Genomic DNA, 219,816 nt, shown 5'->3' with positions numbered 1-219,816 from the left:
TTACAGCTGCAGGATGCGCTGCGACTCGGCGAGGACTGCGGGGGAGGCCAGCGACTGCCAGCGCGGGATCTGCTCGGTGAGGAACGGCGCAAGCTTGACCGCACGCTTCGCATCGTTGTCGAGGACATCGAGCTCGTTGACGATCGTCAGGTCGACGAACTCGCGGAGGTCCGCGGAGCCGAGCTCTTCCGATGTGCCGGTGAAGCGATCGGTGACCGTGCGATGCTCGGCGAGGTCGCGCCACGTGGTCTCGCGGTCGCAGGCGCCGTACCAGTAGACGAGCTGCTCGGCTTCGGCGCCGATCACCGCCTCCAGGACCGGGCGTTCGGTCTGCCAGTCGAACAGGTGGGTGGGGAAACCGTCCGTTCCGTACGCCGCGTGCGCGAGGCCGGCCAGCACCAACGTGTCGGAGGCGCCGAGGGATCCGAGGCGCTTGGCGACCCGGTGCAGATGGACGTACAGGCTTCCGCCCGCGTGGTCGATCTCGTCGGCGCCGCGCACCAGCAGCAGCGAACCCAAGTCCTGAAAAGTGCTCATCTGACCTCTTCTCACCCCGGAGCGGCCAAATCGCTCGAACAGATCAGGGCCAACGGAGGCGACCCAGGTCACCCACGGTAAGGCCAACCGCCCACCCCCGCCCACAGCTCCGGCGTGCCGTTTCGGTCACACCCCGTTCATTTCCTGTTCCCCGAGGTGGCGGCCGAGACGTCGGCAGTCAGGACTTCACCGGACCGCACCCCGGACCGACCCCTGAAACCCGGGCTCACCCATTCCCACCGGCGATGCCGCTGCCCACCATGAATCCATGAGTAACGCCGCAGCCCGCTGGACCTTGATCGCCGCCATGGCCACGATGACCCTGCTCACCATCACGCTGACCAGCGCGCTGAGCTAGGTCGTTGCTATCGGCAAGGGATGCAGCGCGCGCCGGGTCTCCTCGAGGAGACGGTCCAGGAGCGGATTCGCGGCGTGTTTGGGCCAGATGAGGGCCAGCACGTTCGGCGTCGCGTCGATGAGCGGCAGCCAGGTGAGCTTGGGATGGGCGAAGTACGTGACGGTCGACGCCGGCGCGATCCAGCAGCCGTGGCCCGCCGCGACCAGGTGCAGACACTCCTCCGGAGTGCGCGCCTGCGGCCCGAAGACCGCGCGGCTGCCATCCGGCCGCGGGTCGATGAACCAGAAGTTCACCACCGCTTCCGGCATCCCGTCCCGCGGACCTACTACTGGCACGTCGGCGAGATCCTCGATGGACAACGACGTACGGGTTTCCAGCGGATGTCCTGGCGGTAGCGCGACCCAGCGCTCTTCCTCGAGCAGTGGGTGGACGGTGAAGCGCGGATCATCGCCGATCGGCAACCACAGGAACGCGGCGTCCGCCCGCCCCTCGACGAGCGCGGCGATCTCGTCCGGCAGTGTGTGCGACGCGATCGGCCGTACTTCGACCTCGGGCGCTCCGCGTCGTAGTGCGGCCTCGACCGCGGGCATGAAGTGCGCCGTACTCTGCGCCTTGAACGTGATCCGCAGCGGATCCGGCCGGCCTGCCGCCGTCACCCGCGCCTCGGTGACCATCGCCTGTGCGGAGGACAACAAAGCCGCGCCCTGCTTGAGGACGACCTCGCCGGCCGCGGTCAACTCGATGCCGGTCGGACGCCGCTCGACCAGTGGGGTCCCGATCACTCGCTCCAGTTGACGGATCTGTCCGCTCACTGCCTGCTGCGTCAGGTTCAGGACTCCGGCTGCGCGCGTCATGCTGCCCTCGGCCGCAACGGCTTCGAGCGCCTCCAGCAGCCGCAGGCTCAGATCCACGCCGTCCACGCCGTCCACGCTGTCCACGCTGTCCACGCCGTCCACGCAGTCATCGCATCCACGCAGTCATCGTGCCACAACGATTCTTTGTGGCCTCGCCAACAAGTCTCTGTTTCCACCGGGCCGCGCTCTGGCAGGACGATCGAACCTGGTCTCGTGAAGGGGGACAGAAGAGGATGACGCTGAAGGGAAAGACGGCGCTGGTCACCGGCTCGTCGAAAGGGCTGGGCAGGGCGATCCTGCTCCGCCTCGCCGCCGAGGGCGCGAACGTCGTGGTCAACTACTCCCGCGACGAGTCCGCCGCGAACGAGGTACTCGACGCGGCCAAGGCACTCGGCGTGCAGGCCATCTCGGTCGCCGCCGACGTGTCCCGGATCGACGGGATCCAGCGGCTGTACGACGCGACCGTGGACGAGTTCGGCCAGGTGGACATCGTGGTCGCGAACGCCGGCATGGAGAAGGTGAACGTCCCGGTCGCCGACGTCACCGAAGACGACTTCGATCTGCTGTTCCGCGTCAACACCAAGGGCCCGTACTTCGTCCTGCGCGAGGCGGCCCGCCGGATCGCGGACAACGGCCGGATCATCACGATCTCCTCGAACACCACGACCGTCCCGCAGTTGGGCGTCGGCCTGTACGGCACCAGCAAGGTCGCCACCGGGTACCTGGCCCGGGTGCTCGCGCTGGAACTGGGCCCGCGGGGGATCACCGTGAACACGATCGTGCCGGGGCCGATCGACGGCGCAGGGATCTTCACCGACCCGGCGAACGACGAGTACAAACAGAGCCTGGTCGCGATGGTGCCGATCGGGCGGCTGGGCACCACCGAGGACGTCGCCGGGATCGCGTCCTTCCTCGCCAGTGACGAGGCCGGGTTGATCACCGGCCAGCAGATCGTCGCCGACGGCGGAATGCACTGAGCTGAATCTGCCGGCCGGACCTACTGGCCGAACCCACTGCTACTGAGGAGAGAAATGACTGGAACGATGCGAGCTGCCCAGGTCCAGCAGGCCGGCGGCCCGTTCGTGGTGACCGATGTGCCGATCCCGGAGCCCAAGGCCGGCCAGGTCCGGGTGAAGGTTCATGCCTGCGGCATCTGCGGCGGTGACGCGATCCCGCGGAACGCGCTGTTCGGCACCGTGCTGCCGCGGATCCCCGGGCACGAGATCGGGGGTGTCGTGGACGCGGTCGGCGAGGGCGTCACGGTCTGGGAGGTCGGTCAGCGGGTCGGCGTCGGCTGGTCCGGTGGCGTCGACTTCACCTGCGAGTACTGCCGGCGCGGCGACTTCACGAACTGCGTGAACCGCACGATCGTCGGCACGTCGTACGACGGCGGGTACGCCGAGTTCATGGTGGCGCCGCAGGACGCGGTGGCGCGGATCCCGGACGATCTGTCCTTCGAGGACGCGGCACCGTTGATGTGCGGCGGGATCACGGCATTCAACGCCCTTCGGCATGCGCACGCGGGTCCGGGGGACACGATCGCGGTGCAGGGCGTCGGCGGTGTCGGTCACCTGGCGATCCAGTTCGCCGACAAGATGGGCTTCCGGACGGTCGCGATCAACCGCGGCCGCGACAAGGAGAAGCTCGCTCGTCAGCTCGGGGCGGACGAGTACATCGACAGCACCGAAGGCGATGCCGGCGAGGCGCTGCGGGCGCTCGGCGGTGCGGACGTCGTCCTCGCGACCGTCTCTCGCGCTGAGCTCCAGTCGGATCTCGTGAAGGGTCTGCGTCGGAACGGTCAGCTCATCGTGCTCGAAGGCAGCGACCCGATCCAGGTCACCGGCCATGCGCTGTCCGACGGCCGGCTGTCGGTGTCCGGCTGGTACTCCGGGGTTTCCGCGGACTCCGAGGACACGTTGAACTTCGCGGTGCTGAAGGGCATCCGGCCGATCATCGAGACGTTCCCGCTCGAGGAGGCCGAGGAGGCCTGGCAACACCAGCCCAAGGCGAACCTCCGCATCGTGCTCAAGACCCAGCCCGAGTAGATCCCCCAGAACCCGTCCGCAACCACCTCACACAATTGCGGACGGGTTCTGCATTTGCTGCCCGTGGTGATCAGGGAAGGCGACTACCACGGGGAGTCCTGCGTCGGGATCAGGCTGAACTCAATCCGGCCAGACTCAATCGGCCAGAGCTCAGTCCAGGTCGGCCAGGGCCTTCTTGGCGGCTTCCAGCTCGGCCTCGAGCGCGGCGACCTTGGCGGCCTGCTGGGAGCGGGCCTCCTCGATGACCTCGTCGATCGGGGTCGAGAGGTCCTCGTGCAGTTCCTTGGCCGCGCGGGACACCGCGGCCGCGGCAACGGCCAGGTCGCGCGCCAGGTACGTCGTGCCCTGCTTGAGCTCGGCGTGCCACTCGCCGTCCGCCGTCCCGGTGACGGTGAGGGTGAGCTCGATGGTCTTCGCCTTCTTGCCGGCAGCCTTCTTCGCCGGTGCCTTCCTGGCCTTGGGAGCCTCGACCGGAGCGGAGGCGGCTTCGGCCGTGGCGTCGGTCGAGGCCTCGGGCGTCGTTTCCGGCGTGGTCGCCGACGGGTTGATCGGGTCGGGAGTGTCGGCGAGGTCGGACGGCGTCTCTACTGCCAGAGTGTCTACAGTCATCGTTGCGGCGATCTCCTTCTGGGACTGGCGCTGTGTGACTATTAGAACACATGTTCGATTTGTAGGCCAACCAGCTTCACCAGGAAGCGGTCGATCTGGTCTGCCAGCGGCGGTAGGTCGGCCTCCGGCTCGTTGATCCGGATCGAGACCGCGCCATGCACCGCGGAGCGCAGGTCCAGGGCCACAGCGGCCGCGTCGTCCGCTGGCGCCAGGCCGGCGTCCATACAGGCCTGTACGGCGGCGGTCGCGCGCGTCGACAACTGTTCCTTGAAGACCAGATGCATCCGCCGGTTCAGCGTGCTCTCGTGCAGCACCTTGTAGAGACCGGAGTACTCGCGCACCCAGCCGGCGAGGAACAGGAGCCGCGCGCGGAGCCGGCGTACCGGGTCCTCCCCGGCGCTGTCCTCTGCCTGCTCGAGGTCGCGAAGCAGGTTGGTCGTGGACTGCTCGAGCGCCGCGAAGACGAGCTCGTCGCGGTCGGCGAAGTGGATGTAGACCGACGTCGCCGCGATCCCGACCTCGCGCGCGACCGCGCGGAGCGAGAGCGCCTCGTCGTCACCGAGCTCGTTCAGCATCCGCAGCGCGGCCTCGATGATCTCCTGCCGCAGCAGTTCCCCCTGCCCGCGACGGTTCCGGCTCCGCGACGTTCCAGCATCCATAAGCCGATTGTATTGCAACGCACGTTGCCTTACAGTCGTAGCACTACAGCTGTTCACTTAAGGATGACCATGAGCGAACGCAACAAACAAACCGTCCTCGACTTCTACGAGACCGGCTTGAACCAGAAGGACTTCCACGCTGCCGCCAAGCTGATCGGCGACACCTACACCCAGCACAACCCCCGGATCGCGGACGGAATCGCCGGCTTCGAGGAGTTCATTGCGACGATCCGCCAGGACTTCCCGGACCTGAAGGCCGACGTCAAGCGCCTCTTCGCGGACGGCGACTACGTGATCGCCCACGTCCACGGCATCCGCGTGCCGGGACAGGCCGGCACCGCGATCGTCGACATCTTCCGTCTCGACGAGGACGGCCGGATCGTCGAGCACTCGGACGTCATGCAGCCGATCCCGGACACAGCTGCCAACACGAACGGGATGTTCTGATGACAGCCACGCAAGCGCCTCCGGAGCTCGACGTGCGGCGGTGGTGGGCGCTGGGGGCGGTGGCGACGGCTCAGTTGATGGTCGGGGTTGATCTGACCATCGTGAATATCGCGTTGCCGTCGGTGCAGCGGGCGTTGGGGATGTCGGATCCGGCGCGGCAGTGGGTGATCACGCTGTTCGCGCTCGGGTACGGCGGTTTGCTGCTGCTCGGTGGACGCATGAGCGACCTGATCGGGCGGCGCCGTGCCCTGCTCGTCGGGCTGACCGGATTCGCGGCAGCGTCGGCGCTTGGTGGTGCGGCGACCGGTCCGGCGATGTTGCTGACCGGCCGTGCACTGCAAGGGGTCTTCGGCGCACTGCTGACCCCAGCGGTGCTGGCGACGCTGGCGGCGTCGTTCCCGTTGCCGGCTGAGCGCGGGAAGGCGTTCGGCATCTACGGGACGGCGATGGGCAGTGCGTCCGGTCTCGGTGTCCTGCTCGGCGGCGTGCTCACGCAGTACCTCGACTGGAGGTGGTGCATGTTCGTGAACCTCCCGATCGCCGCACTGGCAGCAGGAGGTGTCCTGTACGCCGTACGTCCGGTCCCGCGCGTCCCCGGAGTGCGAGTCGACCTAGTAGGTGCGTTGCTGGCGACAACAGGGCTGATGGCGGTGGTGTTCGGGTTCGCTCGGGCGGAGTCGGACGGCTGGAGCGCACCGGCGACGTACGCGTCACTGGCAGGAGGAGTGGTGTTGCTAGCCGGCTTCCTGGCCGTGCAGGCACGCGCGAAGTCGCCGCTGCTGCCTTTGAGGGTTGTGGCAAACAGGCGGCGGGGTGGTTCGTACCTGGCCGTGTTCAGCGTGGCGATCGGCATGTTCGCCGTACTGTTCTTCCTGACGTTCTACCTGCAGAACATCCAGCACTACTCACCTGTGAAGGCTGGTCTGGCGTTCCTGCCGTTGACAGTGGGGCTGATGGTCGGAGTGCGTGCGGTGAGCGCACTGCTGGCCAAAGCGTCAGTGCGTTCCCTCATCTGCCCTGGGCTGCTCACCATCGCCGCTGGACTCGCACTGCTCGGCTTGCTGAGGGCTGACAGCAGCTACTGGCTGCACGTCATGCCGGTGTTGTTCCTCGTCGCTCTAGGGACCGGATGGGTCCTGGTCACCGCCAACAGCACCGCGACCTTGAACGCCGGCCCCGACACTGCGGTGGCCGGCGCCATGGTGATGACCTCTCAGCAGATCGGCGCATCACTCGGGACTGCGCTGCTCAGCACAGTCGCCGGCACAGTCGCCGCCCACTCCGATGCTGTCCACGGGTTCAACGTGGCGAGCTTCGGAGCGGCCGGCTTCCTGTGCGTCGCGGCAGTAGTCGTCTACTGGGTGCTCTCGGAGCGGTCGCCCGACCACTCCAGGTGGAAGCTGCCCTCACGGTCGACGCGCTTGTAGGTGTGCGCACCGAACAGGTCGCGCAGACCCTGGATCAGCGCAGCCGGCAGTCGCTCGGCCCGCAGCCCGTCGTAGTACGACAGCGCCGCCGAGAACCCCGGAGCCGGCACGCCGACCGTAGCGGCGGCAGCCACCACCCGGCGCCAGGCCTCCTGCCCGTTGGCGACTGCTTCCTTGAAGTAGTCGTCGACGAGCAGCGAGGGCAGGTCCGGGTTCCGGTCGTAGGCTTCCTTGATGCGGTCCAGGAACCGCGCCCGGATGATGCACCCGCCGCGCCAGATCTTCGCCATCGCACCGAGGTCGATATCCCAGCCGTACTCGTCGCTGGCCGCCCGGATCGCGTCGAACCCCTGTGCGTAAGCGACCAGCTTCGACGAGTACAGCGCGTGCCGTACGTCGTCGATGAACGCCTGCCGGTCCACGTCGAGCTTCGCCTGCGCAGGGCCGGGCAGTACGCCGGCCGCCGCCTCCCGCCGTACGACGTCACCCGACAGCGACCGGGCGAAGACGGCCTCGGCCATGCCACTGACCGGGATGCCCAGGTCGAGCGCCGACTGTACGGTCCAGCGGCCGGTGCCCTTCTGCTCCGCCTGGTCGAGGATGATGTCGATGAACGGGCCGCCCGTGGTTGGGTCGGTCTGGCTGAGCACCTCGGCGGTGATCTCGATCAGGAACGACTCGAGGTCACCGGTGTTCCAGTCGCGGAACACGTCGGCCAGCTCGGCGGGGGACAGGTCGAGGACGTGCCGGAGCAGGTCGTACGCCTCGGCGATCAGCTGCATGTCGGCGTACTCGATGCCGTTGTGAAGCATCTTCACGAAGTGGCCGGCGCCGTCCGGACCGACGTGCACGCAGCACGGCTCGCCGTTCACGTGGGCGGAGATCTTGGTCAGCATCGGCTCCAGCGCCGCGTACGACTCCGGCGAACCACCCGGCATGATGCTCGGGCCGTTCAGCGCACCCTCCTCGCCGCCGGACACGCCGCTGCCGACGAAGTGCAGACCCTTCTCCTTCAGCGCGCTCTCCCGGCGCCGGGTGTCGAGGAAGTGCGCGTTGCCGGCGTCGACGACGATGTCGCCCTCGTCGAGCAGCGGCACCAGTTCGTCGATGACCGCGTCGGTCGGGGCGCCGGCCTTCACCAGGATGATGATCTTGCGCGGCTGCTCCAGCGACTCGACGAAGCCGGCCAGGTCCGTCGACGGGACGAAGTCGCCCTCGGAACCGAACTCCTCGACCAGCGCGTCCGTGCGGGCCTGGGTACGGTTGTGCAGAGCGACGCTGAACCCGTTGCGCGCGAGGTTCCGGGCCAGGTTGCGACCCATCACCGCGAGTCCGGTGACACCGATCTGGGCTTTCGCAGAACTCATCGAATCTCCCGCAGTCTCAAGTTGTGTGCGAGCACCAGTCTGCGTCCCCCGGCAACCGCGCCGTCCAGCGGGTGCCAGCTCGTGGACACCAGCTCGTTCCTGGACGACCTCTTTCACTTCGCCGGGGTGGACGGGCCGGCGCTTAGGCTCGGTTCGTGAATCCTCTTGAGTCCCGTCGTACTGCGCTCATCCTGATCGATCTGATGCCGCGGATCATCGCGCTGGATACCGCGCCTTTCAGCGGGCCGGCTGTGCTCGAGCGATCCGTTGCGCTGGCCGCGGCGACGCGGGCGGCGGGTGGGCTGGTGGTGAATGTGCGGGTCGAGCGGCCCGGCGTCGAGGTGCAGCCGGAGGGGAGCTCGTTCGCGGCCGAGGTTGTGCCGCAGCCGGGCGACCTGGAGATCGTGAAGCGCACGATCGGCGCGTTCGGCCGCTCACCGCTCGATGCCGAGCTCCAGTCGCGGGGGATCGCGAACGTGGCCCTCGCCGGAATCGCCACCAACTTCGGCGTGGAGTCGACCGGGCGGGCCGCGTCGGACCTCGGCTACGAGACGTTCTTCATCACGGACGCAATGACCGGGTTGGACGGAGCGGCACACGAGTTCGCTGTCGCGAACGTGTTCCCTCGCATCGGCGAGGTCTGCACGACCGCCGAGTACCTGAGCGGTTTGAAGTAGACCGCCGCAGTGCTAGCGGAAGAGTCCGGCGTTCTCCTGGACCCAGGTCTGCAGGGTGCGGGCCGGTCGGCCGGTGATTTCGGTGACGGTGTTGTTGACCGACGTCTCGTCGACGGTCCCGTCCCCGAAGAAGGACTCGATGGCCGCGGCGTACGGCGCGGGCATCGACGCGAACAGCGCGTCATGTGTCTCGGACCGACTCATCGGGTACGCCGTCAGCGCGCGTCCGATCCCCTCGCCCAAGATCGCCACCTGCTCCACCGGCGTCAGCGCGACCGGTCCGGTGAGCCGCAGTACCTCACCGTCCGACGAGCCCTGCAGAGCCTCCACCGCAACATCCGCGATATCCCGCGGATGGATCGTCGACACCGGCACCTCCGGGAACTGCACCCGCACCTCGTCGCCGGCCTTGAGCTGATCCAGCCAGCGCAAGGTGTTGGACATGAACGAGTTCGGACGCAGAAAGGTCCAATCCACTGTCGCCGCGCGGACTGCTTCCTCCGTTGCGTGGTGGTACGCCGCGACCGCGTTCGTCACCTCGCCGTCAAGTGAACTGCTCGACAGCACCACGACCTTCCGGACGCCTGCGGCCACTGCATTCGCGAGCAATTCCTCGAGGCGGTCGTAGCCGCTCAGCAGGAAGATTCCAGTGACGCCGGTGAGCGCGTCGACGAACGTGTTCGGCTTGTTCAGATCGCCGTACACCGGCTCGATGCCGCTCGGCAGAGTGGTTTCGGAGCGGATCAGCGCCCGCGCCGGGACGCCTTGTGCCGCGAGCGATTGCACGACCGCGCCACCCGCGTTGCCGGTCGCGCCCGTCACCAGGATCGTCATAGCTCGCAGCCTGCCACATCGAGGGCCGACCGCAGGCAGATTGCCGGATCGTCCTGGTGGTAGATCCGTTCGTCGGGCTCGATGTTGTCGAGGAAGCGCTGGTACATCAGCGCATACGTCAGCGGCCCCAGGACACTCATCGGCCGGAGCGCACGCAGCGGCTCACACCCAGGGAGCTCCCGGAGCCAGGCCGCCGACCAGACCTCGCGTGCGTGCTCGCGCTTCTCGGCCGGCAGGAAGTCGTGCAGGTGCCTGATGTCGGTCGCCGGATGACCGATGAACGTGTCGGCCCAGTCGACGATCACCCGCTGCGTGCCGTCCGACCGCCAGTTCCCCGGATGGAAGTCCCCGTGCACCAAGGAGATCGGCAGCCCCGCGGACTCGAGCTCACCGACAATCGCCGGCAGCCGATCGACCAGCTTCAGCAGACGGCTCACCTCGTCGTCGGACAAGGCAACCCGCGGAATCAGCGCCGCGACCTCATCCGCCAACTCGTCCGGCAACAGCCGAGGTGCGTCGAGCTCGTCCACCTCCTCGGCGAGAGCCACCTGGGCCGCGACCCAACGAGGCACGACGCTCTCGACCGACGGCCGGTCCGGCTCCCAGCAGTCCGTCCCCGGTGCGTGGGCGAGCAGCGACCAGCGGTCCTCGCGGGAGGTCGCCAGTACGGCGGGCGCGAGGGTCTCGTCGTACCGCCGGACATGCTCGATGATGTCCGCGTCGACGCTGCAGAACCGGCTGGTTGCCTTCGCCCATGCGCCCGGGAACCGCATCAGACACGAGAGGTTCCACGTCTTCACCTGCACGGCGTCATGTGGTCCGATGACGCTCTGGGCCCACGCGATGAGCCGCGACGGTCCGCCGACCTCGGCCCAGGTCGACCGGAGCGGTTGCGCCGCGATGATCGAATCCCAGTCAGGCAACGGCGTTCCATCGAGTACGCCGGGACGCGGCTCGCCCAGCGCCTCGACGTGGTACACCACCCGCCCGCCGCGTCCGATCAGAGCCTCGTCCGCGTGGACGAGCCGCAGTACCAGCGTCGGAACGCCCAGCAGTTCGTCGAGATGCCGGGTGATGGCCTCGACCTCGGACCACCACCCCGGCTCCACGTCGAACGTCGGCGCCCGGCCGACGTACCGGGCGCCAACGCTCACCAAGGCTTCTACCGTCTTGAATTCCACCGGCCTACTGTCGCGTGATCCGGTGCCAAGTGCGAGCGCCCGACTTCAGTACGACGTCCGCGTGGAGGTCGACAGACGCTGCCGGATCATCCGTCCGTACGCCGTTGATCGTCACCGCGCCCTGCCGCAGCAGGCGACGCAGCTCGGAGTTGCTGTCGTCAGGCCGAGCCGCACGCAACAAGTCGAACGCCGTCGCAACGTCACCGCGCACAACCACCGAGGGCATTTCGTCGGGCCGCCCGCGCTCAGAGAAGGTCTGCCGGAAGGCGGCCAGCTCTGCGCGCGCGACGCCCGCGCCGTGGTACCTCGTGACGACCGCCGCGGCCAGCCGGAGCTTGGCATCACGGGCCGCCGGACCACCCGAGCCGGCGCTGTCCGCGAGCGCGGCGACGGTCTCCAGTGGCAGCTCGGTGTAGACCCGCGCATACGGCTCGACCAGTTCGTCCGGGATGCTCATCAGCTTGCCGAACTTGTCCCGCGGGCTGTCGGTCAGCCCGATGTAGTTGTTCAGCGACTTGGATTGCTTGGCCCGGCCATCGATTCCCGGCGTGATCGTCGTCGTGATCACCACCTGCGGCGGCGCGCCCAACCGTTGCTGAAAGTGCCGTCCCAGCTGCTCGTTGAACAGCTGGTCCGACCCGACGATCGTCAGATCGCTCTCCATCGCAAAGCTGTCGTAGCCCTGCAACACCGGGTAGACCAATTCGTGGACGGCGATCTCCCGCCCAGCCGCGACCCGTTCGCGGAACATGTCCCGGCTCATCAGCTGCGCCTGCGTGACCTGGGCGAACAGGCCCAACAGCTCCGCCACGGGCATCGCGTCGTACCACTCGGAGTTGCGCCGTACTTCGAACACCTCGGGGTCGGTGCGCAGGACCAGCGAGACCTGCTCGAGGAACGAGGCGGCGTTCGCATCGATCTGCGACGGGGTGAGCACCGGGCGGGTCTCGGAGCGTCCGGTCGGGTCGCCGACGCGGGTGGTGAGGTCGCCGAGCAGGAACACGACCCGGTGCCCGAGGTCCTGCAGTTGCCGCATCATCCACAGGTTGACCGCGTGGCCGAGATGCAGGTCCGGTGCGGTGCAGTCGACGCCGTACTTGATCCGCAGCGGGCGTCCGGAGTCCAGTCGCTCACGCAGGTCGTCTGCGCCGATGATGGTGTCGGTCGTACGGCGTAATCGCTCGATCACGAAGTTCACGTCAGGGTTCCTCTCAGCGGCGAGGCACCGCCAGTGCCTCCGGCAACGGAAAGAGGCAGGAACCGGACGGTTCCTGCCTCGGAGGCTCTGGGTGGAGCGAGTGCGGGTACTACCGAAGACCGGCTCCTCCCAGAGCCGGTCGATATGCCACGCGTCGCTCGATCACCCGCTCAGATTAGCAGACAGCGCTTAAGCTCGACCGCGTGAGCGACGAGCGGGTAGTGCTGGTGGACGAGGGCGGGCGCGCGATCGGGACCGAGGCGAAGGGAACGGTCCATCACGCGGCGACCCCGCTGCATCTCGCGTTCTCCAGTTACGTGATCGACGCGGAGGGCAGGGTACTGCTCACGCAGCGCGCCTTCGAGAAGCCGACCTGGCCCGGCGTCTGGACCAATAGTTGCTGCGGGCACCCACTTCCGGACGAGCCGGTCGAGCACGCGGTACGGCGGCGGCTGGCCGATGAGCTCGGGATCGTCGTGGACTCGGTGGATCTCGTGCTGCCCGAGTTCCGGTACCGCGCCGAGATGCCGACCGGCATCGTCGAGAACGAGATCTGCCCGGTCTACCGGGTCAGGTGGACCGGCGACCCGAGGCCGAACCCGGCCGAGGTCGCGGCGTACCGCTGGGTCGCGTGGGACGAGCTGCGCGACATCCCCGACCTGTCGCCCTGGTGTCTCCTGCAACTGGACATCCTCAGTACGCCGCCCGCCGACTGGCCGATCGCCGATCCCACCCGGCTACCACCCGCCGCCCAGGTCTAGCTCCAGAAGATCGTTGTGTACGGCGACAGCCGCCGTGCTCGCATGACCCGCTGCCCCGATCGCGAGCAGCGCCGGCGCCGCCGTCGTACCGACCGCGTAGACACCGGGCACCGTCGTGCGCCCGCCCTCGTCCGCGACGACCGCGCCGTCGGCGACCTGGCAACCGAGCTTCTCGGCGAGATCGCTCTGCTGATGCTGACGCACAACGACGAACACCCGCCCCGGCGCGAGCACCTCTCCGCTCTCGAGCACTACCCGAGGCGCTGACACCTCCGCGACACGCTCGGTCCGGACCTTCACCCCGGCCAGCGACAGCCGATCGAGCTGCGCGTCGGTCAGCTCGTCCCCGTCCGTGCACAGGACGACGTCAGCGCTCCATCGGCTCAGCAACAACGCCCGCGCGACCGAGCGATCCGGCGTACCGCGCATCCCCAACTGCACCAGCGGCTGATCCCGCACCTCCCAGCCGTGGCAGTGCGGGCACGCTACGACCGACCGGCCCCATCCCTCAGCCACGCCGGGCACATCAGGCAGTTCGTCCCACAACCCGGTCGCCAGCACGACGGCCCGAACATGTATCCCGTCGACCACGAACCCGTCGTCGTCCACGGTCACGTCCTCGACCCGGGCGTCCCGCAGTTCAACGCCGTACGCCGCGACCTGCCGCCGTCCGGCGACGAGCAACTCACCCGGCGCCGGATCCTCCGCGCCCAGGTAGTTGTGCACATGCTCCGCCGCCCGGTTCCGCGGCTGCCCGTCGTCGAAGAGCACGACCCGCCGCCGCGCGCGTCCCAACGTCAACGCCGCCTGCAGCCCCGCCAGGCTCCTACCGATCACCGCTACGTCCATATGATCAATATACGAGAAGATTCGTCTCATACTCTAAAATTGGCGAGCGCTGAGATGATCGCGCGCTGCCTAATGGGCGAATGATCGAGATCCGGCCGGTGACGACGGACGCGGACTACGAGGCCTGGCGTCAGGTTCGTATCGCCGTCCTCCCGCACGAGCGGTGCCCGAGCGTGGCCGAGTTGCGGGAGTTGGAGACGCCGGAGCGGCTGCTGGTGCTTGCCGAACTGGACGGCTCGGTCGTCGCCAACGGGCTCGCCGACAGTTCCGACGAGGCCGGGCGCGGGTTCGTGTCACCACGGGTTCGGCCCGAGGCGCGCCGTCGCGGGGTCGGCACGCGGTTGCTCGAAGCGCTGGCGGATCACGCCGGTGCGTCGGGCTTCGAGGTCGTCGGATCCGGCGTCGAGGACGAGGGATCGTTCGCGTTCGCCCAACGGTTCGGCTTCGTCGAGACGGGGCGCCAGGTCGAGCAGGTACGCCGGATCGGCGCCGAGACCTGGCCCGCGCGACCGACGGAGTACGACATCGTGACCGTTGCGGAGCGCCCCGAGTTGTGGGCGACGGCGTACGAGCAGGTTGCGCTGCCGACGTTCCCCGACATGGACACTTCGACGCCGCTCGACGTGTCGGCGGAGGAGTGGGCGGCCGAGTGGATCAACGAACCGTCGGCGATGTTCCTGGCTGTCGTCGGGGACGACGTGATCGGGGTAGCCGGGCTGATGCTCGATACCGACAAGCCGGAGCGTGCCGAGGTCGCCTACACCGCCGTACGCCGGGATTGGCGTGGGAAGGCGGTCGCGTCGACCCTCAAGCGGACGAGCATGGCGTGGGCGGCCGAGCACGGCATCAGTGAGGTCTACACCTGGACCCAGCAGGGCAACGCGAACATGCGGCGGCTCAACGAGCACCTCGGCTTCAGCTACGGCGCCGTGAGCATCAACGTCCGCGCGAACCTACCGCTGCAGTTCCCGGAGCAGCTCGGCTCCTGACCAGGCCCGGCGGTCGGTCTCGGCGGCGCGGATCAGCTCGACCAGCCTCGCGTTGACCGGCGCGGATCGCCCGAGCGACTCCGCGAGCCGGACGACCTCACCGTTCAGGTAGTCGATCTCGGTCGGCCGTCCTGCCTCCAGGTCCTCCCACATCGAGGTTCGCGCCAGCGGGTCGATCGCGAGCATCTTGGACGCGAGCCGGCGGAACAGGAAGTCGGGCAGCCGCAGGATCGCGGGGAACCGGTGCATCGGAACCGCGAGCAACTGCGCCGGCTTGATCCCGGCAATCTCCAGAATCCCGAGCGTCTCGGCCTGCGCCGCAGCCAGACAGCGCCGGTAGGCGCGCTGCGACAGCTCGTCGCGCAAGGAAACGTTCGACAGGGCGTTGATCGGGTTGTTCAGGTTCAGCAGGAGCTTCGCCCACTGCACCGGCAGGATGTCGTCGTGCTGCGTCAGCGGCAGCCCGGCCCACTGGAACGCCTCGACGTACGGCGCCAACGCAGCATCCCGTTGTACGTCGAGCGCTCCCTCGGTGCCCTGATGAAACACGCCGGCGCCTCGGTTGAGCACGTTGAACGGAACCATCCCGGGCACCACGATCTGCTCGGTCAACCGCGACTGCAGCAGCTCCCCGTTGCGTACTCCGTTCTGAAAACTCACCACCACCGCACCGGGCTTCAACACCGGCGCCAACTCGGCAGCCGCGCCCTCGGTAGCCGCGGACTTCACCGTGACGAGCACCAGATCCGCCCCGGTCGCCGCATCAGGCGTCGTTTCGAAGTCCACGTCGGACACGCGAAGATCCGCACCCAGATAGTCGGTCAGGTGCAGCCCGTGGGCCGCCAGTTCGTCGGCCATCCGCTGCCGGCCGACGAACGTCACAGCAGTCCCGGATGCCGCGAGCCGTCCGCCCACATAGCAACCGATACCGCCGGCGCCGTACACAACGATCTTCACGCAGACAACGTACCGAACGTACCTAGGGACAGGAGGTGTTCGGGAGGTTCTGCCTGGCGCCCGCCCAAGACCGCCAGGTAGAACCCACACCTCCTGTCCTTCGGTGCCATCCCAGGGCGAAACCCGACCAAGGAACCCCGGGAGCTAATGCAGTCGAACGCGTGGATCGAGGACGGCGTACCCGATGTCCACCAGGATGTTCGCCACCACGACCGCCGCCGAGGCGAACAGCACGATCCCGATGATCACCGGCAGGTCCTGCTGGTTGATCGCGACCACGGCGGTCTGACCGAGCCCGGGCAGGCTGAACACGGTCTCGATGACCACCACGCCGCCGACCAGCTGACCGAGGTCGATGCCGAACTGCGTGACCACCGGCGTCAAGGCACTCCGCAGACCGTGGACGACGACCACCCGGCTCTCCCGGATGCCCTTCGACCGCGCGGTCCTGATGTAGTCCTCGCCGAGCACGTCCAGCATCGAACCGCGGGTCAGCCGGGTATACGTTGCCGCCAGCAACAACGCCAGCGCGACCCACGGCAGCACCAGGTGCTGGAACCACGGCCCGACACCGTCGACGATCGGTGCGTAGCCGCCGGCCGGGAACCAGTTGAACCCTGCGAGGGTGAGGCGGAAGTACAGGAAGTACAGCAGCAACAGCCCGAGCAGGAACGACGGGAACGAGTAGAAGAACAGCGCGAACAACGTCAGTCCGCGGTCGGCCAGCGTCCGTGGATGCGTCGCCGAGATCACGCCGTTGAACACGCCCAGCAGCAACCACAGGACGGCCGCGCCGAGCGCCAGCGACACCGTGATCGGCAGCGCCTGCGCGATGATCTTGGTCACCGGCACCTGGTGGTAGTAGTCGTACCCCAGATTGCCCTTGAGCGCGTTGCCGAGGAAGTGCAGGTACTGCTTCCAGACCGGCAGATCGAGCCCGAGGCGGTGCTTGATCAGCGCGATAGTCTCCGGCGTCGCCTGCCGGCCGGCCAGCGTTTGCGCGACGTTGCTCGGAGCAACGAAGAACAGGCCGAACACCGCGATGCTGATCAGCCACAGGACCAGGAGCCCGTGACCGATCCGGCGAATCAGGAACATGGCCATGGTCAGCTCCGATCTGAGCGGGGATCGAAGGCGTCCCGGACGCCGTCACCGAACAGGTTGAAGGCGAGCGTGGTGATCAGCAGCGCCAGGCCGGGGAACATGATGAACCACCACGCGGTCGTGTAGTAGTTCTGCGACGCGCTGATCATCCCGCCCCAGTCCGCCGTCGGCGGCGGCAGACCGAGTCCGAGGAACGACAACGTCGCCTGGGTGACGATCACCACCGGGATCAGCAGCGTCGTGTAGACGATCACCGGCGCGATCACGTTCGGCAGTATGTCGACGAACATGATCCGGGTGTTGCCCGCCCCCAGCGAGCGCGCCGCTTCGACGAACTCACGCTCGCGTAGCGACAACACCTGACCACGCACGATCCTGGCCACCGAAGCCCAGCTGAAGAACCCGATCACCAGCACAGTGACAGTCAGACTGGGACCCGTCACGGACACCAGCGCGATCGCCACCAGCAGGAACGGAACCGACAGCACGACGTCGATCAGCCGGGCCAGGACGGTGTCGGTGATCCCCCCGAGGAACCCCGCCGCCAGTCCCAGCACGACTCCGATGACGACCGTGATCGCGGTCGCGGCCACGCCGACGAGCAGCGACACCCGGGCGCCGTACGCGATCCGGACCAGGATGTCCCGGCCGAGGTCGTCGGTGCCGAGCCAGAACGTCCCGTTCGGGCCGCGCGGCAGGCCGTCCGGCGTCAGCCCGATGTCGCGATACTGCTCGTTCGGCGGATGCCCGGTGATCGCCGTGAACACCGGCGCGAAGATCGCCATCAGCACGATCAGCAGGATCACGACGAGCGAGATCATCGCCACCTTGTCCTTGCGCAACCGGTGCACGGCGAGGACGAACGGACTACGACCCTCGATCGCCTTCGGCTCGTCGAGGACATCAACCATCTCGATGGCAGTACTCATCGTCGTCCTCGCTTCGCTCCGGGCGCCGATGAGGCACGAGGCGGACTGTGTTGTTTGATGACCTCGCTCCGCTCGGTCATGATGCCTTCAGATCAGGTACGGCGGTGGACAGGTCCTCGCCCACCGTCAACGGGTAGAAGCAAGCGGTGCGGTGCTGCCAGGAATCGTCGAGAACGGACTCGAGCGGCGGCTCCTCGGCCGCGCAATCCAACTTCGCCTTCGGGCAGCGCGTGTGGAACCTGCAGCCTTCCGGCGGGTTGGTCGCCGAGGGGATGTCGCCGCCGAGGATGATCTGCTCGCGGCTGTCCGCCGTGTCCGGGTCCGCCACCGGCAACGCCGACAGCAGCGCCCGCGTGTAGGGATGGCGGGTCTGCCCGAACAGTTCGTCGGTCGGTGCCAGTTCGACGATCTTGCCCAGGTACATCACCGCGATCCGGGTGCTCACGTGCCGGACCACGGACAGGTCGTGCGAGATGAACACGTACGTGAGGTCGAACTCCTTCTGCAGATCCGCGAGCAGGTTGATGATCTGGGCCTGGATCGACACGTCCAATGCCGACACCGGCTCGTCGCAGATCACCAGCTTGGGTCGCAGCGCGAGCGCCCGCGCCACTCCGATCCGTTGCCGTTGGCCACCGGAGAACTCGGCCGGGAACCTGTTGTAGTGCTCGGGGTTGAGTCCGACCAGCTCCATCAACTCCTGGACCTTCTTCTTCCGTTCTTTGCCGGTGGCAATGTTGTGGATCGCGAAGGGGTCGCCGATGATGGATCCGACCCGGCGGCGCGGGTTCAGCGAGCCGTACGGGTCCTGGAAGATGACCTGGACGTCGCGGCGCAGCGGACGCATCGCCTTGCGCGAGAGCTTGGTGATGTCCTTGCCCTCGAACGTCACCGAGCCAGACGTCACGTCGTACAGGTGGGCCATGCAGCGCGCCAGCGTCGACTTGCCGCAGCCGGTCTCGCCGACCAGGCCGAGCGTCTCGCCCTTGTGAACCTCGAGCGACACACCGGCGACTGCCTGGACCACTTCCTTGGACTGCGTGGGGAAGTCCTTACGGACGTCCTCCACCTTCAGCAGCACATCGTCGTTCATGAAGCGATCGCCTCGCTGTTCTCAGGCGGTAGCCAGCAAGCCGACTGGTGCCGGGGATCGCGGGCGACGTCGATGAGCGGCGGCGCCTCGGTGCGGCACTTGTCGAACACGTGGGGGCAGCGGGCCGCGAACGGGCAGCCCTTGGGCAGACTGATCAAACTCGGCGGTGTCCCCGGGATCGGGGTCAGCCGGTCACCACTGCGGGCCGGCAGCGACGCCAGCAGGCCCTGGGTGTACGGATGATGGTTGCGGTAGAAGATGTCCCGGCGCGGCGCTCGTTCCATCACCGCACCGGCGTACATCACCACGACCTCGTCGGCCATCTCGGCCACCACGCCGAGGTCGTGGGTGATCAGGATGATCGCCGTACCGAACTGCTCCTGCAGCCGGCGCATCACGTTCAGCACCTGGGCCTGCACGGTCACGTCGAGCGCGGTGGTCGGCTCGTCCGCGATCAGCAGGGCCGGGTCGAGCGCCATCGCCATCGCGATCATCACCCGCTGCCGCATCCCGCCGGAGAACTGGTGCGGATAGTCGTCGATCCGCTCCGCGGCCCGGGGGATGCCGACCAGGGTCAGCAGCTCGGCGGCCCGTTTCCGGGCGTCCTGCTTGCTGATCTCGTGGTCGTGCGCCCGGATCATTTCCACGATCTGCCAGCCGATCCGGTACTGCGGATGCAGGCTGGACAACGGATCCTGGAAGATCATGCCGATCTGGGCGCCACGCAGCCGGCGCAACGTCGATTGGTCCGCGGTGATCAGGTCGGTGCCGTCGAAGAACGCCGTACCGGACACCGTCGCGCCGCGGGTGAGGCCGGTGATGGTCTGGGTGGACACGCTTTTACCGGAGCCCGACTCGCCCACCACCGCGAGCGTCTGGCCGGCTTCAACGTCGTACGACAACCCCCGGACGGCGCGGACGGTGCCGTCCGGGGTGTCGAAGGAGACCTGGAGGTCCCTTACTTCAAGCAGAGCCATGAGGTTCAGCCGCCCTGCTTGTCCTTGTCGAGCCAGACGTTCGTGGGATCGAAGCCCTGCAAGGCCGGCACGTAGACGGCGTTCTGCACTTGCGGGGCGTGGTAGTTCGCGTTCTTCGGGTTCGTCAGCGGGTAGAACGGCGCGTCGGCCATCACCTGGGCGTCGGCCTTGGCCCACAGATCCGCCGTCTGCTCGTCGCTGGTCGCCCGCGCGGCCTGCTGGATCATGGTGTTGGTCTTCGGGTTGTTGTACAGCCCGAAGTTGCTGCCGATCGGCGGGAACGACGGCTCGCCGGAGAACAGCGGGTTGAAGAACGACAGGGCCGCGTTGCCGTACCAGTCGGCGCCCCAGCCGGCCAGTGACAGATCCCAGACGCCGCGTTGCGCGACGGTCGGCACCTGCAGGTACTTCACGTAGAAGTCAGCGTTCGGCGATGGTACGCCGGTCACTGTGATTCCCGCCTTGGACAGGTCCTGCTGGACGGTCTGGAAGGTCTTGCTGCTGCCCTCGGAGGCATTGCGGTACAGGAACTTCAGCGTCAGATGCGGGAAGCCCGCTTCCTGCAGCAACTGCTTGGCCTTGTCCACGTTGTACGGGTACGGGTCGTTCTGCTTCGAGCCGAGGATGTTGTCCGGCAGCACATGTGTCAGCGGCGGGTTGATCTTCGGGCCGCCGATGACCTGGAGGATGTGGTCACGGTTGATCGCGTAGCTGATCGCCTGCCGCACCTTCACGTTCGCCAGCGCCTTGTTGTTGTTCGGCGACGCGGTGTTGTAGACGACGTACGGGTTGCTGGACGCGGTGAGTCCCAGGTTCAGGCCCGGGTCCTTCTTGGCGATCAGAGCCGGCAGCTGCGACGGTGGCGGGGCGAGGTCGAACTCGAGGTCGGCGGTCGGCGTCCCGGTCTGCAGTTGCTGCTGGGCGGAGTCCTGGGTGACCGTCTCGTTGACGAGGATCTTGTCGACGTAGGCCTTGCGTACCGGGTCTGACGCGGGGTCCCAGGCCGGGTTGCGCGAGTACGAGATCGACTTGGTCGGCACCCACTTGTCGACCTTGTACGGTCCGTCGGACGGGTAGTGGTTACCGAGCTCCGTGCTGATCGGCAGGTAGTTCAGCGATTCCACCGGCGCCGGCGAGAACGCCGTCAGCGTCAGCATGCCGACGAAAAACGTGGCCGGATGGACGAGGTGGAACTCGACCGTGCTCGCGTCCTTGGCGACCACGCCCGGCAGCGGAGTCTTGTCGATGTAGTCCTTGATGCCGGCAATCGTCTTCGGCGCCTTGGCGAACCCGTCGAGGAACGCCTGGTACCCGACGAGCAGGCTGGCGTAGTCCGGGATGCCGCCGAACGGCTGGATCGGGTTCGCGGTTCGCTTCACGCCGCGCACCATGTCCTCGGCGGTCACCGCCCGGGCCGGCGTGGTGTTCCACTTCGCGCCGGGCCGGATCTTGATCGTGTACGTCTTGCCGTCGGCGCTGATCCCGCCGTTCGACGTGGTCGGGATGTCCGTGGCGAGGTCGGCCACCGGGGTGGTGTTGTCCTTGCCCGGATCCGCCGGGTAGGTGAACAACTGGCGGCTCCACATCCGGAGGTTCATGTACCCGACGGAGTAGTAGCTGATGTTCGGATCCATATAGTCGACGTCGCCCGCGCCGAGGATGTTCAGGGTGCCACCGGTGACCGGAGTACCGGCATTGGTAGTTCCGGTTCCGGACGGCGTATTGCCGCCACTGCTGCAAGCCGCGAGCGTGATGCTCACGACGGCGGCAAGGGATAGTGCCGCCAGCCGTTTTCTGGCCATTGGTCCTCCTCCGGGACTCGATAGCGCCGAAGTTAGGACTTCTGGGCGCAGCCGGAACCCCCGGTCACCCAACCGTCAAACAGATGTCAACCGGCGCCCGCCCGAACATGACGGATTCATGACACCCGTAACCATCTCCCGGCCCCGAGGGTCTGCCTCCCAGGCCCTCGGTGAGCGACACTGGTCCCGTGGCACACAGCTTGCTGCTGGTCGACGACGAGCCGCGGATCCGGCGGGTACTGCGGCTTGCCCTGGAGGACGAGGGGTACCAGGTCGCAGAAGCCGCCAACGGGTACGACGCTCTGGCCGCTCTGCGCCGGGAGCCACCGGACGTGGTGCTGCTGGACCTGATGCTGCCCGACCGGGACGGGTTCACCGTCTGCCGGGAGATCCGCCGGTCCAGCGACGTACCCGTGATCATGGTGACCGCGCGGACCGACAGCCACGACGTGGTCGCCGGGCTGGAGGCCGGCGCGGACGACTACGTGACCAAACCGTTGGTCGCGAAGGAGCTGACGGCCCGGATCCGGGCACTGCTGCGGCGGGTCGAGCCGTCGAACTCGCGTCAGGCGGCGCTGGTCGAGGTCGGTGACCTGCGCATCGACATACCGGGCGCCGAGGTGACACGGGACGGCGAGGCACTGCCGCTGACCCGGACCGAGTTCAAGCTGCTCGCCGAGCTGGCCGGCGCCGAGGGCAAGGTGCTCAGCCGCGAGCAGTTGCTGTCGAAGGTCTGGGGCTACGGGTACTTCGGTGACAGCCGGATCGTCGACGTCCATGTCCGGCGGCTCCGGCTGAAGATCGAGCGCGATCCGGCCAGCCCGGAGCATCTCGTCACTGCCCGCGGCCTGGGCTACCGACTGGTGAGCTGACCTTGCTGGGACGGGTCAGCCTGCAAGGTCGCGTCATGCTCGCGTACGGGCTGCTGGCGCTCGGATTGTCGACCGTCCTGGCGATCGTGACGTGGAGCGTGGTCTCGGACTACCTGACCGAGCAGCGGATCTCGTCCGCGGTCGTGGTGACGTCGGACAACGCGGCGGCGCTGCGGTACGGGCTGTTCGGCGCGCCGGAGCCGTGCCGGCCGGCCCGGGAGCGAGCCGAGTGCGGCAGCCCGACGCTCCAGACCGGCGTACCGGTGATGGACGTGCTGAACAGCCTGCCGTCCACCGACGCAGCGGCGTCGATGCTGTACATCGAGGACCAGTGGTACGCGTTGACCGGGAAGCCGTCGGACCTGCCGCCGGATCTGATCCAGACTGCGCTTGCCGGGTCCGTCGTGCAGCGGCGGATCCAGGTCGGCGGCCAGCCGGTACTCGCGGTCGGTGTGCCGATGGGGCGTCAGGGGGAGGCGTTCTTCGAGTGGCACCTCTTGACCAACCTGGACAACACGCTGCTGAAGCTGAAGCTCACACTGATCGCGGCGGCGATCGCGACCGCGCTGGTCGGGCTCGCGGTCGGCCGGCTGGCGAGTACCTTGGCGCTACGGCCGCTCGCCGAGCTGACCCGGGTCGCGGACGCGGTCGCCCGCGGGAAGCTGGACGCACGGCTGGAAGCGGAGAGCGACCCGCATCTGGGCGGGTTGGCGCGGTCGTTCAACCAGACCGCGGGTGACCTGGAGCGGCGGGTGGCGGCGGACGCACGGTTCGCGGGCGACGTGAGCCACGAGTTGCGTACGCCGTTGATGACCATGCTCAACTCGATGGAGCTGATCCAGAAGCACCGCGCCGAGCTGCCGGTCGCCGTACGGGAGCCGGTCGAGCTGCTCGGCGACGACCTGGATCGCTTCCGCCGGTTGGTGATCGACCTGCTGGAGATCTCCCGCGACGACGGTGGTGACCGCGGGAGCCGGGAGATCGTCCGGATCGCCGACCTGGTGCGAGCCGCTGCCGATGCGACCGCCGGGCGGGAGCTGACCACGGTCGAGCCGGAGGCTGAAGGGCTCACGTTGCAGGCCGACAAGCGTCGTCTCGAACGCGTGATCGCCAACCTGGTCGAGAACGCCGAGGACCACGCCGGCGGCTGCAAAGGCGTCGGGGTCGAAGCCGGCGGTCTGGGTGTCATCATCACCGTCGACGACGCCGGCCCCGGTATCGCCGCGGAGGACCGCACCCGCATCTTCGAACGCTTCGGCCGCGGCGAGAACTCCGGCCGGGGCCGCGGTGTCGGCCTGGGCCTGGCCATCGTCGCCCGCCACGTCGGATGGCACCACGGCACGATCCAGGTAACCGACCGCCCCGGCGGGGGCGCACGCTTCATCGTCAACCTCCCCGCAAAAAGCAGCTGACGGCTCCGGCGCCCCCGGCTATCCTCGGGTCATGGCTACTTGCCTCTGTGTCTAGCTGGCGCACTCCATCTGACAGGTGAAGTGCGTCTACTAGTATTCACGGAGAGTAACCATCATGATCACCGCTCGCGGTGTTGATATTCGTGTCGGCGCTCAGCTGCTGCTGGCCGACCTTTCGTTCACAGTCGGCGCGGGGGACCGCGTCGGGCTCGTCGGCCGTAACGGCGCCGGCAAGACCACCCTGCTCACCACGCTGGCCGGCGAACGGCGCCCGGCGGCGGGTGATATCGCCGTGACCGGCTCCGTCGGTTACCTGCCACAGGATCCGCGGGCGGCCGATCCCGCGATCAGCGTCACCGACCGGATCCTGTCCGCGCTCGGCCTCGACACCGCCGTACGCGATCTCCGCGCGGCCGAGACTGCGATGAGCACCGCGACCGGCCAGGCGCAGGAGAAGGCGATGGCGGCGTACGCCCGCGCCGAAGCAGCCTTCCAGGCCGGCGGAGGATACGCGGCCGAGGCGGAGGCGGCGCGGCTCGCGGCGGGTGTCGGCCTGCCCAACCGTGCGCTCGAGCAGCCGGTCGGTCACCTGTCCGGCGGTCAGCGCCGCCGGGTCGAGCTGGCCCGGATCCTGTTCGCGCAGCACGACATGCTGCTGCTCGACGAGCCGACCAACCACCTCGACGCCGATTCCGTGCTCTGGCTGCGGCAGTTCCTGCTGTCGTACGCCGGCGGCCTGATCGTGATCAGCCACGACACCGAGTTGCTCAAGGCAACGGTCAACCGGGTCTTCCACCTGGATCCGCAGCGGCTCACGATCGACATCCACAACACCGGCTGGAAGAAATACCGCGAACAGCTGGACGTGGACGAGCGGCGCCGGCAGCGCGAGCGTGCGGTCGCCGAGCGCAAGGCGGCGGTCCTGCACGCCCAGGCGGCGAAGATGCAGGCCGGGGCGAGCACCGCGATGGCGGCCAAGAACATGGCCCGTCGCGCGGACAAGCTGCTGTCCGACCTCGAGCCGGTACGCCGGTCCGCGCGCGTCGCCAAGATCCGCCTGCCGGCACCGGCGCCCTCGGGCAAGACCCCGCTGTCCGCCGTCGGCCTGAAGAAGGCGTACGGCGGACTGCAGGTGCTGAACGGCGTCGACCTGGCCGTCGACCGGGGCAGCCGGGTCGTCATCCTCGGGCTGAACGGCGCCGGCAAGACCACCCTGCTCCGGCTGCTCGCCGGCCGCGAACAGCCGGACGCCGGTCGCGTCGTACCCGGTCACGGCCTGCGGCTCGGGTACTTCGCCCAGGAGCACGACACGCTCGACCTGGCCGGCACCGTCCGGCAGAACCTGGCCGCGGTCGCGCCCGGTCTGACCGACGGCGAGGTCCGGAACGTGCTCGGTTCGTTCCTGTTCAGCGGGGACGATGTCGACAAGCCGGCCGGCGTACTGTCCGGTGGCGAGAAGACGCGGCTCGCGCTCGCCGGGTTGGTCCACTCGAGTGCGAACGTGCTGCTCCTGGACGAGCCGACCAACAACCTCGACCCGGTGTCGCGGGACGAGGTGCTGGGCGCGGTCGGCAGCTATCCGGGCGCGATCGTGATGGTCACGCACGACGAGGGCGCGATCGAGGCGCTCCGTCCGGATCGAGTGCTGATCCTGCCGGACGCCACCGAGGATCTGTGGTCCGACGACTACCTGGAGCTGGTCTCGCTGGCTTAGGCCGCGTCAACCCTGGGGTTGAGGCTCGGGATCCACCCGGGTCTCACCTCCGGGCTGACGTTCGGGCGGCCGATTCCGAGGAGGGTTGTCATCAACAACAACTCCTCGGAAGGAACACAAAAATGTCGGCCGTGATCGGTATCTTGGTGGGTCTGCTGGTGCTGGTGCGCGTGATCGGCCGGCAGGTGACCGGTTCGCTCGTCACCCAGAAGTCGCTGTTCCTGATGCCCGTGATCCTCCTGGGCGTCGGTCTCTTCTCGGTCTCGTCCGCCGTCCACGGTGCGACGTCCGGCCAGCTCGCGTTCGTCGTCCTCGACTGCGTCGTACTGACCGGTCTCGGTATCGCCCGCGGTGCCAGCGTCCGGCTCTCGCCGACCGACCAGGGCCTGTTCCAGAAGGGCACCGCCGCGACGCTGGTGCTCTGGCTGCTGACGATCGCGCTCCGGGTCGGTACGTCGTTCGCCTCCGCCGCGCTCTGGCCGCACAACTCCTTCGGTACGTCGACCCTGGCGCTGACGATCGGCGTCACGCTCGCCGCCCAGAGCGCGATGATCTACCGCCGCTCGCTGGCGATGAACATCCCCTTCGCCGCCGAGCGGGTCTGATCCGGGCATGATGAGGACATGAGCTCCAGGCTGGCCGACCAGGTGCGGAATTCCTCCGTGCCTGGTCTGCTGCTGCGCGCGGTCCCGAGCGCCGTGACGATCCTCTCGGTCGTGCTGGCCGCCGGTGACCACAACGAACACCGGCTGCCGTATCCGGTGATCGTCGCGCTCGGCGTGATCGTTGTCATCAGCAACTTCTCGCTGTACTTGCAGCGGTTCGGCGAACCGCTCGGCCGGGCCGGTTACGGCCTGCTCGTGTTCGGGGTCGCCGGCTCGATGCTGTGGTACGCACTGCCGGCGAGCCCGATGATCATCGCCCCGTTCTGGGTCACGCGGTCCGCGGTCAGGTTCTACCGGCCGACGCCGCTCGCGTGGGTGATCGTCGCGGTCGGCATCCTCGGCGCGAGCGTGCCGGTCTACGTCACGACGCGGTCCGGACCGGCTGCCCTCGGCGTCGCGTTCGGGGTGGTGGCGCTGACCCTGGCCTCGATCAACCGGCGGAGTCGGGAGCAGCAGCTGGAGGACCTCGAGGTGTCGCTGGCTCGTAAGCAGGCCGCGATCGAGGAGCACGAGCGGGCTGCCGCGCTGGCCGAGCGGGCGCGGATCGCGCGCGACGTGCACGACGTACTCGCTCACTCGCTGGCCGGGTTGTCGCTGAGTCTGCAGGGCGCGCGGCTGATGCTCGTGCGGGACGGCGCGTCGGCTGAGGCGGTCGAGCAGGTGACGCGGGCGCAGGGGCTGGCGGCCGAGGGGTTGGCCGAAGCGCGGCGGGCGGTCGCGGCGCTGCGGGAGGACGCGGTCCCCGACGTACGGGCGCTCGGCGATCTCGTCACGGCGTACCGGCTGGAGAGTGGGGCGACGGCGGAGTTCGACGTGGAAGGTACGCCGCGGGAGCTGCCGGCCGACGTGATGAGCACGCTGTACCGGACTGTGCAGGAGGCGCTGGCGAACACCCGCAAGCACGCGCCCGGCGCACCGGTGCACGTCAGGCTGTCGTACGGCGACCTGGTCGGCCTGACTGTGGAGGACAGGCCGGGGAAACGACCGGATCGCGCGGCGCCAGGCGGTTATGGTCTGGTCGGGATGCGTGAACGCGCCGACCTGGTCGGCGGATCATTGGAGGCCGGGCCGACATCCACCGGCTGGCGGGTCGAGCTCAAGGTGAAGGCATGACTGTGCGGGTAGTGGTCGCGGACGACCAGACGGTGGTGCGGGACGGGCTGGTCACGCTGCTCAAACTGCTGCCCGGGATCGATGTGGTCGCGGCGGCGTCGAACGGCCAGGAAGCGGTCCAGTTGGTTGCCGAGCACGCCCCGGACGTGCTGCTCGTCGATCTCCGGATGCCGACGATGGACGGCGTGGAGGCGACCCGCCTGGTGCGGACAGATCATCCACTGACCGAGGTCGTCGTCCTCACGACGTACAGCGACGACGACTCGGTGCTGTCCGCGCTCCGGGCCGGTGCCCGCGGGTTCCTCACCAAGGACGCCGACGCCGAGTCGATCGGCCGCGCGCTGGAGGCCGCCGCCAACGGCCAGTCGATCGTCGACGCCGAGGTCCAGCGCCGCCTGATCGAAGGCGCCACCGCCAAACCGCCCGAGCCCACCGACACGGGCCTCACGCCCCGCGAGATCGAGGTGCTCCGCCTGATCGCCGAGGGCCTGTCCAACACCGAGATCGCGAGACATCTCGTCGTCAGCGAAGCGACCGTCAAGACCCACATCAACCACCTCTTCGCCAAGGCCAACCTCCGCGACCGGGCCCAGGCCGTCGCCTACGCCTACCGCCTCGGTCTCGCCTGAGATGCGACTAGGTTGCATCTAGAGGTGGACCGGCGTTTACTGACAGATCGTGAGGCGGATGGATGTCAGTAGGCGCGAGTGGGGCGCGATCGGTGGGATGGCGGCGTTCGTGCTGCTGTTGCATCTGGCCGGTTGGGGCGTGCTGGCGCTGATCGTGGCGCCGCGGCATTACCTGCTCGGATCGGCCGGCGTGTTCGGGGTCGGGCTCGGCGTGACGGCGTACACGCTCGGGATGCGGCACGCGTTCGACGCCGACCATATCGCCGCGATCGACAGCACGACCCGGAAGCTGATGGCGGACGGGCGGCGGCCGTTGTCGGTCGGGTTCTGGTTCTCGCTCGGGCACTCGACCGTGGTGTTCGTGCTGTGCTTCCTGCTCGGGATCGGCGTCCGTACGCTCGCCGGACAGGTCGCCGACGACTCGTCCCGCCTGCAGCAGGTCACCGGCGTCGTCGGTACGGCGGTCTCGGGCGTCTTCCTGTACCTGATCGCCGCGCTCAACCTCGCCGTGCTGGTCGCCGTCGTGAAGGTGTTCCGCCGGATGCGCACCGGCGAGTACGACGAGGCGTCGCTCGAGCAGCACCTCGACAAGCGCGGCCTGATGAACCGCATCCTGGCCGGGGTCACCAAGGCCGTGACCCGTCCGTGGCAGATGTACCCGATCGGTTTCCTCTTCGGCCTCGGCTTCGACACGGCGACCGAGGTCAGCCTGCTCGTGCTGGCCGGCGGCGCGGCCGCGTTCAGCCTGCCGTGGTACGCCGTCCTGACGCTGCCGATCCTGTTCGCGGCCGGGATGAGCCTGCTCGACACCATCGACGGCTGCCTGATGAACTTCGCCTACGGCTGGGCCTTCGCGAAACCGGTCCGCAAGGTCTACTACAACATCACGATCACCGGCCTGTCGGTCGCGGTCGCGCTGGTGATCGGCAGCATCGAACTGCTCTCGATCCTGACCGACAAACTGCATATCGAGCACGGCCCGCTGGCCGCGATCGCCGGCGTCGACCTGAACTACGTCGGCTACGCGATCGTCGGCCTGTTCGTCCTCACTTGGATCATCGCCCAGGCGATCTGGAAGTACGCCCGGATCGAGGAGAAGTGGTCAGCCGCCCGCTGACCGTCCGCTGACCCCTTGCTGGCCGCCTGCTGACCGTCGGTCGACCGTCGCTGCTCCGAACCGTTGACAGCCGGCCTCGGTTCGGTGTCTGATCTGCGAAAGCGCTTTCGCCTACTCGTGTAGATCGGAATGAGGCCGCCCATGCCCGGTTCGCTTCGGAAGCTCGTCGCAGTGCTCGCAGTTGGGTTGCTCGCGGCCGCCCAACTCGCCGTACCGGCTCAAGCCGCGGGAGATCCCGGGCTCGTGTTCAGCAACCCGGTCGCGGCCGACGGCATCACCGCGTGGCCCGGCGACGCGGACAAGACTCCGGACCACGCCGCGTCGACCCGGCTCGGAGTGCCGTGCTGGCAGACCAGCAACGACCCCAAGGACCAGTACATCTACCTGAACATCGACGCGGCCCGGATCCCGGCCGGCGCCACCGACGCGGTGCTCACGGTCAACTACTTCGACACCCCGGGCCAGCAGCTGACAGCGCAGTACGACAGCGTCAGCGCCGCCTTCACCCCGCTGCCGTGGTTCACCTTTCCGGGCAGTGGTGCGTGGGCGAGCACGCAGTTCCGGATGTCCAACGTCAACTTCCAGAACCGCGCGAACGGCGCCGACATCCGGCTGATGGCAAATGCACCTGGTGGTGTCATCAGCTCGGTCTGCATCAGTTCGGTGAGCATCTCGTTCGCGGACACCACGGGTATCACGGTCACCAACCAGAGCCTGGTCTTCCAGCAGGGAACCGGCAGCGTCACGCTCACCTCGACCGCGTCGTCAGTTGCCTGGAGCATCACCGACGACCAGTACCTGCCCGTTGCCTCAGGCAACACAACGAATGGCTCGATCGCCGTGGCGAACCTCGGGCCGGGTTTCTACAACCTCCGCCTCACCGCGGGCGACACGGTCGTCGGTACGACGCTGGCCGTCATCCCACCGCTTCCGGCCGGAACCCAATCCCCACAGGGCAAGTGGGGCGTCAACACCCACATGAACCACTACTACAACCTCAGCAGCGCCCTGATCCGCACCCTCGCTCTCACCGGCTTCTCGCACATCCGGGAAAGCCTCGAGTGGCCCCGGATCGAGTCCGGCTCACCGGGCAACTACGCGGTCGATCCGCAGGAGGACGCGGTGATCGCGGACGCCAAGTCGAACGGTCTGACCCCGCTGCTCGGCACCGGCTACCGCAATCCGCTCTACGACGGCGGTCACACGCCGAGCACTCCGGAAGGCCTCGCGGCGTACGGCCGCTACCAGAGCTGGTGGCTGAAGCATTTCGCAGGCACGACCAACGACATCGGGACGTACAACGAGTACTACCAGCCGGGCTTCAACGACAGCGCCTGCGGTATCACGGGTGCGTGCTTCGTCCAGCTGATGAAGGCGGCGTACGAGCAGACCCATGCCGACAACCCGAACGCGAACGTCCTCGCGGACATCGGCCCGAACAAGGGCGACACGTCGTTCCGTGACCAGATCCTGTCGCTGGGCGGGCTGGCCTACGTGGACTCGATCGACGCGCACATCTACACGTTCGCCGGCCCCGAAGGCGATCTGGACACCCAGATCCAGAGCCTGCGTACCCAGGCCGACGCGCACGGGGGTGCCGGCAAGCCGATCTGGATCAGCGAGGAGGGCTACCCGACCGCGCCGAGCTTCGGCGGCTCGATGCTCGACCAGGCCCGCAAGTCGATCCGCAACGACGCGATCATGATCGCGAACAACGTCAGCCAGTTCTACTGGTACGACGCTCTCAACGACGGCACGAACCTGGACGACAAGGAGAGCACGTTCGGCCTCCTGCAGGCTCCGGCCGGACCGATCGCCGGTATGGCGCCGAAGCCGGGCCTGGTCGCGAAGGCGACCACGATCCGCGCCCTCACCGGCCTCGCCTACAGCGGCCGCGACACGTTGGCAGCGCCGCTGTACTCGTACCGCTTCGGCTCCGGTACGTCGACCACCCGCGTGCTGTGGTCAACCGGAACCGGCACGTCCTCGGTACAGCTCAACACCACCGTCCCGCTCGAGGTCACCGATATGTACGGCCACAAGACAACGCTGACGCCGACGGCGGGTGTGGTCACGATGACCGTCGACCAGGACCCGGTCTTCGTGAAGGGTGCGGCCACGAGTGTCGCCGTCACCGCGGCGCCCCAGGCAACGGTCGCCGCGGCCGACCCGTCGAACTCCCAGGAGCCGACGGCGGTCACGGTGACCATCAAGGGCTCCGTGCACAACGCAGGTCCGGCAGCCGTGACGATTGCCGGTCAGACCAAGCAGGCGCTGGTTGTGCCTGGGCAGAACACCACCGTCACGATCGCGGTCCCGGCGAGTGACACGCTCGGCCTGCGACACGTCGTCGCTACCGTCTCCCGGCTCGGCAAGACGACCGCTCGCCTGGTCGCCTGGACCAGCGTCGAACCGGCGACGAAGATCCGGGTCGTCCCGCAGCTCACTGCGGCCGCGCCGACCGGTCTCGGCGTCGAGCTGACCAATACGCGAGCCAGCTCGTCGGCGACGATCCAGGACCTGAGCTGGACGATCGCCGGCCAGCACGGTACGGCTGGTGCAGGGCAGTCGATCGCACCGGGGCAGAAGGCAACGATCAGCATCCCGGTGACCGGCCTGGCGCCGTGGAAGGCGTACGCGTACACCGTCGACCTGACCACGTCCGACGGCAACAAGGTCTCCGCCAAGGGCACCACCGCGTTCGACCCGATCGTGCCCTCGGCAACGACTCCGGCAAGCTCGATCAACCTCGCCACCGACGCCAGTTGGATCGCCTTCACCCGCCCCTGGGGCGGTGCGGCCGACCTGTCCGGTTCGGCCAACTTCCAGTACGACGCAACTGGTCTGACCATCAACGCAGCTGTCACGGACGACGTCTTCTCGCAGACCGAAACCGCTCCGAATCTGTGGCGCGGCGACAGCCTGCAGTTCGCAATCAGCAAGGGCCTTCCCGGCGAAGTCGCGACCGCGACAGAGCTCGGCGCCGCGCTACTGCCGACCGGTCCTGCTGTCTATACGTTCGGTACGTCGGACGGCAGCCCGACCGGGACCACGCCCGGCGCGACTGCCGCGATCACGCGTGCCGACGGCGTCACGTCGTACCAGGTGAAGGTGCCGTGGACGGCGCTCGGGTTCGCGAGTCAACCGGCCGGGCCGGTCGCGATCTCACTTGCACTCAACGAGAACGACGGCGCGGGGCGGGCCGGAGCGCTGCAATGGGCGAGCGGCATCGTCACCGGGAAGACCACGACCCTGTTCCTCCCGGGCACTTTCACGAGTTAGTTGCGATCGGTGGTGGCGATCGCCTACCGTTGACATATGAACAGATCTGCAGATGTGCAGGCCATTGACGCTTGCAACATCAAGCTGGTCGACCCGGAGCGGGTCGCGAGCGTCAACGCCAGGATGCCCGGCGAGGACGACATCGTCGACACCGCCGACGTTTTCGGGCTGCTCGGCGACCCGCGGCGGCTCAAGCTGCTGGTCGCCCTGCTCGACGGGGAGCTGTGCGTCTGCGATCTGGCCGCGATCACCGGGCTCAGCGAGTCCGCGACGTCGCATGCCCTGCGCCTGCTCCGGGCGCACCGAGTGGTCTCGGTACGGCGCGACGGCCGGAACGCGTTCTACCGCCTCGACGACGCGCACGTCCGGATGCTCGTCGACCTGGCCGTCACACACACCGAGCACACCGACGCCATCCACCCGGAGCGGTCCGAATCATGAGCACCGGGCACGGTCCGGGTCAGGGTCACGGGCATGCTCAGGGGCATGGTCACGGGCATGGCCACGCGGTGAGCGCTGCTGCGGACAAGAAGCTGCTCGGCGGAGCGCTCGCGCTGATCGTCGGCTTCATGATCGCCGAGGTGATCGTCGGGTTGGCGGCCGGTTCGCTGGCACTCGTCACCGACGCGGCCCACATGCTGACCGACGCGATCGCCCTCGCGCTCGCGCTGCTCGCGATCCGGCTGGCCGCGAAGCCGCCGGCGGGCGGCTTCACGTACGGCTTCAAGCGGGTCGAGATCCTCTCCGCGCAGGCCAACGGCATCACGCTGCTGCTGCTGGCGGCGTACTTCGTCTACGAGGCCGTCAGCCGGATGATCCATCCGCCCGAGGTCAAGGGTGCGCTGGTGCTGATCACCGGCGTGGTCGGCATCGCCGTGAACCTGATCGCCACCTGGCTGATCAGCAAGGCGAACCGGTCCAGCCTGAATGTGGAGGGCGCGTTCCAGCACATCCTCAACGACCTGTTCGCGTTCATCGCGACCGCGATCGCCGGTCTCGTCGTGCTCCTCACCGGGTTCGCCCGGGCGGACGCGATCGCCGCGCTCGTGGTCGCCGTACTGATGCTGAAGGCCGGCATCGGACTGGTTCGCGACTCAGGCCGGATCTTCCTCGAGGCCGCGCCGAACGCGATCGACCCGCAGGCGCTCGGCGCCGAGCTGTGCGCGATCGAGGGCGTCGTCGAGGTCCACGACCTGCACGTCTGGGAGATCACGTCGGGCGAACCGGCCGCGTCCGCGCACATCATGGTTGCCGAGGGCCTCGACTGTCACCAGATCAGGATCCAGATCGAGCAGGTGCTGGCCGAGCGCCACCACCTGACGCACTCCACGCTGCAGGTCGATCACGCCACCGCCGACGACCGCTCCGCACACTGCAGCGACTCGCACGGCGCCGTCCATCGGTCGATCACAACCGCTGGGCAAGCACCTGACCCGGCCAGTCCGGCTCATTGACCCGCGGTACGGCGAACGCCACGTCGCGGGTGAAGCCCTGCGACTCGTAGTACCGGACGAGCGCGCCGTCGCCGCCCGCGAAGCAGTCGACCCGCAGTACGCTCACGCCGGCCTCCCGGGCCAGCTCGCGGGCGTGGTCGAGCAGTAGCCCGCCGATGTTCTGCCCGGCGGACGCGCGCTCGGTGACCAGGAGCCGGACGTACAGCTCTGGCTCAGTCGCCGGCGGCACGTACTCCATCGCCGCACCGACCGCGAGCGCGCCGACGACGCGGCCCGCCTCCACGCCGACCCACAGCCCGCCGTCCTCCGCGAACCCAGTGATCTGCCCGACCCGGCGCGGGCTGGTCGAGTGCGGCGCCGTGCCCCACTGCTCGGTCTGTCCGCGAGCGACCAGCCACTCGGTGGCCCCGTCGAGCAGAGCCAGCACCGCCGGTACGTCGTCCCGCCCGGCCCGGCGGATGATCATCTGCACCGTCCCAGAATAAGTTGGCCCTGGCTGTCGAAAGCCTGTCCGCAGTCTCTACCTAGGGGTGTAGAGAGGAGCTCACCATGAGCAACAAGACCGGAAAGCTGGACAAGACCTTCACCGCGCCGCTGCTGAAGAGCGACGCCAAGGGCGGCTGGACCTACGTGCAGATGCCCGATTCGGCCGAGTACTTCGGCACCCGCGGCCTGGTCAAGGTCCGCGGAACCATGGACGGACACCCGTTCGAAAGCTCCTTCATGGCCCTCGGCGACGGCACCCACAAACTCCCCGTCAAGGCCGACCTACGCACCCAACTCGGCAAGCAGCCCGGCGACGAGATCACCGTCCACCTGGAAGAACGCCTCGGCTGACAGTGACTTCCATTTGATCTGAGATCACCGTCACAGCCGGTCATGTTCTGAGTAAGGACTCTGTGAAGAATCAGTCCTGACCGGCTGCTCGGGTGGGGATCATCGCGGGCCTGACCGTAAGTTCGATTCTGGGTGGTCCATCGAAGTCAGGAGTGAACGAAGTGCTACGGGGCTCACGGGGTGTGCCGTCGGCATGCCCACAACCAGCAGATCCGGTCTGACCGTGATCACGCTGAACAAGATTCTCGGCGCGGCCGGGGTGGTGCTGCTGCTCGTCGGCGGCCTGCTCGGGTTCCGTTCGGTCTCGGCCGGCGGCGCCCGCTGCGGTTCGGCGTTCCAGCCTGCAGGCGGGATCACACCGATGGCCTGCGACAACGCGCTGAACGGTGCGAGCACGCTGGTCACGATCGTGATCAGCGCCGGTGTGCTGTGCGTGATCGCCGCCGTGGCGGTCAAGGTGGTCCGGGATCGGGCTCACGCCAAGGTCGTCGCCTGAGGCAGTCCGCTCCGCTGTGACTCCGCTGTGGCAAGGTTCCGGGGTGACGATCGAACCGTTCCGGCTGGATGTGCCGGAGAGCGAGCTGGACGACCTTCGCCGGCGCCTCGACCTGGTGCGCTGGCCCGCTGAGCTGCCCGGCGCGGAGTGGTCCCGCGGTGTCCCTTTGGCCTACCTCCAAGACCTGGTCGCCCATTGGCGGGACGGGTACGACTGGCGCGCTGCCGAGGCGCGGTTGAACGAGTGGCCGCAGTACACGACGGTGATCGAAGGTGCCCAGGTCCATTTCGCGCATGTTCCGTCGTCGGATCCGTCGGCGGTTCCGCTCGTTCTCACCCACGGTTGGCCAGGGTCGGTCGTCGAGTTCACCGAGGTCGCGAAGCTGCTGACCGACTTCCACCTGGTGATCCCGACCATCCCGGGATTCACGCTGTCCGGCCCGGTGCAGGAGCCCGGCTGGGAGTTCAAGCGCGTCGCCCGCGCGTGGACAGAGCTGATGACACGTCTCGGTTACCCGCGGTACGGCGTACAGGGCGGCGACTGGGGTGCGGCGATCTCCCGCGAGGTCGGGCGGATCGACCCCGAGCGCGTGATCGGCGTACACCTCAATCTGATCCCTGGCGCGGGCGCGACGTCCGAGCCGACTCCCGAGGAGCTTGCGCCGCTCGATCCGGCCGAGCAGGAACGCACGTGGGCCTCGTGGCGCCGGCAGCAGGCATTCGCTTCCGAGCAACAGGGGTACGCCGATCTGCAGTCGACCCGACCGCAGACGGTGGCTTATGCGTTGACCGATTCGCCCGTGGGGCAGCTCGCGTGGATCGCCGAGAAGTTCGCGACCTGGTCGGATCCGGCGTCGCCGATCGACCGCGACGTGCTGCTGACGAACGTGATGCTCTACTGGCTCACCCGGACCGCCGGATCGGCCGGCGCGATCTACTACGAGCGCGCGCATGCGTCGTACTGGGGTCAACCGGCCGAGCCGTCGTCGACGCCGACGGCGTTGCTCGATCTGGCGCACGAGAACTTCATCCCGCTGCGGCACAAGGTCGCTCGTACCGACAACGTCGTCCGCTGGACCAGTCATCCGCACGGCGGTCATTTCGCCGCTCTTGAACAGCCCGCCGTGCTGGCCGCCGATATCCGGGCATTCTTCAGGGCTTGAGGATCAGCTTGCCGGTGGTCCGACGGGCCAGGAGATCCTCGTGGGATCGACGGGCCTCTTCGAGCGGGTACTCCGCACCAACGAGCGGGCTGAGCTTCTTCGCGGCGGTGAGTGCGAGGAGCTCGATCAGCGGTTCGGCGTACCCGCCGGGGAGCTCCATCGCCGGCACGAGCCAGAAGCCCGCGACCGAAAGGTTGCGTTGGGCAAGCGCGCTCGGGTCGACGGACGGTCGACCTTCGCGGCCGGCGTTGCCGTAGTTCACCAGTCGGCCGAATCCGTTCAGGCATTGGAGTCCGGCCAACATCGTTGCCCCGCCGGTCGAATCCAGTACGACGTCGACGCCGTCGGTTGCCTTGAGCACCCTCTCGGTGTAGCCGTGAGGGTTGTTGTCGACGGCAACGTCCGCGCCGAGCTCCAGGGCGAGCTCCCGCTTGGCATCCGTCGACGCTGTCGCGATGACCCGCCCGGCCCCGAAGTGCTTCGCGAGCTGGACGGCCAGCGATCCGACCCCACCCGCGGCAGCGTTGACCAGGACGGTTTCGCCGGGGCTCAGCCGCGCGCTGTTCTTCAGCACGTGCCACGCGGTGAGTCCTTGGATGAGTAGCGCGAGCGCCTGCCCGTCGCTGACCTCATCCGGTACGTCGACCGCGCTGTTGATCGGCGCGACGGCGTACTCGGCGTACCCGCCTCCGGTCTCGAAGATGGGGGAGAGGATGCGACGACCCCCGTCGGTGCGTCCGACGATCTCGACGCCGGGGACGAACGGGAGCTTGACGCCGCCGCGGTAGGAGCCGTCCGTGCGATGGGTGTCGGCGAAGTTCACCCCGGCGGCGGTGACCTCGACCAGGAGCTGGTCCGGTCCGGCGACCGGTGGGTCCAGCTCGGCCGGGACGAGGACCTCGGGACCGCCGAACTGGGTGACCTGGATCGCGCGCATAGGGGTGTCTGTCCGTTCTGTCGGGCGAACTATCGTTGCCGCATGAGTTTTACCGGGTTTCCGGCTGCGGCGCTGGATTTCTACGACGATCTCGAAATGGACAACACCAAGTCGTTCTGGACGGCGCACAAGCGGGTGTACGAGGACTCGGTCCGCGCACCGATGGCCGCGCTGCTCGCGGAGCTCGAGGAGGAGTTCGGTACGGCGAAGCTGTTCCGCCCGTACCGCGACGTCCGCTTCGCGAAGGACAAGACGCCGTACAAGACCCACCAGGGCGCGTTCATCGACCTGGCTCCCTCGATGGGCTGGTACGTCCAGGTCTCGGCCCCCGGCGTACGGGTAGCCGCCGGCTTCTACGACGCAACCTCCGAACGCCTCGCGCGGGTCCGCACCGCCATCGACGACGACCGCCGAGGCAAACAACTGGAGAAACTCCTCGCCAAGCTCACCAGAGCCGGCTGGACCGTAGGCGGCGACAAACTGAAGACCAGCCCCCGAGGCTACGACCCGGACCACCCGCGCATCGACCTACTCCGCCACAAGTCCCTCACGGTCTCCAAGTCCTACGGCTTCGAGCCCATCATCCACACCCCCCAACTAGCCACCCAGATCCGCACCGACTGGCAAGCCACCAAACCCCTCCTAACCTGGCTCACCGACAACAGCTGACGGACTGTGAAGGCGCTTGTACCGTGCGAATCCGACCAGCGATAATGGCGGCGATCTCGAATCCATGAGGTCGGAAACGCGAGGTTGTGGAAAATGCCGAGGCCAGCTGGTCCGCCGACCGTTCGGCTGCGTCGGCTCGCGGCTGAGCTGAAGAACCTCCGCGCCGAGGCGCAACTGACCCGCGAGCAGGTCCAGGAACAGAGCGGCGTCAATCAAGGCACCCTCTGGCGCATCGAAAAGGGCCAGGCCAAACCCCACACCGGCACCCTCGAAACCCTCTTCGACCTCTACGACGTCCCACAACCCCGCCGCGCCGAACTCCTCGAAATGATCCGGGGAGCGAGGCAGCCCGGCTGGCTGCGCCAGTTCAAGGACGTGATTCCTCAGGACTACGCCGCCTACATCAACTTCGAGTCAGAGGCGAAGCTCGTCCACAACTACGAATCGTCGTACATCCCGGGACTCCTGCAGACCGAGGAGTACGCCAGGGCGACAGTGGCTGATTTCCTGCCGCTGGAGCCTGAGGTGATCGAGCGGAACGTGCAGGCGCGGATGGAGCGTCAAATCGCCCTGACCGGAAAGCGGCAGGGACGAGCGCCGCTCGAGTTCTGGGCAGTCATCGACGAGGCCGCGCTCCGCCGGGAAGTCGGCAGCCGGGCTGTCATGCGGGCCCAACTCGGCCGCCTGCTGGAGATGAGCGAGCGCTCGAACGTCACGCTCCAAGTGATCCCCTTCGACCGGGGAGCTCATCCCGGAATGACCGGTGCGTTCGTCCGTCTCGCCTTCGGGTCCGTCGCACCTGACCTCGTGTACGTCGAGAGCCTTGCCGGCGACATCTTCCTGGAAGCCGAGGCGGAGATCGACCGCTACGGCCTGGTGTTCGACCACCTCCGGGCGATCGCGCTCAGCCCACGCGACTCGACGGCCATGATCGCTGATCTGACCACGCAGTAGTTATCCACAACCTCGCGTTTCGGCCGCGTTCCGGTACGAAGTCGTCCTCGAAAGGCGCAGAACCGGCTCCGATGACGCCTGAGTGAGCCGTTCGGGCCGCCTGGATTCGTATGGTGCCGGTGCTCGTCCGGTCCGTACGGTCGTTGCATGGCGATCGCGGAGATGAGTCTGGGGTTCTGGCCCGGCAGTTCACCGGGTCCGGGCTCGGGCTCTCAACGCATCCTGTACTGCTACGCCCACGAGCGCCTCGCTCGGCGGCTGCGTGATCTCGTCGAGGTCCAGAAAGCTGCGCTGCATGCCGCCGAGCAGCGCGGATATCGCCTCGGGCCGCTCTTCGTCGAACAAGACGACTCCGGCCAAGCCATGCAGGCGCTGATCGACGCTGCCATGGCACACGTGGGCAGGGCGGCAGTCGCGGTGCCTCATCGCGGACACCTGATCCCGCTCGGCGCACCGCGCGAGTGGCAGCAGTTCCTGGAGGAACTGGTCGATCATCCACTGATCTTCACCGCCCACACCTCATGACCAGCGGGGCGGGCATGCCGGATCCCTGTCGCCCGTGCCCGTCCCGCTTTCCACACCGTGCAGCTTGGAAGGATCGACCATGCCCAACCCGCCGACCGGACGTGCGCAAGCGATTGTCGATCAGCCCCAGTGAATCTGGGACTGGCGCGTGTCAGCGTTCGAAGTCTTTGCGGATGTCGGTGAGGATGTCGCGGGTTTTGTTCGGGGGTGGCGCTGCGACGCAGAGGGCTTCCATGGTGGCTGTGTACTGGTCGAGGTCTTCCAGCTTGTCCAGGTAGAGGGCGCTGGTGAGGTGCTCGATGTAGACCATGTCGGGCAGGTCCTGCTCCGGGAAACGGAGGATGCTGTAGGCGCCGCCGGTGGCTGCGTGGCCGCCGACGCTGAACGGCATCACCTGGAGGGTGACGTTCGGCAGCTGGGAAGCGTCGATCAGGTGGTTGAGCTGCTCGATCATGCTCTTGACGCCGCCGATCGGCCGCCGGAGCACTGCCTCGTCGACGACGGCCCACAGGCGGACCGGCTCCGGGCGGGTCAGTACGCCCTGGCGGTTGGTCCGCAGCGTCACGCGGCGCTCGACCTCGTCGGCCGGGATCATGCCGCGACCCAGCTGGACCACCGCACGGATGTATTCGGGCGTCTGCAGCAGGCCCGGAATGAACTGCAGTTCATAGACACGGATCAGCTGCGCCGCGGCCTCGAGGTCCAGATACGAGTGGAACCAGCTCGGCAGCACGTCGCCGTACCGGTGCCACCAGCCCGGGTTGTTCGCCTCGCGCGCGAGACGAAGGAGCCGCTCGCGCTCTTCCTCGTCGTCGAGTCCGTAGAGACTGAGCAGGTCGCCGACGTCGCGTTCCTTCAGGCCGACGCGGCCCAGCTCCATCCGGCTGATCTTGGACTCCGACGAGCGGATCTCCCAGCCGGCATCGGAGCGGCTGATACCGGCGGCCACCCGCATGCGGCGAAGGTGCGCTCCGAGAATGACGCGAAGCGCGGTCGGTCCGCTTTGCGCGCCCGACTCCGTCACCCCAACCTCCCAGCGGCCCCAGCGGTCTCCATCAACAGCAACCTCACCCGCAAGTGCACATCATCGCACGGCGGCGCACTGATCTGCCGAAGTTCTTACAAAAGAGCGTCGAATCCGCAGCAGCGATCACGGAGCGTAAGAGTAGTCGATCCGCTCCACCCTCGATTTGTCAGTACATACTACCCGAGCAACGCGCCGTCGAACGCCGTTCGGCGGCGGTCGATCCAGCCTGATTCAGGCGGGAAGAGGTCCGTTGTGGTCTCGAATTGGAAAACGTGCGGATGCACGTGCATCGGGCGCTTGCATTCGTCGCGTGCCGACGCCATGATTGCTTCATGCACAGAAGGTGAGCTGGATCTCGCGAAAAGTGACATCGCGTGATCTGGCAGGCCGGTCCTTACAGAGCGCCAACGGCCCCCGTTGGCTTGACTGGTTGGGGAACCCGAGTCGATGAACGACAACGACAGTGAAGTTGTGGAGCGGACCGCCGGCATCGTCGACGGCCGCGCGCCCGAGGAGCTGACGGAGCGGGAGATCCAGGATCTGGTTGCGCGTTGCCCCGAGCAACAGCGCTGGGCCTTCGAGGGCTGGTTGCGTGGCGTTCGTCAACTCGACGGCGACCCCATCGTGAGCGTGGCTCCATGACCACCGACAGAGCAGTAGGAGGACGGAAGATGGTGCGGATCTGGCTGGGCGACCACCTGATCGCCGAGTACGTCGCCGAGCCGGACCGCGCGTCGCGGTACCAGCGGGTGATGACGCCGAAGTTCACCGGATTGCGAATCACCGTTGACAATGCGGCCACCGGGAAAGCATCCGAGCTGCCGAGCGAACAGCTCTGGCCGCTCACCGTCCAGTAGTTCCGTACCCGCCCCTCAGACACGCCAGGGCTGACTCTCGCCGGAGAGTCGGCCCTGGCGTTTCCATGTGCCGGGCGGATCGTCCGGGCAGGAGCCGAACGTCCTGCCGGCCATCGCGCGACGTCGTTGTGCCGGCCGCCATTCTCCGCTACTGAGCCGCCCTCCGGACAAACGAAAGGGCCCCTTCGTCACTCGCCTGGCGAAGGGGCCCTTGCTTCGGTGTTGCCGCTGTGTGTTGTTCAGGCGAGATAGTCGAACTCGCCGTCCTGAACGCCGCCGAGGAACGCCTCAATCTCGGCCTTCGTGAACACCAGGGCCGGGCCTTGGGTGAAGCGCGAGTTGCGCATCGCCACACCACCGTCCGGCAGCTTCGCTACCTCGACGCAGTTGCCTTGGGGGCCGCTTCGCTGGCTCTTCTTCCAGATCAGCTCACTGTTCGAGTCGCCGGGCATGCCGTTGTAGATCGCAGTCATCAGCTGCACCTTCCATACGTCCTTGGCATATGCACGTGCATTTGGCCTTGCATCTGCATCGTACACACTTTTGGGTCACGTGTCCGCTTCCTTACTTCCTGTGACGGTGTCGCGGTCAAACGCTCGTTGGACGGCGTGTCCGGTCGCGATCAGTGACGGTTTCGGACTTTGTGCATGAAAGCCTGGAGGTGGGGTACGTTTCTCTTGCAGGCATGACCGTGGTTCAGCGAAGTGCCACGCCGTGACGAGACAGTCGCGAGGTCATACCAAATGGTTACGAGCACCATGGAGCGGGTTTCCACCCGCTGCGCCACTCCGGCCGATCGGGCCGCACGTGAAGCAGCTACCCGGGAGCTGATGGAACGCCGGGCTGCCAGCACCGATGAAGGCGAACGGCAGGAACTTCTCGAACAGGTCGTCGAGCTCAACCTGGAAATGGCACAAGGCATTGCGCGCCGTTTCCGCGGGCGAGGCGCCGAGGCGGACGACCTGGAGCAGGTCGCGTACCTAGGGCTGGTGAAAGCAGCCCATCACTACCGGCTCGAGGCGGACACCCCGTTCATCGGGTTTGCCATCCCGACCATCCGCGGCGAGGTCAAGCGGTACTTCCGCGACTGCGCCTGGACGGTCCGGATCCCGCGCCGGCTGCAGGAGATGCAAGGCACGATCGCCACCAAGCTGCCGGAGCTGGAGCAGCAGCTGAATCGCGAGCCGACGCCGGCGGAGATCGCGGAGTACCTCGAGGTCGAGGTGGTCGAGGTCGAGCAGGCGCTCGCGGCGAAGGGCTGTTTCAACGTGTTGTCGCTCGACCGTCCCGCCGAGGCCGACGCCGAACTGACGCTGGCCGACGTGGTCGCGGACGACGACGACGCGAGTATCGACCAGCTGGAGACGGTCGAGATGCTGGAACCGGTGCTCGCCGATCTCGGTGAGCGCGATCGCCGGATCCTTCAACTGCGCTTCATCGAAGGCTGGACGCAGTCGGAGATCGGCAACGACATCGGCGTCAGCCAGATGCAGGTATCCCGGGTCCTGCGCCGGATCCTGGACGACCTGCGGGACAAACTCGCCCCGGCCCAGGCCGCGGCGTAAGAGTTGCCCGCAGCAACCGTGCCCTGCCGGTCGTAAAGGCGCCAGGTGCCGCCGGTCCGTCGCCACAAAGAGCTGCGACGGACCGGCACACCGCCTGTACGAGGGGACTCGTAGGTCCCATGGCCGAGGCGGCTTTCCCCTCGACGCCCCGAAGCACTTCCAGACTCGCGGGTCGGGAGTCTCACCGTCTGTGCCGAGTGGCGGCACAATGGGGGAGGACGAGGGGATACGCAGTTGCTGTTGGCCTTGCGCATGTTCAAGACCGTGCCCGCGGACGCGGTCTCGGTACTGCGCGCGTACCCGCCGATGGTCGTGTGCTTCGCGGCGGCGCTGACCGGCACCGCGGTCGTCTTCGACATCTTCTATCTCGTCGCAAGTCCCGGCCTCACGCTCGCGCTTGTCTATACAGTGCCGGTGCTGGCCGGTCTGATCGCGGGACTCGTGGCCGCGGCCGACGATGTCGGGCTCGAGCGGCGAGTGCTTCTTTGTACGGTCGGTCTCGCGATCGCCCTGGGCATCACCAACGCCATCGTCGTGGCGATGATCGCCGCGATGTCCCGCACCGACCCGTCGAACTGGACGTCCGGCGGCCAGTCCGTTCTCTTCGCCGCCTGCACAGTGATTGCGGTCGCGGTCTCGATCGTTGCCTGCAGCAAACTGATCGATGCGCTCGGCATCGAACTGCGCACCCGGCTGCCGCACCGCCGCCGCCCTGTCCCGGCTCCGACCGTTTCGCTCGTGACACCGCGTCCGCGGGTGAGCAAGGAGTCGGCCGCTCGAGCCCATCCCGCCCCGCCGCCTCCTCCGCCGGTGGTCCCGGAGGACGAGGAAGAGACGATCCCGGTCTTCGTCCCGCCACCCCTCAAGGTGGTCGACCCGGACGAGGCCCGCCCCGTGATCGCGTCCGGCCAGCTCACCCCTCGCACCCCGCGCACGCGCCGCACCTCCCGCGGCAGCAACAAGCCCGGCCGCCGCCCCGGCACCTAACCCTCCAGCGCCGCCACCTAACGCTCCAACTCTGGCGCTCAATGCTCCAGCCGCGGCACCTGAGGCTCCAGCTCTGGCACTGAACGCTCCAGCCCGGCACCTATGGCTCCAACTCTGGCGCTAGACGCTCCAACCCCGGCAACGCAACGCTCCGGCCCCGACGCCTAACCCTCTCGATCCGGGCGGTCCGTACGGGTTGCGTGCCGGACCCCGTGCTCGCATGGCGCGTGGGGAGTTGCGTGCCGGGCCCGTGGACTGGCGCTGGGGAGTTGGGTGCTGGGCCCGTGCTGGCGTGGCGTGTGGGGGTTGCCTGCTGGGCCCGTGCTCGCATGGCGCGTGGGGAGTTGCGTGCCGGGCCCGTGGCCTGGCGCTGGGGAGTTGGGTGCTGGGCCCGTGCTGGCGTGGCGCGTGGGGAGTTGGGTGCTGGACCATGCTGGCGTGGGGGTGGGTGTGGGACCCGTGCTGGAGTGGTGCGTCGGCGGGGCTGCGAGACTGGTGCTGTGTGGGATCTGGTGATTGTGGGGGCCGGCCCGGCGGGAGCCGCGGCTGCGCTGGGCGCGTTGGGGGCGGATCCGAGCCTCTCGGTGCTGTTGGTCGACCGGCACGACTTTCCGCGGGACAAGGCCTGTGGTGACGGGGTCGCGCCGCACGTACTTGACCTGCTCGCCGGCGTCGGCGTCAAGGGGATCCTCGACGACTGGACCCCGGTACGGCGGTTTGTCCTCAACCGCGGAAGCGCCGGCGTGGATCGGGAGATGTCGCGTCCGACCTGGGTGGTGCCCCGGATGGTGTTCGACCAGCGGCTCGTCGAGGCGGCGCAATCGGCTGGGGCTCAGTTGATCCGGCGGCGGGTTCGCAGCCTCGCGATCCAGCGGCAGTCCATCACGGTCGATGGCGACCTGCACGGCCGTTTCGTGGTCGGTGCGGACGGCGCCCATTCCGTCGTACGGCAGGAGCTCGGGACGAAGCCCGGTCCGGTCGCGCTCGCGATCCGCGGTTATGCGCCGACGCCGGCGGCGCGGGCGGCGAGCCAGGTGATCGCGTACGGTCCCGGCCGGCAACCGTCGTACGCCTGGTCCTTCGATCGCGGCGACGGCTGGTCGAACGTCGGGTACGGCGAACTCCTCGCCGGCACCCGCCCCACGCGCGCCGACCTGCTCAAGAACCTCGAGACCCTCCTGCCGGGAGCGACCGACGGCGGCGAGTCATGGTGGGGCCATCACCTGCCGCTCGCCGGCTGGTCCTGGCGACCGCGGAGCGGACCGGTGCTGCTCGCCGGCGACGCGGCCGGGCTCATCAACCCGATGACTGGTGAGGGCATCTATTACGCAGTCGCGACCGGGCTGCTCGCGGGCCGCTCCATCGCGGACGCGCTGAGGGCCGGCAGCTCGGACGCAGGTACGCCGTACCGTCGCCGGACGTCCCGCCTGCTGTCGAGGCACCTGCGCCACACTGCACTCGTCGCGCAGCTCAGCCGCTCCGACCGAATCCTCGACGCAGGCATCCGTGCAGCCAACGCCGACCAGGGCATCTTCGACGACCTCGTCGAACTAGGCCTCGCCGACGGCCACCTCACCCGCCGCCTCCTCCGAAAACTCCTGCCTTAACGGCACACCCGACCGCATCCCCCACCCGCTCGAGCAAACACCCCGCGGCGCCGCCTGACGGCCGGGTCGCATGATGGGGACATGATGCAGGCGTGGGCAGTTGAGCGTCCGGGTCCGATCGACAGCGGTCCGCTCCGCAAGGTACGGCGTCCGGTGCCGGAGCCCGGGCCCGGTGAAGTCCTGGTCAAGGTCGAGGCCTGCGGGATCTGCCGCACCGACCTGCACCTCACTGAAGGCGATCTCGCACCGAAGCGCCCCGGCGTCGTACCAGGCCACCAGGCCGTCGGCACTGTGGTCGACCAAGGTGCGGCGGACCGCTTCGTGGTAGGTGATCGGGTTGGGATTGCTTGGTTGCGGGGGACTTGTGGGGTGTGTGAGTTCTGTGGTGGGGGTCGCGAGAATCTCTGTCCGCGGTCGACGTACACGGGCTGGGACGCTGATGGCGGATTTGCGGAGTACGCCGTGGTGCCGCAGGACTATGCGTATGCGCTGCCGGTCGACCGACCCGCCGAGGAGCTTGCGCCGTTTCTGTGTGCGGGGATTATCGGCTACCGGTCGCTGCTTCGGGCCAACCTGCCGCCTGGCGGACGGCTCGGGATCTACGGGTTCGGGTCCAGCGCGCATCTCACTGCACAGCTCGCGATCGCTCAGGGGGCCGAGCTGTTCGTGGTGACCCGTGGTGAGAAGAATCGCGCACTGGCCCGCGAGCTAGGGGCAGCCTATGTGGGGAACGATCCGCCGGTGCCGTTGGACTCGGCGATCGTGTTCGCTCCGGCCGGCGACGTGGTCCCGCACGCACTCGAAGCGCTCAAGCCGGGCGGCACCGTGGCGGTTGCCGGCATCTACCTGTCCGACGTACCGGCGCTGAACTACGAGCGGCATCTCTTCCACGAGCGGGACCTCCGCAGCGTCACGTCCAACACCCGCCGCAACGGCGAGGAGCTGTTCCGCCTCGTCGCCCGTCTGCCGGTCAGAGCGCACACGACCCCAGTCCCGTTCGACAAGGTCGACCAAGCTCTCGCAGACGTCGCCCACGGCCGTACGAGCGGCTCTCTGGTTGCTGTCCTCGACGGTTGAACCAGTCCGCCTCGTGGCACGTTTCAACCTGGTAGGGGAGCGTTAGAACTGGGTGAAGATTCCGCACGGCGACCGGGCGGAACTTCTGAGCTGGCTGCTAGCTGCGTTAGATTTGATCAAATCTCGCGGATGAGTCGACAGCTGTCAGGGAGCGTGAGCATGCACAGGTGGGATCCGGCCAGGCAACAGTGGTCGATCCCTGCTGCCGCCTCCCGAGAGGACGGCCGGTGCTGAGCAAGGTCCTCGGCGCGGTGGGTCTTCTCCTGCTGATCGTCGGGGCGGTGTTCGCTGTCCGGCCGGTGCACGCCGGTGGTGACGGCTGCGGCTCGGTCTTCCAGCCCAACAAGGGCATCACGCCGATGCAGTGCGACGCCCGGCTGAGCAGCCGCGCCGACCTGGTCACCGGCTTCGGCGCCGGCGGTGCCGCTCTCATCGTCACCGCCGTAGCAGTAGCCGCCATCCGCGACCGCCGCACCCGCGTCACCTCCTCCTGACCCTGACTTTGAGCACCCACCAACCGTTTCTGGGGTCGGCCGATGGTTGGACGGTGCTCAAAGACGGTCAGCGCACGATGGTCGCGAGGACGTCGTTGAAGGCCTCGGTCGAGGACGGGTGCGTGTAGATCGAGTCGCGCAGTTCGGCGGCCGTGATCCGGTGGCGCATCGCGAGCGTGACCACGTTGATCAGCTCCTGCGCGTCCACGCTCAGCAGCGCCGCGCCGAGGATCTCGTCGGTCTCGGCGTCGATCACGAACTTCATCACGCCGCGGGTCTCCTCGACGATGTACGCGCGCGGCATCGCGACGATGTCGGCGACGTTCTCCATCCCGATCCGGACCCGGTACCCCGCCTCGCGCGCGGCCTTCTCGGTCAACCCGACGGTCGCCAGCGGCGGCGACATGAACAGCGTCTGCGGTACGGCGACCCGATCGGCCGTCGATCGCTTCCCGCTGCCGAGCAATTGATCCAGCACGATCCGGCTGTCGTCCAGCGAGATGTACGTGAACTGCGGCCCGCCGTTCACATCGCCCAGCGCGAAGATGTGCGGCTGGCTGGTCCGCAACTGTGCATCGACCTCGATCGCCCCGGATGTCGTCGTACGGACGCCGGCGTTCTCGAGCCTCAACTCAGCGGTGACCGGCGTACGTCCGGTCGCAGCAAGGATCGCGTCGACCGTGAGCGTGTGCTCGCGCCCGCCCTTGCGGTAGACAACCGTGTCCTCGTCGCGGATCTCCAGTACTTCGGCGCCGGCGACGATCTCCACGCCCTCGCCGGTCAGGATGTCCGCCGCCACGGCTGCGACATCGTCGTCCTCGCGGCCGAGGATCCGGTCCGACGACTCGAGCACGGTGACCTGCGTCCCGAACCGGCGGTAGATCGAGGCGAACTCGATGCCCTGGTACCCGCCGCCGATCACGGCCAGCCGACCGGGCAGGTGCGCGGTGTGGATCAGGTCCACGTTCGTCACGGTCCGCGGGCTCTCGCGCAGACCGGGGATGTTCGGGATCACCGACTCCGAACCGGTGTTGATCAGGATGGTCTCGGCGGCGATCCGTACGTCGCCGACCGCGACGGTGTGCTCGTCGACGAAGGACGCCGTTCCGGTGAGCAGGGTGATGTTCTCGGCGTCGTTCAGCGCGTTGTAGTTCCCGGCCCGGAACGTCGAGGTCAAGGCCTTCACCTCGGCGATCGACCGCTCGAACCACTCTTCGGGCGAGTCGTCGGGCCGCCGCTTGCTGGAGTGATGGACCAGTTGTTTGGTCGGCACACAGCCGACGTTCGGGCAGGTCCCGCCGTACATCTGGTCGGAGCGTTCGATCAGGATCACCCGACGGCCGGCCCGGCCGAGTGCCGCGGCCGTCACCTTCCCGCCCTTGCCGAAACCGATCACGACGACATCTGCCGTCAGGTTGGAAGTCATACCTTTGAGTCTGCGACGTAGGCTTGAGACGGAACAGTCGATAAAAGTTCAATTTCCTGCTGAGGCGTCTCATGGATCTGATCAGCCATCTCGTCGGGCTCGCCCGCATCGGGGCGACGGTCGACAAGCGCTGCCTGTTCGCGGCCGACACCGAGATGAAGGTTCCCGCGTACGCCGACGACCAGGCCGCGTTCCACTTCATCCTCGACGGCGAGTGCACGCTGGAGTTGCCCGACCGCTCGATCCAGCTGACCGCAGGTGACGCGGTCCTGCTCGCCGACAGCCCAGCGCACATCATCCGTACGCCGGGCGCGGGCCGGCCGCGGGCATCCGTCGAGACACCGGGTACGGCGTTCGACACCGTCAACAGCCCGTCCGGAGAAGTGATCACCGACATCTTCTGCGGCCACTACACGGTCGGATCGGGTTCCGGCGTACTGCTTCTGCGCAGCCTGCCTGATCCGCTGGTCGTGTCGTTCGGGCCCGACGAATCGATCCGGACGCTCGCCGAGCTGCTACGCGCCGAGGCCCGCGAAGAAGGTCCTGGTACGTCGGCGATCCTGGACTCGCTGTGTGCCGCGCTGCTCGCGATGATGCTCCGCCGCGGCGGCCTGCCCGGCGCGGCGCCCTGGACCGCACTGGCCGACCCGCGCATCGCGGCCTCGGTCGAGGGGGTACTGCGGGATCCCGGCGCCGACTGGACCCTCGAGCGGCTGGCTGCGACCGCATCGATGTCCAGGGCAACCTTCGTCCGGCACTTCGCCCGGCTGACCCCGATCAGCGTCGCTGCTTTCGTGACGCAGCTGCGGATGATGGTGGCCGCCGATCTGCTGACCGACGCCGACCAGACGGTGGCAACGGTCGCCGCCCAGGTCGGGTACCGCTCGGAATCGGCGTTCAGCAAGGCGTTCCGGTCGACCACGGGCAGCACGCCCGGAAGGTACCGCCGTACTCTCGAGGCTTGACCTTGACACTGTGTCAAGCCGGAAGGTCGTGGCATGTTCACTATCGGAGACTTCGCCGCGTTCGGTCAGGTGTCGGCGCGGATGCTGCGGCACTACGACGCGCTCGGGCTGCTCCGCCCGGCCGTCGTCGACGAGGTGACCGGGTACCGGTTCTATTCGGCCGACCAGTTCAGCCGGCTGAACCGGATCGTCGCGCTGAAGGACCTCGGGTTCACCCTGCAGCAGGTCGGCGAGATCGTCGACGCCAAGCTGTCGGCCGAGGAACTGCGCGGCATGCTGCGGTTGCGGCAGGCCCAGCTCGAGGACGAGCTCGCCCGCAGTACCGCCCGGTTGACCAGCGTCGAGGCGAGGCTCCGACTCATCGAGAGGGAAGGTCACATGCCTACCGACGACGTCGTCCTCAAACGCATCGCCCCGACACGGGTCGCGGAGCTGTCCGCGATCTCACCGAGCTACGACGGTGAGGACATCGGTCCCGTGCTGCAACCCCTGTTCGGCCAGCTCTTCGAACGACTCGGGACGGCCGGGGTCAACCCGTGCGGCTCACCGGTCGCGTACTACGAGCAGGCCGACGGCGAGACGGTCCGCGTCCACGCCGCCGTACCCGTCGACGCCGGCACCGACGGAAGGACCGCTGCCGACGTCGACGTCCTCGAGCTGCCCGAGATCACGCAGGCGGCCACCATCGTCCACAAAGGCGACATGATGGAGGCCGACCGCAGCATGCAGACGCTCGCGCGATGGATCGAGGACAACGGCTATCGCAGTCAGGGATACGCGCGCGAGGTCACGCTCCAGTTCGACCCGGACAACCCGGCGAACTGGGTGCACGAGTTCCAGATCCCCGTGACGAAACCGGTCACAAAACCAAGCTGACCGTCGCAAAGGAATGCGGCGGCAGCGTCACCCGCAGGCCGCGGGGCTCCGGTTCGACGCTGAGCGGAGCCGGAGCCACCGCGCCCGGATCGCCGGCCGTGTTGAAGGATTGCGGGTTCGTTGCCGTCAGCAACCGTCCGGCCGGCTCCCGCACGTCGGCACCACGCAGATCCAGTACGACGTCCAGCGGCGCGGTCGGGTCGAGATTGCTGACCGAAACCAGCGCCCGTCCGTCCTTCACCGACGCGGACGCCGACACCAGCTCCATCGACTCGTACGTCGGCTGCTCGACCACATGCACCGGTACGGCGGTCGCGTCGTGATGCCCCTTGTTCATCTCGAACACGTGGTACGTCGGCGTCCGCACCAACCCGCCCTCGTCGTCGGTGAGCAGCATCGCCTGCAGAACATTCACGGTCTGCGCGATGTTCGCCATCACCAACCGCTCCGCGTGCTTGTGGAACACGTCGAAGTGCAGGCTCGCGACCAGCGCGTCGCGCATCGCGTTCTGCTGGTACAGGAAGCCGGGATTCGTGCCCGGCTCGACGTCCCACCAGGTGCCCCACTCGTCCAGCACGAGGCCGAGTTTGCGCTCCGGGTCGTAGGCATCCATCAGCGCGGAGTGCCCGCGGATGACCCGGTCGATGTCCTGCGCCTTGCGGATCGTCGCGTAGTACTCGTCGAGACCGAAGTCGGTCGCGCTGCCCTTGTGATCCCAGGTCCCCGCGACCGTGTAGTAGTGGAACGAGATCGCCTGGAAGAGGTTCTTCGGACCCCGCTCGCACCCGAGGCAGCTGACCGCCTTGAGCAATGCCTCGGTCCACGCGAGGTCGTCGTCGGACGCACCGGCCGCGATCCGGTAAAGCTTGTTGTCGCCGTGGTCCCTGAGGAACGTCGCGTACTGCCGGGCCAGATCGGCGTACGCGTCGGCCCGCATGTTGCCGCCGCAGCCCCAGGTCTCGTTGCCGATACCCCAGAACGGGATCTTCCACGGCTCGTCCCGGCCGTTCGCCTTGCGCTCGCGGACCATCGGGCTGTCGCCGTCGCGGGTCAGGTACTCGACCCACTCGCTCATTTCCCGCACGGTGCCGCTGCCGACATTCCCGTTCACGTACGGCGCTGCGCCGAGCAGCTCGCACAACGCCATGAACTCATGGGTGCCGAAGTGGTTGTTCTCCTCGACGTTGCCCCAATGCGTGTTCACCATCGACGGCCGGTCCGCCTTCGGCCCGATCCCGTCCTTCCAGTGGTACTCGTCCGCGAAACACCCGCCCGGCCAGCGCAGGTTCGGGATGTCCAGCGCCCGCAGCGCCTCGACCACGTCCAGCCTGATACCGCCCTCGTTCGGGATCGGGGAATCCTCGCCGACGTAGAAACCGCCGTAGATGCATCGCCCGAGATGCTCGGCGAAGTGCCCGTACAGATGCCGGCTGATGGTCGGTCCGGGTACGTCGAGATCGATCACGACCCGGGCAGTAGATGCTACGGACAAGGGATTACTCCTTGAGCTGGATAGGGTGGGCGACATGAAGAAGGGCACGACCGCGGTCACGATGGCTGACGTCGCGCGGTCCGCGGGGGTGTCCACGATGACCGTTTCGAACGTGATCAACGGGCGACCGCGCGTCGGCGCCGTGACGCGCGAACGGGTCCTGGCCGCGATCAGCGACCTCGGGTACCAGGTCAATCTGGCCGCCCGGCACCTGCGCGCCGGCCGGACCGGAGTAGTCGGCCTCGCCGTCCCGGAGCTCGAGCGCCCGTACTTCGCCCAGCTGGCCGGCCGGCTCGCGGACCGGTTCGAGGCACACGGGCTGCGCATCGTGATGGAGCGCACCGGAGCCAGCCGCGAGGGGGAGGCGGACGCGGTCGCGTTCTCCCGGCTGCGGATGTACGACGGGCTCGTCTTGAGCGTGGTCGACAGCGACCCGGCCGAGCTGACCCAGCTGGGCAGCGACGCGCCCGTGGTGATGATCGGGGAGCGGGCGCTGCCGTCGCGGTACGACCACGTGATGATGGACAACGTCGACGGCGCCCGGCAGGCGACCGCCCACCTGCTCGCCACCGGCGCACGGCGCATCGCGATGCTCGGCGGCAACCCCGACTGGATTGCCAACATGCCGTCTCTGCGCGCCGAGGGATACGGACTCGCGCACACCGACGCCGGCGTACCGATCGATCCGGAGCTGACGGTCCGCTGCCACTTCACGATGCAGCAGGGGTACGACGCGATCCGGTCGCTGATCGATCGTGGCATCACCTTCGACGCGGTATTCGCACTGACCGACGTGGTTGCCCTTGGTGCGCTCCGGGCGCTGGCCGATGCGAATCTGCGGGTGCCCGAGGACGTCCAGGTGATCGGCTTCGACGACATCGACGAGGCGGCGTACCTGGTCCCGGCGCTGTCCAGCATCAACCCCGGGCACGAGGAGATGGCGGACTCGATCGTCGCGCTGCTGATGGCCCAGATCAACGACGGCCCGGGCGCCGAACCACAGGAACTGATCGCGCCGGCGCGGCTGATCCAGCGCGGCACCACCAAACCTGTCGTCTGACACCACGGCTCACCTCGTCACGCAGCGCGGGAGTTGTTGCGCCGAAGTATATCGATACACCTTGATCAGGCGGCGTGGTGACGATCAGTCCCGCTATCCAGCGGCGACGATCAGTCCCGCCATCCAGCGGCGTTCGGCCGGGGGCTGGCACACCCTATGGGGCCTCGAGACAGGTTATTTCCTGTCCTGAGCCCCCATTTCCTGTCGTCCCCCGCCGGAATTCACGACTCGGCGGGACCGGGGCGGCGGCCTTCGCCATGACAAGACCTCGGCCCGGGGCCGCGCTGGGCGGTCACCGGGCCGAGGGTGGGGGTGGCTAGTTCTCGATGAGGGTGGCGATCTCGGCCAGTTGGTCACTTCCGAGCGGGCCGAACGCCATCGCGCCGGCGTTCTCCTCGGCTTGCGCGACGGTTCGGAAGCCGGGGATCGGCACGGTCTTCGGGCTCCGCGCCCACAGCCACGCGAGAGCGCCTTGGGCCAGCGTCCGGCCGTCGCTCTGCAGGAGCTCGCGGATCGCGGACACCTTGTCCCACCACTCGGGGGCCGGTACGCCGCCCTCCGCGAAGTACCGCAGCCAGGAGGGCGGCAGTGTCCGGATGTCGGCGCCGGTCGCCGGCCTGCTCGCGTCGCGGCGGCCGAGGATGCCCATCCCGAGCGGAGTCCGGTTGATGCTCATCAGATCCTCGCGCTCGCACAGCGCGAAGAAGTCCGGCGCGTCGTGCAGGACGCTCGCCTCGTGCTGTACGGCGGCGCAGTGCTTGCCCTGGGCAAAGAGTTCCGCGCTGTGCAGCGTGTCGGTGCTCCACGCGTAGCTGCGGATCAACCCTTCGCGCACGAGCTCCTCGCACGCCTCACGCAGCGGCAACGCGATCTCGTCGGTCGTGTCGAAATGCAGCTGGTAGAGGTCGAGATAGTCGGTCCCGAGCCGGTCGAGCGAAGCCCGCACGGCTTTGTGCACATATTCAGGTGTCGTGTCCTGGTGGTGCATGACCCTGGTGGACTCGTCGAACGTGTTGCCCCACTTCGTCGCGATAACCACCTGGTCGCGTATCCCGGCGAGAGCCTTGCCGAGCACGCGCTCGCTGTGGCCCGCGCCGTACACATCGGCGGTGTCGAAGAAGGTCACCCCGAGCTCGACCGCCCGCCGGATGGCCCGCACCGACTCGTCGTCGTCAACCTCGCCCCAGCCCAGCGGTTCGCCGGCCGGGTTACTGAACGGACCGCCGATCGCCCAGCACCCGAATCCGACCGGGCTGACCTCGATTCCTGTTCGTCCTGATCCGCGCATGTCCATGCCCTTGACTCAACCAGCCGACGATTCATCCGTCCAATGAATCTTCTGCCATCAGTTGATGCGCTCAGTGCATCGTCAGGGCAATCGTTCGGTCAGGAAGCAGTCGCGCGGGTGGCGATGGCGCGGTTCATGGCGTCGAACTGCGGCTTGATGGTGTTCGTCAGCATCGACCGGGTGAACGGGATCGCTGCGCCGGTGAACTTCTCCTCCTGGACCAGGCGCGTGCGGCCGCCCGGCAGCGCGGTCAACCGGAACGAGTGCTCGCCGTCGAACAGCGCGCCCGGCGGCACCTTGCCGATCCAGCGCAGCTCCTGGTCGGGCACAACCGCCAGCAGCGTCGGGGTGAACTTGGTTTCGCCGCCTTTGGTGTCGCGGAGCACGTTGGTGATCTTGTCGCCGACCTTCAGGTCGCCGGTCGAGGAGATGATGAACGGATTCCACTCCGGGTAGGTCTGCCGGTCCGTCAGCACCTTCCAGACCTGCGCGGGTGATGCGTCGATCTCGAGCTCGGTGTGCAGGGTGAACGGCCTGACGATCGTGTAGACCGTGTAGCCGGCCAGCAGGACGAGAACGCTGCCGAGGGCAACGAGGAACTTCTTCATGACTTCTCCGGTCCGAGAGTGCTGTGCACCAGCGCCCTCACGTAGGCGGGATCGATCGGCTCACCCGTGACGAGGAGCCGGTAGTACAGCGGTCCGACGAGCTGGTCGACGACGACGCCGGGATCGGCGTGCGCGAGCAGCAGCCCCTCGGACTGGGCCTGGGCGATGACTGCAGTGACGGCGGCGTGGCGCTCGGCCCAGAGTGCGCGGACGCTGTCTCCGACGCGCGGTTCGCGGGCGGCCGCGGCGGTGAGGTCGGCGACCAGCGTGGTCGGGATGACCTCGAGAGTGGCAGCGATGCCGGTAACGAGCTCGGTGAGATCACGTCGCGCGTCGCCGCTCGGCTCGAACGGTACGGCGCTGCGCAGGCCGGCGATCATCGCGACCACCAGCTCCGCCTTGCTCGGCCAACGCCGGTAGATCGTGGTCTTCGCGACCCCGGCCCGCTCGGCGACGCGGTCGATCGACATGCCGTCGTACCCACGGGCGCGCATCTCGGTCGTGGCGGCCTCGAGCACGCGTGCCTCGACGCCGGCGTCCCGGGGTCGTCCTCGTCCGACCATCGCGCATCCTCTTTTCGCTACTGCAGTGTCGAAAAGAACAGTAACGCGGGCTTGATGATTTACGCAACCGGAGTAGCGTAAAAGAAGACTGCCAGAGAGTGTCAGGTTTTACTGACACCGTTGAGCGCGTGACTTCGAGAACCCGCCTGCTGCTGCCCGCAGCGTTCATTACGTCCCTCGGCAACAACATCCAGCTCCTCGGCGCCGCGCTGCTGCTCGTCCGCGCGCAGGGCTCGATGCTCGACGTCGGCTGGCTGTTCATCGCCGTCGCAGTACCGCAGGCAATCCTCTCGCCGTACTTCGGGCGCCTGGCCGACCGCTTCGACCGGCGTCGCCTGTGGGTGACCTGCGACGTGATCAGCGCCGTCGCCGCTCTGGCGCTTCCCGTCGGCCTCGCCCTGGGGGTCTCGCAACAGCCCCTCGTCTACGCCACCAACTTCATCCTGGCGATCATCGCCGCCCAGTTCACCCCGGCCAGCGCCGCACTCATCCGCGAACGCGTTCCTGCCGCAGACCTCCGGCCCTTCAACGCCCACTACGAAATCGCTCTCCAGTCCGGCATGCTCCTTTCTGCGTCACTGGGCGGCGTAGCCCTCCAGTACTTCGGCCCCCAACCCCTCTTCACCTTCAACGCCCTGACCTTCGCCCTCTCAGCCGCTTTGGTCCTCGCGGTCGGCGCTAGACACGTCAACGCGTTGCCAGAAGCAACCAAGCACGACAGTCACCCGGCCGCGTCGCCCACCACCGCCGGGCCTGGCGGGCTGCCGCTTGCGCCTCTTGCTTTGTTGTTCGGGCAGGGGCTTGTGGTGGTGACCGTGTTCAACGCCTTGCTTCCGGTGTTGCTGATTGGGGAGTGGCATCGCGGGCCGGCCGTTCTTGGCGTGGTCGATGCAGTCGGCGGCGTCGGGTTCCTGCTTGCCGCCGCGGTTTACCGGCGGTCGGCTGCGCGACTTGGTGACCTGAGGCTCGCGACCGGTGGCTTCCTCGTGTGCAGCGGTCTGTTGGTGTTTCAGCCGTTGTTCGGCGTGCCCGCGCTGATGGCTCTCGTGCTGCTCGGTGCGTTCCTCTTCGGTCAGGCGCGGATCGCGACCCGGTCGTTGCTCATGACATCGGTCGACGAGTCCCGCGTCGGCCACGCGTTCGGGATCGCCAACGGATACGGCCTGGCAGCAACGATCGTCGTCATGCTGATCGCATCCCTCGTCACCGGCCACACCGACACCCGCTACGGCTTCGCGGTACTCGCCCTGCTCAGCATCCTCGCCGCCGCCTTCGCCGCCCTCCGGCTGTCAACCTTCTCCAAACGGACCGCATCGGAAGAGCCCGCACGACCAGATGTAACAGCACTTATATAAGTACTGTTATGATCACCGCATGGACGACCCCACCGAACAGAGTCAGTGGCGGCCGCTGCACGAGTTGCTGGGCCGGATGGATGCCGAGATCGGGCGGATCTACACCGATCGGGAGATCAAGGGCCTGAAGCCGAGCTACGTGCGCGAGCTGATCCAGCTGCACCTCAAGGGCCCGATGACGATCACCGAGCTGGCCGAGACGATCGGCCGGACCCACTCGGCACTCAGCCAGAAGGTCTCCGCGATGCGCACCGCAGGTCTGGTCCGGACTGTGCCGGGCGCGGACGCCCGCAGCAAGAAGGTAACGCTGACCGCCAAGTCCAAGAAGCTCGTCGAGCTTCTGACAGCCGAGTGGCAGGCGACCGAGGCAGCCATCGCCGAGCTCGAGGCCGAGTTGCCGTACCCGATGACCCAGGTGGTCCGCGACATCGAGCAGGCGCTGGCCCGCAAGAGCTTCCACGACCGCATCACCGAGAAGCTGCAGGAGTCCGACCGGTGAAGAACGCGCTCATCGACCTCGGTCCGCTGCGGGTCACGGCGTACCGACGCCTGTGGATCGGGCAGGTGCTGTCCGGCTTCGGCGGGCAGCTGACGTTCGTCGCGGTCATGTTCCAGGTCTGGGACCAGACGTCGAGCCCGGCCTGGACCGGCGCCGTCGGTCTGGCGCAGGCGCTGCCGTTGATCGTGCTCGGCCTGTTCGCAGGCACCCTCGTCGACCGGTTCGAACGCCGCCGGATCTACCTGATCACGACCTGCGGGCAGTTGCTCACAGCAACCATCATGGCAAGTCAGTTGCTGTTCGGCCGGGTGCCCGTCGGTGTGCTGCTCGCGCTCATCGCCGTCCAGGCAGCGTTCGGCGCGACCGCCGGCCCGGTCGCGCGGACCGTTCTGCCGCAGCTTCTGTCTCGCGACCAGCTCGCCGCCGGCATCGCGCTCAACCGGATCGGGTTCCAGGGCGCGATGCTGCTCGGCCCGGCGCTCGGCGGTGTGATCATCGGTGCCTGGGGTGTCGGTGTCTGCTACCTGATCGACGCACTCAGCTTCCTCGCGGCGCTCTACGGCGTACTCGGACTTCCCCGGATGCAGATCGAGGGGACCGCGAAACCGGGGCTGCGGGGCGTGTGGGACGGGTTGACGTTCGTGGCGTCGACGCCGGTGATCCGTGGGGCGTTGATCACGGATCTCGCGGCGACGGTGCTGTCGATGCCGATCAGTCTGTTCCCGGTGATCAACGCCGAGCGGTTCGGCAACAATCCGCGCACGCTCGGGTTGTTCCTGACGGCGATCGCTGTCGGTGGAGTCGCCGCCTCGCTGTTCTCGGGATCGTTCACACGCCTGCCGCGTCATGGTGTCGTGATGCTGTGCGGTTCGGCGGCCTGGGGGATCGCATTGCTGTTGTTCGCGTTCTCGCCGGTCCCGTGGTTGGCCTTGGTCTGTCTGGCGTTCGCCGGCGCGGCGGACACTGTCGCTGTCGTCTCGCGGAGCACGATCGTTCAGCTGCACACCCCGTCCGAGTTGCTCGGCCGGGTCAGCGCCGCTGAGCAGATCGTCGGCCAGGCCGGTCCCGATCTGGGCAACCTCCGCGGCGGCGTGGTCGCACAGCTCACCTCGCCGGTCGCGTCTCTCGCATCCGGTGCATTGCTGTGTGTCGCAGCGGTCGCCGCAGTTGCCGTGAGTACGCCGGGATTGCGGCGGCCGGCGGTCACTCAGGACGCGTAAGGCCGACCGTACGGAAGCCGGCGTTCCCCATCGAGGACTCGGGCGTATTGGAGGATCGCGCGGCGTTGCGGTAGCGGTTGCAGTAAGAGTCGTGGCACAAGTACGAGCCGCCGCGCATCACCCGGGCCGCGCCGAGCGATGGTCCGGTCGGGTTCTCGGCGGGGGAGAACTTGTAGTACCGCGGGCCGAACCAGTCCCCGCACCATTCCCACACGTTCCCGACCATCTGCCACATCCCGTAGCCGTTCGGCCGGAACGTACGGACCGGGGCCGTCGTGAGGAAGCCGTCCTCCTCGGTGTTCGTCCGCGGGAAGTCGCCCTGCCAGATGTTGCAGCGCCACTCGTCGTCGATCAGCCCGTCGCCCCACGGGTATCTCGCACTGTCGAGGCCGCCGCGGGCCGCGTACTCCCACTCGGCCTCCGTCGGCAGTCGCCGTCCCGCCCACTTGCAGTACGCGACGGCATCGTTCCAACTCACATGTACGACGGGATGCTCGTCGAGACCGTCCAGGTCGGAGCGCGAGCCGCCTGGATGCCGCCAGTCGGCGCCGCGGACGCCGGCCCACCACGGCGTACCGGAGGCAGGCCCCATCAGTTCCTCCGGCTCGGCGGCGAGGGCGAGGTGGAACACAGCGGAGTACCCGAAGATCTCGGCCTCGGTCCGGTACCCGGTCGCGTCGACGAACCGAGCGAAGTCAGCATTCGTCACGCTCGTCGCGTCGATGCTGTACGCCGATAGCTCGACCGTGTGCACCGGTGTCTCGCCGTCGCCGGCGTTCTCGTCACCGTTCGTGTTGCCCATCGCGAACGAACCGCCCTCGAGCACCACCTGCTCGATCCCGTGCTCGCCGCGCCCCACCGGAGCGGGAGGAGGCGACGACGCCTCATCACGGGAGGGCGCGCAGCAGGCCGGGTGGTCGTTCATACCACCAAGCTTCTCAACTCACGACGGAACGAGCCTCCTCAGGTCCTGATGATTCAGATAGACCACGATCTGCCACTCGCCGTCGACCTTGCGGAGCAGGTACGTCGACGTGAAGATCGTGCCCTCCGGGACGCTCGACGACTGGGTACGCTCAAGCCGCCAGGTCGACCGCACCAGCGTGTGCTGCTCGTCGACAGGCGATTCGTCGAGCGAGTCCAGGGTCATCCCGGTGATGCCCAGCCCGGCGAAGAACTCCTTGCGTCTGGGCAGGCTGGCAACCACTTGCTCGCGGGTCACCGGCGTCACCGACACCGGGTCCAGCGTAAGCAAGGTGGGATGGAACCCTGCTCCGTCGCTCGCAGTGGCGAACCGGTCGAAGAACTCGGCCACGTCATCGCGTACCTTCATCGAACCCCCTCGATCTACCGTGGGTAGCAGTCTAGACAGTAGCTGTCGTGACAGCAATACGGAAGGAGGCCGGACATGCCGGGTCCACGGCTCGTGCTGACCAGTTTGGTGACCCAGGTCGCCCGCGGGGTCCGGACGGCACTCGACCAGCGCTTCGGCGAGCTGGGTCTGACCTCGCAGCAGGCCGGGGTGCTCCTGCACGTCTCCGGCGGTACGACGAGTCCGCGCAAGCTTGCCGACCTTCTCGGGACCGATACCGCCGGCATGACCCGTCTGGTCGACCGCCTCGTCGAGAAGGGTTACCTCGACCGCCTGCCGGCCGCGGACGACAGGCGCACGATCACCGTTGGGCTGACGTCTGCCGGCCGCAAGATCCTTCCCGCGATCAAGCCGATCTTCGACGAGGTCGCGGACACGATCACCGCGGACGTCCCGGCGGAGGTGCTGCCCGACGTACTGAAGGCGCTCGAGGCGATGCGCGCTGCGGTGCGGATCAGCTGAGACTCGGCGGGCCTTGCTCGATCCGGCGCAGAACCGGTTCGAGGCGGTAGAAGTCCTTGCCGCGGATCAGTTGCCGCTCGTCCCACCAGGTCGCGCCCGCCTCGGCCAGCGGCTCGATGATCGCCCGAGCCTGGGCCGGGTCCGCGGGGCTGATCCCGCCGACGATCACGTCGTACGGCGTACTCCGGTCTTCGCGCTGCTCCTGGATGAAGGCGACCAGGTCGCGCAGTTCGTCGACCGGCGGAGCCTCGCCATGGTTTGCGCTCGCGAACAGCGGTACGGCGCCGTCCCAGCGGGCGGCGCGCCGCATCGGAGCCTTCTTCGGCCAGTAGCCCGCGATCCACACCGGCGGCCGCGGGCTCTGAACCGTTGCCGGCAGCATTTCCACATCATCGACCCGGTAGTGCTTGCCGGTGTGGTTGACCCGTTCGCCGGCCCAGTACGCCGCCAGCAGGTCGAGGCCCTCGTCCAGCCGCTCGGCGAGCACCTTCGGATCGGTCGTGTCGCCGAAGCTGCCGAACTCGTCCGCGATCGGGCCGCCGAGACCGGCGCCGAAGATCACCCGGCCGTTGCTCATCGAGTCCAGCGTGGCCACCTGCCGTGCGAGCTGCTCGGGCCTGCGCCGCGCGACCGGCGTGACGAGCGGACCGAGTGTGATCCGCGAGGTCGCCAGCGCGGCCGCCGTCATCAGCATCCACGGATCGCCGAACGGCTGCCCGCGCCGCTGCTCCTTGCTGTGGACGACGTGGTCCCACAGGAAGAGCCCGTCCCAGCCGGCCTCCTCCGCAGCGGCCGCGACGCGCGCGACCGTGTGCGCGTCGGCGAAGTCCCCGAAGTTCGGAATGTTGATCGAAAAGCGCATCGTCACTCGCCCAACCGTAGTTCGACAAAAGGAATCGTGTCGCCGGGCAGCAGGTACGTCTCCACTTCGACGAACCCGTGCGCCTTCGCAAACCGCAGACCGTCCTCGTTGCTCGCCAGGATGTGCGTCTCGAAGGTGTCGCCCAGTTGTTGCCCTCGTTGCAGGCAGTGCTGATAGATCGCGGCACCGAATCCACGCCGCCGGTACTCCGGGAGCACCCGCGCGATCACCGTCACCGCTGCGGTCTCCTCCGACGGCGGCCGGACGGTAGAGCATCCGACCAGCGCGTCATCGGCGTACGCGACCTCGAGGATGTTCCGTGTCAGCCGCTCGCGGATGTCGTCGACCGACAACGGCGCCGTCGGGATGATCTCGTTGTGCACCCGCTGCCAGTCCAGCAGCGTGGCGTCGTCCTCCACCGGCACGATCCTCATCCCGCCAGCCAACAGCCCACCGGCTGAACGGGTCAAACTGATTCCGGGGAGTAGTACCGTCCGTGTCGTGCGGATTCTCTTCGTGGGTAACAGCTTCACGTCGCGGAACAACCTGCCCGGATTGCTCAAGGGCCTGGCCGCGGCGCGGGGGATCGAGATCGAGCACAAGCTGATCTCGGCAGGCGGCGCCTCGCTGCGGCAACATCTCAACGCGGGCAAGGCTCTCGAGGCGATCGCTAGCGGCGGCTTCGACACCGTCGTACTGCAGGAGCAGAGCACACTTCCGATCAAGAGTCCCGCGCGCTTTCGCGAGAGCGCCCGCGACTTCGACGCTGCTATCACCGCGGCCGGCGCGCGCACGGCGCTGTACCTGACCTGGGCGCGCCGCAACGCCCCGGAGACCCAGAAGGCCCTCACCGACGCGTACGGCGGGGCTGCCGTGGAGCTCGGGGCCGCGTTGATCCCGGTCGGACTGGTCTGGGAACGCTTCCTAGCCACCCACGACGAGCCCGTCCTCCATGACGCGGACAACAGCCACCCAGCCCTCGCCGGCAGCTACCTCGCGGCCTGCGTTTTCCTGATCGCCCTCCTCCAGGAGGACCCGGTAGGCATCGACACCCCCGTCAAAGGCCTGACCCCCGACACCGCCGCTCTGCTCCGCCAGTCAGCTTGGGACATCTGCACGGAACTAACCACCTGACGCCGTACGCCGTGAGCACGAGCATCCGGGAGCGGCAGATGTGTGTTAAGGACAGGAGGTAGTGGACTTGTAGCTGCCGCTCGGCGACCGGTTCACGCTGGGAGGGTGAGGCCGAGGAGGACTACCTCCTGTCGTTAGCGGTCCTGTGCGTCGGTGGTCGGCTTTTCGACGTGGGCTGCAAGGGTGGTGGTGACTTGCGTGGGTGGTGTCGAATCATGGGCTAGGTGTTCGACGCAGGGGTGAATGGCTGCCCGTGGGGGTTGCCGAGAGCATTCAAGGGGAGAACAAGATGACCGCGAGCTATACCTTCGACGTCTTCGCCAGCCTCGACGGATTCGCGTCGTACGACAACGCCGACTGGGGACCGTACTGGGGCAAGCAGGGCCCGGAGTTCCTGGAGCGGCGGATCGCGCAGTACGACGAGCCGCAGCGGATGGTGTTCGGAGCGGACACGTTCCGGCTGATGATGCAGATGATCGGCTCGAGCAAGATCCCCTCCGAGGAGCTCGACCCGGTGAACGCGCGAATGCGCCCCATGCCGACCACGGTGGTGTCGTCAACCCTCGAGGGACCGTTCGACTGGCCCGACGCAACCGTCGTCACCGGCGACGCGGTCAAGACGATCGCCCGCCTCAAGGAAGAGTCCGACGTACCGCTCCGCTCCCACGGCAGCCTCTCCCTCAACCGAGCCCTGATGGCCGCCGGCCTCGTAGACCGCGTCCAGGTCACGGTCTTCCCGGTCATCGCCGGCCAAACCGGCGTAGAGCCCGTCTTCGGCGGCGCCGCCGACTTCGACCTGGAACTCCTAGAAGCCCACACCTTCGACAACCGCACCCAAGAACTCACCTACCACCCCACCCTCCACACCTGAACCCATCCGCGCGAGACTGAAGGTGCGGCTTTCGTCGTAGTGGTGCAGGAGGACCGCAGCTGATGACTCGGGACGGTACGGATTGCGGCGGACATCGCCCGAAGAAGGCGATTACGGGTTCGGTGCCGGCGGAGCTGATGCCGACGCCGCGTTCGATCGCGGCCGACACGTTGGCCGACTGGATCGAGAAGAGCGCGAACGTGAACGCCTGCGGTCTTGAGCTCCTGCGAGACCAGGACGCTGTGGTGGTGTATTGGAAGGGCACGCCGCCGGCCGAACTGCGGAGTCTGGCCGCAGCGCAGGCGGTGCCGGTGAGCTTTCATGCCAGCAGATACTCACTGGCCGATCTTGATCCGGTAGCCCGGCAGGTCCTGGCCGATCACAGCGACGTTGTGAGTTCAACTGGTCCGAATCGCGACTACTCCGGCATCAGCGTCACCTTGTGGTCAACGGCTCCCATGGAAGCCACGATGACGAAGCTGAACGCCGAGTCCGACGTGCCAGTGTTCTTCTGGAAGTTCGCCGACCCCGTGGACCTGACCGCCGACGCCTCCCACAGCTAGCCGCGGAGCGGTGTCCGATTTATTTGGCGTCGTGGAAGACCAGGCCGAGGGTGTGGCGTTGGCCCGATTTGATGGGGGAGACGCCGTGGCGGACGGGGGAGGCGGACCAGCCTCGGGTGGATTTGACGGGGCGGTCTCGGGTGGTGAAGAGGAGGCCGTGGCCTTGGGGGATGAGGGTTGCGGTGCCTCGGGACTGGGCTCGGGGGCGTTGTTCGACCAGGAGGAACTCGCCGCCGGTGTGGTCGACGCCCGGATCGTTCAGGTTGATGACGACCTGCAGCGGGAACACCTTGTCGCCGTACAGGTCCCGATGTAGCGCGTTCCAATCACCGGCGCCGTACCGCAGCAGGATCGGCGTCGGCCGTGTCTGCCCGGCCGAGTGGCAGATGTCGAGCCACTCGTCGAGCGTGTCGGGCCACTCAGCCGAGCGCCCCAGCTTTGCGTACCAATCACGCGCGATGGGCAGCAACCGTGGGTACAGCGCCTGCCGCAACGCCTCCACCTCCGCAGGGAACGGCCGGTCGAAGTACCGGTACTGACCTTCCCCGAACCGGTGCCGCGCCATGTCAACCGTCGCGCGAAAACGCGAAACATCCTCGTACAGCGCCGCGATCCGGGCAGCCTCGGTCGGCGTCAGCAACTGAGGGAGCAGCGCGCAGCCGAGATCGTTCACCTCGGCGGTCACGGCGTCCCAGTCGGCTCCGGCTACTCGTCGCTCGTACTTGTTCATACCGATGGAACGCCGGACCCCGCGACCATGTGAGGGCTACGCGAGTCGCTTCACACTTGCTCGAGGACCGTGATCGGCGTCAGCATGGTCGCGTCGTCCAGCGGCCGCTCACCGGTCTCGAGCATCCTCAGGAAAACCTGCAGACCAGGTACGACGTAGTCCGCGTCCAACTCCACGGCCTGGCTGGCCAAACCGGTCCGCCCGACGATCGCCGCATGGAACGGCACCCGCCCATCATCCGTCGGCTTGACGAACTGCAACGTCACCAGAACCCCGTTGCTGCGGTAGCGCGCCACCACAGTCGAGCCGACACGTTCGACCGAGACCGGACCCGGTTCGCCAGGAGCCAGCCGCTGGGCGAGGTCGGCGATGTGGATGCCGTAGAAGAAGATCCCGCTGTACTCACTGTCCGGATCGGCCGGTCCCGTCACGGTGACCGTTTGCACCTCGCCGACCTGGGCCTCCGCAAGCGCATCAGCGTCCGCGACCCACCGCACAGCGGAGTACGACGTCACGGGCGCGCCGCCCAGACGCGCCGCATCGAGGATCGCCCGCGCATCCGACGTACTGGCCGCGAGCGGTTTGTCCACCCAGACCGGGATGCCTGCCTCCAGGAACGGTACGGCGAGCTCGCGATGCACCGCACCGTCGCGGTTGGTGACGATCAACGCGTCGACCGAGCCGATCAGCTCGCCCGACGTGCCGACGACTTCGGCGATTCCGCCAAGAGCCGCGAGCTTGCGGGTCTTCTCGTCGTCGCCGACCAGCGCGACCACCCGGGCGTCCGAGATCTGATCCACGTTCAAGGCACGAACGATGTGGTCGGCGTGGCTGTTCTCCGTCCCGACCAGAGCGATGCGCATCAGTTCTCCTTCAGCTCAACGGGACGCCCGAGGCGAGCGGATTCGTAAACGGCGAGCACCGTCGCCAACGACCGACGCCCCGCCTCCAACGACACGGCCGGAGCGCGTCCGTCACGAACGGCAGCGATGAAGTTCCGGTACTGCGCAAGATGGGCGAGCTCCACCGGACCCCAATCGTCCGGTCCTTCCAGCACAGGCGCCTCAGGCTCACCCCCCTCGGCCGAGGCGAAGTACGCGAGCTGATCGTCGTCGAGCACCGCCGTACCTTGATCGCCGTGGATCGTCAGCCGCACCGGACGACCGGGGTACGCCGCAGTGCTGGCGAGCAGCAACCCGATCGCCCCGCTCTCGAACAGGATCGAAGCCCCGGCCAGATCCTCGACCTCGATCCCCGAGTGGGCGAGCATGCCGGTCTGCGCACTGACCTGGACCGGGCGTCCGAGCATCCACACCAGCAGATCGAGTGCGTGAATGCCCTGGTTCATGAGTGCCCCGCCGCCGTCGATCGCGAGGGTGCCGCGCCAGTCGTCGCCGTCGTAGTACGACTGCGGCCGGAAGAACGCCGACTCGGAGATGCCCGAGGTCACGCGGCCGAGCGCGCCGGTGTCGATCGCCGTACGGATCTGTGCGACCGGCGGCTGGAACCGGCGCTGGCTGATGACCGAGACGGTGAGACCCGTGGCTCGCTGCGCCTCGATCAGACGGTCGGCGGCCTCGAGCGAGATGTCCACGGGCTTCTCGACGATCACGTGCTTGCCGGCCTGCAGCGCCTCGATGGCATTCTCCGCGTGCAGCGCGCTCGGCAGACAGATCGAGACGGCGTCGGCCGACGAAGCGGCGTACGCCTCGGCCGGAGTGGCAAACGCCTGGCCGCCGTACTGCTCGACGAGTTTGCCGGCGCGGTCGAGGTCCTGGTCGACCACCGCGACCAGTTCGGCTTCGTTACCGAGGGCTTCGATGAGGCGAGCGTGCACAGTGCCGATCGCGCCGGCACCGATCAGGGCGAAACGCATGAGACCTCTCTTCGATCAGGGGGATCAGGGAGTCGTCCAAGGAAGCGGTACGCCGCCGGTCTCGGCGGACTGTTGTGCGAGCAGGGCCAAGCGGGTCACGAGCAGACCGCGTGCAGTGGTGATGTCCGGTTCGTTGCCTGCAGCAAACGCCTGCAGGGGAAGCTCAGCGGGGCGATGGCCGGCCGGCAGCGGTACGTCGTGTGGGGCGAGCTCGGTCGTGGTGACGACGAGACGGTTGCGTGCCCAGAGCAGCTCGGCGGTGCCTTCGGTGCCGACTAGCTTCATCCGATAGTCGCCGTGCATCGGGGAGCCGGCCGGATTCATCCAGTCCACACCGGCGGTGATCAGGGCACCGGGTCCGCTCAGCGTCGCCACGCCGTACGACGTGTCCACCACAAAGCCGCTCACGGTCCCACTGGTCAGGCCGGTGAAGAGCAGTCCGGCGTCGATGTCGTGGACGGCAAGATCGGTCAGCAAACCGCCGTACTGCGCCCGGTCGAAGAACCAGGCCGGTCGCGTCGGACGGTTGAGCTTGTGCGGGCCTGAGGCGGTCACACCGTGGATGGTGCCGAGCTGACCGGAGATCTCGAGCGCCGCGAGCGTGACGGGGTAGTAGCGCTTCTCCAGCAGGAGCGTGACGTGGCGGCCGGTGCGTCGCACGGCTTCGGTGATCGCGTCGAGGTCTGCGAGGGTCGTACAGAGCGGCTTGTCGGCGATGACGTGGCAACCGGCATTCAAAGCATCGACAACCGCCTGACCGCGGTCGCCGTAGATGCCGGCCACCATGACGATGTCGGGCTCGACCTCGCGCAGCATCGCCTGGTGGTCGGTGAACACCTTCGCGTCGTACGGCGCAGCCCATCGCTCGGCGAGCTCCCGGCTCGGATCCGCAACCGCGACCAGTTCGAACGAGTCGACAGCGTCGACCTCCGCGGTCGCATAGGCCACGTGCGGATGGGCAGCTCCGGCGATGGCGATCCGAGTCATCTCGTGATTCCAGCATGCAACCGGTTGCAGGTCAACGCATCGCCCCGTCCGTCACAGCGGCCGTCGTCGCTCTGATCACCAAGTGGGTCGCGATCGTGACGCACTCCGCGGTGGGGTCCTCCAGGAGCTGGATCAGGAGCTTCGCGGCCGCCGTACCAGCGGTGGCGGCGCCCGCCGAGACGCTGGTGAGCGCCGGCGTGGTGAGCGCGGCGAGGGTGTCGTCGCAGCCGATCAGGCTGAAGTCCGAAGGCACCGAGATGCCGCGCAGTTCGAGCCCGGCCAGCACGCCTTGTGAGACCACGTCGTCGAACGCGATCGCAGCGGTCGCGCCGGACCGCACGATCGCCGACACGGAGTCCCGTCCGGCAGCGTAGCTCGGCCGGCCGACCTCGATCACCTCGACGGCCAAGCCCGACGCGGCCGAAGTCAGAACCTCCCGGCGCTGCTGGTCGGACCATGAGTCACGCGGGCCGGCCAGGTACGCGATCCGCTGGTGACCGAGCTTCTTCAGCAGCATGACCGCCTCGGTCATCCCGCCGGAAGAGTCGATCAGCACGCGGGGAATGCCGTCGAGGTCGCGGTTCACCAGGACGACCGGGCGAGTGGCGGCCAGCTCGCGGATCAGCTCCTCGGACAACCGCGACGAGGCCAGCACGAACCCCTCGACCTGCGGCGCGAGCCGGGCGATCAGCTTGGCCTCCCGCTCCGCAGACTCGTCCGAGTCGCCGAGGAACACCGCCAGGTCGGCGGTTTCCGCGGCCGATTGCAGGCTACGAACCAGCGGCGGGAAGAACGGGTTCGCGATATCGGGTACGACGACCGCGATGTTCCCGAACCGCCCCGTCGACAGCGCCCGCGCCGCCTGGTTCCCGACGTACCCGAGCCGGGTCGCGACCGCGCGGACGTGGTCGACGGTCTCCGGACTGAGCAGCTGCGGCCGGGTGAACGCCCGCGACACCGTCGACCGCGAGACCCGGGCTGCGGCAGCGATATCGCCGATGGTGACCCCCGGCGCCCGCTGCAGACGTGGCGACATGTACCCACGATAGTGCAACCGGTTGCAGAACTGCCCGAGAACGTCGAAGCGGAAGGTCAGAACGCACGCGTCGCCCGGATCACCCGGTCGCTTGGCGCGACACGTCCCCTGTCTTACCGGTCACGGTGTCTTCATTGATGGCCACCGACGAGTGACACTGGGGGTGGAACGCTTGGTTGGACGACCGGGCGATGGGGCACTGGGATGAACATGGTGGACGTCGAGCTGCGGTATTCGCGCATCTGGCGGGCAGCCGTGGGTCTGCTGGCCACAATCGGAGTCGTCGCGTCGCTGGTGTTCGTCTCGCCGTCGACGAACCTGGTTGCATTCCTGGTCGCCGCCTTCACCGCGGGATCGGTCTGCCTGAGTATCGGCCTGGGCCGCGACCTACCGTCCGGCGACCTGGTCTACCTCGTCCCGCGGTGGGCGGTGCTCGGCGGACTGTTCGTGCTCGCGGTCTGCGGGTACGCCGCCGCGGTCGGAGCCCGGACGGTCGCGCTCATGCTGCTCGTCGTCGGTGTCTCCCCGCCCATCGTCAGCTGGCTGCGCTCCGGGACGGCCGACCGGCCGCCTCGTGAGGTACGGCGACGCCGGCCGATCAAGTTGCCCACGGCATCGTCCAACCTGCTGCAGGTCGTCCAGGCCGACGGCCGTCCGGCGGAGGACTGGCCGATGCCGAAGTACCTCACCGCCGTCGTCCGCAGCGTCGGGGAGCTGAGCGACGAGGAACTGTGTCTGGCCTGGCGACGGAGTTTCACCCAGCTCCAGCGGGCCCTCGGTGCGGACCGTCGACAGGCGATGGTCGACGTACGGCGTGCCTATCTGGACGAACTCGAGCGCCGGCATCCCGACTCGTTCGTCACCTGGCTCGCCTCGAACCCTCGGGCCGCCGGGAACCCCGCGCGCTTCTTCACCCACCGCGCCGAGCACTGACGTTGATCACCTGAGCCAATCACCGAGGAGAGTCTTGTCGTGAGCAGCCCGGAGACCGAACAAGCGCAACGCACGTTCTTCGGCCAACCGCCGGTCCTGGCCAACCTCTTCGGCGTCGAACTGTGGGAACGCTTCTCGTTCTACGGCATGCAGGGCATCCTGCTCATCTACCTGTACTACACCGCTGAGCGCGGTGGCCTCGGCATCGACGAAGGTACGGCGACCAGCATCGTCGGCGCGTACGGCGGACTCGTCTACCTGTCCACGATCCTCGGCGCCTGGCTGGCCGACCGTGCGCTCGGGCCCGAGCGCACGCTGTTCTACGCCGCGGTCGTGGTGATGGCTGGTCACATCGCCCTGGCGCTGATCCCCGGCCTGGCCGGGGTCGCGGTCGGGGTCGCGGTCGGACTGGTGCTGATCGCCGTCGGCAGTGGCGGAGTGAAGGCGAACGCGACCTCGCTGGTCGGGACGCTGTACAGCGAGGACGACGACCGCCGCGACGGCGGTTTCTCGCTGTTCTACCTCGGCATCAATCTGGGTGCCTTCGCCGGGCCTCTGCTGACCGGCCTGCTGCAGAAGAACGTCGGCTTCCACTACGGCTTCGGCCTCGCCGCGGCGGGGATGTTCCTCGGCCTGGTCCAGTACGGTGCCGGTCGTCGTCGCCTGCCCGACGAGGCCCGCCGGGTGCCGAACCCGCTGACCGCCGACGCGCTGCGCCGGGTCGTTATCGCCGCTGTGGTCGCGCTGGTGGTCGTCGTCGGGATCCTGATCTCCGGCATCGTGCCCGCCTCGCGGTACGCGCTCGCGGTCGCGGTCATCAGCGCACTCGCGGCGATCGCCTATTTCGTCGTCATCCTCGGCAGCGGCCGGTTGACAGAGGTCGAACACAGCCGGGTGCTCGCGTTCATCCCCTTGTTCATCGCCAGTGCGGCGTTCTGGTCGCTCTACCAGCAGCAGTTCACTGTGGTGACCGTCTACTCCGATCAGCGGCTGGACCGGAACATCTTCGGCTGGGAGATGCCGGTGTCGTTCGTGCAGTCGATCAACCCGGTGATGGTCATCATCCTGTCCGGCGTGTTCGCCGCGCTGTGGACGAAGCTCGGATCGCGGCAGCCGTCGACACCGATCAAGTTCAGCGCCGGGCTGGCGATCATGGGCGTCGCGTTCCTGCTGTTCCTGACCATGGCCGGTGGCGGTCCGAACAGCGCGCCGCTGCTCGGACTCACCGGCATCCTGCTGGTCTTCACGATCGCAGAGCTACTGCTCTCGCCGGTCGGTCTCTCCTTGTCGACAAAGCTCGCGCCCGAGGCGTTCCGCACCCAGATGGTCGCCCTGTTCTTCCTCTCCGTCGCGCTCGGCACGGCGATGTCCGGCGTACTGGCGAAGCTCTACAGCACCGATCACGAGGCGCCGTACTTCGGTGTGATCGGCGTGGTCGCGCTGGTACTGGGCGGGCTGCTCGCGCTCGCGTCGCCTGCGATCCGGCGACTCATGCGGGGAGTGCACTGAACGTCGAGCGGAGGTCGGCGCCGATCAGTTCGACCGCATGACGGCCGGCTGACAAGGCGGCGGGGAAGTTGAGAAACGCGTGCATGGTCTCGGCGTACTCGACAAGCCTGGTTGGTATACCGGCTTGATCGAGACGGTTGGCGTAGGCGACGGCGTCCGGTCGCAGTGAGTCCCGGCCGGCGGCGAGCATCAGCGTCGGCGGGAGGCCAGCGAGCGAGTCTGCGTGGAGCGGTATGCCGGTCGCGGGGATCTCGTCCGTGGCGAAGTACCACTCGTGCCACTCTGCGTCCGGGTGGAGGTCCAGAGTTGGGTAACAGAGGATCTGGCGATCGGGGAGTGGGGTGCCTTCGTCCCGCGCCAGCAGGCAGGCGCCGGCGGCGAGGGCCGCGCCCGCACTTTGACCGCCGATGACGATTCGGCCGTCACCGTGGAGCTCGGTTGTGTGCTCACGGATCCACTGCAGCGTCTCGTAGGTGTCGTGAAGGCCTGCTGGATAAGGGTTTTCGGGCGCCAGGCGATAGTTGAGCGAGACAACGGTGACGTTGCCGTTGGCAGCGATCCCGGAGGTCGCGTACTCGATGTCGCGCAGGTGACCGCCGATGAACCCGCCGCCGTGCAGCCAGAGGACGATCGGCCGGGGCCGTGTCGCGTACCGGTAGACCCGTGCTTCCAGCGTGCGTCCCGGCAGTTCGATCGTCAGGTCGTCCAACGAAACGCGGGGATCGGGCCGGCCGGCCAGTGTGGGATCCGGCAGGTCTTCCCGATCCAGCAGCAGTGCTTCGTAGGAACCGTCGATCGCCGGCGCGTCGGCCAGCACCTTCAGGAGCGCATCGGTCTCCGAACCGTACTCCGGGCTGTCGATGAGCTCGTGGTTCATGCGGCGACCGGCGAGAGGTGGCGGGCCGCGTGAGCGAACAGGAATCCGTCCGGCGTCGTGGATACGTACTCGGCGAGAGCCCCGATCCCGCCGTCGAATCCGGCGCCGGTCGACGGGTCGGCCCACGCCTGCTCGTCGTACTGCTCGATCTCGGCCAGGACCGCGGCGCCGACGCTGTGGAACCGGTGGAGAACCAGCTCGGACGGGATCCGCCGTCCCGCTTCGACGCCGCCCAGGTTGAGCGCTCGCCCGATCTCGGCGGTCTCCCAGCGGGGATCGAGGCTCCAATGCAGCCGGCCCGCTTTGGCATCCCGGAGTACGGCGAGGTTGATCTCGTCCCACATCAGCACATGGGCGACCAGGTCGTGCAACGAGTCGCAGAAGTCCCCGAGCGGGCCCGCGGTCACGTCGTACGGCGCCCGCAGTTCGTCCTCGCTCTTTCCCTCGACCCGGCTCAGCAGGAGTTCCTGGTCCCGGCGGATCATTCCGGCCGCCTGTGCCGGAGTAGTAGTCGGTGTACGCATGCCGACAATCAACCAGCCGGACTGCCCGCGCCCCGGTGGATTGCGCGAACTTCTCAATCCGCCGCGCGGTACGTCGCCATCTTCGCGCGGGCTCCGCAGGTGTTCATCGAGCACCATCGGCGTCGGCCGGGACGGCTCGCGTCGACGAACAGCAGGGAACAGTCGTCGGACGCGCAGACCCGGATCCGCTCGGCCAGTGGACCGGTGAGCAGGTCGACGGCGTCCCGGGCCAACCTGCTCAGCAGCTCGGGAACGTCTGTCAGGACGGTGGCTACGCGGCGGTCCGGGGTCAGGCGCGGGCCGGCGAGTGGGCGGCTGCTCCACTGGTTGACCACCTCGAGGTCGGCGGGGAGGGTCGTGCCGGTGAGGAGCCGGTAGAGCGCCTCCCGGAGCTGGATCGCCTGCCCGTACGCGCGGCGCGAGACCGGCACCTCGTCCCGGGTGAGGCCTGCCTCGCGGAACCAGCGAGCCAGATCTGCCGGCTCCGGCATGCGCTCGAACGGCACCTGCTCCCGCTTGCCGACGGTCGCGGTGAAATCGACCGACGGGCGGCCGCCGACCCAGGTGAAGCGCGTGTTCATGGTCGTAGCCTATCATCGTGTTACCAGTTAAACCGGTAACAAGGGAGCAGCTTGTGAGGATCGGGATCGTCGGCGCGGGCGGCGTCGGTGGGTACTTCGGTGCGCGGCTGGCCGCGGCGGGGCAGACCCGGGTCGCGATCGCCGCGTCGGTCGGGATGATGCCGCGGACCTTCGGATGTCGGGTTCGTGGCGCGGGGCAAGCACCTCGAGGCGTTGAGGTCGGACGGCTTGGTGGTGCAGAGCCCTGTCGGCGATCTCCAGTTGCCGGTGCAGGCGACGAATGAACCGGCCGAGCTCGGCGTGGTCGACTACGTTCTGGTCAGCGTGAAGACCTGGCAGCTGTCCGAGGCGATCGAGTCGATCCAGCCGCTCGTCGGTCCGGATACGGCGATCGTCACGGTGCAGAACGGCGTAGAGGCACCGGACCAGGTCGCCGAGTCGTTCGGGCGGGACGCCGTACTGCCCGGTGCGGCCGAGGTGATCGCGTATGTCGACGGGCCGGGGATCATCCGGCACCTCGGAAGCGGCAAGCTGACGTTCGCCGAGTGGGACAACCGGCAGTCCTCGCGGGCTGACTCGCTCCGGGAGGCATTCGTCGCCGCCGGACTGCAAGCCGTTGTCCCGGAGGACATCTGGGCCGCGCTGTGGGCCAAGTTCCTCTCGGTCGTTCCGAGCGGCGGCCTCGGCGCCGCGACGGGCGCCGGGTACGGCGTACTCCGCACGCACCCCGCCACCCGGAAACTCCTCACCGACGCCACCGCCGAGATCCGCGACGTCGCCGTTGCCCGAGGCATCCACCTCGCCGAGGATGTCGTAGCTCGCACCCTTGCCTGGATCGACGGACTCCCGGCTGACGGCACCACTTCGCTCCAGCGCGACCTCATTGCCGGCCGCCCCTCCGAGCTCGATGCGTGGACCGGCGCGGTAGTCCGCCTGGGCAACGAGGCAGGCGTCCCCACACCGGTCAACACGTTCCTCTACGACCTCGCCACCGCCAGAGCCCTTGCTGCGGGCAACTAGTCTCTGGTGCTCTGTTCAGCAGCTGCCAGCGGGCGAGTATCGTCAGCTCTCGATCCGAGCACTGATCCGGGGCTCGGTCGCCGAGCTGGGCTGCTGCGTGAGGACGGCCGCGAACAGTGCGCACAGCGTCAGCCCGTAGATCGCAACCCCGACCGGCAGCGCGCTGGTCGCGCTGACGCCGATCATCACGAGTGACCAGATGCCTGCCACCAGCGCGGCGTACCGCTGCCAGCCGGTCCACTCGGGCGAGCGCAGTACGGCGATGCCGGCCACGGTCAGGCCGATCCCGGTGAGCGCGACACCGAGCCCGAAGAACGCACCGACCAGTTGCGGACCGGTCTCGTCCAGTCGCTGATCGGCGATCGGGAGCGAGGCGAACTCGGCGAGGAACAGGATCACCGCGCCGGCCGTGGCGAGTGCGCCTCCGACGCGGCCGGCCCGTCGTGTCATCACCTGCAGGAACGCGATCGTCCCGAGGACGACGAGCAGATGGAGTACTGCGTTGGCGAGTGAGGCGGGGACCAGGCTGTGACTGGTCCATGGGTAGCTCCACATCTTGTCGGACACATCGGACGCCGGTTTCACAACGGCCTCGATGATGATGCCGGAGACCGTGGTCAGGGCAGCGCCGACCAGGCCTGCGATGGTCAGATTGCGGTTCATGGTTCCCACCTTTCGACGATTGTGCTTCGACGGTAGGAATCGACGGCTGCCGCGCACATCGGCGGCAGTACGACGTTCGCGTACGTGCCAGCACTGTTGGCGGGACGGTCCGGCGCTGCCACGATGGTGCCGTGCGAGGGCGTCGGCCGGTGCCGGCCGTGATGTTCGGGGTGTGCGTGGTCGCGGAGATCGCCGCGATCGGCTTGTCGTGGCGCCTCGAACCGGTCTACGACACGCTGCTGTACGGGCTGTTCGCGCTGGCCACGGTCGGCGCGGGTGCGGCGATCGTGCAGCGGCGGCCGGGGAACGCGATCGGCTGGTTGTTCTGCGGTTTCGGACTGCTGAACGCGTTCGCGTCGGACGTGGCGCAGGGATGGGGTCTCCGCGCGGCCGCGGAGGGGTGGCCGGGCGGCCCCATCGGCGAGGCGATCTCGGCGGTCAGCTGGCTGCCGAACGGGTACGGCTGGACGCTGACGTTCCTGCTGTTTCCGACCGGTCGGTTCCTGAGCGGCCGTTGGCGGGCGTTGGCGTGGACCGGCGGAGTCGGGCTGCTAATCAGCATGGCGGCGTGGTCGCTCAGCCCGGATCGCGGTCGCGACTTCGTCTCGGGGCGCAATCCCTGGGCGGTGTCCGCGCTACCGACCGGGCTGCTGCTCGGGATCGGTATGCCATTGTTCCTCGGCTCGATGCTCGGCGCGGTCGCCTCTCTCGCCGTACGGTTCCATCGGTCCACCGGGCTGGAACGCCAACAGCTGAAGTGGTTCGTGCTCGCCGCGGTGATCGCGGGGATCGCGTTGCCGACCAGCTTCGTGCTCTGGTACGTCAACCCGGCCGCCGGGATCATCGCCGCGCTCGCGCTGACCGGGTTGCCGTTGGCGGCGGGCGCGGCGATCCTGCGGTACCGCTTGTACGACATCGACTTCTTCATCAGCCGGACCGTTGCGTATGCGGGTCTGACACTTCTCCTGCTGGCGTCGTACGCCGTCCTGACCGTTGCCCTCGGCGCCTTTCTCGGCCGGGGGTCGGCGTGGACGACGGCGGTCGCGACCCTCGTCTGTGCGTTCCTGTTCCGTCCGTTGCGGGCCCGCATCCAGGACGCCGTCGACCGGCGTTTCAACCGATCCCGGTACGACGCATTGCACCGGATGACGGCGTTCCTCGACGACGTACGCGCCGGCCGACGTCCGCCGGAGGACGTGGAGGCGGTCCTCGGCGAGATCCTCGGCGACCCGACGCTGGAGTTGCTCGTCTTCCTCCCGGAGAGCCGCCGGTACGTCGATCTGTCCGGCGCGCCTCGTGAGGACATGGATGCGCGGCACCGGATCGCGATCGAGCGCGGTGACCAGCCGATCGGCGTGGTGCGGTACGACGGGGCGAGCGCGCTGGGCCCGGACCTGGTGCGCCGCGTCGTCGAGGACAGCGGGCTCGCCGTCGAGATCGCCCGCCTCCGCGCCGAGCTCAACGTCCAGCTGGTCGAGGTCAAAGCCTCCCGCACCCGCATCATCACCGCGACCCACGCCGAACGCCGCCGCATCGAACGAGACCTCCACGACGGTGCCCAGCAACGCCTGGTCTCCATAGGCCTTGCCCTCCGGCACGCCCAGCACCAACTAGCGACTGCAGCTACTGCAGACATCAGGACCACGTTGGACGGCGCGGTTGCGGAGGCGACTGTTGCTATCGGGGAGTTGCGGGAGCTTGCGCGGGGACTACCGCCGGCGCAGCTTGACTCGGGGCTTGCGCCTGCCTGTGAGGAGTTGGCTCGGCGGGCTCCGCTGCCGGTTTCGGTGCGGATGCCGGAGCGACGGTTCGACACCGGCGTCGAGGCCGCGGCGTACTTCATCTGTTGTGAGGGCCTCACCAACGCCGTGAAGCACGCCGACGCCACTCGCGTCGACCTGATCGCCGACCACGACCGCGGGCACCTCGTCGTCCGCGTGGTCGACGACGGCATCGGCGGTGCCACACCACGCCACGGCACCGGACTCACCGGTCTCGCGGATCGCGTCGCGGCTCTCGGTGGCACATTCCAGGTACAGAGCCGGCCAGGTGCTGGTACGACGCTTGTCGCGGAGTTGCCATGCGGATCGTGATCGCCGAGGACCAGGTGCTGTTGCGCGAAGGGCTCAGGATGCTCTTCGTCGACGGCGGACACGAGGTGGTCGCGACCCTCGGCGACGCGGACGGTCTGCTCGCGGCGGTCGCGACGTACCAGCCGGATCTTGTCGTCGCGGACATCCGGATGCCGCCGACGCATACCGACGAAGGCGCCCGCGCTGCGCAGGCCGTGAAGAGCACTTATCCGGAGCTCGGCGTACTGCTGCTGTCGCAGCACATCGAGACGCAGCACGTGGTGGATCTCGTGTCGCGCGGCGGATTCGGCTACCTGCTGAAGGATCGCGTGCTCGACGTGGCCGAGTTCCTCGCCGCCGCCGAGCGGGTCGCGGCCGGCGGTTCGGCGCTGGATCCGCAGGTGGTCGCGGGCCTGGTGGCGCGACACGATCCGCTCGGGACGCTGACCGAGCGCGAGCGCGGCGTACTCGAGCTGATGGCCGAAGGTCTGACCAACAACGGCATCGCCAAACGCCTCTACCTCAGCGAACGAACCGTCGAGGCGCATGTGCGTCACCTCTTCACCAAGCTGTCGCTGCCCGAGAGCGAGGACGGTCACCGCCGCGTGCTCGCCGTACTCGCACATCTCGGCGCGGCTGCTCCGGACCGAGGGCGGTGAGCACGCTCCTCCCCGGGGGCCGCCGTTTCAGTCTTCGGCGAGGCGGTGGAGGAGGTGGGCGAGGGTTTGTTGTTCGGCGTCGGTCAGGCGGGAGAGTTGGCTGACCATCACGTCGCGGCGCTTCTCGCGGAGCGTGTTGAGGATCTGGCGGCCGTCCGGGGTGAGATCGACGAGGGTGGCGCGCCGGTCATGGGGATCCGGTTGGCGTGCTACCAGACCGGCGGCCTCGAGGTCGTCGACGACGGAGGTGGCTGAGCGCGGGACGATGCCGAGCTGGGCAGCCAGTTCGCTCAGGCGGAGGGCTCGGTCCGCGCGGTCGAGCGTCCGCAGTACGCGGAACTGCCCGTGCGTGACGCTCTCCCCGAACCCCTCCCGCGAAGCCCGCCGCTGCCGCCGGACAATCCCGTCGAGCAACGCAGCGATCTGTTCCGCAGCATCATCCGGCCCGTGCATGAGCAGAGCCTAGTAGTGCGCGGCCCGTAGGGCCGTCGCGCACGCGAGGGAACAAAGGGGGATCTTGTGAGGTTGCCTCATAGTGAGTTAACCTCAGTATAACTGTTCCCTGCCGAAAGGGTCTGCATGTCACAGATTTCTGGACTTCCCGGCGGGGGAGGCGGAGGCGGGCGTGCGATGCGCTCGCTGATGAAAGACTCCTCCGTTCGTCACCACAAGCTTTCCGCCGGCACGCTCCGGCGGATTCTCGGGTTTGCCCGTCCGTACCGCGGCTACCTCGCCTTCTTCCTCGTGCTCGTCGCGTTCGACGCCGGAACCGGTGCGGTCACGCCGCTGCTGTTCCGCGCGATCATCGACAAGGGGATCGTGCCGGGGCATGCCCAGGTCGTCGTCTGGCTCGCCTTCGTCGTCGCCCTGCTGGCGATCGCGAACAGTGCGATCACCCTCGGCGAGCGCTGGTTCTCCGCGCGTATCGGTGAAGGTCTCGTCTATGACCTCCGTACCGCCGTCTTCGACCACGTGCAGCAGCTGCCGGTCGCTTTCTTCAGCCGGACGCAGACCGGCGCCCTGATCCAGCGGCTCAACGGCGACGTCCTCGGCGCCCAGCAGGCGTTCACCTCGACGCTCTCGAACGTCGTCAGCAACCTGCTCAGCGTCGCCCTCGTCCTCGGCGCGATGTTCGTGATGTCGTGGCAGATCACGCTGCTCGCGCTCGTCGTCATGCCGCTGTTCGTCATCCCGGCCCGGCTCCTCGCCGGGAAGTTGCGTGAGGCAACCGCCGAGACGTACAAGCTCAACGCCACGATGGCCCAGACCATGACCGAGCGCTTCAACGTCGCCGGCGCGGTTCTGGCCAAGGTCTTCGGCCGCATCCAGGACTCGTCGCGTGACTTCGCGGGCAAGGCTGCCCGCGTCCGCGACATCGGCGTCACCACCGCGATGTACGGCAGCATCTTCCGCGTCTCGCTCACCCTGGTCGCCGCGCTCGCGGTCGCCCTCGTGTACGGCGTCGGCGGCGTCTTCGCGGTCGAAGGTGCCCTTGGCATCGGTACGGTCGTTGCCCTGACGGCGTACCTGAACCGCCTGTACGGCCCGCTGACCGCACTGTCCAACATCCAGGTCGACGTGATGACCACCCTGGTCAGCTTCGAGCGGGTGCTCGAGGTCCTCGACCTCCCGCCGATGGTTGCCGACCGCAAGGATGCACGCGAGCTGCCGCCGACCGTGGAGCCGTCGATCGAGTTCGACCACGTCTCGTTCCACTACCCGTCGGCCGAGGAGGTGTCGCTCGCCTCGCTCGAGTCGGTCGCGACGCTGTCGGCCGAGACCGGTGAAGAGGTCCTCAAGGACGTCACGTTCACCGTCGAGCCCGGCCAGCTGGTCGCGGTCGTCGGCCCGTCCGGCGCCGGCAAGTCGACGCTGTCCTCGCTCGTCTCCCGCATGTACGACGCAACCGGCGGAGCCGTCCTCGTCGGCGGCCACGACGTCCGCGAAGTCACGCAGAGCTCGCTCCGCGCGGCGATCGGCGTCGTCACCCAGGACTCGCACATGTACCACGACACGATCCGCGCCAACCTGCTGCTGGCTCGCCCGGATGCCACCGATGACGAACTGCAGAAGGCGCTCGAAGGCGCGCAGATCGCGACGCTCGTCAAGAGCCTGCCCGACGGCCTCGACACCGTGGTCGGCGATCGCGGCTACCGGCTGTCCGGTGGTGAGCGCCAACGCCTCGCGATTGCCCGGCTCCTGCTCAAGTCCCCGTCGATCGTCATCCTCGACGAGGCGACCGCCCACCTCGACTCCGAATCGGAGGCCGCGGTCCAGGCCGCACTGGCCAACGCGCTGGTCGGCCGGACGTCGCTCGTCATCGCGCACCGCCTGTCGACGATCCGCAACGCCGACGTCATCCTCGTCCTCGACGAAGGCCGCATCCGCGAACGCGGCACCCACGACGAACTCCTCGCCGCAGGCGGCCTCTACGCCGACCTCTACGCAACCCAGTTCGCCAAGGCAGCTTAGGACGGGCCTGACCGCCAGCTGGACCCCCGGTCGCGGGTGAGACCGTGCTCGGGGGAGGATCTGCGCATGAGAGATCGGATGACTGTGGCGGCCACCGAACTGACGTGCGACGCTCCGGCGGCGAACTGGCTGGAGGCGCTGCCGCTCGGCAACGGCCGGATCGGCGCGATGGCGTTCGGCGGCCCGGGCCAGGACCGGATCGCGCTGAACGACGAGACCCTGTGGTCCGGCAGTCCCGAGACCACCCGCCGCCTGGCGACGCCGGTGGGCGAGGTCGGCGTCGCGGCGGTGGACCGGATCCGGGTTGCGCTGGCGGAGGGCGACGTACGGAAAGCCGAGGAACTCGCGCACGGGTTCCACAGCGGGCACTCGCAGGCGTATCTCCCGCTCGGCGATCTGCTGCTCGATTTCCGGCTCGACGGCGAGGTCACGAAGTACCGGCGCCGGCTCGACCTGGACACCGCGGTCGCGCGATCCGAGTACGAGGTCGCGGGAGTCGAGGTCTGGCAGGAGGTCTTCGTCAGCGCGCCGGCGCAGGCATTGATCCTACGTCTGGGCGCCTCGCAGCCACTCGACGTGGCGGTCAGCCTGACCTCGCAGCTCCGCGCGACCACGCACAAGGTCGACGACAACGGTCTCGCGCTGCTCGCCACCTGCCCGTCGTCCGTACCGCCGCCGCACGGCAGGGCCGGCCTGGAGATCGAGTACTCCGACGGCGAGGACCGCGGGATGAACGCGGCCGTCGTACTCCGCGCCCGTACCGACGGATCTGTCACGTCGACCGACGAGGCGCTGACCGTCAGCAACTCCACGGACCTCCTGCTCGTGCTCTCGACCGCCACCGGCTACGAGGGCCCGCATACCGCGCCGACCCGCACGGGCCTCGAATGCCGCGAGGCCGCCGACGCCGCCGTATTCGATGCGCTGGCTCGATCGGACGAGCTGCGGGATGAGCACGTCGCCGACTACCAGAGTCTCTTCCGGCGTTCGATCCTCACGCTGCCGTCGACCGCGGAGCTGACCACGGACCGCCGCCTGGCGGAAGCGTCCGACGATCCCGGCCTCGCCGCACTGATCTACAACTTCGGCCGCTACCTGATGATCTCCAGCTCCCGCCCCGGCGGTCTGCCGACCAACCTGCAAGGCATCTGGAACGAGCACCTCCAGCCGCCGTGGAGCAGCAACTACACGGTCAACATCAACACCGAGATGAACTACTGGCCGGCCGAGACCACCTCCCTGTCCGAGTGCCACGAGCCGCTGCTCACGTACGTCAAGAACCTGGCCGACGCCGGACGGCGTACCGCCGAGAGCCTGTACGGCGCCAAGGGCTGGGCCGCGCACCACAACGCCGACGCGTGGTGCTGGACGGCACCCGTCGACGGTAACCCGAAGTGGGCGAACTGGCCGATGGCCGGGGTCTGGATGTGCCGCCACCTCTGGGACCATTTCGCGTTCACCGGCGACCGCGACTACCTCCGCGAGGTCTGGCCCGTCCTGCGGGGCGCGGCCGATTTCTGCCTCGACTGGCTGATCGAACTCCCGGACGGCACCCTCGGCACCGCGCCGTCCACCTCACCGGAGAACGAGTACATCGCCCCGGACGGGAGCCCCGCCTCGGTCACGATCTCCTCGACGATGGACCTGTCGCTGATCTCCGACCTGTTCGACCGCTGCGTGCAAACGGCGAACGAGCTCGGTGTGGCTGACTCGCTCGTCGACGACCTGGCAACAGCCCGCAAGCGCATTCCCGACCCGCAAATTGGTGGCCGAGGGCAACTACAGGAGTGGCTCGACGACCTGCCGGAAGCCGAGCCGCAGCACCGGCACACCTCCCACCTGATCGGCCTGCACCCTGGCGACCAGATCACCCCGGACGGTACGCCGGAACTCGCGCGGGCCGCTGCCCGTACGCTCGAGCTCCGCGGCGACAAGAGCACCGGGTGGTCGCTGGCCTGGCGGATCTCGCTCTGGGCCAGACTGCGTGACAGCGCGGCCGCACACCGTCTCGTCCGCGAGCTGCTCACGCCTGCCGGCGACTCCGGCACGGACTATGTCGGCGACGGTTCCGGCCTGTACCCGAACCTGTTCTGCGCGCACCCGCCGTTCCAGATCGACGGGAACTTCGGCGCCACCGCCGGGATCGCCGAGATGCTCCTCCAGAGTCACACCGGCGAGCTCGAGATCTTTCCCGCGCTCCCGGCCGAATGGTCCGAAGGCGCGATCACCGGCCTGCGGGCCCGAGGCGGCGTCGGCGTCGACCTGGACTGGTCCCCGTCCGCGGCAACCGCCGTACTGACAGCGGATCGGGACACGACAGTGGTGATTCGGTATGGCGAACAGCGCCAGGAGGTGTCGCTCAGCGCAGGTGTCCCGCTGAGCTGTCAGATCAGGTCCTGAACGTGAAGGACGGCGCCGTTGTCGAGGTCGCGGCCGAGAAGCGACCAGATGATGCGAGCCACGTTCTCGGGTTTCGAGAGTTGACCGAGCGCCTCCATCTCGCGGAAGCGGGTCGACTCCGGGACCTCGTCCGGGCTGGCGGCCCGGAGTTCGGCCTGCATATCGGTGTCGACTGCGCCGGGTGACAAGGAGATCACCCGGCAGCCGGGACTTCGGCGCCGCTGCTCCAGCCCGACCGTACGCACCCACTGGTCGATACCGGCCTTGGCCGCGCAGTAGCTCGACTCACCTTCGTGCGGCTGCATCGCGGCGCCGGACGAGATCATGATCAGGTGCTGCTCGCACTGCCGGCCGGACACCGCGCGCAGGAACGACTGCCCGAGCACCTGAGCGGAAGCCGAGTTCAGCAGGACGTTCCGCGTGTACTGCGCGGTGTCGACGTGGTCGGCCGACCCGAGTGGCGTCAACGTCCCGGCGTTGTGGATGAAGATCACCAGCTCCGGATCGCGGGTCGCGATCCGCCGCTGGAAGTCGTCTTCCACCAACGGCCAAGAATCCGGGTCGGCCAGATCGACGGCGACGTGATGCGCCCCCGGCGTACCACCACGACGTGAAATGTCGATCAACTCCGCGTTCTCGAACGGAATCGTCGCCGCCAGCGCAGCCCCCAGCCCCGCGGAGGCTCCCGATATCCAGATCAGGATCCGCCGCAGCGAACTCACTTTCCCATCCCCGAGCCCAGGCAAAAATCCAGCATCGTGCAGTTCCCCCCTGCAGCTCCCCACATCCCCTTGGGGCAGTAAGCCTACGACGCAAATCCCTTTAAATGCACCCCTTTCGAGGTTACTGCCTACAAGCTGAGTGTTACCTGAGTGGCTGCCTACTGCACTCCGAAGAGCAGGCCGTAGGCGGTCGGGCGGGCTGCGCTACCGGCGGCCCGGAGCAAGCCCCAGAGCAATGCGGAGTTCGCGGTCACCACCGGAATCCGCAGATCCTCTTCCAGAGCGGCGATGATGCCGACTGCGCGGAAGCCGTTGCCTCCGACGAAGACCGCATTTGCGTCTGCGGGAGTGTGCCGGACGATCCAGGTGAAGAGCTCCGACGGGTTGATGCTGCGTTGGTTGCTCGGTAGTTCGCAGGAGGCGTGTACGACGACCTCCAGGCCCTGGGACCGGAAGTACTCCGCGCCGTAGCGGTCCAGTTCGGCATCGAACCACGGTGGGTTGAACAAGGCGATGCGATCGATGCCCAGTGCACCGAATCCGGCGACGGCAGCGGCACACGGAGCGACCACCGGCATGCCGGCACGTTCAGCCAAGCGATCGACGACCTTGCGTTCGCCGTCCGGGCCGCCGACGTACGACGAGCTGGTGAAGCCGATGCCGATGGCATTGATCGGCGCTGCGGCCAGTAGGGCCGTAGCCTCGTCGATCGCAGGCGGCTCGACGAAGGCCTGGACGGGTGCCAGTGGGATCGTCGGATCCATCGCGCCGCCGGCTGCCATTCCGCCGAACGGCACGCGCGCCGAGTGGATGCCCACGCCGTCCGGTGCCATGGCCTGTAGTTCTGACTCGGGTCCGACGTCGCCGTGCGGTATCAGTACTCCGAGCCGGGTGCGCACATCCCATCCGTCCGATGACCACATGAGCCCCTCCTTCCCCCACAAAGAGTGTGCGCCTCGTCCGCCGTGCTCGGTAGCCTCGCCCGGTGAACAACGACTGGGACTGGCAGTGGGATGCGAGTTTGTACGCCGGGAGCGCTCGGCATTACGCGGTGGGACGGATGGCTTACCCAGTGGCGTTGGGAGAGGCGATCCGGGACGAGCTTGACCTCGACGGTCGGGGGCGGTTGCTGGACGTCGGCTGTGGTCCCGGTTCGCTGACGTTGCTGCTGGCGCCGTACTTCGCGGAAGCGGTCGGGGTGGATGCGGACGGTGAGATGGTCGAGGTGGCGGCGTCACGGACCGCTGAGCAGAAGCTGAGCAATGTGAAATGGCAGCAAATGCGCGCGGAGGAACTGCCGGGGGAGCTCGGGTCCTTCCAGGTCGTGTCGTTCGCGCAGTCCTTCCATTGGATGGATCAGGCGCTGGTCGCGGACCGGGTGCGCGGAATGCTGGAGCCCGACGGTGCGTGGGTGCATGTCGGCGCGACGACCCATCGCGGGATCGACGGCGCGGACGATCTGCCCCATCCGCGGCCGCCGTGGAATGCGATCGAGGGACTGGTGGCGCGGTACCTCGGCCCGGTACGGCGTGCCGGCAAGAGCTTGCTGCCCGCTGGAACGCGCCCGGGCGAGGAGACGGTCATGCGCGCCGCCGGCTACCGCGGACCGACGCGGGTAGTCGTCGGTGGCAACGAAATCGAGGAGCGCACCGTGGACGATGTCGTCGCCGCGGTGTTCTCCCTCTCGAGCTCGACGCCGCATCAGCTCGGGGCGCAGCTGACCGCCTTCGAGGCCGACCTCCGGGAACTGTTGACGAAGGCCGCTGACAACGGCCTGTTCTCCGAACAGCGCCGCGAGATCGAAGCCGTCATCTGGCGCTGACCGGCCCGAGCGGGCTGTCGAGCGGCACGCCGTTTGAAGGGTGAACCTCCGGAACGGCCCGTTCGCCCCGCGGATACAGGGGCGAACGGGCGAGCCGAGAGGTTAACCGCTCACATGGTCCGGCGGCTCAGGACTCGTTGTCCGGGATGTCGTCGTTCTGCCCGTCGAGGTTGTCCAACTGGTCCTTGGCGGCGTCGGTGCCCTGGTCGATCTTGTCGCCGTACTTGCCGCCGGTCTTCTCGTCGGCGAAGTCGCCGGCCTTGTCCAGACCCTCGCCGACCTTGTCGCCGTGGTCGTCGACCAGGTCGCCGGCCTTGTCCTTCATGTTGTCGAACATGCCCATCGTGTTTCCCCGTTCTCTCGATGGTTGCCTTGCCCTACCAACGCCGTAGTACCCGATCCGCGGGATCGCACACAAGGCGTGGTCAACCGGCAAACGGATTCCGGTCCGCTTGCAGCGCCGGGAGTACCGCGCCCGCGAACACGCCATACAGATGCCGCTGGAACATCGGGCCGAAGCTGATCCGGGCCACGCCTCGCGCTGTGTAGTCGGCGATCGAGTGCGCGCCCTGCCCGTACGCGACATTCACCGGGCCGTCGATCTGCGTCGTCAGCGTGGCGATCAGGTCGAGTTCGCCGACGCCGATCGGGTACACGCAGTCGGCGCCCGCGGCGAGGTAGCGGTCCGCGCGATCGAGCGCGGTCTGTAACTGTTCCTCCGCCGATCCGGCCTTGCGGATGAAGGCGTCGATCCTGGCGTTGACGACGAGCGCATCCCCGGCCGCGGCCCGCACCGCGGCGAGGAAGTCCGCCTGCTCGGCCGGATCGACCATCTCCCCGGTCGCGGGATCGGAGTCCTCGAGGTTCAGGCCGACGGCGCCGGTGGCGAGGAAACGTTCGACCAACTCGGCCGGTGCCAACCGGTAGCCGCGTTCGAAGTCGACCGTGACCGGCACGGACACCGAGCGGGCGATGTGGGTCGCGGCGGCGAGTGCGTCGTCGACCGGGACGTTCTCGCCGTCGTCGTACCCGAGGATCGCCGCCGTGGCGTTGCTGCTGGTGGCGACCGCGCCGAAACCGGCCGCCTCGATAACCCGCGCCGACGCCGCATCCCAGGCGTTCGGTACGACGAGCGGAGTACCGGGAACATGGAGCTCCCGCAGAGTAGTTGCCAATGACATCGAAATCAGCTCCTGTGGATCAAAGGCAGCCCGAAGGCCGGGAACAAAGCAGGTTGGTGGAAGGCGAGCACCGACGAGATACCCGCGGAAGTCAGCGTCAGCACCTTGATCGAGTGCGCGTGGTACTGGTCGTCCTTACCGCGGATGTAGAGCGCGAAGGCCGGCTGACCGTTCGCCGACGTCTCGACCAGAGCCCGTCGATCCTGACCGGCCCGCAGCTTCGAGTCGAGCAGCCGCAGTACGTCGGAACGCCCACTGAACCAGGTCGGGATGGGCGGCATCTCCCATCGCGCGTCCTCGGTGAAAAGCCCTTCTAGTACGACGAGATCCTTGCTCTCCATCGCCGCCTGGAACTGGTCGAGCAGCGCCCGCCGCAACGGCTCGTGCGGTTCGCGCAGCTCGTCCTCGCGGGGCTTCAGCCGGGCCAGCTCGGCGCGCGCCCGCTGCAACGAACTGTTGACCGCCGCCGTCGTTGTGTCGAGCAACGAGGCGACGTCCGCGGCCGGCCAGGTGAGCACTTCGCGCAGGATCAGTACGGCCCGTTGCCGTGGTGGAAGATGTTGCATCGCTGCAACCATCGCCAGACGCAGGCTCTGCCGGTCGCCGACCACCGTGGCCGGATCCGCCCCGAGCAACTGATCCGGGAACGGTTCCAGCCACGGCACCTCGAGTGCTTGGGCGTGCAGGTCCTCCGGGTCGTTGCCCGGGGCACCCAGTGCCGACGGGACGACCCGGCGGCTGCTGTGCTGGAGGAGGTTCAGGCACACGTTGGTCGCGATCCGGTACAGCCAGGTGCGGATCGACGAACGGTGCTCGAAGTCCGCATGACCCCGCCAGGCGCGCAGGTAGGTCTCCTGCACCGCGTCCTCGGCGTCGTGCAGCGAGCCGAGCATCCGGTAGCAGTGCGCCACCAGCCCGCCCCGGTGCTGTGCGAACTCCTCCTCGAGGTCCATCAGACTCCTTCCACCACCAACTCGTCGACGTGGTCATCGGTTCCGGTACGACGGCGCCGCGCCGCGATCGCGAACCCCGAGAGTGCCCCGAGCAACGACAGTACGCCGCCACCCGCGAGCGCCCGCTCGAATCCGTCACCCGTGTAACCACCGGCCGCCGTGAAGACGGAGCCGAGGACGGCCACCCCCGCCGCGCCGCCGAGCTGACGGTTCATGCTGTAGATGCCGGACGCGATTCCGACGGCCTCCCGCGGCAGCGCGGACATCGCCGCGCTCTGGGCGGCGGGCATCGCCAACGAGATCCCGCAGCCGCAGATCACCAGCGGTGCGACGAGTTCGTAGTACTGATCGGCGCCTCGGCTCAGCCACAGCATGCCGATCGTCTGCAACGCCATACCGATGATGACGAGCGGTCGCTCACCGACGCGGTCGACCAGCCTGCCCGCGATCGGTCCGACGATGAACAACGTCGCCGTCCACGGCAGCAGTTGCAGACCGGCCTTGAACGGCGCCGATCCGAGCTCGGCCTGCATGTACTGCGAGAGGAAGAAGACTGCACTGATCAGCGCGGCGGTGAGGAAGAAGCCGGCCGAGTTCGCCGCCGTGAACGTCCGGTTGCGGAAGAACGCCAGCGGCACCATCGCGTGATCGGTCCGCCGTTCCCACAGCCCGAACGCCAGCAGCATCACGACCCCGATCGCGAACGCGGTGAGTACTTCGGCACTCGTCCACCCCGCCGACTCGCCACGCACCGTACCCCAGACCAGCCCGAGTACGGCGAGACTGATCAGCACCGCGCCGATCAGATCCAGCCGTCGCGCCGGCCCGGTGCTTTCCGGGATCTTCGCCAGCACCAACGCGATCACGACCGCCCCGATCGGCACGTTGATCCAGAAGATCCACTGCCACGACAACCCTTCGGTCACCGCGCCACCGATCAGCGGTCCACCGAGTACGGCGATACCGGTCACGCCGCTGAACACGCCAATTGCCTGCCCGCGTCGCTCCGGCGGGAACGCCGCGCCGAGCAGACCCATCGCCAACGGCATCACCATCGCCGCGCCGACGCCCTGCACAGCCCGGGCCGCGATCAGGAACGGCAGCGTCGTGGCCAGCGCACAGGCGACGGACGCGGCGGTGAACAGCGCCAGCCCGGCCGCATAGGTCCGTCGCCGGCCCAGACGGTCGCCGATCGCGGCGGCCGTCATCAGAAGCATCGCGAAACTCAATCCATAGGCGTTGACCGTCCATTCGAGCTGCTCGGCCGACGCACCGAGGTCGCTCCGGATCGTGGTCAGGGCAGCAGCGACCACGAGGGTGTCCAACGCGACCATGACCGACCCCAAGGAGGTCAGCCCTAGAACCCATCGTTGTTGACCTGTCATTCGTGCGGAAGATTGCTTCACACCAGTACAGACAGGCGGCAGGGTCCGAACTCATCGCTGCGATGAGAAGAAGTTTCCAGCGCTACGGGTTCAGGCTCCGGGGTCGGGCTCCGGGGTCAGGGCTCTGGGTTCAGGGCTCTGGGTTCAGCGCTCTGGGTTCAGGGCTCTGGGTTCAGGGCTCTGGGGTCAGCGCTCCGGGTCAGGGGTCCGGGGTCAGCGCTCTGGGTCAGGGGTCCGGGGTCAGCGCTCGGGCCGGGCCTCGACCTGGATCAGGGTCTGCTGACCGACGGCGACCAGCGTCCGCCGGGCTCCGGCGACCGCGAAGACCTCGAGCTTGCAGATCGTCAGCGTCCGACCCGGCTTGATCACGGTGCCCACGGCCTCCAGCCGCTCGCCCTCCGCCGGTGCCAGCAGGTTGATCTTGAACTCGACGGTAAGCACGGTCGTGCCCTCGTCGAAGAGCGTGAAGGCGGCATACCCACCCGCACTGTCCGCGATCGAGCTGGTCGCCCCCGCATGAAAGTACCCGTGCTGCTGAGTGACCTCGGGCCGGCTCGGCAGCTCAATGCACACCTCACCCACCCCGATGTACGAGATCCGAGCCCCCAGATGCTCCATCAACCCTTGCCGCGCAAAACTCTGCTGCACCCGAGCCCGCACACCCGCAGCCGCCTCCTCCATCCCGCGAGACTACTAGCGCACTAGGACCACCGCAGACCCGCCAGAAATGGCTGGCTTCAGCGGTCAGCCGGAGCTCTGGATAATCCGCAAGAAGATATCGAGTGGTCGCTGGCTTCAGCGGTCGACCGAGGTTTCTCCGCGTGCCGGTGTCGGGTCAGAACGCAGATCGACGCACCGTGACGTCCCCATGGGAGAACATCTGCCAGGCCGTACTCGCGCACTTCTATGGGATCGCCGACCGACGGTGTCGGGGATCTGCCGCTCGATGCTGTCGCTGCTCGAGCAGGTCATCTGCCTGCACGAACCCTTTTCCAGTTCTTGACGCGCGCCCGTCGGCGATGCCGGGTATGGCCAACGGGGGTCAGTCGTTCCCCAGGCGCGACCGATCAGCTGGAGCAGGTTAGCTGTTGGTCGTGGTGTTGGGCTGGCGGTGGGTCCCAGTGGGGTCGACGTGGAAGGTGAAGCCGTGGGGTGTGGTCCATTCCAGGGTTTTGGTGTTGACGCGGCGGACGGTCCAGCCGCGGGCGTGGGTCTTCACCCGGTGGGCGAAGCGGCTGAGCGGGGCGAGGTTGCGGGTGCTGGTCTGCCCGGCGGGCCCGGACGGATCGTAGGGCTCGATGTGATCGAGGTCGATGCTGGGATGCGTTTCGCGGGTGCCGTACGGGAACAACTCAACGGGATGGGTGAGTCGAACCCGTTCGCGGATGCGGGCCGGGATCTCGTAGGCGTCGACGCTGACGGCGTCGTTGAGGTCGATCACGGGCTTGACGGTGTACGGTGCGTGGCCGATGAGTTCGGTGAGTTGGTCGGCGAGCAGCGGGCCGATGCCCTCGGCGCGGAGAACTCCGTTGCCGGTGGCCAGGGTGAGGTCGGTGAGGTGCACGTAGACCTCGGTCTGTCCCGGGCGCACCTGTCCGCCGCTACTGGTGGGGTGGGTGTGGGCGTCGTGTTTGATCTGTGCGAGGCGTGCGTCGAGTGCCCGTTGAGCGGCACCGTCCATCGGCACGCTGTCGTCGGGTTCGGTCCGCGGCCCGGGAACGTAGCCCATCGGCCGAGTGTCGAACGGATCGCTCGGCGGATCGGGATCATAGGGCCCGACATCGTCGTCCGGCGGAGCTTCCCGCAGTTCGATGGGATCAGCTGGGTTGGCATCACCGGCATGCCCGCGTTCGGACGCCGGGCTTGCCGGGTCGGCCGTGGTGTCACTGTGGGTCGGGTTTGCTGACGTGCACGGTGTGTCGTTCGAGGGGTCGCGCGGGCCGCCGTACGGCGAGCTTGCCGGGAGCGCCGTCGAACCAGAACGCGCCGGGTCTACCGATGTGCACGGCGTGTCGTTCGAGCGGTCGCGTGGGCCGAGCGGGTTGCGACCCGGCGCCGTATCGCGGGGGGCGGACGCACTGGAGCCTGTCGCGGTATCGCGTGGGCCGGGCGCGTTGTGGCCGGTCGCGGTGTCGCGTGGGCTGGATGCGCTGTGGCCTGTCGCGGTGTCGCCTGGGTTGGGCGCGTTGTGGCCGGGCGCGTTGTGGCCGGTCGCGGTGTCGCGTGGGCTGGGCGTGCTTTGGCCTGTCGCGGGCGATCGGGTGCCGGCGGCTGATTGCGAGGCTGCATCCACTCGACGCGGGCCAGGGGCTGCTTCGGAGGTCGTCGTGTTCGCCGGTTGCCGGGCGGGGCTTGAAGCCGAGCCTGTGGTGTGGGCGGGGGAGGCGGCGGGGCTTGAAGCCGAGCTTGTGGTGTGGGCGGGGGAGGCGGCGGTGGTTGTGGACGTGGCTTTGGACGTCGTTGTGGACGTCGTTGTGGACGGGTTTGCGGACGTGGTTGTGGGGGTGGGGTGGTTGCGGGCTTGGGTGAGGAGTTCTTGGGTGAAGCGGGGGTCGGCGATGATGCCGATGGCGTCGGCGCGGCGGTGCTGCACTTGGCGGGTGTCGCCGAAGGTCTTGAGGGCTTCGGCGATCGCGGCGATGGTGGCGTCGTGGCGGATGACGGCGGCGGCGGGGGCTTTGGCGTAGATGGTTTTGTTGCCGTGGTGGTCGCTGCGGCCGATGAAGACGCCGCGCTCGCCTGCGGCTTCGGTGGCTTCGTCGTGGGCGAGGTCGGGGTCGGCGTGGGTTTTGGCGGCGCGGATGATCTTGTCGAGGCGGTACGGGGTGATGGAGTCGATGAGGGGTGCGACCCGCTGGTCGACGGACCGGGCGGCTTGTTCGGGCAGTTTCAGGCACTGCGTGGCGAGTTGGCGGGCTTTCCAGGGGGTGGCGTCGCCGGCCAGTACGCGGGCCCAGGTGAAGGGGAAGCGGTGGCGTAAGGCGAGTGCTTCGCCGAGGAATTGGCGTGCCACCATGGGCGAGATGCCGAGCATGACGCCGAATTCGGCGATGGCGAACTCGGCGATCTCCGGGCAGCCGTCGCCGCCCAGCACCACGGCGCGCTCGCGTCCGTCGGCGGAGCGGCGGCCGGGCCGGATGCTGCAGACCGATGGGTGGAAGCGGTCGGCGTAGATCTGGGCGTGCTGGAGCAGCCGCGCGTCGGCCTGGTTGGCGATCGCGCGGTGCTCGGCGGCCGACTCCAGCAGGTCGGCCGTGGAGAGCTCACTCAGATCAGTCTCGAACATGTGTTCGATTCTAGCTGTTCAACGATCCGAGGCCAAATCGGATCAGCCGCGAAACCCCTTATTTACAAGCCGAACACGCGCGTCCCGGAGATCGCGGGCAGGTTCTGCGGGCGGGGTCAGCAGCCTTTGCGAGGACCGGTTGGTCGCGGCGGGGATCCCGTACTCGACATGGACACAGGCCAACGCCGCGCAGAGCGCCACGGAGAGCTTCCGGGAGTTACGCCCCTGATGAACCGGTGACAGCGCAGAAACTCAAGCCGGACCGCCGACCGATCAGAACCAACTGGATCATCAACGATCTGTGCGATACACGGTCCCGGGGTGCCTTCATGGCGCTTCCCAAAGCAGTCCCGATCGCCGTGCTGGTCGGATCCTGATCTCTCTTCTTTCCTGGTTTCTTTCAGGTTAGTGGGACCAAGGCTGCGGCCGGGAGGGTTGGGGTGCGGGAGCCGCCGTCGGGTTCGATGGTGAGGCCGAAGGTTGCCATGCCGGTGGTGGAGCCGTTGACGACCTGGGTGGTGTCGCCGGTGGAGAGGCCGATCGAGGTGGCCTTGTTGGTGGGGTCCATCATCCAGAGTTGCCAGGTGTGGTCCTTGGGTAGTTTCGGTAGGTCGCGGAGTACGACGACCGACTTGTCGGCTTTCGTGGACAGGACGACCGTGGCCTGGCCGCCGCCTTCGACTGTGCCGTGGACGGTGCGGGCGTCGGGCTGGGCCAGTACGGCTGCCATCTGCTGGTTGGCGCGCTCGGCAGCGGACCGGTCCTGGTACTGGTCGACCGCGACCCCGCCGGCAGCCGCGACCGCGAGCGCCGCCGCGGCCAGGGTGAGCACCGAGCGCCGAGTGAAGCGCTGGGCCTTCGGGGTCGAGCCAGCAGCGGGTACCTGCGGAGGGAGCTGGCGAACATCCTCGATCGCCGCCATCACGTTCGCCTTCAGTCCGGGTGGCGGTGGGGTCGAGACCTGAGTGGCGAGCTTGACCGCGGCTTGTCGCAGTTCGGTGACCTCGGTGGTGCAGAACGTGCATTCGGTCAGGTGCGCCTCGAAGCGGACTCGTTCGTCCTCGGGCAATGCGTCGAGAACGTACGGGCCGGTCAGGGTGTGTACGTCGGGATCCGTCATGACCTTTGCCCCTCCGTGGTGCCGAGGCAGTCGCGGAGGCGGATCAGGCCGTCGCGCATTCTCGCCTTGATGGTCGGAAGCTTGGCGCCGAGTTGCTGGGCGACCTCCGGGTACGTGTAACCGTTGTAGTACGCGAGCTCGATCGACTCCCGTTGGAGCTCGCTCAGCGACCCGAGACAGCGCCGTACCTGCTCGGCCTCGAGACGGGTGCTGACGGTGTCCGCGACCTGGTCGAAGTCGACCTCGACGGACCGGGCGCCGGCCAGGTCGGTCCGGTCCGCCGAGGCCTGCTCGGAACGCACCCGGTCGACCGCCCGGCGGTGCGCGATCGTGAGGATCCACGAATGCGCCGAGCCGCGGTTGGCGTCGTACCGGGTGGCTGTGCGCCAGACGTCGATCATGACCTCCTGCGTGACCTCTTCCGACTGGGCCGGATTGCGCAGGATCCGGCGTACCAGGCCGAACACCCAGGGAGCGACCCGGTCGTAGAGGGCGCTGAACGCGGCCGTGTCACCGGTCGCGGTGAGCGCGAGGAGGTCACCGTCGGATCGCATGGGCGATCCGACGGGCCAGGGAAGCGCGGTGGGTTCGTTCACGGGTCAGCTTGCCGGGGGCATCAGTACGGAGTCGATCAGGTACACCGTAGCGTTCGCGGTCCGTACGCCGCCGCAGATCACGTTCGCGCCGTTCACCTTCAGGCTGTCACCGGATCCGGTGACCGTGACGTCCTGCTTCTCGACGGTCGCGTGCGTGCCGACCACCGTGGACGGGTCGAGCTGACCGGCGACCACGTGGTACGTGAGGATCTTGGTCAGCAGCGCATCGTTGGTCTTGAGCGTGTTCACGGTCGCGGCCGGGATCTTCGCGAAGGCCGTGTCGACCGGCGCGAAGACGGTGAACTCGCCGCCGTTGAGCGTGGAGACCAGGTCGACCTTGGGGTTGAGCTTGCCGGAGACGGCCGCGACCAGGGTCGTCAGCAGCGGGTTGCCCGAGGCGGCGGTGGCCACTGGGGCGGCTGCCATACCGTCGATCGAGCCGGCGCCGCTCGGGTTGGCCTTCGCGTAGGCGGCGCAGCCCGGGCCGACCATGGCGGTCGCCGCTTCGCTCATCGACGGGGTCGTGCTCGCGGACGGCGTACTGGCGGAGCTGGCCGGCGCGCCGGCGGAGGCGCTGTTGTCGTCGGAACCACCACAGGCGGACGCGGTCACGGCGAGTGCCAGCGCGCTGAGGGCGAGACCGGCGCGGGTGAGGTGCTTGGACATGACGTCATCTCTTTCCTGACGAGGTTGGCTGACACCAGTACTTCGGAGCCACTCGCAGGCCGGATGGGTTCGAGATTCAGCCCATGCGGGTGAGCGCGTCTTCGGTGAGCTCGTACTCGAGCGGCTCGCCCGCTGCGAAGCGCTCGATCTCGCCGACGGTGATCTCGCCCATCTCGAGATAGCACTCGACGGTCGCCGCAGCCTGGTGCGGAGTCAGCAGGACGTTGGTGAGGCTCCGGTACGGGCTGTCGGCCGGCAGCGGCTCTTCGTCGAACACGTCCAGCGCCGCATCGATCCGACCCGTGCGAAGCTCCGCGAGCAGCGCGGCGGAGTCGATCAGCCACGAGCGGGCGGTGTTGACCAGGGACGAGCCGTCGGCCATGAGCGCGAGCTCGCGGGCGCCGATCAGGTTGTGGGTCTCGGGCAAGGTCGGTGCGTGCAGGGCGACGACCCTGCTGGTGCGGAGCAGCTCGTCCAGCGTGGTCCGGCGTACGCCGAGTTGGGCCGCGCGCCCGTCGGTCAGATACGGGTCGTAGACCACGACCTCTGCGCCGAGGGCGACCAGCATCCGGATGTACTCGACGCCGGTCCGCGATGCGCCGACCACGCCGATCCGCGACGACCTGAGCCCGTGCTGGGGCGGCGCGTCGTCCCGCCACGCACCGTCGTGCATCTGGTGATCGAAGCGCTGGATCCGGTGCAGCAGGATCAACGTGAACGCGAGCGACACCTCGGCCACCGGCTCCGCCATCGCCTGCCCCGCCTGGGTGATCCGCAGTCCACGCCGGAACACCTCGTCGGTGACGAAATGCTTCACCGACGAGGCACTGTGCGCGATCAACCGCAACCGATCCGCGTGATCCAGCACCTCCGCGGTCAACGGCGTCGCCCCCCACGACGTGATCAGTACGTCGGCCCCGGGCAACGCGGCCGTCAACGCCGTCGCGTCCCCGGGATCATCGAGTACGACGACGTCCCCGAGCGCCTCCAGCCGCGCGACGCTCGCCGCCCCGAACACCAAGTCGCGGAACGACGGCGTCGCCGCCAGCACTGTCCGTAGCTTTTCGGCCATGGCCGAATTCTAGTTCACCGAGACGTCGTCCAGCAGGAACGTCGTCGGCGCTCCTTCGTTCTCCGTGCTGGTCCAGGCCAGCGTGACGGCCTTCCCCCGGTACGGCGTGAGGTCGACGGACTGCGTCACGTACGACGACGTACTCCGACGGAAGGTCTTCACCGCGTGACCGTCGACGGTCAACTGGAGCACGTCATCGCCGCCCGAGACCCGCAAGGCGAACCGCAAAGCCGGATGCCCGAACGAGGGGACGCTCACCCGCTGGCTGAGCGAGTCGGTGTGCGTCGTGCCGGTCCCGCCGAGCCACGCGTACCCGAGCCCGTTGTGGCCGTACTGACCGTCGGCACGGATCACGTCCGGAGTCTGCGCCCAGCCGCCGGTGCCGGATTCGAAGTCCCCGTTGACCACGGCGTTCTTCCGGGTGCTCACTACCCAGCTGATGACGGTGTTGCCACGCGCCTTGGTGGAGTCGGTTCCTGTCACCGTCACCGAATAGGTCCCAGGCGTGGTCGGCCGTCCGTAGATGATCCCGCTCAGCGCGTCGATCCGGAGTCCGGCGGGCAGACCGGTTGCCGAGAACCTCACCAGGCCGCGGCCCGAGTCCGTCGCCCGCGCCCGCAGTACGACGACCTCGCCGGCCGCGGTGAACTGCTGGGTCGGTGCGGAGAGCGTGATGCGGTTGGCCTTGGTCGGCGAGGTCAGGGCGCGGGTGCCGATCGGCGTACCGAGGCCGGTCGGACCGTCCCAGCCGGGCTGCGCCGTGCACAGCGGGGCCGGCGTGCACTCGCCGTTGTTGCCTTCGACAACATCGTTGAGGTTGCCGGTGGCCCCGTACGGGTATCCGGCCGGACGGGAGTCCGGAGCGGGGTCACCGGCAAGTGCGTAGGTGGCGGCGATGACCGGCGCGGCCGCGCTGGTTCCGCCGTACACGGCCCAGCCGGAGCCTCCGGTGGTTTGGTACACCGCGACACCGTTGGCCGGGTCGGCGACCGCGGAGACGTCCGCGATCGCGCGCTTCGGGCAGGTCGTTGCCGGGATCACCGACTGCCAGCTCGGCTTGGCGATCGTGCTCGAGCAGCCCGATCCGGTGCCCTGGCCGGGTCCGTTGTTCCACACCGTCTCGCTCCAGCCGCGGGACGAGTCGTCCTTGGTCAGCGTCGTACCGCCGATCGCGGTCGTGGCTGAGGAGCTGGCGGGGTAGGAGACGCCGGCGTCGTAGTCGTAGTCACCGGTGGACGCCGTGTACACGACACCACGCGGGTTGAAGTACAGCTTGTCGAGCTCGGCCAGGTCGGACGACTCCGGTCCGCCCCAGCTCAGCGAGACGAACTTCGCGCCGAGCTCGTTCGCGGTCTTCACCGCCTTGAGCAGGTCGTCGCTGGGAGAGTCGGACTCGATCAGTGTGATGCCGCAGTTCGGGCAGATCGCCGACACCATGTCGAGGTCGAGCGAGATCTCGCCGGACCACGAACGCGACGGTGCGGGCAGCGGACTGGGCAGCCCGTCCTGGTTCAGCTTCTGGAAGCAGCCGTTCGCGGTGGTGCAGGCGGGCAGGCCGAACTGCTGGCGGTAGACCGCGAGGTCGGCCTCGGCGGTGGGGTCGTCGTACGCGTCGACGATGTAGACCCGTTGCCCTTGGCCCGCCGTTGCTGAGGGCACCTTGTACGCCGACTGCAGGTCGGACGGACCGTACCCGGCCGGCGCACCGCCCAGCGCCTTGGCGCGGAAGCCCAGGTCGGCCCGCCGCTGCGCGAAGCAGGTGTACTCACCCGGCTTCACGTTCTGGTCACAGCTCGCGACAATCTTCGGTGGTTCCTGGGTGTCCGCGGCCGCCGCCGTCGTCGAACCGGTGACGAGGAGCAGGGCGAGCGGGACCGCCAACCGGCGCAATGAGATCACTGTTCTTCTCCTGAAGGGATCGGCGTCACGCCGGGACGAGAGTGGTCTGCTGCCAGCTCGCGCCGGCGTCATGGCTCACCCAGAGCTGCGTGTTCTGGGTGTACGCCGCATCGCGCTCGACGATCCACGCCGTCGTACCGTTCTGCTGGACCAGGTCGTGGATGTGCTCGCTGTTCTCGAGCCATTCCTGGTCGATGCGCCACGACTTCGACAGCGTCGGCCGGTTGTAGACGAGGCTCGCGGTGAGCGTGGAGAGCATGACCGCGCCGTCCGGTCCGACCGACAGCTGGCCGGCCAGACCGAGCCCGCCGGGGATGGCGTCGTACCGGAAGGTCTTCCCGCCGTCGCCGGAGACGAGCAGGGTCTTGTCGGAGTGGCCGCGGCCGAAGTTCGCCATGCAGAGGACGAAGACGCGACCGGGGCCGTTGGTGGCGAGATCGGTCATCGTGGCGTCCTCGGCGTCGGCGCAGGTGACCGTGCTGGTCGGCCGGACCGAGCCGTTGCGGATCGTGGACAGTCGGCCGGGGCCCACGAACGGCGCGGCCAGGAAGTAGACCGTGGACCCTTCGGCGTCCATGGCGACGTGATCGTCGGCGGCGACCTGGACGTCGAGCTGCTTCCACCCGGTGGACTTGCCGACGGGTGCGCGCCAGACCTTCAGCGGGCGATCGTCGCAGATGCCGGTGCCGATCTCACAGCCTGATGTGATGACGTACGTGCCGTCGGGGGCGGCGAGCAGGTTGAGGACCTTGGCGTCACCGCCGGGCAGCGGGACCTGCGTCCAGGTCTTGCCGCCGTCCTTGGTGACCTCGAGGTACGGGTCGTACGCCCAACCGAACTTCGCGTCGGCGAACTGCAGGCTGGTCAGGCCCGGCTCGCCGCTCTTCGCCAGCCCGTTGTGTGTGCGGCCGGCGGCGGTCCACGTCTTGCCGCCGTTGTGCGTGGCAAGCACCTCGGCCGGACAGGTCGCGGTACCGCAGGCGACGCCGCCGAGCACGTAGCCGTCGGTCTGGGTGGGCCAGACGATCGACTGCGGAGCGAAGGCGGGATCGGTCGGATCGGCGGTCGCGACGTCGGCCCCGGAGCCGATCAGAAGCGCGCTGACGACGGTGCCGATGGTGCCCACCAGCGCGATCGTCTTGCGGCCGGCATGCAGACGCACAGTTCACTCCTCGGACAGGCGACGTTTCCTGGGACACGCTAAGCCCAGACCTCGCGATTACGGCGCCCATTCCGGCCAAACGCCGATCCCGGCCAACTACCCTCGTCGGGTGGCTGATTGGGAAGCGGTTGGGCTGTCAGGAATCGACGCTCAGGTCTATCGGCAGCTCCTGCGTGATCCGGGTCTGCCGGTCGGCCAGCTCGGTGACCTTCTCGAGTTGCCGGACGAAGCGGTGACGCAGGCTGTTGACCGGCTCGTGGCGGCGGGGCTCGTGCGGAGCGGGTCGGAGGCCTCACCGGCGCCGGTCGATCCGCGGTCCGGGTTGGGCATGCTGGTCCGCGAACGGCGGGCCGCCCTCGACGGCGTTGCGGCTATGACCGATCAGCTGGCGCGCGAGTTCAGCGCCGGGCAGCTGCAGGCCGAGCCGAGCCGGCTGATCGAGATCGCGGTCGGCCGGGATGCGATCGAGGCGCGGATCGACGACATGCTGCGCGGCGCTACCGAGCAGGCGGTCGGGACCGACACACCGCCGTACGTCGCTGATGGGAGCGCTCAGGTGTCGGGCGCTGAGCTGGCCCTGCTTGATCGTGGGGTGCGGTTCCGGTCGATCTACGCGGCCGAGGTGCTGGACCATCCGGGGTGGGTGGACCGGTTGCGGTCGATGGCCGAACGCGGGGAGCAGTCGCGGGTGCTGCCGCAGGTGCCGGTCAAGCTGCTGATCGTCGACGGAACCACTGCGATCCTGCCGCTCGCAGGCGGGCCGTCGACACCAGGGCAACCGCGAGCGGTGGTCGTGTCCGACTCGGCACTCACGAGTGCGCTGCAGGTCCTGTTCGACCAGCTGTGGAGTCAGGCCACGCCGTTGCGGCTGTCCGAGAACGCGGATCCCAACACGACCCTCATCAACCTGCTGGCCAGCGGGATGAAGGACGAGGCGATCGCGCGTCAGCTCGGCGTGAGCGGCCGGACCTTGCGTCGACGGATCGCCCAGGTGCAGGAAGAGCTGGGCGCAACCAGCCGCTTCCAAGCCGGCCTCCAAGCCGCCCGCCGCGGCTGGCGGTAACCCCAGCCCACCGCTCTCAGGCCGTGGTGGCGCGGTGGGTTGCGCGGGTGACCAGGGCGTGGAGGGTGACGGTGATCGCGAGGATGATGCCGGCGACGCCGAGCAGGCCGTCCGGCGAGGCGCCGGCTGTGAGGGCGACACCGCCGAGGGCGCTGCCGAGGGCCGAGCCGAGCGAGATCGCGCTGCCGTTCAGAGCGATCACGATCGTCGCCGAGTCCGGCGCCATGGTGGCGAGCCGGGCCTGCTGGGGTACGGCGCCGCCGCCGTTGCCGACGCCCGCGGAGAAGAACCAGACCAGGCCCCAGACCGCGGCCACGACGGCCGGTGCGAACATCAGCGCGACCATGCCGACGATCGAGTTCAGCAGCAGGCCGATCAGGACCACCGTCAGCACGCGGATCGCGCTGAAGCGGTCGACCAGCCGGCCGGTGATCGCATTGCCCGCCATGCTCGAGACGCCGTACCCGAACATGATCAGGATGATCGCCCAGTGCGCATGGAAGTGCGGGCCGAGGATCAGTGTGGCGTAGGTGAAGCAGGTATAGCTGCTGCACAGGATGCCGGTGGTGACGAGCAGCCCGGCGAGCAGCCGCGGTTGCTTGAGCGGGCGCAGGCGGTCGACGAGCGATCCGCCGGGCAGATGCAACTGGGGGAGCCGGAGCAGGATGCCGACGAGTGCGATCGTTCCGACCACCGCGACCATGATCATCGGGAACCGCCAGCTCGACTGCCCGATCACCAGGCCGATCGGTACGCCGAGGGCGGTCGCGGTCATCCAGCCGCCGAGGACGAACGACAGCGCCTTACCGTGGTGTTCGGGCGGCGTCAGCGCGATCACGTACCCCGTGACCGCCGCGTTCAGCAGGCAACCGCCGAGCGCCGCGATCACCCGGCCGCCGAGGGCGATCGGGTAGTTCGTCGCGATCCCGACGACCAGGTTGCCGAGCACGAACACGGCCAGCGCGAGTGCGATCGTCGTCCGGCGTTCCCATCGTGACGTCAGCGTTCCGAGCACGGGACCGGCGAGCGCGGCGGTGAACGCGAACACCGACATCAGCTGCCCGGCGGCCGCGGCGGTGACGCTCAGGTCGCCGGCGATCTGCGGGAGCAGACCGGCCAGCACGTACCCGTCGATCCCCATCGAGAACGTCGCGACCGCGAGCCAGATGAACGGCCGGTACGAGAACCCCTGCCCGTCCACCGCGCCCGCGGCCCGCGTCTGCGTCATCTGGATATCTCACCCCGAACGGCATACTCCGAGCAAGAGAAATCTGATCAAATCTGCCAAGAATCCCGCATCTGTGATCACCGATGGTCAGGAACGGCGTCGTCTTGGCCGGTGAGACCGGGACCGGAATCTCTAGCCGGTCAGTAATCTTCCGGGTGTGACGATTGCGGATAGTTCGTACCGGACGCGCTACGGATCAGGTACGGCGTTCGCGCCACCGGCGGCGTGGAACGACGTACTGGCGCAGCAGCTCGCGCATCGATCGGTGCGGGCGTACCGGCCGGATCCGGTGCCGGACGACACATTGGCAGCGTTGATCGCGGCCGCCCAGTCGGCGCCGACGTCGGGGAACCTGCAGCTGTGGAGCGTGGTCGCGGTCCGCGACGAAGGACGTCGTACCCGGCTGGCGGAGTTGGCCGGTGAGCAGGACTTCATCGCGCAGGCACCGTTGTTCCTGGTCTGGCTGGCCGACCTGGCCAGGGCGCGACACATCACCACGGAGATCGGATCGGCGACCGCCGAGGCGGCGGACTTCGTCGAGGCGGCGCTGCTCGCGTTCGTCGATGTCGCCCTGGCCGCGCAGAACGCCGCGCTGGCAGCCGAGTCGCTCGGCCTCGGAACGGTATTCGTCGGCGCGATCCGGAACCGGCCGCTCGACGTCGCTGCAGAGCTGGGGCTGCCGCCGAACGTGTTCCCGGTCTTCGGCCTGACCGTCGGCCACCCGGACCGGCTCGATGAAGCGGCCGTCAAGCCGCGCCTGCCGCAGGAGGCGGTCCTCCACCACGAGCGGTACGAGCTCGAGCCGCAGGAAGCTCACGTACACGCCTACGAGGAGGCGTTGAACGCCTTCTACGCGAACGCCGGCCTGCCGGCCAGCTGGGTCGCCCGGGTGGCCGCCCGCTTCGGCACCGTCGCGGGCCTCAAAGGCCGCGAGCACCTCCGCGAAGCCCTTCAGATCAGGGGCTTTCAACTCCGCTGAAGGTCATCGTCGTGGTGCCGGCCGGTGTCAGCGAGCGCGCGGAGAACACCAGCCGAGTGACCTGCTCGCCCCAGACAGCTGTCAGCCGCGGGTCGGTGAGGGGGAGTGGCCCGACCGTGAGGGCCAGCTCGTCGTCGTACGCGATCGTCAGGTCGCCGACCCGAACGGTGCCCTCCTCGACAGCCACCGGGCCGTTGACGACCAGGTGCCAGACCAGCGAGCTCGGCGTGTCCTGCAGTTCCCAGGTGTCGGTGATTTCGACTGATCGGCTCATCATCAGGTCGCGGCGCCAGGAACGGATTCCCGCCTCCGCCGGGTAGGCGCCGGCGAGGTCGAGCCGGCCGCTGACGCGCGTCTCGCCGACGTCGGCCGACATACCCCTCGCGTGGAACTCACGGCCGGCCGGCTGCGACAGTCCGTTGATCTGCGGCAGGTTGTGGTAGTCGCTCTGCATCGTGAAGATCTGGTAGCGATCGGCCGAGAACGTCTGCCGGGTGTAGCTGCCGACGCCGAGATCGACAACCCGGGGTACGCCGTCGACAGCGATGATGAACGAGCCGACGTCGTTGTGATTGTGCGACTCGGCGTTGTGCCCGCCCTTGAGCGCCACCAGGAGACGATGCGACCGCGCGACGAGCACCTCGGTGTCCGGCAGCCAGGTGGTCCGGGGCTGCGTGCCTTCGGCATCGTCACGCAAGCCCGGCTCCAGCAACGTGCCGACCACTCGGCCCATCGACGGGATCCGCGGCACGAGCGGGTCGTCGCGGCGCTTGACCAACCGGGCGTGTCGAAGGGCGGACGGTTCGCCGGTATGTAGGCCGAGTCGGTACAACGGATACGCGACCGACGGGTCGTCCAGTTGCGCCGGGCAGTCGGCGAAGTTGACGTACCACCGGCCGTCGATGTGCATCGCCGGCAGGTACGCCGCGATCGGCCGCAGCTTGGGATGACGGAAGCCGTCCAGCTTCCCGCCGGAGGCGTCGTACAAGAGGGCAAGAGTGTCCGCGACGGCGCCGCCGGCGCGAGTCCAGTACGACGCGCCCTCGTCGCAGCCGCCGTCGTCGGGATAGGAGTCCAGGAAGACGTCCAGCCCGTCGATCACGAGCGACATGACCTTGGCGCGCCGAGAGGGATCGCGCTCGATGAGCAGTGCGCAGGCGGTCAGGTTGGAGTGGATCCACGGGTTCCAGTTGTTCGTGAACCTGATCAGCCACGGCCAGTCGCGGATCTCGAGGAACGGCGTCAGCACGCGGCGGTCGACCTCGGTGGCGATCCGCTGCCGGGTGCCGGCATCGAGTGCGAGGAGCGCGTCGACCCAGGCGAGCAGGCCGCCGGTTTCGGCGCAGAACAGGTCGAGATCGCGATCGCCCGGACGCGGGAGAGCCTCGCCGCGCGCGATCGCCGTACTCGCATGAGCCGGGATCGTCCAGGTCAGCTCGTCACACACCAGCCAGATGCCGTCGACGACATCCGCGACCCAGCGCTCCTCGCCGGTCAGCAGTGCGGCGAGCGCACTGGTCACGATCCGGCGTCGGCGCGCGAAGTACGGCGTCTCGTAGCGTTCGCGATCGCCCTCGCGATGGAAGCGGGCGTAGTCGCTCGCCGGCAGGACAGGCCACGCGGTGGCCAGCTGTGCCTCGGCGTCCGCGAGGAGCGCCGTACGGTCGCTCGCCGGAACGCCGGCCCAGGCCTCTGCGGTCGGCAGGTCGAGGCCGTCCAGCGATCGGGTCAGAAGAGCTTCGGGCAACAGGTCGCGCAGTGTCTGAGCCATCGGCCCGATTGTTTCATACGACCGTTTCGGCTGCTCTGTAAAGGGTTTGCGCGGCGCCGGCCCGGGCACCGGAGCGGCGCCACGGGGATCGCAAAAGCACGAAGGGAAGGAAGAATGGCATTCATCCTGTGGATCATCGCGGTGATCCTCGTCGTGTCCGGCATTGTCTCGTTGTTCCGCGGCCAGGTGATGTGGGGCGCAGCCCTGATCATCATCGGCCTGCTGGTCGGCCCGGGCGGCGTCAGTATCTTCACGTGACCCAGTGGCTGGGGGTCTCCGAACGACCCCCAGCCACCCCCACCGCACTGCTAGCCGACCGACGGCCCGAGGCCGAGGGACTGCGGCGTGCTGGAGTCGGGGCTCGGCTGGTGCAGCCCCTCGTCCAGTGCGCCGTACTCCGTCATCAGGGCGGGACTGCCGCCCCACGGCGTCTGCTCCTCCGCGATGAGGGTGTTGGTCGTCAACAGAAGACCGGCCACCGACGCGCCGTTCTGCAAGGCCGAACGCGCCACCCTGAGTGGGTCGATGATGCCCATCGCGAGCATGTTGCCGTACACGCCCTCCAGAGCGTCGAAGCCCTCGTCGACTCCCATCTGCGACGTCCGCTCGAGCACCTCGGCGCCGGAGTACCCCGCGTTCGCGGCGATCAGGTACGCCGGTTCGCGCAGCGCCCGCCGCACGATGTCGACGCCCGACTTGTAATCGCCCTTGACGTCCAGACCGTCGAGGGCTGACGCGGCATGCAGGAGGGCCATGCCGCCGCCCGCGACGATCCCTTCGGCCATCGCGGCCCGCGTCGCGGACAGCGCGTCCTCGACCCGGTGCTGGAGCTCCTTGAGCTCGGCCGGGGTCGGCGCGCCGACGCGGATCACCGCGACCTTGCCCGACAGCGAGCCGATCCGCTCGGTCAGGACATCCTCATCGACGCCGAACGTCGCCCGCTCGAGCTCCGACCTCAGCTGCGCGATCCGGAAGGCCACGTCCTTGTCGTGCCCGGTGCCCGCGACGATCGCCGTACGGTCGGCTGTCACCCGCACCTGATCCGCGCGGCCCAGCTGGTCGATCGTCATCGTCTCGAGGCTGAACCCGGAGTGCCGGCTGTAGACCGCGCCGCCAGTGATCGCCGCGATGTCCTCCAGCTTGTGCAGCCGCCGGTCGCCGAACCCGGGCGCCTTCACCGCCACGCACTGGAACAGCCCGTTGACGTGGTTGTGCACCAGCATGCTGAGCGCCGTACCTTCGAGGCTTTCGGCGATGATCACCAGCGGCCGCGGCTCGCGCATGATCTTGTCGAGCAGCGGCATGATCTCCTGGACCTTGGTGATCTTCTCGCTGCACAACAGGATGTACGGGTTGTCCAGGACGGCTTGCAAGCTGCCCGGATCGGTCACCATGTACGGCGACATGTACCCGTTGTCGAACTCGAACCCTTCGACGAAGTCCACGCCCATACCGTTGATCGACGACTCCTCGACGGTGACGATCCCGCCGTCGCCGACGGTGTGCAGCGCCTTCGCGATCACCGCGCCGACGATGTCGTCGTCGTTCGCCGAGATCGCCGCGACCCGCGCGTAGTCCTGCTCGGTCACGACCGGGTGCGCGACCTCGCGGAGCCGCTCGACCAGCTTGCCGACAGCCAGGTCGATACCCCGTTTCACCAGAACGGGGTTCCCTCCGGAGCCGATCGCGTGCATACCCTCGCGAATGATGGCCTGCGCGATCACGGTCGCCGTGGTGGTGCCGTCGCCGACGATGTCGTTGGTCTTGATCGCGGCTTCCTTGACCAGCTGGGCGCCCATGTTCTCGAACTGGTTCTTGAGGAAGATCTCGCGGGCGATCGTCACGCCGTCGTTGGTGACCACCGGCGAGCCGGTGATCTTCTCCAGGATCACGTTGCGGCCCTTAGGGCCTAATGTCGACTTGACCGCGTCCGCGAGCTGGTCGACGCCGGCGAGCAGCAGATCACGGGCCGACTCACCGAATCTTAGTTCCTTGGCCATTTCAATCCCTCCGGAAAATGGTCCTGTTACGGCACGAGAACCGCGCGGCCGCGGATCCGGCCGGCGTCGAGATCGGCGACCGCATCGGCGGCCGCGTCGAGCGGGTAGGTCCGGGTGTGCAGTGTGACCTTGCCGGCCTGTGCGAGCGCCATCAGCTCGGCCAGTTCGTTGAACGTGCCGACGATGTTGCCGACGATGTTCCGCTCGGTCGAGATGATGTCCAGGGTCGGGATCTGGATCTGGCCGCCGTACCCGATGACGAAGTACGAGCCGGCCGGCCTGGTCATCGCGAAGCCGTCCTGCTCCGCGCCCTGCTCGGCGACGAAGTCCAGCACGACGTGGGCGCCGGCCCCGCCGGTCAGCTCCAGCACCTTCTCCACCTGCTTGCCGTCAGCAACGACCGTCTGGTCGGCGCCGAGCTGCTCGGCGAGCTTGAGCGCGTCCGGGTTGCGGTCGACGACGATGATCCGCGCCGCCGTCAGCGCGGCCAGGCACTGTACGCCGATGTGCCCCAGACCGCCCGCGCCGATCACCACGGCCGTCGTACCGGGAGGCAACAGTGGCAGAGCCTTCCGGACCGCGTGGTAGGCCGTGATGCCGGCGTCGGCGAGCGCCGCGACATCCTGCGGTCGCGTGCTCGGGTCGAGTTTCACGCAGGCGCGGGCGGAGGTGAGGAGGTACTCCGCCATCCCCCCGTCGCTGTCCAGACCAGGGAACGAGCTGTTCTCGCAGTGCATGTCGTCCCCGGCGCGACAGGCATGACACAGTCCGCAGGTCGGCGTCGGGTGCAGGATGACGGTGTCGCCGACCTGCACGTTGGTGACGGCCGAGCCGACCTCGTGCACCCAGCCGGCGTTCTCGTGGCCGATCGTGTACGGGAGCGACGGATGCATCGCCGCGTCCCACTGACCCTCGATGATGTGCAGATCGGTACGGCACACGCCCGCGCCGCCGATCTTGACGATGACGTCCAGCGGGCCCTTGACGACCGGTTCCGGTACGTCCTCGACCACTGGCTGCTGGTGGTACCCGTGCAGTCGAACGGCCTTCATTCCTGCTCCTCCTCGCCCGCACCGGACTCGGTGTACCGGTGCCTCAGCATTCCCCTGCAGATACCGGTGTTGGCCTCGATCCCGGTCCGGGTCAGCCGGGCCAGCCCGAGGTGCCGCGCCGCCGCGGGCGCGGCGACGGCTTCGCCGGTCCCGACGTCGATGAGCAGGGGCGCGTCCGGGCCGGTCGACAGCCCGAGCTCGGCCCGGCGACGCAGCAACCGGTCGAGCTCGGCCGACGGCGGCACGTCGGCGATCGTCAGCCGCGCGACCTCTGCCGGATCGGTGCCAGAAGCAACAAAAGGCCGGCAGACCTGATCGGTCCCGGCCAGCACCGCCTTGGCGACGAACGTACGGCGCAACTCGTCGAGCTCCGCCGCCGCCTCGCCGTCGAACGAGGCGACGAACCCCGCCCGCGCCGCCACCCCCGCATTGATCTGGGCCGCGGCGAAATGGTCCTCCAGCGCGACGTCGACCGACCGCAGGCCGGGCAGCGCCGACACCACGTCGTACGCGTCGGCGACCATCAGGAACGCGAAGTTCGGCGCACAGAAGTAGGTCGGCAGCCGCAACCGCACGACCGCGTCACCGGCGGCCGACACGACGCAGGTCGAGACGAATCCCAGCGTCGTGATCGGCTCGTCCAGCTCCGGGTCCCGGACCGCACCCAGTGCGTCCAGGACCCGGTCCTTCTCCGTGAACACTGCCGTCATTACGACGCAACCAGCTTCGAGTCGTCCTGTGCGGCGGGTGTCTCCTCCTTCAGCTGCAGCTCGTCCGGCACCTTGATGTCGTAGAGCTTGGCCGCGTTCAGCCCGAGGATCTTCTTCTTCCCGTCCACCCCGAGCCGCGGGTAGTCCGCGAACTCCGGCTGGTCGGGGAACTCCCAGTCCACGAAGCCCTCGATCTGCCACTTCGGCTCCCAGATGCCGTAGTCGCTGCCGAACGTCATCTTGTCCTCGCCGACCCAGAACAGCAGCTCGCCCATCACCTTGGCGAAGAACTGCGGCCGCGCGTGCATCAGCCCGCCGATGACGACCGACAGACCGGCGTACACGTTGGGTTCCTGGGTGGCCATGAAGCAGAAGTCCTCGATCCGCGGCAGGCCGACGTGCTCGACGATGAAGTTGAGCTCGGGGAAGTCGGTCGCGGCGTGGTCGACATCGGAGACGTCGAACGCGTCCTTGTCCAGCGGCCAGATCGTGGGGCCCTTGTGGACGTGGATGTTCTTGATCCCGAGCTCCTGCGCCTTCGCGAGGTAGGTGTACGCCGCCGGGTCGGTCAGCTTGTAACCGCGGGATCCGGCGTTCCACTCGGCCGTGTAGAGCTTGACGCCCCGCGAGCCGTACCGCTCGACATTGCGCGCCAGCTCCTCCAGACCGACGTCACCGTCCCGCGGGTCGAACCGGGTGTTCAGGACGAACATCCCCGGATGCTTCTCGCCGAGGTTGGCGTTCTGCTCGGTGGTGTTGAAACCCTCCGTGTACCACTCCTTCAGGTACGTAGGCTGGAAAATCGCGACGTCCACGTAGCCGTCCTCGAAGACGTCCTTCATCAGATCGTCCTCGGTGTAGCTCATGAACTTCTCGATCGTCCAGTGGGTCTCTTTCGGGCCGAGGCTCTGGTACGCGTGGAAACACTCGATCCAGCCCTTCGCGTACTGCTCCGCCCCCTTCACCCAGTTGTCCGGGCCGGCCTTCCACATGTGCATGTGGCTGTCGACCACGAAGTACTTCTCACCATTCTTCTCGTACACGGAAGCGACCCCCTTGTCAGCTGGATGCGGTCAGGTCGAAGCCGATGTACTCGGCGGCGTCCTCGGGGTTGGCGAACATGATCGTCCGGTCGTCGAGGTGAACCATGCGCCCGTAGTGGGTCGACATGTTCTCCTCGAACTCGGCCTGGTCGAAGTACCCGGGCTCCTCGCCGAGCGCTTCGGAGATGTCGTCGTAGACGAAGTCCATCCGGTTGATCGCGTCGACCCGGATCATCGACGGCAGGTGCGTCACCGTGACGTTGTCCTGACCGGTCATCACCTCAGCGACAACCGCGCCGACCTGGTTGTTCATCAGCGTCACGCCGCACTTGTTGGACGCGGTGTTGTCCTGCTTGAACGGGCTTTCCGCGGTGGTGAACGTGCTGGTCACAGTGACAGCTCCTTCGGTTCCTCGAGGCCCAGCGAGGTGACGATGCCGCTGAACCGGCTCTTGACCCGGTCGAGGCCGTCCTCGAACCGTGGCGGTTTCGCGTCCGGCTGCGACCACAGCGGCTGCAGTGCACGGGCCGCGGCGAGCGACTGCGCGGTCCACTTCGCCGCCCAGTCCTGCAGGATCGACTTGTTGTGGTCCGCGAACTCCTTGTCGTTGGTGAGCAGCTCGAACATCGCCGTCGTGTAGCGCAGGTCGCGCTCGGCGAAGTCGTACTCCGCCGCGCCGACGACCGTCGGAGTGACGAAGTCGCCGTTCCGCGGGGACGCCTGCTGCACCAGCTGGCTGCGGAACAGTTCACCGACGAGCGGCTCGAACACGACGTTCGCGGCGAAGATCGCCTCGCACCAGTCGTCGATCGCGGTCAGCTGCTCGGCGACGTCGCGCACGCCTTGCCAGGCCGGGTCGTTGTTCCAGGTCTCCAGGTGCGCACTGCCGTCGAAGCCCTCGATCTCCTCGGACAGCGTGAGGTTGTACAGCGCGAGGTCCTGCGCGGCGCGGATCCGGTGCATGCTGTTCACCGAGATCGCGTTGTTGTGCATGTTCGTCGGTGCGCGCCGGTTCGCGTTCGCGTACAGGTACAGGCCGAGCCCGTGGTCGACGTGCATCCAGGCCCCGACGTGCTGCTCCACGAAGCGGACCCAGTTGGTGTTCCACTGCTCGAAGGCCTTCGACTGCTTGGCGGCCTCGACGTTCTGGGTGACCTGGCGGACGACGTTCGAGTTGTACCGGTAGAGCGTGAGCTCCCACTCCTCGTTCGGGTCGCGGAACTCGTGCCAGCCGGTGGCCGGCCATTCCTTCACGAACAGGCCGCCGGTGCCGGGTCCACGCTGCGGGCTGGGCTTGTCCGAGCCCCAGGCCTTCAGCACGGTCCAGTCCAGTGGATAGCCGCCGCGGCCGTCGGAGAAGCCGTACAACCAGCCCTGGCTCAGGTAGTGCCGCGGATCGGGCTGTACCTCGACCGTGACGTCCTCGTAGTGGGTCTGCTTGCGCTTCTGCGGGGTGTAGTAGTTGTAGCGTCGGGAATTCGAGTCCGGGAACTCCTGGGCGCCGGCCTCGGCGTCGGTGAAGACCGGCTTGGGCACGCTGCGTTCGGTCTTTGGTGAGTCCTGTGTGGTGGTCATCGGCTTCCTGCCTCCAGCACTTCCGAGTCACCGGCGTCGCCGGTCGTGGTGAACTTGTCGTAGTAGATGTGCTTGGTCGCGACCCCGAGCCGTTCGAGCAGCGGGATCGCCGCCTCGACCATCGGCGGCGGACCGCACACGTAGGCATCGGCTCCGGTCAGGCTCGGCTCCAGCCGGCGGACCACGTCGGTGATCAGGCCGCTCTCGCCGTCCCATTCCTCCTCCGACAGTGCCGGCACGTACCGGAACCGCGGCAGCCGTTGCTCGAGCTCGCGCAACTCCTCCTCGAAACACAGGTCCAGCTGCGTCCGGGATCCGTAGTAGAACGTCGTCGGCCGGTCGATCCCGCGCTCGGCCATCGACCGCAGCAGGGCCAGGATCGGTGCCATCCCGGCCCCGCCACCGAGGAAGACCAGCCGGGCGTCCGGGTTGTCCCGGAGGGTGAACACCCCGAACGGTCCGGTCAGGTCCAACCGGTCTCCGACCCGGAGGCGCTGGTCCAGGAACTCCGAGAACATCCCGCCCGGGTACACCTTGATGACGAACTCCAGCTGTCCGCTCTCGCGGCTCGACGTGTTCGCCATCGAGAACGAGCGGGTCGCTTCGGTGTCCGGTACCGAGATGTCGACGTACTGCCCGGGAAAGAACTTCAGCTCGCCGGGCTCGGACAGCTTCAGCACCAGGTGCCGGAGGTCGTGCGTCACCGGGGTGATCGCGACGACCTCCGCCGTCCGTTCCTGGATCGGCAGCCCCGAGCGGATCATGTCCTCGTCGTAGTTGAGCAGCTCGATCGTGAGGTCCTCGAAGGCGTGCGCCCGGCACAGCAGCGTGTAGCCCTCGTCCAGTTCGTACTCCGGCAGCGCGAAGGTGCTGTAGCGGTCCAGGTCGATGTCCTCACCGTCCAGGACGAACGACTTGCAGGACGCGCACTGGCCCTCCTTGCAGCCGTGCATCAGCATCACGCCCTGCTCGGCCGCCGCGCGCAGGATCGTCTGGTCCTCGTCGACCTCGATCTCGATGCCGACGGGTTCGAACCTCACGACGTGCTTGTCGCCCATGCGAATCAGGCGTCAGCAGGAGCGGGTCGTCCGGCCGGGCCGCCCTTGACGTAGCGCGCCGCGAACGCGGTCCGCTCGTCGTCGGACATCTCGTTCAGCAGCACGTTCGGGCTCGCCAGCGGCGGGCACTTGCGCAGGTGGTCGAGCGTCCACATCTTGCTCGGGTCCAGGTCGAGGTGTGGCTGCGCGACCATCGTCTTGCCGTCGTCGCGGACGAAGCCCATGTCGGAGACCACGTCGGCCCAGTTCCAGCCGTGGTACAGCGTCTCCCACTCGCGGTGGCCGATCAGCTTGCCCATGTTCGGCGTCTGCCGGCCCTGGTACGTCGGCCGGAACGCGGTCTCGTCGGTCCACTTGCACATCTCGTGGCAGTACGTCCGCCACTGGCCGTCGACCTTGGCCATCACCATGTCCTCACGGACCAGGCACGGCACCATGCACGTCCAGCAGCGGTGCGGGTACTCGTAGTCGACGTCCTCGAAGACGATCGGCTTGTGCCCGTTCGGCGTGGCCAGCCGGTTGTAGTTCTCCCACCACGCACCGTACTTGTCGTACCAGCCCGGGTACTTGTACTCGAACCACTCGAAGTCCTTGTCGGTCATCGGGTCGATCCGCCAGTAGTTGGCGAGCCAGCCGGTGGCGAAGAACTGCGCGACCTCGTGGACGTAACCCTTGTTCCAGATCTGGTTCCAGGACTCCTCGATCAGATCGTGCGGGATCTCGAGGCCGTACTTCTCCAGCGGCACCAGGTAGCTGCGGTAGTAGTCGTCGTAGATCCAGCGGCGCCACATCTCCGCGTAGGACTCGCGGTCCTTGCGGCGGTCCTTGGTGCCGTACTCGATGAAGGTGCCGATGGCCGCGTCGACGACGCGGTGGTTGTTCCACCAGGCGTACCGCAGGTCGCGGGCGAGCAACTGGTGGTTGTCCTCGTCAGCGAGCGCCATCAGGAGCGTCGCGTAGCCGTTGCTGATGTGCCGGGACTCGTCGGACTGGACCGAGTGGAACACCGTCGGCAGGAGGTAGTCGCCGTTCGCGGCGGCTTCGGCCGGCATCGCGACGAACAGCGTGTTGGTGAAGGCGGTCTCGGCCACGATCGTCAGGTAGATGCTGGCCGCGGTGATCGCGTCACCGGTGATGAAGCCCTCGGCGAACTGGCGGCCGATGGTGCCGCAGTAGTCGCTCTGGAAGTCGCGCAGACTCGAGTTGAAGCCCGCCGGGTCGATGTAGTTGTTCATGTACAAGCGCTTGAGGTTCTGCTGGATCGTCGAGTGCCTGACCTCGTCGATCATCTGGATGGCCTGCCCGTTGTGCAGCTCGGGGTTCGGCACGGTCCGGAACAGCAGCGGCATCGCCCGCGCGGCCGAGATCTCCGGCAGCGGGATGATGCTCAGGAACAGCTTCTGCCATTCCAGCCAGCGTTCCTGGACCTGGCGGAACATGTTGCCGCGGATCGCGCCGTCCGAGGCGCCGTACACCCGGTGGTCCTTCTCCTCCTGCATCGGGAAGTACGACCGCAGCACCTGCTTCAAGGGGTCTTTCTTCTGCGCCTTACGGAACGTGTAGTCCGTCCCGTACTGGGAGACCGGCTCGTGGTACGCCGGTTCCCATGACAACTCCTGGATCTTCTGGTGGGCCTTCGCCACGCTTTGGCGACTCATGGCTTTCCTCCCGCTCATGTGGCCGGCTGTGTGTTTGCAGTACATCGCCGCCCCGAGCGGGGTGAGGTCTCAAATTGAGAAGCGGGTCACGACTCGCCGAAGAAGGCCTCGCGGAGCTCGGCGAGTCGCTCCTCCTTCTGCTCCAGGAGCCGGCGGTCGCCCTGCGGATCAGGCTGGATGCCAAGGCAGCGCAGGAGTTCGGCGGCCGGTTCGCCCGGGTGCCCGGTGGCCCCTAGGACCGGGTGCAGACCCGCATCGGCGAGGTGCTGGAAGACCAGATGTACAACGGTCCACGGGTTGTAGGACTCCTGCTGCGGCGAGACATCGTTGTCCATAAGACCTCCAGTCGTCTGACCTCCATCGCATGCCAGCGCGAGCCGGCCGGGTGTCTCATTCTGAGACGCCACTTGTGTCCGGCTGGACTACGCTCGGAGGAAACGGGACGTGACCTGGTGGGAGGCCCCGTGGACGAACTCGCACCCTCGATGGAGGACAACCGGCGAGCCGCTACGGCCCGGCTGAACTTCCTCACCCTCGATCCGGTCAGGCCGCAGGATGTCCGGCCGCCGATCCTTGCCTCCTGGGTTCGGTCCCGGCGGTGGAAGCTGCCGGCCGACCGGATCACGCTGCCGTACGTCGCGGACCCGGACCTCGACATCCCGTTGACCCGCAGCGCCGCGCCCGTACTGCGGCAGCTGCACCAGAATCTCGACGGCCAGCCGATCAGCGTGATCCTCACCGACCGGACCGGCATGGTCCTGGAGCGGCTGACCGCCGACACCAACCTGGCCCGCTACCTGGACAAGGTTTTCCTGGCGCCCGGATTCAGCTATGCCGAGGAGTTCGCCGGCACGAACGGTATCGGGACCGCGCTCGAGGGCGGCGGGCCGATGCACGTGTTCGGGCACGAGCACTACGCCGAGGATCTCGAGGAACTCGCGTGCGCCGGCGTACCGATCAAGCATCCGGTGAACGGCAAGACGATCGGCGCGATCGATCTGACCTGCTGGCGCAAGGACGCCGGGTCACTGCTGATGGCGCTTGCCAAGACCACCGCCGAGAACATCCGCGCCGCGCTGCTCAAGGACAGTTCCGCGCGGGAGATCTCGCTGCTGCAGGCGTATCTGCAGAGTTCACGCCGGCTCGGTGACATGGTGATCGCAGTCGATGACGATCTGCTGCTGATGAACGCGAAGGCCGGCCAGTCGCTCGACGCGTCGGACCAGCGCGCCGTCCTCGGGTATGCGGCCGAAATGCTGGCCCGCGGTACGACCGAGGCGATCGTGGCCGAGCTGCCGACCGGTTCCTGGGTCCGGATCATGTGCCGCCCGGTCGCGTCCGGCGGCCGTGGTGGCGGCGGGATCATTCAGGTCAGCCCCCATTCGCCGGGTATCGGCGTGCGTACGCCGGCCACCGGGCATCGTCCGCCACCGCGTCCGGTTCTTCCCGGGCTCGTGGGTCGGAGTGCACCGTGGCTCGGAAGCAGTCGCGAGGTGGACAACGCGTGCCGGGCCGGCCAATGGGTCGTGCTGACCGGCGAGCGGGGGACCGGCAAGGTCACACTGGCGCGCGCTGCGCATCAACAGAACAACCCGGTCGGCTCGTTCCACGTCGTCGACGTTGCGCGGGTCGGCGACGGGTTCGCCGCCGAGTTGGAGTCCGAGCTGGCCGACGATTCACTGCAGGCCTTGGTGATCCGCCACGTCGAGCGCCTGGACGCGAGCGGTGTCGATGTGACGATCGCGGCGCTGTACGACGTACTCGAACGCCGACCGGCCGATCCGCCGTGGGTTGCGCTCACCCTCACGTCGGACGACGCGGACACGCCTGATCTCGATGAGTTGCTCTCGCTCTTCCCGCTGACCGTCGAGGTGCCGCCGCTGCGACACCACATCGAGGATGTCCGCGAGCTCGTCCCGTACTTCCTCAACCAGCTGAGCCACGGCGAGCTGACGTGCGGCCCCGACACCATGCAGCAGCTGATGCGCTCCGCTTGGCCCGGCAACACCGCCGAGCTGTGCCAGATGCTCAAACAGGTCGTCGTACGGCGTCGTCGTACGGGAGTCATCACGCCCGCGGACCTGCCGGCCCGCGCCCAGGCGATCAGCCGCCGCAGCCTCAGCCAGCTGGAGGCGCTCGAACGCGACGCCATTATTCGTAGTCTGATCGCCAACGACGGCCACAAGGGTCACGCCGCGAAGTCGCTCGGCATGTCCCGAGCCACCATCTACCGCAAGATTCACGACTACGGGATCCAGCCGCCGTAAGCCTCACACAGTGCGGGTGACGACCCAGCGGTGCGGGGAGATGGGTCGGGTGCGGGTGAAGCCGTGGTTCTCGAAGGCGGACATGGGCCCGGTGTGAAGGAACGAGCCGGACACTTTGCGGTCGTCGGTCTCCTCGGGATAGCCCTCGACGACGCCTCCGCCGTACTGCGCGATCTGCGCCAGCGCTCCGCCGAGGGCAGCATCCGCCACCCCACGGCCGCGGAATCCTTTGCCGGTGAAGAAGCAGGTGATCCGCCAGTCAGGCAGCGTCGTCAGGCCCTTCTCGTACAGCCGACGACTCTTCACTTCCGGCAACTCGTCAGGCGACCCGAACTGGCACCACCCCAAACATTTCTCCGCCTCGAACACCAGCGCCGCATGCGTGTCGCCGGTTTGAACCCGCGCCTCCTTCTCCTCGCGATTCTGCTGCGCAGTCCGCCCCTTCCCGAGCTTCACATGAAACCCCATGCACCAGCAGCCACCCCACACCCCGTTGTTCGCCTCAACCAACTCAGCAAACGCCGCCCAGCTATCGGTGTCCAACGCCCGCACAGAAAACCCCATCCCACCCACCTCCGTTGACACCGTACTGTCCTGGGATGGCCATTGACTGGAATGCCGAGGTCGTCGACCAGATCGACACACACTGGCGTGAGCGGCTCCGACCGCGCCTCTAGGGCCTGACCGACGACGAGTACTTCTGGCAGCCCGTCCCCAACTGCTGGACGCTCAGCCGCCGAGGTGAAAGCGCCGCACCGATCTCGTTCGGCGCCGGCGAGTTCACGATGGACTACGCCGAGCCGCCCCACGACCCGGAACCTGTCACCACCATCGCCTGGCGCCTCGCCCACCTCATCGGCGGTTACGCCTCCACCAACGGCAAACGCTTCGGCCGCACACCAACCACCGTGTCAACCTTCGAGTACGCCGGCACCGCCCGGGAAGCCCTCGACCAGCTCGACGACCAGTACAACCACTGGCTGACCGGCGTTCGCAACCTGGGCACTTCCGGCCTCACCGAACCCCAGGGCGAACCACCGGCCTTCGCTCACGCTCCCGTGGCCAAGCTGTTCCTCTACTCAAACGTAGAACTGATCCACCACGGCGCCGAAATCTCCCTCCTCCGCGACCTCTACCTCCACAAGGGACTTGATCAGCGGTAGCTCAGACGCGGCGGGAGTGTTTCTTCGAGCGGTGGAGTTGCCAGGTGGGGAGGAGGAGTAGCTCGTCCTGGTTCGAGACGTCGTCGGGGTTGCTGCGGAGGTAGCGGATGGTGCCGTCGGAGTTGACCCGGACGCGGGGGCCTCGGGTGCCGTCGGCGCGGCGGACGAAGGCGCGGCCGGCGCCCCGGTCGAGCCAGCGGACGAAGTCGGCGAGCGACGACTCCTCCGGGTCGAGGCTGCCGGGGTCCCACCGCACGGCAGCGATGTGCTTGAGGTCGGGTTCGCCATTCAGCCCGACCGCGGTCACGTACAGGGTCGTGTAACTCGCCAAGCTGGCCATCGAACTGTTCCTTCGGCGTACGCGGAGAAGTCAGGGTTTCTCCACCTCGGAGGCTAGCCGTCGGCCAACGCCTTGTGAAGTGAGTCTCAAAGGATGTCAATGTCCGTCATTGCGCCCAGGTGAGCCTTACCTAACAACACTGCGGGAGGTCGCTGGCGCCCCGCGATCCGCGTGGTGCTGCGAGCCGAAGTACCTCACCACGGCGTTCCCGTCGATGATGAGGTTGGAGAGGTTGTCGCGCTGCTCGCCGAGACCTGACATCGGAGGAAACATGCCGCTTGCAAGCTATGGGGTCCTCGCTGGACGGTTGGTGCGGTTTGCCCGAGAGGATCCGGACGACTTCGGGTCCTGGTACCACGGGAAGATGTACGTCGCGGCGCCCGCGGGCGAGTACGAGGGCGCGGTCGACGTGTCGACGCCCAGCGGCATACCGGTCGAGTATCGCGAAATGCGCTACCTCGACGCGGACCTGTTCGCCGCCACCGCCGCACTCCCTGACGGTTGGCACCTGCTCGACAGCACGCAGTCGTCCGGTGCTCTGGACTACCTCCGCTCACCGCTGCTGGCATCGTCGCAGTCCGGCTGGGTGGAGAGTACCGCGGACAACGCCCTGGACCTGCTCGAGCACCGACTGACCGGCTCGCGCCGCGTCTACGTCTACGGCGCCCCGTACGACGAGGGCCTCGGCGTACATGACATCCACTACAACCAAGGCGACCCACCCGGCGAGTTCCAACACCTCGACGCCATCTGGCAGGACGGCGGCACCATCATCGAACAACCCACCGGCGAACTCACCGCCTTCCTCACCAAGTTCAAACCCCAAGTCCTAACCACCGACGACAACGGCCTACCGCTCTAATCTGCTTTCAGGTCGAGGCCGATGCCGGACGGGGCCAGGAGGGTTAGCTTGTTGTGGTCGATGTCGTAGGTGACCGCGGTTCCGAGGGTGGCCAGGATTTCGGACTGGACCTCGGCTGTTTCGCCGGTGCAGGTGTGGTCGGTGATGGTGACACCGGTGAAGGTCAGTTGGGTGTTGTTCCGGGTGACGCTGGCCGTGAGTTCATTGCAACCGGTCCAGCCGGTCAGGTGCTCGCCGTCGATTCTGATCCACGCGGGCTCAGTGTTGGAGCGGTGGTGGCGCAGGTCGGCGTTGGTGATGGTTGTGCCGACCTTCCACCTGATCCCGTCCAGCGGGAGGTCGGGCTCGGCGATCTTCTTGTCGAGCAGCGTGATCGTCGTACCGCCTGAGGTGAGCGTGAGTTCGTCACCGTCCACCTGCCAACTCGGTCTGCTCATCAGGAACGTCTTCAGCCATTCCTCCTGCGTCCTCAGAGGCGGTTCACAGCCGACCTGGGTGCCGCCGAATCCCTTGATCCCCAAGGTCCCGTCAGTCAGCAATTCGCCGGCGGCGACGGCGGTGCCGATCCGGTTGCAACCGGCGTGCACCCGCAGGACGTCGTACACCCGCGGACCGTCTGGATTCTGGTTGGGCGTTCGCGCGAATTCCACCCGAATGCGCGTCTTCGGCACCAACTGCTTCGGCTCGCCGTTCTCCGTCACCGCGGTGGACAAGTAGCTGTGGCCCATCGGCGACGGCGCCGATCCGTCCAGTCCGTGGATCCTGGACCTGAACTCTCGCAAGCGTTCCAGGAGTACGTCGGCTCCACCGGCTACCTGGTCCTGGATACCCGATCGATGAACGGAGATCCGGCCGGACGGATCGACGCGGATCGTCGTGCTGGCTCCGTAGACGTCCGACGGCGTACGTCGGTCGTCGGCGTCGATGACGACGGTGCCGGGCGGGAACTGCTCACGAGCCTCGACCGCGGAGGCGGGCGCGGCCTCGCCGGTTCGGTTGGCGCTACTTCCGTACAGGAAGGGGAAGGTCAGCCACAACGACGCCAATGGACCCCAGGCTCCGTCGAAGAACCTGACCCAGCCGTCCTGGATGGCCGGTGACAGCCACTCGGGCATCGTCGGGTCCGACCGGATCGGCGCTAGCACGGACATGTGCTCGGCAAGAGCGAAGTCGACCGCGGCGAGTGCGTCGGTGCGGAGGTCGAGGTACCGGAACAGCTGATCGTGTGCGGCTTGCGAGTGGACCGACACCGCCACCGGCTGGTCGGCGGGGCGACCCTTCAGGAGGTTGATCGCGCGCGGGTCGCGGGCCACCACGCCGTACGTCATCGGACTGGGGTTGGTCACCACGACAGCCCCATCGCCTCGCAGCACCCTGATCGCGTGCAGCTGTGCGCGATCGAACTCAGGCAGATCCAGCTCCGACATTCCCCAAGTATCGGCGAATACCCGCGGTACGGGGCGGGGTGGAGAATGGGGTATGGCTGAAATTGTGTCGTGTCCGCACTGCGGGCAGAAGAACCGCGTGCAGGCGACCGGCGACGGGAAGCCGGTGTGTGGTCAGTGTGGCAAGCCGTTGCCGTGGATGGTGCATGCGGGTGACAAGGACTTTGCCGAGGTCGTCGAGATGTCGAACATGCCGGTGCTGGTCGACGTGTGGGCGCCGTGGTGTGGGCCGTGCCGGATGGTTAGCCCGGTGCTCGAGACGCTCGCCACCGAGAAGGCCGGGCAGATCAAGCTGGTGAAGATCAACGCCGACGAGGCGCCCGACATCTCGCGCCACTTCGACATCCGGTCGATCCCCACGCTGATGGTCTTCCGCCAGGGCAAACCAGTCGCCACCCACATCGGCGCGGCCCCGGCCGCCGTCCTCCGCCCCTGGCTGGACGATGCCCTCAGCAAGTAACTGATCACGGGGCCCTCGATGAGCGCTAGCGTTCGCCAGCTCTTGTCCGTGCTGATCGGCTGTATCGTCGGCGCGATCGTTGCGGTCAGCTGGAGTGTGCCGCTGGGTGTGCTGGCAGGGATCGCGGTAATCGGCGCGGCGTTCGTCCTCAGCGCCGTCGTCGTGTTGTGGCCGATGGACGCCGACGGCACTCGTCGGCACGTCGGCCGCGAGGACTTCCGGCCGGCCGTCGACGAGTTGATCGTGGTGGCGCTCGCGGTCGGCGCCGTCGCCGTCATCGCGCTGATCCTGATTCTCGGGCGTTCGCAGGACCGGAACGCCGCCGCGGCGATCGGCCTGGCCGGCGTTTTCATGAACTGGGCCGTGCTGCACATGATGTATGCCGCCCGCTACGCGCACCTCTACTACCTCGCGCCGGTCGGCGGGATCGACTTCAACAGCGACGAGCGCCCGGCGTACCGGGACTTCTTCTATTTCAGCTACAACCTCGGCATGACCTACCAGGTCTCCGACACGAGCGTCTCCAGCTCCGCCATCCGTTCCGTCGTACTGCGGCACTGTTTGCTCTCGTACGTCTTCGGAACGGTCATTCTCGCCGCGACGATCAACCTCGTCGCCGGCATCGTGACGAGCTGAACCTGGTCAGCGATCGAGTCTGTACTGCGCGATCAGCGCGTTCATGGCCTCGTCGATGGCGGGGTCGATGCGCTGACGAGTCGGGTCCTCGTCGTACCAGGCGATGATCTCGCGGGCTCCGACCTCGAACGGGATCGTGGCCACGAAGTCCGGCACGACCTGGCGGAGTTTGCTGTTGTCGAAGACGGCCGAATGGGTCTTGTCGCCGAGCAGTGCGGCGCCCCAACTGGGATGTACGGCGGCGATCGCGTCGGACGGGACGTGCACGATCTGCGCCGTCGTACCGGCCGCGGCGGCCAGCGTGTTCGCGATCTGGTCCCAGGTCAGGACGTCGTCGGAGGTGAGCTGGAAGGTGTCACCGAGCGTGCGCGGGTGGCCGAGCAGCGGGACGAATCCGCGCGCGAAGTCGCGGTGATGCGTCAGGGTCCACAGCGACGTACCGTCACCGTGGACGACGACGGGTTCGCCGCGGCGCATGCGGTCGACGATCGTCCAGCCGCCGTCGAACGGGACCAGCGTGCGGTCGTACGTGTGCGAGGGCCGCACGATCGTGACCGGGAAGTTCTCGTCGCGATAGAGCGTGGTCAGCAGGTCCTCGCAGGCGATCTTGTCCCGCGAGTACTGCCAGAACGGGTTCCGCAGCGGCGTCGACTCGGTGATCGGTAGACGGGCGGGCGGCGTCTGGTACGCCGAGGCGGAGCTGATGAACACGTACTGCCCGACGTGACCGCGCAAGGCATCGGTCCGAGCCCGCACCTGGTCCGGCGTGAACGCCAGCCAGTCGACCACGACATCGAAGTCCTGCCCGGCGACCTCGGCGAAGGCCGCGGCGTCCTCGATGTCAGCGTTGACCTGCCGGACCTCCGCCGGCAAGGGCCGACTCGAGGTCTTGCCCCGGTTCACGACCGTGAGGTCGAGCCCGACCTCGACAGCGCGCCGGGAGCACGCCGAGCTGATAATCCCAGTCCCACCCAGAAACAGAACCCGCAGTCCAGTCACCCACCAAGTCTCCCAGACCCACCCCACCACCGCACTACGCTGTCCACGCCCGCCCTGCCTAGACTCAGGTCCGATGAATGAAGAATCGGAAGTTGACGATGCGAATATCATTTGGATCGGTGGTCCGGCGGCGGCCGGAAAGACGACGGTCAGTCGACTGTTTGCGCAGAAGTATGGATTTATCTATTACAGCGTAGATGCGAAGGCATTCGCGCACGAGAAGCGCGCGGCCGCGGCCGGAATTCACGTTCTGGGCACCGGCCCCGGGAATTTCGATCGCCGCCCGATGATCATCGACGATGTCCGCGCTCTGGCGACGGAAACGATGGTGGTTGTCGAAGGTGCCTTCGTGACTCCCGCGATGGCCGGGGTCGGCGAGAATGCAGTCTGGCAGTCAGGGCGGTCGAGCAGGAATTCAGCACGATACTGGCACGCAGTTGAGTGGAGAAATGATGCAGGTGCTTACTGGGCGGGTTGTGCTTGGGGTTGCTGGGTTTTCGATGACGGTGCGGGATCGGGCGGCTGATCTTGCGACGATTCGGGCCGGTATCGCGGCCGGGGCGGGGATTCTTGATACCGCGCGGGCCTACGCACAGGTCGACGATTCGTTGTACGGCGAACAGTTGGCCGCCGAAGCCGCGGATGGGACGAGTGTGATCGTCGGAACGAAGGGCGGCCACTCGCGCATCAGCGCGGACACGTGGGACGCGGACATCAGCGCAGCCCGGATCCGGAGCGACGTCGAGTCGAGCTTGCGGGTGTTCGGACGCGAGCAACTCGACCTCTACTACCTGCACAGGGTCGACCTGGCCGAGCAACCCGTGGAGGAGGGCGTCGCCGCGCTGGCAGCTCTCCGCGACGAGGGGAAGCTGGCGCGGATCGGCCTGTCGAATGTCACGGTCGCCGAGCTCGATCGCGCGACAGCGATCGCGCCCGTCGACGCCGTACAGAATCGCCATACGGCCATGGGGCGCGAGGCGGACGACGTCGTCGCGTGGTGTGAAGCCAACCAGGTCCCGTTCTTCGCGTACTCACCGCTACGCTCCTCGACGCCAGCCCCACGCCTGGCAGCCATCGCCGCAGAGCGAGGAGTGTCCCTGCAACGCCTGCAACTTGCCGCTCTCCTGCACTCGTCTCCGGTCGTGTCCGTGATCTCCGGCGCCACCCGCCCGCAGACGGCGCTCGACTCCATCGCCGCCGAGCACGAGCCGTGGAACGCCGAGCTCCAGGCCGCGTACGAAGCAGACCTGGCTTAGAGCCGGTCCAGGAGTTCGTCGTCGGCCTGGATCGCGTCCGGGCCACGAGGCGCCGGGCGGCGGACGAGAGCCAGGAGCGCACGCAGGCGTCGGACCAGCTCCGCGTCATACGGATCTGGTCCAGATTGCCGGTACCTGCAACGTCGCATCAACCCAACTCCTCCCAAGGGGATATCGAGCCGGGTGGAGGTGTCGTTACAGGCACTCTGGCTCAGAAGGAAGTTCTGTCTCGACGGGGTAGGAGATAGAACGGTCGGTCTTGACAACGATGGCACCACGAGCTCGCGGGTGAAAGGTGAGCTTCAGCCCAGGACTCCGAGGAGTTCGTCGGAGATTGCGCGGGCCTCGGTGATCAGGAGCGGAACTGCTTCTTTGGCGAGTTCCTGTGTCATGCGGAAGGTGGGGCCGGAGACGGAGATCGCCATCGAGATCGGGACGTCCGGGATCGCGACGGCGTAGCAGATCACGCCTGGTTCCTGTTCGCCGTTGTCGGTCGCGTAGCCGTTACGGCGGATGCGGCCGAGTTCTTTGCGGAGCTTGGTCAGGTCCGTGATGCTGCGGTCGGTCGCGGCGGGCATACCGGCGCGGCCGACGATACGAGCCATCTGCTCGTCCGGCAGGTCGGCGAGGATCGCCTTCCCGACCCCGGTCAGGTGGGTGTAGGCGCGGTGCCCGACCTCGGTGAACATCCGCATCGCATGCCGCGACGGCGACTGGGCGATGTAGACGACCATGTGTCCTTCGAGTACGGCGAGATTGGCCGACTCGCCGATCTCGCGGGCGAGCGTGTCCAGGTGCGGCGCCACGATCGGGGCGAGCTGGGAATCGACCCGGCCGGCGAGCCGCGTCAGCTTGAGCCCGAGACCGTACTGGCGGTTCGGCAGCTGGCGCACATATCCGAGCGAGACCAGCGTCTTGAGGAACCGGTGCGTGGTCGGCGCCGGTACGTCGATCGCGGCCGAGAGCTCGGTCAGCGTCGAATCGCCGTTGTCGGCCAGTAGCTCGAGAAGGTGGAACGCCCGTTCGACCGATTGGACACTCCCGGACGTCTTGTTCTCCACCGCGCCAGCATAAGTGCGAGCCGCGGGCTGGCCAGGTCCGGCCATGGAGTTCCACATATCGAAAAAACACTTCCAGATAGTGTTGACAGTCTCGCCGCGGTGAGCGAAAACTGATGCAACACCCGACGACCGATAGCTCGTAGCTCTCTGCCGCCTCGTCGTACATCGGTGTAGAGATCTCTTGCCGCCCAGCCGGTCGAACCCGCTTGCCGAGGGAGACACTCATGACTTCCGGCTCGTTGCTCACCCGCCGCCGACTGCTCCGGTCCGGACTCGGTCTGGCCGCCGCCGGCGTCGCCGGGACCTCGCTGGCCGCGTGCGGCGGCTCCTCGTCCGGTTCGCCCGCGGGCTGGACCGAGGTGACCTTCAGTTCCGTGGGCGATCCGACCACCCAGAAGATGTTCAAGGACATGATCGCGGCTGCTCAGAAGGAGAGCCTCGACGAGCACAAGATCAAGATCGTCTGGAAACCCGCGCCGGGCGACGACTGGGCCAGCGTCATGCTCCAGTTCGCCTCGGGGACGGCGGCCGATCTGCAGCGCATCGACGACGACCGGGTCTACGACCTGGCCACGACCGGCAAGATCCTGCAGCTGGACAAGATGATGCAGGACAGCACCAACGGCTTCGACCTGACCAAGTACAGCCCGACGTTCACCACGAAGGTCGCGGTCGAGGGGTACCAGTTCTCGATCACGCCGGGCATGAGCGCCAACGCCCTGTATTACAACAAGAAACTCTTCGCCGACGCCGGCCTGACGGCGCCGACCTCCTGGGCCGACGCGTGGAGCTGGGACGAGTTCGACGACGCGGTCAAGAAGCTCACGAAGAAGAGCGGCAACAGGACCGACACCTACGGCCTGCAGTACGCCGTCAACACCATCCAGCCCACTGCGTACGGTGCTGGTGACACCGCGCTCTACAACAACCAGACCGAGTGCGGTTATGGCAAACCCGAGACGCTGGAAGCGATCGACAAGCAGATCTCGTACATCCGTGAGGGCTACGCGCCGACCGTCGACGTCGAGTACCTGCCGCTGTTCAACGCGGGCAAGCTCGCGATGACGTGGCAGGCGATGGACATCAGCGCGCAGATCAGCAAGAACGTCGACTGGGACGTGATGCCCTGGCCGAAGACGCCGCTGTTCGCGATGACGAAGAACTACGCCCGTACCTGGGTCATCCCGAAGACCGCGAAGGACCCGCAGGCCGCGTTCCTGGCGATGAAGGCCCTGTGCGGTAAGGCGGCTTCGGAGGTCATGGCCAAGGCGCAGTTCGCCGTACCGGCGCTGACCGAGGTCGCCAAGAGCGCTGCGTTCACCGACCACCCGCGACCGAAGACCGCGAACGTCTGGGCCGAGGCGCTCGGCAACGTCGCCGGCAAGCCCGTCGACGTACCGTTCCCGCGCGGACCGATCGGTACGGCGCTGGCCGACTCCTTCGTCGAGGGCACCAACGCGAACAACCTGGTCAGCGGCAAGCTGGCGACCGCCGACTACCTCAAGCGCGGCCGGGACGCCGTCAACGCCGAGATCAAGAAGCGCGGCTGGAACGGGAACAAGGGCAAGGAGTTGCTCGAGAAGGGAGGAGCGCTCACCGATCCCGACCTGAAGGTTGCGGCGAAGTGACGGCCGAACAGACGGTCACCGCGAGGCGGCGTAACCTCCGCGGCTGGATGTTCATCGGCCCGGTCGTGATCGGCACGCTGCTGTTCAACGTCCTCCCGGTGCTGCCGACATTGGTGACCAGCTTCACCGACTGGGACGGCCTGGCGGCGCCGAAGTTCACCGGCGTCGCCAACTACCAGGAGATGTTCTCGGGGCAGGATCCCCTGTTCGGCAAGAGCCTGATCAACACGGCCATCTATACGATCGGCTACGTCCCGGTCGGGATCATCATCGGGATCGCCCTGGCCCTGCTGGTGAACAACCGCCTGCGCGGGATGGCCGTGATCCGGGCGCTGATCTTCCTGCCGTACGTGACATCGCTGGTCGCGGTCGGCGTGATCAGCCGGTGGGTGTTCAGCGATCAGTACGGCGTCATCAACGCAGTGCTGGCGTCGTTCGGTATCACCGGACCGCACTGGCTCGGTGAACCCGCGTCGGCGATGGCCGCGGTGATCGTGACGGCGATCTGGGCGAACATGGGCTTCAACATGGTCATCGTCCTGGCCGGCCTGCAAGGGGTCCCGGAGACGTTGATCGAAGCGGCCACGCTGGACGGTGCCGGCCGGTTCTCCCGGTTCTTCCACGTGACGCTGCCGTTCCTCACCCCGACGATCTTCCTGCTGCTGATCCTGCAGACGATCGGTTCCTTCCAGGTCTTCGCGCTCATCCTGGTGATGACGGGCGGCGGACCGGGCGACGGCACCTACGTCTACATCTATCACCTCTGGTACGAGGCGTTCTCGCTGCGACGGATGGGTTATGCCTCGGCGCTGGCGATCGTGCTCTTCGCCGTGCTGCTCGCCGTCACCTGGATCCAGAACCGCCTGTCGAAGAGGTGGGTGTTCTATCAATGACGATCGAAGACACGCGCGAGAAGCTCGCCCCGCCGCGATCGCCGGCACCCGTGCACGACCACGGCGACGTACGGCGACGCCGGGTCGGCCGGGTCGTCGCGCCGACGGTGACGTACGTCGTCTGCGTCGTCGTGGCGTTGATTGCCATCGGCCCGTTCCTGTGGATGTTGTCCAGCTCGTTCAAGGAGCCGGGCGACGTGATCAGCCTGACGCCGCATCTGCTCCCGAACCCGTTCACGTTCGAGAACTACGAGTACCTGGTCAACAACGGCGTGCTGCCCTTCATCCGGTTCCTCGGGAACAGTGCCTACATCACCGTGCTGGTGATCATCGGCCGGCTGATGGTCTGCGCCCTCGGCGCCTACGGCTTCGCGCGGCTGCAGTTCCGCGGCCGGGACGCGGCCTTCGGCCTGCTGCTCGCGTCGCTGATGATCCCGGACATGCTGATGGTGCTGCCGCTGTACTCGGCGTACGTAAAGGCAGGCCTGATCGACACGCACTTCCCGTTGATCGTCCCGCCGATCGTCGCCAACACGTTCGGCACCTTCCTGCTGCGGCAGTTCTTCATGACCATCCCCAAGGAGTACGACGAGGCCGCGCTGGTCGACGGAGCGAGTCATTTCCGGATCTTCGTGAGCATCATCCTGCCTCTGTCGAAACCGGCCCTGGCCACGCTGGCGGTGCTGACCTTCGTCAATGTCTGGAACGACTTCTTCGGCCCGTTGGTCTACCTCAGCGATGTCAACAAGTTCACCGTCCCGGTCGGGCTGGCGTTCTTCCAGACGCAGGACAGCACGCAGTACGGCCCGCTGATGGCGGGCGCGACGCTGGCCATCATCCCGACCGTCCTGGTCTTCGTGTTCGCGCAGAAGTACTTCACCCGCGGGATCTCGATGACCGGAATCAAATGATGACTCTGTGAAGCTCGTGGACAAGGAGACTCTGTGACCAAGTACGTCGTGGCGACGGTCGACGAGATTGCCCCCGGCCAGCGGAAGGTGGTCGAGATCGCGAACAGGTCGATCGGCGTGTTCAATGTCAAAGGCAACTATTACGCGATCCGCAACCTGTGTCCGCACGGCGGCGGACCGATGTGCGAGGGCGTGACGTCCGGACTGGTCCGGTCGGACCGGCCCGGGAACTACGACTACATCATGCGCGGGGAGATCATCCGCTGTCCCTGGCACGGCTGGGAGTTCGAGATCGCCACCGGCCAGTCCTGGTTCGACCCCGCGAAGACCAAGGTGAAGGCCTATCCCGCCGGAGTGGAGTCCGGGGAGACGCTGGCCAAGAATCCGGAGCTGTCCGCGGCCGGTTTCCAGCCCGGCCCGTACTCCGGTGAGACGTACGAGGTCGAGGTCGATCGCGACTATGTCATTGTCAATATCTGACGCCGCCGCGATGGTGGGCGAGACCACCATCGCGCTGCGGGTGCAGTCCACGACACAGGTCTCGGTCGGGGTGACGGAGCTGGTGCTCGTCGCTGACGACGGCTCCGAGCTGCCGTCGTGGACGCCTGGGAGCCACATCGACTTGGAGATCCGCCCCGGACTGGTCCGGCAGTACTCGTTGTGCAGTGATCCCGAGGACCGCGACCGGTGGCGCATTGCCGTACTGCGGGAGCCCGAGAGCCGTGGTGGCTCGATCGTGTTGTGCGAGCGGGTCCGCGCCGGCGACGTACTGACGGCGTCCGGGCCGCGCAACCACTTCCCGCTGCACGAGTCGCCGCGGTATCTGTTCATTGCCGGCGGCATCGGAATCACGCCGATCATCCCGATGATCAAGGCCGCGCGCGTTGCCGGCGCCGACTGGCGGCTGGTGTACGGCGGTCGCAGCGAGGCCTCGATGGCCTACCGGGACGAGGTCGGCAGGATCGATCCGGCGCGCGTGCTCGAATGGCCGCAGGACCTTCGCGGCCTGATCGAACTGGATCGGCTGCTGGCCGAACCGCAATCCGGGACGTTGATCTACTGCTGCGGACCCGAACCGTTGATCGCGGCCGTCGAGGCGGGGAGTGCGCACTGGCCGCACAAAACCCTGCAGGTGGAGCGGTTCGCGCCGCGACCGCTGACCGGCGTACCGCCGAACACGTCGTTCGAGATCGAACTCGTCGACAGCGACGAGGTGCTCGTCGTACCGCCGGACAGATCCATCCTCGAGGTCGTGGAAGAGGCCGGGATCTTCGTCTTGTCGAACTGCGAGGAAGGCACCTGCGGAACCTGCCAGACCACTGTGCTGGAAGGCGTTCCGGACCATCGCGACTCCGTTCTCGACGAGGACGAGCGGGCCGCCAACGACACGATGATGATCTGCGTCTCCCGGGCGCTGTCGTCCCGACTGGTCCTCGACCTGTGAAAGGTGAGATCACAAGTGGCTGTACAACAACTTGAGAATTACGCCCGGCCCGAGCAATGGACCGGACTCGAGCTGGTCGACACCGACGTCCATATCAATCTCCCCGGCCTGAAGAACCTCTTCCCGTACCTCGAGGCACGGTGGCGCGACTACATCACCGAGTCCGGCATGGGCGGCCTGCCGTCGGACCTCTATCCGTCCAACGCGCCGAATCTGTTTCTCGACCGATCGCGGCCGGAGCAAGGGCCCGCCGGGTCAAGCCTCGAGCTCCTGCAGGGGCAGCTGCTCGACCCGTGGCAGTTGCAGTACGCGATCCTGAACTGCACCTACGCCATCGACTCGATCCACAACGACGACCTGGCGGCCGCGCTCGCTCGGGCGTTGAATCGCTGGCAGTTGCACGAGTGGCTGGAGCAGGACGACAGGCTGCGTGGATCCGCCGTACTCCCGCTGCAGAATCCGGCCTTCGCGGCCAAGGAGGCCGAGTGGGCCGCGGAGCACAGTCAGTTCGTCCAGGTGACGGTTCCGTCGCGCAGCCGTGAGCCGCTCGGGCGGCGCGGGTTCTGGCCGATCTACCAGGCCGCGCAGGCCGCCGGCTTCGTGGTCGGCGTCCAGGCCGGTGGTTCGAGTGGCAATCCGGTGACGCCGGTCGGCTGGCCGACGTACTTCGTCGAGGACTACGTGAACGTTCCCCTGGCGTTCCAGACGCAGCTGATGAGCTTCGTCACCGAAGGCGTCTTCGTCGAGTTCCCCGAGCTGAAGGTCGCGACGATCGAGGGCGGCTTCAGCTGGCTGCCGCCGCTGATGTGGCGGTTCGACAAGGACTGGAAGGGACTGCGTCGTGAGGTTCCGTGGGTGGAGCGTCCGCCGTCGGAGGTGATCCGCGACCACGTCCGGATGACGATCGCGCCGCTCGACCGGCCGGACACCCCGGAGTACCTGCTCGACGTCATCGACCAACTGCTCAGCGACGACATGTTGATGTTCTCCACCGACTATCCGCACGCGCACTTCGCGAACTCCGCCGACGCGCTGCCGGACGGGATCTCCGGGGAGCTGCGGACCAAGATCATGTCCGGGAACGCGCACGCGACGTACAGGAGGCTTTCATGACGCAGACACAGACGCAGCCGCGGGCCGCTCGCCGTACCGCAGCGCAACAGATGATCATCGACTGCGACATCCACAACGTGATGGCCCCCGGCGCTCTGGAGCCCTACCTCTCGAATCGCTGGCTCCGCCATCTGAGGACCTTCGGCTCCCGCCAGCACTCGGGGAACGTGTATCCGAAGGGATCGCCGGCCCGGTACGACGCTTTCCCGCCGTCAGGACTGCCCGCGGGCGCCGATCTCGGGTTCATGCAGAAACAGCATCTCGACGGGCTGAACGTCGAGTTCGGGATCCTCGGTCCGCTCAGCGGTTCGGGCAGCCAGCTCGATCCGGAGTTCTCCGCGGCGTTGTCGGCGGCAACCAACGACTGGCAGATCAAGGAGTGGCTGGAGCCGGAGCCGCGGCTGCGCTCGGGCATGATCGTGCCCGCGGAGCACAGCGAGCAGGCCGTCGCGGAGATCGAGCGGCTCGCCGGCCATCCGGGGTTCGTGCAGGTGCTCCTGGTCGCGCGCAGCTCGGCACCGCTCGGCGATCGCCGGTACTGGAAGATGTACGAGGCTGCCGCCCGGCACGACCTGCCGATCGGCATTCATTACGGCGGCGGCGTTCGCGGCGTACCGATCAGCAGCGCGGGCTGGCCGTCGTTCTATCTCGAGGATCACGCGGGAATGTCCGCGGCGTTCCAGGCGCATGTGGCGAGCCTGATCTTCGGCGGGATCTTCGACCGGCTGCCCACTGTGCGGATCGCGTTGATCGAAGGCGGGTTTGCCTGGCTGCCGTCGCTGGCCTGGCGGATGGACAGGCACTGGGAGCGGTTCCGCGACGAGGTTCCGCAGGTACGGCGGAGGCCGTCGGAGTACCTGCGCGACCATTTCTGGATGACGACGCAGCCGATCGAGGAACCGCATCGGCCGGCCGACCTGCAGAAGGTGTTCGAGCACCTCGGCGGCACCGACAAGGTGATGTTCTCCACGGACTATCCGCACTGGGACTTCGACCATCCCCGGCACGCCTTCAAGGTCCGGCTGTCCGCGGAGCAGCGGGACAACATCTACACGGAGAACGCCCGGGCGTTCTACAAGCTGCCGGCGCGGGTGGACTCGCTTTGACCAAGATCACCTCGATCGAGACGTTCGACGGCCACGGCTGCATCGTCCGCGTTCGGACCGATGACGGTCTCGAAGGCTACGGGCAGACCGCGCACTCCGAGGCCCGGATTACCGGGGAGGTGTTGCACACGCTGGTCGCGCGCAACTACCTCGGCCGCGACCCGTTCGATGTCATGACGCTGGCCGAGGAGTGCGCGCGTGCGGAGTACAAGTACTTCGGCAGCTTCCTGTTCCGAGCGCTGGCCGGTGTCGACACCGCACTGTGGGACCTCGTGGGGAAGGCGAGGTCCCAGCCGGTCTACCAGCTGCTCGGCGGAAAGTTCCGGCCGTCGGTGCCGGTCTACGGCTCGGGGATGCGTCGCGACACGACGCCCGAGCAGGAGGTCGACCGGATGGTCGCGGCCGTCGCCGAGCACGGGTTCCGCGCGGTGAAGATCAAGATCGGTGCGCGCAACGGTCGCGACGCCGAGTCGCGGACCGGCCGGACCTGGCGGCTGGTTCCACTCCTGCGCAAGGAGCTCGGCGACGACATCGAGCTCAGCGCGGATGCGAACGGCGCCTACTCACCCGGGCAGGCGGTGCGGATCGGGCGGCTGCTCGAGGAGTACGACTATCTGCACTTCGAGGAGCCGGTGCCGTTCTGGGAGTACGAGAACACCAGGAGCGTCGCGGCAACCCTTGACATCCCCGTCGGGCTGGGGGAGCAGGAGTTCTCCGTCGACACCCTGCGGCGGATCATCCAGGACGGCGCGGCAGACGTCATCCAGCCCGACGTCTGCTACGTCGGTGGCGTCACGCGCGCCCGGCAGGTTGCCGAGTTGGCGAACCTCGCCGGGCTCCCGTGCGTACCGCACTCGTCGGGCAGATCATTGACGGCGATCTTCACCGCGCATCTGGTGACAGCGATGCCGGCCTGCAACCTCTTCCACGAATGGACCATCGAAGACGCGTCGTCGATGCACGTCTACGAGCCGTTCCCGATCGCCCGCAACGGCGAGGTAGTTCTCTCCGACGCCCCAGGCTGGGGCGTCGAGATCGCCGACTCGGTGCTGCAGCGCATGGAGCGCCGGGTGTCGTCGCTCTAGACGGAGTGCGGGATGGTCTGCTGCTCGGGGGGGTGCGTTCGGGCCCTCGATCTGCGAGGGTGGTGGAAAGACCCGCTTCGGTGCCTGGGCCGGTGTGGCGACGGGTGTCGGCTGGGTTCGGGGTTGAGGTAGATGGATCAGGTGGATCGGACCACGCTGCTGGCGCGGTTGGCGCGAGAGATCGCTGAGTTCGGTCCGGATCAGCCGTTGGAGACTCGTCTGTGTCGCGCGTTTCTGGCGATCATGGGCGGGGACGGAGCGGCGATCACGTTGTCTTACACCGACCCGAGCCGGGTCACCTTGTGCGCGACCGACGACGTGGCGGCGCGGTTGGAAGATCTACAGGAGGTGCTGGGCGAGGGGCCGGGCCCTACTGCCTACGAGCTGCAGACCGCGATGACGATCGATCTGCGGGCGGACCGTGACCGGTGGCCGTTGTTCACCGAGGCCGCGCGCGAGATACCCGGGGTCCGGACGGTGTACGCCGTACCGATGCGTCCCGGACAGCACACGATCGGCGTACTGACGCTTCATCAGAACATCGGTGATCCGCCGGACGGCGACGAGGCACAGTTTCTGGCCGATGCGATCGGCGCCGCTCTGATGAAGGATCCGCCGCCGCCGATCGAGTCCGATCTCGACCCCGGGCCGTGGCCGATGCGGGCACGGATCCACCAGGCAACGGGGATGGTGCTGACGCAGTTGCGGATCAGCCCCGCCGACGCGATGGCCTTGATGCGGGCCCATGCCTTCTCCCACAGCATCACCTTGGCCGAGGTCGCCGAGCAGATCACCAGCCGGCGGCTGCGATTCTCCGATGACGCCGAGCAGGACGCCGAGCAGGACGCCGAGCAGGACGCCGAAAGCGAGAGTTCATGACTGCCAGCACTGCTTCCCAGGCGTTCGTCGATGCTGCAGCCGCGATCGTTCAGCAAGACGATATCGCCGATATCCTGGTTCGCCTTCTGAGCGACTGCGCCGGGCTGACCGGCGCGGCGGCGATCGGGTTGTTGGTGAAGGACGGGCATGGTCGGTTGGAGATTCTGAGCGCGACCTCCCATCAGGCCGTCGAGCTCGAGCTGTACGAGCTTCAGCACGACACCGGCCCGTGCGTCGACGCGGCGCGCGACGGAGTCCAGTTGTCGGTGCGCTCGGCCGCCGAGGTGGCCGCCCGCTGGGGACAGGTCGGCGAAGCGATCGTCGCTGCCGGGTTCCACGCTGTCCACGCGGTCCCGCTGCGCTGGCACGGCCGGCTCATCGGTGCGATGAACACCTTCCACGCCACGGGAGAGACAGCCGACGACGGGAGCCTGCGGCTGACGCAGGCGTTCGCCGACATCGCAACGGTCGTCATCGTGCAGCCGGTGGCCGTCACCAGCAGTGAGCTCGAAGAGCGCGTCCGCATCGTGCTGGAGGGACGGACCGTCGTCGAGCAGGCCAAAGGCGTCCTGGCCGAGAAACACGGCGTCGACGTGGCTGCCGCCTACCAGTTGCTGGTCGAGCGCGCTGCCCAGGACGGTTCTACCCTGACGGAGGCGGCGACGGCGATCATCGACGAGGCACAGCGCCGCACCTGAGCCCTGCGGTAGGAACGCGCAGTTGATCAGTCGGTGTCGAGTGGCCGGGTGGCGGGGCCGTCGAGGACGGAGCCGTCGGGGGAGAACCGGGAGCCGTGGCAACTGCAGTCCCAGGTCGTGTCGGCCTGGTTCCAGCTCAGGCTGCATCCCAGGTGCGTGCAGACCGGTTTGACAGTGTGCAGTTCGCCGTCCTGGTCGCAGTAGGCGCCGACGGTCCGGCCGTCGCGGTTGTACAGCCCGCCTTCTCCGACTTCGAGATGGTCGAGGCCGGTGGTCAGGATCCGCGCTGCGTGACCGGTCGCGAACTCCTTGCCCACCTCGAGGTTGGTCTTGATCATTGCGGCAACCGACCGCGCGTCGCCGATCCGGCCGGCGTCGTACAGGGCCGCGGCCGGATTGTCGCGGCCGAGAATCAGGTCACGGAGTACGCCGGCCGCGGCGGTGCCGTTGCTCAGGCCCCATTTGTGCATGCCGGTGGCAATCAGAATTCCTTCGTTGCCCGGCGCGCGTCCGACGTACGGCAGGAGGTCCGCGCTGGCGTAGTCGTGCGCCGACCAGCGGAACTCCGGCTGTGCATCGAAGTTCCAGGTCGACCCGACCCAATCCACCAACGCCTGGTACGCCGCTCTGGTGTCGTCGGCCCGGCCGACCTTGTGACCTGAGCCGACGACGATGAGGCCGGTCGGGCCTCCGCCGGGCCATGGCCGGGTGGAGCGGACCGGTGCGTCGACGGAGATGGCCATTCCGGTCGGCGCCTCCACCGGCAGGCGTACGGCGATGCCGTGCGACTGCTCGGGTGCAGTCCGGGCGAAGTAGCCGCCGATGGTTCCGATCGGCAGCAGCGTCGCGGTCACGGCGTGCCGAGCCCGTACAACGTTGCCGGACGCAACCTTCACCTCGACCCCGCCGTCGGTGTCGTCGATGGACATCGCGCGACTCTGCTCGTAGATACGACCGCCGGCGTCGACGAGGGCGCGTGCAAGCCCGGCCAGGTAGCGAACCGGATGCAGCTGGAGTTGGTCGTCGAACCGCACCGCGGCAACGGCCGGCACGCCGACCTCCTGACCGTCGACAAGCTGCGCGGGCAGCCCGAGTGAGGCCGCGGTTTGCGCTTCATCGCGCAGGCTGGTCGTTGGGTCGGTGGTGTAGACGTACGACGGCGTCCTGGACAACTGGCACTCGATGCCCAGCCGGTCGACGAGTGCTGCCACCTGCGTCACCGCGTTCTGGTTGGTGTCCGCGTACAGCCGGGGCACGTCATCGCCATGCCGGTCTCGCAGAGCCGCGTAGATCGCGCCGTGCTGGGAGGTGACCTTGCCCGTGGTGTTTCCGCTGGTGCGCCTAGCGATGCGTCCACCTTCGATCACCACCACGCCGGCGCCCTCCTGGGCAAGCAGCAAGGCCGTCGTCAACCCGATCCACCCACCACCGACCACGACGACATCGCAACTCACGTCAGCATCGAGTGCGTCGTACGACGGGATCTCGGCGGTTTCCGTCCAAACAGATGCCATGCCCTTCAGTACCCGCCCGCAATCCGCAGGCACTGCCTCGTCAGTGCTTTGACTGATTCTCCGCCATCAGTAGATCGGAGGCTGCTTCGTCGGCTGGTAGACGGCGGAGGCGTTCCTCCAGGAAGCGGACCAGCACTCGGTCCTCGACGGTTGGCTCGCCTTCCCCGATCTCGTGGATCAGCACCGCGGCGAGCTTGCCGACCGGTGCCTGGGTTTGCTCCGACCAGGTGCAGAGCAGTTCGTCACAGTCGGCGGCTTCGACGCCGAACCATGTGGTGAGGATCGATCGTGCTTCGTTGATGCCTGCGGCCCGCTTCATAACGCTCCTCTTTCACGAATGTGGCGGGCCGTTGACAGGCTGATGGTCCAACCAGATCGGCGTCGCCGTGCTGTCAACGCGACAGCACCATCCGGTGCCCGCATTCGCACCAAAACATGCTGCTCGCGGGCAACGCCGATCCAGATGGCTCTAGCGGCGAGCAGCGCGGATCGCCTGCTCCAATTCGGACTTGGTCATCGTCGAGCGGCCCTTCACGTCGAGTCGTCGGGCTTCGGCGTACAACTGCTCCTTGGTCTGTTCGCGTTCGCGGTGGACCGGTGGGCGGGCTCCACTGATGGGGCCGGCCATCCCGACGGTACGTGGATCGGTGTCCTCGGCCGTGAGCTTGTCGGCGACGCCCTTCAGTCCGCCCTTGAGGTTCTGCACCTGCTTCTCGAGCTTTTCGCCCAGGGATTCCTTGGCCATCGTTCACTCCTTCATCAGGTTTCGAGATCGTCGGGCAGGAAGACATTCAGCAGCCAGCTCACGACACTGACGATCAGCGAGCCGACCAGCGCGGTCCAGAAGCCGTCGACATGGAACGCGAGGCCGAGCCCGCCACTGATCCAGGAGGTGAGCAGCAGCATCAGCGCATTGATCACGAAGATCAGCAAACCCAGTGTCAGCACGATGAACGGCAACGAGAGCAGTTTGGCGAGCGGCCGCACGAACGAGTTGACCACCGCGAAGATCGCGGCGACGACCAGCAGCGTGATGACGCGCGCGGTCGTGCTCGATCCCTGCAGCGTGATCCCCGACAGCGCCCAGATCGCGACCCCGAGCGCGACCGCGTTGACCAGCAACCTCACGACCAGTCTCATGACGGCTCCTCAGTGCCCGGTCACCGACGACCAGAGCCGCCGGGACCCTTTGCCGACCTTCTTCTGGGTCCGGGGCGCTCGTTTGCCCACATCCTTTGTGGTGTGGTGGGCCCGTTTGCCCATGTCCTTCTTCGTCCGGTGGACTTGCTTGCCCAGGTCCTTGGCGGCCTTCTCGCCCGCCTGCCGGACGTCCTTCGGCCGGGGCAGGAACAGTTTCACGCCGCGCATGTACAGGCGGAGCCCGACGGCGAACAGCGGGATCCCGATCGGAAGCAGCAGGATGGTCACGCACAGGATCAGTGCGACCAGCATGAGCAGGGTGGCCAGGATCCAGAGCCCGGCGCCGCCCGCACCTCGTAGTACTCGCATGGCTTCACCTCATTGGTCGAGGAGGGAACCCAGTGGACCGAGGTCGAGGTTCAGGTCTGCTGGGGTCAGGTCGAAGCGGGACCGCAGGGTGGTCATCGCTTCCTCCAGGCGCATCAGGCCGAGGCCGAGTTCCTCGACCTGGTCGTCGGACAGGCCGCCGGCGTCCAATCGCCGCAGGGCCTGCCGTTCCATGAGTTGACGAACGAGCTCGACGATCGTCAGGACCAGCCGGACCAGGTCACGTTCGACATGGTCGGCATCGGTCTCGAGGCGCTGGGGGAGCTTGGTCATCGCATCGTCTCCAGTTCATCCGTGACCGTGCGGATCACCGCGGCGAGATGCACCTGGACCAGGTCGACCCCGGCCATTGAGATGACGACCTCGCCGGCCAGTACGACGCCGGTCCCGAGAAGCCGGTCGAGCAGGTCGACGACGCTGATCGGCTGGCTCTGCAGACGGGCATCGACCTCGTTCACGTCGACTCCAGTGTGGTGAACGAGTACGGCGGCCACGGGCCGTCCACCATCAGCCGTACGGCGGGCCGTTGCGCGACGAGCTGGTCGATGACGGCCCGGAAGGACCCGGCATCACGGTCGTCGACGAGGTAGCTTCCGTTCAGGATCATCGGGTCGGCGTAGCCGGTGAGGCGCCGATCCTGAGGCGGCAGCCGGCGGCACGCCTGCGCGGCGACAGCGACCTCGTGGTGGATCGCTTCGGCGATCGCGTCGGCGTCGACGGCCGCCTGCTGCCTCTGATCGAGCTCACGACGGCGTCGCAGCAGGTACGCCGTACCCGTCGATGCGGCCTCGTCGTCGTCCGTGTCTGCCGCGGCGTTCACAGGCTCCGCGGGCAGGAACGCCTTGACGCTCCACTCGCTGCGGCCCTCGACCCGGTCCAGCGCGCGTGTGAGTTCGTCGTACCTCGTCTCGAGGCGCTCACGGACGTTGTCGTCGGTGCGGCAGATGGTGGCGAGCCGGAACGGCGCGACGAGACCGCTCGCGAGCCAGACCGCGCGGATGACCTCGTCATGCCGGCGGGCCACCTGTTCGAGCCAATCGAGATCCTCGAAGTGATGCCGGAGCGCTTCCTCGCCGAACTCGTCGAGGTCGACCGTGCTGACCACCGCGGCCAGGTCGCGTTGGTGCAGGATCCGCAACGGGGCGTCGCGTAAGCCGGTGATGCCGTCGAGAGCGCCGGGCTCGATCCGGCGGCAGGCGGCGTAGATGTAGGCGCCGGTCTCAGCCATGGTCGGCCTCCAGCTGCTCCTTGTCCGCCTCGAGCTCGGCGACCCGCCGCCGCAGGTCCTCGAGCTCGTCGCTGTCCGAGCCGTCGACCTCGTCGGATCCGCGGGCCTTGCTGGAAAGCATCGGGTCCCTGGTCCACCAGTCGATGCCCATCTCCATCGCCTTGTCGACCGACACCACCAGCAGCCGGATCTTGATCGTCAGCAGCTCGATGTCGAGCAGGTCGATCTTGATGTCACCGGCGATGATGATGCCCTTGTCCAGGACCCGTTCGAGCAGGTCCGCCAGGCTGTCCGGCTGCGGCCGGCCGCCGGCGGCGTTGTACGGCTGCGACCGCATGGTCATGAGCCGTCCCGCTCGTCGAACTTGCCGCGCACATAACGGCCGGCGCGGCGGTACGACACCACCGATCCGTTGCTATCGGCAAGTACTTCGTAGATCGCGAGGATCGACGTGGTGTCCGGGATCCGCCGGGACTCGACCACCTCGACCTGGATCTTCCACTCGTCGCCGTCCAGGCGCTCGACGCCGACGACACTCTCCGGATCGCGTCCGATCAGCTCCTGCAGCTCGCCGGCCGCCCGCAGCACAACCTGCCGCATCGGCACGCGACCGTTGCGGGCCGGCCTGGATTCCTTCTCAGGCATCTTCTCGGCCGGTTGCTCAGCTGCCTCGGGGGCGGTCCGCTTCGCGGCCGTCCTGCGTGGCGCGGCCGCCTTCTTCCGGGGAGCAGCGTCGCTGCGGGGGGATACCTTCTCAGCGGTACCTGAGGTGGTGGTCTTCCGTGGTGTCGCCATCGGTTCAGCGCCCTCCTTCCATCAGCCCCCGGCCGGCCAGTAGACGTTCGAGCAGCTCGTCCTCGAGCGCCTCCGCATCCGCTTCGTCGATGAGGCCCTCCGACCGCAGCCGCTCGACATCTTCGAGCTGACGCTGGATCCGTCCCGGGTCGTAGTACTCGCGCATCGCTTGCTGCCGGATCTGCTCCGCGACCGCGACGGTGCCACGCAGCGGCGCCAGCGGCAGCGTGAGAAGACCCGACAGGAGACCCATGCTCAATCCTCAGGAACGAAGTCGTACGGCGCGGTCGGGCCCATCAGCTGCAGCCGGACACGCCCCGTCAGGGCGCGCGCGACGGACTCGGCGGCCCGGTCGAACTCGGACCGCTTGTCGTCCTCGACCAGGAACGCGACGTCGACCAGCTGGTCGACACCGCCGCGTCCCTCCCGCATGCTGTACGCCGCGGCATACGAGGCGATCGGTTCCAGCACGGCAGGCGTGTCCACCTCACGCTTGCGAGTCAGGGCGGACGACACCAGCTCGCCGAGCTGGATGCGCGCGTTCATGGTCGAGTCCTCGGGCCTGCCGCGGGTCTGCTCCCGCAGTTCGGCGACCCGGGGATCCTCGGCCACGATCTCGGTCAGCACGCGCTCCTCGTCGTACCGGGCGCGCAGCGTGAACTGCGACCGCCCGGCCAACTGTTCGAGGATCGCCTTGAACCGTTCCGCCTGGGCTCCCAGGAGATCGTCGGCCACGGCGGCACGGCCGGCGACCACCGTGCCGAAGCGGAGCGGGATGACCGCGGCCTGGGAGGCGAGGGCGTCGAGGACCCGGCAGTGCGCAAGGAGCTGCGCCTTCCGTCCGATCCGGTGGCCGCCGGCAACCTCACTGACCACGGCTGCCAGCACCCCGTCGCGCACCAGATCGATCGGCCGGTCGTCGAGTCCGTCGACGCCCTCGGGCAGTTTCACGTCGTCGTACGTGACGCCGTAGACGTAGTAGAGTTCGTCCGATTCGCTCATTCGCTGTCCGACCTCCGGCGGCGCGCCGCGGCCTTACTCGGGGGCCGGCGCCGCGGCCGCTCCGCACGCTCTAGTTCCTCGTCATCGTCCTCGTCGTCGTCGGAGCCGAGGATCGCTTCCTTCGCGCCGCTGAGGATGCCCTTGGTCCGACCGCGCCCGCCGCTCTCCTGCATCTGTCCGATCATCTCGGGCAGATCCTTGCCGCCGTGCTCGTACAGGTCGAGCCGGTTGGTCGCCTCGGCGAACCGCAGATAGGTGTCCACGCTCGCGATCACGATCCGGGCGTCGATGGTGAGCAGCTCGATGCCGACCAGCGAAACCCGGACGTAGGCGTCGATCACGAGGCCCTTGTCGAGGATGCTGTCGATGACATCGGCCAGACCGCTCGGGGCGGGGCGTTCCAGATAACCGCCACCTGAGCGGCGTTGTCCAACGGCCGAAACCGTCATGGGTACTACCTCCCGATCCTGTCGTCAGCTTGCCCGCCGGCGGGACGGCCGGTCGTCCTCTTCGTCCTCGTACTCTTCGTCGTCGTACGCGTCCTCGTCCTCGTACTCGTCGTCCGCGCCGTCGTCCGCGCCGCCGTCGGCCTCGTCCTCGGCCACGTCGTCCTCGTCCTCGGGCTCGTCGTACTCGTCCTCGTCGTCGTACGCCTCGTCGTCTTCCTCGGCGTCGTCGCCTTCAGCCTCGTCGGCCTCGTCGGCCTCGTCGGCCTCGTCGGCCTCGTCGGCCTCGTCGTCAACCTCGTCGTCGTACTCGTCGTCCGCGTACTCGTCCTCGGATTCGCCGTCGTCGGCCTCGTCCTCTTCGGCCTCGTCCTCGTCAGCCTCGTCGTCCGGCGCGTCCTCGTCGTCGTACTCGTCGGAGTCGTCGTACTCGTCCTCAGGTACGTCGTCCTCGTCGTCCTCAGGTACGTCGTCCTGCTCGTCCTGGTCGTCCTCGGCCTCGTCGCCGTAGTCCTCGCCGGTGTCCTCGCCGGTGTCCTCGTCGTACTCGTCCGACGTGTCCTCTTCGTCGGGCCCGCGGGTGACCTCCGAGTCGTGGATCTCCCCGCGCCAGCCCTCGAGCTCGTCCGGCTTGAGGATGGTCCGGGTCATCACGTGCCGGCGGAAGTGCTTCAGCTCCAGCCGGGCACGGCGGCCCTGGGCGCGCCAGATGTTCCCGGTCCGCTCGAACAGGCCCTGCGGGTAGTACTCGAGCACCACCAGGATCCGGGTCAGGTTCGGCGCCAGTTCGTGGAACGTGACGGCGCCGTCGACATGCCCCTTCTGACCCTTGGAGCGCCAGACGATCCGGTCGTTCGGGACCTGATCGAGGATGGTGGCCTCCCAGGTGCGGTGCGACCAGACGATCTTCGCCTTCCAGGTGACCTTCTCCTCGGACTGCTGCTCGACGTTCTCGACCTTCTTCATGAAGCTCGGGAAGTCCTGGAACTGCGTCCACTGGTCGTAGACGATATCGATCGGCACACCGACATCGACGGACTCGACGATGTTCGTGGCCTTGGTCGCCTTCCCCGGCTTGCTGCCGCCGCCACCGCCACCGCCACCGCCGGTGAGCGCGTCCTTCGCCTTGTCCATCACGCTGGAGAGCCCTCCCTTGAGCGCGCCGGCCAGCATCCCGCCCTTGAGGCCGCCACCGAGCAGGCTGCCGCCGTCCGCGACGTCGGTGAGCCTGGTGGTCAGGTCGGTGACCTTGTCACCGGCCGCGTCGATCGCGCGCTCGGCCACTGCGGTCAGGGCGTCCTGCACTTCGCTCTTCAGCCGGTCGAGCGGTAGTTCGTCGAGGATCGACGACAGGAAATCAGGCTGGGCCTTCTCGAGCGCCTTGTCCTTGGTCTGTTGGTCGGCCATCACCGTCACCCACGCTTCCGGGCGGAACCTGCGGTCTTCTTCGCCGCGGTTTTCTTGGCCGCGGTCTTCTTCGCGGCTGTCTTCTTCGCTGCTGCGGTCTTCTTCGCCGCCGTCTTGCGCGGGGCGGAGGTCTTCTTGGCTGCGGCCTTCTTCGCGGGCGCCTTCTTGGCCGGCGCCTTCTTGGCGGGCCGCGTGGCTGCGGAGGTTGTCTTCTTCGCCGCGCTCTTGGCCGCGGTCTTCTTCGCCGTGGCCTTACGCGCCGGACGCCCACCGCCGCTCGAGCTACTACTGGAGCTACTACCGCCCGAGCTGCCGCCCGAACCGCTGCCGCCGGAGCTACTGCGGCCGGAGCTGCCGCCCGAGCCGCCGCCTGAGCCGCCGCCCGAGCTACTGCCGCCGGAGCTGCTCTCGGCGGAGCTGCTGTCCGAGGAGCGGCTACCGCTACGGCGACCGGACGGCCGCCGGCTCGACGAGCCGCTGCCCGAGGATTCGCTGCTGGAAGACCTGCGTGACGATCCGCCGCTGGACGACCTGCTCGACGACCTGCGCGGGGATCCCTCGCTGGACGACCTGCGCGACGGTCCGCTGCTCGACGACCTGCGTGACGATGCACCGCCGGACGGCCTGCCGTCAGCCGATCCGCTGCTGGAGGTGCGGCGTCCTCGCCTCGGCCGGCGGCCGCGGCGGCGTCCGCCGTCCTCGTCGGCCGGAGAGCTCTCGTCCTCGGAGTCCTCCCGGGACCGATCCTGCCCGCGGTCCTCGCGGTCGCCCCCGGCCTCGTCGGCCTCGTCGGCCTCGTCGCCCTCGTCGTCCTCGTCGCCCTCGTCGTCCTCGTCCTCGTAGGCGTCGTCGTCCTCGTACTCGTCCTCGTACTCGTCCTCGTCCTCGTCGTCAGAACGCGAGGAGACAGCATCGCCCGGACCGGCCAACAGCTTGTCCGTACGTCCGCGAATGGAGTCGCTGACCTTGTTCAGTCGCTGGCTCGCAGCGGCGATCGCGGCGTCACGTCCGGCCTGCACGAGCTTGCCCCGTACCTGCCCGGACAACCGCGACAACTCGGGGTTCTGCTCGATCATGCCGTTCAGCTGGTGGACGATCCCGCGGGGATCGGTCGCGATGCGCTTGCCGGCCAGCAGGCCACCGACCGTGATGGCGAGCCGGAGTTTCTTCGTGCGGCCGAGCAGGTACCCACTCGCGACCGCTGCGGCCACTTTTGCGGTCGTGTTCATCGGTTACTCCCTAAATTAGTTTCTGAATTCGCCGCGAGCTATTGACAGATCATTCGGCCAGGGCTGCGAGACGCTGCAGCATGGGGATACTCGGGAAGACCTCTGAATCGATCTTCCGGACCAGAAGGGCCACATACATCGAGACCTCGTCCGGTCTCAGTAGGTCCTCGATCATGTCGAGCATCGTGGTGGACGGGAACGGATCGTCCGCAACCCTGCGGAGCAGCGACCGCAGCAGGATCGAGCGGGCATCATCGTGCTCGTGGTGCTCGTGCTGTGCCATCAGCCGACCGTCATTCCTGGATGTTGCGACGTTCCTGGACAGAAACGTGGCTGGTGTGTGCGCGCTGGTTCGCGAAAACCAGAGCAACCACCAGGCCGATCGCGCCGGCACCCATCAAGATGTAGCCGACTGCGGTCAGGTCGACGCCGGCAATACCGTCGTGGACGGCGAACGCCAGAATTCCGCCGAGTGCCAAAAAGAACACCGAAATCCCGATTCCCATGGACCCTCCTGCATAGGACGACCCCCGTAATGACTTCATTCGGGTACCCCGCGGTTTCGCCAGCAAACGACCTGGAACACGTCCGGTGTAACTTTCCTTCTACGCGCCCGTAACATCACCTAGCGCAGTGAAAGAATTGTTTGATTCATTCATTTGCTTTACCAGCGGGCGGCGGCCTCACGGCTTCTTGTGCGGGTGTGGCTTCGGGGTCTTGCGGTGGTCTTTGCCTGTCGGCTTCTGTGGCGGCTGCGGCTTCGTCGAGGGGCCGGCGGGGCCGCCGGGAGTGGTTCTGACCGGCGTCGGTGTGGACGCGCCGGACGTGGCCGGTCGGCTGGTGGTCTTCGCGACGGGAGTCTTCTGGACCGGCGTGGTCGATCGAGGTGAGCTCGGAACCGTCGAGCTGGTGCTTGCGGGCAGATCATCCGTTCGCGGCCGAGGTACGTCGGTCCGGTCGAGCAGAACGCCGACGGTCGCTGCCATGGCGACGGCGATGGTTGCCCCGGTCGCTGCAAAGACTTGCCGCCGGGAAACTCGTGGCCGCGTCGGGATGCTTTGTACGACGGTTTCCGCGGTCCGGTCCACGACAGGCGGCGGGGTAGCGCCGGCTGCGACTTGCTGCGCGGTCGGCCGGTTCGACGGATCCTTCTCGAGCATCCAGAACAGCAGAGCCTCGACGTTCGAGGGAATGGCCGGCAGTAGTCCTGTGGGCCGCGGCGCCTCCGCTTCGAGGTGCTGGTACATGACGGCAGCCGGGTCGTCCCCGGTGAACGGCGGACGGCCAGTCAGCAGTTGGTACAGGACACAGCCCAAGGCGTAGACGTCGGAGGCCGGGAGAGCGGGCCGCCCCGCGATGCGCTCCGGCGCCAGATAGTGGCTCGAGCCAACGATCTGGCCCGTCGCGGTGAGTGTCGTCGTACTGTCGTCGAGGAGCCGGACGATGCCGAAATCGGTGATCTTGAGCGTTCCGTCCGCCGACAGCAGCAGGTTTCCGGGCTTGATGTCGCGATGTACGACGCCGCAGCGGTGTGCCGCGGCGAGCCCGCGTGCTGCTTGCCGGACCAGGTCGACGGCTCGCGCTGGAGTGAAGGGCCCGTGCTCGCGCAGCGCCTCGCTGACGGTCGGACCCTCGACCAGCTCCATCGCGAGGTAATAGCCATTGCCGTACTCACCGAAGTCGTACGACGTCACGACATGCGGATCGGCGATCTTCGCGGCAGCTCGGGCCTCCCGGCGGAACCGCTCCTCAGCCGCGAGCGTGTCCGCCACCGGCAGCATCACTTTGATGGCGACGGAGCGGCCCAGGAGTTCGTCAGTCGCCCGGTAGACCTCGCCCATGCCGCCGCGGCCCAGCCGGACACCCAGCCGATATCGCCCGGCCACGACAGCGCTCTGCTCTCCGATCACGACAGAGGCTCAGGCATGCCGACGTCGGTGGCCGGGGCGACGGAGCTCCCCAGCTCGGTAACCGAGCCACAGCCGACCTGCACCGACCAGTGCGATCACGCCCAAGATCCAGGCTGACTTGTCCATTTCCCCACCCTCTTCCCGCGAGTCCGACGCTTCTCCAGCCACAGCCGGTACCCGGGTGCAATCGCTCACAAGCCCGCAGCCGCTCAGCCATCCGCCCGATGCCTCGGCCAGGGCGTAGCCGATGGCGGAGGCGGCCAGGAACCGGCGTCGGGTCAGTTAGCTTCGGGGGATTCGAGGTCTGTGGTGACGCCGAAGTGGTCGGAGCCGTGGACGCCTTCGGTCGGGGTGTCGAAGATGCGGTCGGCCGAGTGGATGCGGAGAGTGGGGCCTCGGTCGTCGCAGCGGACCATGATGTAGTCGATCCGTCTGGGCGGGATCCGCGACCAGTCCGCCTCCGCCACGATCGACGGGTTCTCCAAGGTGAAGGTATGGCCGTCCTCACCTGGGCGGGCGATCTCCCAGACGTCCTGATAGTTCACGCTGTAGTCGCCGAGTGACTGCCGCCCGGTGAGGAAACGGACGCCGGCTGTTTCGGGTCTGGCGTCGAAGTCGCCCGCCAGGACGACGTGGAGGTCGTCTCGGTCGGCGGCCAGTTGGTCGATCGACCGTGCGACGCCGAGGGCCTGCAATTCGCGCTCGCGTTCGTAGCCGACCTGCCAGTTCGGCTTGTGATTGACGAAGAGCACGGGCCCCAACGGCGTTTCGAATTCCGCAGCGGTCGACCGTCCGGGGAAGTCCTGCGGGTTCACTCGCTCGGTCACGCACAGATCGATCTCCTCGACGCGCACCGCCGGCCATCGGCTGACCAGGGAGCAACCAACACCTTCTGGCGTACGCCGGCCCTGGTGCAGTACGGCGTACTCATCACCGAAGATCTCGCGAACCTGGTCGCCGGCGTCGTCGACGACGGTCTCCTGCAGGGCAACGAGGTCCGGGCGCAGTTCCTTGAATCCCTCGCGGAGTACGTCGCGCCGGGCAGGCCAGTCGCCGTGCCGGCACCAGATGTTCAGCGTCGCCACGCGGATCCGTTCAGCCACGCGGACCTCCTCATCACCTGTTCTGGTGGACGTCCAGATGGGACCCACCTGTTCCCGGATCGGGCCGCAGCAAATCGTGTTTCGTGGCGAAGGGGCAGGGAACCGGGTCGCGAGCACAGACGGAAGGCAGGTAGGGGATATGAGCACAATCACGCAGTCGATCGATGTCGACGTGCCGGTGACGACGGCGTATAACCAGTGGACGCAGTTCGAGTCGTTCCCGCAGTTCATGGAAGGCGTCGAGGAGATTCGCCAGCTGGACGCGACGCACAACCACTGGGTGGTGAAGGTCGGCGGCGCGACGCGCGAGTTCGACGCCACGGTGACCGAGCAGCACCCGGACGAGCGGATCGCCTGGAAGTCCGACTCGGGGCCCAACCATGCCGGCGTCGTCACCTTCCACAAGCTGTCCGACAACACCAGCCGGGTGACCGCGCAGATGGACATCGACCCCGAAGGTTTCCTGGAGAAGGTCGGTGACAAGTTCGGTGTGGTGGAAGGTCGCGTGAAGGGCGATCTCCAGCGGTTCAAGGCGTTCATCGAGAGCCGCGGTTCCGAGACCGGCACCTGGCGCGGCGACGTCCCTCGGTAGTCCGGGCTACAGGAAGGTACGCAGCGCCCGGACGAGGTCCTGCGGGTTGCGTTCGGCGATGTGGTGGGTGCTCTTGATGCCGTAGCCGTCGACCTCACGGCACCAGGGGCGCCACACGTCGACGACATCGCCGTACAGCTGTTCCATGTCGTCGTCGGTTGACCACAGGGCAAGGGTGGGGCATTCGATGCGGCGTCCGGCGGCTCGATCGACTTCGTCGTTGTGGCGGTCGATGGTGAGGCCGGCCCGGTAGTCCTCGAGCATCGCGTGCACGGTTGCCGGGTTGCGGATTGCGGCGAGGAAGTCGGCGTGGTTGTCCGGTCCGAGGGCCTGCGGCGAGTTCTTCGTCCAGGCCTCGTACCAGGTGTCGGGATCGGCGCAGATCACCCGCTCGGCCGGCTTTTCCTGCTGGGCGAAGAACCACCAGTGCCACCACGCTGCGGCGAACTCCGCGCCGCAGCGTTCCAACGCCTCCACGGCCGGAACGCTGTCCATCACGACGAGCTTGCTGACGCGGTCGGGATGGTCGAGCGCGGTCCGGTAGGCGACGTACGAGCCGCGGTCGTGGCCGGTGACGGCGAACCGTTCGTGGCCGAGCGCGTCCATCAGGCCGACGATGTCGCGGGCCATCGCGCGCTTGGAGTACGGCGTGTGGCCGGCGTCGGTGACGGGTTTCCCGGATTGGCCGTAGCCGCGGAGGTCCGGGCATACGACTGTGAATCCGGCTGCTGCGAGCTCCGGCGCGACGGCGTACCAGGTCGTGTGCGTCCGCGGGTGGCCGTGGAGCAGTACGACGGCCGGCCCGCGGCCGCCGTACCGAACCCGGAGGCGCTGGCCGTCGACGTCGAACTGCTCCAGAGTGAAGTCCTCGAACATGGATCGCCGGTACCCATTCCCGAACCGGCACGGCCATCTGTCCGGACGCTGCGTTCTTCGCCGAACTGCTGTACGATGTCATCCAACCGATGACAGAATTCCCCGTCATCTGACAGATGACGGATTACCGCGAACGACGATCTCGCCCGCCGAACGACGCAAGGAGGTAGCCAGACATGACCGTTTCCGCCCCGACTGACGGCAAAGTCCGTACCATCGCGCCGCACGACCCATCGGCCGCCGGACCCGAAGGCTTCATCGAGACCTACTACCGCAACGGTGCATGGCACTCGCGCCGATACGACAGCGAGGTCCCGTTCTCCACCTCGCGCGACGAGCTCGACCAGATCGCGCTCGGCTCCCAGGTCGCCCGCTGGAACCGCCTACCGCACATCGTCCGCACAACCGCCGGCGAGATCGCCGAAATCCTGGACGCTTGCTAACGCGACCCGAGCGGAGTCGGTGCATCAGGGCTCGAGGAGGCCGGCGCGGATGGCGTAGCGGGTGAGGTCCAGGCGGTCGCGGAGGCCGAGTTTCTGCAGCATGTTCGAGCGGTGGCGCTCGACCGTCTTGATGCTGATCGTGAGGATTTCGGCGATCTCCTTCGAAGAGTTGCCCTCGGCAACCAGTTTGAGCACCTCCTCCTCGCGTGCCGTGAGGATCTGCTGCGGCAGGTCGACACCCTGACGGACACGGTCCAGGTAGGTGCGCACCAAGGCTGTCACGGCGCCGGCGTAGAGGAACGGCTCGCCCCGCATCGTCGCCCGGCAGGCCTCCACCAGGTCGCGGTCGAGGACCGATTTGAGGACGTACCCGGACGCGCCGGCCTTGAGCGCCTGGAAGAAATACTGCTCGTTGTCGTACATCGTCAGCATCAGCACCCGAAGGTCCGGGCGTACGACGGACAGCTCCCGCGCAGCCTGGAGCCCGGTCATTCGCGGCATCGCGATGTCCAGGATCGCGAGATCGACCGGCAGCCTGCCGGCCAGCGATACCGCCTCGCTACCGTCAGCTGCCTCCGCGATGACTTCCAGATCGGGCTCGCTGTCCAGGATCAGCCGGACGCCACGGCGTACCAGCGCGTGGTCGTCAGCGAGAAGGATTCTGGTGGGCTGCACGTTAGGCGTCGCTTCCGTGTACGGGCACTGTCAGGCTGACCTCTGCGCCGCCGGTCGGCGCGGTGGCGAGCTCGAGGGTCGCTCCGATCAGCAGGGCACGTTCGCGCATCCCACGAAGGCCGGCGCCCTCGTGCGCAAGGCCGATCCCGTGACCGTCGTCCTGGATCCGCAGTACTACGAAGCCTTCGCGGCCGGTCAGAAACAGATCGATGCGCTGTGCGTCGGCATGCCTGGCGACGTTCGTCAGGCTCTCCTGCGCGACCCGGTACAGGACCAACTCGGTCTGCTCGTCGAGCTTCGGAAGGCCGGCTTCGAAGTGCCGGCGTACGAGCAGACCGGTGTGATCCGACAGTTCGGTCGTCAGCGCGGTGAGCGCACTGACCAGACCCAGATCCTCCAGTACGCCGGGGCGCAGCCGGTGGGCGAGTCGGCGTACCTCGTCCAGGCTGGATCGGGTGGTCTCCTGAGCCTGTGCGAGTTCGACGCGCAGAGCAGGATCGTCCGAGCGGTCGGCTGCGCGCTTGAGATCCAGGAGCACAGCGGTCAGGCTCTGGCCGACCTCGTCATGGAGCTCCCTGGCGATCCGGCGACGTTCGGACTCCTGCGCCGACAAGGCTCGCGCCGCGCTGGTGGCTCGCTCGCTCTCCAGCCGGCCGATCATGTCGTTGAACGCGCGGAGCAGATCGGGCACTCCGCCGTGGCCGGTCACCGAGAGGCGCTGGCCGGGGCGGAGCAGATCGACGGTCGACATCTGGCGGGTCAGCCGCGCGAGCGGAGCGAGCCCGATCCGCAGCAGCGCGGCGTTCGCGACCAGCATGATCGCCAGGCCGCCGATCAGGACGGCAGCCTCGGTGAACAGCACGGGAACCGAGACCGTCACCGGTGCCCACAGCAGCAACGCGGTCGCCGCCCCGAGCACGACGGCGTTCAGCGCGAAGATCCGCCAGAACAACGACACCGCCGCGCTCCCTTCTCCTCGATCAACAGCCTCCACTATCTCGTGATCCGATCCGGGTCTGCTGCCACGCCGCCAGCATCCTCTCCTGCCGTAGCGGTGTCGATCGGTGCTGACACCCATCTGCGCATGGGTGGCGAAGATGGGTGCTGGTCCCGATGGGAAAGCCGTGCGGGAGCGGCCATGGTGTGGACATGAACACACCACGGATGGCCGCCGGCACCGGCGGTTCGGGCGGTCAGCCAGATCTGCGCCGCAGGCACGAGATCCTGCAACGGCTGCAGCATGAGCGGAACACCCGCCTCGCCCAGGTGACGGCGATGGAGTCGGACAAACCCAACGCGAACAAGGACCTCGTCACCGCACAGACCACGGCGATCCGGATGGTCCTGGCCGAGATCGATGCGGCTGTGGATCGCGTTCACGACGGCTCGTACGGCGTCTGTCACCGCTGCGAGGAGCGGATCCCGGTCGGACGGCTGGAGATCTTGCCCTACGTGCGCTACTGCGTGCGCTGTCAGCAAGTGGCCCTGTGATGTCCGCCAAAACCTCGAGGAGCCGAGCCAATGACGAGCCTCGGGTCGCGGCGGTTGAGTGACTGGACCGGCCGGACTGCTGTGGGGATCGCCGTCGATGTGGGGAGTGCTCGGACCAGGGCTTGGACTCCGGAGCACGGCCTGATCGTCGACGTACCGACGGCGCCCTCTGGTACGGCGAGGAAGGCGGTGCGCCGTGGGAAGATCATCGACCCGCGTGCGGTGTCCGGCGTGCTCGGTGATCTCGTGTGTTCTCGGGTGGGCGGACGCCGCCGACCCACTGTCGTGGCGACGATCCCGGTTGCCTGCGACGAAGTCAGCCGCGGCGAGCTCTTGTCGGTATTGGAAGTCCTCGACCCCGAGACCGTCCTGACGATCACCAGCGTCAAGGCGGCCGCGCTGGGCGCCCGTGCCGACCTGGCACAGCCGCTTCTGGTCGTCGACGTGGGCGCCGAGCTGACCGAGGTCGCGCTCCTGGCAGGTGGTTGTCTGAGTGGCGCCCGCAGTACGGCGTTGGGAGTCGTCGACCTAGGACGCAATCTGCCGGTCTCGCAGCTCGTCCGGGAAATCGCCGAGTCGACCGTCCAGCTCCTGCGTGGCGACTACGGTCCGCAAATCGTTGATGCGCTCGATCGAGGCGTACTCCTCACCGGCGGCGGCGCTCTCCGTCCGGAAATCACCTACAACCTCGCCAGACAGCTGGGTGCGTCCGTTCAACCGGCGCCGGCGCCGCATTTGGCCGCCCTTCGCGGCGCCGGAGTCATCCTTCAGTCTGCCCGCCGACACCCGGGTGCTGTGTGACCCGGAGAGCTGATCGTGACTGGTCGACGGAGCGGTGGTTCCACTTGCTGAGTAGGTGATGGGCGAAGAGGTTGTCGATCGTGAGTGAGCAACTGGCGCCGAAGAGTACGTCGTCGGTCGAATCGGGGTGTTGTCGCACGTAGTTGCCACACAGGTCGTAGGCGGCGATCTGTTCGTGGACGGCGTCGGCTTCCACATGCTCGGTGAAGTAGCGCGCCTGGTCCTCGGAGGCGCCCAGCCGGAAGGCTCCCGCGGCGTACTGGCGATTGGGCAGGGTCGAGGTCATCTCGAGTGCGGCCAGGTGGCCGACGAGCGCGCCGGTCCAGCGTCGATGGATCGCGAACAGCGACATCACGTTCGACACGGCGAGCGTCACGGCGGGTACGACGCCGACGTACGAGCCGTAGCTGTCGTCGAGGCCGAGCCAGCGCATCGTCGTACGGAACAGCTCGGAGTGCATGCGTTCGGGGCGGCCGCCGCCGTACTCGTCGGCCTCGATCTCGACCAGCGCCGCCTTGGCCGCGCCGTCGAGCCGCGGGATGCCGAAGCTGTGCGGGTCGGCCTCCTTCAGCTGGTACACGGACCGGTTGAGGACGAAGTCGCGGAACTGCTCCTCGGTGGCATGCCGACGCAGGTACGGCGCCAAGCGCGGACCGTCGTCGGAAGCAATCAAGGCCTTCAGCTGCACCGGGACGGGCTCCGTGGTCGGCATCACCCGGCAGTTCGCCTCGAGCCAGTCGCTCCAGGGCCGCTCCAGCCTCGACCGGAACGCGATCACGTCGGGATCCCACTGGCAGTCGGGGTCCACGCCGTCGAAACCGCGGTACTGAAGCTCGTAGGCGATCCACAGTGCGAGCTGCAGATCCTCGTCGTCGTACGGGCGATCGAGTGGTTCGATCTCAAAAGTGAGCGTTGCGTGGTCGCGTTGTGTCAGCCGGTTCGTCAACCAGGCGCTGAGCGGCCCACGCGGGGAAGGTAGTTGCATGCATCCCGGTACCCGCCCGGATTCGCCTGTGGGTACAGCGTTTTCATGAACGAGATTCGTGCTTACCCGGACGGCCCGCTGCTGGTCCGCGGTGACTTTCAGCTCGTGGACGAGGACGGGGAACCCATCCCGGCGTCCCGGCGTACCGTCGCGTTGTGCCGCTGCGGACGGACCGGCATCCCGCCGTTCTGCGACGGCACCCACACACTCCCGATCAAACGCCGCTGAACACCTCTGCCAGCCAGGGCACGACGCGGTCGGGGCCGAGCGCTCGAAGATGCTCGACCGGCGGGTTGTCCACCAGCGTCCGCGCGTCATCCAATCCGCCCGGAGCATAGGGTTCCGCGATATCGATCAGCGTCTGCAGACAGCCGCGGGTAGACCGTCGTACGCCGGTGTGCAGGTCGAGCAAGTCGCCGCGGACGCCGTCTCGTAGGGCGGACCAACGGTTCTCCGCAATCCTCCAGGTCGGCGCCGGCGGCGGCAGCTCACCGCGGCAATGCAGGTCGGCAAGACCGGCCCCGAGCGCATGCACGAACCGAACGAGTGCGCTGGTCCGATCCACAGTCGCCTGTACGTCGAGGACCCGCAGCTCGAGCGTGCCGTAGCGCATGTGCGGTCGCAGCTCCCACCACCACTCCGAAGCGTCCGCGAAGGCGCCCCCTCGGACCGCCCAGGCGAGATCGTCCGCGTACTGCTCCCACGAGCTGATGGCCGGCGGCACACCTTGGCGGGGCAACTGCGCAGCGATCACCGGCCGTACGGAGCACAAGCCGGTATCCCGTCCCGCAGCGAACGGCGCCGCACCGGCCAGCGCGGCCAACTCGGGTAGCAGGTTCCGGAGAGCGTGATAGACGCCCAGCGTGCAGGCGGCGTCGCCGAACGCGAGATGGACCTGCAACGAAGATACGAGCTGCCGGCCCACGACCTCGCGATAGCGGGCTCCGAGCCCGGCCGCCCGATCGGTCCGCGACAGCGCGACAGGACCGTCGACCAACGGATGAACCGGGGCCGCGATCGCCGCCAACTCAGGACCACAGGCGGCAGCAACCATCGCCCGGCACGCACGCAGCTCCTCGACGGCGTCCAGCGCGTTCTTGTGGACCGAGGTCGCGATCTCTAGCTGACAAGCCGGAAGCTCCGGCTTCACCCGCGGGTCCCCGATCTCGGCAACCACCGAGGCGACGTCCGCCGGGAGCCAATTCCCCCGGCGGACCAGCAACAGCTCTTCTTCCAGCCCCACCGTCCCAGCGACAGTGCCGGTAAACAGTCCGCTGAGCGTCACGACGTCCCGGTACCCGCTCTGACACAGGTCTGTCTGAACGGTCCCTGCGCTACTGGTCAGAACGCAGAGACCTGGGATCACCAGCCCCTCGAGTGGACCAATGCTCCTTACTGTGTGCGGTGCCCCGGCTCTCAACAGTTACACATCGCCGTCGTTTCGCACGAGATGCGGAGGGCACCGGGGCACTGTCCGTTGCCGACAGCCACCAGGAGGTGTGTCGATGCGTATCGGCTTCAAGCTGATCGCCGAGGCCTACTCGCCGACCGAGATCGTCGCGCAGGCGGTCAAGGCGGAGGAGGCCGGATTCGACTTCGTGGAGGTGAGCGATCATTTCCACCCATGGGTCAGTGAGCACGAGCATTCAGGTTTCGCCTTCTCGATGCTCGCCGCGATCGCCGCGCGGACCTCGCGGCTCGAGCTGGCGACCGGCGTGACGTGTCCGTTCATTCGCTATCACCCGGCCATCGTTGCGCAGGCCGCGGCCACGACAGCGCTGCTGTCGGACGGGCGGTTCACGCTCGGGGTCGGCGCCGGTGAGCGGCTGAACGAGCACATCGTCGGACAGGGCTGGCCCGCGGCGACGACCCGGCACGAGATGCTCCGCGAAGCGCTCGAGATCATCCGCTTGCTGTGGAGCGGCGGCTACCAGTCGTACGACGGCAAGCATCTTCGACTCGAGGACGCGAAAGTCTTCGATCTGCCGGACGAGCTGCCGCGGATCGCAATAGCCGCCGGTGGGACCGAGGCAGCCCGGTTAGCAGGCGAGCTGGGCGACGCGTTGTTCGTCACAGAGCCACGGCCGGACCTGATCGACGAGTTCGTGAAGGCTGGTGGCAGCGGCCCGCGGTACGCCGAGGTGCCGTTGGCCTGGGCGCCGTCGGTTGACGAGGCCGCAGAGTCGGCGCGTCGCTTGTTCCGGTTCGGGGTGACCGGCTGGCCTGTGCAGTCCGAGCTGCCCAATCCGGTGAACTTCGACGCGGCGACGGAACTCGTCACGGCCGAGCACATGCGCGACCAGTTCGGCTGCGGTCCCGACGTACGGCGGCACCTCGAGGTCGCAACGCAGTACGCCGATGCCGGCTATGACCACCTGGCGCTCATCAACGCGGGACCGGACATGGATGGCTTCTTCGACTTCTTCCGCTCCGACCTTGGCCCCGCACTGAGGTCGGCCGATGGACAGGGAAATTGAGATTCGATGAAAGCGCTGACGTGGCAAGGCAAGCGAAAGATCGAGTACGGCGAGGTGCCGGATCCGCGCATCCAGGACCCGACCGATGCGATCGTGCGGGTGACCTCCTCGGGGATCTGTGGCTCGGACCTGCATCTGTACGAGGTGATGGGCCCGTTCCTGGACGCCGGTGATGTGCTCGGCCACGAGGTGATCGGGGTGGTCGAGGAGACGGGGTCCGAGGTTCCCGGATTGAGTCCGGGCGACCGGGTCGTTATACCGTTCCAGATCGCCTGCGGGTCCTGCTTCATGTGCGACCAAGGTCTGCAGACGCAGTGCGAGACGACGCAGGTTCGCGAGCAGGGGATGGGCGCCGCGCTGTTCGGCTACACCAAGCTGTACGGGCAGGTCCCGGGCGGCCAGGCGGAGTACCTGCGCGTGCCGCAAGCGCAGTACGGACCGATCAAGGTGCCGGACGGCCCGCCGGACGACCGCTTCGTCTATCTCTCCGATGTGCTTCCGACGGCCTGGCAGGCGGTCGAGTACGCCGGGATCCCGGACGGTGGCACGGTCGTCGTCCTCGGTCTGGGCCCGATCGGTGACATGGCGAGCCGGATCGCGAAGCACCGCGGTCATCGCGTGATCGCCGTCGACCTCGTTCCGGAGCGGCTGGAACGCGCCCGGAACAACGGGGTCGAGACCGTCGAGTACGCCGCCGACGTCGCCGACACGATCCGCGACCGGACTGCCGGGCGCGGTCCGGACTCGGTGATCGACGCGGTGGGGATGGAGGCCCACGGCTCGCCCGTCGCGCGGATCACGCAGCAGGTCGCCGGTCTGCTGCCGGACACGGTCCAGCGAACGTTCATGCAGAAGGCCGGCGTTGATCGGCTCGCGGCGCTACTGCTCGCCGTGGACGTCGTTCGTCGCGGCGGCACGATCTCGCTGGTCGGTGTGTACGGCGGAGCCGCGGATCCGTTGCCGATGCTGACGATGTTCGACAAGCAGATCCAGTTCCGGATGGGGCAGGCGAACGTCCGCCGGTGGAGTGGCCAGATCCTTCCGCTCCTGACCGACGACGATCCGTTGGGAGTCGACAGTTTCGCGACCCACCACCTGCCGCTGTCGGACGGCGCCGCGGCGTACCAGATGTTCCAGCAGAAGGCCGACGGCGCGGTGAAGGTCCTGCTCCAGCCCTGAATCAAGGCGTAAACCCGGGGTACCGGCGCGGCATGGCTGATCGTGTTCAGGATGTTTGGGGGCCGCGGACGCCGCACGGCCGGGACACCGAGTGGCCCGTGCGGGTCGATCAGGAGCTCGCGGTGGCCGAGGACGAGGTGGACCGCTGGGTGCAGTCGGCGTGTGTGCTGTGCAGCAACGGCTGTGCCTGCGACATCGCGGTCAAGGACGGGCGAATGGTCGGCGTCCGCGGACGAGCAGGGGACCGTATCAACCACGGCCGGCTCGGCCCGAAGGGGTTGTACGCCTCGTGGCAGTGGAGCGATCAGGACCGTTTGACCCGTCCGCTGGTACGACAGAACGGCACGCTGGTCGAGGCGAGCTGGGACGCCGCGATGGACCGGATCGTTGCCGAGTCGAAGCGTCGTCAACCGCTGCAGCATGGCTTCTACACCAGCGGCCAGCTCTTTCTCGAGGAGTACTACACGCTCGCCGTGATCGGGAAAGCCGGTCTCGGTACGCCGCACATGGACGGCAACACCCGGCTCTGCACGGCGACGGCGGCCGCGTCACTGAAGGAGACGTTCGGCTCGGACGGTCAGCCGGGAAGCTACAACGACATCGAGGCCTGTGACGCGCTCTTCCTGTTCGGCCACAACATGGCTGCTACGCAGACCGTGCTCTGGTCCCGCGTCCTCGACCGGATCGAGGGCGCCGACACCCCTGCGGTTGTTGCCGTCGACCCGCGGATGACGGCGGTCGCCGAGACCGCGGTACGCACCGGTGGCGTACACCTGCGACCGCTCCCGGGGACGAACCAGGCCCTGATGAATGGCCTGATCCACGAGCTCATTGCTCACGACTGGATCGACCGCGCCTGGGTCGATGAACACACCCTCGGGTACGACGACCTCGCGCAAACCGTCGAGCCGTACACACCGGTGAAGGTCGCCGAGATCTGCGAGGTACCCGCGCCCGATCTGCGCCGCGCGGCCGAGATCTTCGGCACCAGCGAGCGGGTCCTGTCCACCGTGCTGCAGGGCTTCTACCAGTCGCATCAGGCGACCGCGGCCTCGTGCCAGGTCAACAATCTGCACCTGCTCCGCGGCATGATCGGCAAGCCGGGCTGCGGGGTCCTGCAGATGAACGGTCAGCCGACCGCCGAGAACACCCGGGAGTGCGGTGCGGACGGCGATTTGCCCGGTTTCCGGAACTGGGCGAACCCCGACCACATCGACGAGCTGGCTCAGCTGTGGAACGTCGACCGGCAGGTGATCCCGCACTGGGCGCCGCCGACGCATGCGATGCAGCTGTGGCGGTACGTCGAACAAGGCTCGATCGACTTCCTCTGGATCTCCGCCACCAACCCGGCCGTCTCGTTGCCCGCGCTCGGCCGGATCCGGGAGATCCTTGGCAAGCAGGAGCTGTTCCTCGTGGTCCAGGACGGCTTCTTCACCGAGACGGCGGCGTACGCCGATGTGGTCCTGCCGGCCGCGCTGTGGGGCGAGAAGCAGGGCACGTTCACGAACGCGAGCCGGACCGTCCATCTGTCCGAGCAGGCCGTTGCCCCGCCGGGAGAAGCGCGGAGCGACCTCGAGATCTTCCTCGATTACGCCGAGCGGATGGACTTCCGCGACCGGGACGGGCATCGTCTGATCGGCTGGAAGACACCGGAGGGCGCGTTCGACGCCTGGAAGGAATGCAGCCGCGGCAGGCCATGTGACTACAGCGGTCTGACGTACGACGCCCTTCGCGGCGAGAGCGGGATCCCATGGCCGTGCACGGCTGATCAGCCCGAGGGCACCGACCGGCTGTACGCGGATGCGGTGTTCCCGACCGATCCGGCGGTCTGCGAGGACTTCGGGCACGACCTCACCACCGGTGGCTCGACGACGCCCGAGAAGTACAAGGCACAGCAGCCGGGAGGCAAAGCCTTCCTCAAAGCGGCGGACTTCAGACCGCCGCCGGAGACGACCTCGGCCGAGTTCCCGCTGATCGGCACGACCGGGCGGTCGCCGTACCACTTCCACACGCGGACGAAGACCGGGCGATCGCCGCGGCTGCGCCGCGCCGAGCCGCGGATGTGGGTCGAGCTCTCCGAGCAAGACGCTGCCGAGCTGCAGGTGGCGGCGGGAGAGACGGTGGTGGTCGAGTCGGCCCGCGGCCGCGTCGAGGCCGAGTGCCGGGTCGGTACGCTGCGTCCTGGCGTCTTGTTCCTGCCGTTCCACTTCGGCTACTGGGACAACGCGGACGGACCGCCGACGGCCGCGAACGAAGTCACGATCACCGAGTGGGATCCGGTGTCGAAGCAGCCGCTTTTCAAAGTGGCCGCGGTCCGAGTACGGAAGGTGAAGCGCTGATGCATGTCTCGACGTACCTCGGACTGTTGCGGCACGCGGAAGGTGCCTTGGCCGACGCCTTCGACCAGATCGGGCAGGGACACGGCGACGAGCCGGACGTCGTGCAACTGTGCGAGCTGCTCGCCGGCAAGTCGCGTGCGCATGTGGAGCAATTGCAAGCAGCTGTCGACCGGTACGGCGAGGACGCGGACAACGAGCCGGAGCGTCTCAAGGCCGCGGAGTTCGGCGGCGCGCGCTCGGGCGGTGTCGGGCTGCTGCGCGATCTCCAGGACCTGTACGCACTCGGGTCGTTCGTCGACGTCACGTGGACCGTCATCGCCCAGGCCGCCCAGGGCCTTCGGGACCCTGATCTGCTCCAAACGGCGTCCGCCTGCCAGGCCGAGACGAGTCAGCAGCTCACCTGGCTCAACACCCGCATCAAACAGGCCGCGCCCCAGGCGCTGATCGTCGCTCCCTGAACGCGTTGGAGCCGGTGGCGTTGCTGCGGGTCCCCCTGCCGATCCTGGCATTATTGCCGCATGGACGAACCGTCTGGCGGCGCGCACCGCCGGCCTGACCAGCCGCGGGTCGAGCTCACCGCGGCCGAGCGAGCGGACCTGTTCGCGCAGCTCGCGGTGAGTCTGCACGACTCCGGCGGGGTCGAGGAGACCGTGCAGGCGGTGGTCGACTTCGCGCTGCAGGCCCTGCGCTGTTCCCACGCAGGCGTCGCCTTGTCCCGCGCAGGTAAGCCCGAGGTTCCGGCGGCCACGGACCCGGTGGTGGAAGAGATCTTCCTGTGGCTGATGGCGGGGCGGGAGGGTCCGTTGGTGGTGTCGATGCGCGAGCACACGACCGTCTTGGTCCGCGACACCGAGCTCGACGACCGCTGGCCCGACTGGGCCTCGAAGGTGCGCTCGCTGGGCGTGCGGAGTGTTCTCGACGTGCCGCTCACCACCGCGGCTGGAACCGTGGGGGTATTGGGTCTGTACAGCGTGAAACCGGATGCGTTCGATGCCGATGACCAGGCGATCGCCCAGATCTTGGCGAGGCACGCCTCGGTTGCGGTCGCCACCGCCCGCAAGGAGGAAACTCTGGCGCTGGCGATCGACGCCCGCAAACTGGTCGGACAGGCCATGGGCATCCTGATGGAGCGCTACCAGCTCGACGAAGCCCGCGCCTTCGAGGTGCTCAAACGCTATTCCCAAGACACCAATACCAAGCTGCGCGACGTGGCACAGCAACTGATCGAGACTCGCAAACTGCCGCACTGACCACGCCTCGACCCGGCCGTTGGGCCCCACCTACTCCTTGTGACGATCACTTTACGCTTTGGAGTGTCAGGGGTGTCGAGGGGGACTGTACCGCCATAGGCTGGTCTTCCCCGGAGGGCCCAGGCTCGGCGCAACCCCACACGCGCTGCTGGGCCCTTCGCCGCTCACCGGGCTCGGGCCCACGGGGATGACTTTGGGTACCTGCTGGGCATGAGATGGTCGGCCGGTTGCGTAGTACTAGGCACGATTGTGCTCGCGGTCAGCTCCTGTGGAGCGCGGTTGCCTGCTGCCTCGTCGAGCGTGGCGGAGCAGTTCTATCAGGCGATCCAGCGCAACGACGGAGCTGCCGCCTGCGACTTGCTGGCGCCGCAGACCGTGCATGAGGTCGAGCAGTCGTCGCAGGCGCGGTGCGCCTCGGCAATCCTCGATGAAGACATCCCCGCCGGTGGCACGGTGGTCGAGCTGCGGCAGTACGGCACGGAGGCCCAAGCGCGGACCGGTCGGGACACGGCTTTCCTCGCCGACTTCGATGACGGCTGGAAGATCGTGGCGGCCGCGTGTACTGCGCAGGGGCAGCTGCCGTACGACTGCAAGGTCAAGGGGTGATGGCTGGTGCGCTTGATCTTCATCGTCTATCTGGCCGTGATCGTCCTCGGTCTGGCCTACTTCTTCACCCTGGGGCTGATGCAGCGATGAGCCGGGTCCGGGGCTTCGTGCGCACCAACTCGCTCAGCCTTGTCTTCGGAGGGCTCTTCCTCGCGGCGCTGATCGGACAGGCTTTCGCCGGCCTGGCGGAGTACAACAATCAGCAGATCACCGACGGCCTGGCGACGGTCTCGTTCGGCCGTTATGTCACGTCGGCCGACTTCGCCGTGGACGTGACCGAGAACTGGCAGAGCGAGTACCTGCAGTTCCTGCTCTACATCGTCCTGACCGTCTGGTTGGTGCAACGCGGCTCACCGGAATCGAAGCCGCTGGACAACGCGGGGCGGGAGTCCGACGAGGAGCAGAAGGTCGGTGCCTACGCCGGCCCTGATTCGCCGCGGTGGGCGCGAGTCGGCGGCTGGCGGACCAAGCTGTTCTCCTCGTCGCTCGGTCTGGTGATGGGTTCGGTGTTCCTCGCCTGCTGGCTGGTGCAGTCGGTCGCGGGCTGGTCGACGTTCAACGAGGACCAGTTGAGGCAGCTTCAGGATCCGGTGTCGTGGCTGTCGTATGTCGGCTCGGCCGACTTCTGGAGCCGAAGTCTGCAGAACTGGCAGTCGGAGTTCCTCGCGGTCGGATCGATGGCCGTGCTGAGCATCTATCTGCGCGAGCGCGGATCCCCGGAGAGCAAGCCGGTCGGCACGTCACACGACGCGACCGGTGTCGAGGGCTGACCGGGCTCTCTCGAGCTGACCACTGCGCGCATGCGACGACTTTGACGCCCGAGGCAACAATTGCATGCTCCGGGGTACCGGCGAATCAAGGCAATTCGATTCGGGAGGACTCAATATGGCTGCGGATGTTGTCGACCTGATCATGCAGGACCACCGTGAGGTCGAGCGCTTGTTCGACGAGTTGAAGGACAACCCGGAGAAGCGACCGAACCTGTTGCCGGTGCTCACCACCCTGCTCACCGCTCACAGTCGGGCGGAGGAGGCGGAGGTCTATCCCGTTGCGGCCGAGGAAGCCGGTGAGAAGGACGAGGTCTCGCACAGCCAGCAGGAGCACATCGAGGCCGACCAGCTCCTGGCCAAGCTCGCCGAGACCGACCCGACCTCGGAGGCGTTCGACAAGGCTCTGCAGAACCTCATCGACGCTGTGTCCCACCACGTCGAGGAGGAGGAGACCAAGGTGCTGCCGGGGATGCGGTCGAACCTGTCCGACGAACGGCGCGCGCAGCTCGGCGAGGCGTTCGCCGCGAGCCGCAAGCAACACCTCGGTGAACAGCCGGGCGACATGACGCGCGAGCAACTCGTCCAGCAGGCGAAGAACGCGGACATTTCCGGTACGGCGGGGCTGTCCAAAGATCAGCTGAAGAAGAAGGTCGAGAGCGAAGCCGACCTCTGAGCCGGCAACCATCTCCTCACCCGACCGCGAGGCCGGGTGAGGAGACATGACTGGGGACATGACTGACGGGGACCGCGCCGGCATCGCCGGCGAGATCGCGGAGCGCATCGGTGGTACGGCGCTTGCGCACGGGCTGAGCGTTGCCGTTGCGGAATCGCTGACCAGCGGGGCGATCGCCGCACAGCTCGGCGCCGCTGCGGATTCGAGTGTCTGGTTCGCCGGTGGGGTCGTCGCGTATGCGGCCGAGACCAAGTTCCGCGTGCTGAACGTCGATCCCGGACCAGTGGTGAACGCGCGCTGCGCCGTACAGATGGCCAAAGGCTGCGCTGATCTGCTCGGCGCAGACGTTGTCGTCGCAGTCACCGGAGTGGGCGGACCGGATCCCGAGGAGGGTCACCGGCCCGGGACCGTCTATGTCGCGCTCAGCTCGTCCGACGGCGAGGTCGTGGATCAGCACAGGTTTGAGGGCGACCCGTCCGAGGTCGTCGAACACGCCACCCTGGCCGCCCTGGAAATGCTTCTCACTGCACTCGCCAAGCGCTGACAGCGAGGATCAGTGGGGCAATTTCCGGGTTTCGATCAGCTGCTGGGCGACGTCGCGCAGCTTGGTGTTGGTGTCCTGGGAATACCGGCGCAGTACTTCGAACGCCCTGTCGCCGTCGAGGTTGTAGCGCTCCATCAGGATGCCCATCGCCTGGCCGACGAGTTTGCGGGCGTCGACGGCCTGGGCGAGGTTGACTTCATGGCGTGCGCTGGCGACGGCGACTGAGGCGTGGCGGGCGAGGATGTGGGCGATGGCTTCTTCGTCGGCACCGAAGGCGTCCGGCCGCGTGCTGTAGAGACCGAGCACCCCGACGGTGCCGGCCGCGGTGGTGACCAGCGGGACGTCCAGGACGCTGCGTACGCCGAGCTCGAGGACCTTGCCGGCCCACTCCGGCCAGCGGTCGTCCGTGGTGGTGTCGCGGACCCGAACGATCGTGTGCTCTCGCATCGACACCGCCAGCGGACCTGTACCGCCGCCGATCTGCAATGCGTAGATCTCGGCGACCACCGGGTCGGTGGTCGCCGGAATCTCCAGCCTGCCACCGCCGACGATCAGCGCGACACCGGCATGCGAACAGGCCAGGGCCTGCAATGCGAAGTCGACGACTGCCTGCACGGTCTCGTCGACCCCGCCGGAGTCGTGCAGGTCGAGGGCGAGTTGGGCGAATTGCTCCGCCCCCGCACTGCCGGCCAGATCGATGATGCTCATACCAGGCTCCTCCGGGCGTGTGTCCGCGACCTCTCGGCGGGGGTTCCGGCCCGGGTCGTGCCGGGGGCTGCTCCAGGCCGGCTCCTGACCGAGCCGCGCGATTGCCGACCGAGCCGCACCTGCACGCGTAACTGCCGGCCGCGGTCCGGCCCGGCGGTCTCGCGAACGGTCACCAGGTAGTTCAGCTTCGTCAGCGCACACGGCTCGGAGACGACCGTGAAGGTGCGATCGTCGATCGAGAACGCGGTGCCGTGCCGCAGGTCGTCGACGGCGAGCAAGAACTGTCCTGGCCCTAGCCGTACGGCGGCGATCGGAGCAGCCGCGCTGTCCTGGTGCGGGTCGGATGAGGGGAGTTGGCCCATGGCGTCAAGGTAGCTTGACGTGGACGCTGACGTCAAGCTACCTTGACGTGATGGGTGATGACACGGCAGCAACTTCGGAGCCGGCCGATGTCAGGAGCCTGGAAGAGCTGCTCGAAGTGCTGCGAATCAGCGATCAGCGAGAGCTCTACGAACGCGGGATCGAGCAGCAGCGGGAAGCGGGCCATCCGGTGGCAGTTCTGGTGAAGGCGCTGGCCGACCTGCCCGGCGTGACCGGGCTGGAGGCCCTGCGGGCAAGCCGACGGGTGGTCGAGCTGCTCACCGGGGCGCGGTGGCACATGATGCGCCAAGCCCGCGAAGAAGGCTCCAGCTGGAGCGAGGTCGGCGCCGCCTTGGGCATGAGCAAGCAGGCCGCCTACGACTTCTACCGTCGCAAACTCGACCAGCAAGACAAATCGCCCGACCCGGAAACTGCCAGCTCTCCCCGCTCGCGAGCAGCACTGGGAAAACCCACCAGCTGACCACTCGGGTTGCGTCTCAGGACGGGGCCTGCTGGTGCGGCGGACTACCAGCGTGAGGGAGAGCCCGCGCCAGGACGAGCAGTCCGAACATGGAGGTGAGTGCTCCGGCGACCAGGATGACTGCCATCGGGACTGCTGTCGTGGCGCCGCCCAGGCCGGCGATCGGTGGGATGACTCCGGCGGCGATCCACTGCACGCAGCCGAGCAGCGCCGATCCGGTGCCGGGGTGATCGGGCACCTCGGCCGAGGCGAGAGCGCCGGCGTTCGGGATGATCAGGCCTTGTGCGGTCATCAGGACGAAGAACGAGCTGATCGCGAGCAGGCGTGTCGTGCCGAACGCGACAGCTCCGACAAGCATCGCGATCCCTGCGGCGAAGGCGGCGACCTGACCGGCCAGAATGACCTTCCGGGTCGAGACCCGCCCGGCCAGCCGGGCGGCGACCAGTGCTGCCAGTGTCATCCCGGCGGCGTTCGCGGCGAAGTCGATCGAGTAGGCGACCGGCGTCATACCGTTCATCGACTGGAGGACGAAGGCTGAGGCGGCGACGTACGCGAACAGGGCGCCCATCGCCGAGCCGGTGACGACCAGGTAGCCGACGTACCGGCGCTGGCCCAGGACCTGCCGCGCGGCGACGGCGAGAGCGTGGAGGCCGCCGCTGTGGCGTCGATCAGGCGGTAGAGATTCGGGAACAGCGAGGAGTACGGCGACCATCATCGCTGTGCCCAGGACCGCGACCGTCCAGAACGACACGCGCCAATGGGACAGCTGCAGGATCACGGCACCGAGGAGTGGGCCGACGATCGGGGCGATGCCGCCGACTGCGGCGATGGCGTTGAGCACGCGGACGAGCCGTGCCCCGGTGGCGAGGTCGACGATGATGGCGCGACCGATCACCATCGCCCAGCCGCCGCCGAAGCCCTGCAGCAGCCGGGCAATCGTCATCACCGCGATGGAAGGCGCGACAGCGCAGGCGACGGACGCTGCCGTCATCACGACGAGCGACAGCAGGAGCAGGCGACGCCTGCCCCGCTGGTCGGAGATCGGTCCGCCGATCAGTTGCCCGAGGCCCATACCGGCGAAGAACGTCGTCAGGGTCAGTTGGACCTGGGTCGCGCCGGTGGACAGATCGTGGGCGACCTGCGGGAACGCCGACACGTACATGTCGGTGGCCAGCGGGGCGATCGCGGTGATGAAGACCACCGTGGCCACGACACCCGTGCTGAGCGCTGCAGCGCGTACCGGCGCCCCCGTGTCGGTGCGGTCGAGGGACAGATCGGTCATGGGCGGAGGAGGACCTTGATGGCGCGGCGTTCGTCCATGGCGCGGTAGCCGTCAGCTGCCTGGTCGAGCGGCAGTTCGAGGTCGAAGACCTTGCCCGGGTCGATCTGACCGGTCCAGATCAGGTCGATCAGCTCCGGCAGGAAACGCCGTACCGGGGCAGGTCCGCCGTGGACGTGGACATGGGTCATGAAGATGTCGTCGCCCCGCAATACGACGTCATGCAGTACGCCGACAAACCCGACATGACCCCCGGGACGGGTCGCGTTGATTGCCTGCATCATCGATTCCTGCGTCCCTACCGCTTCGACGACCGAATGCGCGCCGAGTCCGTCGGTGAGCTCCTTGATCCGGGCCGCTCCGGCGTCGCCTCGTTCGGTGACAATGTCGGTTGCGCCGAAGTCGAGCGCGAGCTTCTGTCGCGACTCGTGGCGGCTCATCGCGATGATGCGCTCCGCGCCGAGTTGCTTGGCGGACAGTACGGCGAGGAGGCCGACCGCGCCGTCACCGACGACCGCGACGGTCTTGCCGGGAGCGGCTTCGGCTGCGACCGCACCGAACCAGCCTGTGCCAAGGACGTCGGAGGCGGCCAGGAGGCTGGGAACGAGATCATCGCTGGGTACGCCGGGTGTCGCGACCAAGGTTCCATCGGCCAGCGGGACCCGCATCCGCTGGGCTTGCGCGGCGCCGCTGGTACCGAGCATCTCGCGATGCACACAGGAGGATTGGTAGCCCGCCCGGCAGATCTCGCAGGTGTTGTCGGAGGCAAAGAACGAACCGATCACGAACTGCCCCGGTCGGATCGAGTCGACCTCCGACCCGACCTCCTCGACGATGCCGGCGTACTCGTGGCCCATATGCAGCGGCTCGGTGATCTCGTCGGCGCCCCGGTAGGGCCACAGGTCGGACCCGCAGATGCAGGTCGCCGACAATCGGATGATCGCGTCGGTCGGCTTCAGGATCCGCGGCTCGGCAACGTCCTCGACGCGAACATCGCCGGGGGCGTGCATGACAACTCCACGCATCAGACACTCCACAAGAAGAGTTGGACAGGTATGTATCCAGACAACCGCCGGAAGCGTCGCTGAGGGAGTCACTGCTGAGAGGTGTACCAGCAGTACATCCCTCAGCGCCGATGACCGCCGTACGGTGGATGTCATGGACAACCGCGTCGAGGTTCGAGAGTTCCTCACGACCCGACGGGCGAAGGTGACCCCGCGGGCCGCCGGCCTGCCCGAGGTCGGTCGCCGTCGGGTCCCCGGTCTGCGCCGTGCCGAGGTGGCAGCCCTGGCCGGCGTCAGCGTCGAGTACTACGCAAAGCTCGAGCGCGGATCCCTGGCCGGCGTCTCCGCCTCCGTGCTCGACGCCATCGCCCGTGCGCTTCAGTTGGACGATGCCGAGCGGATCCACCTGTTCCATCTCGCCCAGACAGCGAGTGGGACCGGCAGGCTGGCCCGACCGCGTCGGTCCTCGAAGCGCTGGACACCGCGCCCGAGCCTGCAGTGGGTCCTCGACACTATTACCGAGGGTCCCGCGATCGTCCGCAACGGTCGTATGGACCTGCTCGCCGCGAACCATCTCGGCCGGGCCATGCATTCGTCGCTGTACGAACGGGAGCCCAGCCGACAGCCGAACTTCGCCCGCTACACCTTCCTTGACGAAGACTCGCTCCGGTTCTACCCGGACTGGGACACCGCCGCCGACACCTGTGTCTCGATCCTGCGCACCGAGGCCGGCCGTGACCCCCATGACAAGGTGATGCACGACCTCGTGGGCGAGCTGTCTACGTGCTGTCCGGAGTTCCGGCAGCGCTGGGGCTCGCACAACGTCCGCCTGCACGGAGCGGGTACCAAGTCGTTCCACCACGAGGCCGTAGGCAATCTCGAGCTCGCCTACGAGAGCGTCGACATGATCTCCGATCCCGGACTGACGCTCACCATCTACGCCGCCGAGCCCTCATCACCCACCGCCGAGGCCTTGAAACTCCTCGGCTCCTGGGCGGCCGCATCCGCCCTGCAGCCTGCCGCCGCCGAGGACTGAGCCGCCGCTGCGCGTTTCACGGTACGACGCAGGCGTGGCTGCGAGGGGGGTTCTGTTGTTACCTGGAACAGCCGGGCCTGTTGCCACTCCTGCGGGTGCAGTTCGCTGGATGCCGTGACAATCTGCGAACCCGCGACAACCCGCGAGCCGGAAGCGGCCTCCGTCGGCGGACGGCCGTGTTTGGCGTTGTTGACTGCCCTGCTCGGGTTCTTCCTGGTGACAGTGGATGCGGTCATCGTGAACGTGGCGTTCCCGCGGATCCGGACCGAGCTGGGCGGAGGTATCCAGGGGCTGCAGTGGGTGGTCGACTCACAGCCGGGGTAACGGCGGGTCTACGCCGTACCGCACGACCTTCAGACTGACCCGACGATTGGAACGACCAATGGAACTGCTACCTGTTCGCAACACATCCAAGGCACCCGAACAAACCTTCACCGGCGACGTCTATGTCACCTCGATCAAGACCCCGACGGAGCCATCGAGACTCACCGCGGCTCTGGTCCGCTTCGCGCCCGGCGCCCGTACCAACTGGCACTCGCACGCCGTCGGCCAGACCCTCCACGTGACCGAAGGAGTCGGCCTCGTCGGCACCCGCGACGGCAAGGTCATCCGCATGCGCGCCGGCGACACGGTCTGGACCCCACCGGGCGAAGAGCACTGGCACGGCGGTACGACGGACACCTTCATGTGCCACATAGCCATGCTCGAAGCAGCCGACGGCGATCCCACCACCTGGCTCGAACCAGTCGACGACCAGACCTACCGGGCAGCCAACCCGGCGTGACCAGCGCCTGCGGGCACAATGGGCCGGGTGACGACGTGGTGGTCGGTGGTGGTGGGTGCAGCAGCAGGCGTCTTGCTGTTGTGGATGGCGCTGATTGTGGCGCTCTGGTTCGTCCGGCCTGACGAGCTGCGGATCCGGGACGCGCTTCGGCTCCTACCGGACCTTGTGCGGCTCCTGCGTCGATTGGCAGGTGACCGGACGCTGCCCCGCGGGGTGCGGATCCGGCTCTGGTTGCTGTTGGCCTACCTTGCCATGCCCTTTGACCTGGTGCCGGACTTCATCCCAGTGATCGGGTACGCCGATGACGCGGTGATCGTCGCGTTCGCGCTCCGGTCGGTCACGCACCGGGCCGGACCTGCTGCGCTCGATCGGCACTGGCCAGGATCGCCGGACGGGCTCGCGGCCGTTCGCCGCCTCGCTGGGCTCCCGGCGGCCTCCTGAGACATGCTGACCGATTTCTTGCCGACCTTGCTCATCGCCTCGGCGGCCGCGTTCGGACTCGCCGCGTTGTCAGCGGTCGCCGGATTCGGCGGCGGAGTCCTCTTGCTGCCGGTCTTCACGGCGCTGTTCGGCCTGCGGGTAGCGGTGCCGATGCTGACGCTGACCCAGCTGTCCAGCAACGGTTCCCGGGCGTGGCTCAATCGGCACGACCTCCGTTGGCCGCTGATCGGGTGGTTCTCCCTCGGCGCGGTGCCCTGCGCCGTCGCCGGCGGACTCCTGCTCGCCCACGCGCCCCTCGCGCCTCTGAAACGACTGCTCGGTGTGTTCTTGATCGGCGTGGTGCTTTGGCGGCATCTCAAGCCCCATCCGCGCAAACCCACGGATCCCGTCTTCGCCGCGGTCGGCGCAGCGTCCGGCCTCGGCTCGGCACTGCTCGGATCAGTCGGCCCGCTGACCGCACCGTTCTTCCTGGCATACGGCCTGACCCGCGCTGCCTACATCGGCACCGAAGCCGCCAGCGCGCTGACCATGCACCTGACCAAGATCGCGACGTACGGCGCCGGCGACCTGCTCACCCGCCAGGTCCTGCTGTACGGCGTTGCGCTCACCCCCGCGACCCTGCTCGGCGCCTGGACCGGCAAGAAGATCGTCGGCCGCATCAGCGACCGCCTCTTCGTCCTCCTCGTCGAACTCGGCCTCCTCGCCGCCGGCACCCTCTTCCTCATCGGCCTCTGACACGCCCGAACGCGGTCAAACATGTGTAACACCTGAGAGTCGGGGCACCGCACTCGGTAAGGACCATCGGTCGCTCGAGAGGCCGATGAATCCCAGGTCCCAGCGTTCCGACCAGCAGCGCAGGGACCGCCCGCACAAACGGTCACCGCCCCGCCAGACGACTTCACAGGCGCGGGCGGTGAGCTGTTTGGTTGTGTGTTTGGTGGCGGGTACCGGACGGCAAGTTTCGTTGGTGGTACGACAGAGTGCCATTTCGGTAAGTCCTTGTTGCGAGGCAGAGATGCTGCGCCCTTCGGCCTGAGCAGGCAACCTTCTCAGTTCTTCCCTGCCGTGCATTTCGTACGGCGGATCGCGCACGCCGGTCCCTCGCGACGTCAGTCAGTCAATGCTCCTGGAAGGAGCGTCACATGTCGCATACGACGAATCATCGGATGGATGCGGGGAGTCCGCCGGCAGAGGGTGTGGCCGAAGTGGCCCGGGGCGAGGCCGGGAACTTGAAGGAGACCTCGGCCGAGGCTGTCGGCCAGGTTGCGGGCACGGTCAAGGAGAAGGCGTCGGACATGACGTCGGAGATCCGCGAGCAGACCCGGCGGTTGGCTGGTCAGACCCGGGACGAGCTGGCCGGACAGTTCAATCAGCAGAAGGAGCGCGCGACCACCGGTCTTCGCTCGGTGAGCGATGAGCTGCGGGGGATGGCCGAACACGGTCAGTCGGGACTCGGGGCTCAGCTGGCACGTCACGGTGCGTCCTTCACGGATCAGGCCGCGGACTTCTTGCAGCAGCGCGAGCCGGGGGAGCTGCTGGACGAGGTCCGCGGGTTCGCGCGGCGTAAGCCGGGCACGTTCCTGCTGGTGGCCGTGGGAGCGGGTGTCGTCGCGGGCCGCCTCACGCGCGCGCTGGCAGCGGGCAGCAGTAACGGGTCGAGCAACACGTGGAGCGACGCCGGCACTCCGGCACGCACAGCGATGCCGACCCACACAGAGACGCCGATGAGCAATGGTTCGCCCAGCGGCGTCGGCCTGCCGGAGCGGCCGGTCGGTGGCGTGGCCGGCGACGAGTATCTCGTCCCGCCGCCGGGATCGGAGCACTGAGATGGCTGTAGGCGATGTACCGCCGGGCAGCGGTATGCACCGGCTGTCGGTGGACGAATCAGTCGGTGAGCTGGTTTCCCAGCTGACCAGCGATCTGGGCCAACTGACGCGTCAGGAGCTGGCGCTGGCCAAGGCTGAGCTCCAGGTCGAGGCGAAGAAGGCGGGCAAGGGAGCGGGCATGCTCGGCGGCGCCGCCTTCGCCGGCTGGATGACGGCTCTCTTCGTCTCCCTCACGGCGATGTGGGCCCTGGACAAGGCAATGGACCTCATCTGGGCTGCGCTGATCGTCGCGGTCGTCTGGGCGGTCGTGGCCGTCGTACTGGCGGCGAAGGGGCGCAAGGAGCTCCAGGAGGTCAACCCGAAACCCGACCAGACGGTCGAATCGCTCAAGGAGGACGCGAAATGGCTGAAGACCCGGAAGAGCTGAAACGCAACATCGAGCAGACCCGCCGCGAGGTGGGCCGTGACGTGGACGCCTTGACGGAGAAGGTCAGTCCCGGTCGCGTCGTCGGCCGGCGGGTCGAGCGGGCCCGCGCTGGGGTCCACCGGTTGAAGGAACACGTGATGGGGTCGGCGGACTCCGTCGGCGGATCCGTGACCGATACCGCCGGTTCGGCACTGTCCACGGTCCAGGACGCGGGGAGCAAGGTCGGTGGCGCCGTCGGGTCGGCGCCGGACGCAGCGCTGGCGCGGACACGCGGTACGCCGCTGGCCGCCGGCTTGATCGCCTTCGCGGCAGGGTGGGTCGTAGCTACTGCGATTCCCGCCTCGACGCGGGAACGCGATATGGCCCAGGCATCCAAGGACAAGGCGATGGAGGCTGCTGGTCCGGTGAAGGAAGAAGCCGCTCAGGTGGTTCAAGAGGTGAAGGACAACCTCCGAGAACCCGCGCAGGAGTCTGTCGACAGCGTCAATCAGTCCGCATCCGAGGCAGCGACCGATGTGGCCGCCGAGGGGCGTTCGGCCGCTCAGCAGGTCGCGGACGGTGCGAAGGATTCGGCAGACAACGTCCGGCAGGCGGGCTCCTCGAGTTGATCAGCCACAGCCGGAACGTTGCAGGGTCGGGTGGGCCGGAGTTCAGCCCACCCGACCCCGCGCCGGAGGTCACCTCGGTGCGAGTGGTGTGCCGGCGCGGTGATCGGGTACCGGCGGAATTGTGAACGAGGACCGATTGCTGGCCGTGGCGCAGCATCTGATGGAGACGCTGACGCCCGGCGACCTCGACCACACGCTCAGCCGGATCACGACTGCCGCGGTCGAGGCGCTGCCCGAGACGGACTACGCGAGTATCACGGTCCTGCACGCCGACGGCCGGCTCGAGACCGTCGCGCCGACGGACGACCTGTTGTGGGGCGTCGACGCAGCGCAGTACGAACTCCGGGAAGGTCCTTGCTACGAAGCGGCTGCGGACGCCGTTCATGTCGCATCGCCTGATCTGGCCCGGGACGACCGGTTTCCCCGGTACGCCGCCAGCGCGGTCGCCGCGGGCCTGCGAGCCCAGGCCGGCATCCGCCTCTTCGACGCTCCGAAGGCGCGCGGCGCTCTCAATCTGTACTCCGAGCACGTCGGCGCCTTCAGCGATCTGGGAGCCCTGGGCGAGCTGTTCCGGCATCAGGCCGCAACGGCGATCGACTACGCCCGCGAGATCGGGAATCTGCGTGAAGCGGTACGGACGCGGACCATGATCGGTACGGCGGTCGGCATCGTGATGGAGCGATACCAGCTGAGCGACGACCGCGCCTTCGCCTTCCTGACCAGATTGTCCCAGGACAGCAACGTGAAGCTCCGCGAGATCGCGAGACGCCTCATCTCACTCACGCAGGGATGAACCAAGGCCGGGTTGAACCGCACGACGCGTGCGCGTAGCCTGCAATTCACCGCGAGCACGAGGTCCAACACGTGGCTTTGCCTGGTTCGCGGATTCTTTGGTTGGAGCTCCTCGATGAGCACAACGCCCTACCGTCTCGACCACCTACGGCGTGACGGCCGATTCGTCGCCCGGTTCGCTCACCAGTTGACCGTCGCATCCGGCGTACCGGTCGGCTCACGCTGGTGTCCCGTGTCCGACGACCCCACGAAAATGTGGCAGATCGCCTGGTGGAACGGGCCTACGGTCGCATTGATGCGCTTCCTGGCCGCGGATCTGGCCGGCAGCGTCGTCGGCGTCGACGTCGAGAATCTGCAATGGAATCGAACCATCACCCCGGAAGCCTTCGCCCTCGCTCTCATCGCGAACGTCCGGGCCGGTCATCCGCCCCTGGGCACGCACGCCACTTGTGGACAGTTGATGGCAGCGCTCGAGCGAATCGATCATCCTCAGCGAGGCACGTCGCGTGACCTGGAACTCGCGCGCCGGCTCGTCCGGCTCGGGGATCACCTCGAGCACGGCATGTTGGCTTTCCTCCAGCAACACGGCCTCGCCGGGCTGGGGGAAGGACCTCTGCTGCCTCAGGTGGTGGATTTGCGGGCTAATTCCCGCGCTGAAACCCTGTAGCAGCACCCGCGAGCTCCTCGGTCAGCTTCGGGGCCAGAGGCAACGATCGGCGATGCGTGGCGGTCAGTCCGGCGGCTCGACGGGCCGTCCCTCATCGCCGGTTGTGATGTCTTCGTCCCGCGGAGTCGGACGTCTACCTGGTATCCCGCCTGACACCCGCGCAATCGCCGGTGTTTGTCCGGGGGCGTCGGATGGGTACCGGTTCGTTCGACTCGTCGGACAGTGAGCGAGTGGTGTGCTGCTGCCTGACGGAGGTCGAGAACATGACGATGGTTGGGGGATCCGCTCAGGAGCGACCTACCGCGCCGGTCGCGGAGGTCAGGTTGGAGAGCGGCGCCGGGCTGGTGCGCATCGTGATCGAAGGGTCATTCTCCGAGGCCGCTTCGGCGATGGCGCGAGAGCTGCTGTTGGACGCTTGCGAGAGAGCCACTGCCGGTGTGGTGCTGGCTGTCGACGCGACCGTCGCTGCGGCCGATCACGACGAACTGCGCCACCTGGTGGACGTGGCGCAGCGGCGTTGCTGGGCGGCTAGTTGCCGGTTAGAGGTGACGGCAGCCGATCCCGACGTCTGTGAAGTTCTGGCCGCGGCGGGTATCTGGCCCGCAAACCCTCGAGCGGAAGGTAATGAAGGCCCATGACTGAAGGCAAGGACACGGCAGCGACTGTCGCGGAGCTGGTTGACCGGGCGAGGATCTGTATGTTGACGACGATGACGCCGGACGGTCAGCACGTGGCGCGCCCGATGGCCGTCCAGGAGGTCGAGTTCGACGGTGACCTCTGGTTCTTCGCGTACGCCGAATCGGACAAGGTCGGCGAGATCGGGGCGAATCCGCAGGTCAACGTGTCCTTCTCGAACCCGAAGCAGAGCGAGTGGACCTCGATAGCCGGCACCGCCGAGGTCGTGATCGACCCGGCGAAAGCCGAGGAACTGTGGTCGGCGCCGTTGCGGGCCTGGTTCCCCGACGGGCCGAAGTCGCCCGGCCTGGTTCTGCTCAAGGTGCATGCCGATACCGCGGAGTACTGGTCCGGGCCCGAGCAGCAAGGTCGTCAGGCTGCTCGGCGCGGCCCGCGCGGCCATCGCCCGCGATCCGGACAAGTTCCCGGCCGACAACGAGACCGTCGACCTGTCGGGATCGTGACTCGCGCGACTACACCCCTGATTGCGCGGAGACGTTTTCGTTGGCTTGGTGGGTCTCGAGTCTCGCTACGGCGATGGCCAGTGTTCGGGATGCATTGTTGATCGCCTCGGCCAGGGCGAGCGTCGCGTGTACACCTGCCATCTCGATCGATGCGGTGTTGGGATGCCCGTCGAGGGTTGGCAGTGCGGCAGTGGCGAGGAGGTCGGCGGCCGCGTCCGCGTGGAAGCTCATGGCGACTTCTCCCTTTCTAATCGGCTGGACGCGGATCGGTGACTCGAGTGGCTTGCCGGCGCCTTGCTGGTGCCCAGTGAACGGGGCCGACCCGAAGGGCTGGCTCAGGACCGCGCGATGCTGTCGCTGACCTGTCCATCGCCGCGTAAGCCGAGTCGGCTGCGGTGGGCGCAGCGGGTGTTGCTTGGGCCGTGGGCCGCTTCGCGTTGTCGTAGGCCGCGCGAGCCACGGGGTCACGGAGTACGGCGTAGGCGGCCAGAATCTCCTGGAAATATTGACTGTCGCGCAGCGGCGGCTCGCTGGTGTTCTCGCCCGCCTGGTCGATTTCCCGGTGCTGCGCGTCGGGATGGTGGCGACGCGCCAGTGCTCGGAAGGCCTGGTCGAGTTGGTGCGCGTCGGCGTCCGCGGCTACCTGGAGAACCTTGTAGAGATCGGTTTGCCCCGGCGACTTCATGACTCGTCCCTCCTGAGTTCGTCAGGGCGCTCCGCGGCGCGCTGGGTTTGACGGACCCGATCGAGGCTGATCCAGAACAGCCGGCCTGAGTGTCCGATGAGTGCCTGGGTGCCGCGTCGGCCTTGCCGGAGTGCGTGGGCGGTGGTGTTGATCCAGTCTCCGCCGATCAGCACGCTCACCCGCGCCGGCAATGGTCCGAGACTGCTTCGTGCACCTGATGCGGAGGTTTCGTCGGACTGCTGGCCTGCGCGGCCGACGATCCGTCTCGTCGCTGCCGAGATCTGGGCGGCTGCCTTCGAAGCTGAGGAGAGGTCGGTGACCCGGAGCGCGTCACGGTCAGCTGGTGAACTGGTCATCATTGGCTCCCCCCGGTAAGTGACTCGGGTTGGTTCGGGCCGAAGCCGAGGATGCTGGAAGGGGTGCGGTGGGACGGGGCGATGTGGCGGCCTGCTGCGCAGCGCCCGCGAGTTGGGCTGCTGCGTGACCCCTTGGCGTCCAAGAGGACAGGGCGTCTGTGGCTGAAGACGCACGGGGAAGATGCGGGTCGCAAGCGACCACATCGCCGGTCCCTGTCTTGCTCGCTCGCGTGTCTCGTGTCTGGCTGCGTCCACCTCCTTCACGTCAGAGTTCACGCTCGTAGCCGACTACGTCCGGTCGAGGATCTGGTCAGCTCGGAGGGCCGCGTTGCCTGGCCTCGAGGTCTCGCAGCGGCCGACGCGTGACGGGACCACCGGGTGCTGGATCCGGGGACCGCTGCGGCCGAGGTTTGGGCTCCGGTCGTCGCGGCCGGCTCGGCGGTGTCGGCGGTGAGTCGTCCCAGCAGGCGGCGATCAGGTCGTCGAACTCGGCCCGCAGCATCTCCGGGTCGTCACAGACGACGTCCCAGAACGTGTCGAGCTGGTCGACTGAGCCTGGAATCATCGTTGTCATCGGCACTCACCAACTCATCGCGCGCCTCGCCGATCGCACTGCGCCGTTCGCGGATCCCGGCGGATCCGGAGTACCAGCAGCGGCAACGCAGTACGACGGTCTGTCAGGCGTCGATCTGCTTGTGTCCTGCGTCTGTGCTGATAGCGATCTTGCGCGGCTTGGCCTGTTCGGCGATCGGGATGCGGAGCGTCAGCACGCCGCCGTCGTACGAGGCCTCGACCCGTTCGGGGTCGAGGGTGTCGCCGAGGAGCACCTGCCGGGAGAATACGCCGAGCGGCCGCTCGGACACCTGCATCTCGACGTCTTCGCCGACCTCCGGTGGACGCCGTTCGGCCTTCACCGTCAGGACGTTCCGCTCGACGTCCAGCTCGATCGCGTCGGCTGCTACACCGGGCAGGTCGAACGCGACGACGTACTGGTCACCGTCGCGGTAGGCGTCCATCGGCATCGGATTCGGCCGCGTCCAGGTGCCGGGATTATTGGTGCCCCCGAAGAATTGCTGGGTCAGGCGGTCCAGCTCACGGAACGGATCGGTTCGGATCAACATCTTTGTCTGCACCTCCCGTGGATCCTTGCAGGTGAACCTGTTTCGCGTTCTGTGCGGTGCTCAGCACCTACTCCCGATATAACATGTCATCGAAACGACGACAACCCCCTTCGTCAAGATTCCGTTGACACCCTGACGGGCCGCCCCGGGCGCGAACGTGCGACCAGGTTGCAACGGGTTCGGCCTCAGCCGGGCGCTGTCGGTCACCGGCTGAGAACTGGTGAAGTGCTGCCAATTCCTCGGCCGCCCTTGAGCGGTAAAGGGTGCAGACTGAGGGTGGCGCGTGGGACTGATTCGGTCAGCGCGGGGAGGTGCTTGTCATGGAGATGCAGGAGCTCATCGCCGTGATCAACGAGGTGGCTACCTCGCTGTTGGTGCCGATCGATCTGCAGGTGACGCTGGACCGGATCACCCGCAGCGCCACCGAGGCGATTCCCGGGATCGACTACGCCAGCATCTCGGTCACCAGCAAGACCGGCCGGATCGAGACCCTCGCCCCGACTCACCGCGTTGCGATCCAAGCCGATCAGCTCCAGTACGAGCTGCGCGAGGGGCCGTGCTACGCGGCGGTGACCGGCGTACCGGTGGTGCAGGTCGACGATCTGGCCTCGGATCTGCGCTGGCCGGCGTACGGCCCGAAAGCGGCCGCCTCCTTCGGGCTGGGGTCGCAGTTGGCGTTCCAGTTCCATGCCGAACCGCATGCACGCGGTGCGCTGAACCTCTACGCGACCCGCGCCCATGAGATCGATACGGATTCCCGGCAGTTGGGGATGATGTTCGCGCGGCTCGTCGCAGTCGCTCTGGGATGGGCCCGACATGGCGAGACCTTGAGTGAAGCTCTGCGCAGTCGGCAGCTGATCGGGCAAGCCGTCGGCATCGTGATGGAGCGCTACCGGCTCGACCCCGACCGTGCGTTCGCCTTTCTCGTACGGGTCTCCCAGACCGGCAACATCAAGCTCCGTGAGGTAGCGGCCGGAATCATCGCCGACGCCGTCACCCCGGCCGAGTGCCGGCCACACCGCCCGCGCAAGCCCTCTGAGCCTGACACCCGTCCGCATATGCCGACGTCCCCCTAAGCAAAGTCCGGAATCCGGTTATTAGCCTGCGGGGAGTAGTGCGGTCCGCGCGTCCGGTGGCACACTGCGACACACCGGCGTGTTGGACAGTCAGCAGCCGTGGGTACTTCGGGGTGTCGGGAGGACCGATGACCGTCGGTGGCGTTGACACGTACTACGACTACGACGAAAAACAGTGGAAGAGCCGCAAACTCGGCGGCGGCCCAATCCGCCGCGGCCCAGTGTGCCCAGCCCCAAGAACGGCCTCCACCGAACAACACAACACCGGTACGCCGCGTCCCGCCCCAGCCGGCCGACCGAACACGCTCACGCCCCGAAGCTGAGCAGGCCGAAGCGTTCAGCCGACCGGCGGCCCGAGGGATTCTGTCGCGTCTTCGACGGAATGGTCGTCAGCTGTTCTTGACGGCCCGGGTGGAGTTCCAGAGGACGCCTCGGTTGAGGCGGTTGGGGTACTCCTCGAGTACTGCGTTGTAGAGCTCGAGCGCGGTGTTCGTCCGGGACTCGGCCGCTGCGAAAGCTTTGAGGTAGCGGCGGGTTTCGTCGATGTAGCGAGGGTCGTCGGAGGCGTCGGCCTGGCGGTGGCCGGTCACGACTGCGGTCGGTTGCAGGCCTTCGAGTACGTCGAGGGCGGCCAGCCAATGGTCGATGCCTCCGGCAACCGACTCCGCCAGGTAAAGGTGGACTTCGTCGTACGCGACGTCACCGACGACGACCAGGCCGATCGACGGGACGTGTAACGCCGACGTGCCATCGGTGTCGGTGTGGCCCAGATCGATCGCGACCAGTTGCTCGCCTTCCAGCGTGAAGGTGTCACCTTCCAGTGGTTCGGCGACGACGAACCGGTCGGGCAACTGCCCCGGGAAGCGGTCGCGCCAGAATCCGTCCAGCCAGGCCGGGCTGAGGTTCTGCTTCATCCCCTCGACGACCGCCGCGGTCGCGACCGGTTTGGCGTCGGGGAATCGGTCGAGAACCGGCGCAGCGCCGAACCAGTGATCGCCGTGGCCGTGCGTGACGAAGATCGTGGTCAGGTTCTTGCCGCTCGCCGCGACCCAGCCGGCCAGATCCTCGCCCTCGGCCTGGGTCATCAACGGGTCGACCAGGATCGCATCGCGCTCGCCGTAGATCAGCGTCGCCGCGGTAGGCGACCACATCCGACGTACCTCACCGGGCGGGAGATCGTTGGAGACGGCCGGCTTGGAGGGCGCCACGTACGTCGAATAACTCAACATCTTGAGCTCCTGAGAAAGTCTGGATGGCCCGGTGGCCACACAGACAGCGTCGATCCCCGCGTCGTTGCCAGGAAGGCCGCGACTTCCTGGGTGCGCCGCACCCAGGAAGCTCAGGACGACGCGAGCCGCGCCAGCGCCTCGGCGCTCGGACTGCCCGGTTCCGCCGTACCGACGAGCAGTTGCAAGCCGGGCGCGGCGCGGACGTCGAACGTCTGATAAGTCAGCTCGACGCGGCCGACCTCGGGGTGATGGAAGATCTTGTAGGCCCGGCTCAGCCCGCGCGCGGTCTGGTCCTCCCACAGCGCGCGGAACTCCGGCGACTTCGGCAGCAGGTCCGCCACCAGCGCCGCGATCTCGGGATCGTCCGGGTACGCCGCCGCGTTGAACCGTACGGCGTACACCGCCCGCCGGACGACAGCCTCCCAGTCGCCGAAGATCACCCGTGCCTGTGGATGCTCGAACATCATCCGCAGGATGTTGGTCATCCCGAACGGCTCGAGCAGGCCTTGTGCGATCCGATTCGTGGCGAGGATCTCGTACGCCGGATTCAGCACGTACGCCGCCGCGGCCGGAAAGTTGTCCAGCAGCTGGAGGAGGGCCGGGTGTACCTGGTCGCGCGCCGACCCGAGTCGCGGCGTCGGCGCGAGCCCGGCGAGCCTGAACAGGTGCCCGCGCGCGTCGGCATCCAGCCGCAACGCGTGCGCAATCCCGTTCAGCACCGGGGCGGACGGATTCCGTTCCCGCCCCTGCTCGAGTCGCGTGTAGTAGTCCGCGCTCACAACCGCAAGTACGGCGACCTCTTCCCGCCGCAGACCCACAACTCGCCGATCACCACCAGCCGGCAAACCAACCGCCGCCGGCTCCACGCGAGCCCGCTGCGCCCGCAAAAACGAACCCAGCTCACCAACCGCACCACGCATGCCAGCCAGATTACGCGGCAACCCACCTCCCGCTCAGCACCGATCGCAGCCGACGCTTCCGATCGAAGGGTCGCAGCTCACGCGGACTCGCAGACACAGAGTTGAAGCGCTGCATCCACGGCAAACGGTCGCCCGGACCAGTCGCCGAGACGCTCGACGAGCCGAAGGCCGCCGAGCGAAACGAGCAGCGGCAGCTCCTGCGGGAAGATGCTCCTGATCTCGAGCGGTGCAACGACAAAGTCGGGCTCTGAGTTCGTCGAGAGGTACCAGGTCCCGCGGGTGACTTGCGCGGGCGCATCGTAGGTCTCGGCGACATCCACGCTGACGCTGCCACGGTCGGGATCCAGGAACGACAGCGACTCCCGGGTGCGGCGCACGCCATCGGCTTCGGCAAGTAGGCGCACGCTCGGGTTGAAGACATCGAAGACGAACCGTGCTCCAGGTGCCAGGTGTCTTCGAACCGACCGGAAGCAGCTCACCAGATCCTCGGCCTCCTGCAGATGCAGGAGGGAGTTGGCCGTGATGAACACAAAGTCGAAGGTGCGGCCGAGATCGAAGGCCCGCATGTCGCCCTGCACCCATTCCACGACTACACCGCGCTCGTCCGCCTTACGCTGAGCCTCGGCCAGCATGGCTGACGAGAAGTCCAGTCCGACGCACGGATGCCCGTCGGACGCGATGGGGATCAGCTTCTGCCCGGTGCCGCACCCGAGTTCAAGGACGCGCCCGCCCTGCCGATTCGCGCCGGCCCGGTAGAAGTCGACTGCGGGCCCGCCGCCCGGGAACATGAGGTCGTACAGCCGCGCGTGCGAGTAGAACGCTTGACTCACGAAGCTCCTCGTCCTTTCCGTTGGTTCCAGGGGGAAGGGCGGAGTCCGTCCATCAGGAGGTCCAGTAGGCGGGCCGCCAGTGCGGAGTGGTCGGGTGAGCTGGCAACGGTGAAGATGCCGATGAGAGCGGCAGCGATGTCTTCGGCGGGGACGTCGGCGCGGAGTTGTCCAGTCGTGCGGCCGGCTTCGAGGATGTTGTCGATGGCGGCGAGCAGCTCGGTCCGGGTGTGGGCATGGGCGATCTCGCCCGATTCGACCATCGCGAGCAGTGTGTCGAGCATCCCGTTCTTGGTCGCGATCCAGTCCCCGAACAGGTCCATCCAGCGACGCAGCGCCGCGGGCGGGTCGAGCTGGACGAGTAGCTCGTGGGCACCGACTGTGAGCCGCGAGACCTGGTCCTGGTAGACCGCGTCGACCAGCGACTCGCGGGTGGGGAAGTGCCGGTACAGCGTGGCGATGCCGACCCCCGCTTCGTTGGCGATCGCGCGCATCGACGGCTCGGTCCCGGCCGAAGCGAACAAGCGGGTCGCCACGTCCAGCAGCTGTTCGCGGTTGCGGGTCGCGTCCGCCCGCGGTCTACGGCTCTCAGTGGCGGCCAAAACGGATCACGCTCCGGTTGTGCTAGGTTGGGTGGTGAAACGGAGCATAATCCGTTTACGCTTGACGAGTCGCTCCCGGAGACGAATGTGAAGGAACCGAGCAACCCGACATCGGCGCCCACGGGCCGGGCGGTCCAGTTCGAGTCGTTCGGCGGACCAGAGGCGTTGAGCGTCCGCGAGGTACCTGTGCCGCAGGCCGGCTCGGGGCAGATCCGCGTGCGGGTCATCGCGGCCGGCCTCAACCCCATGGACTGGTTCATGACCTCCGATGCAGAGACCGCCGCGCGGTTCGGCTTGAGCCTGCCGCGCGGGTTCGGCACCGACTATGCCGGGGTCGTGGATCAGGTCGGTGACGGCGTGAGCAAGTTCGTCGTCGGTGACCGGGTGTTCGGCGGCGCGTTGTCCCGCGCGGTCGCCGACTACATCGTCGTGGACGAGGCGGGGACCATCGTGGCGGGCGGCGAAGTGCACCGCACCCCTGACGGCGTCGACGACCGCACAGCTGCCACCTTGACCATTGCCGGTCGTACGGCGGCCGCGGCGCTGGCGGTCGTCAAGCCAGGCCCGGGTGACACGGTTCTCGTCGGCGGCGCGGGAGGCGGGGTAGGCGTGTTTGCCGTCCAGCTCGCGCGCCTCGCCGGCGCTCGCGTGATCGGGACAGGGTCGGCGGCGTCGGCCGAGGCCCTGCGCGCCTTGGGCGCCGAGCCGGTCGCGTACGGCGATGGTCTGGTCGACCGCGTCCGTGCGTTGGCTCCAGCTGGTGTCACTGCGGCCATGGACCTGCACGGGACGGACACGGCGCAGGCGGCACGCGAACTCGGCGTACCTGACGAGCGCATCACCAGCATCGCCGCCCAAATCGAAGGAATCACCCCGGCGAACGGCGCCAACGCAACCCCGGGCGCTCTCGCCGACATCGCCGACCTGGTCGCCGCGGGCCGGCTCCGGGTATCGATCGCGGCAACCTTCCCGGTCGAGCAAATCCGGGAGGCGGTCGACCTGCAGGCGGCCCGGCACGTGCACGGCAAGGTCGTCATCGACCTCTAGAGAGGCTGCGATTCTGTTGCCCAAAGCAACTACGACCGGCGCCGCGAACCGCCCGGCGCCGCGAGGCGGCGCCGCAGACCGCCCAGAGCCGCGATCGCGGCCTTCAACACGTCACCCGTCTGCATCGGCCACTCGGAGCTCAAGCTCGCAGCTTGGAAGCCTGGGTCTGTGCGGCCTTGAGATCGGCGAGCAGGGTGTCGCGGCAACTGTGCAGATCGGTCAGCAGCGCGGCAACGGCCTCGTCCGGGTCGCCATTGCGGATAGCCTCCAGGATGGCGGCGTGCCGGTCGGTCAGAGCGATCAGGTCGAGACCGGCGTGGGCTCGCACCTGGGCGATGCACAACTGCGTCTCGCCCATGACGGTCTCGTGCATCCGGCGCAGCCGCGCACTGCCAGTGGCCGCGACCAACGCGCGATGCAAGGCGATGTCGGACTCGGTGTGCTCGGCGTGCTGGTCGTGCTCTGCCGCCATCCGCATCAGCAGAAGCGACCGATCCGCGTCGCCGGGCACCTCGCGGCGGTTCGCGAGCGTCATCACGGCACGGGATTCGATCGGCTCCCTGGCGAAGTAGAGGTCACTCACATCGTCGGCAGACAGTTGAGGGACGACCGCGGTGCGGCGCGGACCTCGCCGCAGGAGTCCTTCGTTCGTGAGCCGATCCAAGGCAGCCTTGGCGGTGGGCCGGGCGACGGCGAATCGGTTAGCGACCCAGATCTCCGAGAGCTTCTCGCCCGGTGCGATCTCGCTGGCAACGATCTGCTTGCGTAGCGCTGTGGTCAGCGAGTCGGTCAGCGAAGTGCTCTCGAGTTCGACGCTCACTTCCACCGCCTCCTTAAGGTTGCGCACCCGATTCGGGTCTCGATCGGTCTGTGCGCATACTAATTGATCGCTGGACAACCTGCCTGACAGATGTGCTGATCATCGGAGGGTCGACCGCCCGTTGTCAGGTTCTGGAACGCCGAAGCCCGATGGTCAGCAACAGGTTCGCGTACAGACGCTCTTCGCCGGTGGCGATCACGAGACCGACGTCAGGGGAGCGGACGATGTCGTAGAAGTCGAACCGGTCGACCTGCTCCATCGGTACGTCGTCCCCGAGGAATCGGCGGTACTCCTCCTGCACGGACGCGTCCACTCCTTCGGCAGGACGCATCACGACGGCGCTCTCGAAGGTCACCGCGGTTTGGATCAGCGGGAGTACGTCGGTCACCGTGAGCAGGCCGGGTGCGACGTTGAGATGCACGAGGCGGGCCCTCGGGTTGATCATCGTGAGGTAGGGGTAGTTCCCGTCCGCGAGGAGGATGCGTGAACCGTGCCCGGCAACAGCCAGTGCCTCGAGTAGTGGCGGATGGATGAGCTCGTAATTGAGCATGATGAATCCCTTCTCTGATCAGCGGTCGCCGTGGGCCTGGGGGGATCCGTAGCCGTTCCAGCCTGGGATTGTGCCGTCGACGTCCCAGAGGTCCAGCCACGACTCCGATCCGTCCCAGAGGAACACTTGCCCTTTGATGAGGCGGTTGTTGCGTTCGACTCCGCGCATGTCTTCGATCTCGGCCGGCGTGAGTGGGTCGGACAGGACGGTAGCGATATTCGCCGCATACTGCTCCGGCTTGACCGAGAAGGGAATGGGGATCTGACCGCGCGCAACGGCCCACTTCAGACAGATGAGGGCCGGATGTACGCCGTGGTCGCGCGCGATGCGCTGGACGGTGGGGTGCTCCACGTCGACGAGGTCGTCTTCGCTTCGGTCGCGCTCAGGGCGTGACGGCGAGCCCAGCGGGGAGTAGCCGATGGGTTGTACGCAGTGATCCACGGCGTACCGGAACAGTTCCGGTTGCTGGAAGCACGGGTGCAGCTCCATCTCGATGAGAGCGGGAGCGATTCGAGCGTCTCGGAGGATCAGCGCGAGTTTCGGGATCGTCACGTTCGACGTGCCGAGGTGGCGCACCAGGCCCACGTCGACGAGATCCTCGAGAGCGTGCCACAGCTCCATGTACCGCTCATGTACGTACGGCCGCGCCTGCGGGTCGCGCGTCCCGGCGCGTGCGTGTGGCGGGTGATGGTTGGGGAACGGCCAGTGCACGAACACTGCGTCGAGGTGCTCCAGGCGAAGCCGCCGCAACGACTCATGGACAGAAGCCACTGCGTCCGCGGGGGCGTGCGCGTCGTTCCAGACCTTCGACATGACGAAGAAGTCCTGTCGAGGAGCGACTTCTGCAAAGGCGTCTTCCAGCACGACGCCGATCTGCGACTCGTTGCCGTAGACGGCAGCGCAGTCGACAAGGCGATAGCCGCAACGGATTGCTCCCGCGACTGCGGTGGCGACATCGTCCGCGGAGTAGCGGTCGGAGCCGAAGGTCCCCATTCCGATCGGAGGGATAGGTACTCCGGATGCGAGCACCCGTGAGGGCAGCAGACCTGGATCAATCTGGGTCGGCACGGACGTCATAGCGAGACTTCTCCTAGTGCTGGTTGGCAAGACGGTCCCCGAAGTCGTGTGCAAGCCGCGCATCCCGGCGTACATCCTCGAGGTAGAAGGGATAGCCGAAGATGCGGTCGACGCGAGCCATCCGGTACGGCTGATAGTGCTGACTCCAGAAGAAGCCGAGGGCGATCCAGTGTTCGACTGCCTCGTCGAGCAGTTCGGCCGCCCGTACGGCGCGTTCCGGCTCGCCGTGCTCCTCGGCGCGGGCGAGCTCCAATGCTGCCTCGATCTTGGCCGCGTAGTACCTGCCCAGGGACGCCGTGGCGCGGAGGTCGAGGATCGCGCAGGTGGCGTGCGGTTCTCGCCATGACGGGTTGCGGTCCTGCGCCGCCGCTGCGAGTTCCTCGGCCGCGCGTGACTCCTCGGTCAGGACCGCAATCACGTCGAGGGGGGTCTCGGCAGACGCGTCAGTTCCGCCGAGTCGTTCGGCCTTGGCGAACTCGCGGATGCCGATCGTCCCCGCGCCGGGCATCGGAGAGCTATCGAGGAAGTCGAGCACAGTCCGGAGCCCGTGGTCGCGCGTCAGGCATCCTTCTGGATGCCACTGGAAGTCGAGGTCCAGCCAGCACAGTCGATTGACCGCAGGGATGATCTTTGACGCGTGGCGGAGCCCTTCGTACAGGGTCGAAGCATCGTCGCCGTAGTCGAGGCGTGCCAAGCGTTCGAAGACATCCGACGCGGTGTCGGGGTCGTAGGCGAGACGGCCCCACAACTGGAATTGCAGCCGGTGACGCTCGAAATCCCAGCGCCAGGCCTTGTGGCCGTGGTCGACATGCTGGAAATCACGGGCCCAGAGATAGCCGTCCGCGCCCCAGTAGAAGCCGTGGACGTAGCTCTTCGCGGCCATCCCGCGGACATACTCCCGAACGTAGTCCACGTCACCCCAGCGGTGCGTGTGGACGTCGTCGTTCCGCACGGTGAAGAGGAACTGTGTCTGCTCGAGGTCCACGCCGTCCCACGCGTGAAGCAGCTCCTCGAAGGCGGGACGGGGGTACGAGTAGCAGTGCGCGATCGAGTACTTCCAGCTGATGTAGAAGCGACTGGGATCCATCCTGGGCTTGGCCATGGCGATGATGTCGGCGGTGCTTTGCATGTTGGTGCGGTGCAGGAACTTCACCCGTCGCCGCGACCGCTCGATTCCCCGGAGGTAGGTGTCGACCACCCACTGCTCCTTCTCAGTGCCGGTGCCGCTCATGGCTTCGCTGCCGCTGGTGCCGATGCCGTCCAGTTCGGGATAGGTCACGAGCAGGCGGTAGATCATCTCCTCGTAGTACGCGGAGACCTGCGGGGCGCGTTGCCTGGCCCGAGCAGCGTCCCAACGATTGATGGTCTCTGTGCCTTCGCTGCTGTTCGCCAAGGCGGCGGGCAAGCCGAGGCCGCGAGCCACGGGTTCGGGCAGGTAGATGTTCCAGGTGAACAGATAGACGTCGATGCCGCGATCTCGGGCGTGCCCGAACAGTGCGTGGAAGAACCTCTCGTGGTCGGCGATCTCCTCATCGGTGAAGGGATTCGCGTCGCGGAACTCGGGAGAGCTCACCATCAGATGGAACGGGTGGAGCGACCACAGGCTCAGACAGTTGTAGCGATTGCGGGCAAGCTCGTCGAGGTAGTCGCGCCAGAATTCCAGATCGAAGCAGGTGTCGAGGTTCTGCCGGAACGGATCGCCGTCGGAGTACGGCTCGTAGGGCAGGTTGAACTTCACGCCGCGGACAGCGAGGGTCGGCGACTTCGCGATGTCGAGTCCCTCGTCGGCCCATCGCTCCGCGCGGATCAGGTCGGCGACTTCGAGACAGCCGTACATCAGGCCGCGGGGATGCGCGGCTTCGATGACGACCCGGCCTCCGGCGCCGGTGACGGTGAAGGACTCGTCCGGGTACGTCGGACCGGCCTGGCCGTCGGCGCCGGCGATGAACGCATCGACCTCGTCGGACGAATTGTCCGCTCGTACGACGATCATCGGCCTGGGCGCTGGGTCGTCGCGGAGCTCGGGCCAGGGACCGACGGCCTCGAGGCCGGCTGCGTTGAGAGCCTTGCGGATCTCTGCGAGACCGAAGTCCACAAGGGGCGACCGCACCTCGCTGACAAGATAGACGGTGCTCATCGGCCCCCCAGTCCGCTCAGCCGCACGCCTTCGACGAAGGTCCGCTGCGCGAGGAAGAAGACGATGAGGATCGGGAGCAGAGAGATGATCCCGACCGCCATCATTTGGTTGTACTGCGTCTCGTACTGGCCCTTGAACAGGCTGAGGCCGAGGGCGAGGGTGAAGTTGTTCTGTGTCCGCAGGTAGATGAGCGGTGTGAGGAAGTTGTTCCAGTTGCCGACGAAGCTGAAGATGGCGACGGCCGCGATGGCGGGTTTCGACATCGGCAGGAAGATCGACCAGAGCGTGCGAAGGTGACCGGCGCCGTCGATGCTGGCAGCATCGGTGATCTCCTGCGGGATCGACTTGAAGAACTGGCGCAGCAAGAAGATGAAGAAGGCGTAGCCGAACCAGGCCGGCAGGAACAGCGGCCAGTAGGTGTTCACCATGTTCAGCTTGCTGAACATGATGAACGTCGGCACCAGCGTCACCTCGGCCGGGATCGCCATGGTGGCGACCATGAGGGCGAACATCGCGGATCGTGAACGCGCCCGCAGGCGGGCGAAAGCGTACGCGGGCAGCACACACGAGACCAGGTTCCCGATCACCGACAGGCCGGTGATGATGATCGAGTTGATCAGGAACGTGGTGAAGGGCAGCGAGGTCCACGCGGTCGGATAGTTGTCCCACTGTGGCGTCGCGGGCAGCAGTTTGGGCGGGTAGGCGAGGACCTCCTGCGCAGTCTTGAGGGAAGTTGTCAGCATCCAGAGGAACGGGATGATGAACACCGCCGTACCGGCGATGAGCAGGATGTAGCTACTGGTCTTCCGGACTCGCTCGACGGAGGTCTGGCTGGCGCTGCGGGTCCAGCGTCGCACCGGCTGGGCCTGCTGGGCCCGCGTCGCTGTCAAGGTCATAGTGGGGCTCCGGTAGATGGTCGGATCAGGCGTCGTAGTGCACCCAGCGGCGAGCGAGCAGGAACTGCAGGGCCGTCGCAACGCCGATGAGGGCGAACATCGCCCACGAGAGGGCGGCCGCGTAGCCCATGTCGAAGTACTCGAACGCCTGGCGGTAGATGTAGAGGCCCAGCATGAGAGTCGCGTTGTTCGGTCCACCCTCGGTCATCACCAGGACCAAGGTGTAGGCCTGCAAGCTGGCGATGAGACTCGTGACGACGTTGAAGAAGATGACCGGCGACATCATCGGAACGGTCACGTTCCAGAACCGGTTCCACCATCCGGCGCCGTCGAGGAGCGCAGCTTCGTACAGCGCGGGGGAGATGCTTTGCAGACCCGCGAGGTAGATCACGATGGTGTTGCCCGCGCCCCACACCGACATCAGGATGAGACCGGGGATCGCCCAGTGCTCGGAAACCAGCCAGCCAGGTCCCTTGATGCCGAAGAGGCCGAGGAAGTTGTTGATGAGGCCGTAGTCGGGCTGCAGGATGTTGACCCACAGGATGGCTGTGGCGACACCGGCCACGACGGAAGGCAGATAGAAGACAGTACGGAAGAAGCCGAGGCCGCGGACCTTCTGGTTCAGCAGGATCGCGAGCAGGAAGCTCGTCACCACGCCCAGACAGACAGAGCCCGCGCCGAAGTAGACCGTGTTGGCGATCGACTTGTAGAACAGCGGATCTGCGAACATCTTCCGGTAGTTCGCCAGGCCGGCCCAACTCGGTGTAGAGAGCAGTGACCAGTGGGCGAAACTCAGCAGGAGTGCTGCAACGACCGGACCGCCGCCGAACAGGATGAAGCCGAGGATCCACGGAGACGCGAAGCCGTAGAACGCTCGCGCCTCCCGACGGGCCAGCTTGCTGGTGCCTCCTGTCCGCCGTGTTGTCGTTTCGAGTGCGGGCGCAGCCTGTGCCATACCGATTCTCGCCTCAGCCCGCGACGTTCTTCTTCAGCAGCGGCTGGATCGTCCCCGCGATCTTCTTGCACGCGTCGGAGACGCCGAGGGACTTACCCATCACCTGATCCCAGATCGGGGTCACCGCATTCGTGATCTGCGGCGTCGCCGGACCGAACACGACCCCCTTGCTGGTCGCGTAGGTGTTGAGCGCGTTGTAGATGGCATCGGCTCCCTCCGGGGCCGCCTCCGACTTGAGATAGGCCGGCCAGGCCGATTTCCTGGTCATGTTGCCCTTGCCTGTGCTGGCGAACATGAACACCTGACCCGAGGTCGAGAGGTACTCGTTGAGGTAGATCCACGCGGCGTCCTTGTTCGCGCTCTTCGAGGTGATCGAGTAGGCGCTGCCGACTGCGGCCGTGGAGTGTCCCTTCGGGCCGGCCGGCCAGTCCGCAATGCCCCACTCGAAGTTCGCCTGCTCGCGCAGCGCCGGGGCTCCCCAGGAGCCGTCCACCTTGATAGCGGCACGGCCCAGGGTGAAGGCGTCGGCCTGCGACAAGCCTTGCAACTCCGAGGGAGACGGGAACACGCCCTTCTGCAGGTACATGTCCATCCACCACTGCACCGCGGCGATCGATTCGGGCTGGTCCAGGAGGACCTGCGTCTCGTCGTCGCTCAGGTAGTGGCCACCGAGCGGAGACAGGCGCACCGGGTCCCAGAACGTGTCGGCGGGGGTCACCGGAAGGGACAGACCGAAGATCTTGGACCCGCCCTGGCCACTCGTCGTCGCCAGGACCGCGTTGCGTAGGTCGTCGAACTTCCACTTCGCGGTCGGCAGCTCGACGCCCGCCTTGGTGAAAATGTTCTTGTTGTAGTAGATCATCACCGGCCCGCAGTCGTACGGCACCGAATACTGCTTTCCATCGCGCTTGTAATATCCGGTCGACACCTCGGTGAAGTCCGACGGGTTGAAGTTCGGCTCACCGGATATGTAGTCGTTGAGCGCAAGAAATGCGCCCGATCCGATGAAGTTCTGTGCGAAGCCGAAGCCGTTGTACATGACGTCCGGCAGGCTGCCGCCCGCAGCCTGGCTCGAATACTTCTTCAGATAGTCCGCCGAACTGTCGCCGGCGTTCTCGGCCACGATCTTGATGTTCGGATGACGCTTCTGGAAGAAGTAGTCGAACTGCTGCTGACGCACGAAGTCCGCCGGCGACCACGAATGCGCCACCGTGATGGTCACCGAGGATTTCGGGTCGGCCACGGCCGACTTGCCCCAATCGAAGCTGTCGTTGAGCTTCTGGGCGTCCGCGGACGGGTAGAGCTTGGACTCGACCAACGAGGTCGTCGTCGGGCTTGATGACGAACACGCTGCGAGTGCGCTCGCCCCGGTCGCCGCAAACGCCGTGACACCCGCCGCCCGCAAGAATGTGCGTCGGCTCAATCCTGCTGCCGCAGGGATGCTGCGTGGTGGCATCATTCCTCCTGTATAAGAATTTCGAACCGCATTTCTTGACGAGCTTGAGCGGGCGTCAGCCGCCGGCAGTACCTGGTGTGCGGAATTTGAGCTCCGGGCCGCGGACATCGAGAAGCGCGGTGCGGCCAAGTGCGCGCACGGCATAAAGCCGACCGGGCTCCGCGCGGAACAGCGCGTGCACGACGGCGTCCTCAGCCGCGACGAGTTCGGTGGGCGTCCACTCGTCCGGGCGTTCCATGGTGTCCATGCCGGTGATGTCCTGATACTCCGCGCCCAGCAGGACGGACTCCGACGATCCGCGGGCCAGGACCGCAACCCCGACCGAGATAGTTGAGGTGGCTTCGTCCCACGACGCATCCACTGTGGAGATCCGGGTCGGTTCGGCCGCCGCCTCGACGTTGGTCAGCTTGATGACGACCGGGTTGGGCCACTTCTTGTCGTTGTACAGGCGCTGCGCATTGAGAGCCGAGACCACCAGACCGGCCTCGGTCTGCTCCCATCGCGGCGTTGCGTCCAGCTCCGGTCGGTACTCCATCAGCTGTCCGCTCTGCCCGAGGATGGAGACCTCGGTGTGCTCGGTCGCCTTGATCGATCGGAGCTGGAACTCGCGCCGTTCTCCCCACTTCCAGCGCTCACCGGTGACAATGACGTACACGGTCTTGGCATCCTTCGATGCGGTGAACCAGAGCTCGCCTTCATTCGTGACGACCCAGGGACGGGTGGCGTAGATCGCCTCCCTGTTGACGAACATCCACAGTCCGAGCTCCTGAAGCCGTGCCTCCTGCTCGACCGGGATGGTTCCATCCGGCTTCGGGCCGATGTTGAGCAACAGGTTGCCGCCCTTGGCCCGGGTCTCGATCAGGATCTCGATCAAGCGGGTTCCGGATTTGTAGGTCTCGTTCGTGGGCTTGTAGGTCCACTGCGTGCCCATGGTGAGGTTGGATTCCCAGGCCCCGTCGATCGGCTGGCCGGGAATGTACTGCTCGGGGGTAGGCAGCGCGCCGCGGGTGACCACCACAGCGGAGTCCGTCTTCCACGCATGGTCGCGCAGCCCTTCGGCCTCCCCGTCGAAGAAGACCAGGTCGACCGTGCCGAACTCGGTGAGCAGCTCGGTGATCTGGGCCTTCGCCAGCTCCATCAGTCCGGGATTGGCGGCCGGTTGCACGCTTGGAATCGAGCGTTGGATCGGGATGCCCTGCTCCCAGAGCCAGGCGAAGTCGTCCGGTGAGAAGTAGACGCCGGCGGCGATGCCACGTTCCCGGAAAGCATCGAGGATCTCGGCGGTCACGTCCCGGCCGAACGGCGTATTGCCCACATGGCGCTCGGTCGTGGCCGTGCGGAACATGCAGAAGCCGTTGTGATGCTTGGTCGTGAACACCACGTATCGCATGCCCACCAGGTCAGCGAGCTCGGCCCACTCGGTGGGGTCGAAGCGCCGCGGACGAAAGCGGCGCGGGAGCTCGTCGTAGTACCTCTGGACGAAATCCTCGGAGGCGCCGACGAGCGGATGGCTCACGTCGGAACCGAGCTGCGTATCGATGCTCCAGTGGATGAACAACCCCAGCCCGAGGTCGCGGAACCACTCGACGCGATCAGCTGCGTTGCCGTCGGCACTGGCATGCGCCACGGGATTGGACTCGATCAGCACCAGATACTCCTCATCGAATCTGCAGGGAGTCGATTGCATATCGACTCACCAGCTAACTTGTCAGGCAAGTTAGCACGTAACGTTTCGCGCTGTCTACGATCGTGTTGGCGAAGGATTTTCACGAAGGGATCCGTCCTGCGGGTCGTCTGTCACCGCAGTCATGGCACGATCGATTCGCGCTGCGCGGCGCTACGGGGGTGCGATCTGCCTGCCCTCGGTCCGGTGCGCTGTGGCGCCCCGGGGCGGGCGAAACGTTACGATTCCCGTTCGTGGATGCGAGGAGGGGCGATGGCCACATATAAAGACATCCAGCGCGAGACGGGGCTGTCGCTGGCGACGATTTCGAAGTACTTCAACGGCCGAACCGTGCTCGAGTCGAATCGCGTTGCGATCGAGGCTGCCGCCGCCGCGCTGGACTTCCGCCCCAATGCCATGGCCCGCGGCCTACGGTCGAGGCGATCGGGAACCATCGGCGTGGTGTTGCCGGCTCTCAACAACGATTTCCACCTGACGATCATCGCGGGAGTCGAAGCTGCCCTGAGATCGGCCGGCATCAGCGTCATCGTGGCGGCCAGTCCGTCTGGCCAGGAGGACACGGTCGGACTGCTGTTGAGCCAGATGGTGGACGGCATCATCGCCGTACCGTCCGGACACGACATCGAAGCCCTGCGCACGGCAATGCAGCGCGTGCCGGTCGTCCTCATCGACTGGGAAGCAGACGAACTCCATACCGACGGGATCTTCCTCGACAATGCTGCAGCGGGCGCGATGGCCGCTCGCCTCCTGCTGGATCATGGGCATCGACGTATCGCGCTGGTGGCTGGGCCCGCATCGGTCTCGACCATGCGCCTGCGAGCGTCGGGCTTCACCGAGCGTCTTGCCGAGGCTGGCGTTGCCCTGTCCCCGGAGTACGAGGCCCGCGGTCCACTGGTCGTCCGTACCGGACATGACTCGATCAGTGGTTTCCTCGCAATGCGCGACCGGCCCACCGCAATCTTCTGCGCCAACTACGAACTCACGCTCGGCGCCCTGATCGCGATCAACGAGTCGGGCCTGCGGCTGGGGCGGGACATCTCGCTGGTCGGTTTTGACGGAGCGGAGCTAGCTCAGGCCACGGTGCCGCGGCTCACCGTCATCGCGCAGCCCACCGAGGACATCGCGACGGAAGCCGCCGATCTCTTGCGTCGACGGCTGGATGGCTCGGGTCCGCCTCTGCCACGATCGCCCGTGGTCCGGTTTCTCCCAGCCCAGCTCGTGCCCGGTGGTTCGGTCGAACGCCTGAACGACTGAGCGGCAAGCCGACGTACTTCGACTCACTCGGCGTGGTTGAGGCGCCGTGAGCGTTAAGAAACGCGGTATTCGTGGTCGAGCCAGTCGCAGACGACCTGAGCCACCTCGCCGGCTGAAAGACCAGACGTCTCGACGACCAGGTCAGGATTCGCCGCCTGTTTAGGCAGGGTGTTCTGGTGCAGGGACAGACCGGCGGGGTGCCGATGCCGTCGCTGCCGGTCGGCCAGTGGCTCGTCGGCGGCCACCAGTTCGATCACGGCAACCCTGGCCAGACCCTGCGCACGCAGGTCAGCGAGGCGCCGCTCCAGGTCTGCATTGACCTGGGGCTCGAACGCCTGCCCGTCGACAATCACTCCAACTCCGGACGTCAGCATCGCCACGATCGCTGCGTTCATCGCCAGCAGCATCGCGATCGCATCCGGACCGACTTGGATGCGGCGCGTCCCCGGCAGCTCCGGCACGTCCTGATAACTGAATCCCCGCTCGACGGCATACCGCGCACCGACGACACCGCCGGCCCACTGCCCCGGCACCATCCGGTACAGCTCATCCACCCCGAACCGCAACAGCGGCTCATCCAGATGATCCTGCACGAACCCGGCCAGGGTCGATTTACCGGCCGCAGACGGCCCATTGACGACAACACACAGCGGCGGCCGATCAGACATACAGAGCATCACTCTCAAGGTCAGCGGTTGAGTCAGGATTTCCACGAACGCCTGCCCCGCGTGGACAACCCGGCAACCGGCGCACTGGCGTAGCGTACCTGCGCTCGCGGTCATGACTCCGAAGCTGATCGAGAGCCTGCCAGAAGGCCCGTCGATCCAACTAGTTGCTGACGGCACCAAATCCGCCGTCCCGGGCAGCAGCCCGCGCGACGCGCCGGACGAGAAAGCATCACCTCGGACTGGCAGTCGGTGGCATGCGGTTGCTGTTTCCCCTCACCTTCGCGAGCGACCTGATTCCGTCGTAGCAGGCCTTACGTCAGGCTGCTTGTTCGAACCAGGCGGTCGTGAGGTCGGCCACTGCGGTGGGGGCGTCGTCGGTGATGAAGTGTGCGGCGTTGTCGACGTACGCGAACTCGGCGCGATCGGCGTACCGCTCCGGATTGCGGCAGACGTGTCCCATGAGCTCCTCGGTCCAGGGGCGGTCACGGCGGCCGAACACGAAGAGGGTCGGCACCGTGAGCCGCCTGCGGCGATAGACGCCGCGTGACATGCGCATGGCCTCGGGCAGGATCATGCCGCGGGTGAGCGGACGCACGGCGCCGTCGATGTCGGGTCGGCTCATGGGGGCGAGGTGGGCTTCGATAGTTGCCTCCGACATCGGCTGGGCGACGTACGCCTCGGAGAAGATGCTGCGCAATGAGGCGCCGGGGCGATGCCAGATGAACCGGGGTAGATGCCGGAAGCCCGGCGCGAGCTTCGGGCTGAAGGTGAAAAAGCCCGGCGGCACCGAAAGTTCTACTGCCGTTCGAACCCGCTCGGGGTGGTCATAGGTCAGCTGCATCGCGGTGATGGCGCCCATGTCGTGAGAGACGAGGTGGGCGCGCTCGATGTCGAGGGCGTCGAAGAGGGCGAGCAGGTCATGGAGCCGGGTCTCGCGTTCGATCCGCGGATCGTCTGTCACGGTCCAGCCGGCCCCGCGCAGGTCGGGACAGATGACGCGGTAGCCGCGGGCGGCGATGACCGGAGCTACGGCTCGCCACTGCCACCAGTGCTGGGGAAACCCGTGCAGCAGCACGACTGGTTCGCCCTCGCCGACGGTGGCAACGTGAGTTCGCAGGCCGGGCGTCTCGACGACGAGATGGTCGAAGCCGGGCACGTCGGGAAGCGGCGGCGACCAGGCCGTGGCGTCGACCGACCGGATGATTCGGGGCTCGGGCGTGGCCATCGCCGCCTCCTTCGTGCGGGTGGACTACTATTTTTATAGTAGGCTTCTTGGAAGGAGGCGTCCATGCCGGCGGCAACCCGGGTGCGCGCACTCGAGGCGGCCGTGGAACTGCTCGGCGCGGAGGGCGTGCGCGCGTTGAGCCACGCGCGCGTCGACCGACGGGCAGGCCTCGCGCCTGGATCAACCTCGAACTGGTTCCGCACCCGCCGGGCCTTGCTCGCCGGTGTGGTGGACTGGATCGCCGCGGCCGAGCGTGACGATTTCGACCCGGGCGCGATGCCCGCGATCACTGGACCGGAGGGCCTGATCGAGGGATTGTGCGCGATGACCGAACTGCAATCCGGGCCATTCGCCGCGCGCACCCGGGCCCGTTACGCCCTCTTCCTCGAACTCGCGGACGATCCCGAGCTCGGTGAGCCCCTCCGGAGACAGCGACGCGAGTTCGAACGGTGGACCGAGAGCATCGTGACCGCCGCCGGCATCCAGGACCCCGTGCCGGCAACGAGAGCCCTGATGGCCCTCGGCGACGGCCTCCTCCTACACCGCCTCACCGTCGACCCCACCCTCGACATGCGCCCCGCCATCGAACGCACAGTCCACGCCCTCGCCTCATCCTGAAACTCCCGTCCCGGAGTACGGCGCCGATCCTGCCCGTTTGTCCGTCTTCGTCAGCCGGTCGGTGGGCGGCTCGACTCACGGATGATGAGTTCGTGCGGGACGGTGTAGACGGCGGCCGGGTCTCGATTGCCCTGGATCCTGCTGATCAGGGCCTCGAACGTCCGGTCCGCCAGCAGGTCCAGATCCGTGGCGACACTGCTCAGGCTGGGGGACAGGTAGCGGCCGTCGACGATGTTGTCCCAGCCGATCACGGCGACATCGTCGGGCACCCGGACGTGATGCGCGATGAACGTCCGGATGGCGCCGATCGCCAGCAGATCGCTGGCGCAGACCAAGGCGTCGATCTCACCGATCTGCGGGAGCAACTGTTCGGCCATCGCCGCGCCCGTCTCCCGTGTGTACCGGTCGCATCGGAGCAGCCAGTCGTCCCGGGTCTCCAGGTCGAGGTCGTTCACTGCGGCACGGAAGCCCTGAAATCGTAGTTGTCCGACGCTCGACGACCGCGCCGGATTGCTGCCGACGTACGCGATCCGCCGCCGTCCGCCGTCGGCGAGATGCTGGACGACATCCTTGGCGGACTGCTCGTTGTCGATCGCGACGTAGTCCGCCGCGCCTTCACTCAGGTGTTCACCGAGCAGCACCATCGGAGTGAAGCGGCTCATGTCGGCCAGCCGCCGCGGGTCCACGGCCAATGGGCTGTAGATCACTCCGTCGATGCTGTTGCCGGGATATCCGGCGGCGGCACGCAACTCGTGGTCGTCGCTGCGCCCGGTCTCGTCGGTGAAGACGGTGTAGCCGTGTCGTTCGCCTGCCATGATCATGGCGTGCGCCAGCGCCCCCAGGTACGGTTCGTCGATCCGCGGCACGGCCAGCGCGACGATGTTGCTGCGGCCGCTCTGTAGCTGCCGGCCGACCAGTGAAGGGGTGTAGCCCAGCTCGGCGATCGCGGCCTTCACCCGGGCCCGGGTCTCGGCCTTCACATGGCGCCGCTCGTGGACGACGTTCGTCACGGTCTTCAGCGACACCCCGGCCAGCTCCGCGACGTCCTTCAGCCGGGCGGGCCGAGCCGGCCTGCCGTCCCTACCGGCGCCGACGTCGTCGCGGTGGTCGTCCATCGTTCTCCCCTCGATGACTTCAAACACCGTAGGACGACATCTTGACAGAGCTCATGCGCCCCGCGAGCATCACTTCTAACGTTAGAAATTCTAACGTTAGAAGTTTAGTCGACGCATCGCCACCGACAACGGGAGTGGCTCGTGAAGAAGATCGCGTTCGTCGTCTCTGTCGCCCTCTCCACCGGAGCCCTGTTCGCCACCGCGGCGTGCACCGGCGGCGCTCCGGGGACCGGCTCCGGGGACGTGCAGCAAGACACCAGCGGTCAGCAGGAGATCCGCTACATGATCGGCCAGCCCGAGGATCCGGCGGATCTGGAGCTGATCAAGTCCGACCTGAAGACGTTCGAGTCCAAGAACCAGGGCATCACGGTGAAGCTCGACGTGATCCCGAGCGAGAATGTCCGGACCGTCCTGCAGACCCAGCTGCGCTCCGGTCAGGGCCCGGACGTCTTCGGGTACGACACCGGGCCGGGATTCGCCGGCGCCCTGGCCAAGGCCGGGCTGGTGTACGACCTGACCAGCGCGTACGCCGACCACAAGTGGCCGATCTACGACTTCGCCAAGAAGCGGGTCACCTTCGACGGCAAGATCGTCGGCGTCCCGAGCCAGATCGAGGAGGTCGGCGTCTTCTACAACAAGACCTTGTTCGCGAAGTACGGAATCGCCCAGCCGACGAACCTCACCGAGCTGACCGCCGCGGCCGAGAAACTCAAGCAGAACAAGGTCATCCCGTTCGCCGTCAGCGACAAGGAAGGCTGGCAGGGCGGCCATCTGCTCAGCATGTCGCTGTCCAGCGCCGTCGGGTCCAACGGCATGGACGACCTGCTCAACGGCCGTACGTCGTGGAACACCCAGCCGGTCGTCGATTCGCTGGCGGTCTGGAAACAGTGGAACGACAAGGGATTGCTTACTCCCTCACCTGCCGCGGTCAGTTACGACAACGCGAACGCGCTGTTCTACTCCGGCAAGGCCGCGATGAACCCGACCGGCAGTTGGCTGGCCCTGGACATCGAGCGGAACGCCAAGTTCGACGTCGGCTTCATTCCGTTCCCGGCACAGAACGGCGCGGGGATCTTCAGCGGCGGTCTCGGCTCGGGCACCTTCGTGTCCGCCTCGACCAAGAAGGCCGATGCCTCGATCAAATTCCTGGACTACCTGCTCACCGCCGAGCACGGCCGGTGGGCCGCGGAGAAGTTGCAGGACATCCCGGCGTACCCGATCGACACGAACGGGATGAAGGCGTCGCCGTTGTTCAAGCAGGTGCTGGACGACTCGGCCAAGATCGCCGGTGGAACCGGTGACTTCGGGTACAACATCGACGTCCTGACCACCGATGTCTTCAACAACGCCATGTGGAAAGGCATCCAGGGCATCCTGAGCGGTCAGGCCGAGCCGGCCAAGGTCGCCGCCCAGCTGCAGACGGCGTACGAGAAGTCGGCGAAGTAGATATGCGGGCCGTCAGCAACGTTCCTCCGGTGACCCGCCGGGCCCAGGCGCGCCTCGGCTTACTGCTGGCGCTGCCGGTCGCGGTCGTCACCGCGGTGTTCTTCGTGTTCCCGATGCTCAACGCGCTGTACTACGCGGTCGTCGACTTCGACGGTCTCGATCCGACCCCGCCGTTCGTCGGGCTGAGCAACTTCACCGAGATGTTCACCGATGCCGCGACGTGGCATGCGCTGGGCAACAACGCGATCTGGATCGCGATCGGCACCGCCAGTCCGATGATCATCGGGCTGCTGGTCGCCGTCGTGATCTGGTCCGGCCGGAGCGGCGCGGCGGTCTACCGGCTGCTGTTCTTCCTGCCGTTCATGCTGCCCGGGGTTGCCATCGGCATCGTCTGGGGATGGATCTACGATCCCGTCAACGGCTGGATCAACCGTGCGCTCGGGGCCGTCGGTCTCGGCAGCATGACCCGCGGCTGGCTCGGGGATCCGAAGACCGCAATCTACGCGGTACTGGCGACTGCGATCTGGGCGACCTGTGGTTTCGTCACGATGATCATCCTCTCCGCACTGCGCAACGTCGACGTGGAACTGGTCGATGCCGCGCGGATCGACGGGGCGAACGCCGCTCAGCGGTTGTGGCACATCCTGCTGCCACAGATCATGCCGGTCTTCCTGATGGTGCTGACGCTGACTCTGGTCGGCGGGTTCAGCGTGTTCGACATCATCTTCATCATGACCGGCGGCGGGCCGGCGGACGCCACCGAAGTGCTCGGCACCTACGCGTACTCGAGCGCGTTCCAGCTCAACCGGATCAGTTATGGCACGGTGCTCGCCCTGCTGATCACGGTCCTGGCGGTGCCGTTCACGATCATGCTGAACCGGCTTCAGCGTCGGCTTTCGCTGCAAGGGCTGGGGGCCTGATGGTCGAGATGCCTGTCGCGGTGTCCCGTCGTACGGAGTCCGCGGAACAGTCGGAGCTCCGCCGGCATGTCTTCCGCCGGACCACCGGTCTCGCGGTGCGCCACGTCGTACTGGTGGCGATGGCGGCGCTGACGCTGTTCCCGGTGGTGCTGATCATCTCGACGGCACTCAAGACACCCCAGGATGTTCGGAGCGACCCGTTCGGATTGTTCTCGTCGTTCTCGTTCGAGAACTTACGATCGGCCTGGACTGTCGGGAGATTCAGCAGCTATCTGTGGGACAGCGTGCTGCTGACCGTGCCCAGTACGGTCGTCGTGATCGTGATCTCGACGATGGCCGGTTACGCCTTCGCGCGGTTGCCGTTCCCGGGACGGACGGTCCTGTTCTACCTCGTCGTACTCGGTCTGCTGGTGCCGTTCTTCACGTACATGATCCCGTTGTACTTCCAGCTCCGGTCCATGGGGCTACTGGACAGTCTGGTCGGTGCCAACCTGGTGCTGATCTCGACCAATCTGTCGTTCGGGACGTTCTTCATGCGGGCGTTCTTCTCCGATCTGCCCGAAGAACTGGAACAGGCGGCGCGGATCGACGGCGCCTCCGAGAGCCGGATCTTCGCGCAGGTGATGATGCCGCTGGTGAGCTCGGGCGCCGCCGCGCTGGCGGTCTTCACCTTCCTGAGCAACTGGAACAACTTCCTGGTGCCGTTGCTCTACCTGCCCAGTGGGAAATACCGGCCCCTCACGGCCGGTCTCTACAACTTCACCGGCGGTCGCTCGATGGACATCGGGCCGCTGGCGGCCGGCACCTTGATCACCATCGTTCCGGTGATCGCGATCTTCGTCATCCTGCAGCGGCAGGTCACGCAGGGCTTCCTCTCCGGCGCCGTCAAAGGCTGACCGCGCCGTCATCGTTGCCGAACTCGAAGGAGACCAATGCCATCCCTGGTCAGATTCAGCTCGCCCCGTGTCGCGGAGGTCGTCCCCGACGCTGAGCCCACTCTCGAACCGGACGAGGTCCTGATTCGCACCCTGTACTCCGGAATCTCCGCGGGCACCGAGCTCACGGCGTACCGCGGCAGCAATCCCTATCTGAACAAGCGATGGGACGACTCGTCCCGGCTCTTCGTCGACGGCGACACCTCGATCAGCTACCCCGTGGACGGGTGGGGATACGAGGAGGTAGGTGAGGTCGTGTCGCTCGGTGCCGGCGCTGCGGGTGTGAACGTCGGAGACGTCGTCTGGGGAACGTGGGGACATCGCAGCCACACGGTGAAGAAGGCTGACTGGGCCGCGCAGCGGATCCTGGACGCCACCGTCGATCCGCGGGTCGGCATCTTCAGCCAGATCGGCGCGATCGCGCTGAATCTGGTGCTCGACGCCGACATTCACATCGGTGAGACGGTGGCCGTCTTCGGCCTCGGCGTACCAGGGCAACTGGCGGCTCAGTTGGCCCGGCTGAACGGCGGCCGGGTGATTGCTGTCGACAACCTTCCGGCCCGGCGTCAGTTGGCCTCGGACCTCGGAGCCGATCACGTGATCGATCCTGCCGAGGGCGGTGTGGCGGAGCGGATCCGCGACCTCACCGACGGCCGCGGCGCCGATGTGTGCTTGGAGGTGTCGGGCAGCTATCACGCTTTGCACGAGGCAGTACGGGCGGTCGCGTACAGCTCGAGGGTTTGCGTCGCGGGCTTCATGCAGGGCGACGGGATCGGCCTGCGGCTGGGGGAGGAGTTCCATCACAACCGCGTGGCGCTGGTCTGCTCGCAGATCTCGGGGGTCGCGCCGACGGTGCAGCATCGGTGGGACTACGACCGACTGGCGAGGACAGCGATCCAGCTCGCCTCGGAGAAGCGGCTGCACGTTACTGATCTGATTACCCACACAGTGCCGATCGCTGAAGCCACAGAGGCGTTCCGGATGCTTGACGAGCGTCCGGAAGAGGCCTTGCAGGTCGTGCTCAGCTTCGACGAGGAGGTAACCGCATGAGCTTCCGGCTCGCAGCTGCCGAGATGACCCTGCCCGGCGAGACGTTGGAGGAGAAGTTCACCTTCGTCAGAAAGGTCGGCTTCGACGGTATCGAACTGTCTGCCCGCGGCGACGGCATCTTCGGTGCTCGGATCGACGAACTGCGACGGGCCCGCGACGCCGGTGTGCTGATGCCGACCGCCGTCGTACACATGGACCATTTCATCGGTGATTTCGATGCCGGCCTACGCCGGGATGCCATCGAGCAGCTCAAGATCCACTTGAGCACGATCGCCGCAGCGGGCGGCACCGGCATCGTCTCGCCGCACGCCTTCGGCCTGTTCTCCCGACGGTTGCCGCCGTTCACTCCACCCCGGTCGGTCGAGGACTCCCGCGCGGCACTGGTCGAGGCTCTGCGTGAGCTGGGCGAGCACGCGGAGTCCGTGGGTACGAAGGTCTATCTGGAACCGTTGAACCGGTTCGAGGACTTCGTTATCAACCAGTTGGCCGACGCGGCTTCCGTGATCGAGGAGGTCGGATCACCCGGGGTAATGATCACCGCGGACACCTTCCACATGTCGATCGAGGAAGCCCGGATCGGCGAGTCGATCAGGAAGGCCGGCCCGATGATCGGCCACGTCCAGCTGGGCGACAGCAACCGCCTGGAGCCTGGTGCCGGTCACTACGACTGGCCCGAGACCCTGGAAGCCCTGCACGCGATCGGGTACGACGGCTGGCTGGCAATGGAATGCGGCCTGAGCGGCCCGGTCGATCAGATCCTCCCGGAGGTGGCCGACCTGCTGTCGACCTGAGTCGCGGCTGCCGGTGGGACGTCCGGCTCGCTAAGTTCAATCCGCCCTGAGGGCACGCCTGCTCGTTGTAGGCTGCTGCGCCCCTGAGTGGAAGGACTGCGATGGCCTGGCACGGTCCGGATGGACGGCAGATCTACTACGAGGACACCGGCCGCGGCGAAACCGTGGTGCTCATGCCGGGCTGGGGCGGCAGCATCACAGATCTCGATCGCTTGCGCCGTGAGTTCGCGTCCGGATTTCGCGTGATCGCAGTCGATCTGCCGGGATCCGGGCGCTCCCAGCCCCAGCCTCGGCACTACACCGCGAGCTATTACCTGGACGACGCCCGAGCACTTCTCGGCGTACTCGACGCACTCGAGGTCGAGGCGGCACACTTCGTCGGCTTCAGCGACGGCGGCGAGAACGCACTGCTGATGGCGGCACTCGAACCAGGTCGCGCCTTGTCGGCAGTCACCTGGGGCGCGGCCGGTCAAGTGGTGACCTCGCCGGGCATGCTCGGCCGACTGGCGCACCTTGTGGATGAACCGATCGAGCCCCTGAAAGCGCTGGCCGCGTACCTGGTCGAGGCGTACGGCGTACACAACGCGCGGATCATGGCGGCAAGCTGGGCCGGGGCACTGGGCGGGATCGTCGACGCGGGCGGTGATGTCAGTCGATCACGAGCCGCGCTCATCACCTGCCCGACGCTAATGATCACAGGGACCTACGATCCGTTCTGCCCACCTGACATGGTCCGCGACATGGCCGACGCCATCCCTCGCGGTGAGTATCGCGAGGCGTTCGAAGCCGGCCACGATGTCCATCTGTCACACCACGGCTGGTTGCTGGCGACGATTCTCGACTGGCTCGGTGATCACTAGGGTGAGACAGCCGACTGACCGACCGGCCGTACTCGCTCCCGTCTGATGCACTCTTCTAGGCGCTTTTGGCCGCGCGCTCGGTGGCTCGTTCTGCTGCAGGTCTGAGGACCTCGCGGCACCAGGTGCGGAAGTTGGTGGAGCCGATGGTCGCCGTACGCCAGTCTGCGTCATAGATGCCGTGGTCCTGGGCGGCGAACATCTCTACAGTGTCCGTGATCGCCTGGTCGTGTGCCCCGCGTGCACGGAGGATGGCCGCGAAGTCGTCCATGGCAATGTGCTGGTAGACGACCGGTCGTCCGAGCTCCTCGCTCATCACCTGGGCTGCAGCGTCCGGCGTGAGGCGGTCGGGTCCGAACAGCGGCAGGTTCTCCTGGCCGGCCCAGGACAGGTTGGTGAGCAGGTCGGCGGCATGTTCGGCGATGTCGCGTGTGGCGATCATGGCGAGCGGCTGGTCCGCAGCACAGGTCAGGGAGAACGCGCCGCGCTCACTGATCGCGTCGATCTGGCCCAGCAGGTTCTCCATGTAGAAGGGCAGCGACAGTGCTCGGTATGCAGCGCCCGATGCAGCCAGCTCGGCGTCCATCGCGAACGCAGCGGATAGCACGCCGGCAGGGGCGGACCATCCGTGTCCCGCGCTGCTGACGCCGACGACGTGGCGGACGTCGTGGCGGCGGATCGCGGTGGCCGCCGCCCTGGCGAAAGCGAGGTAGTGCTGCTCGGCGCTCGGCGCTGCCGGATTCGGGGGTACGAGCCAGAAGAGCGCGTCAGCGCCGGACAGTGCCTCGTCCAGCACGGCCGCGTCCGCATGCGACCCCTCGAAGACCTCGACCTTCTCGCGCACCGCTTCGTCGAGGTGCGATGCGTCGCGAACGATGACGCGGACATCGCTGCCCAGTTGGAGCAACCGAGTGACGAGTTGGCTGCCGATCCGCCCGGTCGGTGTAGTGACGACGATCATGAAACCTCCGTAATAGGAATCGGAATTCCGGTTCCGAATATACCTCCGGGGCCTGCCGCTTCGTCAACTACAGTGAGATGACCATGTCTGCTCCCGAACGATCACTGCGCGCCGATGCGCGACGTAACCGGGAGTCCGTGATCGACGCGGCCAGCGAGCTGTTCGCCCGGCGAGGCGACAACGTTCAGATGGAGGAGATCGCGACCAGGGCCGGGCTCGGCGTCGGGACGTTGTATCGGCACTTCGCCGACAAGCGGGCGCTGCGAGCGGCGATCATCGGCCGCCGGTTCGAAGCGATGACCAGTCTCGCCCGCGCCGCCGAGGAGCTCGCCGACCCTTGGGCCGCCTTCGAATCTCTCCTCCTGGGGTACCTGGAGTCCGCGGAGCCGGATGTGGCCTTCCGGTTGGCGATCCTGGGTCCGGAAGAGGCGGCCTGGGGCGACATCGTCGCCGAGAAGACCGCATTCGCGGCGATCGTCGAGCGGGTCGTGCAGCGTGCCGTCGACGCCGGCCTGCTCCGCGCAGACTTCCGCCCCGACGACTTCGTCCTCATCACCCGCGGCGCAATGGCGAACATGTCAGGCAGCGCCGACTGGCGCCGTCATCTGACGCTACAACTCGAAGGCATCCGCGTCGCCGAACTCTAAGGGACGCCAGGTCCGCTGGGTGGTGCTGCTGAGGCGCTGGCACGGACGATCTGGCACTCTCAGCTGCCTCGTCGTACCGGGCTGGATCCGCCCCATCTGCTCACGGAATGCGTCGAGGACGAGATCCGCCAACCGGCGCGCTGCGATTTGACGGGTGACTGGGAGGACGAGGCCAGCTGTCTGGGCTGCCTCGTTCACGCGCGAGCAACTCGGCGGTGGCGTCGACCGCTACGCGGTCTCGGCCGCAGTACGAGCACCGTACTCGGCGAAGGTGCTTGACCCTGTGAGCCGCGGTGAAGATGGGGCTCGCGTGGCGGGGGGGCGGCGAGTGCTAGTCGAAAGCGACGTGACCAGTCGCGGACGCCCCGGCGATCACGCGCGACCGAGACCCCGGCATCTGCTGCGGTCAGACGGTGACGGCGGCGGTCGGACCTGGGCTGAGCCCAAGCCGACGCCGCCGGCTATTCACCCGCCGGTCTCACGAACCCACGTTGAGTTTTCCGTTCGTGGGGTCGGCGAGCACGTTCGTGACGCCGCGGTTCGTGGTCCCGGAGCCGTCTGCCTGAACTTGCGCCAGAGCGCTGAGCCCCACAGATGCTGCGACGGTCAATGCCGCCGCTCCAAGTCGGAGGATGCGACCGAGGTTGTTCTTCGATATGAATTCACCAATCTGCGTGAGCTGTTCGCCTGACTTGATCAGGTGATCGGGGTGACGATGATTTGCGGGTCGAGCACGGCGGGGTAGGTCGATTCCGTGATGAGTTTCGCTGGGACCGTCAGCAGGATCTGGCCATTCACGTAGCGGGCCGGCACTGCGGTTGCGTGGCCGTCGGCGTCGATCCAAGTGCCGTTGCTGTAGCTGACGTTCATGTCGCCGGTACGGCGCAGCAGCAGGCCCGTGTCGGTCGTACCGGCGAGGTCGAGGCCGGTGGCGGCGACGGCGATCGTCAGGTCGCCCGGCGCCGCTGGGGCGTGGTCCAGTGTCCAGCTCTGCTCGGCGCTGTTGGCGCTTGTCTGAACTGTCTCGGTGAGCTGACCTCGCACTGTCGTGAGACTGTCTCCAGTCCACGCCCCGACGGTCTGCAGGTAAACCGCGGAACCTGCGGCCGTGATCTTGATCCGGCCACTGGTGACATCGATCTGCGTGTGGCCGTCGGCGGAGTACCGCGCGACGACGCTGCCGGCCGGAACGGCGTCGGCGGTACTTCCGAGGGCGCTGACACCGGCGACGATGACGGCGGCAACAATGCTGCGTCGCCCGATGCGTGTGCGGATTCCCGACATATTCCACCTTTCAGGACATGACCTCTTGCTTCGGATGAAGTCCACCTCTTGATAGGGCGGGCGGTTACACGGTCGGGAAGAGACGCGTTGCGATGTAACTCGCCAGCCTATGGACGGGTGCCGGTGTGGGTGGTTCGGGGACCGTCGTACGCCGGATGTGAGTTCCGCACAGGATCTTCTAGCATCTGGAGCAGAATTGAGCAGAACGAGAACCGCCAGGTCTATCGCGGCGCTGGCGGCGGCCTCGATCGGCATCACTGTCGTGCCGATCGGTATGCAGACTGCACAAGCAGCGGCCACACCCGAGGGTTTCATCGTCGACTTCCAGAATTCCGCGCACCGCCTGGTGCACGTCTCGCCGGGTCTGATCGACGTGTCGCCGTCGTTCATGGACGCGCAGTCCAGCCCTTCGGTGGTCGCGCTTGCCGACGGGAATTACGAGGAGAGTTTCCAGGCGGCCGACCACACGTTGTGGATCGCGAACTCCGCGGCCGGCGGGCAGCAGTTCCGGCAGAACTGCAGTCCGAACCCGGTCCCGGAGATGCCGGGCACGGGGACCGGTATCGCGGTGGACGCGAAGGGCCAGGTGCGGGTCGCGTGGGCCGAGTCGGGTCAGGAGTCGGGCGTCAATCTCACTGTCGGCGTGCAGCCACAGTGCGGGTTCACCGAGGGCGCCATCCTGCCCGGTACGACGCCGTCCGTCGCAGCCCTCGACCCCGACCTGGGAGGGTTCGTGTCTGCCTGGGTGGGCACCGACCACCTGGTCCATGGCAAGGAAACCGGCCACGCTGCGTTCACCATCGACACCCACCCGGTCGCGCCAGGCACCAGCCCCTCGATCGCGACCGACAACGTCAGCACCGGGAACCACTGGAAGCTCGCCTACCAAGACACCACCGGCCACCTGGTGACCGCCAGCTCCAACGGCCCCCTCGACGTGACACCGTCGGTTCTGGCACCGAACACGAGTCCGTCGGTCTCGCACGTAGGGCGTACCAATATTTTCGAGATGGCCTTCGTGGCCGCTGACAACTCCGTGTGGGTAGACATCAACGGGGGCGGCCACCCGATCGGCGCCGGCCTCAACGCGGCACCTGGCAGCAGTCCCGCCATCGCCCAGGACCGTGACGGCAGCGGTGGATGGGAGATCGCCTACCAGCGCAGCACCGACCACCACCTCGTCACCGCCGACTCGCTCGGCAACCGGTTCGACTCCGGCCAGGTCATGGAGGACAACACCACCCCCGCGATCGCCGCCCTCAAGCCGACCAACATCCCTCCGTTCATGGGAACCGGCCAATGGCAGTTCGACCAGCAGCCGCCCGACAACGGCTTCGCGGCCTACGCGGGCAGCTGGCCGCACCCGATCCTGGCGCTTCCCGCCGGCCACGTTATCCAGTTGACCTACCCGGTGGTCGGAACTCCCGACTCCACGCTGCTGTTCGTGAAGGCGGGCCACACGACCGCCGAATGCGGTGATCCGAGTGCTGTGGTCGCGCTGCGAGAAGGAGTCGGATCACTCACCGCACCCCAACTCGCCGCCATCTTCGGCACCACCCGGCCGGCCTTCTTCCCCGGGGCGCCACTGTTCGAGCGCTTCTGTTACATCGGACCGAACCCACCCGCCCAAGTCTTCATCGGCGTGACCACGGGCTGACCGCTCTCTACGCCGTGCTGCCGGCCGGACCCGTCTGGCCGGCACCACGTATTCGTTGCCTACGACATCAACAGAGGGCACTCGTCGGAGCGAGACAGCAATTCCTGAAAGGTAGAACATGTTGAAATCCCTAGCCGGTGTGACCGGCATGGGGCTGTTGCTGCGTCACGCCGGCGTAAACGTTGACTACGGCAACGGTACGTGGATCGACGCCAACGGCCGCGCTTCGGCTGTTCCGGCCCGCTATGGCAACGGGCGAATCCTGCTGACGGCCCCGGCAAAGCCGATCACGGAATCAACCTACCCGGCCGTGCTCGATCCGCAGATCATTGTCACGCCAATCACCCAGCCGTAAACCGAAGCGCGCATCAGGTCGAAAGACAGTGCCCGGTCGCATACTCGCCGACCCTTCCACCGGAAGGCTCCAGGTGGGTGCCCGAGACCCGGCCCGACGGCGAATTGCTTCGAGGAACGTCAGCGCGCACGACACCGCCGTGCATCGCACCAGCCCTACATCGGGAGCAGATATGAAGATCAGGAACGCAGTCAGGCTGCTCGCAGCCCTGGCCTCGGCCGCCACCGGCCTCACCATGGTGGCTCCCGTCGGCATCGTCGACGTTCAGAACTCCGCGCACCGCTCGGTGACAAAGGCTTCGCTCGCGAACCAAATCGACTCCGGTCGGAGCATGGAAGACACCACGATCCCCGGGCTCGTGGGGCAGTGCACGCGGGACGAGATGCCGCACTGCTGAGGTCCGTTACCGGATGAGTTCGCCGCTTCTCACGTGCAGAAGCAGCTCGCTGAATTTCTCTGGCTCGTCGTACTGCGGTGTGTGGGCTGATTTTTCGAACCACACCAGCGTTTTGCTCGGTGCGACCAGCGACTCGTAGTACCGCTGTGTTAGCTCGCCGGGAGCGACCTGGTCGCGCCGGCCTTGCGCCAGGACGATCGGGACCTCGAGACGAGGCGCGGAGTGAGCAAGATCCGTGGTGGCGAGCTCCGGCAGCAAGGCGGCCTGCGACAGGCTGATCCCGCGGATGGTGCGGACAGTGTCGGCGGCAGAGTAGTCGGCTGAGCGGACCAGACTCATCAGCAGCGTGCGAATCAGAGCGTTGAAGTTCCGGTCGACTGTGACGCCGCCGAAGTCGGCCAGCAACCTCGCCCTGGTGGCGAACTGACGCGCATCCAGAAGCGGAGGTGGGTCCAAGCGCTTCAGTTGCCGGATGGCCCGCCGGCTGTTGCGTTCGTGTGCAGCGTTCAGCAGGAAATCGTGCATATGCTGCTCGGCTGCAGGAACGTTGATGTCCATTCCAGTCGCCACAATTGCGGCCACCAGGTCCGGGTGTTTTACGGCAGCGCGCACCGCATAGGTCGCGCCGAACGAGAATCCGGCGATGAATGTCTTCCGGCCGAACCTGCGGTGAAGCATGTTCAGCAGCAATGCCGTGTCGTCGATCATTCGCGCGGCGCTGATCTCGAATCGGTTCGGCAGCTTGCGCATCGGCGGTGCCGACAGGCCGGTGCCGCGCTGGTCCCAGTAGACGACGGTGAAGTGCCTTTCGAGTCCGAGCAGACGCTCGTAATTGCGTACCTCGTTGATGATCGGCAACCCTGGACCCTGCTGCATCAGGAGAAGGGTGGGGTTGGAGATATCGTCGGAGCGCACACGGATCCACTGCGTGACTCCGCCCAACTGGATCGCCTCGAGTCTGTCCAGCATCAACTGCCTCCGTACCTGATGGTCTCGCGCTTCCGACCTGCCGGTCAGCCCCTGGCGGCGGCGCCGGGGACCAGGAAACATCTCGGGGTCTCCCTCCAGGCCTGCGGGCTCGCCGGGGCGACCACCCGGGTCGGATGTGCAGCTATCGCTTCCTCCAAAGGGTTTGCGGCTACATGTGCACGCCGAGGTGCCCCCTGGTAGATATGCGGCGGGGTTACACGTCGACAGTCCCCGATGGCTGCCGAGAACGACCCCGGCACACCACCGAGCAGGGCAGCAGTTTCACGTACGGCGGCTGCGCCCGACCGCGGTCGGCCGCCGTACTGCGTTGCGGGCAGTGTCATGCCAGCGCCAGGAAGAGCTTCTCCATTTTGGCGATGTCGACGTCGCTGTCCTCGTCCGTCAGGCAGTGCTGCAGGCCGGTGGACACGATCGCGAAGCCGGCCCGCGAGAGCGCCTTGTTCACCGCGGCGAGCTGGGTGAGGACGGCTTCGCAGTCGGCGCCGTCCTCCATCATCCGGATGACGCTGCCGAGGTGCCCGTGCGCCCGCTTCATCCGGGTCACGATCGGCTTGATCTCAGTTGGTTCGAGGTCCATCAGAGCCCTTCTCTTCCATCGGATCCGGTCGGCCGGCGGACGCGCACGTCCTCCACCACCTCATCCATCGTATCCCCCAGGGGGATATGCTACGGTAGCCGTCATAACCCCCTGGGGGGATAGCGTCCGAACCGGTGAAGGGGATCTGATGCACGAGATCGACACCGCTGCGAGTGTCACCGGCTTGACCGTCCGAACCATCGAGACGCCGTCGCTCGGCGACCGCAGCTACCTCGTGCACGACGGTGAAGTGGCGTTCGTCATCGATCCGCAGCGCGACATCGACCGCATCCTGGACATCCTCCGGGCCGACGGTTTACGACTGACGCATGTCTTCGAGACACACATCCACAACGATTACGTGACCGGCGGCCTCGCGTTGGCGCGCGCCACGGGAGCGTCGTACCTGATCAACGCCGACGACACGGTCTCGTTCGAGCGCACCCCGATCCACGACGGCGAGACCGTCCGGATCGGCGACCGCATGCAGCTGCGTGCGATCCACACGCCGGGCCACACCTTCACCCACTTGTCCTACGCGCTCACCGACAACGATCAGCCGATCGCGGTCTTCACCGGAGGTTCCTTGCTGTACGGCGCAACCGGCCGGCCCGACCTACTAGGCGCCGACAACACCGATGCGCTCGTACGTCATCAGCACGCCTCTGCCCACAAACTCGCGCAAGCGTTGCCCGACGAGACCGAGGTCTACCCGACGCATGGGTTCGGCTCGTTCTGCTCGGCGACCCAGTCCGACGCGGCCGACTCGACCATCGGCCGCGAGAAACGCTCGAATCCCGCGCTGACCCAGGACGAGGAGGAGTACGTTCGCGACCTGCTCGGTGGCCTTGGAAGCTGGCCGGCGTACTACGTGCACATGGCTCCGGCCAACAGCGCAGGCCCCGGCGCAGCTGACCTGACCCTGCCCCAGCTGGCCGACGCTGCAGAACTGCGCCGCCGGATCGACGCCGGCGAGTGGGTCGTCGATCTGCGCAACCGCACCGCGTTCGCGGCCGGACACGCGCCCGGCGCCTTGAACTTCGGCCTCGACGGCTCGTTCTCGACGTACGTCGGCTGGCTGATCGCGTGGGGGACACCGGTGACCCTGCTGGGCGAAACCGTGGACGACGTCGCTCGGGCCCAGCGCGAGCTCGTGCGGATCGGGATCGACCGGCCCGCGGCCCACGCCACCGGCGGTCCGGAGGACTGGAGTCCCGAGAAGCCCGTCTCGTTCCCGACCGCCACGTTCGCGGACCTCGGGCAGGTACTTCATCATCGCGAGGTCGTCGTCCTGGACGTACGCCGTACCGAGGAGCACAGCTCGGCACGGATCGCGGGCGCGATCAACATCCCGATCCACGAACTGCCGCGACGGATCGCCGACGTACCCGCCGGAGAAGTGTGGGTCCACTGCGCTGCCGGATACCGGGCCTCGATCGCGGCCTCATTCCTCGACGCCGTGGGGCGCGAGCTCGTGGCGATCGACGACCAGTTCGAGAACGCCGCGAAGGCCGGCCTCCCACTGGTCGGACCGCACGCGTGACCGTCGCCCTCGCCGTCTTCCTCGCGAGCCAAGCACTTCCTCTCTTGGTCTAACCACCCCTCACGCAAGGAGAACCGTCATGTGCCGACCTGTCACCTGCAAGACCTGCTCGAAGACCACGTGGGCCGGCTGCGGTCAGCACGTCGGCCAGGTCAAGTCCATGGTTCCCGCCGACCAGTGGTGCCCCGGCCACCCCAAGGCGGAGCGCCAGGGCGGCAGTTGGCTCGACCGGCTCCGGGGCCGCTGACCCATCGTCGGCCCTGGCCTCGCATGGCGCCCACAAGACCACTTCGCGTCAGCCCGAGCCGGGCCAGCAAACTCTCATGACCGGATCTTTCAATCCGACTGACGTACTCCGTTTGCCGTCGCGGGAGTTTGCAACCGCACGCCGGAGCCGAGCGGCCCGCGAGGTTCCTGCTCGATCGCGTCGACCTGCTGTTTGACCATGCATCCGCGGCCACCGTTCGTTCAGCGCCCGCCGATGGGTTAGCCCGTTGGGCTGAATACGCCTACCTGCGAGGTTCGGCGTGGTTGGAAGCACATGTGTTTGTAGAGGCGGATCGCCCCGGCGTTTGTTGCAGCGACATGGAGGAATGGCTGTTCGCCTCGCGTGCGGATGCCATCTATCACCCGTTCCATCAAGGCGCGCCCGAGACCGAGCCCGCGATAGCGCTCGTCAGTGCACACAGCGCTGATCTCGGTCCAGCCGGGAGGCCGCAGCCGTTCGCCTGCCACCCAGAACTGATTCCCGAAGGTCCTTGAGTGCTTGGTGCCTGGCGCCGGTGACCGCCGGCTCGAATGTCAGTTGTGCGACTCGCACGGGCGCCGGACGCGGGGTGGCGGCGACGTGGCGCGAGATGGCGTCGACGACGGCTGGGCGGGTGCCCCAGGTGCCGCCAAGGATGACGATCGCGGGGTCAGCCAGAGCTACTACGGCGGCCACCACTCCGGCGGTCGCATCAGCGATCGCGGTCAGAACGCGCCGCCCGCGCGCCCCGCCTGCCTCGATGCTCTGCACGAGTGCAGCCCCGTCGATAGCTGTGGAGTTCGGCTGGCGCAGGCCCAGTTCGGCGAACACGTCGCCATAGGTGGTCGCGCGTCCTCGCGGTCCGCGCGTCACGACGTACGCGATCTCACCGGCAATACCGGCGTGACCACGGCGTACCTCGCCGTCGGCGACGACAGCGGCTCCGAGTCCCTCGCCGAGATAGAGGTAAACGAAATCGGCGGGATGGTCGCCGTCGGGGGAGGCGAGCTCGGCGCGGGCGGCCCAATGTACGTCGTTGTCGACCGTGACCGGCCCGGAGACCAGCGGAGCCAGGAGCTCAACCGGTGACAACTCGCCCAGCAGGAACGGAGCGTCCGGAAGGTGCACGAGGCGACCGCTTGACCTATCGACCGGATCGGCAGCACTGACGACCGCAAGGCGTAGATGCCCTCGGCAACCTTCCGCCACCCGGGTGGCGACGGTCCGCATCACCCGCGCGACCTCGCGAGGCCGCGCCGGGCGCCGGACCGGCGCCGTCTCCCGCATGATGACCTCGCCGTACACGTCGATGGCCTCGGCTACGACGCCCTCGGGGGCCACGCTCAGAACAAGGGCGGCACCGAGGTCGTCGGCCAGCGCGTAGTAGGTGCCGACGCGGCCACGGCCGGTGGTGCGCTCGCCGGTGTCCTGCAGGAGGCGGGCCTCCGTCAATCGCTGCACGCTGTCGGACACAGCCGGTTTGGAGAGTTGGGTCCGTGCGGCGATCTCCGCGCGGGTCAGCCGACGCTCGGCCATCAGCGCACGCAGTACATGCTCGTCGGTCAACGAGCGGAGCAGGTCCAGCGAGGGCTTGGCCGGCGTCATAGAGGAAGTCTAGTCAGGAGTGTTGCCTAAATCGGTGGAGGCGCTCTAGCCTGGTTTTAGTTAGCACTGCTTCCTAGAAAGGTGCGTGCCATGACCACCGCTCCGCTGAGTAAGAGGTCCACGGAGTTGCCGCCGCTGCCGCACTGGGAGGAAGTGCCGGCCGACCTGAAGGCCGCGATCCGGGAGATCAAGACCGCCCTGCGCGCACGGATCGAGGCGTCGGGGCGGGCGGTCGAGGAAGTGTTCGCCGTCGTCGAGCAGCGCATCGCTGCCCGCGTCGAGGAGATCGAGGCGGCCAAGCGCGCCGGCGAGACGGTTTGGCCGGTCATCGACTATGCCGACATCGAGAACGGCACTGTATCCGCGCAAGCGCTGGAACTACTGCACAGCAGGGGTTGCCTGGTGGTCCGTGGGCATTTCCCTCGCGAGCAGGCCGTCGCTTGGGACCAGGGCATCGTCGACTACGTCGAAAGCAACCACTTCTTCGAGAACTACCGAGGTCCGGGCGACGACTTCTTCGGCAGCGTCGGTTCCAAGCCGGAGATCTACCCGATCTACTGGTCACCGGCGCAGATGCAGGCCCGGCAGAGTGACCGGATGGCCCGGGTACAGGCGTTCCTGAACGCGCAGTGGACCCACGAGTCCGACGGCGTGCAGTGGTTCGACCCGAACCGCGACTCCCTGTACCCGGACCGGATCCGGCGGCGCCCACCCGGTATCGACTCCGGCGGCCTCGGGACCCACCTCGACCCGGGCACGCTGGACCTGTGGATGACCGAGTCGAGCCAGAACGCGTTCAGGCATCTCTTCGACGGCACCGTCGATCAGTACGACCCGTGGAATGCCGCTTACCGCACCGACGGATCGCAGTACCCCGGTAGCACGATGTGCTCGGCGTTCCGCACGTTCCAAGGCTGGACCGCGTTGTCGGATATGGATCACGACCAGGGCGTTCTGCATACCGTGCCCATCCCCGAAGCTATGGCCTACCTGATGCTGCGTCCCTTGCTGGCCGACGTGCCGGAGGACGACATGTGCGGCGTGACCGTGAACCAGGTGTTTCCTGCCAGCGAAACCTGGCACCCGTTGTTGTTGCGCGCTGTCAGTGGCATCCCCGATGTCAAGGCCGGCGACTCGGTCTGGTGGCACTGCGACATGATCCACGGCGTCGCGCCGGTGCAGAACCAGAAAGGCTGGGGCAATGTCATGTACATCCCCGCCGCGCCTTGGTGCCCTCGCAACGAGCGGTACGCCGCTGCCGTCCGCGAAACCTTCCGCACCGGATCCAGCCCCAGCGACTTCCCCGACGAGAACTACGAACGCGACTGGGCCAACCGCTTCACCGCGGCCGACCTCAACCACACCGGCCGCCGGGGCCTCGGTCTCGAGTAGAAGACCGCCACGTCGGCTGACGTTCTCTAGGTAGCTTCTCAGGTCAGCCTTTGTAGGTTCGGATACATGTCCATGAATCGGCGGCTGGTACTGCGCTCGACGCTGGCTGCGCTTGGCGGGGCGACAGCGGCCGGCTGCTCCGATCAGAAGCAGGCAACCACCCCGCCGAGCGCCCATGCTCCCGTCCCGTCATCAACCGATCAATCGTCTCGCGAACCGTCGGTGGCCACGCCGACCACGCGCCGGGGTGCGACGGAGGTGAGCCATGGTCCGAGGTCGGTTCGCAAGGTCGCGTTGACCTTTCACGGCAACGGTGATCCTGCTCTGGCGCGCACGCTCCTCGACCAGGTCGAGCGCGCCGGTGTGCGGATCAGTGTTTTCGTCGTGGGCACCTGGCTCGTGAGTCATCCGGAGATGGCGCAACGAGTTCTGCAGGGCAAGCACGATCTGGGAAACCACACGATGCATCACAAGGCGATGCGACGTCTCGCAGCTCCCGAGGCACAGCGTGAGGTGGGCGACTGCGCGGCCGTGCTCCGTCGTACCGCTGGTTCCGCGGGCTGCTGGTTCCGCGCGTCGGGCACCCAGCAGACGACACCGGTGATCCGCGCGGCCGCGACGGCCGCGGGCTATGCCACCTGTGTCTCGTACGACGTCGACGGCCTGGACTGGCGGGACCCAGATGCCGAGACGGTACGGCGGGCAGTCCTCGAAACCGTCAAGCCGGGGTCGATCGTCAGTCTCCACCTTGGTCACCCCGTCACGATCGAGGTCCTGCCCGCGATCCTCACCGGGCTGTCGGCGAAACGACTCGAGCCCGTATCGCTGACCGAGTTGCTGGGATGAATCCCCGAAGGTGGTTCGGAGTAGCCGTCTTGCTACCGGCGCTGGCCTGCTCGGCCTGCACAGGTACGACGGAGCCCGGGCCGGCCTTCACGACCGCTACGAGTACGCCGACCCGCCCGCCGGCCAGCGGCTCGGCTGCGCCAGGGATCCGGCTTCCCGGGACTCTGCTTCCAGGAATGCCGGCGCCACTGTCCTCGACCGACGTCTGGGCGGCCGACAGGCCGGGGCTGTTCGCGCCTGCGGTGCGGAAGATCCCCGAGCGGATCTACGTGCCGAACAGCAAGAGCGACACAGTCACCGAGATCGATCCGCGGACGTACAAGGTCCTGCGCACGTTCCGGGTCGGGCACGAGCCACAGCACGTCGTACCGTCGTACGACCTGCGCATCTTGTGGGTGAACAACGACCTGGGGAACAGCCTGACTCCGATCAATCCGCGGACCGGGCTTCCGGGGCGGGCGATCGCCGTCCACGATCCGTACAACCTCTACTTCACGCCGGACGGAAAGCATGCCGTCGTGATGGCCTCCTCGGACCGGCAGCTGGTCTTCCGCAACCCGCACACGATGGCGATCCAGAAGACCGTCCCTACGCCCTGTGCCGGCGTGAACCATGCGGACTTCGCGGCAGACGGCAGGACTTTCGTGGTCTCGTGTGAGTTCTCCGGTCAGCTGCTCCTCGTCGACACCGCCGCGGAGCGCGTCCTGAAGGTACTGCGGCTGCCGATGCGGCCGGGCAAGATGCCACCGATGCCCCAGGACGTGAAGCTTTCGCCGGACGGGACCGTCTATTACATCGCCGACATGATGAGCGACGGGGTCTGGGTCCTGTCGGCGCGATCGTTCGCTGTGCAGGGTTTCATCCCGACCGGGAAGGGTGCACACGGCCTCTACGTGACGCGCGATTCCCGGCGCTTGATCATCACCAACCGCGACGAGGGATCGATCTCCCTGCTCGACTTCTCGAGCCGCAGACTGGTGGCCAAGTGGCGCCTTCCGGGCGGCGGCAGTCCGGACATGGGCGGCGTATCGCCCGACGGGACGGTGCTCTGGGTCTCCGGCCGCTACAACGGGGTCGTGTACGCCGTCCGATTGTCCACCGGCAAACTTCTCGCCCGGATCAAGGTGGGCAGCGGCCCCCACGGCCTGGCCGTCTTCCCCCAACCTGGCCGCTACTCACTGGGCCACACCGGCGTCTTCCGCTGAGTGTCCACCTCTTGAGAGCTTTGTCTACACGTCTGTTTCCGGTGATTCCGGCCTCGATCAGGCGATGATCTCGACGAGGCGGAGAGCTTCGGCCGGCCCTTTCAGGGCGAGCTCGGCGACTTCGCCGATGCCGCGGACGTAGTACTTGTTGTCAAGGGCATCGGGCTCGAGCGCGGTGGTCTCCTGCGTTCGCAACGCGTGGTGGAACGCGCCGAAGGGGACGGTCGCAGAGCTGTTCAGGCTGACGACCTTGAAGACGTCCTCAGCGTGACCGCGGTACCACTCCTGCCGGAAGCTCCGGCCCAGCTCCGGATGCGCTTGCATGAAGACACCGGCCTGGGCGCCGCGGACGCCGGCGTGGAAGCTGCCCTCACGGCTGACCACGTGACCGTGGCTGTCGAGTTCGGCGGTGTCCTCGCCGAAGTACCAGACGTTTCCACACCGATCCTGCGCGAAGTAGTCACTGGTCCGCTCGGCCAGCGTGTTGCCGAGATACAGCCGGTCCTCGACGACGCGCGTCCGGACACCGGCGACGGTCCGGGTCCGCGACGTGACGACCACGAGGTCGAGCGCTGTCCTGCCCTCGCGAGTGCCGGTGTAGACCAGCGTCCGCCCGACCTTCAGCGGGTACCAGGGGTTGGTGACGTCGGCAGTGAAGTGCGAAGGTTTGATCCGTGGGTGGTACTGGCTGCCGGGACCGAAGACCGGCAGCGGACACGAGCTGTGGGCGGAGGCGTCCGCGGTCGGCACCAGCGTGAGGACGGCCGCTGCGGCCAAGGCCAGCGCGCCTCGGGTGAGACGAGCAATCATGAGAGTGTTCTCCTTCTGAATCGATGAATCCGGGCTTTGGCTGAATCGATGAATCCGGGCTTTGGCCGAGCGTCGACTCGTCCAGGAAACGACGGCCGGCTCGTTGACCAGCGACCGCGCGATGCCGAGTCGTTGCCTCAGGCCCCTGTACGTCGAGATCCGGCCGCCGGCCCGATCGCCTCGAGCGTTGCCGCCATGACGCCGACAGTAGGACCGAGGGGCTGAATCCTTGCTGAACGGTGCATTCAGCCGTGATCCAGCCAGAACGGTCAGCCGAGCGTTCCGCCGGTGCCGGTTGACGTCGACGACGACGTACCCAGCGTGGCCAGATTTGCGTGGGCGGGATGACTTCGGCCGAGGGGGCCGGTGGCCATCGCCTGGATCAGGTTCAGTGTCACCTTCCGTGCGAACGCCGCCGCCGGCGACCCCAGCGAGACCTTCGAGTCCGGTCCACGGAGCGCTGGGATCCATTCCATCGAGCCGGTGGCGAAGACGCCGGCTCCTGATGGGACCGTGTAGTAGGTGGCATCCGAGAAGGTGTGGACCGTGGGTCCGCAGCTCACCGGAGAGTGGGCCACCACTTGGAGATTGCGCGGTGTACCTGCGATCGGATAGGCGCGGTCGACCTCGGTCGATGTCAGACCCGGGTACGTCGATCCATTGATCGCGCCCGTCCCGGCGAACAGGAAGAAGCCCGGATCGCGGACCGTGAAGGAACCCGCGGCCGGGAAGCACTCGTACAGCATCCCGGTCAGCGAGTTCTCCGGTCGCGGGAACGGCTTGCCGCGCCACTTCACCGTGGTGTCCGGCTGGTTCTTCACCGGATCCGCGGCCGCGTCCTTATAGCCGACCAGGATTCGGTTCGGGCCGAGAGCACTCGCTTCGTAGCGGACCCGCCAGTAGACCGCGTTCGCGCCGAGGAACGCGAGGTTCGTGCCCGCGTCCCGCGCCTTGGTGACGGCTGCCCGCGCCGCGACCGTCCAGTACTCGTCATGCCCGAGCGAGACCATCGCCCGTGCGCCCGCGAGCGCAGCCGGATCGGTGGCCAGGTCGACGCTGGTCAAGTACGCCAACCGTACGCCGCTGTGCTCGGCCAGCTGGATCAGCGGCCGCTCGGACTGGAGCAGGAAGTGTGCGCCGTCGCGGTCGTACGGCCGGTCGAAGGACACGCGGTGGGAACGAGTCGCGAACGAATTCCCCGGCCCGTTGTAGAGCGAGTAGCCGCCCCACTGGTTGTAGGCCTGGTACGTGTTGACGGCGTCGACGATGACGACCGCGCCGCGGGCCGAATCCGAGCGGACCGTGATCGGGACGTATTTCTCCTTGCCGTTGGCAGCTCGCAGCAGCAGGAGGTACGCGCCGGCCGGCCACCCGGTTGTCGGCACGGTGAGGGAGGGCTGCCAGTGCGTGCTGACCATCCGGTCCGCGGCCACCGTGGGCGCCGGCTGCGGCCGGCCGGGGACCGCCGGCGAGGTCCAGAGCAGTCGTGCGCCACTTCCGCCGTACCAGCCGAGGCGGAAGGCCCGTATGGTGAAGGCGCCGGCGGTCGAGGTCACGAACAGCCGGAACGACTGACCGCTGCGAACGCTGACTCGGTCGGCATAGCCCGCGAGCTCCAGGGGGCCGGCCAGCAGGCGGTCGGAGATGCGCCATGCCGTGGTCCCAGGCTTCGCGTTCTCGTCCACCGGGGTCGCCGCGGCAGAGCTCTCGTGGTGTGCCGGCGTGGAGCTGGTTGGTCCGCTCGGCGCCGGCCGCACGGCAGGTCCGCCGGCTTGGCACCCAGCCACCGCAACCAGAGCAACCAGGCTCCACGCGATCCAACGACGCATCCGCACGTCTCCTCGATTCCCCCGATCGTAGGCACGGCCCGATCCGGACCGCATCGACCGGTACGCCGTACTCCAGCCCTCTCTTCCGGTACCCCAAAACCGGGGCGATGGTCAGACGCCGATGTCTGTCAGCCACTGTCCGTGGTACGGGGGGACCACCGCGTCGGACACGCCGGCGTCTGCCAGCCCGCTGACCACTTAGGCCCAGGCGGCGGTTGGAGTGCTGATAGCTGAGGCGTTGTTGGCCATGGCGGTGGTGGTTGTCTGCAGGACGAGGTGTAGTTCTGTTCTGGAGGTGATTCCTAGCTTGGCGAAGACCTTGTGTAGGTGGTACTCGACGGTTCGGGGGCTGAGGAACAGGCGGGCGCCGATCTCGGAGTTGCTCAGGCCGTCGCGCGCCAGGTAGCCGATCCGCGACTCCTGTGTCGTGAGTTGGCGGCCGGGCTCGAGGCTGCGTCTGCCGACTCGCTCGCCAGTGGCCAGCAACTCGGCATGTGCGCGTACGGCGAACCCCTCAGCACCGATCGCTGCGAAGGTCTGGTGGGCTGCTCGGAGCGAGACGCGGGCGTCGACGCGTCTGTTCTGCCGGCGTAGCCACTCGCCGTACAGCAGCTGAGCCCTGGCGAGGTGGAGACGGATGCCGGTTTTGGACAGCCGGTCGATTGCCTCCTGGTAGAGCTGCTCTGCAACCGGTACGTCGGACAGCAGTGCTTGTGCTGTGGCCCGGACACCGAGGGCCCACTGGGTTGCCGCGGCATCGGCGTGGTCACCGAGTCGGGCCAGCGCGGCGGCGGCGTCGTCGCGTTGCCCGCAGCGCGTTGCCGCTTCGATGAACTCGATGCACGCCCAGCCGGAGAGCGCGAGTTGATCGGCCTCGACGGCTTCGCGGGCGGCCGCCAGTGCTTGCTCGTAGTGTCCCGCGCCGTTGTGCAGTACGGCCTCGGCCAGTTGCGCGACGGTCAACGTCAGTGAGTCGCCGCGCTGCCGAGCCTGCTTGCACACTGCCGGTAGCTCACTACGCAGGACGTCCTGATTTCCCTGCCAGGCGGTGAGTAAGAGCGACGCAGGATTCGGCAGCGCGGAACCTGTGCCCAAGGCATGGGCGCCTCCGCGGGGGATGGCGTCCTGCGCAGCCTGGAAGCGACCACGGAAGACGTCGAGCAGGGCAGCCCCTGTCAACGGATGGCCGGGTGGCGACCCCTCGTGTCCCGCGCCGTTGCCATTACGCCGTTCATGACGGTCCGGGGCAGTGAGCGCCGCCCAGGCATCCTCGTTCCATCCGTCGGCAGCGGCCCAGCCGGCCAGCCATGACCATCCGCGTGCCGAGGAGTCCAGGCTGTCTGCGCCGAAGGTGGTGAGTGCCCGGCGCAGGGCGTCGGCTGCAGCCCCGGGGCCGTCGAGCACCCTAGCTGCCAGCGCAGAGATCAGCAGGTCGATCGGGTCTGCGGATCCTTCGGCGGTCGTTGCGCGTGCGGCCCGTGCAACGTCCCGAACGCCGGGGGCAGCCGGACCGCGACACGAGAGCATCACCGCTGCGAGGGCCTCGAGGTGCGCGCGCCGGGCCAGCCCGGGCGAGTACGCCCGGAGACGGCGGGCTGCCGCCAGCAACAGCTGCGGGGCGGCGTCATCGCGGCGAGTGGCGAACTCGATGCGTGCCCGCTGGAACCCGATGTACGCCTCCCGCGCCGGATCGGGAGGTCCGCTCGCCGCGATGCTGAGCAGGTGCTGCGCGGCGTCGAGACTGCCTGCTGCGTGCTGGGCGCCCGCGGCGGTCAGCGCGCGCCGGGCGCGGGCGGCGGGGTCAGCCGTGACCAAGGCCGCCCGTTCCAGGAAGGCAGCACGCGCTGCGATGCCGCCGCGTGCCTGTGCGGCTGCGGCGCTCCGCTCCAGGTCGGCTGCGATTCGGTCGTCGAGGCCGCCGGTGGACAGTGCTAGGTGCCACGCCCGGCGATCGAGATCAGGACCGCTTATGATGGCCTCGGCCACAGCCCTGTGTGCGAGACGGATCTCCGGTGGTGTCGCGCCCGCGTAGACAGCTGCGCGTAGCGTGGCGCATCCGAACACGACGCGTGGCCCGAAGGTCAGCAAGCTCTCCGCCTCGAGCAGCTCGGCGGCGTGCGCGTCCACGCCTAGCCAGGCGGCCGCTCGCGAGGCCACGGCCGGATCACCGGTCGGCTCGGCCGCGACGGTCAGCAACAGCTGACGCGCGTCGGCCGGCAGGCGCCGCGCACGCCGTACGCAGTCATGGTCTCGGTGCCGGGAGTCGGGGCGCGGTGCGGGGATCGCATAGCCCCCGGCGAGCTCGGCCGCGGTGGTGCCGTCGACGGCCTCCAGGAGTGCGCGCGGATTGCCGCGCGCCTCGAGCAGTATCCGCTCGGTCACTGCGGCGTCGATCTTCCCCGGTGCGCCTGCAAGCAGCACCGAGTGCGCATCGCTCCACGGCAACGCTTCGAGTCGCATCTCCGGAAGCCCGTCGAGCTCGGGCACGTCCTGCCGCTCGCATTCGCCGAAGACGACCAGCAATGGGCTGCGCTCGGCGCGCCGTACGACGAAGGCCAGTACCAGCAAGGAGGCAGTGTCGAGCCAGTGCGCGTCGTCGACCAGACAGCACACCGGTTGGTGCTCGGCGGCGCCGGTGAGGAGGTTCAACGCTGCGACGCTCACGAGCAGGCGGTCCGGCGGTTCGCCGCCGCTGAGGCCGATCGCCGTGGAGAGAGCGGCTTGCTGAGCGGGCTCGAGCCGCTCCAGCTCCTCGAGCAGCGGAGCGCACAACAGCTGGAGGCCGGCATAGGGCAGGTCGCGTTCGTCCGCGACGCCGCGGGCTCGCAGCACCCGGTAACCGTCCGCACGACGAGCGACGTGGTCCAGCAGCGAACTCTTTCCGATGCCTCGTTCGCCGAGCACCCGCAGTGCGGCGGCCCGTCCGGTTGACGCGTCCTGCAACAACTGGTCCATTCGGGCGCACTCCACGGCGCGCCCGTACAGCCGGGGTACGTCGAACTGCGGTTCTGAGGGTGGTTCGGTGTCGCGGAGGAAGGTCGTCACGTCCACCACCGTGCCGCGGCCACCGCATTTTGCAGCCCGAGGCCGCCACGGGTGGACCCCCGGGGCCGGGCGTCGGGAACACCCGGGGTTTCACCTGTGCCGCAGCCTCAACCCGCGGGTGGGACTAGTGAAGTCCCGGGGGCGAGTGACGGCCGCGAGTGGTGAGATCGGTTCCGATCGCCGGACACGAGAGCACCGGGCCGTGCGGGACGTCAAGGAGGAGAGGAAGCGCAAGATGGCAACTGTCTCGTTCAAGGGAGCTACCCGGGTCTACCCGGGCAATGACGTCCCCGCGGTGGACAAACTCGATCTCGATATCTCCGACGGCGAGTTCATGGTGCTGGTCGGGCCGTCGGGTTCGGGTAAGTCGACCGCGTTGCGGATGCT

The 219,816-nt window shown here is 67.4% G+C and carries 240 protein-coding genes and 2 pseudogenes; 116 read left to right on the top strand and 126 right to left on the bottom strand.

Annotated elements, in window-relative coordinates; translation table 11 throughout:
• The gene (locus tag EV653_RS17585; RefSeq protein ID WP_134104760.1) at positions 1-537 is read right to left on the bottom strand and encodes a DUF6817 domain-containing protein; all 537 of its coding nucleotides are present in this window, start codon (positions 535-537) and stop codon (positions 1-3) included.
• Between the two features lie 354 nt (positions 538-891).
• A complete protein-coding gene (locus EV653_RS17580; RefSeq protein WP_134104758.1) occupies positions 892-1,851 on the bottom strand; it encodes a LysR family transcriptional regulator in 960 nt (319 codons plus the stop codon).
• Between the two features lie 131 nt (positions 1,852-1,982).
• Between EV653_RS17580 and EV653_RS17575 the strand changes: the two genes are divergently transcribed.
• Complete coding sequence (locus EV653_RS17575; protein ID WP_134104756.1) at positions 1,983-2,726, top strand: glucose 1-dehydrogenase; 744 nt, start codon at positions 1,983-1,985, stop codon at positions 2,724-2,726.
• A gap of 54 nt (positions 2,727-2,780) precedes the next feature.
• Positions 2,781-3,794, top strand: a complete 1,014-nt coding sequence (locus EV653_RS17570) for an alcohol dehydrogenase catalytic domain-containing protein (protein ID WP_134104754.1) — start codon at positions 2,781-2,783, stop codon at positions 3,792-3,794.
• A 150-nt stretch (positions 3,795-3,944) separates the two neighbouring features.
• On the opposite strand, the gene EV653_RS17565 is transcribed toward EV653_RS17570, so the two are convergent.
• Positions 3,945-4,403 (bottom strand): DUF6319 family protein, encoded by a 459-nt coding sequence (locus tag EV653_RS17565; RefSeq protein WP_134104752.1) that lies wholly within the window; start codon positions 4,401-4,403, stop codon positions 3,945-3,947.
• 41 nt (positions 4,404-4,444) lie between these two features.
• Positions 4,445-5,062, bottom strand: a complete 618-nt coding sequence (locus EV653_RS17560; RefSeq protein ID WP_134104750.1) for a TetR/AcrR family transcriptional regulator — start codon at positions 5,060-5,062, stop codon at positions 4,445-4,447.
• A 69-nt stretch (positions 5,063-5,131) separates the two neighbouring features.
• On the opposite strand from EV653_RS17560, the gene EV653_RS17555 reads away from it, so the two are divergent.
• Together EV653_RS17555 and EV653_RS17550 are read left to right on the top strand one after the other, a co-directional pair.
• The gene (locus EV653_RS17555; RefSeq protein WP_202871721.1) at positions 5,132-5,509 is read left to right on the top strand and encodes a nuclear transport factor 2 family protein; all 378 of its coding nucleotides are present in this window, start codon (positions 5,132-5,134) and stop codon (positions 5,507-5,509) included.
• Positions 5,509-6,936: an MFS transporter gene (locus EV653_RS17550; protein ID WP_134104746.1), complete on the top strand. Its 1,428-nt coding sequence runs from the start codon at positions 5,509-5,511 to the stop codon at positions 6,934-6,936. Before EV653_RS17555 ends, EV653_RS17550 begins: the two co-directional genes overlap by 1 nt.
• On the opposite strand, the gene gndA is transcribed toward EV653_RS17550, so the two are convergent.
• A complete protein-coding gene (gene gndA, locus EV653_RS17545; RefSeq protein WP_134104744.1) occupies positions 6,864-8,303 on the bottom strand; it encodes an NADP-dependent phosphogluconate dehydrogenase in 1,440 nt (479 codons plus the stop codon). The two genes, EV653_RS17550 and gndA, sit on opposite strands and share 73 nt — an antisense overlap.
• 155 nt (positions 8,304-8,458) lie before the next feature.
• Here gndA and EV653_RS17540 point away from each other — a divergent pair, with 155 nt between their 5' ends.
• Positions 8,459-8,980 carry an isochorismatase family protein gene (locus tag EV653_RS17540; protein ID WP_202871720.1) on the top strand — a complete coding sequence of 174 codons (522 nt, stop codon included), beginning with the start codon at positions 8,459-8,461 and terminating at the stop codon, positions 8,978-8,980.
• A 12-nt stretch (positions 8,981-8,992) separates the two neighbouring features.
• Here EV653_RS17540 and EV653_RS17535 read toward each other — a convergent pair whose 3' ends face one another.
• Genes EV653_RS17535 through tyrS form a run of 3 tightly spaced genes read right to left on the bottom strand, consistent with a single transcriptional unit; the run spans position 8,993 to position 12,193 of the window.
• Positions 8,993-9,814, bottom strand: coding sequence for an NAD(P)H-binding protein (locus tag EV653_RS17535; protein WP_134104742.1), 822 nt, complete (start codon positions 9,812-9,814; stop codon positions 8,993-8,995).
• Complete coding sequence (locus EV653_RS17530; protein WP_134104740.1) at positions 9,811-10,995, bottom strand: aminoglycoside phosphotransferase family protein; 1,185 nt, start codon at positions 10,993-10,995, stop codon at positions 9,811-9,813. The genes EV653_RS17535 and EV653_RS17530 overlap by 4 nt, the downstream gene beginning before the upstream one ends.
• A 4-nt stretch (positions 10,996-10,999) precedes the next feature.
• Entirely contained in the window at positions 11,000-12,193 is a 1,194-nt protein-coding gene (tyrS, locus tag EV653_RS17525; RefSeq protein WP_134104738.1) for a tyrosine--tRNA ligase, read from the bottom strand.
• Positions 12,194-12,396: 203 nt separating this feature from the next.
• On the opposite strand from tyrS, the gene idi reads away from it, so the two are divergent.
• Positions 12,397-12,954 (top strand): isopentenyl-diphosphate Delta-isomerase, encoded by a 558-nt coding sequence (gene idi / locus EV653_RS17520; protein ID WP_134104736.1) that lies wholly within the window; start codon positions 12,397-12,399, stop codon positions 12,952-12,954.
• On the opposite strand, the gene EV653_RS17515 is transcribed toward idi, so the two are convergent.
• Positions 12,931-13,803, bottom strand: a complete 873-nt coding sequence (locus tag EV653_RS17515; protein ID WP_166679474.1) for an NAD(P)/FAD-dependent oxidoreductase — start codon at positions 13,801-13,803, stop codon at positions 12,931-12,933. The two genes, idi and EV653_RS17515, sit on opposite strands and share 24 nt — an antisense overlap.
• Positions 13,804-13,883: 80 nt before the next feature.
• Here EV653_RS17515 and EV653_RS17510 point away from each other — a divergent pair, with 80 nt between their 5' ends.
• A complete protein-coding gene (locus EV653_RS17510) occupies positions 13,884-14,792 on the top strand; it encodes a GNAT family N-acetyltransferase (protein ID WP_134104732.1) in 909 nt (302 codons plus the stop codon).
• Here EV653_RS17510 and EV653_RS17505 read toward each other — a convergent pair.
• The 6 genes from EV653_RS17505 to EV653_RS17480 form a co-directional block, all read right to left on the bottom strand.
• The gene (locus tag EV653_RS17505) at positions 14,757-15,749 is read right to left on the bottom strand and encodes a 2-dehydropantoate 2-reductase (protein WP_134104730.1); all 993 of its coding nucleotides are present in this window, start codon (positions 15,747-15,749) and stop codon (positions 14,757-14,759) included. The genes EV653_RS17510 and EV653_RS17505 overlap by 36 nt on opposite strands.
• 144 nt (positions 15,750-15,893) lie before the next feature.
• Positions 15,894-16,853, bottom strand: coding sequence for an ABC transporter permease (locus tag EV653_RS17500; RefSeq protein ID WP_134104728.1), 960 nt, complete (start codon positions 16,851-16,853; stop codon positions 15,894-15,896).
• 2 nt (positions 16,854-16,855) lie between these two features.
• Positions 16,856-17,782 carry an ABC transporter permease gene (locus EV653_RS17495; RefSeq protein WP_134104726.1) on the bottom strand — a complete coding sequence of 309 codons (927 nt, stop codon included), beginning with the start codon at positions 17,780-17,782 and terminating at the stop codon, positions 16,856-16,858.
• A 76-nt stretch (positions 17,783-17,858) separates the two neighbouring features.
• Positions 17,859-18,875 (bottom strand): ABC transporter ATP-binding protein, encoded by a 1,017-nt coding sequence (locus EV653_RS17490; protein ID WP_134104724.1) that lies wholly within the window; start codon positions 18,873-18,875, stop codon positions 17,859-17,861.
• Positions 18,872-19,852, bottom strand: a complete 981-nt coding sequence (locus EV653_RS17485) for an ABC transporter ATP-binding protein (RefSeq protein WP_134104722.1) — start codon at positions 19,850-19,852, stop codon at positions 18,872-18,874. The genes EV653_RS17490 and EV653_RS17485 overlap by 4 nt, the downstream gene beginning before the upstream one ends.
• Before the next feature lie 5 nt (positions 19,853-19,857).
• The gene (locus EV653_RS17480; protein WP_134104720.1) at positions 19,858-21,654 is read right to left on the bottom strand and encodes an ABC transporter substrate-binding protein; all 1,797 of its coding nucleotides are present in this window, start codon (positions 21,652-21,654) and stop codon (positions 19,858-19,860) included.
• A gap of 188 nt (positions 21,655-21,842) precedes the next feature.
• On the opposite strand from EV653_RS17480, the gene EV653_RS17475 reads away from it, so the two are divergent.
• The 10 genes from EV653_RS17475 (at position 21,843) to EV653_RS17430 (ending at position 33,912) form a co-directional block, all read left to right on the top strand.
• Positions 21,843-22,526, top strand: a complete 684-nt coding sequence (locus EV653_RS17475; protein WP_134104718.1) for a response regulator transcription factor — start codon at positions 21,843-21,845, stop codon at positions 22,524-22,526.
• A 35-nt stretch (positions 22,527-22,561) separates the two neighbouring features.
• Positions 22,562-23,938, top strand: a complete 1,377-nt coding sequence (locus tag EV653_RS17470; protein WP_134104716.1) for a HAMP domain-containing sensor histidine kinase — start codon at positions 22,562-22,564, stop codon at positions 23,936-23,938.
• 115 nt (positions 23,939-24,053) lie between these two features.
• Positions 24,054-25,652, top strand: a complete 1,599-nt coding sequence (locus EV653_RS17465) for an ABC-F family ATP-binding cassette domain-containing protein (RefSeq protein ID WP_134104714.1) — start codon at positions 24,054-24,056, stop codon at positions 25,650-25,652.
• Between the two features lie 131 nt (positions 25,653-25,783).
• Positions 25,784-26,257, top strand: a complete 474-nt coding sequence (locus EV653_RS17460; protein WP_134104712.1) for a hypothetical protein — start codon at positions 25,784-25,786, stop codon at positions 26,255-26,257.
• A gap of 18 nt (positions 26,258-26,275) precedes the next feature.
• Positions 26,276-27,430 carry a sensor histidine kinase gene (locus EV653_RS17455; RefSeq protein WP_202871719.1) on the top strand — a complete coding sequence of 385 codons (1,155 nt, stop codon included), beginning with the start codon at positions 26,276-26,278 and terminating at the stop codon, positions 27,428-27,430.
• Positions 27,427-28,059 (top strand): response regulator, encoded by a 633-nt coding sequence (locus tag EV653_RS17450; protein WP_134104710.1) that lies wholly within the window; start codon positions 27,427-27,429, stop codon positions 28,057-28,059. Before EV653_RS17455 ends, EV653_RS17450 begins: the two co-directional genes overlap by 4 nt.
• Positions 28,060-28,117: 58 nt before the next feature.
• Complete coding sequence (locus EV653_RS17445; RefSeq protein WP_202871718.1) at positions 28,118-29,176, top strand: HoxN/HupN/NixA family nickel/cobalt transporter; 1,059 nt, start codon at positions 28,118-28,120, stop codon at positions 29,174-29,176.
• 141 nt (positions 29,177-29,317) lie between these two features.
• Positions 29,318-32,458 carry a sugar-binding protein gene (locus EV653_RS17440; protein WP_166679473.1) on the top strand — a complete coding sequence of 1,047 codons (3,141 nt, stop codon included), beginning with the start codon at positions 29,318-29,320 and terminating at the stop codon, positions 32,456-32,458.
• A 36-nt stretch (positions 32,459-32,494) separates the two neighbouring features.
• Positions 32,495-32,899, top strand: a complete 405-nt coding sequence (locus EV653_RS17435) for an ArsR/SmtB family transcription factor (protein ID WP_134104706.1) — start codon at positions 32,495-32,497, stop codon at positions 32,897-32,899.
• A gap of 68 nt (positions 32,900-32,967) precedes the next feature.
• Positions 32,968-33,912 (top strand): cation diffusion facilitator family transporter, encoded by a 945-nt coding sequence (locus EV653_RS17430; protein ID WP_238159858.1) that lies wholly within the window; start codon positions 32,968-32,970, stop codon positions 33,910-33,912.
• Here EV653_RS17430 and EV653_RS17425 read toward each other — a convergent pair.
• Positions 33,866-34,378: a GNAT family N-acetyltransferase gene (locus EV653_RS17425; protein ID WP_134106561.1), complete on the bottom strand. Its 513-nt coding sequence runs from the start codon at positions 34,376-34,378 to the stop codon at positions 33,866-33,868. The genes EV653_RS17430 and EV653_RS17425 overlap by 47 nt on opposite strands.
• Before the next feature lie 83 nt (positions 34,379-34,461).
• On the opposite strand from EV653_RS17425, the gene EV653_RS17420 reads away from it, so the two are divergent.
• The 3 genes from EV653_RS17420 to EV653_RS17410 all read left to right on the top strand — a co-directional run bounded on the left by EV653_RS17420 (position 34,462) and on the right by EV653_RS17410 (position 36,407).
• Positions 34,462-34,749: a DUF1905 domain-containing protein gene (locus EV653_RS17420; RefSeq protein ID WP_134104702.1), complete on the top strand. Its 288-nt coding sequence runs from the start codon at positions 34,462-34,464 to the stop codon at positions 34,747-34,749.
• A gap of 193 nt (positions 34,750-34,942) precedes the next feature.
• Complete coding sequence (locus EV653_RS17415; protein ID WP_134104700.1) at positions 34,943-35,245, top strand: hypothetical protein; 303 nt, start codon at positions 34,943-34,945, stop codon at positions 35,243-35,245.
• A 43-nt stretch (positions 35,246-35,288) separates the two neighbouring features.
• On the top strand, positions 35,289-36,407 hold the full coding sequence (locus EV653_RS17410) for an epoxide hydrolase family protein (RefSeq protein WP_134104698.1): 1,119 nt from the start codon (positions 35,289-35,291) through the stop codon (positions 36,405-36,407).
• Here the strand turns inward: EV653_RS17410 and EV653_RS17405 are convergent.
• Complete coding sequence (locus tag EV653_RS17405; protein ID WP_134104696.1) at positions 36,397-37,344, bottom strand: quinone oxidoreductase family protein; 948 nt, start codon at positions 37,342-37,344, stop codon at positions 36,397-36,399. The genes EV653_RS17410 and EV653_RS17405 overlap by 11 nt on opposite strands.
• 42 nt (positions 37,345-37,386) lie before the next feature.
• Between EV653_RS17405 and EV653_RS17400 the strand changes: the two genes are divergently transcribed.
• From EV653_RS17400 to EV653_RS17390, 3 genes are all read left to right on the top strand, one after another.
• The gene (locus EV653_RS17400) at positions 37,387-38,013 is read left to right on the top strand and encodes a DUF2461 domain-containing protein (protein WP_134104694.1); all 627 of its coding nucleotides are present in this window, start codon (positions 37,387-37,389) and stop codon (positions 38,011-38,013) included.
• Positions 38,014-38,106: 93 nt separating this feature from the next.
• Complete coding sequence (locus tag EV653_RS17395; RefSeq protein WP_134104692.1) at positions 38,107-38,967, top strand: helix-turn-helix domain-containing protein; 861 nt, start codon at positions 38,107-38,109, stop codon at positions 38,965-38,967.
• Positions 38,968-39,114: 147 nt separating this feature from the next.
• Positions 39,115-39,492 (top strand): hypothetical protein, encoded by a 378-nt coding sequence (locus EV653_RS17390; RefSeq protein ID WP_134104690.1) that lies wholly within the window; start codon positions 39,115-39,117, stop codon positions 39,490-39,492.
• 151 nt (positions 39,493-39,643) lie between these two features.
• Here EV653_RS17390 and EV653_RS17385 read toward each other — a convergent pair whose 3' ends face one another.
• Positions 39,644-40,516, bottom strand: a complete 873-nt coding sequence (locus EV653_RS17385) for a helix-turn-helix domain-containing protein (protein ID WP_134104688.1) — start codon at positions 40,514-40,516, stop codon at positions 39,644-39,646.
• Positions 40,517-40,966: 450 nt separating this feature from the next.
• Between EV653_RS17385 and EV653_RS17380 the strand changes: the two genes are divergently transcribed.
• On the top strand, positions 40,967-41,161 hold the full coding sequence (locus EV653_RS17380; RefSeq protein WP_134104686.1) for a hypothetical protein: 195 nt from the start codon (positions 40,967-40,969) through the stop codon (positions 41,159-41,161).
• Positions 41,158-41,376, top strand: a complete 219-nt coding sequence (locus EV653_RS17375; protein WP_233714578.1) for a hypothetical protein — start codon at positions 41,158-41,160, stop codon at positions 41,374-41,376. The genes EV653_RS17380 and EV653_RS17375 overlap by 4 nt, the downstream gene beginning before the upstream one ends.
• A gap of 239 nt (positions 41,377-41,615) precedes the next feature.
• Here the strand turns inward: EV653_RS17375 and EV653_RS17370 are convergent, their stop codons facing one another.
• A complete protein-coding gene (locus tag EV653_RS17370; RefSeq protein WP_134104684.1) occupies positions 41,616-41,849 on the bottom strand; it encodes a DUF397 domain-containing protein in 234 nt (77 codons plus the stop codon).
• Between the two features lie 270 nt (positions 41,850-42,119).
• On the opposite strand from EV653_RS17370, the gene EV653_RS17365 reads away from it, so the two are divergent.
• The 5 genes from EV653_RS17365 (at position 42,120) to EV653_RS17345 (ending at position 47,106) form a co-directional block, all read left to right on the top strand.
• Positions 42,120-42,941, top strand: a complete 822-nt coding sequence (locus EV653_RS17365) for a SigB/SigF/SigG family RNA polymerase sigma factor (protein WP_134104682.1) — start codon at positions 42,120-42,122, stop codon at positions 42,939-42,941.
• A gap of 252 nt (positions 42,942-43,193) precedes the next feature.
• Positions 43,194-43,928: a hypothetical protein gene (locus EV653_RS17360; protein ID WP_134104680.1), complete on the top strand. Its 735-nt coding sequence runs from the start codon at positions 43,194-43,196 to the stop codon at positions 43,926-43,928.
• Between the two features lie 500 nt (positions 43,929-44,428).
• Positions 44,429-45,535, top strand: a complete 1,107-nt coding sequence (locus tag EV653_RS17355) for an NAD(P)/FAD-dependent oxidoreductase (RefSeq protein WP_238159857.1) — start codon at positions 44,429-44,431, stop codon at positions 45,533-45,535.
• Between the two features lie 81 nt (positions 45,536-45,616).
• A complete protein-coding gene (locus EV653_RS17350) occupies positions 45,617-46,612 on the top strand; it encodes a zinc-dependent alcohol dehydrogenase family protein (RefSeq protein ID WP_238159856.1) in 996 nt (331 codons plus the stop codon).
• Between the two features lie 227 nt (positions 46,613-46,839).
• Positions 46,840-47,106, top strand: a complete 267-nt coding sequence (locus EV653_RS17345; protein ID WP_134104676.1) for a hypothetical protein — start codon at positions 46,840-46,842, stop codon at positions 47,104-47,106.
• A gap of 67 nt (positions 47,107-47,173) precedes the next feature.
• Here EV653_RS17345 and EV653_RS17340 read toward each other — a convergent pair whose 3' ends face one another.
• Complete coding sequence (locus tag EV653_RS17340; RefSeq protein ID WP_134104674.1) at positions 47,174-48,532, bottom strand: FAD-dependent oxidoreductase; 1,359 nt, start codon at positions 48,530-48,532, stop codon at positions 47,174-47,176.
• A gap of 71 nt (positions 48,533-48,603) precedes the next feature.
• On the opposite strand from EV653_RS17340, the gene EV653_RS17335 reads away from it, so the two are divergent.
• Together EV653_RS17335 and EV653_RS17330 are read left to right on the top strand one after the other, a co-directional pair.
• Positions 48,604-49,497, top strand: a complete 894-nt coding sequence (locus EV653_RS17335) for an AraC family transcriptional regulator (protein WP_134104672.1) — start codon at positions 48,604-48,606, stop codon at positions 49,495-49,497.
• A 33-nt stretch (positions 49,498-49,530) separates the two neighbouring features.
• Positions 49,531-50,373: a MerR family transcriptional regulator gene (locus EV653_RS17330; RefSeq protein ID WP_134104670.1), complete on the top strand. Its 843-nt coding sequence runs from the start codon at positions 49,531-49,533 to the stop codon at positions 50,371-50,373.
• Here the strand turns inward: EV653_RS17330 and EV653_RS17325 are convergent.
• Positions 50,357-51,865 carry an alpha-N-arabinofuranosidase gene (locus EV653_RS17325; RefSeq protein ID WP_238159855.1) on the bottom strand — a complete coding sequence of 503 codons (1,509 nt, stop codon included), beginning with the start codon at positions 51,863-51,865 and terminating at the stop codon, positions 50,357-50,359. The two genes, EV653_RS17330 and EV653_RS17325, sit on opposite strands and share 17 nt — an antisense overlap.
• Before the next feature lie 34 nt (positions 51,866-51,899).
• On the opposite strand from EV653_RS17325, the gene EV653_RS17320 reads away from it, so the two are divergent.
• Complete coding sequence (locus EV653_RS17320; protein WP_166679472.1) at positions 51,900-52,925, top strand: LacI family DNA-binding transcriptional regulator; 1,026 nt, start codon at positions 51,900-51,902, stop codon at positions 52,923-52,925.
• A gap of 316 nt (positions 52,926-53,241) precedes the next feature.
• On the opposite strand, the gene EV653_RS17315 is transcribed toward EV653_RS17320, so the two are convergent.
• The 3 genes from EV653_RS17315 to EV653_RS17305 all read right to left on the bottom strand — a co-directional run bounded on the left by EV653_RS17315 (position 53,242) and on the right by EV653_RS17305 (position 55,384).
• A complete protein-coding gene (locus tag EV653_RS17315; RefSeq protein ID WP_134104664.1) occupies positions 53,242-54,219 on the bottom strand; it encodes an aldo/keto reductase in 978 nt (325 codons plus the stop codon).
• Between the two features lie 92 nt (positions 54,220-54,311).
• The gene (locus EV653_RS17310) at positions 54,312-54,821 is read right to left on the bottom strand and encodes an SRPBCC domain-containing protein (protein WP_134104662.1); all 510 of its coding nucleotides are present in this window, start codon (positions 54,819-54,821) and stop codon (positions 54,312-54,314) included.
• Positions 54,818-55,384, bottom strand: a complete 567-nt coding sequence (locus tag EV653_RS17305; RefSeq protein ID WP_134104660.1) for a TetR/AcrR family transcriptional regulator — start codon at positions 55,382-55,384, stop codon at positions 54,818-54,820. Before EV653_RS17305 ends, EV653_RS17310 begins: the two co-directional genes overlap by 4 nt.
• A 128-nt stretch (positions 55,385-55,512) precedes the next feature.
• On the opposite strand from EV653_RS17305, the gene EV653_RS17300 reads away from it, so the two are divergent.
• From EV653_RS17300 to EV653_RS17290, 3 genes are read left to right on the top strand one after another with little or no spacing between them, the layout of a single operon-like run.
• Complete coding sequence (locus EV653_RS17300) at positions 55,513-56,739, top strand: MFS transporter (protein ID WP_134104658.1); 1,227 nt, start codon at positions 55,513-55,515, stop codon at positions 56,737-56,739.
• A gap of 19 nt (positions 56,740-56,758) precedes the next feature.
• Complete coding sequence (locus tag EV653_RS17295) at positions 56,759-57,238, top strand: MarR family winged helix-turn-helix transcriptional regulator (protein WP_202871717.1); 480 nt, start codon at positions 56,759-56,761, stop codon at positions 57,236-57,238.
• Positions 57,235-58,458: an MFS transporter gene (locus EV653_RS17290; protein ID WP_134104656.1), complete on the top strand. Its 1,224-nt coding sequence runs from the start codon at positions 57,235-57,237 to the stop codon at positions 58,456-58,458. The genes EV653_RS17295 and EV653_RS17290 overlap by 4 nt, the downstream gene beginning before the upstream one ends.
• On the opposite strand, the gene EV653_RS17285 is transcribed toward EV653_RS17290, so the two are convergent.
• Together EV653_RS17285 and EV653_RS17280 are read right to left on the bottom strand one after the other, a co-directional pair.
• Positions 58,442-59,383 carry a formylglycine-generating enzyme family protein gene (locus EV653_RS17285; protein WP_134104654.1) on the bottom strand — a complete coding sequence of 314 codons (942 nt, stop codon included), beginning with the start codon at positions 59,381-59,383 and terminating at the stop codon, positions 58,442-58,444. The genes EV653_RS17290 and EV653_RS17285 overlap by 17 nt on opposite strands.
• Before the next feature lie 18 nt (positions 59,384-59,401).
• Entirely contained in the window at positions 59,402-59,791 is a 390-nt protein-coding gene (locus EV653_RS17280; protein WP_134104652.1) for a hypothetical protein, read from the bottom strand.
• 75 nt (positions 59,792-59,866) lie between these two features.
• Between EV653_RS17280 and EV653_RS17275 the strand changes: the two genes are divergently transcribed.
• Positions 59,867-60,292: a MarR family winged helix-turn-helix transcriptional regulator gene (locus tag EV653_RS17275; protein WP_134104650.1), complete on the top strand. Its 426-nt coding sequence runs from the start codon at positions 59,867-59,869 to the stop codon at positions 60,290-60,292.
• Here the strand turns inward: EV653_RS17275 and EV653_RS17270 are convergent.
• Together EV653_RS17270 and EV653_RS17265 are read right to left on the bottom strand one after the other, a co-directional pair.
• A complete protein-coding gene (locus tag EV653_RS17270; RefSeq protein WP_134106558.1) occupies positions 60,285-61,154 on the bottom strand; it encodes an LLM class flavin-dependent oxidoreductase in 870 nt (289 codons plus the stop codon). The genes EV653_RS17275 and EV653_RS17270 overlap by 8 nt on opposite strands.
• Before the next feature lie 2 nt (positions 61,155-61,156).
• Complete coding sequence (locus tag EV653_RS17265; protein WP_134104648.1) at positions 61,157-61,588, bottom strand: GNAT family N-acetyltransferase; 432 nt, start codon at positions 61,586-61,588, stop codon at positions 61,157-61,159.
• A gap of 67 nt (positions 61,589-61,655) precedes the next feature.
• Here EV653_RS17265 and EV653_RS17260 point away from each other — a divergent pair, with 67 nt between their 5' ends.
• From EV653_RS17260 to EV653_RS17250, 3 genes are all read left to right on the top strand, one after another.
• On the top strand, positions 61,656-62,288 hold the full coding sequence (locus EV653_RS17260; protein ID WP_134104646.1) for an SGNH/GDSL hydrolase family protein: 633 nt from the start codon (positions 61,656-61,658) through the stop codon (positions 62,286-62,288).
• 289 nt (positions 62,289-62,577) lie between these two features.
• On the top strand, positions 62,578-63,159 hold the full coding sequence (locus EV653_RS17255) for a dihydrofolate reductase family protein (RefSeq protein ID WP_134104644.1): 582 nt from the start codon (positions 62,578-62,580) through the stop codon (positions 63,157-63,159).
• Positions 63,160-63,221: 62 nt separating this feature from the next.
• Positions 63,222-63,722, top strand: a complete 501-nt coding sequence (locus EV653_RS17250) for a hypothetical protein (protein WP_134104642.1) — start codon at positions 63,222-63,224, stop codon at positions 63,720-63,722.
• Between the two features lie 19 nt (positions 63,723-63,741).
• Here EV653_RS17250 and EV653_RS17245 read toward each other — a convergent pair whose 3' ends face one another.
• From EV653_RS17245 to EV653_RS17225, 5 genes are read right to left on the bottom strand one after another with little or no spacing between them, the layout of a single operon-like run.
• On the bottom strand, positions 63,742-64,452 hold the full coding sequence (locus tag EV653_RS17245) for a 2OG-Fe(II) oxygenase (protein ID WP_134104640.1): 711 nt from the start codon (positions 64,450-64,452) through the stop codon (positions 63,742-63,744).
• Positions 64,453-64,502: 50 nt separating this feature from the next.
• Positions 64,503-65,315 (bottom strand): Gfo/Idh/MocA family protein, encoded by an 813-nt coding sequence (locus EV653_RS17240; protein WP_134104638.1) that lies wholly within the window; start codon positions 65,313-65,315, stop codon positions 64,503-64,505.
• On the bottom strand, positions 65,315-66,328 hold the full coding sequence (locus EV653_RS17235; RefSeq protein WP_134104636.1) for a Gfo/Idh/MocA family protein: 1,014 nt from the start codon (positions 66,326-66,328) through the stop codon (positions 65,315-65,317). The genes EV653_RS17240 and EV653_RS17235 overlap by 1 nt, the downstream gene beginning before the upstream one ends.
• Positions 66,329-66,352: 24 nt before the next feature.
• Positions 66,353-67,315, bottom strand: a complete 963-nt coding sequence (locus EV653_RS17230) for a Gfo/Idh/MocA family protein (RefSeq protein WP_134104634.1) — start codon at positions 67,313-67,315, stop codon at positions 66,353-66,355.
• A 31-nt stretch (positions 67,316-67,346) separates the two neighbouring features.
• A complete protein-coding gene (locus EV653_RS17225; RefSeq protein ID WP_134104632.1) occupies positions 67,347-68,351 on the bottom strand; it encodes a LacI family DNA-binding transcriptional regulator in 1,005 nt (334 codons plus the stop codon).
• 204 nt (positions 68,352-68,555) lie between these two features.
• Here EV653_RS17225 and EV653_RS17220 point away from each other — a divergent pair, with 204 nt between their 5' ends.
• Positions 68,556-69,284, top strand: a complete 729-nt coding sequence (locus EV653_RS17220) for a hypothetical protein (protein WP_134104630.1) — start codon at positions 68,556-68,558, stop codon at positions 69,282-69,284.
• 39 nt (positions 69,285-69,323) lie between these two features.
• Positions 69,324-70,793 carry a peptide MFS transporter gene (locus EV653_RS17215; protein ID WP_134104629.1) on the top strand — a complete coding sequence of 490 codons (1,470 nt, stop codon included), beginning with the start codon at positions 69,324-69,326 and terminating at the stop codon, positions 70,791-70,793.
• Here EV653_RS17215 and EV653_RS17210 read toward each other — a convergent pair.
• The 3 genes from EV653_RS17210 to EV653_RS42150 are packed head-to-tail and all read right to left on the bottom strand — an operon-like array spanning position 70,774 to position 72,775.
• A complete protein-coding gene (locus tag EV653_RS17210; RefSeq protein ID WP_134104627.1) occupies positions 70,774-71,670 on the bottom strand; it encodes an alpha/beta hydrolase in 897 nt (298 codons plus the stop codon). The two genes, EV653_RS17215 and EV653_RS17210, sit on opposite strands and share 20 nt — an antisense overlap.
• Positions 71,667-72,194: a hypothetical protein gene (locus tag EV653_RS17205; RefSeq protein WP_134104625.1), complete on the bottom strand. Its 528-nt coding sequence runs from the start codon at positions 72,192-72,194 to the stop codon at positions 71,667-71,669. The genes EV653_RS17210 and EV653_RS17205 overlap by 4 nt, the downstream gene beginning before the upstream one ends.
• Before the next feature lie 53 nt (positions 72,195-72,247).
• A complete protein-coding gene (locus EV653_RS42150; RefSeq protein ID WP_134104623.1) occupies positions 72,248-72,775 on the bottom strand; it encodes a CGNR zinc finger domain-containing protein in 528 nt (175 codons plus the stop codon).
• A 183-nt stretch (positions 72,776-72,958) separates the two neighbouring features.
• Between EV653_RS42150 and EV653_RS17195 the strand changes: the two are divergent.
• Positions 72,959-73,795, top strand: a pseudogene (locus EV653_RS17195) (2-dehydropantoate 2-reductase); the annotation flags it as partial.
• Positions 73,796-73,837: 42 nt separating this feature from the next.
• On the opposite strand, the gene EV653_RS17190 reads toward EV653_RS17195, so the two are convergent.
• Positions 73,838-74,458 (bottom strand): hypothetical protein, encoded by a 621-nt coding sequence (locus EV653_RS17190; RefSeq protein WP_134104621.1) that lies wholly within the window; start codon positions 74,456-74,458, stop codon positions 73,838-73,840.
• Between the two features lie 131 nt (positions 74,459-74,589).
• Between EV653_RS17190 and EV653_RS17185 the strand changes: the two genes are divergently transcribed.
• Together EV653_RS17185 and EV653_RS17180 are read left to right on the top strand one after the other, a co-directional pair.
• Positions 74,590-76,551: a histidine kinase gene (locus EV653_RS17185; RefSeq protein ID WP_134104619.1), complete on the top strand. Its 1,962-nt coding sequence runs from the start codon at positions 74,590-74,592 to the stop codon at positions 76,549-76,551.
• Complete coding sequence (locus EV653_RS17180) at positions 76,539-77,189, top strand: response regulator transcription factor (protein WP_134104617.1); 651 nt, start codon at positions 76,539-76,541, stop codon at positions 77,187-77,189. Before EV653_RS17185 ends, EV653_RS17180 begins: the two co-directional genes overlap by 13 nt.
• Positions 77,190-77,216: 27 nt before the next feature.
• On the opposite strand, the gene EV653_RS17175 is transcribed toward EV653_RS17180, so the two are convergent.
• The gene (locus tag EV653_RS17175; RefSeq protein ID WP_134104615.1) at positions 77,217-77,642 is read right to left on the bottom strand and encodes a MarR family winged helix-turn-helix transcriptional regulator; all 426 of its coding nucleotides are present in this window, start codon (positions 77,640-77,642) and stop codon (positions 77,217-77,219) included.
• A gap of 189 nt (positions 77,643-77,831) precedes the next feature.
• On the opposite strand from EV653_RS17175, the gene EV653_RS17170 reads away from it, so the two are divergent.
• Entirely contained in the window at positions 77,832-79,661 is a 1,830-nt protein-coding gene (locus EV653_RS17170; RefSeq protein ID WP_238159854.1) for an ABC transporter ATP-binding protein, read from the top strand.
• A 66-nt stretch (positions 79,662-79,727) separates the two neighbouring features.
• Entirely contained in the window at positions 79,728-82,061 is a 2,334-nt protein-coding gene (locus EV653_RS17165; protein ID WP_134104612.1) for a glycoside hydrolase family 95 protein, read from the top strand.
• Here EV653_RS17165 and EV653_RS17160 read toward each other — a convergent pair.
• Complete coding sequence (locus EV653_RS17160; RefSeq protein WP_166679471.1) at positions 82,046-82,783, bottom strand: SDR family NAD(P)-dependent oxidoreductase; 738 nt, start codon at positions 82,781-82,783, stop codon at positions 82,046-82,048. The genes EV653_RS17165 and EV653_RS17160 overlap by 16 nt on opposite strands.
• Positions 82,784-82,941: 158 nt before the next feature.
• A complete protein-coding gene (locus EV653_RS17155) occupies positions 82,942-83,706 on the bottom strand; it encodes a maleate cis-trans isomerase family protein (RefSeq protein WP_134104608.1) in 765 nt (254 codons plus the stop codon).
• Between the two features lie 62 nt (positions 83,707-83,768).
• Between EV653_RS17155 and EV653_RS17150 the strand changes: the two genes are divergently transcribed.
• A complete protein-coding gene (locus EV653_RS17150; RefSeq protein WP_238159853.1) occupies positions 83,769-84,605 on the top strand; it encodes a class I SAM-dependent methyltransferase in 837 nt (278 codons plus the stop codon).
• A gap of 127 nt (positions 84,606-84,732) precedes the next feature.
• Here the strand turns inward: EV653_RS17150 and EV653_RS17145 are convergent, their stop codons facing one another.
• From EV653_RS17145 to EV653_RS17090, 12 genes are all read right to left on the bottom strand, one after another.
• On the bottom strand, positions 84,733-84,948 hold the full coding sequence (locus EV653_RS17145; RefSeq protein WP_134104606.1) for an antitoxin: 216 nt from the start codon (positions 84,946-84,948) through the stop codon (positions 84,733-84,735).
• Positions 84,949-85,030: 82 nt separating this feature from the next.
• Complete coding sequence (locus tag EV653_RS17140) at positions 85,031-85,786, bottom strand: isocitrate lyase/PEP mutase family protein (protein ID WP_134104604.1); 756 nt, start codon at positions 85,784-85,786, stop codon at positions 85,031-85,033.
• 5 nt (positions 85,787-85,791) lie between these two features.
• On the bottom strand, positions 85,792-86,739 hold the full coding sequence (locus tag EV653_RS17135; RefSeq protein WP_134104601.1) for a sigma-70 family RNA polymerase sigma factor: 948 nt from the start codon (positions 86,737-86,739) through the stop codon (positions 85,792-85,794).
• Positions 86,739-88,073, bottom strand: a complete 1,335-nt coding sequence (locus tag EV653_RS17130) for a DHA2 family efflux MFS transporter permease subunit (protein WP_238159852.1) — start codon at positions 88,071-88,073, stop codon at positions 86,739-86,741. Before EV653_RS17130 ends, EV653_RS17135 begins: the two co-directional genes overlap by 1 nt.
• Before the next feature lie 291 nt (positions 88,074-88,364).
• Positions 88,365-88,805: a PaaI family thioesterase gene (locus EV653_RS17125; RefSeq protein ID WP_238159851.1), complete on the bottom strand. Its 441-nt coding sequence runs from the start codon at positions 88,803-88,805 to the stop codon at positions 88,365-88,367.
• Between the two features lie 400 nt (positions 88,806-89,205).
• A complete protein-coding gene (locus EV653_RS17120; RefSeq protein WP_134104597.1) occupies positions 89,206-91,410 on the bottom strand; it encodes a hypothetical protein in 2,205 nt (734 codons plus the stop codon).
• A gap of 400 nt (positions 91,411-91,810) precedes the next feature.
• On the bottom strand, positions 91,811-92,530 hold the full coding sequence (locus EV653_RS17115; RefSeq protein WP_134104595.1) for an anti-sigma factor: 720 nt from the start codon (positions 92,528-92,530) through the stop codon (positions 91,811-91,813).
• Entirely contained in the window at positions 92,527-93,084 is a 558-nt protein-coding gene (gene sigK, locus EV653_RS17110; protein ID WP_134104593.1) for an ECF RNA polymerase sigma factor SigK, read from the bottom strand. Before sigK ends, EV653_RS17115 begins: the two co-directional genes overlap by 4 nt.
• 45 nt (positions 93,085-93,129) lie before the next feature.
• A complete protein-coding gene (locus EV653_RS17105; protein WP_134104591.1) occupies positions 93,130-93,792 on the bottom strand; it encodes a fasciclin domain-containing protein in 663 nt (220 codons plus the stop codon).
• Between the two features lie 76 nt (positions 93,793-93,868).
• Positions 93,869-94,864 (bottom strand): hydroxyacid dehydrogenase, encoded by a 996-nt coding sequence (locus EV653_RS17100; protein WP_134104589.1) that lies wholly within the window; start codon positions 94,862-94,864, stop codon positions 93,869-93,871.
• 9 nt (positions 94,865-94,873) lie between these two features.
• Complete coding sequence (locus EV653_RS17095) at positions 94,874-96,763, bottom strand: putative Ig domain-containing protein (RefSeq protein WP_134104587.1); 1,890 nt, start codon at positions 96,761-96,763, stop codon at positions 94,874-94,876.
• A gap of 25 nt (positions 96,764-96,788) precedes the next feature.
• Positions 96,789-97,925: a WD40/YVTN/BNR-like repeat-containing protein gene (locus tag EV653_RS17090; protein WP_134104585.1), complete on the bottom strand. Its 1,137-nt coding sequence runs from the start codon at positions 97,923-97,925 to the stop codon at positions 96,789-96,791.
• A gap of 109 nt (positions 97,926-98,034) precedes the next feature.
• Between EV653_RS17090 and EV653_RS17085 the strand changes: the two genes are divergently transcribed.
• Positions 98,035-98,988 carry a MarR family transcriptional regulator gene (locus EV653_RS17085; protein WP_166679470.1) on the top strand — a complete coding sequence of 318 codons (954 nt, stop codon included), beginning with the start codon at positions 98,035-98,037 and terminating at the stop codon, positions 98,986-98,988.
• A 16-nt stretch (positions 98,989-99,004) separates the two neighbouring features.
• Here the strand turns inward: EV653_RS17085 and EV653_RS17080 are convergent, their stop codons facing one another.
• On the bottom strand, positions 99,005-100,216 hold the full coding sequence (locus EV653_RS17080) for an MFS transporter (protein WP_134104581.1): 1,212 nt from the start codon (positions 100,214-100,216) through the stop codon (positions 99,005-99,007).
• A gap of 157 nt (positions 100,217-100,373) precedes the next feature.
• Here EV653_RS17080 and EV653_RS17075 point away from each other — a divergent pair, with 157 nt between their 5' ends.
• Positions 100,374-101,195, top strand: a complete 822-nt coding sequence (locus EV653_RS17075; RefSeq protein WP_134104579.1) for an NADPH-dependent oxidoreductase — start codon at positions 100,374-100,376, stop codon at positions 101,193-101,195.
• Here EV653_RS17075 and EV653_RS17070 read toward each other — a convergent pair.
• Positions 101,173-102,966: a heparinase II/III domain-containing protein gene (locus tag EV653_RS17070; protein ID WP_134104577.1), complete on the bottom strand. Its 1,794-nt coding sequence runs from the start codon at positions 102,964-102,966 to the stop codon at positions 101,173-101,175. The genes EV653_RS17075 and EV653_RS17070 overlap by 23 nt on opposite strands.
• Positions 102,967-103,080: 114 nt before the next feature.
• Here EV653_RS17070 and EV653_RS41205 point away from each other — a divergent pair, with 114 nt between their 5' ends.
• Positions 103,081-103,224, top strand: coding sequence for a GPGG-motif small membrane protein (locus EV653_RS41205; protein ID WP_166678160.1), 144 nt, complete (start codon positions 103,081-103,083; stop codon positions 103,222-103,224).
• Positions 103,225-103,274: 50 nt separating this feature from the next.
• Here the strand turns inward: EV653_RS41205 and groL are convergent, their stop codons facing one another.
• The 9 genes from groL to EV653_RS17025 form a co-directional block, all read right to left on the bottom strand.
• Positions 103,275-104,966: a chaperonin GroEL gene (gene groL / locus EV653_RS17065; RefSeq protein WP_134104575.1), complete on the bottom strand. Its 1,692-nt coding sequence runs from the start codon at positions 104,964-104,966 to the stop codon at positions 103,275-103,277.
• Positions 104,967-104,992: 26 nt separating this feature from the next.
• Positions 104,993-106,018 (bottom strand): NAD(P)-dependent alcohol dehydrogenase, encoded by a 1,026-nt coding sequence (locus EV653_RS17060; protein WP_134104573.1) that lies wholly within the window; start codon positions 106,016-106,018, stop codon positions 104,993-104,995.
• Positions 106,015-106,728 (bottom strand): iron-sulfur cluster assembly protein, encoded by a 714-nt coding sequence (locus tag EV653_RS17055; RefSeq protein WP_134104571.1) that lies wholly within the window; start codon positions 106,726-106,728, stop codon positions 106,015-106,017. The genes EV653_RS17060 and EV653_RS17055 overlap by 4 nt, the downstream gene beginning before the upstream one ends.
• Positions 106,728-107,771 carry an amidohydrolase family protein gene (locus EV653_RS17050; protein ID WP_134104569.1) on the bottom strand — a complete coding sequence of 348 codons (1,044 nt, stop codon included), beginning with the start codon at positions 107,769-107,771 and terminating at the stop codon, positions 106,728-106,730. Before EV653_RS17050 ends, EV653_RS17055 begins: the two co-directional genes overlap by 1 nt.
• Before the next feature lie 16 nt (positions 107,772-107,787).
• Positions 107,788-108,162 (bottom strand): propane 2-monooxygenase effector subunit MimD, encoded by a 375-nt coding sequence (gene mimD / locus EV653_RS17045; RefSeq protein ID WP_134104567.1) that lies wholly within the window; start codon positions 108,160-108,162, stop codon positions 107,788-107,790.
• Positions 108,159-109,346, bottom strand: a complete 1,188-nt coding sequence (locus EV653_RS17040; RefSeq protein WP_134104565.1) for a toluene hydroxylase — start codon at positions 109,344-109,346, stop codon at positions 108,159-108,161. Before EV653_RS17040 ends, mimD begins: the two co-directional genes overlap by 4 nt.
• A complete protein-coding gene (locus EV653_RS17035) occupies positions 109,343-110,386 on the bottom strand; it encodes an FAD-binding oxidoreductase (RefSeq protein ID WP_202871713.1) in 1,044 nt (347 codons plus the stop codon). Before EV653_RS17035 ends, EV653_RS17040 begins: the two co-directional genes overlap by 4 nt.
• Before the next feature lie 23 nt (positions 110,387-110,409).
• The gene (locus EV653_RS17030; RefSeq protein WP_130445110.1) at positions 110,410-112,062 is read right to left on the bottom strand and encodes a methane monooxygenase; all 1,653 of its coding nucleotides are present in this window, start codon (positions 112,060-112,062) and stop codon (positions 110,410-110,412) included.
• 86 nt (positions 112,063-112,148) lie between these two features.
• Positions 112,149-112,397 carry a hypothetical protein gene (locus EV653_RS17025; RefSeq protein WP_134104561.1) on the bottom strand — a complete coding sequence of 83 codons (249 nt, stop codon included), beginning with the start codon at positions 112,395-112,397 and terminating at the stop codon, positions 112,149-112,151.
• Between the two features lie 129 nt (positions 112,398-112,526).
• Here EV653_RS17025 and EV653_RS17020 point away from each other — a divergent pair, with 129 nt between their 5' ends.
• The gene (locus EV653_RS17020) at positions 112,527-114,329 is read left to right on the top strand and encodes a sigma-54-dependent Fis family transcriptional regulator (RefSeq protein WP_166679469.1); all 1,803 of its coding nucleotides are present in this window, start codon (positions 112,527-112,529) and stop codon (positions 114,327-114,329) included.
• A gap of 3 nt (positions 114,330-114,332) precedes the next feature.
• On the opposite strand, the gene EV653_RS17015 is transcribed toward EV653_RS17020, so the two are convergent.
• Positions 114,333-114,893, bottom strand: coding sequence for a GNAT family N-acetyltransferase (locus tag EV653_RS17015; protein ID WP_134104559.1), 561 nt, complete (start codon positions 114,891-114,893; stop codon positions 114,333-114,335).
• Between the two features lie 116 nt (positions 114,894-115,009).
• On the opposite strand from EV653_RS17015, the gene EV653_RS17010 reads away from it, so the two are divergent.
• On the top strand, positions 115,010-115,492 hold the full coding sequence (locus EV653_RS17010) for a DinB family protein (protein WP_238160150.1): 483 nt from the start codon (positions 115,010-115,012) through the stop codon (positions 115,490-115,492).
• A 1-nt stretch (position 115,493) separates the two neighbouring features.
• Here the strand turns inward: EV653_RS17010 and EV653_RS17005 are convergent, their stop codons facing one another.
• Positions 115,494-115,832 carry a DUF3892 domain-containing protein gene (locus EV653_RS17005; protein WP_166679468.1) on the bottom strand — a complete coding sequence of 113 codons (339 nt, stop codon included), beginning with the start codon at positions 115,830-115,832 and terminating at the stop codon, positions 115,494-115,496.
• 214 nt (positions 115,833-116,046) lie between these two features.
• On the opposite strand from EV653_RS17005, the gene EV653_RS17000 reads away from it, so the two are divergent.
• Positions 116,047-116,694, top strand: coding sequence for a DUF2278 family protein (locus tag EV653_RS17000; RefSeq protein WP_134104555.1), 648 nt, complete (start codon positions 116,047-116,049; stop codon positions 116,692-116,694).
• Here the strand turns inward: EV653_RS17000 and EV653_RS16995 are convergent.
• A complete protein-coding gene (locus tag EV653_RS16995) occupies positions 116,691-118,121 on the bottom strand; it encodes an META domain-containing protein (protein WP_134104553.1) in 1,431 nt (476 codons plus the stop codon). The genes EV653_RS17000 and EV653_RS16995 overlap by 4 nt on opposite strands.
• A gap of 52 nt (positions 118,122-118,173) precedes the next feature.
• Here EV653_RS16995 and trxA point away from each other — a divergent pair, with 52 nt between their 5' ends.
• Both trxA and EV653_RS16985 read left to right on the top strand, forming a co-directional pair.
• Positions 118,174-118,599 carry a thioredoxin gene (gene trxA / locus EV653_RS16990; protein WP_134104551.1) on the top strand — a complete coding sequence of 142 codons (426 nt, stop codon included), beginning with the start codon at positions 118,174-118,176 and terminating at the stop codon, positions 118,597-118,599.
• Between the two features lie 18 nt (positions 118,600-118,617).
• Positions 118,618-119,235 (top strand): DUF1345 domain-containing protein, encoded by a 618-nt coding sequence (locus tag EV653_RS16985; RefSeq protein ID WP_134104549.1) that lies wholly within the window; start codon positions 118,618-118,620, stop codon positions 119,233-119,235.
• 6 nt (positions 119,236-119,241) lie between these two features.
• Here the strand turns inward: EV653_RS16985 and EV653_RS16980 are convergent, their stop codons facing one another.
• Entirely contained in the window at positions 119,242-120,234 is a 993-nt protein-coding gene (locus EV653_RS16980) for an NAD-dependent epimerase/dehydratase family protein (RefSeq protein WP_134104547.1), read from the bottom strand.
• Between the two features lie 73 nt (positions 120,235-120,307).
• Here EV653_RS16980 and EV653_RS41200 point away from each other — a divergent pair, with 73 nt between their 5' ends.
• Together EV653_RS41200 and EV653_RS16975 are read left to right on the top strand one after the other, a co-directional pair.
• Entirely contained in the window at positions 120,308-120,760 is a 453-nt protein-coding gene (locus EV653_RS41200; protein WP_166679466.1) for a hypothetical protein, read from the top strand.
• A complete protein-coding gene (locus tag EV653_RS16975; RefSeq protein ID WP_166679465.1) occupies positions 120,735-121,490 on the top strand; it encodes an aldo/keto reductase in 756 nt (251 codons plus the stop codon). The genes EV653_RS41200 and EV653_RS16975 overlap by 26 nt, the downstream gene beginning before the upstream one ends.
• Here EV653_RS16975 and EV653_RS41195 read toward each other — a convergent pair.
• The gene (locus EV653_RS41195; protein ID WP_166679464.1) at positions 121,487-121,639 is read right to left on the bottom strand and encodes a hypothetical protein; all 153 of its coding nucleotides are present in this window, start codon (positions 121,637-121,639) and stop codon (positions 121,487-121,489) included. The two genes, EV653_RS16975 and EV653_RS41195, sit on opposite strands and share 4 nt — an antisense overlap.
• A gap of 153 nt (positions 121,640-121,792) precedes the next feature.
• Positions 121,793-122,551: an IclR family transcriptional regulator gene (locus EV653_RS16970; RefSeq protein ID WP_238159850.1), complete on the bottom strand. Its 759-nt coding sequence runs from the start codon at positions 122,549-122,551 to the stop codon at positions 121,793-121,795.
• Between the two features lie 224 nt (positions 122,552-122,775).
• On the opposite strand from EV653_RS16970, the gene EV653_RS16965 reads away from it, so the two are divergent.
• The 10 genes from EV653_RS16965 (at position 122,776) to EV653_RS16920 (ending at position 132,308) form a co-directional block, all read left to right on the top strand.
• Positions 122,776-124,179 (top strand): extracellular solute-binding protein, encoded by a 1,404-nt coding sequence (locus tag EV653_RS16965; protein ID WP_134104538.1) that lies wholly within the window; start codon positions 122,776-122,778, stop codon positions 124,177-124,179.
• Entirely contained in the window at positions 124,176-125,072 is an 897-nt protein-coding gene (locus EV653_RS16960; RefSeq protein ID WP_134104536.1) for a carbohydrate ABC transporter permease, read from the top strand. Before EV653_RS16965 ends, EV653_RS16960 begins: the two co-directional genes overlap by 4 nt.
• Positions 125,069-125,983 carry a carbohydrate ABC transporter permease gene (locus EV653_RS16955; RefSeq protein ID WP_134104534.1) on the top strand — a complete coding sequence of 305 codons (915 nt, stop codon included), beginning with the start codon at positions 125,069-125,071 and terminating at the stop codon, positions 125,981-125,983. The genes EV653_RS16960 and EV653_RS16955 overlap by 4 nt, the downstream gene beginning before the upstream one ends.
• 33 nt (positions 125,984-126,016) lie before the next feature.
• Positions 126,017-126,463, top strand: coding sequence for a Rieske (2Fe-2S) protein (locus EV653_RS16950; protein WP_134104532.1), 447 nt, complete (start codon positions 126,017-126,019; stop codon positions 126,461-126,463).
• Positions 126,444-127,427 (top strand): PDR/VanB family oxidoreductase, encoded by a 984-nt coding sequence (locus tag EV653_RS16945; RefSeq protein WP_202871712.1) that lies wholly within the window; start codon positions 126,444-126,446, stop codon positions 127,425-127,427. Before EV653_RS16950 ends, EV653_RS16945 begins: the two co-directional genes overlap by 20 nt.
• Positions 127,428-127,442: 15 nt before the next feature.
• Positions 127,443-128,540 carry an amidohydrolase family protein gene (locus EV653_RS16940; RefSeq protein WP_134104528.1) on the top strand — a complete coding sequence of 366 codons (1,098 nt, stop codon included), beginning with the start codon at positions 127,443-127,445 and terminating at the stop codon, positions 128,538-128,540.
• Positions 128,537-129,646, top strand: coding sequence for an amidohydrolase family protein (locus EV653_RS16935; protein ID WP_134104526.1), 1,110 nt, complete (start codon positions 128,537-128,539; stop codon positions 129,644-129,646). The genes EV653_RS16940 and EV653_RS16935 overlap by 4 nt, the downstream gene beginning before the upstream one ends.
• On the top strand, positions 129,643-130,731 hold the full coding sequence (locus EV653_RS16930) for a mandelate racemase/muconate lactonizing enzyme family protein (RefSeq protein ID WP_134104524.1): 1,089 nt from the start codon (positions 129,643-129,645) through the stop codon (positions 130,729-130,731). The genes EV653_RS16935 and EV653_RS16930 overlap by 4 nt, the downstream gene beginning before the upstream one ends.
• A 132-nt stretch (positions 130,732-130,863) precedes the next feature.
• A complete protein-coding gene (locus EV653_RS16925; protein WP_134104522.1) occupies positions 130,864-131,610 on the top strand; it encodes a GAF and ANTAR domain-containing protein in 747 nt (248 codons plus the stop codon).
• Positions 131,607-132,308, top strand: coding sequence for a GAF and ANTAR domain-containing protein (locus tag EV653_RS16920; protein ID WP_134104520.1), 702 nt, complete (start codon positions 131,607-131,609; stop codon positions 132,306-132,308). Before EV653_RS16925 ends, EV653_RS16920 begins: the two co-directional genes overlap by 4 nt.
• Before the next feature lie 26 nt (positions 132,309-132,334).
• Here EV653_RS16920 and EV653_RS16915 read toward each other — a convergent pair whose 3' ends face one another.
• From EV653_RS16915 to EV653_RS16820, 19 genes are all read right to left on the bottom strand, one after another.
• Complete coding sequence (locus tag EV653_RS16915; protein WP_134104518.1) at positions 132,335-133,822, bottom strand: FAD-dependent oxidoreductase; 1,488 nt, start codon at positions 133,820-133,822, stop codon at positions 132,335-132,337.
• 40 nt (positions 133,823-133,862) lie between these two features.
• Positions 133,863-134,141 carry a hypothetical protein gene (locus EV653_RS16910; protein WP_134104516.1) on the bottom strand — a complete coding sequence of 93 codons (279 nt, stop codon included), beginning with the start codon at positions 134,139-134,141 and terminating at the stop codon, positions 133,863-133,865.
• A gap of 150 nt (positions 134,142-134,291) precedes the next feature.
• Positions 134,292-134,567, bottom strand: coding sequence for a hypothetical protein (locus EV653_RS16905; RefSeq protein WP_134104514.1), 276 nt, complete (start codon positions 134,565-134,567; stop codon positions 134,292-134,294).
• 14 nt (positions 134,568-134,581) lie between these two features.
• Positions 134,582-134,962, bottom strand: a complete 381-nt coding sequence (locus EV653_RS16900; protein WP_134104512.1) for a phage holin family protein — start codon at positions 134,960-134,962, stop codon at positions 134,582-134,584.
• Positions 134,963-134,971: 9 nt separating this feature from the next.
• Complete coding sequence (locus EV653_RS16895) at positions 134,972-135,331, bottom strand: hypothetical protein (RefSeq protein WP_134104510.1); 360 nt, start codon at positions 135,329-135,331, stop codon at positions 134,972-134,974.
• Between the two features lie 9 nt (positions 135,332-135,340).
• Positions 135,341-135,622, bottom strand: a complete 282-nt coding sequence (locus tag EV653_RS16890) for a gas vesicle protein K (RefSeq protein ID WP_134104508.1) — start codon at positions 135,620-135,622, stop codon at positions 135,341-135,343.
• Positions 135,619-135,807: a gas vesicle protein gene (locus EV653_RS16885; protein WP_202871711.1), complete on the bottom strand. Its 189-nt coding sequence runs from the start codon at positions 135,805-135,807 to the stop codon at positions 135,619-135,621. Before EV653_RS16885 ends, EV653_RS16890 begins: the two co-directional genes overlap by 4 nt.
• Positions 135,804-136,577 carry a GvpL/GvpF family gas vesicle protein gene (locus EV653_RS16880; RefSeq protein ID WP_134104504.1) on the bottom strand — a complete coding sequence of 258 codons (774 nt, stop codon included), beginning with the start codon at positions 136,575-136,577 and terminating at the stop codon, positions 135,804-135,806. Before EV653_RS16880 ends, EV653_RS16885 begins: the two co-directional genes overlap by 4 nt.
• Positions 136,570-136,920, bottom strand: coding sequence for a gas vesicle protein (locus EV653_RS16875; RefSeq protein WP_134104502.1), 351 nt, complete (start codon positions 136,918-136,920; stop codon positions 136,570-136,572). Before EV653_RS16875 ends, EV653_RS16880 begins: the two co-directional genes overlap by 8 nt.
• On the bottom strand, positions 136,917-137,372 hold the full coding sequence (locus EV653_RS16870) for a gas vesicle protein GvpO (RefSeq protein ID WP_202871710.1): 456 nt from the start codon (positions 137,370-137,372) through the stop codon (positions 136,917-136,919). Before EV653_RS16870 ends, EV653_RS16875 begins: the two co-directional genes overlap by 4 nt.
• A gap of 4 nt (positions 137,373-137,376) precedes the next feature.
• Entirely contained in the window at positions 137,377-137,625 is a 249-nt protein-coding gene (locus EV653_RS16865) for a gas vesicle protein GvpG (protein ID WP_134104500.1), read from the bottom strand.
• A gap of 2 nt (positions 137,626-137,627) precedes the next feature.
• The gene (locus EV653_RS16860; protein ID WP_134104498.1) at positions 137,628-138,374 is read right to left on the bottom strand and encodes a GvpL/GvpF family gas vesicle protein; all 747 of its coding nucleotides are present in this window, start codon (positions 138,372-138,374) and stop codon (positions 137,628-137,630) included.
• Positions 138,371-138,823, bottom strand: a complete 453-nt coding sequence (gvpJ, locus tag EV653_RS16855) for a gas vesicle protein GvpJ (protein ID WP_134104496.1) — start codon at positions 138,821-138,823, stop codon at positions 138,371-138,373. The genes EV653_RS16860 and gvpJ overlap by 4 nt, the downstream gene beginning before the upstream one ends.
• Before the next feature lie 24 nt (positions 138,824-138,847).
• Positions 138,848-140,227 carry an SRPBCC family protein gene (locus EV653_RS16850; protein WP_134104494.1) on the bottom strand — a complete coding sequence of 460 codons (1,380 nt, stop codon included), beginning with the start codon at positions 140,225-140,227 and terminating at the stop codon, positions 138,848-138,850.
• Positions 140,228-140,232: 5 nt separating this feature from the next.
• On the bottom strand, positions 140,233-141,456 hold the full coding sequence (locus EV653_RS41190) for a hypothetical protein (RefSeq protein ID WP_166679463.1): 1,224 nt from the start codon (positions 141,454-141,456) through the stop codon (positions 140,233-140,235).
• Between the two features lie 49 nt (positions 141,457-141,505).
• Positions 141,506-141,739, bottom strand: coding sequence for a hypothetical protein (locus tag EV653_RS16835; protein WP_134104490.1), 234 nt, complete (start codon positions 141,737-141,739; stop codon positions 141,506-141,508).
• Positions 141,740-141,749: 10 nt separating this feature from the next.
• On the bottom strand, positions 141,750-141,962 hold the full coding sequence (locus EV653_RS16830) for a DUF6458 family protein (RefSeq protein WP_134104488.1): 213 nt from the start codon (positions 141,960-141,962) through the stop codon (positions 141,750-141,752).
• A gap of 177 nt (positions 141,963-142,139) precedes the next feature.
• Positions 142,140-143,366 (bottom strand): serine/threonine-protein kinase, encoded by a 1,227-nt coding sequence (locus EV653_RS16825; RefSeq protein ID WP_238159849.1) that lies wholly within the window; start codon positions 143,364-143,366, stop codon positions 142,140-142,142.
• Between the two features lie 278 nt (positions 143,367-143,644).
• Positions 143,645-144,469 carry an endonuclease/exonuclease/phosphatase family protein gene (locus EV653_RS16820; RefSeq protein WP_166679462.1) on the bottom strand — a complete coding sequence of 275 codons (825 nt, stop codon included), beginning with the start codon at positions 144,467-144,469 and terminating at the stop codon, positions 143,645-143,647.
• Between the two features lie 139 nt (positions 144,470-144,608).
• On the opposite strand from EV653_RS16820, the gene EV653_RS16815 reads away from it, so the two are divergent.
• Positions 144,609-145,061, top strand: coding sequence for an SRPBCC family protein (locus EV653_RS16815; RefSeq protein WP_134104484.1), 453 nt, complete (start codon positions 144,609-144,611; stop codon positions 145,059-145,061).
• A gap of 6 nt (positions 145,062-145,067) precedes the next feature.
• Here EV653_RS16815 and EV653_RS16810 read toward each other — a convergent pair whose 3' ends face one another.
• The gene (locus EV653_RS16810) at positions 145,068-145,937 is read right to left on the bottom strand and encodes an alpha/beta fold hydrolase (protein WP_134104482.1); all 870 of its coding nucleotides are present in this window, start codon (positions 145,935-145,937) and stop codon (positions 145,068-145,070) included.
• A 176-nt stretch (positions 145,938-146,113) separates the two neighbouring features.
• Here EV653_RS16810 and EV653_RS16805 point away from each other — a divergent pair, with 176 nt between their 5' ends.
• Positions 146,114-146,380 (top strand): hypothetical protein, encoded by a 267-nt coding sequence (locus EV653_RS16805; protein ID WP_134104480.1) that lies wholly within the window; start codon positions 146,114-146,116, stop codon positions 146,378-146,380.
• 24 nt (positions 146,381-146,404) lie between these two features.
• Here the strand turns inward: EV653_RS16805 and EV653_RS16800 are convergent, their stop codons facing one another.
• The gene (locus EV653_RS16800; RefSeq protein WP_134104478.1) at positions 146,405-147,055 is read right to left on the bottom strand and encodes a response regulator; all 651 of its coding nucleotides are present in this window, start codon (positions 147,053-147,055) and stop codon (positions 146,405-146,407) included.
• Position 147,056: 1 nt separating this feature from the next.
• A complete protein-coding gene (locus tag EV653_RS16795; RefSeq protein WP_202871709.1) occupies positions 147,057-148,013 on the bottom strand; it encodes a HAMP domain-containing sensor histidine kinase in 957 nt (318 codons plus the stop codon).
• 191 nt (positions 148,014-148,204) lie between these two features.
• Between EV653_RS16795 and EV653_RS16790 the strand changes: the two genes are divergently transcribed.
• Both EV653_RS16790 and EV653_RS16785 read left to right on the top strand, forming a co-directional pair.
• On the top strand, positions 148,205-148,546 hold the full coding sequence (locus tag EV653_RS16790; protein ID WP_238159847.1) for a TraR/DksA family transcriptional regulator: 342 nt from the start codon (positions 148,205-148,207) through the stop codon (positions 148,544-148,546).
• Positions 148,547-148,576: 30 nt separating this feature from the next.
• Positions 148,577-149,347 (top strand): rod shape-determining protein, encoded by a 771-nt coding sequence (locus EV653_RS16785; protein ID WP_134104474.1) that lies wholly within the window; start codon positions 148,577-148,579, stop codon positions 149,345-149,347.
• Here the strand turns inward: EV653_RS16785 and EV653_RS16780 are convergent.
• Positions 149,307-150,332, bottom strand: coding sequence for an iron-containing redox enzyme family protein (locus EV653_RS16780; RefSeq protein WP_134104472.1), 1,026 nt, complete (start codon positions 150,330-150,332; stop codon positions 149,307-149,309). The two genes, EV653_RS16785 and EV653_RS16780, sit on opposite strands and share 41 nt — an antisense overlap.
• A gap of 45 nt (positions 150,333-150,377) precedes the next feature.
• Here EV653_RS16780 and EV653_RS16775 point away from each other — a divergent pair, with 45 nt between their 5' ends.
• Complete coding sequence (locus tag EV653_RS16775; RefSeq protein WP_134104470.1) at positions 150,378-150,560, top strand: CDGSH iron-sulfur domain-containing protein; 183 nt, start codon at positions 150,378-150,380, stop codon at positions 150,558-150,560.
• Here the strand turns inward: EV653_RS16775 and EV653_RS16770 are convergent.
• Positions 150,547-151,617 carry a carboxylate-amine ligase gene (locus tag EV653_RS16770; protein ID WP_166679461.1) on the bottom strand — a complete coding sequence of 357 codons (1,071 nt, stop codon included), beginning with the start codon at positions 151,615-151,617 and terminating at the stop codon, positions 150,547-150,549. The two genes, EV653_RS16775 and EV653_RS16770, sit on opposite strands and share 14 nt — an antisense overlap.
• A gap of 220 nt (positions 151,618-151,837) precedes the next feature.
• Here EV653_RS16770 and EV653_RS16765 point away from each other — a divergent pair, with 220 nt between their 5' ends.
• From EV653_RS16765 to EV653_RS16725, 9 genes are all read left to right on the top strand, one after another.
• A complete protein-coding gene (locus tag EV653_RS16765) occupies positions 151,838-152,809 on the top strand; it encodes a TIGR03557 family F420-dependent LLM class oxidoreductase (RefSeq protein ID WP_134104466.1) in 972 nt (323 codons plus the stop codon).
• Positions 152,810-152,815: 6 nt separating this feature from the next.
• Positions 152,816-153,988, top strand: coding sequence for a zinc-dependent alcohol dehydrogenase (locus EV653_RS16760; protein ID WP_134104464.1), 1,173 nt, complete (start codon positions 152,816-152,818; stop codon positions 153,986-153,988).
• A 32-nt stretch (positions 153,989-154,020) separates the two neighbouring features.
• Positions 154,021-156,327 (top strand): molybdopterin oxidoreductase family protein, encoded by a 2,307-nt coding sequence (locus EV653_RS16755; protein WP_134104462.1) that lies wholly within the window; start codon positions 154,021-154,023, stop codon positions 156,325-156,327.
• Entirely contained in the window at positions 156,327-156,785 is a 459-nt protein-coding gene (locus EV653_RS16750) for a hypothetical protein (protein WP_134104460.1), read from the top strand. Before EV653_RS16755 ends, EV653_RS16750 begins: the two co-directional genes overlap by 1 nt.
• Positions 156,786-156,845: 60 nt before the next feature.
• Entirely contained in the window at positions 156,846-157,577 is a 732-nt protein-coding gene (locus tag EV653_RS16745) for a GAF and ANTAR domain-containing protein (RefSeq protein WP_134104457.1), read from the top strand.
• 210 nt (positions 157,578-157,787) lie between these two features.
• The gene (locus EV653_RS16740; protein ID WP_134104455.1) at positions 157,788-158,183 is read left to right on the top strand and encodes a hypothetical protein; all 396 of its coding nucleotides are present in this window, start codon (positions 157,788-157,790) and stop codon (positions 158,181-158,183) included.
• 86 nt (positions 158,184-158,269) lie between these two features.
• Positions 158,270-158,953 (top strand): DUF6766 family protein, encoded by a 684-nt coding sequence (locus EV653_RS16735; RefSeq protein ID WP_134104453.1) that lies wholly within the window; start codon positions 158,270-158,272, stop codon positions 158,951-158,953.
• A gap of 115 nt (positions 158,954-159,068) precedes the next feature.
• Positions 159,069-159,626, top strand: a complete 558-nt coding sequence (locus tag EV653_RS16730; RefSeq protein WP_134104451.1) for a hemerythrin domain-containing protein — start codon at positions 159,069-159,071, stop codon at positions 159,624-159,626.
• Positions 159,627-159,684: 58 nt separating this feature from the next.
• Positions 159,685-160,170, top strand: a complete 486-nt coding sequence (locus tag EV653_RS16725) for a CinA family protein (RefSeq protein WP_202871708.1) — start codon at positions 159,685-159,687, stop codon at positions 160,168-160,170.
• Between the two features lie 9 nt (positions 160,171-160,179).
• On the opposite strand, the gene EV653_RS16720 is transcribed toward EV653_RS16725, so the two are convergent.
• On the bottom strand, positions 160,180-160,878 hold the full coding sequence (locus EV653_RS16720; RefSeq protein WP_134104447.1) for a GAF and ANTAR domain-containing protein: 699 nt from the start codon (positions 160,876-160,878) through the stop codon (positions 160,180-160,182).
• The gene (locus tag EV653_RS16715; RefSeq protein ID WP_134104445.1) at positions 160,875-161,240 is read right to left on the bottom strand and encodes a hypothetical protein; all 366 of its coding nucleotides are present in this window, start codon (positions 161,238-161,240) and stop codon (positions 160,875-160,877) included. Before EV653_RS16715 ends, EV653_RS16720 begins: the two co-directional genes overlap by 4 nt.
• Before the next feature lie 50 nt (positions 161,241-161,290).
• Between EV653_RS16715 and EV653_RS16710 the strand changes: the two genes are divergently transcribed.
• The gene (locus EV653_RS16710; protein ID WP_134104442.1) at positions 161,291-161,719 is read left to right on the top strand and encodes a hypothetical protein; all 429 of its coding nucleotides are present in this window, start codon (positions 161,291-161,293) and stop codon (positions 161,717-161,719) included.
• Positions 161,720-161,735: 16 nt separating this feature from the next.
• Here the strand turns inward: EV653_RS16710 and EV653_RS16705 are convergent, their stop codons facing one another.
• On the bottom strand, positions 161,736-163,001 hold the full coding sequence (locus EV653_RS16705; protein ID WP_134104440.1) for a multidrug effflux MFS transporter: 1,266 nt from the start codon (positions 162,999-163,001) through the stop codon (positions 161,736-161,738).
• Positions 162,998-164,023, bottom strand: coding sequence for a zinc-dependent alcohol dehydrogenase family protein (locus tag EV653_RS16700; RefSeq protein ID WP_134104439.1), 1,026 nt, complete (start codon positions 164,021-164,023; stop codon positions 162,998-163,000). The genes EV653_RS16705 and EV653_RS16700 overlap by 4 nt, the downstream gene beginning before the upstream one ends.
• Positions 164,024-164,156: 133 nt before the next feature.
• Between EV653_RS16700 and EV653_RS16695 the strand changes: the two genes are divergently transcribed.
• The 13 genes and pseudogenes from EV653_RS16695 to EV653_RS42140 all read left to right on the top strand — a co-directional run bounded on the left by EV653_RS16695 (position 164,157) and on the right by EV653_RS42140 (position 171,722).
• A complete protein-coding gene (locus EV653_RS16695) occupies positions 164,157-165,038 on the top strand; it encodes a helix-turn-helix domain-containing protein (protein WP_134104437.1) in 882 nt (293 codons plus the stop codon).
• Between the two features lie 114 nt (positions 165,039-165,152).
• Complete coding sequence (locus EV653_RS41705) at positions 165,153-165,362, top strand: hypothetical protein (RefSeq protein WP_134104435.1); 210 nt, start codon at positions 165,153-165,155, stop codon at positions 165,360-165,362.
• A gap of 58 nt (positions 165,363-165,420) precedes the next feature.
• Positions 165,421-165,822, top strand: a complete 402-nt coding sequence (locus EV653_RS16685; RefSeq protein WP_134104433.1) for a (R)-mandelonitrile lyase — start codon at positions 165,421-165,423, stop codon at positions 165,820-165,822.
• 27 nt (positions 165,823-165,849) lie between these two features.
• Complete coding sequence (locus EV653_RS16680; protein ID WP_238159846.1) at positions 165,850-166,263, top strand: YkvA family protein; 414 nt, start codon at positions 165,850-165,852, stop codon at positions 166,261-166,263.
• Positions 166,264-166,266: 3 nt separating this feature from the next.
• Entirely contained in the window at positions 166,267-166,998 is a 732-nt protein-coding gene (locus EV653_RS16675) for a sulfite exporter TauE/SafE family protein (RefSeq protein WP_134104429.1), read from the top strand.
• Between the two features lie 407 nt (positions 166,999-167,405).
• The gene (locus EV653_RS16670) at positions 167,406-168,089 is read left to right on the top strand and encodes a hypothetical protein (RefSeq protein WP_134104427.1); all 684 of its coding nucleotides are present in this window, start codon (positions 167,406-167,408) and stop codon (positions 168,087-168,089) included.
• 1 nt (position 168,090) lies between these two features.
• Complete coding sequence (locus EV653_RS16665; RefSeq protein WP_134104425.1) at positions 168,091-168,516, top strand: phage holin family protein; 426 nt, start codon at positions 168,091-168,093, stop codon at positions 168,514-168,516.
• On the top strand, positions 168,492-169,124 hold the full coding sequence (locus EV653_RS16660; protein WP_134104423.1) for a DUF3618 domain-containing protein: 633 nt from the start codon (positions 168,492-168,494) through the stop codon (positions 169,122-169,124). The genes EV653_RS16665 and EV653_RS16660 overlap by 25 nt, the downstream gene beginning before the upstream one ends.
• A 121-nt stretch (positions 169,125-169,245) precedes the next feature.
• Positions 169,246-169,917: a GAF and ANTAR domain-containing protein gene (locus tag EV653_RS16655; RefSeq protein WP_134104421.1), complete on the top strand. Its 672-nt coding sequence runs from the start codon at positions 169,246-169,248 to the stop codon at positions 169,915-169,917.
• A gap of 231 nt (positions 169,918-170,148) precedes the next feature.
• Positions 170,149-170,583: a hypothetical protein gene (locus tag EV653_RS16650; protein WP_134104419.1), complete on the top strand. Its 435-nt coding sequence runs from the start codon at positions 170,149-170,151 to the stop codon at positions 170,581-170,583.
• A 191-nt stretch (positions 170,584-170,774) separates the two neighbouring features.
• Positions 170,775-171,221, top strand: coding sequence for a hypothetical protein (locus EV653_RS16645; protein WP_134104417.1), 447 nt, complete (start codon positions 170,775-170,777; stop codon positions 171,219-171,221).
• A pseudogene (locus tag EV653_RS42720) lies at positions 171,218-171,559 on the top strand (pyridoxamine 5'-phosphate oxidase family protein); the annotation flags it as partial. The gene EV653_RS16645 and the pseudogene EV653_RS42720, both read left to right, overlap by 4 nt.
• A gap of 25 nt (positions 171,560-171,584) precedes the next feature.
• Positions 171,585-171,722, top strand: coding sequence for a hypothetical protein (locus EV653_RS42140; protein WP_238159843.1), 138 nt, complete (start codon positions 171,585-171,587; stop codon positions 171,720-171,722).
• Positions 171,723-171,731: 9 nt separating this feature from the next.
• On the opposite strand, the gene EV653_RS16635 is transcribed toward EV653_RS42140, so the two are convergent.
• The 5 genes from EV653_RS16635 to EV653_RS16615 form a co-directional block, all read right to left on the bottom strand.
• On the bottom strand, positions 171,732-171,953 hold the full coding sequence (locus EV653_RS16635) for a hypothetical protein (RefSeq protein WP_134104414.1): 222 nt from the start codon (positions 171,951-171,953) through the stop codon (positions 171,732-171,734).
• Positions 171,954-171,969: 16 nt separating this feature from the next.
• A complete protein-coding gene (locus tag EV653_RS16630) occupies positions 171,970-172,407 on the bottom strand; it encodes a J domain-containing protein (RefSeq protein WP_134104412.1) in 438 nt (145 codons plus the stop codon).
• The gene (locus EV653_RS16625; protein ID WP_134104410.1) at positions 172,404-172,763 is read right to left on the bottom strand and encodes a hypothetical protein; all 360 of its coding nucleotides are present in this window, start codon (positions 172,761-172,763) and stop codon (positions 172,404-172,406) included. The genes EV653_RS16630 and EV653_RS16625 overlap by 4 nt, the downstream gene beginning before the upstream one ends.
• Before the next feature lie 310 nt (positions 172,764-173,073).
• On the bottom strand, positions 173,074-173,337 hold the full coding sequence (locus EV653_RS16620) for a hypothetical protein (protein ID WP_134104408.1): 264 nt from the start codon (positions 173,335-173,337) through the stop codon (positions 173,074-173,076).
• A gap of 103 nt (positions 173,338-173,440) precedes the next feature.
• Positions 173,441-173,884 carry an Hsp20/alpha crystallin family protein gene (locus tag EV653_RS16615; protein WP_134104406.1) on the bottom strand — a complete coding sequence of 148 codons (444 nt, stop codon included), beginning with the start codon at positions 173,882-173,884 and terminating at the stop codon, positions 173,441-173,443.
• Between the two features lie 320 nt (positions 173,885-174,204).
• Between EV653_RS16615 and EV653_RS16610 the strand changes: the two genes are divergently transcribed.
• Positions 174,205-174,960, top strand: a complete 756-nt coding sequence (locus EV653_RS16610) for a GAF and ANTAR domain-containing protein (protein ID WP_134104404.1) — start codon at positions 174,205-174,207, stop codon at positions 174,958-174,960.
• Positions 174,961-175,349: 389 nt separating this feature from the next.
• Here the strand turns inward: EV653_RS16610 and EV653_RS16600 are convergent, their stop codons facing one another.
• From EV653_RS16600 to EV653_RS16585, 4 genes are all read right to left on the bottom strand, one after another.
• A complete protein-coding gene (locus EV653_RS16600; RefSeq protein WP_202871706.1) occupies positions 175,350-176,189 on the bottom strand; it encodes an MBL fold metallo-hydrolase in 840 nt (279 codons plus the stop codon).
• 110 nt (positions 176,190-176,299) lie between these two features.
• Positions 176,300-177,109 (bottom strand): helix-turn-helix domain-containing protein, encoded by an 810-nt coding sequence (locus tag EV653_RS16595; RefSeq protein ID WP_134104400.1) that lies wholly within the window; start codon positions 177,107-177,109, stop codon positions 176,300-176,302.
• Between the two features lie 77 nt (positions 177,110-177,186).
• Positions 177,187-177,939 (bottom strand): class I SAM-dependent methyltransferase, encoded by a 753-nt coding sequence (locus EV653_RS16590; protein WP_134104398.1) that lies wholly within the window; start codon positions 177,937-177,939, stop codon positions 177,187-177,189.
• The gene (locus EV653_RS16585; protein ID WP_134104396.1) at positions 177,936-178,538 is read right to left on the bottom strand and encodes a TetR/AcrR family transcriptional regulator; all 603 of its coding nucleotides are present in this window, start codon (positions 178,536-178,538) and stop codon (positions 177,936-177,938) included. The genes EV653_RS16590 and EV653_RS16585 overlap by 4 nt, the downstream gene beginning before the upstream one ends.
• Positions 178,539-178,625: 87 nt before the next feature.
• Here EV653_RS16585 and EV653_RS16580 point away from each other — a divergent pair, with 87 nt between their 5' ends.
• Positions 178,626-179,585 carry an NADP-dependent oxidoreductase gene (locus tag EV653_RS16580; protein WP_134104394.1) on the top strand — a complete coding sequence of 320 codons (960 nt, stop codon included), beginning with the start codon at positions 178,626-178,628 and terminating at the stop codon, positions 179,583-179,585.
• A gap of 139 nt (positions 179,586-179,724) precedes the next feature.
• Here the strand turns inward: EV653_RS16580 and EV653_RS16575 are convergent, their stop codons facing one another.
• From EV653_RS16575 to EV653_RS16540, 8 genes are all read right to left on the bottom strand, one after another.
• The gene (locus EV653_RS16575) at positions 179,725-180,405 is read right to left on the bottom strand and encodes a GntR family transcriptional regulator (protein ID WP_134104392.1); all 681 of its coding nucleotides are present in this window, start codon (positions 180,403-180,405) and stop codon (positions 179,725-179,727) included.
• Between the two features lie 124 nt (positions 180,406-180,529).
• Positions 180,530-180,955, bottom strand: coding sequence for an RbsD/FucU family protein (locus EV653_RS16570; RefSeq protein WP_134104390.1), 426 nt, complete (start codon positions 180,953-180,955; stop codon positions 180,530-180,532).
• 18 nt (positions 180,956-180,973) lie between these two features.
• Positions 180,974-181,948, bottom strand: a complete 975-nt coding sequence (locus EV653_RS16565; protein ID WP_238159842.1) for an aldo/keto reductase — start codon at positions 181,946-181,948, stop codon at positions 180,974-180,976.
• A 97-nt stretch (positions 181,949-182,045) separates the two neighbouring features.
• Positions 182,046-184,169: a hypothetical protein gene (locus tag EV653_RS16560; RefSeq protein WP_134104386.1), complete on the bottom strand. Its 2,124-nt coding sequence runs from the start codon at positions 184,167-184,169 to the stop codon at positions 182,046-182,048.
• Complete coding sequence (locus EV653_RS16555; RefSeq protein WP_134104384.1) at positions 184,166-185,065, bottom strand: carbohydrate ABC transporter permease; 900 nt, start codon at positions 185,063-185,065, stop codon at positions 184,166-184,168. Before EV653_RS16555 ends, EV653_RS16560 begins: the two co-directional genes overlap by 4 nt.
• Positions 185,066-185,090: 25 nt before the next feature.
• The gene (locus EV653_RS16550; protein WP_134104382.1) at positions 185,091-186,020 is read right to left on the bottom strand and encodes a carbohydrate ABC transporter permease; all 930 of its coding nucleotides are present in this window, start codon (positions 186,018-186,020) and stop codon (positions 185,091-185,093) included.
• A 13-nt stretch (positions 186,021-186,033) separates the two neighbouring features.
• Positions 186,034-187,338: an ABC transporter substrate-binding protein gene (locus tag EV653_RS16545; protein ID WP_166679460.1), complete on the bottom strand. Its 1,305-nt coding sequence runs from the start codon at positions 187,336-187,338 to the stop codon at positions 186,034-186,036.
• Between the two features lie 193 nt (positions 187,339-187,531).
• On the bottom strand, positions 187,532-189,124 hold the full coding sequence (locus tag EV653_RS16540) for an alpha-L-fucosidase (protein ID WP_202871705.1): 1,593 nt from the start codon (positions 189,122-189,124) through the stop codon (positions 187,532-187,534).
• Between the two features lie 273 nt (positions 189,125-189,397).
• On the opposite strand from EV653_RS16540, the gene EV653_RS16535 reads away from it, so the two are divergent.
• The gene (locus tag EV653_RS16535) at positions 189,398-190,414 is read left to right on the top strand and encodes a LacI family DNA-binding transcriptional regulator (protein WP_202871704.1); all 1,017 of its coding nucleotides are present in this window, start codon (positions 189,398-189,400) and stop codon (positions 190,412-190,414) included.
• 53 nt (positions 190,415-190,467) lie between these two features.
• Here the strand turns inward: EV653_RS16535 and EV653_RS16530 are convergent, their stop codons facing one another.
• On the bottom strand, positions 190,468-191,196 hold the full coding sequence (locus EV653_RS16530) for a phosphotransferase-like protein (RefSeq protein WP_202871703.1): 729 nt from the start codon (positions 191,194-191,196) through the stop codon (positions 190,468-190,470).
• 202 nt (positions 191,197-191,398) lie between these two features.
• Positions 191,399-192,307 carry an alpha/beta fold hydrolase gene (locus EV653_RS16525; RefSeq protein WP_134104376.1) on the bottom strand — a complete coding sequence of 303 codons (909 nt, stop codon included), beginning with the start codon at positions 192,305-192,307 and terminating at the stop codon, positions 191,399-191,401.
• Positions 192,308-192,370: 63 nt separating this feature from the next.
• On the opposite strand from EV653_RS16525, the gene EV653_RS16520 reads away from it, so the two are divergent.
• The gene (locus EV653_RS16520) at positions 192,371-192,925 is read left to right on the top strand and encodes a TetR/AcrR family transcriptional regulator (protein WP_134104374.1); all 555 of its coding nucleotides are present in this window, start codon (positions 192,371-192,373) and stop codon (positions 192,923-192,925) included.
• A 50-nt stretch (positions 192,926-192,975) separates the two neighbouring features.
• Here EV653_RS16520 and EV653_RS16515 read toward each other — a convergent pair whose 3' ends face one another.
• A complete protein-coding gene (locus EV653_RS16515; protein WP_134104372.1) occupies positions 192,976-194,040 on the bottom strand; it encodes a LacI family DNA-binding transcriptional regulator in 1,065 nt (354 codons plus the stop codon).
• 141 nt (positions 194,041-194,181) lie between these two features.
• On the opposite strand from EV653_RS16515, the gene EV653_RS16510 reads away from it, so the two are divergent.
• The 6 genes from EV653_RS16510 to EV653_RS16485 all read left to right on the top strand — a co-directional run bounded on the left by EV653_RS16510 (position 194,182) and on the right by EV653_RS16485 (position 200,042).
• Positions 194,182-195,486 carry an ABC transporter substrate-binding protein gene (locus tag EV653_RS16510; protein ID WP_134104370.1) on the top strand — a complete coding sequence of 435 codons (1,305 nt, stop codon included), beginning with the start codon at positions 194,182-194,184 and terminating at the stop codon, positions 195,484-195,486.
• A 29-nt stretch (positions 195,487-195,515) separates the two neighbouring features.
• On the top strand, positions 195,516-196,406 hold the full coding sequence (locus tag EV653_RS16505; protein ID WP_166679459.1) for a carbohydrate ABC transporter permease: 891 nt from the start codon (positions 195,516-195,518) through the stop codon (positions 196,404-196,406).
• Entirely contained in the window at positions 196,406-197,302 is an 897-nt protein-coding gene (locus EV653_RS16500; protein ID WP_134104366.1) for a carbohydrate ABC transporter permease, read from the top strand. Before EV653_RS16505 ends, EV653_RS16500 begins: the two co-directional genes overlap by 1 nt.
• Positions 197,303-197,338: 36 nt before the next feature.
• Positions 197,339-198,391 carry a zinc-binding dehydrogenase gene (locus EV653_RS16495; protein WP_134104364.1) on the top strand — a complete coding sequence of 351 codons (1,053 nt, stop codon included), beginning with the start codon at positions 197,339-197,341 and terminating at the stop codon, positions 198,389-198,391.
• Positions 198,388-199,182 (top strand): sugar phosphate isomerase/epimerase family protein, encoded by a 795-nt coding sequence (locus EV653_RS16490; protein ID WP_134104362.1) that lies wholly within the window; start codon positions 198,388-198,390, stop codon positions 199,180-199,182. Before EV653_RS16495 ends, EV653_RS16490 begins: the two co-directional genes overlap by 4 nt.
• 101 nt (positions 199,183-199,283) lie before the next feature.
• Complete coding sequence (locus EV653_RS16485) at positions 199,284-200,042, top strand: alpha/beta fold hydrolase (protein WP_134104360.1); 759 nt, start codon at positions 199,284-199,286, stop codon at positions 200,040-200,042.
• Between the two features lie 55 nt (positions 200,043-200,097).
• Here EV653_RS16485 and EV653_RS16480 read toward each other — a convergent pair whose 3' ends face one another.
• Positions 200,098-201,000, bottom strand: coding sequence for an NmrA family NAD(P)-binding protein (locus EV653_RS16480; protein WP_134104358.1), 903 nt, complete (start codon positions 200,998-201,000; stop codon positions 200,098-200,100).
• Between the two features lie 83 nt (positions 201,001-201,083).
• Between EV653_RS16480 and EV653_RS16475 the strand changes: the two genes are divergently transcribed.
• The gene (locus EV653_RS16475; protein ID WP_134104356.1) at positions 201,084-201,647 is read left to right on the top strand and encodes a TetR/AcrR family transcriptional regulator; all 564 of its coding nucleotides are present in this window, start codon (positions 201,084-201,086) and stop codon (positions 201,645-201,647) included.
• 696 nt (positions 201,648-202,343) lie between these two features.
• Here EV653_RS16475 and EV653_RS16470 read toward each other — a convergent pair.
• A complete protein-coding gene (locus EV653_RS16470; RefSeq protein ID WP_134104354.1) occupies positions 202,344-202,931 on the bottom strand; it encodes a hypothetical protein in 588 nt (195 codons plus the stop codon).
• 196 nt (positions 202,932-203,127) lie between these two features.
• Between EV653_RS16470 and EV653_RS16465 the strand changes: the two genes are divergently transcribed.
• From EV653_RS16465 to EV653_RS16455, 3 genes are all read left to right on the top strand, one after another.
• Positions 203,128-204,588: a hypothetical protein gene (locus EV653_RS16465; RefSeq protein ID WP_134104352.1), complete on the top strand. Its 1,461-nt coding sequence runs from the start codon at positions 203,128-203,130 to the stop codon at positions 204,586-204,588.
• Between the two features lie 118 nt (positions 204,589-204,706).
• Complete coding sequence (locus EV653_RS16460) at positions 204,707-204,943, top strand: hypothetical protein (protein ID WP_134104350.1); 237 nt, start codon at positions 204,707-204,709, stop codon at positions 204,941-204,943.
• A 172-nt stretch (positions 204,944-205,115) separates the two neighbouring features.
• On the top strand, positions 205,116-205,340 hold the full coding sequence (locus tag EV653_RS16455; RefSeq protein WP_134104348.1) for a hypothetical protein: 225 nt from the start codon (positions 205,116-205,118) through the stop codon (positions 205,338-205,340).
• A 6-nt stretch (positions 205,341-205,346) separates the two neighbouring features.
• Here the strand turns inward: EV653_RS16455 and EV653_RS16450 are convergent, their stop codons facing one another.
• Both EV653_RS16450 and EV653_RS16445 read right to left on the bottom strand, forming a co-directional pair.
• Entirely contained in the window at positions 205,347-206,309 is a 963-nt protein-coding gene (locus EV653_RS16450; RefSeq protein WP_166679458.1) for an alpha/beta fold hydrolase, read from the bottom strand.
• Positions 206,310-206,649: 340 nt separating this feature from the next.
• On the bottom strand, positions 206,650-206,907 hold the full coding sequence (locus EV653_RS16445) for a metal-sensitive transcriptional regulator (protein WP_134104344.1): 258 nt from the start codon (positions 206,905-206,907) through the stop codon (positions 206,650-206,652).
• Positions 206,908-207,055: 148 nt separating this feature from the next.
• On the opposite strand from EV653_RS16445, the gene EV653_RS16440 reads away from it, so the two are divergent.
• Positions 207,056-208,450, top strand: a complete 1,395-nt coding sequence (locus EV653_RS16440; protein ID WP_134104342.1) for an MBL fold metallo-hydrolase — start codon at positions 207,056-207,058, stop codon at positions 208,448-208,450.
• A gap of 79 nt (positions 208,451-208,529) precedes the next feature.
• Positions 208,530-208,697: a hypothetical protein gene (locus EV653_RS41180; RefSeq protein WP_166679457.1), complete on the top strand. Its 168-nt coding sequence runs from the start codon at positions 208,530-208,532 to the stop codon at positions 208,695-208,697.
• A gap of 239 nt (positions 208,698-208,936) precedes the next feature.
• Here the strand turns inward: EV653_RS41180 and EV653_RS42590 are convergent, their stop codons facing one another.
• The gene (locus tag EV653_RS42590; protein ID WP_305000368.1) at positions 208,937-209,137 is read right to left on the bottom strand and encodes a GNAT family N-acetyltransferase; all 201 of its coding nucleotides are present in this window, start codon (positions 209,135-209,137) and stop codon (positions 208,937-208,939) included.
• Positions 209,127-210,302, bottom strand: coding sequence for an ROK family transcriptional regulator (locus EV653_RS16430; RefSeq protein ID WP_134104340.1), 1,176 nt, complete (start codon positions 210,300-210,302; stop codon positions 209,127-209,129). The genes EV653_RS42590 and EV653_RS16430 overlap by 11 nt, the downstream gene beginning before the upstream one ends.
• A gap of 90 nt (positions 210,303-210,392) precedes the next feature.
• Between EV653_RS16430 and EV653_RS16425 the strand changes: the two genes are divergently transcribed.
• From EV653_RS16425 to EV653_RS16415, 3 genes are all read left to right on the top strand, one after another.
• On the top strand, positions 210,393-211,694 hold the full coding sequence (locus EV653_RS16425; protein ID WP_134104338.1) for a DUF1479 domain-containing protein: 1,302 nt from the start codon (positions 210,393-210,395) through the stop codon (positions 211,692-211,694).
• Positions 211,695-211,760: 66 nt separating this feature from the next.
• Positions 211,761-212,540 carry a polysaccharide deacetylase family protein gene (locus EV653_RS16420; RefSeq protein WP_202871701.1) on the top strand — a complete coding sequence of 260 codons (780 nt, stop codon included), beginning with the start codon at positions 211,761-211,763 and terminating at the stop codon, positions 212,538-212,540.
• Positions 212,541-212,716: 176 nt separating this feature from the next.
• Entirely contained in the window at positions 212,717-213,745 is a 1,029-nt protein-coding gene (locus tag EV653_RS16415) for a YncE family protein (protein WP_202871700.1), read from the top strand.
• Between the two features lie 57 nt (positions 213,746-213,802).
• Here EV653_RS16415 and EV653_RS16410 read toward each other — a convergent pair whose 3' ends face one another.
• From EV653_RS16410 to EV653_RS16400, 3 genes are all read right to left on the bottom strand, one after another.
• A complete protein-coding gene (locus EV653_RS16410; protein ID WP_134104334.1) occupies positions 213,803-214,555 on the bottom strand; it encodes a hypothetical protein in 753 nt (250 codons plus the stop codon).
• A 269-nt stretch (positions 214,556-214,824) separates the two neighbouring features.
• Positions 214,825-216,384, bottom strand: a complete 1,560-nt coding sequence (locus EV653_RS16405; protein ID WP_202871699.1) for a N,N-dimethylformamidase beta subunit family domain-containing protein — start codon at positions 216,382-216,384, stop codon at positions 214,825-214,827.
• A gap of 198 nt (positions 216,385-216,582) precedes the next feature.
• Entirely contained in the window at positions 216,583-219,429 is a 2,847-nt protein-coding gene (locus EV653_RS16400; protein ID WP_134104332.1) for a helix-turn-helix transcriptional regulator, read from the bottom strand.
• A 235-nt stretch (positions 219,430-219,664) separates the two neighbouring features.
• Here EV653_RS16400 and EV653_RS16395 point away from each other — a divergent pair.
• Positions 219,665-219,816 (top strand): ATP-binding cassette domain-containing protein (locus tag EV653_RS16395; protein ID WP_134104330.1); only part of this gene is annotated, 152 nt, incomplete at its 3' end.

Source organism: Kribbella pratensis, assembly GCF_004365355.1.
Classification (GTDB): Bacteria; Actinomycetota; Actinomycetes; order Propionibacteriales; family Kribbellaceae; genus Kribbella.
This window is presented reverse-complemented; position numbering and strand designations above follow the sequence as displayed.

Coding starts and splice junctions, on each gene's coding strand:
- EV653_RS17585 (WP_134104760.1), bottom strand. CDS start 537: ATGAGCACTTTTCAGGACTTGGGTTCGCTGCTGCTGGTGCGCGGCGCC.
- EV653_RS17575 (WP_134104756.1), top strand. CDS start 1,983: ATGACGCTGAAGGGAAAGACGGCGCTGGTCACCGGCTCGTCGAAAGGG.
- EV653_RS17570 (WP_134104754.1), top strand. CDS start 2,781: ATGACTGGAACGATGCGAGCTGCCCAGGTCCAGCAGGCCGGCGGCCCG.
- EV653_RS17565 (WP_134104752.1), bottom strand. CDS start 4,403: ATGACTGTAGACACTCTGGCAGTAGAGACGCCGTCCGACCTCGCCGAC.
- EV653_RS17560 (WP_134104750.1), bottom strand. CDS start 5,062: ATGGATGCTGGAACGTCGCGGAGCCGGAACCGTCGCGGGCAGGGGGAA.
- EV653_RS17555 (WP_202871721.1), top strand. CDS start 5,132: ATGAGCGAACGCAACAAACAAACCGTCCTCGACTTCTACGAGACCGGC.
- EV653_RS17550 (WP_134104746.1), top strand. CDS start 5,509: ATGACAGCCACGCAAGCGCCTCCGGAGCTCGACGTGCGGCGGTGGTGG.
- gndA (WP_134104744.1), bottom strand. CDS start 8,303: ATGAGTTCTGCGAAAGCCCAGATCGGTGTCACCGGACTCGCGGTGATG.
- EV653_RS17535 (WP_134104742.1), bottom strand. CDS start 9,814: ATGACGATCCTGGTGACGGGCGCGACCGGCAACGCGGGTGGCGCGGTC.
- EV653_RS17515 (WP_166679474.1), bottom strand. CDS start 13,803: ATGGACGTAGCGGTGATCGGTAGGAGCCTGGCGGGGCTGCAGGCGGCG.
- EV653_RS17510 (WP_134104732.1), top strand. CDS start 13,884: ATGATCGAGATCCGGCCGGTGACGACGGACGCGGACTACGAGGCCTGG.
- EV653_RS17500 (WP_134104728.1), bottom strand. CDS start 16,853: ATGGCCATGTTCCTGATTCGCCGGATCGGTCACGGGCTCCTGGTCCTG.
- EV653_RS17495 (WP_134104726.1), bottom strand. CDS start 17,782: ATGAGTACTGCCATCGAGATGGTTGATGTCCTCGACGAGCCGAAGGCG.
- EV653_RS17490 (WP_134104724.1), bottom strand. CDS start 18,875: ATGAACGACGATGTGCTGCTGAAGGTGGAGGACGTCCGTAAGGACTTC.
- EV653_RS17485 (WP_134104722.1), bottom strand. CDS start 19,852: ATGGCTCTGCTTGAAGTAAGGGACCTCCAGGTCTCCTTCGACACCCCG.
- EV653_RS17480 (WP_134104720.1), bottom strand. CDS start 21,654: ATGGCCAGAAAACGGCTGGCGGCACTATCCCTTGCCGCCGTCGTGAGC.
- EV653_RS17470 (WP_134104716.1), top strand. CDS start 22,562: ATGCTCGCGTACGGGCTGCTGGCGCTCGGATTGTCGACCGTCCTGGCG.
- EV653_RS17465 (WP_134104714.1), top strand. CDS start 24,054: ATGATCACCGCTCGCGGTGTTGATATTCGTGTCGGCGCTCAGCTGCTG.
- EV653_RS17455 (WP_202871719.1), top strand. CDS start 26,276: ATGAGCTCCAGGCTGGCCGACCAGGTGCGGAATTCCTCCGTGCCTGGT.
- EV653_RS17450 (WP_134104710.1), top strand. CDS start 27,427: ATGACTGTGCGGGTAGTGGTCGCGGACGACCAGACGGTGGTGCGGGAC.
- EV653_RS17445 (WP_202871718.1), top strand. CDS start 28,118: ATGGATGTCAGTAGGCGCGAGTGGGGCGCGATCGGTGGGATGGCGGCG.
- EV653_RS17440 (WP_166679473.1), top strand. CDS start 29,318: ATGCCCGGTTCGCTTCGGAAGCTCGTCGCAGTGCTCGCAGTTGGGTTG.
- EV653_RS17435 (WP_134104706.1), top strand. CDS start 32,495: ATGAACAGATCTGCAGATGTGCAGGCCATTGACGCTTGCAACATCAAG.
- EV653_RS17425 (WP_134106561.1), bottom strand. CDS start 34,378: ATGATCATCCGCCGGGCCGGGCGGGACGACGTACCGGCGGTGCTGGCT.
- EV653_RS17420 (WP_134104702.1), top strand. CDS start 34,462: ATGAGCAACAAGACCGGAAAGCTGGACAAGACCTTCACCGCGCCGCTG.
- EV653_RS17415 (WP_134104700.1), top strand. CDS start 34,943: ATGCCCACAACCAGCAGATCCGGTCTGACCGTGATCACGCTGAACAAG.
- EV653_RS17405 (WP_134104696.1), bottom strand. CDS start 37,344: ATGCGCGCGATCCAGGTCACCCAGTTCGGCGGTCCCGAGGTCCTCGTC.
- EV653_RS17400 (WP_134104694.1), top strand. CDS start 37,387: ATGAGTTTTACCGGGTTTCCGGCTGCGGCGCTGGATTTCTACGACGAT.
- EV653_RS17395 (WP_134104692.1), top strand. CDS start 38,107: ATGCCGAGGCCAGCTGGTCCGCCGACCGTTCGGCTGCGTCGGCTCGCG.
- EV653_RS17390 (WP_134104690.1), top strand. CDS start 39,115: ATGGCGATCGCGGAGATGAGTCTGGGGTTCTGGCCCGGCAGTTCACCG.
- EV653_RS17380 (WP_134104686.1), top strand. CDS start 40,967: ATGAACGACAACGACAGTGAAGTTGTGGAGCGGACCGCCGGCATCGTC.
- EV653_RS17375 (WP_233714578.1), top strand. CDS start 41,158: ATGACCACCGACAGAGCAGTAGGAGGACGGAAGATGGTGCGGATCTGG.
- EV653_RS17370 (WP_134104684.1), bottom strand. CDS start 41,849: ATGACTGCGATCTACAACGGCATGCCCGGCGACTCGAACAGTGAGCTG.
- EV653_RS17365 (WP_134104682.1), top strand. CDS start 42,120: ATGGTTACGAGCACCATGGAGCGGGTTTCCACCCGCTGCGCCACTCCG.
- EV653_RS17360 (WP_134104680.1), top strand. CDS start 43,194: ATGTTCAAGACCGTGCCCGCGGACGCGGTCTCGGTACTGCGCGCGTAC.
- EV653_RS17350 (WP_238159856.1), top strand. CDS start 45,617: ATGATGCAGGCGTGGGCAGTTGAGCGTCCGGGTCCGATCGACAGCGGT.
- EV653_RS17340 (WP_134104674.1), bottom strand. CDS start 48,532: ATGACTTCCAACCTGACGGCAGATGTCGTCGTGATCGGTTTCGGCAAG.
- EV653_RS17335 (WP_134104672.1), top strand. CDS start 48,604: ATGGATCTGATCAGCCATCTCGTCGGGCTCGCCCGCATCGGGGCGACG.
- EV653_RS17330 (WP_134104670.1), top strand. CDS start 49,531: ATGTTCACTATCGGAGACTTCGCCGCGTTCGGTCAGGTGTCGGCGCGG.
- EV653_RS17320 (WP_166679472.1), top strand. CDS start 51,900: ATGAAGAAGGGCACGACCGCGGTCACGATGGCTGACGTCGCGCGGTCC.
- EV653_RS17315 (WP_134104664.1), bottom strand. CDS start 54,219: ATGGACATGCGCGGATCAGGACGAACAGGAATCGAGGTCAGCCCGGTC.
- EV653_RS17310 (WP_134104662.1), bottom strand. CDS start 54,821: ATGAAGAAGTTCCTCGTTGCCCTCGGCAGCGTTCTCGTCCTGCTGGCC.
- EV653_RS17305 (WP_134104660.1), bottom strand. CDS start 55,384: ATGGTCGGACGAGGACGACCCCGGGACGCCGGCGTCGAGGCACGCGTG.
- EV653_RS17295 (WP_202871717.1), top strand. CDS start 56,759: ATGGACGACCCCACCGAACAGAGTCAGTGGCGGCCGCTGCACGAGTTG.
- EV653_RS17285 (WP_134104654.1), bottom strand. CDS start 59,383: ATGAACGACCACCCGGCCTGCTGCGCGCCCTCCCGTGATGAGGCGTCG.
- EV653_RS17280 (WP_134104652.1), bottom strand. CDS start 59,791: ATGAAGGTACGCGATGACGTGGCCGAGTTCTTCGACCGGTTCGCCACT.
- EV653_RS17275 (WP_134104650.1), top strand. CDS start 59,867: ATGCCGGGTCCACGGCTCGTGCTGACCAGTTTGGTGACCCAGGTCGCC.
- EV653_RS17270 (WP_134106558.1), bottom strand. CDS start 61,154: ATGCGCTTTTCGATCAACATTCCGAACTTCGGGGACTTCGCCGACGCG.
- EV653_RS17265 (WP_134104648.1), bottom strand. CDS start 61,588: ATGAGGATCGTGCCGGTGGAGGACGACGCCACGCTGCTGGACTGGCAG.
- EV653_RS17255 (WP_134104644.1), top strand. CDS start 62,578: ATGACCGCGAGCTATACCTTCGACGTCTTCGCCAGCCTCGACGGATTC.
- EV653_RS17250 (WP_134104642.1), top strand. CDS start 63,222: ATGACTCGGGACGGTACGGATTGCGGCGGACATCGCCCGAAGAAGGCG.
- EV653_RS17245 (WP_134104640.1), bottom strand. CDS start 64,452: ATGAACAAGTACGAGCGACGAGTAGCCGGAGCCGACTGGGACGCCGTG.
- EV653_RS17240 (WP_134104638.1), bottom strand. CDS start 65,315: ATGCGCATCGCTCTGGTCGGGACGGAGAACAGCCACGCCGACCACATC.
- EV653_RS17235 (WP_134104636.1), bottom strand. CDS start 66,328: ATGCGTTTCGCCCTGATCGGTGCCGGCGCGATCGGCACTGTGCACGCT.
- EV653_RS17230 (WP_134104634.1), bottom strand. CDS start 67,315: ATGACTCGGATCGCCATCGCCGGAGCTGCCCATCCGCACGTGGCCTAT.
- EV653_RS17225 (WP_134104632.1), bottom strand. CDS start 68,351: ATGTCGCCACGTCTGCAGCGGGCGCCGGGGGTCACCATCGGCGATATC.
- EV653_RS17220 (WP_134104630.1), top strand. CDS start 68,556: ATGAACATGGTGGACGTCGAGCTGCGGTATTCGCGCATCTGGCGGGCA.
- EV653_RS17210 (WP_134104627.1), bottom strand. CDS start 71,670: ATGAACCACGAGCTCATCGACAGCCCGGAGTACGGTTCGGAGACCGAT.
- EV653_RS17205 (WP_134104625.1), bottom strand. CDS start 72,194: ATGCGTACACCGACTACTACTCCGGCACAGGCGGCCGGAATGATCCGC.
- EV653_RS42150 (WP_134104623.1), bottom strand. CDS start 72,775: ATGAACACGCGCTTCACCTGGGTCGGCGGCCGCCCGTCGGTCGATTTC.
- EV653_RS17190 (WP_134104621.1), bottom strand. CDS start 74,458: ATGAACCGCAATCTGACCATCGCAGGCCTGGTCGGCGCTGCCCTGACC.
- EV653_RS17180 (WP_134104617.1), top strand. CDS start 76,539: ATGCGGATCGTGATCGCCGAGGACCAGGTGCTGTTGCGCGAAGGGCTC.
- EV653_RS17175 (WP_134104615.1), bottom strand. CDS start 77,642: ATGCACGGGCCGGATGATGCTGCGGAACAGATCGCTGCGTTGCTCGAC.
- EV653_RS17170 (WP_238159854.1), top strand. CDS start 77,832: ATGAAAGACTCCTCCGTTCGTCACCACAAGCTTTCCGCCGGCACGCTC.
- EV653_RS17165 (WP_134104612.1), top strand. CDS start 79,728: ATGAGAGATCGGATGACTGTGGCGGCCACCGAACTGACGTGCGACGCT.
- EV653_RS17155 (WP_134104608.1), bottom strand. CDS start 83,706: ATGTGGTCATCGGACGGATGGGATGTGCGCACCCGGCTCGGAGTACTG.
- EV653_RS17145 (WP_134104606.1), bottom strand. CDS start 84,948: ATGGGCATGTTCGACAACATGAAGGACAAGGCCGGCGACCTGGTCGAC.
- EV653_RS17140 (WP_134104604.1), bottom strand. CDS start 85,786: ATGTCATTGGCAACTACTCTGCGGGAGCTCCATGTTCCCGGTACTCCG.
- EV653_RS17135 (WP_134104601.1), bottom strand. CDS start 86,739: ATGGACCTCGAGGAGGAGTTCGCACAGCACCGGGGCGGGCTGGTGGCG.
- EV653_RS17130 (WP_238159852.1), bottom strand. CDS start 88,073: ATGGTCGCGTTGGACACCCTCGTGGTCGCTGCTGCCCTGACCACGATC.
- EV653_RS17125 (WP_238159851.1), bottom strand. CDS start 88,805: ATGGAGGAGGCGGCTGCGGGTGTGCGGGCTCGGGTGCAGCAGAGTTTT.
- EV653_RS17120 (WP_134104597.1), bottom strand. CDS start 91,410: ATGTTCGAGACTGATCTGAGTGAGCTCTCCACGGCCGACCTGCTGGAG.
- EV653_RS17115 (WP_134104595.1), bottom strand. CDS start 92,530: ATGACGGATCCCGACGTACACACCCTGACCGGCCCGTACGTTCTCGAC.
- sigK (WP_134104593.1), bottom strand. CDS start 93,084: ATGCGATCCGACGGTGACCTCCTCGCGCTCACCGCGACCGGTGACACG.
- EV653_RS17105 (WP_134104591.1), bottom strand. CDS start 93,792: ATGTCCAAGCACCTCACCCGCGCCGGTCTCGCCCTCAGCGCGCTGGCA.
- EV653_RS17100 (WP_134104589.1), bottom strand. CDS start 94,864: ATGGCCGAAAAGCTACGGACAGTGCTGGCGGCGACGCCGTCGTTCCGC.
- EV653_RS17080 (WP_134104581.1), bottom strand. CDS start 100,216: ATGACGCAGACGCGGGCCGCGGGCGCGGTGGACGGGCAGGGGTTCTCG.
- EV653_RS17070 (WP_134104577.1), bottom strand. CDS start 102,966: ATGGCTCAGACACTGCGCGACCTGTTGCCCGAAGCTCTTCTGACCCGA.
- EV653_RS41205 (WP_166678160.1), top strand. CDS start 103,081: ATGGCATTCATCCTGTGGATCATCGCGGTGATCCTCGTCGTGTCCGGC.
- groL (WP_134104575.1), bottom strand. CDS start 104,966: ATGGCCAAGGAACTAAGATTCGGTGAGTCGGCCCGTGATCTGCTGCTC.
- EV653_RS17060 (WP_134104573.1), bottom strand. CDS start 106,018: ATGAAGGCCGTTCGACTGCACGGGTACCACCAGCAGCCAGTGGTCGAG.
- EV653_RS17055 (WP_134104571.1), bottom strand. CDS start 106,728: ATGACGGCAGTGTTCACGGAGAAGGACCGGGTCCTGGACGCACTGGGT.
- EV653_RS17040 (WP_134104565.1), bottom strand. CDS start 109,346: ATGACCACCACACAGGACTCACCAAAGACCGAACGCAGCGTGCCCAAG.
- EV653_RS17030 (WP_130445110.1), bottom strand. CDS start 112,062: ATGAGTCGCCAAAGCGTGGCGAAGGCCCACCAGAAGATCCAGGAGTTG.
- EV653_RS17025 (WP_134104561.1), bottom strand. CDS start 112,397: ATGGACAACGATGTCTCGCCGCAGCAGGAGTCCTACAACCCGTGGACC.
- EV653_RS17015 (WP_134104559.1), bottom strand. CDS start 114,893: ATGGGGTTTTCTGTGCGGGCGTTGGACACCGATAGCTGGGCGGCGTTT.
- EV653_RS17005 (WP_166679468.1), bottom strand. CDS start 115,832: ATGGCCAGCTTGGCGAGTTACACGACCCTGTACGTGACCGCGGTCGGG.
- EV653_RS17000 (WP_134104555.1), top strand. CDS start 116,047: ATGATGAGGTTGGAGAGGTTGTCGCGCTGCTCGCCGAGACCTGACATC.
- EV653_RS16995 (WP_134104553.1), bottom strand. CDS start 118,121: ATGTCGGAGCTGGATCTGCCTGAGTTCGATCGCGCACAGCTGCACGCG.
- trxA (WP_134104551.1), top strand. CDS start 118,174: ATGGCTGAAATTGTGTCGTGTCCGCACTGCGGGCAGAAGAACCGCGTG.
- EV653_RS16985 (WP_134104549.1), top strand. CDS start 118,618: ATGAGCGCTAGCGTTCGCCAGCTCTTGTCCGTGCTGATCGGCTGTATC.
- EV653_RS41200 (WP_166679466.1), top strand. CDS start 120,308: ATGAATGAAGAATCGGAAGTTGACGATGCGAATATCATTTGGATCGGT.
- EV653_RS16975 (WP_166679465.1), top strand. CDS start 120,735: ATGACGGTGCGGGATCGGGCGGCTGATCTTGCGACGATTCGGGCCGGT.
- EV653_RS41195 (WP_166679464.1), bottom strand. CDS start 121,639: ATGCGACGTTGCAGGTACCGGCAATCTGGACCAGATCCGTATGACGCG.
- EV653_RS16965 (WP_134104538.1), top strand. CDS start 122,776: ATGACTTCCGGCTCGTTGCTCACCCGCCGCCGACTGCTCCGGTCCGGA.
- EV653_RS16955 (WP_134104534.1), top strand. CDS start 125,069: ATGACGATCGAAGACACGCGCGAGAAGCTCGCCCCGCCGCGATCGCCG.
- EV653_RS16945 (WP_202871712.1), top strand. CDS start 126,444: ATGTCATTGTCAATATCTGACGCCGCCGCGATGGTGGGCGAGACCACC.
- EV653_RS16935 (WP_134104526.1), top strand. CDS start 128,537: ATGACGCAGACACAGACGCAGCCGCGGGCCGCTCGCCGTACCGCAGCG.
- EV653_RS16925 (WP_134104522.1), top strand. CDS start 130,864: ATGGATCAGGTGGATCGGACCACGCTGCTGGCGCGGTTGGCGCGAGAG.
- EV653_RS16920 (WP_134104520.1), top strand. CDS start 131,607: ATGACTGCCAGCACTGCTTCCCAGGCGTTCGTCGATGCTGCAGCCGCG.
- EV653_RS16915 (WP_134104518.1), bottom strand. CDS start 133,822: ATGGCATCTGTTTGGACGGAAACCGCCGAGATCCCGTCGTACGACGCA.
- EV653_RS16910 (WP_134104516.1), bottom strand. CDS start 134,141: ATGAAGCGGGCCGCAGGCATCAACGAAGCACGATCGATCCTCACCACA.
- EV653_RS16905 (WP_134104514.1), bottom strand. CDS start 134,567: ATGGCCAAGGAATCCCTGGGCGAAAAGCTCGAGAAGCAGGTGCAGAAC.
- EV653_RS16900 (WP_134104512.1), bottom strand. CDS start 134,962: ATGAGACTGGTCGTGAGGTTGCTGGTCAACGCGGTCGCGCTCGGGGTC.
- EV653_RS16895 (WP_134104510.1), bottom strand. CDS start 135,331: ATGCGAGTACTACGAGGTGCGGGCGGCGCCGGGCTCTGGATCCTGGCC.
- EV653_RS16890 (WP_134104508.1), bottom strand. CDS start 135,622: ATGACCAAGCTCCCCCAGCGCCTCGAGACCGATGCCGACCATGTCGAA.
- EV653_RS16880 (WP_134104504.1), bottom strand. CDS start 136,577: ATGGCTGAGACCGGCGCCTACATCTACGCCGCCTGCCGCCGGATCGAG.
- EV653_RS16875 (WP_134104502.1), bottom strand. CDS start 136,920: ATGACCATGCGGTCGCAGCCGTACAACGCCGCCGGCGGCCGGCCGCAG.
- EV653_RS16870 (WP_202871710.1), bottom strand. CDS start 137,372: ATGGCGACACCACGGAAGACCACCACCTCAGGTACCGCTGAGAAGGTA.
- EV653_RS16865 (WP_134104500.1), bottom strand. CDS start 137,625: ATGGGTCTCCTGTCGGGTCTTCTCACGCTGCCGCTGGCGCCGCTGCGT.
- EV653_RS16860 (WP_134104498.1), bottom strand. CDS start 138,374: ATGAGCGAATCGGACGAACTCTACTACGTCTACGGCGTCACGTACGAC.
- gvpJ (WP_134104496.1), bottom strand. CDS start 138,823: ATGACGGTTTCGGCCGTTGGACAACGCCGCTCAGGTGGCGGTTATCTG.
- EV653_RS16850 (WP_134104494.1), bottom strand. CDS start 140,227: ATGGCCGACCAACAGACCAAGGACAAGGCGCTCGAGAAGGCCCAGCCT.
- EV653_RS41190 (WP_166679463.1), bottom strand. CDS start 141,456: ATGAACACGACCGCAAAAGTGGCCGCAGCGGTCGCGAGTGGGTACCTG.
- EV653_RS16835 (WP_134104490.1), bottom strand. CDS start 141,739: ATGGCACAGCACGAGCACCACGAGCACGATGATGCCCGCTCGATCCTG.
- EV653_RS16830 (WP_134104488.1), bottom strand. CDS start 141,962: ATGGGAATCGGGATTTCGGTGTTCTTTTTGGCACTCGGCGGAATTCTG.
- EV653_RS16815 (WP_134104484.1), top strand. CDS start 144,609: ATGAGCACAATCACGCAGTCGATCGATGTCGACGTGCCGGTGACGACG.
- EV653_RS16810 (WP_134104482.1), bottom strand. CDS start 145,937: ATGTTCGAGGACTTCACTCTGGAGCAGTTCGACGTCGACGGCCAGCGC.
- EV653_RS16805 (WP_134104480.1), top strand. CDS start 146,114: ATGACCGTTTCCGCCCCGACTGACGGCAAAGTCCGTACCATCGCGCCG.
- EV653_RS16790 (WP_238159847.1), top strand. CDS start 148,205: ATGAACACACCACGGATGGCCGCCGGCACCGGCGGTTCGGGCGGTCAG.
- EV653_RS16785 (WP_134104474.1), top strand. CDS start 148,577: ATGACGAGCCTCGGGTCGCGGCGGTTGAGTGACTGGACCGGCCGGACT.
- EV653_RS16780 (WP_134104472.1), bottom strand. CDS start 150,332: ATGCAACTACCTTCCCCGCGTGGGCCGCTCAGCGCCTGGTTGACGAAC.
- EV653_RS16775 (WP_134104470.1), top strand. CDS start 150,378: ATGAACGAGATTCGTGCTTACCCGGACGGCCCGCTGCTGGTCCGCGGT.
- EV653_RS16765 (WP_134104466.1), top strand. CDS start 151,838: ATGCGTATCGGCTTCAAGCTGATCGCCGAGGCCTACTCGCCGACCGAG.
- EV653_RS16760 (WP_134104464.1), top strand. CDS start 152,816: ATGAAAGCGCTGACGTGGCAAGGCAAGCGAAAGATCGAGTACGGCGAG.
- EV653_RS16755 (WP_134104462.1), top strand. CDS start 154,021: ATGGCTGATCGTGTTCAGGATGTTTGGGGGCCGCGGACGCCGCACGGC.
- EV653_RS16750 (WP_134104460.1), top strand. CDS start 156,327: ATGCATGTCTCGACGTACCTCGGACTGTTGCGGCACGCGGAAGGTGCC.
- EV653_RS16745 (WP_134104457.1), top strand. CDS start 156,846: ATGGACGAACCGTCTGGCGGCGCGCACCGCCGGCCTGACCAGCCGCGG.
- EV653_RS16740 (WP_134104455.1), top strand. CDS start 157,788: ATGAGATGGTCGGCCGGTTGCGTAGTACTAGGCACGATTGTGCTCGCG.
- EV653_RS16735 (WP_134104453.1), top strand. CDS start 158,270: ATGAGCCGGGTCCGGGGCTTCGTGCGCACCAACTCGCTCAGCCTTGTC.
- EV653_RS16730 (WP_134104451.1), top strand. CDS start 159,069: ATGGCTGCGGATGTTGTCGACCTGATCATGCAGGACCACCGTGAGGTC.
- EV653_RS16725 (WP_202871708.1), top strand. CDS start 159,685: ATGACTGACGGGGACCGCGCCGGCATCGCCGGCGAGATCGCGGAGCGC.
- EV653_RS16720 (WP_134104447.1), bottom strand. CDS start 160,878: ATGAGCATCATCGATCTGGCCGGCAGTGCGGGGGCGGAGCAATTCGCC.
- EV653_RS16715 (WP_134104445.1), bottom strand. CDS start 161,240: ATGGGCCAACTCCCCTCATCCGACCCGCACCAGGACAGCGCGGCTGCT.
- EV653_RS16710 (WP_134104442.1), top strand. CDS start 161,291: ATGGGTGATGACACGGCAGCAACTTCGGAGCCGGCCGATGTCAGGAGC.
- EV653_RS16705 (WP_134104440.1), bottom strand. CDS start 163,001: ATGACCGATCTGTCCCTCGACCGCACCGACACGGGGGCGCCGGTACGC.
- EV653_RS16700 (WP_134104439.1), bottom strand. CDS start 164,023: ATGCGTGGAGTTGTCATGCACGCCCCCGGCGATGTTCGCGTCGAGGAC.
- EV653_RS16695 (WP_134104437.1), top strand. CDS start 164,157: ATGGACAACCGCGTCGAGGTTCGAGAGTTCCTCACGACCCGACGGGCG.
- EV653_RS16685 (WP_134104433.1), top strand. CDS start 165,421: ATGGAACTGCTACCTGTTCGCAACACATCCAAGGCACCCGAACAAACC.
- EV653_RS16675 (WP_134104429.1), top strand. CDS start 166,267: ATGCTGACCGATTTCTTGCCGACCTTGCTCATCGCCTCGGCGGCCGCG.
- EV653_RS16670 (WP_134104427.1), top strand. CDS start 167,406: ATGTCGCATACGACGAATCATCGGATGGATGCGGGGAGTCCGCCGGCA.
- EV653_RS16665 (WP_134104425.1), top strand. CDS start 168,091: ATGGCTGTAGGCGATGTACCGCCGGGCAGCGGTATGCACCGGCTGTCG.
- EV653_RS16660 (WP_134104423.1), top strand. CDS start 168,492: ATGGCTGAAGACCCGGAAGAGCTGAAACGCAACATCGAGCAGACCCGC.
- EV653_RS16645 (WP_134104417.1), top strand. CDS start 170,775: ATGGGTACCGGTTCGTTCGACTCGTCGGACAGTGAGCGAGTGGTGTGC.
- EV653_RS42140 (WP_238159843.1), top strand. CDS start 171,585: ATGCCGATACCGCGGAGTACTGGTCCGGGCCCGAGCAGCAAGGTCGTC.
- EV653_RS16635 (WP_134104414.1), bottom strand. CDS start 171,953: ATGAGCTTCCACGCGGACGCGGCCGCCGACCTCCTCGCCACTGCCGCA.
- EV653_RS16630 (WP_134104412.1), bottom strand. CDS start 172,407: ATGAAGTCGCCGGGGCAAACCGATCTCTACAAGGTTCTCCAGGTAGCC.
- EV653_RS16625 (WP_134104410.1), bottom strand. CDS start 172,763: ATGACCAGTTCACCAGCTGACCGTGACGCGCTCCGGGTCACCGACCTC.
- EV653_RS16620 (WP_134104408.1), bottom strand. CDS start 173,337: ATGACAACGATGATTCCAGGCTCAGTCGACCAGCTCGACACGTTCTGG.
- EV653_RS16615 (WP_134104406.1), bottom strand. CDS start 173,884: ATGTTGATCCGAACCGATCCGTTCCGTGAGCTGGACCGCCTGACCCAG.
- EV653_RS16610 (WP_134104404.1), top strand. CDS start 174,205: ATGGAGATGCAGGAGCTCATCGCCGTGATCAACGAGGTGGCTACCTCG.
- EV653_RS16600 (WP_202871706.1), bottom strand. CDS start 176,189: ATGTTGAGTTATTCGACGTACGTGGCGCCCTCCAAGCCGGCCGTCTCC.
- EV653_RS16595 (WP_134104400.1), bottom strand. CDS start 177,109: ATGCGTGGTGCGGTTGGTGAGCTGGGTTCGTTTTTGCGGGCGCAGCGG.
- EV653_RS16570 (WP_134104390.1), bottom strand. CDS start 180,955: ATGCTCAATTACGAGCTCATCCATCCGCCACTACTCGAGGCACTGGCT.
- EV653_RS16565 (WP_238159842.1), bottom strand. CDS start 181,948: ATGGGGACCTTCGGCTCCGACCGCTACTCCGCGGACGATGTCGCCACC.
- EV653_RS16560 (WP_134104386.1), bottom strand. CDS start 184,169: ATGAGCACCGTCTATCTTGTCAGCGAGGTGCGGTCGCCCCTTGTGGAC.
- EV653_RS16555 (WP_134104384.1), bottom strand. CDS start 185,065: ATGACCTTGACAGCGACGCGGGCCCAGCAGGCCCAGCCGGTGCGACGC.
- EV653_RS16550 (WP_134104382.1), bottom strand. CDS start 186,020: ATGGCACAGGCTGCGCCCGCACTCGAAACGACAACACGGCGGACAGGA.
- EV653_RS16535 (WP_202871704.1), top strand. CDS start 189,398: ATGCGAGGAGGGGCGATGGCCACATATAAAGACATCCAGCGCGAGACG.
- EV653_RS16530 (WP_202871703.1), bottom strand. CDS start 191,196: ATGACCGCGAGCGCAGGTACGCTACGCCAGTGCGCCGGTTGCCGGGTT.
- EV653_RS16525 (WP_134104376.1), bottom strand. CDS start 192,307: ATGGCCACGCCCGAGCCCCGAATCATCCGGTCGGTCGACGCCACGGCC.
- EV653_RS16520 (WP_134104374.1), top strand. CDS start 192,371: ATGCCGGCGGCAACCCGGGTGCGCGCACTCGAGGCGGCCGTGGAACTG.
- EV653_RS16515 (WP_134104372.1), bottom strand. CDS start 194,040: ATGGACGACCACCGCGACGACGTCGGCGCCGGTAGGGACGGCAGGCCG.
- EV653_RS16500 (WP_134104366.1), top strand. CDS start 196,406: ATGGTCGAGATGCCTGTCGCGGTGTCCCGTCGTACGGAGTCCGCGGAA.
- EV653_RS16495 (WP_134104364.1), top strand. CDS start 197,339: ATGCCATCCCTGGTCAGATTCAGCTCGCCCCGTGTCGCGGAGGTCGTC.
- EV653_RS16490 (WP_134104362.1), top strand. CDS start 198,388: ATGAGCTTCCGGCTCGCAGCTGCCGAGATGACCCTGCCCGGCGAGACG.
- EV653_RS16485 (WP_134104360.1), top strand. CDS start 199,284: ATGGCCTGGCACGGTCCGGATGGACGGCAGATCTACTACGAGGACACC.
- EV653_RS16480 (WP_134104358.1), bottom strand. CDS start 201,000: ATGATCGTCGTCACTACACCGACCGGGCGGATCGGCAGCCAACTCGTC.
- EV653_RS16475 (WP_134104356.1), top strand. CDS start 201,084: ATGTCTGCTCCCGAACGATCACTGCGCGCCGATGCGCGACGTAACCGG.
- EV653_RS16470 (WP_134104354.1), bottom strand. CDS start 202,931: ATGTCGGGAATCCGCACACGCATCGGGCGACGCAGCATTGTTGCCGCC.
- EV653_RS16460 (WP_134104350.1), top strand. CDS start 204,707: ATGTTGAAATCCCTAGCCGGTGTGACCGGCATGGGGCTGTTGCTGCGT.
- EV653_RS16455 (WP_134104348.1), top strand. CDS start 205,116: ATGAAGATCAGGAACGCAGTCAGGCTGCTCGCAGCCCTGGCCTCGGCC.
- EV653_RS16450 (WP_166679458.1), bottom strand. CDS start 206,309: ATGCTGGACAGACTCGAGGCGATCCAGTTGGGCGGAGTCACGCAGTGG.
- EV653_RS16445 (WP_134104344.1), bottom strand. CDS start 206,907: ATGGACCTCGAACCAACTGAGATCAAGCCGATCGTGACCCGGATGAAG.
- EV653_RS16440 (WP_134104342.1), top strand. CDS start 207,056: ATGCACGAGATCGACACCGCTGCGAGTGTCACCGGCTTGACCGTCCGA.
- EV653_RS41180 (WP_166679457.1), top strand. CDS start 208,530: ATGTGCCGACCTGTCACCTGCAAGACCTGCTCGAAGACCACGTGGGCC.
- EV653_RS16430 (WP_134104340.1), bottom strand. CDS start 210,302: ATGACGCCGGCCAAGCCCTCGCTGGACCTGCTCCGCTCGTTGACCGAC.
- EV653_RS16425 (WP_134104338.1), top strand. CDS start 210,393: ATGACCACCGCTCCGCTGAGTAAGAGGTCCACGGAGTTGCCGCCGCTG.
- EV653_RS16420 (WP_202871701.1), top strand. CDS start 211,761: ATGTCCATGAATCGGCGGCTGGTACTGCGCTCGACGCTGGCTGCGCTT.
- EV653_RS16415 (WP_202871700.1), top strand. CDS start 212,717: ATGCCGGCGCCACTGTCCTCGACCGACGTCTGGGCGGCCGACAGGCCG.
- EV653_RS16410 (WP_134104334.1), bottom strand. CDS start 214,555: ATGATTGCTCGTCTCACCCGAGGCGCGCTGGCCTTGGCCGCAGCGGCC.
- EV653_RS16405 (WP_202871699.1), bottom strand. CDS start 216,384: ATGCGTCGTTGGATCGCGTGGAGCCTGGTTGCTCTGGTTGCGGTGGCT.